The sequence below is a fragment of the Streptomyces sp. NPDC037271 genome (assembly GCF_055603605.1).
The window spans coordinates 1-227,607 of the sequence record NZ_JBVJVN010000003.1; the positions used below are offsets into that span (position 1 = coordinate 1).

At 72.6% G+C, this 227,607-nt stretch carries 185 protein-coding genes and 7 pseudogenes; 90 read left to right on the forward strand and 102 right to left on the reverse strand.

Annotated features, from left to right (window positions below; translation table 11 throughout):
- Window positions 1-224: 224 nt before the first annotated feature.
- Window positions 225-1,463, reverse strand: a complete 1,239-nt coding sequence (locus tag ACZ7G3_RS07820; protein ID WP_470924009.1) for an ROK family protein — start codon at window positions 1,461-1,463, stop codon at window positions 225-227.
- A 37-nt stretch (window positions 1,464-1,500) separates the two neighbouring features.
- A complete protein-coding gene (locus ACZ7G3_RS07825) occupies window positions 1,501-2,151 on the reverse strand; it encodes an alpha-ketoglutarate-dependent dioxygenase AlkB family protein (RefSeq protein WP_470924011.1) in 651 nt (216 codons plus the stop codon).
- A 146-nt stretch (window positions 2,152-2,297) separates the two neighbouring features.
- Here ACZ7G3_RS07825 and ACZ7G3_RS07830 point away from each other — a divergent pair, with 146 nt between their 5' ends.
- Window positions 2,298-3,431, forward strand: coding sequence for a methyltransferase (locus tag ACZ7G3_RS07830; protein WP_470924531.1), 1,134 nt, complete (start codon window positions 2,298-2,300; stop codon window positions 3,429-3,431).
- A 6-nt stretch (window positions 3,432-3,437) separates the two neighbouring features.
- On the opposite strand, the gene ACZ7G3_RS07835 is transcribed toward ACZ7G3_RS07830, so the two are convergent.
- Both ACZ7G3_RS07835 and ACZ7G3_RS07840 read right to left on the reverse strand, forming a co-directional pair.
- Complete coding sequence (locus tag ACZ7G3_RS07835; protein ID WP_470924013.1) at window positions 3,438-4,298, reverse strand: class II fructose-bisphosphate aldolase; 861 nt, start codon at window positions 4,296-4,298, stop codon at window positions 3,438-3,440.
- Window positions 4,299-4,391: 93 nt separating this feature from the next.
- Window positions 4,392-5,273: an SIS domain-containing protein gene (locus ACZ7G3_RS07840; protein WP_470924015.1), complete on the reverse strand. Its 882-nt coding sequence runs from the start codon at window positions 5,271-5,273 to the stop codon at window positions 4,392-4,394.
- A gap of 136 nt (window positions 5,274-5,409) precedes the next feature.
- Between ACZ7G3_RS07840 and ACZ7G3_RS07845 the strand changes: the two genes are divergently transcribed.
- Window positions 5,410-6,189, forward strand: a complete 780-nt coding sequence (locus tag ACZ7G3_RS07845) for a DeoR/GlpR family DNA-binding transcription regulator (RefSeq protein WP_426601724.1) — start codon at window positions 5,410-5,412, stop codon at window positions 6,187-6,189.
- Between the two features lie 66 nt (window positions 6,190-6,255).
- On the opposite strand, the gene ACZ7G3_RS07850 is transcribed toward ACZ7G3_RS07845, so the two are convergent.
- Window positions 6,256-7,257, reverse strand: a complete 1,002-nt coding sequence (locus ACZ7G3_RS07850; RefSeq protein ID WP_470924018.1) for a hypothetical protein — start codon at window positions 7,255-7,257, stop codon at window positions 6,256-6,258.
- Window positions 7,258-7,443: 186 nt separating this feature from the next.
- Here ACZ7G3_RS07850 and ACZ7G3_RS07855 point away from each other — a divergent pair, with 186 nt between their 5' ends.
- On the forward strand, window positions 7,444-7,689 hold the full coding sequence (locus ACZ7G3_RS07855) for a heavy-metal-associated domain-containing protein (protein ID WP_470924020.1): 246 nt from the start codon (window positions 7,444-7,446) through the stop codon (window positions 7,687-7,689).
- Between the two features lie 77 nt (window positions 7,690-7,766).
- The gene (locus ACZ7G3_RS07860; protein WP_470924021.1) at window positions 7,767-10,025 is read left to right on the forward strand and encodes a heavy metal translocating P-type ATPase; all 2,259 of its coding nucleotides are present in this window, start codon (window positions 7,767-7,769) and stop codon (window positions 10,023-10,025) included.
- Window positions 10,026-10,098: 73 nt separating this feature from the next.
- On the opposite strand, the gene ACZ7G3_RS07865 is transcribed toward ACZ7G3_RS07860, so the two are convergent.
- Window positions 10,099-10,935, reverse strand: a complete 837-nt coding sequence (locus ACZ7G3_RS07865) for an ABC transporter permease (RefSeq protein WP_470924023.1) — start codon at window positions 10,933-10,935, stop codon at window positions 10,099-10,101.
- Window positions 10,932-11,840: an ABC transporter ATP-binding protein gene (locus ACZ7G3_RS07870; protein ID WP_470924024.1), complete on the reverse strand. Its 909-nt coding sequence runs from the start codon at window positions 11,838-11,840 to the stop codon at window positions 10,932-10,934. Before ACZ7G3_RS07870 ends, ACZ7G3_RS07865 begins: the two co-directional genes overlap by 4 nt.
- Window positions 11,841-11,973: 133 nt before the next feature.
- Between ACZ7G3_RS07870 and ACZ7G3_RS07875 the strand changes: the two genes are divergently transcribed.
- From ACZ7G3_RS07875 to ACZ7G3_RS07885, 3 genes are all read left to right on the forward strand, one after another.
- A complete protein-coding gene (locus ACZ7G3_RS07875) occupies window positions 11,974-13,260 on the forward strand; it encodes a sensor histidine kinase (RefSeq protein WP_470924026.1) in 1,287 nt (428 codons plus the stop codon).
- Entirely contained in the window at window positions 13,257-13,916 is a 660-nt protein-coding gene (locus ACZ7G3_RS07880; protein WP_426601731.1) for a response regulator transcription factor, read from the forward strand. The genes ACZ7G3_RS07875 and ACZ7G3_RS07880 overlap by 4 nt, the downstream gene beginning before the upstream one ends.
- 159 nt (window positions 13,917-14,075) lie before the next feature.
- Window positions 14,076-14,750 carry a phosphatase PAP2 family protein gene (locus ACZ7G3_RS07885; RefSeq protein ID WP_426601732.1) on the forward strand — a complete coding sequence of 225 codons (675 nt, stop codon included), beginning with the start codon at window positions 14,076-14,078 and terminating at the stop codon, window positions 14,748-14,750.
- A gap of 116 nt (window positions 14,751-14,866) precedes the next feature.
- On the opposite strand, the gene ACZ7G3_RS07890 is transcribed toward ACZ7G3_RS07885, so the two are convergent.
- The 4 genes from ACZ7G3_RS07890 to ACZ7G3_RS07905 form a co-directional block, all read right to left on the reverse strand.
- The gene (locus ACZ7G3_RS07890) at window positions 14,867-15,319 is read right to left on the reverse strand and encodes a phospholipase (RefSeq protein ID WP_426601733.1); all 453 of its coding nucleotides are present in this window, start codon (window positions 15,317-15,319) and stop codon (window positions 14,867-14,869) included.
- 193 nt (window positions 15,320-15,512) lie between these two features.
- Window positions 15,513-16,274, reverse strand: a complete 762-nt coding sequence (locus ACZ7G3_RS07895; RefSeq protein ID WP_470924029.1) for a cupin domain-containing protein — start codon at window positions 16,272-16,274, stop codon at window positions 15,513-15,515.
- Window positions 16,268-17,197, reverse strand: coding sequence for a DUF6807 domain-containing protein (locus ACZ7G3_RS07900; RefSeq protein WP_470924031.1), 930 nt, complete (start codon window positions 17,195-17,197; stop codon window positions 16,268-16,270). Before ACZ7G3_RS07900 ends, ACZ7G3_RS07895 begins: the two co-directional genes overlap by 7 nt.
- The gene (locus ACZ7G3_RS07905; RefSeq protein ID WP_470924033.1) at window positions 17,194-18,309 is read right to left on the reverse strand and encodes a Gfo/Idh/MocA family protein; all 1,116 of its coding nucleotides are present in this window, start codon (window positions 18,307-18,309) and stop codon (window positions 17,194-17,196) included. The genes ACZ7G3_RS07900 and ACZ7G3_RS07905 overlap by 4 nt, the downstream gene beginning before the upstream one ends.
- Before the next feature lie 211 nt (window positions 18,310-18,520).
- On the opposite strand from ACZ7G3_RS07905, the gene ACZ7G3_RS07910 reads away from it, so the two are divergent.
- The 3 genes from ACZ7G3_RS07910 (at window position 18,521) to ACZ7G3_RS07920 (ending at window position 21,605) form a co-directional block, all read left to right on the forward strand.
- The gene (locus ACZ7G3_RS07910; RefSeq protein WP_426518026.1) at window positions 18,521-19,114 is read left to right on the forward strand and encodes a Dps family protein; all 594 of its coding nucleotides are present in this window, start codon (window positions 18,521-18,523) and stop codon (window positions 19,112-19,114) included.
- A 113-nt stretch (window positions 19,115-19,227) separates the two neighbouring features.
- The gene (locus tag ACZ7G3_RS07915; protein ID WP_470924036.1) at window positions 19,228-20,292 is read left to right on the forward strand and encodes an ABC transporter permease; all 1,065 of its coding nucleotides are present in this window, start codon (window positions 19,228-19,230) and stop codon (window positions 20,290-20,292) included.
- A gap of 110 nt (window positions 20,293-20,402) precedes the next feature.
- Window positions 20,403-21,605 (forward strand): cysteine desulfurase-like protein, encoded by a 1,203-nt coding sequence (locus ACZ7G3_RS07920; protein ID WP_470924037.1) that lies wholly within the window; start codon window positions 20,403-20,405, stop codon window positions 21,603-21,605.
- Window positions 21,606-21,930: 325 nt separating this feature from the next.
- On the opposite strand, the gene yicI is transcribed toward ACZ7G3_RS07920, so the two are convergent.
- Window positions 21,931-24,201, reverse strand: a complete 2,271-nt coding sequence (yicI, locus tag ACZ7G3_RS07925) for an alpha-xylosidase (RefSeq protein WP_470924039.1) — start codon at window positions 24,199-24,201, stop codon at window positions 21,931-21,933.
- Between the two features lie 285 nt (window positions 24,202-24,486).
- On the opposite strand from yicI, the gene ACZ7G3_RS07930 reads away from it, so the two are divergent.
- From ACZ7G3_RS07930 to ACZ7G3_RS07945, 4 genes are read left to right on the forward strand one after another with little or no spacing between them, the layout of a single operon-like run.
- On the forward strand, window positions 24,487-25,773 hold the full coding sequence (locus tag ACZ7G3_RS07930; protein WP_426602269.1) for an ABC transporter substrate-binding protein: 1,287 nt from the start codon (window positions 24,487-24,489) through the stop codon (window positions 25,771-25,773).
- 11 nt (window positions 25,774-25,784) lie between these two features.
- Window positions 25,785-26,738, forward strand: a complete 954-nt coding sequence (locus ACZ7G3_RS07935) for a carbohydrate ABC transporter permease (RefSeq protein ID WP_426602268.1) — start codon at window positions 25,785-25,787, stop codon at window positions 26,736-26,738.
- Window positions 26,739-26,743: 5 nt separating this feature from the next.
- Window positions 26,744-27,571 (forward strand): carbohydrate ABC transporter permease, encoded by an 828-nt coding sequence (locus tag ACZ7G3_RS07940; RefSeq protein ID WP_426518038.1) that lies wholly within the window; start codon window positions 26,744-26,746, stop codon window positions 27,569-27,571.
- A gap of 43 nt (window positions 27,572-27,614) precedes the next feature.
- Complete coding sequence (locus ACZ7G3_RS07945) at window positions 27,615-28,994, forward strand: GH1 family beta-glucosidase (protein ID WP_470924042.1); 1,380 nt, start codon at window positions 27,615-27,617, stop codon at window positions 28,992-28,994.
- Window positions 28,995-29,061: 67 nt separating this feature from the next.
- Here the strand turns inward: ACZ7G3_RS07945 and ACZ7G3_RS07950 are convergent.
- The 4 genes and pseudogenes from ACZ7G3_RS07950 to ACZ7G3_RS07965 all read right to left on the reverse strand — a co-directional run.
- Window positions 29,062-29,592, reverse strand: a pseudogene (locus ACZ7G3_RS07950) (ROK family protein); the annotation flags it as partial.
- Window positions 29,582-29,794 (reverse strand): annotated as a pseudogene (locus ACZ7G3_RS07955) (response regulator transcription factor); the annotation flags it as partial. The pseudogenes ACZ7G3_RS07950 and ACZ7G3_RS07955, both read right to left, overlap by 11 nt.
- A 56-nt stretch (window positions 29,795-29,850) precedes the next feature.
- On the reverse strand, window positions 29,851-31,110 hold the full coding sequence (locus tag ACZ7G3_RS07960) for a sensor histidine kinase (RefSeq protein WP_470924044.1): 1,260 nt from the start codon (window positions 31,108-31,110) through the stop codon (window positions 29,851-29,853).
- A gap of 217 nt (window positions 31,111-31,327) precedes the next feature.
- Entirely contained in the window at window positions 31,328-32,650 is a 1,323-nt protein-coding gene (locus ACZ7G3_RS07965) for a geranylgeranyl reductase family protein (RefSeq protein ID WP_470924046.1), read from the reverse strand.
- A gap of 144 nt (window positions 32,651-32,794) precedes the next feature.
- On the opposite strand from ACZ7G3_RS07965, the gene ACZ7G3_RS07970 reads away from it, so the two are divergent.
- Window positions 32,795-34,162, forward strand: a complete 1,368-nt coding sequence (locus tag ACZ7G3_RS07970; protein ID WP_426602257.1) for a dipeptidase — start codon at window positions 32,795-32,797, stop codon at window positions 34,160-34,162.
- 553 nt (window positions 34,163-34,715) lie between these two features.
- Here the strand turns inward: ACZ7G3_RS07970 and ACZ7G3_RS07975 are convergent.
- From ACZ7G3_RS07975 to ACZ7G3_RS07985, 3 genes are all read right to left on the reverse strand, one after another.
- Window positions 34,716-35,759 carry an NUDIX hydrolase gene (locus tag ACZ7G3_RS07975; RefSeq protein WP_426602256.1) on the reverse strand — a complete coding sequence of 348 codons (1,044 nt, stop codon included), beginning with the start codon at window positions 35,757-35,759 and terminating at the stop codon, window positions 34,716-34,718.
- Between the two features lie 145 nt (window positions 35,760-35,904).
- Window positions 35,905-36,099 carry a hypothetical protein gene (locus ACZ7G3_RS07980; protein WP_470924049.1) on the reverse strand — a complete coding sequence of 65 codons (195 nt, stop codon included), beginning with the start codon at window positions 36,097-36,099 and terminating at the stop codon, window positions 35,905-35,907.
- A 367-nt stretch (window positions 36,100-36,466) separates the two neighbouring features.
- A complete protein-coding gene (locus tag ACZ7G3_RS07985; RefSeq protein ID WP_426602254.1) occupies window positions 36,467-37,420 on the reverse strand; it encodes an ROK family protein in 954 nt (317 codons plus the stop codon).
- A gap of 214 nt (window positions 37,421-37,634) precedes the next feature.
- Between ACZ7G3_RS07985 and ACZ7G3_RS07990 the strand changes: the two genes are divergently transcribed.
- Together ACZ7G3_RS07990 and ACZ7G3_RS07995 are read left to right on the forward strand one after the other, a co-directional pair.
- Entirely contained in the window at window positions 37,635-38,711 is a 1,077-nt protein-coding gene (locus ACZ7G3_RS07990; RefSeq protein ID WP_470924533.1) for a LacI family DNA-binding transcriptional regulator, read from the forward strand.
- A gap of 529 nt (window positions 38,712-39,240) precedes the next feature.
- The gene (locus tag ACZ7G3_RS07995) at window positions 39,241-40,032 is read left to right on the forward strand and encodes a hypothetical protein (protein WP_426602272.1); all 792 of its coding nucleotides are present in this window, start codon (window positions 39,241-39,243) and stop codon (window positions 40,030-40,032) included.
- On the opposite strand, the gene ACZ7G3_RS08000 is transcribed toward ACZ7G3_RS07995, so the two are convergent.
- The 9 genes from ACZ7G3_RS08000 to ACZ7G3_RS08040 all read right to left on the reverse strand — a co-directional run bounded on the left by ACZ7G3_RS08000 (window position 40,013) and on the right by ACZ7G3_RS08040 (window position 52,494).
- Complete coding sequence (locus ACZ7G3_RS08000; protein ID WP_470924051.1) at window positions 40,013-41,311, reverse strand: DUF6986 family protein; 1,299 nt, start codon at window positions 41,309-41,311, stop codon at window positions 40,013-40,015. The two genes, ACZ7G3_RS07995 and ACZ7G3_RS08000, sit on opposite strands and share 20 nt — an antisense overlap.
- A gap of 433 nt (window positions 41,312-41,744) precedes the next feature.
- Window positions 41,745-43,952 carry a S1 family peptidase gene (locus ACZ7G3_RS08005; protein WP_470924053.1) on the reverse strand — a complete coding sequence of 736 codons (2,208 nt, stop codon included), beginning with the start codon at window positions 43,950-43,952 and terminating at the stop codon, window positions 41,745-41,747.
- Window positions 43,953-43,986: 34 nt separating this feature from the next.
- Window positions 43,987-44,493: a hypothetical protein gene (locus tag ACZ7G3_RS08010; RefSeq protein WP_470924055.1), complete on the reverse strand. Its 507-nt coding sequence runs from the start codon at window positions 44,491-44,493 to the stop codon at window positions 43,987-43,989.
- A 267-nt stretch (window positions 44,494-44,760) separates the two neighbouring features.
- Complete coding sequence (locus tag ACZ7G3_RS08015) at window positions 44,761-45,093, reverse strand: hypothetical protein (protein WP_470924057.1); 333 nt, start codon at window positions 45,091-45,093, stop codon at window positions 44,761-44,763.
- 53 nt (window positions 45,094-45,146) lie between these two features.
- Window positions 45,147-48,662 carry an ALF repeat-containing protein gene (locus ACZ7G3_RS08020; protein ID WP_470924059.1) on the reverse strand — a complete coding sequence of 1,172 codons (3,516 nt, stop codon included), beginning with the start codon at window positions 48,660-48,662 and terminating at the stop codon, window positions 45,147-45,149.
- A 728-nt stretch (window positions 48,663-49,390) separates the two neighbouring features.
- Entirely contained in the window at window positions 49,391-50,353 is a 963-nt protein-coding gene (locus tag ACZ7G3_RS08025; protein ID WP_426602247.1) for an electron transfer flavoprotein subunit alpha/FixB family protein, read from the reverse strand.
- Between the two features lie 85 nt (window positions 50,354-50,438).
- A complete protein-coding gene (locus ACZ7G3_RS08030) occupies window positions 50,439-51,236 on the reverse strand; it encodes an electron transfer flavoprotein subunit beta/FixA family protein (protein WP_470924061.1) in 798 nt (265 codons plus the stop codon).
- A gap of 221 nt (window positions 51,237-51,457) precedes the next feature.
- Window positions 51,458-51,967, reverse strand: coding sequence for a flavin reductase family protein (locus tag ACZ7G3_RS08035; RefSeq protein WP_426602245.1), 510 nt, complete (start codon window positions 51,965-51,967; stop codon window positions 51,458-51,460).
- A gap of 146 nt (window positions 51,968-52,113) precedes the next feature.
- Window positions 52,114-52,494 carry a thioredoxin family protein gene (locus tag ACZ7G3_RS08040; protein ID WP_470924064.1) on the reverse strand — a complete coding sequence of 127 codons (381 nt, stop codon included), beginning with the start codon at window positions 52,492-52,494 and terminating at the stop codon, window positions 52,114-52,116.
- A gap of 299 nt (window positions 52,495-52,793) precedes the next feature.
- Between ACZ7G3_RS08040 and ACZ7G3_RS08045 the strand changes: the two genes are divergently transcribed.
- Window positions 52,794-53,522, forward strand: a complete 729-nt coding sequence (locus tag ACZ7G3_RS08045; RefSeq protein ID WP_426602243.1) for a lysophospholipid acyltransferase family protein — start codon at window positions 52,794-52,796, stop codon at window positions 53,520-53,522.
- 21 nt (window positions 53,523-53,543) lie between these two features.
- On the opposite strand, the gene ACZ7G3_RS08050 is transcribed toward ACZ7G3_RS08045, so the two are convergent.
- The 4 genes from ACZ7G3_RS08050 to ACZ7G3_RS08065 all read right to left on the reverse strand — a co-directional run bounded on the left by ACZ7G3_RS08050 (window position 53,544) and on the right by ACZ7G3_RS08065 (window position 57,476).
- On the reverse strand, window positions 53,544-54,122 hold the full coding sequence (locus ACZ7G3_RS08050) for a transglutaminase domain-containing protein (protein WP_426602242.1): 579 nt from the start codon (window positions 54,120-54,122) through the stop codon (window positions 53,544-53,546).
- Between the two features lie 86 nt (window positions 54,123-54,208).
- Window positions 54,209-55,279, reverse strand: coding sequence for a threonine aldolase family protein (locus ACZ7G3_RS08055; protein ID WP_426602241.1), 1,071 nt, complete (start codon window positions 55,277-55,279; stop codon window positions 54,209-54,211).
- A complete protein-coding gene (locus ACZ7G3_RS08060) occupies window positions 55,276-56,022 on the reverse strand; it encodes an SDR family NAD(P)-dependent oxidoreductase (protein ID WP_470924066.1) in 747 nt (248 codons plus the stop codon). The genes ACZ7G3_RS08055 and ACZ7G3_RS08060 overlap by 4 nt, the downstream gene beginning before the upstream one ends.
- 56 nt (window positions 56,023-56,078) lie before the next feature.
- Complete coding sequence (locus ACZ7G3_RS08065) at window positions 56,079-57,476, reverse strand: DUF6421 family protein (protein ID WP_470924068.1); 1,398 nt, start codon at window positions 57,474-57,476, stop codon at window positions 56,079-56,081.
- 228 nt (window positions 57,477-57,704) lie between these two features.
- Between ACZ7G3_RS08065 and ACZ7G3_RS08070 the strand changes: the two genes are divergently transcribed.
- Window positions 57,705-58,388 carry a glycerophosphodiester phosphodiesterase gene (locus ACZ7G3_RS08070; RefSeq protein ID WP_426602238.1) on the forward strand — a complete coding sequence of 228 codons (684 nt, stop codon included), beginning with the start codon at window positions 57,705-57,707 and terminating at the stop codon, window positions 58,386-58,388.
- A gap of 19 nt (window positions 58,389-58,407) precedes the next feature.
- Here the strand turns inward: ACZ7G3_RS08070 and ACZ7G3_RS08075 are convergent, their stop codons facing one another.
- Entirely contained in the window at window positions 58,408-58,947 is a 540-nt protein-coding gene (locus ACZ7G3_RS08075; protein ID WP_470924072.1) for a GNAT family N-acetyltransferase, read from the reverse strand.
- Between the two features lie 119 nt (window positions 58,948-59,066).
- Between ACZ7G3_RS08075 and ACZ7G3_RS08080 the strand changes: the two genes are divergently transcribed.
- On the forward strand, window positions 59,067-59,459 hold the full coding sequence (locus ACZ7G3_RS08080) for a VOC family protein (RefSeq protein ID WP_470924074.1): 393 nt from the start codon (window positions 59,067-59,069) through the stop codon (window positions 59,457-59,459).
- Between the two features lie 96 nt (window positions 59,460-59,555).
- Window positions 59,556-60,320 carry a VOC family protein gene (locus ACZ7G3_RS08085; RefSeq protein ID WP_470924076.1) on the forward strand — a complete coding sequence of 255 codons (765 nt, stop codon included), beginning with the start codon at window positions 59,556-59,558 and terminating at the stop codon, window positions 60,318-60,320.
- 127 nt (window positions 60,321-60,447) lie between these two features.
- Here the strand turns inward: ACZ7G3_RS08085 and ACZ7G3_RS08090 are convergent, their stop codons facing one another.
- On the reverse strand, window positions 60,448-61,005 hold the full coding sequence (locus tag ACZ7G3_RS08090; RefSeq protein ID WP_426602234.1) for a MarR family winged helix-turn-helix transcriptional regulator: 558 nt from the start codon (window positions 61,003-61,005) through the stop codon (window positions 60,448-60,450).
- Window positions 61,002-62,690 (reverse strand): FUSC family protein, encoded by a 1,689-nt coding sequence (locus ACZ7G3_RS08095; protein WP_470924078.1) that lies wholly within the window; start codon window positions 62,688-62,690, stop codon window positions 61,002-61,004. The genes ACZ7G3_RS08090 and ACZ7G3_RS08095 overlap by 4 nt, the downstream gene beginning before the upstream one ends.
- A gap of 189 nt (window positions 62,691-62,879) precedes the next feature.
- On the opposite strand from ACZ7G3_RS08095, the gene ACZ7G3_RS08100 reads away from it, so the two are divergent.
- The 4 genes from ACZ7G3_RS08100 to ACZ7G3_RS08115 all read left to right on the forward strand — a co-directional run bounded on the left by ACZ7G3_RS08100 (window position 62,880) and on the right by ACZ7G3_RS08115 (window position 66,575).
- The gene (locus tag ACZ7G3_RS08100; RefSeq protein WP_470924080.1) at window positions 62,880-63,458 is read left to right on the forward strand and encodes a DUF5134 domain-containing protein; all 579 of its coding nucleotides are present in this window, start codon (window positions 62,880-62,882) and stop codon (window positions 63,456-63,458) included.
- A 334-nt stretch (window positions 63,459-63,792) separates the two neighbouring features.
- The gene (locus ACZ7G3_RS08105; protein ID WP_470924082.1) at window positions 63,793-64,728 is read left to right on the forward strand and encodes a M56 family metallopeptidase; all 936 of its coding nucleotides are present in this window, start codon (window positions 63,793-63,795) and stop codon (window positions 64,726-64,728) included.
- Window positions 64,729-64,803: 75 nt separating this feature from the next.
- Complete coding sequence (locus ACZ7G3_RS08110) at window positions 64,804-65,475, forward strand: phosphatase PAP2 family protein (RefSeq protein WP_470924084.1); 672 nt, start codon at window positions 64,804-64,806, stop codon at window positions 65,473-65,475.
- Window positions 65,476-65,768: 293 nt separating this feature from the next.
- Complete coding sequence (locus tag ACZ7G3_RS08115) at window positions 65,769-66,575, forward strand: TetR/AcrR family transcriptional regulator (protein WP_470924086.1); 807 nt, start codon at window positions 65,769-65,771, stop codon at window positions 66,573-66,575.
- On the opposite strand, the gene ACZ7G3_RS08120 is transcribed toward ACZ7G3_RS08115, so the two are convergent.
- On the reverse strand, window positions 66,563-68,065 hold the full coding sequence (locus ACZ7G3_RS08120; protein ID WP_470924088.1) for an LVIVD repeat-containing protein: 1,503 nt from the start codon (window positions 68,063-68,065) through the stop codon (window positions 66,563-66,565). The genes ACZ7G3_RS08115 and ACZ7G3_RS08120 overlap by 13 nt on opposite strands.
- A gap of 205 nt (window positions 68,066-68,270) precedes the next feature.
- Between ACZ7G3_RS08120 and ACZ7G3_RS08125 the strand changes: the two genes are divergently transcribed.
- Window positions 68,271-68,933 carry a DUF305 domain-containing protein gene (locus ACZ7G3_RS08125; RefSeq protein WP_470924090.1) on the forward strand — a complete coding sequence of 221 codons (663 nt, stop codon included), beginning with the start codon at window positions 68,271-68,273 and terminating at the stop codon, window positions 68,931-68,933.
- On the opposite strand, the gene ACZ7G3_RS08130 is transcribed toward ACZ7G3_RS08125, so the two are convergent.
- Window positions 68,910-69,407, reverse strand: coding sequence for a DUF6214 family protein (locus ACZ7G3_RS08130; protein WP_470924092.1), 498 nt, complete (start codon window positions 69,405-69,407; stop codon window positions 68,910-68,912). The genes ACZ7G3_RS08125 and ACZ7G3_RS08130 overlap by 24 nt on opposite strands.
- A 238-nt stretch (window positions 69,408-69,645) precedes the next feature.
- Here ACZ7G3_RS08130 and ACZ7G3_RS08135 point away from each other — a divergent pair, with 238 nt between their 5' ends.
- On the forward strand, window positions 69,646-70,992 hold the full coding sequence (locus tag ACZ7G3_RS08135) for an FAD-dependent oxidoreductase (RefSeq protein ID WP_470924094.1): 1,347 nt from the start codon (window positions 69,646-69,648) through the stop codon (window positions 70,990-70,992).
- A 29-nt stretch (window positions 70,993-71,021) separates the two neighbouring features.
- Here ACZ7G3_RS08135 and ACZ7G3_RS08140 read toward each other — a convergent pair whose 3' ends face one another.
- Window positions 71,022-71,384, reverse strand: a complete 363-nt coding sequence (locus ACZ7G3_RS08140) for a helix-turn-helix domain-containing protein (RefSeq protein WP_426602271.1) — start codon at window positions 71,382-71,384, stop codon at window positions 71,022-71,024.
- 150 nt (window positions 71,385-71,534) lie between these two features.
- Here ACZ7G3_RS08140 and ACZ7G3_RS08145 point away from each other — a divergent pair, with 150 nt between their 5' ends.
- The 3 genes from ACZ7G3_RS08145 (at window position 71,535) to ACZ7G3_RS08155 (ending at window position 75,523) form a co-directional block, all read left to right on the forward strand.
- On the forward strand, window positions 71,535-72,614 hold the full coding sequence (locus ACZ7G3_RS08145) for an NADH:flavin oxidoreductase/NADH oxidase (protein ID WP_470924096.1): 1,080 nt from the start codon (window positions 71,535-71,537) through the stop codon (window positions 72,612-72,614).
- A gap of 203 nt (window positions 72,615-72,817) precedes the next feature.
- The gene (locus ACZ7G3_RS08150; RefSeq protein ID WP_470924097.1) at window positions 72,818-73,621 is read left to right on the forward strand and encodes a pectate lyase; all 804 of its coding nucleotides are present in this window, start codon (window positions 72,818-72,820) and stop codon (window positions 73,619-73,621) included.
- Window positions 73,622-74,368: 747 nt separating this feature from the next.
- Complete coding sequence (locus ACZ7G3_RS08155) at window positions 74,369-75,523, forward strand: WD40/YVTN/BNR-like repeat-containing protein (RefSeq protein WP_470924099.1); 1,155 nt, start codon at window positions 74,369-74,371, stop codon at window positions 75,521-75,523.
- A 308-nt stretch (window positions 75,524-75,831) separates the two neighbouring features.
- Here ACZ7G3_RS08155 and aztD read toward each other — a convergent pair whose 3' ends face one another.
- From aztD to aztB, 4 genes are all read right to left on the reverse strand, one after another.
- Window positions 75,832-77,031: a zinc metallochaperone AztD gene (gene aztD / locus ACZ7G3_RS08160; RefSeq protein ID WP_470924101.1), complete on the reverse strand. Its 1,200-nt coding sequence runs from the start codon at window positions 77,029-77,031 to the stop codon at window positions 75,832-75,834.
- An 87-nt stretch (window positions 77,032-77,118) separates the two neighbouring features.
- Window positions 77,119-78,069, reverse strand: a complete 951-nt coding sequence (aztC, locus tag ACZ7G3_RS08165; RefSeq protein WP_470924103.1) for a zinc ABC transporter substrate-binding protein AztC — start codon at window positions 78,067-78,069, stop codon at window positions 77,119-77,121.
- Window positions 78,066-79,304: a hypothetical protein gene (locus ACZ7G3_RS08170; protein WP_470924105.1), complete on the reverse strand. Its 1,239-nt coding sequence runs from the start codon at window positions 79,302-79,304 to the stop codon at window positions 78,066-78,068. The genes aztC and ACZ7G3_RS08170 overlap by 4 nt, the downstream gene beginning before the upstream one ends.
- Before the next feature lie 21 nt (window positions 79,305-79,325).
- Window positions 79,326-80,180 (reverse strand): zinc ABC transporter permease AztB, encoded by an 855-nt coding sequence (gene aztB, locus ACZ7G3_RS08175; protein WP_426598983.1) that lies wholly within the window; start codon window positions 80,178-80,180, stop codon window positions 79,326-79,328.
- Between the two features lie 16 nt (window positions 80,181-80,196).
- Between aztB and aztA the strand changes: the two genes are divergently transcribed.
- The 4 genes from aztA to ACZ7G3_RS08195 all read left to right on the forward strand — a co-directional run bounded on the left by aztA (window position 80,197) and on the right by ACZ7G3_RS08195 (window position 83,041).
- Window positions 80,197-80,940 carry a zinc ABC transporter ATP-binding protein AztA gene (aztA, locus tag ACZ7G3_RS08180; RefSeq protein ID WP_470924107.1) on the forward strand — a complete coding sequence of 248 codons (744 nt, stop codon included), beginning with the start codon at window positions 80,197-80,199 and terminating at the stop codon, window positions 80,938-80,940.
- Between the two features lie 254 nt (window positions 80,941-81,194).
- Window positions 81,195-81,365, forward strand: a complete 171-nt coding sequence (rpmF, locus tag ACZ7G3_RS08185) for a 50S ribosomal protein L32 (RefSeq protein WP_426598981.1) — start codon at window positions 81,195-81,197, stop codon at window positions 81,363-81,365.
- 4 nt (window positions 81,366-81,369) lie between these two features.
- Entirely contained in the window at window positions 81,370-82,539 is a 1,170-nt protein-coding gene (locus ACZ7G3_RS08190) for a GTP-binding protein (protein ID WP_470924109.1), read from the forward strand.
- 70 nt (window positions 82,540-82,609) lie between these two features.
- Window positions 82,610-83,041, forward strand: coding sequence for a Fur family transcriptional regulator (locus ACZ7G3_RS08195; RefSeq protein ID WP_426598979.1), 432 nt, complete (start codon window positions 82,610-82,612; stop codon window positions 83,039-83,041).
- A gap of 214 nt (window positions 83,042-83,255) precedes the next feature.
- Here ACZ7G3_RS08195 and ACZ7G3_RS08200 read toward each other — a convergent pair.
- From ACZ7G3_RS08200 to ACZ7G3_RS08240, 9 genes and pseudogenes are all read right to left on the reverse strand, one after another.
- Window positions 83,256-83,608: pseudogene (locus ACZ7G3_RS08200) on the reverse strand (peptidoglycan bridge formation glycyltransferase FemA/FemB family protein); the annotation flags it as partial.
- 116 nt (window positions 83,609-83,724) lie between these two features.
- Window positions 83,725-84,714, reverse strand: a complete 990-nt coding sequence (locus tag ACZ7G3_RS08205) for an endonuclease/exonuclease/phosphatase family protein (RefSeq protein WP_470924535.1) — start codon at window positions 84,712-84,714, stop codon at window positions 83,725-83,727.
- Window positions 84,715-84,838: 124 nt separating this feature from the next.
- On the reverse strand, window positions 84,839-85,957 hold the full coding sequence (locus ACZ7G3_RS08210) for a sensor histidine kinase (RefSeq protein WP_470924111.1): 1,119 nt from the start codon (window positions 85,955-85,957) through the stop codon (window positions 84,839-84,841).
- Window positions 85,958-85,967: 10 nt separating this feature from the next.
- Entirely contained in the window at window positions 85,968-86,663 is a 696-nt protein-coding gene (locus tag ACZ7G3_RS08215; RefSeq protein WP_470924113.1) for a response regulator transcription factor, read from the reverse strand.
- A 197-nt stretch (window positions 86,664-86,860) separates the two neighbouring features.
- Window positions 86,861-88,624, reverse strand: a complete 1,764-nt coding sequence (locus tag ACZ7G3_RS08220; RefSeq protein WP_470924115.1) for an ABC transporter ATP-binding protein — start codon at window positions 88,622-88,624, stop codon at window positions 86,861-86,863.
- On the reverse strand, window positions 88,621-90,456 hold the full coding sequence (locus ACZ7G3_RS08225; RefSeq protein WP_470924117.1) for an ABC transporter ATP-binding protein: 1,836 nt from the start codon (window positions 90,454-90,456) through the stop codon (window positions 88,621-88,623). Before ACZ7G3_RS08225 ends, ACZ7G3_RS08220 begins: the two co-directional genes overlap by 4 nt.
- Before the next feature lie 475 nt (window positions 90,457-90,931).
- Window positions 90,932-92,311, reverse strand: a complete 1,380-nt coding sequence (locus ACZ7G3_RS08230) for a salicylate synthase (protein ID WP_470924119.1) — start codon at window positions 92,309-92,311, stop codon at window positions 90,932-90,934.
- Between the two features lie 386 nt (window positions 92,312-92,697).
- Window positions 92,698-93,429 (reverse strand): class I SAM-dependent methyltransferase, encoded by a 732-nt coding sequence (locus ACZ7G3_RS08235; protein ID WP_426598968.1) that lies wholly within the window; start codon window positions 93,427-93,429, stop codon window positions 92,698-92,700.
- Window positions 93,430-93,451: 22 nt separating this feature from the next.
- Window positions 93,452-94,237, reverse strand: coding sequence for a thioesterase II family protein (locus tag ACZ7G3_RS08240; RefSeq protein WP_470924121.1), 786 nt, complete (start codon window positions 94,235-94,237; stop codon window positions 93,452-93,454).
- Window positions 94,238-94,380: 143 nt separating this feature from the next.
- Between ACZ7G3_RS08240 and ACZ7G3_RS08245 the strand changes: the two genes are divergently transcribed.
- The gene (locus tag ACZ7G3_RS08245; protein ID WP_470924123.1) at window positions 94,381-95,658 is read left to right on the forward strand and encodes a cytochrome P450; all 1,278 of its coding nucleotides are present in this window, start codon (window positions 94,381-94,383) and stop codon (window positions 95,656-95,658) included.
- Here the strand turns inward: ACZ7G3_RS08245 and ACZ7G3_RS08250 are convergent.
- From ACZ7G3_RS08250 to ACZ7G3_RS08265, 4 genes are read right to left on the reverse strand one after another with little or no spacing between them, the layout of a single operon-like run.
- A complete protein-coding gene (locus tag ACZ7G3_RS08250) occupies window positions 95,648-97,669 on the reverse strand; it encodes a Gfo/Idh/MocA family oxidoreductase (protein WP_470924125.1) in 2,022 nt (673 codons plus the stop codon). The two genes, ACZ7G3_RS08245 and ACZ7G3_RS08250, sit on opposite strands and share 11 nt — an antisense overlap.
- Entirely contained in the window at window positions 97,666-98,805 is a 1,140-nt protein-coding gene (locus ACZ7G3_RS08255) for a saccharopine dehydrogenase NADP-binding domain-containing protein (RefSeq protein WP_470924127.1), read from the reverse strand. The genes ACZ7G3_RS08250 and ACZ7G3_RS08255 overlap by 4 nt, the downstream gene beginning before the upstream one ends.
- The gene (locus ACZ7G3_RS08260; protein ID WP_470924129.1) at window positions 98,802-104,273 is read right to left on the reverse strand and encodes a non-ribosomal peptide synthetase; all 5,472 of its coding nucleotides are present in this window, start codon (window positions 104,271-104,273) and stop codon (window positions 98,802-98,804) included. Before ACZ7G3_RS08260 ends, ACZ7G3_RS08255 begins: the two co-directional genes overlap by 4 nt.
- The gene (locus ACZ7G3_RS08265) at window positions 104,270-110,926 is read right to left on the reverse strand and encodes an amino acid adenylation domain-containing protein (RefSeq protein ID WP_470924131.1); all 6,657 of its coding nucleotides are present in this window, start codon (window positions 110,924-110,926) and stop codon (window positions 104,270-104,272) included. The genes ACZ7G3_RS08260 and ACZ7G3_RS08265 overlap by 4 nt, the downstream gene beginning before the upstream one ends.
- A gap of 130 nt (window positions 110,927-111,056) precedes the next feature.
- Between ACZ7G3_RS08265 and ACZ7G3_RS08270 the strand changes: the two genes are divergently transcribed.
- Together ACZ7G3_RS08270 and ACZ7G3_RS08275 are read left to right on the forward strand one after the other, a co-directional pair.
- A complete protein-coding gene (locus tag ACZ7G3_RS08270; protein WP_470924132.1) occupies window positions 111,057-112,724 on the forward strand; it encodes a (2,3-dihydroxybenzoyl)adenylate synthase in 1,668 nt (555 codons plus the stop codon).
- On the forward strand, window positions 112,724-112,981 hold the full coding sequence (locus ACZ7G3_RS08275) for a ferredoxin (RefSeq protein ID WP_470924134.1): 258 nt from the start codon (window positions 112,724-112,726) through the stop codon (window positions 112,979-112,981). The genes ACZ7G3_RS08270 and ACZ7G3_RS08275 overlap by 1 nt, the downstream gene beginning before the upstream one ends.
- A 271-nt stretch (window positions 112,982-113,252) precedes the next feature.
- Here the strand turns inward: ACZ7G3_RS08275 and ACZ7G3_RS08280 are convergent, their stop codons facing one another.
- From ACZ7G3_RS08280 to ACZ7G3_RS08295, 4 genes are read right to left on the reverse strand one after another with little or no spacing between them, the layout of a single operon-like run.
- Window positions 113,253-114,719, reverse strand: coding sequence for an ABC transporter ATP-binding protein (locus tag ACZ7G3_RS08280; RefSeq protein ID WP_470924135.1), 1,467 nt, complete (start codon window positions 114,717-114,719; stop codon window positions 113,253-113,255).
- On the reverse strand, window positions 114,716-115,537 hold the full coding sequence (locus tag ACZ7G3_RS08285) for an ABC transporter permease (RefSeq protein ID WP_470924137.1): 822 nt from the start codon (window positions 115,535-115,537) through the stop codon (window positions 114,716-114,718). Before ACZ7G3_RS08285 ends, ACZ7G3_RS08280 begins: the two co-directional genes overlap by 4 nt.
- Complete coding sequence (locus ACZ7G3_RS08290) at window positions 115,534-116,508, reverse strand: ABC transporter permease (RefSeq protein ID WP_470924139.1); 975 nt, start codon at window positions 116,506-116,508, stop codon at window positions 115,534-115,536. The genes ACZ7G3_RS08285 and ACZ7G3_RS08290 overlap by 4 nt, the downstream gene beginning before the upstream one ends.
- Window positions 116,505-118,016, reverse strand: a complete 1,512-nt coding sequence (locus ACZ7G3_RS08295) for an ABC transporter substrate-binding protein (protein ID WP_470924141.1) — start codon at window positions 118,014-118,016, stop codon at window positions 116,505-116,507. Before ACZ7G3_RS08295 ends, ACZ7G3_RS08290 begins: the two co-directional genes overlap by 4 nt.
- Window positions 118,017-118,238: 222 nt before the next feature.
- Between ACZ7G3_RS08295 and ACZ7G3_RS08300 the strand changes: the two genes are divergently transcribed.
- Window positions 118,239-119,084 (forward strand): methyltransferase domain-containing protein, encoded by an 846-nt coding sequence (locus ACZ7G3_RS08300; protein WP_470924143.1) that lies wholly within the window; start codon window positions 118,239-118,241, stop codon window positions 119,082-119,084.
- Window positions 119,085-119,181: 97 nt separating this feature from the next.
- Window positions 119,182-119,430, forward strand: coding sequence for a chorismate mutase (locus ACZ7G3_RS08305; protein WP_470924145.1), 249 nt, complete (start codon window positions 119,182-119,184; stop codon window positions 119,428-119,430).
- Between the two features lie 84 nt (window positions 119,431-119,514).
- Here ACZ7G3_RS08305 and ACZ7G3_RS08310 read toward each other — a convergent pair whose 3' ends face one another.
- Window positions 119,515-120,192: a uracil-DNA glycosylase gene (locus ACZ7G3_RS08310; RefSeq protein WP_426598953.1), complete on the reverse strand. Its 678-nt coding sequence runs from the start codon at window positions 120,190-120,192 to the stop codon at window positions 119,515-119,517.
- Between the two features lie 311 nt (window positions 120,193-120,503).
- Here ACZ7G3_RS08310 and ACZ7G3_RS08315 point away from each other — a divergent pair, with 311 nt between their 5' ends.
- On the forward strand, window positions 120,504-121,514 hold the full coding sequence (locus tag ACZ7G3_RS08315) for an N-acetylglucosamine kinase (RefSeq protein ID WP_470924147.1): 1,011 nt from the start codon (window positions 120,504-120,506) through the stop codon (window positions 121,512-121,514).
- 115 nt (window positions 121,515-121,629) lie between these two features.
- Window positions 121,630-122,553 (forward strand): sirohydrochlorin chelatase, encoded by a 924-nt coding sequence (locus tag ACZ7G3_RS08320; protein WP_470924149.1) that lies wholly within the window; start codon window positions 121,630-121,632, stop codon window positions 122,551-122,553.
- Between the two features lie 257 nt (window positions 122,554-122,810).
- Here the strand turns inward: ACZ7G3_RS08320 and ACZ7G3_RS08325 are convergent, their stop codons facing one another.
- Together ACZ7G3_RS08325 and ACZ7G3_RS08330 are read right to left on the reverse strand one after the other, a co-directional pair.
- Window positions 122,811-123,845, reverse strand: coding sequence for a lactonase family protein (locus tag ACZ7G3_RS08325; RefSeq protein ID WP_426598951.1), 1,035 nt, complete (start codon window positions 123,843-123,845; stop codon window positions 122,811-122,813).
- A gap of 138 nt (window positions 123,846-123,983) precedes the next feature.
- Window positions 123,984-125,474: an FUSC family protein gene (locus ACZ7G3_RS08330; protein WP_470924151.1), complete on the reverse strand. Its 1,491-nt coding sequence runs from the start codon at window positions 125,472-125,474 to the stop codon at window positions 123,984-123,986.
- A 216-nt stretch (window positions 125,475-125,690) separates the two neighbouring features.
- On the opposite strand from ACZ7G3_RS08330, the gene ACZ7G3_RS08335 reads away from it, so the two are divergent.
- From ACZ7G3_RS08335 to ACZ7G3_RS08350, 4 genes are all read left to right on the forward strand, one after another.
- Window positions 125,691-126,167: an Lrp/AsnC family transcriptional regulator gene (locus ACZ7G3_RS08335; RefSeq protein WP_398132421.1), complete on the forward strand. Its 477-nt coding sequence runs from the start codon at window positions 125,691-125,693 to the stop codon at window positions 126,165-126,167.
- A 28-nt stretch (window positions 126,168-126,195) separates the two neighbouring features.
- A complete protein-coding gene (locus tag ACZ7G3_RS08340; protein WP_470924153.1) occupies window positions 126,196-126,891 on the forward strand; it encodes an HAD family hydrolase in 696 nt (231 codons plus the stop codon).
- A gap of 102 nt (window positions 126,892-126,993) precedes the next feature.
- Window positions 126,994-129,822, forward strand: a complete 2,829-nt coding sequence (locus ACZ7G3_RS08345) for a beta-L-arabinofuranosidase domain-containing protein (RefSeq protein WP_470924155.1) — start codon at window positions 126,994-126,996, stop codon at window positions 129,820-129,822.
- 92 nt (window positions 129,823-129,914) lie between these two features.
- Window positions 129,915-130,655, forward strand: coding sequence for a DUF4142 domain-containing protein (locus tag ACZ7G3_RS08350; RefSeq protein ID WP_470924157.1), 741 nt, complete (start codon window positions 129,915-129,917; stop codon window positions 130,653-130,655).
- Between the two features lie 20 nt (window positions 130,656-130,675).
- On the opposite strand, the gene ACZ7G3_RS08355 is transcribed toward ACZ7G3_RS08350, so the two are convergent.
- Window positions 130,676-131,491 (reverse strand): LysR substrate-binding domain-containing protein, encoded by an 816-nt coding sequence (locus ACZ7G3_RS08355; protein WP_470924159.1) that lies wholly within the window; start codon window positions 131,489-131,491, stop codon window positions 130,676-130,678.
- Between the two features lie 110 nt (window positions 131,492-131,601).
- Between ACZ7G3_RS08355 and ACZ7G3_RS08360 the strand changes: the two genes are divergently transcribed.
- Window positions 131,602-132,009: a DUF5997 family protein gene (locus ACZ7G3_RS08360; RefSeq protein WP_470924161.1), complete on the forward strand. Its 408-nt coding sequence runs from the start codon at window positions 131,602-131,604 to the stop codon at window positions 132,007-132,009.
- Window positions 132,010-132,012: 3 nt separating this feature from the next.
- Here the strand turns inward: ACZ7G3_RS08360 and ACZ7G3_RS08365 are convergent, their stop codons facing one another.
- From ACZ7G3_RS08365 to ACZ7G3_RS08375, 3 genes are all read right to left on the reverse strand, one after another.
- Window positions 132,013-132,516, reverse strand: a complete 504-nt coding sequence (locus tag ACZ7G3_RS08365; RefSeq protein WP_426598944.1) for a DUF1360 domain-containing protein — start codon at window positions 132,514-132,516, stop codon at window positions 132,013-132,015.
- An 82-nt stretch (window positions 132,517-132,598) separates the two neighbouring features.
- On the reverse strand, window positions 132,599-132,985 hold the full coding sequence (locus ACZ7G3_RS08370) for a DUF2267 domain-containing protein (protein WP_470924163.1): 387 nt from the start codon (window positions 132,983-132,985) through the stop codon (window positions 132,599-132,601).
- Between the two features lie 74 nt (window positions 132,986-133,059).
- Window positions 133,060-134,139: an MGDG synthase family glycosyltransferase gene (locus ACZ7G3_RS08375; RefSeq protein ID WP_470924537.1), complete on the reverse strand. Its 1,080-nt coding sequence runs from the start codon at window positions 134,137-134,139 to the stop codon at window positions 133,060-133,062.
- Window positions 134,140-134,393: 254 nt separating this feature from the next.
- On the opposite strand from ACZ7G3_RS08375, the gene ACZ7G3_RS08380 reads away from it, so the two are divergent.
- The 3 genes from ACZ7G3_RS08380 to ACZ7G3_RS08390 all read left to right on the forward strand — a co-directional run bounded on the left by ACZ7G3_RS08380 (window position 134,394) and on the right by ACZ7G3_RS08390 (window position 137,207).
- Window positions 134,394-135,248: an SDR family NAD(P)-dependent oxidoreductase gene (locus ACZ7G3_RS08380; protein ID WP_470924165.1), complete on the forward strand. Its 855-nt coding sequence runs from the start codon at window positions 134,394-134,396 to the stop codon at window positions 135,246-135,248.
- 27 nt (window positions 135,249-135,275) lie between these two features.
- Window positions 135,276-136,202: a DMT family transporter gene (locus ACZ7G3_RS08385; RefSeq protein WP_426598940.1), complete on the forward strand. Its 927-nt coding sequence runs from the start codon at window positions 135,276-135,278 to the stop codon at window positions 136,200-136,202.
- A 177-nt stretch (window positions 136,203-136,379) separates the two neighbouring features.
- Window positions 136,380-137,207: a polysaccharide deacetylase family protein gene (locus ACZ7G3_RS08390; RefSeq protein ID WP_470924167.1), complete on the forward strand. Its 828-nt coding sequence runs from the start codon at window positions 136,380-136,382 to the stop codon at window positions 137,205-137,207.
- A gap of 219 nt (window positions 137,208-137,426) precedes the next feature.
- Here the strand turns inward: ACZ7G3_RS08390 and ACZ7G3_RS08395 are convergent, their stop codons facing one another.
- From ACZ7G3_RS08395 to ACZ7G3_RS08410, 4 genes are read right to left on the reverse strand one after another with little or no spacing between them, the layout of a single operon-like run.
- On the reverse strand, window positions 137,427-138,557 hold the full coding sequence (locus ACZ7G3_RS08395) for an XdhC family protein (RefSeq protein ID WP_470924169.1): 1,131 nt from the start codon (window positions 138,555-138,557) through the stop codon (window positions 137,427-137,429).
- Entirely contained in the window at window positions 138,550-140,700 is a 2,151-nt protein-coding gene (locus ACZ7G3_RS08400; RefSeq protein ID WP_470924171.1) for a xanthine dehydrogenase family protein molybdopterin-binding subunit, read from the reverse strand. The genes ACZ7G3_RS08395 and ACZ7G3_RS08400 overlap by 8 nt, the downstream gene beginning before the upstream one ends.
- Window positions 140,697-141,689 (reverse strand): FAD binding domain-containing protein, encoded by a 993-nt coding sequence (locus ACZ7G3_RS08405; protein ID WP_470924173.1) that lies wholly within the window; start codon window positions 141,687-141,689, stop codon window positions 140,697-140,699. The genes ACZ7G3_RS08400 and ACZ7G3_RS08405 overlap by 4 nt, the downstream gene beginning before the upstream one ends.
- Window positions 141,686-142,288 carry a 2Fe-2S iron-sulfur cluster-binding protein gene (locus tag ACZ7G3_RS08410; RefSeq protein WP_470924175.1) on the reverse strand — a complete coding sequence of 201 codons (603 nt, stop codon included), beginning with the start codon at window positions 142,286-142,288 and terminating at the stop codon, window positions 141,686-141,688. Before ACZ7G3_RS08410 ends, ACZ7G3_RS08405 begins: the two co-directional genes overlap by 4 nt.
- A 195-nt stretch (window positions 142,289-142,483) precedes the next feature.
- Here ACZ7G3_RS08410 and ACZ7G3_RS08415 point away from each other — a divergent pair, with 195 nt between their 5' ends.
- Window positions 142,484-143,089: a TetR/AcrR family transcriptional regulator gene (locus tag ACZ7G3_RS08415; protein WP_470924177.1), complete on the forward strand. Its 606-nt coding sequence runs from the start codon at window positions 142,484-142,486 to the stop codon at window positions 143,087-143,089.
- On the opposite strand, the gene ACZ7G3_RS08420 is transcribed toward ACZ7G3_RS08415, so the two are convergent.
- Together ACZ7G3_RS08420 and ACZ7G3_RS08425 are read right to left on the reverse strand one after the other, a co-directional pair.
- Entirely contained in the window at window positions 143,052-143,972 is a 921-nt protein-coding gene (locus tag ACZ7G3_RS08420; RefSeq protein WP_470924179.1) for a response regulator, read from the reverse strand. The genes ACZ7G3_RS08415 and ACZ7G3_RS08420 overlap by 38 nt on opposite strands.
- Window positions 143,969-145,615 carry a sensor histidine kinase gene (locus ACZ7G3_RS08425; protein ID WP_470924181.1) on the reverse strand — a complete coding sequence of 549 codons (1,647 nt, stop codon included), beginning with the start codon at window positions 145,613-145,615 and terminating at the stop codon, window positions 143,969-143,971. The genes ACZ7G3_RS08420 and ACZ7G3_RS08425 overlap by 4 nt, the downstream gene beginning before the upstream one ends.
- A gap of 320 nt (window positions 145,616-145,935) precedes the next feature.
- Between ACZ7G3_RS08425 and ACZ7G3_RS08430 the strand changes: the two genes are divergently transcribed.
- The 3 genes from ACZ7G3_RS08430 to ACZ7G3_RS08440 are packed head-to-tail and all read left to right on the forward strand — an operon-like array spanning window position 145,936 to window position 148,947.
- Entirely contained in the window at window positions 145,936-146,922 is a 987-nt protein-coding gene (locus ACZ7G3_RS08430; protein ID WP_426598932.1) for a Bug family tripartite tricarboxylate transporter substrate binding protein, read from the forward strand.
- Complete coding sequence (locus tag ACZ7G3_RS08435; RefSeq protein ID WP_470924183.1) at window positions 146,919-147,458, forward strand: tripartite tricarboxylate transporter TctB family protein; 540 nt, start codon at window positions 146,919-146,921, stop codon at window positions 147,456-147,458. The genes ACZ7G3_RS08430 and ACZ7G3_RS08435 overlap by 4 nt, the downstream gene beginning before the upstream one ends.
- Window position 147,459: 1 nt before the next feature.
- The gene (locus ACZ7G3_RS08440; protein ID WP_470924185.1) at window positions 147,460-148,947 is read left to right on the forward strand and encodes a tripartite tricarboxylate transporter permease; all 1,488 of its coding nucleotides are present in this window, start codon (window positions 147,460-147,462) and stop codon (window positions 148,945-148,947) included.
- A gap of 215 nt (window positions 148,948-149,162) precedes the next feature.
- On the opposite strand, the gene ACZ7G3_RS08445 is transcribed toward ACZ7G3_RS08440, so the two are convergent.
- The gene (locus tag ACZ7G3_RS08445; protein ID WP_470924188.1) at window positions 149,163-150,206 is read right to left on the reverse strand and encodes a saccharopine dehydrogenase family protein; all 1,044 of its coding nucleotides are present in this window, start codon (window positions 150,204-150,206) and stop codon (window positions 149,163-149,165) included.
- 128 nt (window positions 150,207-150,334) lie between these two features.
- On the opposite strand from ACZ7G3_RS08445, the gene ACZ7G3_RS08450 reads away from it, so the two are divergent.
- Window positions 150,335-151,270 carry a helix-turn-helix domain-containing protein gene (locus tag ACZ7G3_RS08450; RefSeq protein WP_470924190.1) on the forward strand — a complete coding sequence of 312 codons (936 nt, stop codon included), beginning with the start codon at window positions 150,335-150,337 and terminating at the stop codon, window positions 151,268-151,270.
- A 124-nt stretch (window positions 151,271-151,394) separates the two neighbouring features.
- Here the strand turns inward: ACZ7G3_RS08450 and ACZ7G3_RS08455 are convergent, their stop codons facing one another.
- The gene (locus ACZ7G3_RS08455; RefSeq protein ID WP_470924192.1) at window positions 151,395-152,000 is read right to left on the reverse strand and encodes a class I SAM-dependent methyltransferase; all 606 of its coding nucleotides are present in this window, start codon (window positions 151,998-152,000) and stop codon (window positions 151,395-151,397) included.
- A 101-nt stretch (window positions 152,001-152,101) separates the two neighbouring features.
- Here ACZ7G3_RS08455 and ACZ7G3_RS08460 point away from each other — a divergent pair, with 101 nt between their 5' ends.
- Window positions 152,102-152,890, forward strand: a complete 789-nt coding sequence (locus tag ACZ7G3_RS08460) for an OBAP family protein (protein WP_470924194.1) — start codon at window positions 152,102-152,104, stop codon at window positions 152,888-152,890.
- Between the two features lie 122 nt (window positions 152,891-153,012).
- Here ACZ7G3_RS08460 and ACZ7G3_RS08465 read toward each other — a convergent pair whose 3' ends face one another.
- The 3 genes from ACZ7G3_RS08465 to ACZ7G3_RS08475 are packed head-to-tail and all read right to left on the reverse strand — an operon-like array spanning window position 153,013 to window position 157,067.
- Complete coding sequence (locus ACZ7G3_RS08465) at window positions 153,013-154,683, reverse strand: pyridoxal phosphate-dependent decarboxylase family protein (RefSeq protein WP_470924196.1); 1,671 nt, start codon at window positions 154,681-154,683, stop codon at window positions 153,013-153,015.
- Between the two features lie 6 nt (window positions 154,684-154,689).
- Window positions 154,690-156,111, reverse strand: coding sequence for an ATP-grasp domain-containing protein (locus ACZ7G3_RS08470; RefSeq protein ID WP_470924198.1), 1,422 nt, complete (start codon window positions 156,109-156,111; stop codon window positions 154,690-154,692).
- 2 nt (window positions 156,112-156,113) lie between these two features.
- The gene (locus ACZ7G3_RS08475) at window positions 156,114-157,067 is read right to left on the reverse strand and encodes a hypothetical protein (RefSeq protein WP_470924200.1); all 954 of its coding nucleotides are present in this window, start codon (window positions 157,065-157,067) and stop codon (window positions 156,114-156,116) included.
- 48 nt (window positions 157,068-157,115) lie between these two features.
- On the opposite strand from ACZ7G3_RS08475, the gene ACZ7G3_RS08480 reads away from it, so the two are divergent.
- Window positions 157,116-158,528, forward strand: coding sequence for a pyridoxal phosphate-dependent decarboxylase family protein (locus ACZ7G3_RS08480; RefSeq protein ID WP_470924202.1), 1,413 nt, complete (start codon window positions 157,116-157,118; stop codon window positions 158,526-158,528).
- A gap of 86 nt (window positions 158,529-158,614) precedes the next feature.
- Here ACZ7G3_RS08480 and ACZ7G3_RS08485 read toward each other — a convergent pair whose 3' ends face one another.
- The 3 genes from ACZ7G3_RS08485 to ACZ7G3_RS08495 all read right to left on the reverse strand — a co-directional run bounded on the left by ACZ7G3_RS08485 (window position 158,615) and on the right by ACZ7G3_RS08495 (window position 159,440).
- Window positions 158,615-158,890: a hypothetical protein gene (locus tag ACZ7G3_RS08485; RefSeq protein ID WP_426598921.1), complete on the reverse strand. Its 276-nt coding sequence runs from the start codon at window positions 158,888-158,890 to the stop codon at window positions 158,615-158,617.
- A 1-nt stretch (window position 158,891) separates the two neighbouring features.
- Window positions 158,892-159,158, reverse strand: coding sequence for a hypothetical protein (locus ACZ7G3_RS08490; protein ID WP_470924204.1), 267 nt, complete (start codon window positions 159,156-159,158; stop codon window positions 158,892-158,894).
- Window positions 159,159-159,230: 72 nt separating this feature from the next.
- Entirely contained in the window at window positions 159,231-159,440 is a 210-nt protein-coding gene (locus ACZ7G3_RS08495) for a hypothetical protein (protein ID WP_470924206.1), read from the reverse strand.
- 417 nt (window positions 159,441-159,857) lie between these two features.
- On the opposite strand from ACZ7G3_RS08495, the gene ACZ7G3_RS08500 reads away from it, so the two are divergent.
- Together ACZ7G3_RS08500 and ACZ7G3_RS08505 are read left to right on the forward strand one after the other, a co-directional pair.
- Window positions 159,858-160,538, forward strand: a complete 681-nt coding sequence (locus ACZ7G3_RS08500; protein WP_470924208.1) for a response regulator transcription factor — start codon at window positions 159,858-159,860, stop codon at window positions 160,536-160,538.
- Window positions 160,535-161,872, forward strand: a complete 1,338-nt coding sequence (locus ACZ7G3_RS08505) for a sensor histidine kinase (protein WP_470924210.1) — start codon at window positions 160,535-160,537, stop codon at window positions 161,870-161,872. Before ACZ7G3_RS08500 ends, ACZ7G3_RS08505 begins: the two co-directional genes overlap by 4 nt.
- Here the strand turns inward: ACZ7G3_RS08505 and ACZ7G3_RS08510 are convergent.
- Window positions 161,778-163,286, reverse strand: a complete 1,509-nt coding sequence (locus ACZ7G3_RS08510) for an HAL/PAL/TAL family ammonia-lyase (protein WP_470924212.1) — start codon at window positions 163,284-163,286, stop codon at window positions 161,778-161,780. The two genes, ACZ7G3_RS08505 and ACZ7G3_RS08510, sit on opposite strands and share 95 nt — an antisense overlap.
- A 62-nt stretch (window positions 163,287-163,348) precedes the next feature.
- Between ACZ7G3_RS08510 and ACZ7G3_RS08515 the strand changes: the two genes are divergently transcribed.
- From ACZ7G3_RS08515 to ACZ7G3_RS08535, 5 genes are read left to right on the forward strand one after another with little or no spacing between them, the layout of a single operon-like run.
- On the forward strand, window positions 163,349-164,923 hold the full coding sequence (locus ACZ7G3_RS08515; RefSeq protein ID WP_470924214.1) for an NAD(P)-binding domain-containing protein: 1,575 nt from the start codon (window positions 163,349-163,351) through the stop codon (window positions 164,921-164,923).
- Window positions 164,920-165,990, forward strand: a complete 1,071-nt coding sequence (locus ACZ7G3_RS08520; RefSeq protein WP_470924216.1) for an alpha-hydroxy acid oxidase — start codon at window positions 164,920-164,922, stop codon at window positions 165,988-165,990. Before ACZ7G3_RS08515 ends, ACZ7G3_RS08520 begins: the two co-directional genes overlap by 4 nt.
- Window positions 165,984-167,354, forward strand: a complete 1,371-nt coding sequence (locus tag ACZ7G3_RS08525) for a cytochrome P450 (RefSeq protein WP_470924218.1) — start codon at window positions 165,984-165,986, stop codon at window positions 167,352-167,354. Before ACZ7G3_RS08520 ends, ACZ7G3_RS08525 begins: the two co-directional genes overlap by 7 nt.
- A complete protein-coding gene (locus ACZ7G3_RS08530; RefSeq protein WP_426598912.1) occupies window positions 167,351-167,518 on the forward strand; it encodes a hypothetical protein in 168 nt (55 codons plus the stop codon). Before ACZ7G3_RS08525 ends, ACZ7G3_RS08530 begins: the two co-directional genes overlap by 4 nt.
- 41 nt (window positions 167,519-167,559) lie before the next feature.
- Window positions 167,560-169,089: an MFS transporter gene (locus ACZ7G3_RS08535; protein WP_470924221.1), complete on the forward strand. Its 1,530-nt coding sequence runs from the start codon at window positions 167,560-167,562 to the stop codon at window positions 169,087-169,089.
- Window positions 169,090-169,339: 250 nt separating this feature from the next.
- On the opposite strand, the gene ACZ7G3_RS08540 is transcribed toward ACZ7G3_RS08535, so the two are convergent.
- Window positions 169,340-170,788 carry a class I adenylate-forming enzyme family protein gene (locus ACZ7G3_RS08540; protein WP_470924223.1) on the reverse strand — a complete coding sequence of 483 codons (1,449 nt, stop codon included), beginning with the start codon at window positions 170,786-170,788 and terminating at the stop codon, window positions 169,340-169,342.
- Window positions 170,781-172,325 carry an NAD(P)-binding domain-containing protein gene (locus ACZ7G3_RS08545; protein ID WP_470924225.1) on the reverse strand — a complete coding sequence of 515 codons (1,545 nt, stop codon included), beginning with the start codon at window positions 172,323-172,325 and terminating at the stop codon, window positions 170,781-170,783. Before ACZ7G3_RS08545 ends, ACZ7G3_RS08540 begins: the two co-directional genes overlap by 8 nt.
- Window positions 172,326-172,764: 439 nt before the next feature.
- On the opposite strand from ACZ7G3_RS08545, the gene ACZ7G3_RS08550 reads away from it, so the two are divergent.
- Genes ACZ7G3_RS08550 through ACZ7G3_RS08565 form a run of 4 tightly spaced genes read left to right on the forward strand, consistent with a single transcriptional unit; the run spans window position 172,765 to window position 179,093 of the window.
- On the forward strand, window positions 172,765-173,187 hold the full coding sequence (locus ACZ7G3_RS08550; RefSeq protein WP_470924539.1) for a hypothetical protein: 423 nt from the start codon (window positions 172,765-172,767) through the stop codon (window positions 173,185-173,187).
- Window positions 173,177-173,842 (forward strand): hypothetical protein, encoded by a 666-nt coding sequence (locus ACZ7G3_RS08555; RefSeq protein WP_470924227.1) that lies wholly within the window; start codon window positions 173,177-173,179, stop codon window positions 173,840-173,842. The genes ACZ7G3_RS08550 and ACZ7G3_RS08555 overlap by 11 nt, the downstream gene beginning before the upstream one ends.
- Window positions 173,843-173,844: 2 nt before the next feature.
- On the forward strand, window positions 173,845-178,626 hold the full coding sequence (locus ACZ7G3_RS08560; RefSeq protein ID WP_470924229.1) for a putative T7SS-secreted protein: 4,782 nt from the start codon (window positions 173,845-173,847) through the stop codon (window positions 178,624-178,626).
- A 29-nt stretch (window positions 178,627-178,655) separates the two neighbouring features.
- Window positions 178,656-179,093: a hypothetical protein gene (locus ACZ7G3_RS08565; RefSeq protein WP_470924231.1), complete on the forward strand. Its 438-nt coding sequence runs from the start codon at window positions 178,656-178,658 to the stop codon at window positions 179,091-179,093.
- A 241-nt stretch (window positions 179,094-179,334) separates the two neighbouring features.
- Here the strand turns inward: ACZ7G3_RS08565 and ACZ7G3_RS08570 are convergent, their stop codons facing one another.
- A complete protein-coding gene (locus tag ACZ7G3_RS08570) occupies window positions 179,335-179,775 on the reverse strand; it encodes a recombinase family protein (RefSeq protein WP_470924233.1) in 441 nt (146 codons plus the stop codon).
- Between ACZ7G3_RS08570 and ACZ7G3_RS08575 the strand changes: the two genes are divergently transcribed.
- The 4 genes from ACZ7G3_RS08575 to ACZ7G3_RS08590 all read left to right on the forward strand — a co-directional run bounded on the left by ACZ7G3_RS08575 (window position 179,659) and on the right by ACZ7G3_RS08590 (window position 183,458).
- Window positions 179,659-180,114 (forward strand): DUF6221 family protein, encoded by a 456-nt coding sequence (locus ACZ7G3_RS08575; RefSeq protein WP_470924541.1) that lies wholly within the window; start codon window positions 179,659-179,661, stop codon window positions 180,112-180,114. The genes ACZ7G3_RS08570 and ACZ7G3_RS08575 overlap by 117 nt on opposite strands.
- Window positions 180,115-180,293: 179 nt before the next feature.
- On the forward strand, window positions 180,294-181,862 hold the full coding sequence (locus tag ACZ7G3_RS08580; protein WP_470924235.1) for a restriction endonuclease: 1,569 nt from the start codon (window positions 180,294-180,296) through the stop codon (window positions 181,860-181,862).
- Between the two features lie 154 nt (window positions 181,863-182,016).
- The gene (locus tag ACZ7G3_RS08585; protein WP_470924236.1) at window positions 182,017-182,874 is read left to right on the forward strand and encodes an IS701 family transposase; all 858 of its coding nucleotides are present in this window, start codon (window positions 182,017-182,019) and stop codon (window positions 182,872-182,874) included.
- A gap of 98 nt (window positions 182,875-182,972) precedes the next feature.
- Complete coding sequence (locus ACZ7G3_RS08590) at window positions 182,973-183,458, forward strand: hypothetical protein (RefSeq protein ID WP_470924237.1); 486 nt, start codon at window positions 182,973-182,975, stop codon at window positions 183,456-183,458.
- Here the strand turns inward: ACZ7G3_RS08590 and ACZ7G3_RS08595 are convergent.
- The 6 genes from ACZ7G3_RS08595 to ACZ7G3_RS08620 all read right to left on the reverse strand — a co-directional run bounded on the left by ACZ7G3_RS08595 (window position 183,406) and on the right by ACZ7G3_RS08620 (window position 194,934).
- A protein-coding gene (locus ACZ7G3_RS08595; RefSeq protein ID WP_470924239.1) for an IS5 family transposase occupies window positions 183,406-184,201 on the reverse strand; the annotation gives its coding sequence in 2 pieces (ribosomal slippage) (window positions 183,406-183,828 and window positions 183,830-184,201; 795 coding nt in all). The two genes, ACZ7G3_RS08590 and ACZ7G3_RS08595, sit on opposite strands and share 53 nt — an antisense overlap.
- A gap of 873 nt (window positions 184,202-185,074) precedes the next feature.
- Window positions 185,075-187,033 carry a hypothetical protein gene (locus tag ACZ7G3_RS08600; RefSeq protein WP_470924240.1) on the reverse strand — a complete coding sequence of 653 codons (1,959 nt, stop codon included), beginning with the start codon at window positions 187,031-187,033 and terminating at the stop codon, window positions 185,075-185,077.
- Complete coding sequence (locus ACZ7G3_RS08605) at window positions 187,030-188,190, reverse strand: VWA domain-containing protein (protein ID WP_470924242.1); 1,161 nt, start codon at window positions 188,188-188,190, stop codon at window positions 187,030-187,032. The genes ACZ7G3_RS08600 and ACZ7G3_RS08605 overlap by 4 nt, the downstream gene beginning before the upstream one ends.
- Window positions 188,187-190,520, reverse strand: a complete 2,334-nt coding sequence (locus ACZ7G3_RS08610) for a DUF5682 family protein (RefSeq protein ID WP_470924244.1) — start codon at window positions 190,518-190,520, stop codon at window positions 188,187-188,189. Before ACZ7G3_RS08610 ends, ACZ7G3_RS08605 begins: the two co-directional genes overlap by 4 nt.
- Window positions 190,517-191,614, reverse strand: a complete 1,098-nt coding sequence (locus ACZ7G3_RS08615; protein WP_470924246.1) for an ATP-binding protein — start codon at window positions 191,612-191,614, stop codon at window positions 190,517-190,519. Before ACZ7G3_RS08615 ends, ACZ7G3_RS08610 begins: the two co-directional genes overlap by 4 nt.
- Window positions 191,615-191,622: 8 nt before the next feature.
- Complete coding sequence (locus tag ACZ7G3_RS08620; protein ID WP_470924248.1) at window positions 191,623-194,934, reverse strand: DUF4132 domain-containing protein; 3,312 nt, start codon at window positions 194,932-194,934, stop codon at window positions 191,623-191,625.
- A 452-nt stretch (window positions 194,935-195,386) separates the two neighbouring features.
- Here ACZ7G3_RS08620 and ACZ7G3_RS08625 point away from each other — a divergent pair, with 452 nt between their 5' ends.
- A complete protein-coding gene (locus ACZ7G3_RS08625; RefSeq protein WP_470924250.1) occupies window positions 195,387-195,899 on the forward strand; it encodes a hypothetical protein in 513 nt (170 codons plus the stop codon).
- A gap of 238 nt (window positions 195,900-196,137) precedes the next feature.
- On the opposite strand, the gene ACZ7G3_RS08630 is transcribed toward ACZ7G3_RS08625, so the two are convergent.
- Complete coding sequence (locus ACZ7G3_RS08630; RefSeq protein ID WP_470924251.1) at window positions 196,138-196,560, reverse strand: secondary thiamine-phosphate synthase enzyme YjbQ; 423 nt, start codon at window positions 196,558-196,560, stop codon at window positions 196,138-196,140.
- 107 nt (window positions 196,561-196,667) lie between these two features.
- On the opposite strand from ACZ7G3_RS08630, the gene ACZ7G3_RS08635 reads away from it, so the two are divergent.
- Window positions 196,668-197,747, forward strand: coding sequence for an NAD(P)-binding domain-containing protein (locus tag ACZ7G3_RS08635; protein WP_470924253.1), 1,080 nt, complete (start codon window positions 196,668-196,670; stop codon window positions 197,745-197,747).
- A gap of 10 nt (window positions 197,748-197,757) precedes the next feature.
- On the opposite strand, the gene mltG is transcribed toward ACZ7G3_RS08635, so the two are convergent.
- Complete coding sequence (mltG, locus tag ACZ7G3_RS08640; protein ID WP_470924255.1) at window positions 197,758-198,627, reverse strand: endolytic transglycosylase MltG; 870 nt, start codon at window positions 198,625-198,627, stop codon at window positions 197,758-197,760.
- A 43-nt stretch (window positions 198,628-198,670) separates the two neighbouring features.
- Window positions 198,671-200,473, reverse strand: coding sequence for an ABC transporter ATP-binding protein (locus ACZ7G3_RS08645; RefSeq protein ID WP_470924257.1), 1,803 nt, complete (start codon window positions 200,471-200,473; stop codon window positions 198,671-198,673).
- A gap of 130 nt (window positions 200,474-200,603) precedes the next feature.
- Between ACZ7G3_RS08645 and ACZ7G3_RS08650 the strand changes: the two genes are divergently transcribed.
- Window positions 200,604-201,065, forward strand: coding sequence for a MarR family winged helix-turn-helix transcriptional regulator (locus ACZ7G3_RS08650; protein ID WP_470924259.1), 462 nt, complete (start codon window positions 200,604-200,606; stop codon window positions 201,063-201,065).
- Window positions 201,066-201,163: 98 nt separating this feature from the next.
- Here the strand turns inward: ACZ7G3_RS08650 and ACZ7G3_RS08655 are convergent.
- Window positions 201,164-201,366: pseudogene (locus tag ACZ7G3_RS08655) on the reverse strand (hypothetical protein); the annotation flags it as partial.
- A 246-nt stretch (window positions 201,367-201,612) separates the two neighbouring features.
- Between ACZ7G3_RS08655 and ACZ7G3_RS08660 the strand changes: the two are divergent.
- From ACZ7G3_RS08660 to ACZ7G3_RS08675, 4 genes are all read left to right on the forward strand, one after another.
- A complete protein-coding gene (locus tag ACZ7G3_RS08660; protein ID WP_470924261.1) occupies window positions 201,613-203,460 on the forward strand; it encodes an ABC transporter ATP-binding protein in 1,848 nt (615 codons plus the stop codon).
- On the forward strand, window positions 203,457-205,238 hold the full coding sequence (locus ACZ7G3_RS08665) for an ABC transporter ATP-binding protein (protein WP_470924263.1): 1,782 nt from the start codon (window positions 203,457-203,459) through the stop codon (window positions 205,236-205,238). Before ACZ7G3_RS08660 ends, ACZ7G3_RS08665 begins: the two co-directional genes overlap by 4 nt.
- A gap of 608 nt (window positions 205,239-205,846) precedes the next feature.
- Entirely contained in the window at window positions 205,847-206,317 is a 471-nt protein-coding gene (locus ACZ7G3_RS08670) for a DUF5709 domain-containing protein (RefSeq protein ID WP_426598895.1), read from the forward strand.
- Between the two features lie 63 nt (window positions 206,318-206,380).
- On the forward strand, window positions 206,381-206,653 hold the full coding sequence (locus ACZ7G3_RS08675; protein ID WP_470924265.1) for a type B 50S ribosomal protein L31: 273 nt from the start codon (window positions 206,381-206,383) through the stop codon (window positions 206,651-206,653).
- 23 nt (window positions 206,654-206,676) lie between these two features.
- Here the strand turns inward: ACZ7G3_RS08675 and ACZ7G3_RS08680 are convergent, their stop codons facing one another.
- The gene (locus ACZ7G3_RS08680; RefSeq protein ID WP_426598893.1) at window positions 206,677-207,471 is read right to left on the reverse strand and encodes a metal-dependent hydrolase; all 795 of its coding nucleotides are present in this window, start codon (window positions 207,469-207,471) and stop codon (window positions 206,677-206,679) included.
- 145 nt (window positions 207,472-207,616) lie between these two features.
- Between ACZ7G3_RS08680 and ACZ7G3_RS08685 the strand changes: the two genes are divergently transcribed.
- Together ACZ7G3_RS08685 and ACZ7G3_RS08690 are read left to right on the forward strand one after the other, a co-directional pair.
- Window positions 207,617-210,130, forward strand: coding sequence for a DEAD/DEAH box helicase (locus ACZ7G3_RS08685; protein ID WP_470924268.1), 2,514 nt, complete (start codon window positions 207,617-207,619; stop codon window positions 210,128-210,130).
- Window positions 210,131-210,149: 19 nt separating this feature from the next.
- Window positions 210,150-211,016, forward strand: a complete 867-nt coding sequence (locus ACZ7G3_RS08690) for an acyl-CoA thioesterase (RefSeq protein WP_426598891.1) — start codon at window positions 210,150-210,152, stop codon at window positions 211,014-211,016.
- 1 nt (window position 211,017) lies between these two features.
- On the opposite strand, the gene ACZ7G3_RS08695 is transcribed toward ACZ7G3_RS08690, so the two are convergent.
- Both ACZ7G3_RS08695 and ACZ7G3_RS08700 read right to left on the reverse strand, forming a co-directional pair.
- Window positions 211,018-211,968: a DUF6397 family protein gene (locus ACZ7G3_RS08695; RefSeq protein ID WP_470924269.1), complete on the reverse strand. Its 951-nt coding sequence runs from the start codon at window positions 211,966-211,968 to the stop codon at window positions 211,018-211,020.
- A 139-nt stretch (window positions 211,969-212,107) separates the two neighbouring features.
- A complete protein-coding gene (locus ACZ7G3_RS08700) occupies window positions 212,108-212,521 on the reverse strand; it encodes a roadblock/LC7 domain-containing protein (RefSeq protein ID WP_426598889.1) in 414 nt (137 codons plus the stop codon).
- A gap of 108 nt (window positions 212,522-212,629) precedes the next feature.
- On the opposite strand from ACZ7G3_RS08700, the gene ACZ7G3_RS08705 reads away from it, so the two are divergent.
- Window positions 212,630-213,058 (forward strand): PPOX class F420-dependent oxidoreductase, encoded by a 429-nt coding sequence (locus ACZ7G3_RS08705; RefSeq protein WP_470924271.1) that lies wholly within the window; start codon window positions 212,630-212,632, stop codon window positions 213,056-213,058.
- 29 nt (window positions 213,059-213,087) lie between these two features.
- Here ACZ7G3_RS08705 and ACZ7G3_RS08710 read toward each other — a convergent pair.
- A pseudogene (locus ACZ7G3_RS08710) lies at window positions 213,088-213,270 on the reverse strand (ATP-binding protein); the annotation flags it as partial.
- Between the two features lie 239 nt (window positions 213,271-213,509).
- Here ACZ7G3_RS08710 and ACZ7G3_RS08715 point away from each other — a divergent pair.
- A complete protein-coding gene (locus tag ACZ7G3_RS08715; RefSeq protein WP_470924272.1) occupies window positions 213,510-214,118 on the forward strand; it encodes a class I SAM-dependent methyltransferase in 609 nt (202 codons plus the stop codon).
- 14 nt (window positions 214,119-214,132) lie between these two features.
- On the opposite strand, the pseudogene ACZ7G3_RS08720 reads toward ACZ7G3_RS08715, so the two are convergent.
- A pseudogene (locus tag ACZ7G3_RS08720) lies at window positions 214,133-214,582 on the reverse strand (alpha/beta fold hydrolase); the annotation flags it as partial.
- On the opposite strand from ACZ7G3_RS08720, the pseudogene ACZ7G3_RS08725 reads away from it, so the two are divergent.
- Window positions 214,577-214,702, forward strand: a pseudogene (locus ACZ7G3_RS08725) (PadR family transcriptional regulator); the annotation flags it as partial. The pseudogenes ACZ7G3_RS08720 and ACZ7G3_RS08725 sit on opposite strands and share 6 nt — an antisense overlap.
- Here the strand turns inward: ACZ7G3_RS08725 and ACZ7G3_RS08730 are convergent.
- Window positions 214,694-215,554 carry an oxygenase MpaB family protein gene (locus ACZ7G3_RS08730; RefSeq protein ID WP_470924274.1) on the reverse strand — a complete coding sequence of 287 codons (861 nt, stop codon included), beginning with the start codon at window positions 215,552-215,554 and terminating at the stop codon, window positions 214,694-214,696. The pseudogene ACZ7G3_RS08725 and the gene ACZ7G3_RS08730 sit on opposite strands and share 9 nt — an antisense overlap.
- A 133-nt stretch (window positions 215,555-215,687) precedes the next feature.
- Here ACZ7G3_RS08730 and ACZ7G3_RS08735 point away from each other — a divergent pair, with 133 nt between their 5' ends.
- Complete coding sequence (locus tag ACZ7G3_RS08735; RefSeq protein WP_426598885.1) at window positions 215,688-215,984, forward strand: hypothetical protein; 297 nt, start codon at window positions 215,688-215,690, stop codon at window positions 215,982-215,984.
- Between the two features lie 140 nt (window positions 215,985-216,124).
- Window positions 216,125-217,039, forward strand: coding sequence for a hypothetical protein (locus ACZ7G3_RS08740; RefSeq protein ID WP_470924275.1), 915 nt, complete (start codon window positions 216,125-216,127; stop codon window positions 217,037-217,039).
- 301 nt (window positions 217,040-217,340) lie between these two features.
- On the opposite strand, the gene ACZ7G3_RS08745 is transcribed toward ACZ7G3_RS08740, so the two are convergent.
- Window positions 217,341-217,523 (reverse strand): hypothetical protein, encoded by a 183-nt coding sequence (locus ACZ7G3_RS08745; RefSeq protein WP_037761886.1) that lies wholly within the window; start codon window positions 217,521-217,523, stop codon window positions 217,341-217,343.
- A 270-nt stretch (window positions 217,524-217,793) separates the two neighbouring features.
- Here ACZ7G3_RS08745 and ACZ7G3_RS08750 point away from each other — a divergent pair, with 270 nt between their 5' ends.
- The 3 genes from ACZ7G3_RS08750 (at window position 217,794) to ACZ7G3_RS08760 (ending at window position 222,390) form a co-directional block, all read left to right on the forward strand.
- Window positions 217,794-220,712 (forward strand): DEAD/DEAH box helicase, encoded by a 2,919-nt coding sequence (locus tag ACZ7G3_RS08750; RefSeq protein WP_470924276.1) that lies wholly within the window; start codon window positions 217,794-217,796, stop codon window positions 220,710-220,712.
- The gene (locus tag ACZ7G3_RS08755) at window positions 220,709-221,977 is read left to right on the forward strand and encodes an SWIM zinc finger family protein (protein ID WP_470924278.1); all 1,269 of its coding nucleotides are present in this window, start codon (window positions 220,709-220,711) and stop codon (window positions 221,975-221,977) included. Before ACZ7G3_RS08750 ends, ACZ7G3_RS08755 begins: the two co-directional genes overlap by 4 nt.
- Window positions 221,978-222,255: 278 nt before the next feature.
- A complete protein-coding gene (locus tag ACZ7G3_RS08760; RefSeq protein WP_470924280.1) occupies window positions 222,256-222,390 on the forward strand; it encodes a hypothetical protein in 135 nt (44 codons plus the stop codon).
- A gap of 260 nt (window positions 222,391-222,650) precedes the next feature.
- Here ACZ7G3_RS08760 and xylA read toward each other — a convergent pair whose 3' ends face one another.
- Window positions 222,651-223,814 carry a xylose isomerase gene (xylA, locus tag ACZ7G3_RS08765; protein ID WP_426598880.1) on the reverse strand — a complete coding sequence of 388 codons (1,164 nt, stop codon included), beginning with the start codon at window positions 223,812-223,814 and terminating at the stop codon, window positions 222,651-222,653.
- A gap of 225 nt (window positions 223,815-224,039) precedes the next feature.
- On the opposite strand from xylA, the gene xylB reads away from it, so the two are divergent.
- Together xylB and ACZ7G3_RS08775 are read left to right on the forward strand one after the other, a co-directional pair.
- Complete coding sequence (gene xylB, locus ACZ7G3_RS08770; RefSeq protein WP_470924282.1) at window positions 224,040-225,485, forward strand: xylulokinase; 1,446 nt, start codon at window positions 224,040-224,042, stop codon at window positions 225,483-225,485.
- Between the two features lie 486 nt (window positions 225,486-225,971).
- Window positions 225,972-227,180: an ROK family protein gene (locus ACZ7G3_RS08775; RefSeq protein ID WP_470924284.1), complete on the forward strand. Its 1,209-nt coding sequence runs from the start codon at window positions 225,972-225,974 to the stop codon at window positions 227,178-227,180.
- Window positions 227,181-227,607 lie beyond the last annotated feature (427 nt).

Genomic DNA, 227,607 nt, shown 5'->3' on the forward strand with positions numbered 1-227,607 from the left:
TACGCGGGCAACCAGGGCACCCAAAACCGTTCGGGGTGTCCGCAGTGACCAGGTACGAGTCCAAGACTCACTCCTGCTCACTGATTAGGAACGGTGGAGGAGGGAGACAGGGCGGAGCCCTGGCAACCGACGACAACGCCGCTGGGGGCACCGCCCACGGCCTTCAGGCAGTGGGGGGGCGCGTGCCAGAAACCCGCGCCCCCGGCAAGCCCCGAAGACACCCCCTAAACCAGCGCCCCCAGCGGATCGTCCAGGACCGGCTGCCAGGCCAGTTCGGCCGCGCCGACCAGGCTGTTGTGGTCCAGGCCGCACGGCAGGATGGGTACGCCGCCGCTCTGGCCCCACAGGCTGCGGTCGGCGACGACCGCGCGCAGGCGCTCGGGGTCGGCGTCGAGGAGTGCGCGGTGGAGTCCCCCGAGCACGATGCGGTCGGGGTTGAGGATGTTGACGAGGCCGGCGAGTCCCAGACCGAGGCGGTCGATGAGGGTCTCGGTGGCCGTGCGGACGGCCGGGTCGGCGTAGTGGCCGCGGATCAGGTCGTTGGACTGCTGGAGCAGTGACACCTCGGGGCCGGGCTCGCGGCCTGCCGCCGTGAGGAAGGCCAGTGGGTCGGTCTCCACGTCCAGGCAGCCGTGGCCGCCGCAGTAGCAGGGTCGGCCCTCGGGGTTGACGGTGAGGTGGCCGACCTCCAGGGCGAGTCCCGAACTGCCCATGTGCAGGCGGCCGTCGAGGACCAGCGCGCCGCCGACGCCGCGGTGGCCGGTGGCCACGCACAGCAGGTCGCGGGCGCCGCGTCCGGCGCCGTGCCGGTGCTCGGCGAGCGCGGCGAGGTTGACGTCGTTCGCGGCGAACGCGGGGCCGTCGATACCGGCGGCGCGCACCTGCTCGGCGAAGATCCGCCGCACGGGCGCGCCCGCCGGCCAGGCCAGGTGGAGCGGGTTCAGGGCCAGCCCCTCCGGTTCGGCGACGGCGGACGGTACGGCGAGTCCCGCGCCGACGCAGCGGCGCCCGGTCTCCCTCAGGAGTTCCGCACCCGCCTCCACGACGGAGCCGAGGACCTTCGCCGGATCGGCGTCGACGACCTCGCAGCCGGGCGCGGTGGCGACGATCCGGCCGCCGAGCCCGACCAGGGCGGCGCGGAATCCGTCGGCGTGGATCTGGGCGGCGAGGGCGACGGGCCCGTCCTCGGCGACCGCGAGGCGGTGCGAGGGGCGGCCCTGCGAGCCGGCCGCCGCGGCGGGACGGGCGTCGACCCGGATCAGGCCGAGCGCCTCCAGTTCGGCGGCGACCGCGCCGGCCGTGGCCCGGGTCACGCCGAGTTCGGCGGTGAGCACGGCCCGGGTGGGGGCGCGTCCGGTGTGCACGAGCTCCAACGCGGGTCCGAGCGCGCCGCGCCCCCGGTCCAGCCGCGTCCTCGAGGTGGTCCCTTCCCCCGACGCCCGGGGGTCCGCCTTGCCGCTCATGAGGGGGAGTCTCCCATGATCCGCGGGTACGGGGTGCCTAGAGGCCGCTGACCCGGAGCGTGATGTTCAGCCGCCCGGTGAGCCCCAACTCGGGCGGTGCGGTGCCCGCGTGCACCCGGGGCACCCCGTGGTACGCGAGCCGGGACGGCCCGCCGAAGACGAACAGGTCGCCGCTGCGCAGCTCGACGTCGGTGTAGGGGCGGGTCCGCGTCCCCGGGTTCCCGAAGCGGAAGACGCAGGTGTCGCCGAGGCTCAGGGACACCACGGGCGCGTCGGACCTCTCGTCGGCGTCGCGGTGCATGCCCATGCGGGCGTCGGAGCCGTAGAAGTTGATCAGCGCGATGTCGTACGGCGCGTCCGCCACCGCGTCGGCCCCCAGCGCGTCGCTCACCGCCCGGCGGCCGAGGTCGCCGAGCCAGTCCGGGAAGGCCTTCACGGGGGTGCCGTCGCCGTCGACGACGGTGCGGGCGTATGCGTACGGGTACCAGTGCCAGCCGAGGCAGACCTGCCGGGCGGTCATCGTGCCGCCGCCGGGGGTGCGCACCGTGCGCAGTCCCGCCGGCGGGCGGGCCCACTCGCGGCAGGCGTGCAGCAGCTCGCGCTGCCGCTGCGGGTCCAGCCAGTCCGGTACGTGGACGGCGCCGGGCGCGGTCTCGGTACGGGTCCTGGGGAACAGCTCGGCGTCCATGTGTCCCATCCTGCCCGCGGCGCCCTTCCCTCGCGCCCGCCCCTCCCTCGTCCCCTCGCGCCTGCCCGCCCCCGCACCGCCGTCCGGCACGGTCTGAGCTGCGGCTCGGCTAGCCTGGAGGCACGATGAACGACCGCGACGACCGTATGACGACTCCATGGGGCGAGCACGTGCTGGCCCGCTTCCCCGAGGATCCGCGCGACCGGCTCCGCGCCTGGGACGCCTCCGACGAGTATCTGCTCGGGCACCTCGCGGATCAGGAGGTCCCGCTCACGGGCACGGTCGTGGTCCTCGGGGACCGCTGGGGCGCGCTGGTGACGGCGCTGGCGGCACACCGGCCGGTGCAGATCACCGATTCCCACCTCACCCGGGAGGCGACGCGCGCGAACCTGGAGCGAAGCGGCGTGGAGCCGGACTCCGTACGACTGCTCACCACGCAGGACCCGCCGCCGGACCGCGTCGACGTCCTGCTGGTGCGGGTGCCGAAGAGCCTGGCACTGCTGGAGGACCAGCTGCTGCGGCTGGCGCCCGCGCTGCACGAGGGCACGGTCGTCGTCGGCACGGGCATGGTCAAGGAGATCCACACCTCGACGCTCAGGCTGTTCGAGCGGATCGTCGGGCCGACCCGGACCTCGCTGGCGGAGAAGAAGGCCCGGCTCATCTTCGCCGCACCGGATCCCTCGCTGAGGCGCCCCGCCAACCCCTGGCCGCTCGGCTACCGGCTCCCCGACGACGTCGGGCCGCTCTCCGGCCGGTCCGTCGTCAACCACGCCGGTGTGTTCTGCGCCGACCGGCTCGACATAGGCACCCGGTTCTTCCTCCAGCATCTGCCGGAGACCGGCGGTGCCCGGCGGGTGGTGGACCTGGGCTGCGGCAACGGTGTGGTCGGTACGGCGGTGGCGCTGGCCGATCCCGCGGCCGAGGTGCTGTTCACCGACGAGTCCTTCCAGGCCGTCGCCTCCGCGGAGGCGACGTACAAGGCGAACGGCGCGGCGGGGCGGGCGGAGTTCCGGGTCGGTGACGGGCTGACCGGGGTGCCGGACGGCAGCGTCGACCTGGTGCTCAACAACCCGCCGTTCCACTCCCACCAGGCGACGACCGACGCCACGGCGTGGCGGATGTTCACCGGGGCGCGGCGCGTGCTGCGCCCCGGCGGCGAGCTGTGGGTGGTCGGCAACCGGCACCTGGGTTACCACGTCAAGCTGCGGCGCCTGTTCGGGAACAGTGAGCTGGTGGCGAGTGACCGGAAGTTCGTGGTGCTGAAGGCCGTCAGGAAGTAGTCGCCGTCAGGTGGCCGTCCGGGCCACCGCCTGGATGATCGTCGCCACCGCACGCGCCATGGCCTGCCGTCCGGCGGTGAGGTAACCGCGGGAATCGACCGCTTCGGGGTGTGCGGCGAGGAACTCCCTGATCGCGCCGGTCATGGCGAGGTTGAGCGCGGTGCCGACGTTGACCTTGGAGATGCCGCCGGCGACGGCCGCGGCGAGTTCGCCGTCCGGGACTCCGGAGGAGCCGTGCAGGACGAGGGGCACGTCCAGCGCGCCCGACAGCTCCTTGATCAGGTCGTGGTCGAGGGTGGCGGTGCGGGTGGTCATGGCGTGGGAGCTGCCGACGGCGACCGCCAGGGCGTCCACGCCGGAGTCGGCTACGAAGGCATGCGCCTCGACGGGGTCGGTGCGGGCTCCGGGCGCGTGGGCGTCGAGCGGCGGTGCGCCGTCCTTGCCGCCGACCTCCCCCAACTCGGCCTCGATCCACAGGCCCTGGGCGCGCGCCCAGTCGGCGGCGGCCCGGGTCGCCGCGAGATTCTCCGCGTACGGCAGCCGGGAGGCGTCGTACATCACGGAGCTGAAGCCGGCGTCCGCGGCCTGGCGCAGCAGGCCGTCGCTCCGGACGTGGTCGAGGTGCAGGGCGACGGGCACGACGGCGCCCTCGGCGGCGGTGACGGCCGCGCGGGCCAGGGGCAGCAGCCGGCCGTAGCGGTACTTCACGGCGTTCTCGCTGACCTGGAGGACGACGGGCGTGTGCACGGACTCGGCGCCGGTGACGACGGCCTCGACGTGCTCCAGGGTGATGACGTTGAAAGCGGCGACGGCGGTGCGTGCGGCCGCGGCGCGGCCGATCAGGTCGCCGGTGCTGGCGAGGGGCACGGTCTCTCCCTTCCCGGGCGTCGGAGCCCGGGTGTCGGAGGCGTCAAGGGGCGTCAGGGGACGCCAGAGGGCATCAAGGGACGTCAGAGGGCATCAGGGGGCGAGGATCACCGAGCGGGTGAGGTGACGGGGCCGGTCCGGGTCGAGGCCGCGGGCGGCGGCGACGGCGACGGCGAGGCGCTGCGCACGGACCAGCTCGGCGAGCGGGTCGAGCTCACCGGGCACCCACAGCGCGCCGGTGTCCCGGACCTGGTCGGCCAGTCCGTCGGGGGCCTCGCCGAACATCCAGGTGGCCGTGCCGGCGGTGCTGATGCTGAGGGGGCCGTGCCGGTACTCCATGGCCGGGTATGCCTCGGTCCAGGACAGGGAGGCCTCGCGCATCTTCAGGCCGGCTTCGTTGGCGAGTCCGACGGTCCAGCCCCGGCCGAGGAAGGTGAACTCGGTGCACCCGACGAGCCCTTCGGGCAGCTCGGCCGCGAGAGCGGTGCGGGCGTCGGCGACGACGGCGTCGGTGTGCAGGCCCAGGTGGGCGCGGAGCAGGGTGAGGGCGGTGGTCGCGAACCGGGTCTGCACGACCGACCGTTCGTCGGCGAAGCCGAGGAGCACCACGTCGTCGGCGGCGGCCATGACGGGCGTGTCCGGGTCGGCGGTGAGCGCGACCGTGCGGGTGTGGCCGCTCAACGCCGCGAGCAGTTCCAGTACTTCGGTGGTGGTGCCGGAGCGGGTGAGGGCGACGACACGGTCGTACGCGCGGCCCCGCGGGAACTCGGAGGCGGCGAAGGCGTCCGTCTCGCCCCGGCCCGCGTCCTCGCGCAGTGCCGCCGCCGACTGGGCCATGAAGTACGAGGTGCCGCAGCCGACGATCGCCACCCGCTCCCCCGCCGCGGGCAGCGCCGCCGTGTGCCGTGCCGCCTCCTCGGCGGCCCGTGTCCAGCACTCGGGCTGGCTGCTGAGCTCGTCCTCGACATACGTCATGCCGCACACTCCCCGATCACTGAGGCTGACCTGATTGTTCCTGCAAGATATAGCGAGCTTTCGAGCAGAATCAAGCAATCCAAGGAGGAAGGGAGGTGCGCTAGGGTCGGCGGGAGATCGAGGAACGGAGGCGCGGATGTCGCGCGACGCCCGCTGGAAGGCGCTGCTGGAGCTGCTCGTGGAGCGCGGCCGGCTGGACGTCGAGGAGGCGGCGACCGAGCTGGAGGTCTCGGCCGCGACGATCCGCCGCGACTTCGACCGGCTCGCCGAACAGCAGATGCTCGTGCGCACGCGCGGTGGCGCGGTCGTCCACGGGGTCTCGTACGAACTGCCGCTGCGCTACAAGACGGCCCGCCGCGCCTCGGAGAAGCAGCGCGTCGCGCAGGCCGTCGCCGCCCTGGTGGCACCCGGCGAGGCGGTGGGGCTGACCGGGGGCACGACCACGACCGAGGTGGCGCGTGCCCTGGCGGTCCGCGCCGACCTGGCCTCCGGCTCCCCCGCGCTGACCGTGGTCACCAACGCGCTCAACATCGCCAACGAGCTGGCCGTGCGGCCGCAGTTCAAGATCGTGGTGACCGGTGGAGTGGCCCGGGCCCAGTCGTACGAGCTGATCGGACCGCTCGCGGACGGGGTGCTGGGGCAGGTGACACTCGACGTCGCGGTGCTGGGCGTCGTCGCCTTCGACGTCGCGCACGGTGCCGCGGCCCACGACGAGGCGGAGGCCGCGATCAACCGGCTGCTGTGCGAGCGCGCCGAGCGCGTGGTCGTGGCGGCCGACTCCAGCAAGCTGGGCCGGCGGGCGTTCGCCCGGATCTGCGCGGCCGAAACGGTGGACACACTGGTCACGGACGGTGCGGCCGACCCGGAACTGGTGCGGCGGTTCGAGGAAGCGGGGGTCCGGGTCGTGACGGCCTAGTACTGCCGCAACGGTTGCGGTGCCAGGACGGTCCGGCCACGACCACGGCCTCGGCCCCCGCGACCGTCAGTGCCCGTGACCGTCGGCGTCCTGGCCGTCGGTGTGCTCCGTCGCGGGACTCGGCGCGGTCGAGGCGGAGTCCTGCGCGCCGGGCGCCGATCCGGCCCGTACGGTGAACGCCGCGGTGTGGACCTTGCCCCGGTGCTGGAAGTCCAGGAAGAGGCGGTACGTACCGGCACTGGGCGCGCCGGCCGTGAAGGAGATCTCCGGGCCGGGCTCGGTCGTGCCGTCGCCGGGTTCGCCGTTCGGGTGGACGTGGAGGTGGGCGAGGTCGCCGGAGCGCAGGGCGACCAGGTGACCGTAGGCGCCGAGGTAGGGCTGGAGGTCGGTGACGGGTTCGCCGTCGCGGGAGACCTTCACCTTCAGCTCGCTCTCCCTGCCGGGGCGCAGGGAGCCGGCGAGGTCGACCCGGTAGCCGTCGACGCGGGCGGTGCCGTTCGGGGCCGGCAGGTGTGCGGGATGGTAGCGGCCGGAGGCGGCGAGGTCGGCACCGAGAGTGAGGTTCTCCGCGTTCTTCTTCGCCGGGGTGAAGTCGGCGAAGACGCGGTATCCGCCCGCGCGGGGCAGGTCGACGGGGGTGCTCCAGGTGCCGTCGGCGGCGCGGGTGGGGTGCAGGTGCCGGTAGGTGACCAGGTCGCGTGAGGCCAGGATGAGGTGGAGTTCCTTGCCGTGCTCGCGCTGGTACGCGGTGACGGCCTCGCCGTCGCCGTCCCGGACGGTGAAACGCAGTTCGGTGCGCCGGTCGGCGGTGACGCGCGGGGTGGCGAGGTCGAGGGTGTAGCCGTTCTCGGAGATCTGCAGCCCACCGGGCGGGGTGGCCCCGTGCCCCTCGCCGCCGACCCCTTCCCGGGCCTCCTCGGGTTGCGCGGACGCCTCGCCGTGCCCGTCGTGGGGCGCGGGCGCACTCTCCGCGACGACCGGGTCCACTCCCCTGCCCACGCCGTAGGCGGTGCCGAAGGTGGCGGCCAGCGCGGCGGCGAACGCGGTGATCCTCAGTCCGGTGTGCATGACGCTTCGTCTCCTCGAATTCCGGGTCTCCGGCTCGCACGGAGGCCTCTTCACGCACCTCACCATACCCCCGGGGGGTACTTAGTCAAAGAGGGCGAGGGAGTTGCGCCACCTACCCCTGGGGGGTATACATGGACTCGGCAGGGATACCCCCGCCCCGTATACGACGAGATTCCGGAGGAAGCCATGGCTTCGACCGTCACCACCGCCGCCACCCAGCCCGTCAGCACCACCTACGCCGTCGCCGGGATGAGCTGCGGTCACTGCAAGGCGACCCTCACCCGGGTGATCGGTGAGCTGGACGGCGTCACCGGTGTCGACGTCCAGGTCGAGACCGGCCGGGTCACCGTCACCGGGCCCGCCGAGCCGGACGACGCCGTGATCGCCGAGGCCGTCGACGAGGCCGGCTACGAGCTGACCGGCCGCGTCTGACCCACCCGCCCTTCCCCGCCGCACCGCCGGGACCCGCGCGCCGGGTCCCGGCCGACGAACCCGCGTCAGGAGCAGCCATGACCACCAGTACGACCAGCGCACCGGCCGAGGTCGAACTCGCCATCGGCGGCATGACCTGTGCCTCGTGCGCCGCCCGGATCGAGAAGAAGCTCAACCGGATGGACGGGGTCACCGCCACCGTCAACTACGCGACGGAGAAGGCCAAGGTCCACTACTCCGGTGACGTGTCCGTCCCGGAACTGATCGCCACGGTGGAGGCGACCGGCTACACCGCCCGCGCGCCCGAGCCGGCGCGCACCGAGCCCGCACCCGGCGCGGAGAGCGCCGAGCCCGCCGACGAACTGCGGCCGCTGCGGGAGCGGCTGGTCACCGCCGTGGTGCTGGCCGTCCCGGTCATCGCGATGGCGATGGTGCCGGCGCTGCAGTTCGAGTACTGGCAGTGGCTGTCGCTGACCCTGGCGGCGCCCGTCGTGACCTACGCCGCCTGGCCCTTCCACAGGGCCGCGCTCACCAACGCCCGGCACGGCGCGGCCACCATGGACACGCTGATCTCGGTCGGTACGTCGGCCGCGTTCCTCTGGTCGCTGTGGGCGCTGTTCTTCGGCACCGCCGGCACCCCCGGCATGACCCACCCCTTCGAGCTCACCATCGCCCGCACCGACGGCGCCGGGAACATCTACCTGGAGGCCGCCGCCGGAGTGACCGCCTTCATCCTCGCCGGCCGCTACTTCGAGGCCCGCTCCAAGCGCAAGGCCGGCGCCGCGCTGCGCGCCCTGCTCCAGCTGGGCGCCAAGGACGTCACCGTACTGACCCCGGACGGCGGGGAACGCACGATCCCCACCGCGGAACTGGCGGTCGGCGACCGCTTCCTGGTCCGCCCCGGCGAGAAGATCGCCACCGACGGCACGGTCGTCGAGGGCACCTCCGCGGTGGACGCCTCCATGCTCACCGGCGAGTCGGTGCCCGTCGAGGTCGGCGTGGGAGACCCGGTCACCGGCGCCACGTTGAACGCGGGTGGCCGTCTGGTGGTCGAGGCCACCCGGGTCGGCGCGGACACGCAGCTCGCGCGGATGGCGAAGCTGGTCGAGGACGCGCAGAACGGCAAGGCCGCCGCCCAGCGGCTCGCCGACCGCATCTCCGGGATCTTCGTCCCCGTCGTCATCGCCCTGGCCCTGGGCACCCTCGGGTTCTGGCTGGGCAACGGCGCCGGGCTGACCGCCGCGTTCACCGCCGCCGTCGCCGTACTGATCATCGCCTGCCCCTGCGCGCTGGGCCTCGCCACACCGACCGCGCTGATGGTCGGCACCGGGCGCGGCGCCCAGCTCGGCATCCTCATCAAGGGCCCCGAGGTTCTGGAGTCCACCCGCAAGGCCGACACCATCGTCCTCGACAAGACCGGCACCGTCACCACCGGCCGCATGACCCTGCTCGCCGTGCACACCGCCGACGGCACCGACGAGACCGAAGTCCTGCGACTGGCCGGCGCCCTGGAGCACTCCTCCGAGCACCCGATCGCCCAGGCGGTGGCGGCGGGAGCGGCCGACCGCGTCGGCATACTGCCCGTCCCGGAGGACTTCGCCAACGTTCCCGGACTGGGCGTGCAGGGGATCGTCGAGGGGCACGCCGTCCTCGTCGGCCGCGAGCAGCTGCTCGCCGAGTGGGCCATGGACCTTCCGGCGGACCTGGCCCGGGCCAAGGCGGACGCGGAGACGGCCGGCCGGACCGCGATCGCCGTCGCCTGGGACGGCGAGGCCCGGGCGGTCCTCGAGGTCGCCGACGCCGTCAAGCACACCAGTGCCGAAGCCGTCAGCCGGCTGCGTGCCCTGGGACTGACCCCGATCCTGCTGACCGGCGACAACCAGGCCGTCGCCGAGGCGGTGGCCGAGGAAGTCGGCATCGACCAGGTCATCGCCGAGGTCATGCCACAGGACAAGGTCGACGTCGTCAAGCGCCTGCAGGCCCAGGGCCGTTCGGTGGCGATGGTCGGTGACGGCGTCAACGACGCCGCCGCCCTCGCCCAGGCCGACCTGGGACTGGCCATGGGCACCGGCACCGACGCCGCCATCGAGGCCGGCGACCTCACCCTGGTCCGCGGCGACCTGCGCACCGCCGCCGACGCCATCCGCCTGGCCCGCAAGACCCTGGGAACCATCAAGTCCAACCTGTTCTGGGCGTTCGCCTACAACATCGCCGCACTCCCGCTCGCCGCCGCCGGGCTCCTCAACCCGATGATCGCCGGAGCCGCCATGGCCTTCTCCTCCGTCTTCGTCGTCGGCAACTCCCTGCGCCTGCGCGGTTTCACGGCCGCGAGCTGACCAGGTACCCCTCCGGTGAACCGTCGGCCGTCCCCCACCGGGCGGCCGACGGCTCACCGGCGTTTCCGGCCGCTCACAGGTCACGCCGGTGGGTGCCGACGACGGCCAGCGCGGCAGCCGCCAGGGCCCAGACTCCGTAGACGGTCCAGGCGCCGCCCGTGGTCCACGGGAAGTCGGTCGGGGCGGGGGCGACGGTGACCAGCCGGTTCCACGCCTCGAACGGCAGGGCGTGCGCGACGACGGCCGACCAGTACCGGCCGTCGGTGGCGACGAGCGGCAGCACCAACAGGACCGCCACGCACGCGGCCGTCGTGGCCGCGGTCTGCCGCACGAGGGTGCCGAGGGCCAGTCCCGTGAGGGCGCCCACGGGGGCGAGCAGCGCGGAGGCGACCACGACCCGCAGGGCGCCGGGGTGGTCGATCGGCACGCCCACGCCCCTGCCGTCGAGGATCGCCTGGGTCAGTACGAAGGAGACCGCGGCGACGAGGCCGCCGAACACGGTCGCCGCGAGGGCGACGACGACCGCCTTGGCCGCCATCACCGCGCGGCGGTCCGGAACGGCCGCGAACGTCGTACGCACCGTGCCCGAGGCGTACTCGCCGACCATCACCAGTGCGCCGAGAACGCCCAGGGCGAGCAGCATGACCATCGCCGCGTTCGCGGTGAACGCGTCCAGCAGGGGAATGCCGTCCCGGACGAAGCCGGCCCGCCCCTCGGCACCCTGTTCCGCCCAGTGGCTGTAGGTGTCGTAGGCGGTGCCCGCGTTGAAGCCGACGACGGCCAGGGCGGTGGCGCCGTACGCGATCCAGGTGGAACGCAGGGACGTGAGCTTGATCCACTCCGCGGCGGCCAGGTCCCGGAAACGGGGGCGTGGTGCGGTGGCGGGCACGGATGTCGCCGTGGTGGTCATCGGACTTCTCCCGCGGGGTACTGGACGCTGTCGGCGGTGAGTTCCATGAACGCCTCCTCCAGGGAGGCGGACCTGGCACCGAGGTGGTGCAACGGGACGCGGTGCCGCTGGGCGATGTCGCCGACCCGGGCGGCGGACAGGCCGGTCACGGTCAGCAGGTCGCCCTCCACGTGGACGGTCGCTCCCTCGGCCGTCAGCAGGTCCGCCAGGGCCGGCGCCGAGGGCGTGCCCACCGTGACGGCGGGCCGGGTGCCGCGGGCCGCGAACTCGGCGAGGGACTCCGCCGCGATCAGCTCGCCCCGGCCGATGACGACCAACTGGTCGGCGGTGTGCTCCATTTCCGACATCAGGTGGCTGGAGACGAACACGGTACGGCCCTCCGCGGCCAGCCGCCGGAACAGCTCGCGCACCCACTTCACGCCCTCGGGGTCGAGGCCGTTGAGCGGTTCGTCGAAGAGCAGGACCGGCGGGTCGCCGAGCAGGGCGGCGGCGATACCGAGCCGTTGCTTCATGCCGAGGGAGAACCCGCCGATGCGGCGCCCCGCCGCATCGGCGAGCCCCGCCTGCCCCAGGACCTCCGCCACCCTGCGGCGCGGGATGCGGTTGCCGCGGGCCAGGGCCGACAGATGCGCGTGGGCGCTGCGTCCGCCGTGCACGTCGTGCGCGTCCAACAGGGCGCCGACGTCGCGCAGTCCGCGCCGGCGGGCCCGAAACGGCCGGCCGTCGACGGTGACGCTGCCGCTCGTGGGCTCCTGGAGTCCCAGGACCAGCCGCAGCGTCGTGCTCTTTCCGGCGCCGTTGGGTCCGAGGAACCCGGTCACCCGGCCGGGAAGCACGCTGAAGGTCAGCGCCTGCACGGCCGTCGTGCCGCCGTATCGCTTGGTGAGCTCGTTGACTTCGATCACGGTCACGACGATGCCCGTCGGGCCGGCCCCCCGTCGTCGGACCGTGGCCGACAACCGGGGACCCCGGGTGTCGACCAGGGTTGTACAGCCAGGGACGGATGACCGGCCGCGGGCACGCGCCTACGATCTTCGTATGTCCGTCTCACCGCCGCTGCCGCTGCTCAAACGGGTGCCTTCGGGGCTGTGGACCGCGCTGGTGTGGTGCACGGCGGCGGTGGCGCCCGTCGTGGAGTACGTCATCATGCCGCCGCGGGCCGGCTACTCCCTCAGCTATCCGCGCGACGGCCTGGCGCCGCTGGGGGCCCGGCTGCTGCTGCTCCTGGCCTTCGGCCTCGTGCTGGCCGGCTGCGCGCTGCTGCGGCGCCGGACGACCGTGGCGTACGCGCTGGTGGTCGCGGGGACGGTCGTGTCGACTCTGGCCTGGCGGCAGGACGAGATCCCGCCGACCCAGTTCCTCGGCGTGTCCGTCGCCCTCGGTCATGTGGCGGCCGTCCGGCCCCGGCGCACCTCGCTCGCGTTGGCCGGCGGCACGCTGGCGGTGCTGGCCTGCTATCCGGTCCTGCGGTGGGTCTCGGGGCCGGACTCCGGTACCGCGCCCGAGCCGCTCGTGGCCCTGACACTCGCCGTCGCCTGGCTCGTCGGCCACTCCGTGCACCAGGCCCGCGCCCACACGGAGGAGCTCTACGCCCGGGCCGCCGCGCAGGCCGTCACGGCCGAACGGCTGCGCATCGCCCGGGAGATGCACGACACGGTCGCCCACAGCATCGGCATCATCGCCCTGCAGGCCGGTGCCGCCGCCCGGATCGTCGACACCCGGCCGGACGCGGCCAAGGAGGCGATGCGCACGGTCGAGCGGACGGGCCGTGAAACGCTGTCCGGTCTGCGGCGGCTGCTCGGCGCCCTGCGCCAGGCCGACCAGGTCCGGGACCCGGACCAGGAACGGGAACGGGAACGGGACCGTGCGCGGCAGCCCGGCCCGGGCGGGTCCGCCCTGCGGCCGGCGGCGGGCCTGGCGGACCTGGAGCGGCTCGCCGCCACCACCACGGCCGCCGGCGTACGCGTGGAGGTGCGGTGGCGGGGCACACCCCGCCCGCTGCCCGCGGAGGTCGACCTGGCGGCGTTCCGGATCGTGCAGGAGGCGGTGACCAACGTCGTACGCCACTCCGGGGCCGGCTCCTGCCGGGTGAGCGTCGAGCACCGCCAGGACGAACTCGCCGTCGAGGTCCGCGACCGCGGCAGCGGCGGCGCGGCAGGCACGGAGACGGGCTACGGACTGGCCGGCATGCGGGAGCGGGCCGCACTGCTGGGCGGCGACTTCCGGGCCGGCCCGTGCCCCGGCGGCGGGTTCCTGGTGACGGCCCGGCTGCCCCTGCCTGCGGACGCGCACACCGAGACGGAGACGAGGGCGACGGCCGGATGACCATTCGTGTAGTACTCGCCGACGACCAGCCCCTGATCCGCACCGCGTTGCAGCTGGTCATGGCCGAGACCACCGACCTGGAGGTCGTGGGCGAGGCGGCGGACGGTGCCGAGGCGGTGCGGCTGACCGGCGAGCTGGCCCCCGACGTGGTGGTGATGGACCTGCGGATGCCCGGCACGGACGGCATCGAGGCCACCCGCCGGATCACCTCCGGACCCGGCACCGCACGCGTCCTGGTCCTGACGACGTTCGACGACGACGAGGACGTGTACGGAGCGCTGCACGCCGGCGCGTCCGGGTTCCTCGTCAAGGACATGGCGCTGGACGACATCCTCACCGCCGTACGGGTCGTCGCCGCCGGGGACGCACTGATCGCGCCGAGTGTCACCCGGCGCCTGATCAAGGAGTTCACCGGCCGCTCCCGGACGGCCCCACCGCGGCGTGCCGAGCTGGACCGCATCACCGACCGCGAGCGCGAGGTGCTCACCCTGGTCGGCCGGGGTCTGTCCAACGCCGAGATCGCCGACACCCTCTGCCTCAGTGTCGCCACCGCCAAGACCTATCTGACCCGTCTGCTGGCGAAGCTGGACGCTCGCGACCGGGTCCAGCTGGTCATCCTCGCCTACGAGACGGGCCTGGTGTCGGCCTCGGGGTGAGTGGCCGGGGGCCAGGTACGCGTCGTCGTCCCCCGGACGGGTTGCGCCGGCGCGCCGAGCGCCCGGAGACGGACCAGGCTGGTACGGCGCCGGAGCACACGCGGTACACCGACGGCCCCGGGCGTCGCCCGGCCCCCTCGCCCGCGGAGCAGGAGCCCGATGACCGAACCGACCAACGCCGACGGGGACACCGGCGGCCCGCTCGCGCCGGGCCCCGGCCCGGCGCGTTCGCGCGGGCGGGCCCTGGCCGCCGTACTCGGTGATCTGCGTGCCGTGGACGGCGCCCTGTACGCGGCGGTGGCCGCCACGTCCACGCCCACGCTCGACCGGGCGCTGCGCCGGCTGTCCCACGCCGCCGACCACTCGAAGGTCTCGCTGGGCATCGCCGCCGCGCTCGCTATGACCGGTGCGCGTCCGCGCCGGGCGGCCCTGGCCGGAGTGGGGGCGGTCGCCGTGGCGTCGGCCTCCTCGAACCTGCTGGGCAAGCGGCTGGTGCGCAGGGCGCGGCCGGACCGGGAGGCGGCGCGGGTGACGGTGGACCGGTATGTGCCCATGCCCGCATCGGCGTCGTTCCCGTCCGGGCACACGGCTTCGGCGGTCGCGTTCGCCACGGCGGTCGGCGTCGTCCTGCCCGCGGCCGCCGTCCCGCTCGGCGCGCTGGCGGGCGCCGTCGGCTACTCCCGGGTCCACACCGGCGTGCACTATCCGGGTGACGTGGCCGCGGGCGCCGTCCTGGGCATCGCCAGTGCGGCCGCCGCGCTGGCGATGGCGGCGGCCGCTCCGGTGCCGGGCCTGCGGTCGGTCTACTCGGCGGCACCGTCCCCGCCCGTGTAGGGGGACGCGACGCGGACCGTCGGGCCCGGGGCCGTCAGGGCCCGGCGGACCGTCAGCCCAGAGGCTTCACGGCCTGGCAGCCCGTCGGCCCAGAGCCCTCACGGCCTGGCGGCCCGTCAGCCGAAAGCCTTCACGGCCTGGTAGTACGTCCACGCCGTGCCGTTGCAGGTGGTCTTGGTGGCGCCGCTGTAGCGGGCGCAGACACGCTTGAGGTCCTCGTAGAAGGCGCTGTCGAGGCGGGCCTTGTTGGCGCTGAAGGAGCCGGCGTCCTTGTAGTTGCGGTATCCGAAGTCGTGCCGTGCGCAGGAGGTGCTGAACGGGAAGCCGAACGGGTTGTCCGGCGAGGAGGAGCAGTAGTCGGTGGTCCAGTCGAACCCGTAGGCGGCCCAGGAGGACTGGTTCGCGCGCGCGGCGGTCCAGGCGTTGTAGCTCGACGCGCTGGTCTGGGTCCAGCTCGCGAGTACCTGCGGTTTGTCGGCGGGAGCGGCTTCGGCGGTCGCGGCGGTGGCGAAGACGGTGGTCACGGCCATGGCCGAGGCGGCGAGTCCGGTGGCGAGTCTGCGGCGCATTCCACACCTCCATGAGGCTGCGACCCGCCCATCGGGCCGCAGGTTCATGCCAAGATGATGCGCATCCCGGCCACCCCTTCACACATCTGCCGCCCTAATGGACCGTTAACTCTTCGGCCCGGCGGGAGATTCGGACCTGAACATCCGCCGTCCCGTCCTGACTGCCACTCAACTTCCCTGCCAGGCCCGTGGGCTACTCCCCCCGGTACGGCAGCGTGGTTCCCGGCAGCGCGTACTCGTCGCGGCGGCCGCACATGCCGTAGCCGCCGCGCCGGGTGGGTGCCGCCTCGTACGCGGTCGCCTCGGCGAGGTACGCCGGGTCGCCGTCGGCGAGCGCGTCGAGCTGGGTTCCGGTGCGCTCGGCGGCGGCCAGCGCACCGGACCGCCACAGCTCCCGCCAGCCGGGCACCTTGTCGCGCACCAGGCGGACCGCGGTCCGCCGGAACTCCCGGTACGGCCCGTCGTCCCCGGCGACGAGGGCCTCGCGCAGTCCCAGATAGCCCTCGACGGCGAGGTCCCTGCGGCGCCGGGCCGCCGCCTCCGTCTCCGGGCCGGTACCGGGTGGCAGCGCGGCCGCCGAGGCGTACGCCTCCGGATCGGCCAGTACCTCGGGCGGGAAGGTGAAGACGGCGTCCCCGGCCTCGGGCAGGCCGCTGTTCTGCATCAGCACCGTGACGCGCAGATCACCGCCCTGCACCATGCGGTGCACCGTGCCCGGCGTGAACCAGGCGACCGTACCCGGCTCCAGCGGGATGTCCCGGTAGCCGTCGGCGCCCAGCGTCTGCACCGAGCCGCGCCCGCCGGTGACGACGTACGCCTCCGTGCACACCAGGTGCAGGTGCGGGCTGCCGCCGCAGACGCCGTCGGCGGACGCCCAGTCGTAGGCGCTCAGGTGGGACAGGCCGACCGCGCCGGGCAGGGGATGGGGCGGTACGGGCCCGGAGTCCCTCACCACGGCAGGCCCTCCAGGTACGTCGCCACCCGGTCGCCGTCCCAGGCGCCTTCGGCGACCACCACGCGGTAGCGGTAGGCGAAGGACTCGCCCGGCGGCAGCTCGAACTCCTCGAAGAACGCCCAGGAGAACGCCACGGACGGGATCGGCTCGGCGCGCACGAACCAGTGGGAGGGATGGATGGCGGTCTTCTCGTCGAGGTTCTCGGGCGCGTGCGCGAAGACGAGCGTGGAGTGGCCGTCGGCGTCGTCGCGCTCGGCGGTGAAGGCGAGCCACGGGCCCTGGGTGCCCATCAGCGAGCCGGCGCCCGCCGCACCGCCCGGGGCGAAGGCGGTGCCGCCGGTGAAGTCCCGGGGACCGCGCCACTGGAGGCCGGTGTAGCCGGCCATCTCACGGCCCGCCGTGGTCGGGGAGCCGAACACCAGTGGCTCCGCCCGGATGTTGGTGAGCCGGATCGACCAGTCCAGGACCCACGCACCGGCCTCCTCGTCGACCGAGTGGACGGTCAGGCCGCGCTCCTCCCGGGCCCACTCGGCGCCGCCGTTCTCGATCCAGGTGAGGTTCTCGGTGATCGCGAGCCGGTCGTCCCCGACGGTGAAGCCGGGGAAGCCGTCGTGCCGCATCGAACCGACGCGCTCGGGCTTGCGCAGGTAACCCTCGCCGTGGACGTAGGAGTTGCCGCCCCAGAAGTTCTGGCCGGAGAGGTGACTGGCCGTCATCTGCAGGCCCTTGTGCCAGCGGTGGTCACTGGGGCGGTACCCGGTCACCGTGCGTCCGGCGAGGGTGCGCACCGGGTGGGCGTAGGGCTTGCGGGACTCGAAGGCCTCGGGGTCGGGGCGGTAGACGTAGCGGAGGATCTCGGTGCCGTTCGCCGCGGTGACCGCGACGTGGTCGCCGTGCGTGTGGCTGACGCGGAGGGTGCTCATGCGCGCTCCTCGGGGGTCCAGTCGGGGTGGTCGCCGTGCATGACCGAGTGGAAGGGGTCACCGGGCGCGATCTCGCCCGCGAGGACCGGCCGGCCGGTGAAGGCCGCCTTGTACAGGGCGGCGGCGAACTCCAGCGTGGCGCGGGCCTGAGGGCCGCTGCCGGGCGGCCTGGCGCCGGCGTCCCAGGCGTCCAGTACCGCGCCGAGCTGGGCGGTGTGGGAGCTGGGCACGTCCGCCGCCGGGGTGCGCCAGGCGGCGGCGCGCTCGGGGGCGACGTGCCGGGCCGGGGTGTAGGTCCAGTCGTCGTTGCGGTGCCCGTACAGGTGGGTCAGCTCCACGGTCGCGTCGGCGCAGTCGACGCGGACGCGGCTCACCTCGTCCGGCGAGAGCACGCTGTTGACGACGGTGGCGAGGGCGCCGTTCGCGAACCGCACCAGGGCGGTGGAGACGTCCTCGCTCTCGGTGTCGTGGACCAGCCGTGACGCCATGGCCCGCACCTCCGCCCAGGGGCCCAGCAGATGCAGCAGCAGGTCGTACTGGTGGATGCCGTGGCCCATGGTCGGACCGCCGCCCTCGGTGGCCCAGCGTCCGCGCCACGGCACGGCGTAGTAGGCGGCGTCGCGGTGCCAGGTCGTCTGGCAGTGCGCGACCAGCGGGGCGCCCAGCTCGCCGCTCGCGATCAGGTCGCGGGCGTGCGCGGCGCCCGAGCCGTACCGGTGCTGGAAGACCACGGACGCGTACGCGCCGGAGGCCTCCTCGGCCGCCGCGATGTCGTCGTACTCGGCGAGGGAGAGGCACAACGGCTTCTCGCACAGCACCCAGGCGCCCGCCTCGAGCGCGGCCACCGTCTGCTCCCGGTGCAGGGACGGCGGCGTGCCGATCAGGACGAGGTCGGGGCGTACGGCGTCCAGCATGGCGCCCATCGACGTGTACCCGGCGATGTCCCCGCCCGCCTCGGCCCGGAAGGCGTCGAGCCGGCCCGGGTCCACGTCCACGGCGGCGACCAGTTCCGTCCGGTCGGCGTGGGCTCGGAGGGCGGGCAGGTGGCCGCCGGTGACGATGGCACCGGTACCGACCACGGCGACCCGGCGGCGGGCTGGGAGTGGGGACATGCGGTCCTCCTCGGACGTCGGCGCACGACAGGCACGCGCACCGTTAGAAAGCGCTTTCACTCCGGCAGACCATAGGTGGGGAGTGAATGTCTGGACAACCCCCCAGCGTTTGCGGGCCCGGCATGCGGCTGGTCGACTGTCGCCGGGGGGACCGGAGCCGGTCGCAGCGCGCCGGCGCACTCTTCAGTCGTCGTCCCGAAGGAGTTCAGGCGTGAGCAACCCGAAGTCGTCGTCCGTGGAGCACCGGTCCGACGGCAGCCAGCCCTGGCTGCACCAGAAGGGCCGGACCATCCAGGAGTTCGGCACCGTCAAGCAGTTCCCCGTGGCGCTGACCATGGAGACCCGCCTCTACTCCTGCCAGCGGCTCAACAAGGTCCTGGCGGACACCCGGATCCTGCACGACCTGTACAAGAAGTACCACTGGCTCATGCGCGGGGCGACGTTCTACCAGCTGCACCTGCTGCTGGACAAGCACGCGGGCGAGCAACTGGAGCTGATCGACACCATCGCCGAGCGCGTCCAGACACTCGGCGGCGTCGCGATCGGCGACCCCCGGCACGTCGCCGAGATCACCACCGTGCCGCGTCCGCCGGACGGGGTGGAGGAGGTCCCGTCGATGCTGTCGCGGCTGCTGGAGGCGCACGAACTGATCCTGGCCGACTGCCACGACGCCGCGGCCCGCACCCAGGAGCTCGGCGACGACGGCACCAACGACCTCCTCGTCTCCGAGGTCGTGCGCACCAACGAGCTGCAGGCGTGGTTCGTGGCGGAGCATCTGGTGGACACTCCACTGGTGCACACCTGATCCCGTTCCGCACCACGTCCGCGGCCCCGCGGGGGCCGCCGTCACGCTCCGTGCACCCCCGGGCGACGGCGCTCTTGATGCCCTTTCGCCCCGGCCGTGAAAGCGTCCGGGGCATGGCCCACATGTCCCACGGCGCCCATGCCCAGCCTCCGACGCGCGGGCAGCGGTGGTCCACGTTCCGGCAGTCGCCCTTCTGGCCGGCCACCGTGCTGGTGCTGATCCTCGCGGCGGCCGCGGGCCTCTTCGCGGGTTCGTACACCTACTCGATGGCGGACCCGACGCCGCACTCGATCCCCACGGCCGTGGTCGGCTCGTACGAAGAGGCCCGTGGCCAGGACTTTCTGGACGGTCTGGAGAAGGCGCTGAACGCCTCGGTCAGGGTGCGTCCCTACGGGAGCGAGGCCGAAGCCCGCGAGGCGATGCAGGAGCAGGAGGTCTTCGCGATCTTCGAGCTGCGCGACGACGGACGGACCGCCGTGCTCGACCTGTCCAGCGCGTCGGGCGCCTCGGTCGCCCAGGTGCTGGCCGACACGGCCCCGGTCGTCGCGGAGCAGACCGGCGTCGCGGTCACCGTGCGCGACGTCAACCCCCTGCAGGACGGTGACCCGCGCGGTCTGGCGATCTTCTACATCTCCCTGGCCGCGGTGATCATCGGCTTCGTCGGGGCGATCCAGCTGAGCGTGCACGCGCGCTCCCTGACCCCGGTCGAACGCATCCTCTTCACGGCTGCCTACGCGCTGCTCGGCGGCTTCGCGATCGCCGCGACGGTGGACTGGCTGCTGGAAGCGCTCGACCTGCCGTTCGTCGAGTCGTGGCTGATCCTGGCGCTCACGATGTTCGCGTCCGGCATGGTCTTCACCATGTTCAACACCCTGTTCGGACGCTGGGCGATGCTGCCGACCTGGGGGCTGATGGTGCTCCTCGGCAATCCCTCCTCCGGCGGCGCGGTGTCCTGGCCGCTGCTGCCCTCCCCGCTGGGGACGATCGGCCAGTGGCTGCCGCCCGGGGCCTCGGTCAACGCGCAGCACACGGCCGTGTACTTCCAGGGCCACCAGCACGCTTTCCCGTTCCTGGTGCTGGGCGGGTGGGCTCTGCTGTCCTGTGCGGTCTTCTGGATCTGGCGGCACCGTCATCCCGGCGGCCGTGAGAAGCGGCCGGCGCACGCCGCCGACTCGTGACCCGTACGTCACGGGCGACCGGTCCGAACCCGTCCGTCACCCGCGTCTGTTCCGATCGCCGCCCTGCTGCGATCATGACGCGGGAGTCCCCGCCTTCGGTTGGAGTGCACATGGCCCTCGACGTCGACGCGATCCGCGCGCAGATACCCGCCCTGAAGTCCGGCTCCGCCCGCTTCGACGCACCGGGCGGCACCCAGACCCCGCAGCCCGTCATCGACGCCATCGGCGACGCGCTGGCCAGCCCGCTGGCCAACCGGGGCCGGACCACCGAGGGCGAACGCAACGCGGACGGCATCGTCGCGGACGCCCGGAGCGCGCTGGCCGACCTGCTGGGCACCGAGCCGCGGGGCGTCGTCCTCGGCCGCAGCGCCACACAGCTCTCCTACGACCTGTCCCGGACGCTCGCCAAGACCTGGGGGCCGGGCGACGAGGTGGTCGTCACCCGCCTCGACCACGACTCCAACATCCAGCCCTGGACGCAGGCGGCGGAGGCGGCCGGCGCGAGCGTGCGCTGGGCGGACTTCGACCCGGCCACCGGGGAACTGCTGCCCGAGCACATCGAGGCGGTGCTCTCGCCGCGCACCCGGCTGGTCGCGGTGACGGCCGCGTCCAACCTGATCGGCACCATGCCCGACCTGCCGGCCATCGCCCGCGCGGTGCACGACGTCGGCGCGCTGCTCCACGTCGACGCGGTGCACTACGCCTCGCACGCCGTCGTCGACCTGGCCGCGCTCGGCGCGGACACGCTGGTGTGCTCGCCGTACAAGTTCCTCGGTCCGCACCTCGGGGTGCTGGCGGCCCGGCCCGAGTTCCTGGAGACACTGCGGCCCGACAAGCTGCTGCCCTCCAGTGAGGCCGTCCCCGAGCGTTTCGAGCTGGGCACGCTGCCGTACGAACTGCTGGCCGGCGCCCGTGCCGCGGTGGACTTCCTCGCGGGCCTGGACCCCGACGCGCGGGGCGGCCGCCGGGACCGGCTGGTCGCCTCCTTCGCGGCACTGGAAACCCACGAGGACGCGCTGCGCGGGCGGATCGAGCGGGGGCTGGCGGACCTCGGCGGGATCACCGTGTACGCGCGGGCCGCGCGGCGCACGCCGACCCTGCTGTTCACCGTGGCGGGCCTGCGCCCGGCCGACGTCCACCGGCGGTTGGCCGAGCGGGCTGTGGACGCGCCCGCCGGATCCTTCTACGCCGTGGAGGCCTCGCGCCGGCTGGGTCTCGGCGACGAGGGCGGCGTGCGGGTCGGGCTCGCGCCGTACAGCGGCGCGGACGACGTGGACCGCCTGCTGACGGCGCTGGCCGGCCTCGACCGCTGACCCCGCTCCCGCCGGGGCCCCACCACACCGCCCACGGCCCACACCGGCGCCGACCCACCGGCCTCCCGCCGACGCCCCGCGCCTTGCGGAGGCCGCGCACCGGCCGCGGCCGGGCGGCAGCCAGGCTGCGGCTGGGGCCGGGCGGCAGCCACGCTGCGGCTGGGGCCGGGCGGAGACGGCGGCGTACGACCGCCGGCCGCCGCGGACGCCGGGGGCGTGCTCACCATCACCCGCCCGCGGCCCCGCGCACGCCGCGGGCGGCGGCCGTGGCCAGGCGGCAGCCTCCCGCGGCCCCGCCCGCGCCCGGGGCCGCTCACTGCCCGGCTCAGGCCAGGGCGACGCTCACCTCCCCGGCGCCCTCCGCGCTCGCCCCGCCCGCGACCCGCACCGTGAACGGGCGGTCGGTACCGCTCGCGGTGACCCGCAGGACGTCCCCGTCCCGTCGCACACGGAACGTCGCGGCGGGGGCGCCCAGCAGGTCGGGCACGGTGACCTCGGCCGCGTAGTCGGGTCCGGCGGGCGGGTGGACCAGCAGGGTCGGGGCGTCCAGCCAGTCGCCGTCGGGACGGCGGTCGTCACAGGCCAGCGGCAGGACGGCGCCCTCCCGGACGTACAGCGGCAGGCTGTCGTAGTCGTGCCGTTCGGTGCGCCAGACGGGGCCGGTGACGCGCTCGCCGGACAGGAGGTGGGTCCAGGTGCCCTCGGGGAGGTAGACCTCGACCTCTCCTTCCTCGGTGAAGACCGGGGCGACCAGGAGGTCGGGGCCGAGCATGTACTGGCGGTCCAGCGGGCGGCAGCCCGGGTCGTGCGGGTACTCCAGGAGCATCGGCCGCATCATCGGCACGCCGGTGTGGTGGGCCTCCGCGGCGACGCCGTACAGGTAGGGCATCAGGCGGTGCTTGAGGAGGGTGAAGCTCCGGGCGACGTCGACCGCCTCCTCGCCGAACTCCCACGGCACCCGGTACGACGAGGAGCCGTGCAGCCGGCTGTGCGAGGAGAGCAGGCCGAAGGCCAGCCAGCGCTTGAAGACCGCCGGGTCGGGCGTGCCCTCGAAGCCGCCGATGTCGTGGCTCCAGAAGCCGAAGCCGCTCAGGGACAGGGACAGGCCGCCCCTCAGCGACTCGGCCATCGCCTCGAAGGACGACCAGCAGTCGCCGCCCCAGTGGACGGGGTACTGCTGGCCGCCCGCGGTCGCGGAGCGGGCGAAGAGGACGGCCTCGCCCTGTCCGCGCTCCTTCTCGAGGAGTTCGAAGACGGTGCGGTTGAACAGGTGGGTGTAGTAGTTGTGCATGCGCTCCGGGTCGGAGCCGTCGTGCCAGACGACGTCGGTGGGGACGCGCTCGCCGAAGTCGGTCTTGAAGCAGTCCACGCCCTGGTCGAGCAGCGGCTTGAGCTTCCCGGCGAACCAGTCGCGGGCGTCGGGGCTGGTGAAGTCGACCAGGCCCATGCCGGCCTGCCACAGGTCCCACTGCCAGACGTCGCCGTCCGGCCGGCGCACCAGGTGTCCGAGTGCGGCGGCCTCGTCGAAGAGGGGGGACTTCTGGGCGATGTAGGGGTTGATCCAGGCGCTGACCTTCAGCCCCTTGGCCTTGAGCCGGGCGAGCATGCCGTCCGGGTCGGGGAAGACGTCCGGGTCCCACTGGAAGTCGCACCACTGGTACTCGCGCATCCAGAAGCAGTCGAAGTGGAAGACGGTCAGCGGGATGCCCCGCTCGGCCATGCCGTCGACGAACTTCGTCACCGTCTCCTCGTCGTAGGAGGTGGTGAAGGACGTGGTGAGCCACAGGCCGAAGGACCAGGCGGGCGGCAGGGCGGGGCGGCCGGTGAGGGCGGTGTAGCGGGTGAGGACGTCCTTGGGGGTGGGGCCGGCGACGACGTAGTACTCCAGCGACTGGTCCTCGACGCTGAACTGCACCTGGCCGACGGACTCGGAGCCGACCTCGAAGGAGACGGCGCCGGGGTGGTTGACGAAGACCCCGTAGCCGCGGGAGGAGAGGTAGAACGGGATGTTCTTGTAGGCCTGCTCGCTGCTGGTGCCGCCGTCGGCCTGCCACATGTCGACGACCTGGCCGTTCTTGACGAACGGGGTGAAGCGTTCGCCGAGGCCGTAGATCTGCTCGCCGACGCCGAGGGCGAGCCGGCTCAGCATGTGGTGCGCGCCGTCGCCCGTGGTGGCGAACGCGGTGCTCTTGGCATTGGCGTGGGTGAGCTCGCGTCCGTCCGCGTCGTGGAAGCTGAGGCCCCAGGGCCCCTCGCGGTCCAGGCGGAGGGTCAGCGGGCCGCTGGTCAGCTCGGTGACCGTGCCGTCCTGGCGCACCTCGCCGGCTCCGTCCGCCGCGCCCGCGAGGGCGAAGTCGGGGCCCGGCCGGCGCTTGCCGGCGTGGTGGGTGACGCGGACGCCGATGACGCCCTCGGTGGGAGAGAAGCACTCGACCGTGAGGAGCGGCGCGTTGAGCGTGTCCCCCCTCCGCGTCACCTTCTTCACGGCGGCATGGGCGGTGAAGCGCTTCGATTCGGGGCGCACATCGCGTACCTCGGTGGCGTACGAGAGATGCACGCCGTCACGGATGAGCCAGAAGCCGTCGGTGAACTTCATGATCTTCCTTGGGTGCGGCGGGAGCTGTCGGATGGGAGCACGGGGGCCGTCTCACAGCGTTTTGATCGTACACAAAACAAATCCGTCCGCAGAGGGCTTCGTAGCTACTTCACTGTCCTGAACAGGCCTGATTACCCACCAGAACAGTCCACTCACCCCACGAAGTGGCGAGACCGGGGCCACTTTGCTCTAGCGCGTCGGCAGGTCCTTGACGTATTAGTCATCACATCAAACAAAACGGTCCGGCAAGGAAGCCGGACGGTACGACAGCAAGGGCCCCGCACCATGTCGAAGCGCTTCACCTCGCTCGCCTTGACAGCACACCCTCCGGCTGCCACACACCGCGGGCGAGGACGCTCACGCCGAGCCGTCGCCCCGTTCGCCGCCGTCTCCGTCCTGGTCGCCGGAGCGGCGCTCACGGGCTGCGGACAGCAGCGCGACGCCGACGTGTACACCGTGATGAACTCCTCGACCGACGAGTCGTACCACCGGTGGGACGCGGAGGCGATGGCCCGCTGCGGCAAGCAACTGGGCATCACTATCGAGCAGCAGAGCGTCCCGGCGGCGCAGGTGATGACGAAGGCCCTGCGCATGGCATCGTCCAAGTCGCTGCCCGACATCGTGCAGTTCGACGCGTCGGAGATGCCGACGTTCGCCGACGCGGGCGGACTCGTCGACCTCGAGTCCCTCGGGCTGAGCACCGACGGCGTCCCCGAGGGCATCGTCGACTTCGGCTCGTACGAGGGGACGTACTACGGTGCGGCGCGCTCCGTGAACACCCTCGCGCTCTTCTACAACAAGGACGTCCTCGACAAGGCGGGCGTCGAGGTGCCCGCCACCTGGGCCCAGCTGCGGGAGAGCGCGAAGAGGCTCACCCAGGGCAAGCAGTACGGGCTGGCGCTCAGCGCGGGCGGCGCGGAGGACGGTGTCTTCCAGTTCACCCCGTTCATGTGGTCGAACGGCGGTGACGAGACCGACCTGGACAGCCCGCAGGTCGTCGAGGCCCTCGACTACTGGAAGGGTCTGCTGCAGGACGGCTCGCTGTCGAAGTCCACGGTCAACTGGACGCAGGCGGACGTCAACGACCAGTTCATGGCCGGCAACGCGGCGATGATGATCAACGGGCCGTGGCAGGTGGAGACCCTCAACACCGACAAGTCGTTGAACTGGGGCATCGCCCCCATTCCCGTGCCCGAGGCCGGCGACGACTCGGTGGGCCCGCTCGGCGGCGCCGTGCTCACCGTGCCCAACACCGGTGACGAGGCGCGGGAGAGGACCGCCGCGAAGATCGTGGCCTGTCTGGCGAGCGAGAAGGAGCAGCTGACCTACGCGCTCAACAGCTGGATGGTCCCGGCCAACGCGAAGGCCGCCGCCGCCTGGCGCGAACGGGTGCCCGAGCTGGACTCCCTCGCCGACCAGGTGGCCGTCGCACGGTCCCGGACGGCGAAGCTCGGCGCCGGCTGGTCGAGCGTGTCGCTCGCCCTGCAGAGCGCCTTCCAGTCCGCCCTGACCGGCCAGTCCAGCGAGGCCGCCCTGAAGCGCGCCCAGCAGCGGGCCACGAGCGGGAACTGAGGAACACGCCCATGACCACGCCCACCGTCACCGCACAGACGCCCGCCGAGGCGTCCACGACGGCCGCCGCGCCGGACCCGGACCGGCTCAGGCGCCGGCGCCGGCTCGCCCAGTGGGGGTTCGTCGCCCCCGCCGTCGTCTTCATGCTGCTGTTCTTCGGCTACCCGCTCGTCCGCAACGTCGTGATGAGCTTCCAGCACTACACGCCGAAGACCTTCTTCACCGGTGAGGCGCCCTTCAACGGCGCCGACAACTGGTCCAACGTGTTCCAGGACGCCCTGTTCGGCAAGGCGCTGTGGCACACCCTCGTCTTCACCGCGGGATCGCTGGTCGGGCAGTTCTGCATCGGCATGGCGCTCGCGGTGTTCTTCAGCCGCAGGTTCCCGCTGAACGGGGTCCTGCGTTCGCTGATCCTGCTGCCCTGGCTGGTACCCATGGTGGTGTCCGGCATCGTCTGGCGGCGCATCCTCGACCAGGACACGGGCGTGCTGAACTCGTTCCTGGACACCGTCGGGATCGGCGGCAGCACACCCTGGCTGACCAGCCCGGAGATGGCCCTGGTGTCGGTCATCCTGGTCAACATCTGGATCGGTATCCCGTTCAACATGGTCATCCTGTACGGCGGTCTCCAGGAGATCCCGAAGGAACTGCACGAGGCGGCCGCCCTCGACGGCGCCTCGGCGTGGCGGACCTTCCGATCCGTCACCCTGCCGGTGCTCAAGCCCGTCATCACCGTCGTGCTCGTGCTCGGTTTCATGTCGACGGTCAAGATCCTCGACCTGATCCTCGCGCTCACCGACGGCGGGCCGGCGGACGCGACCCAGACGCTGGGCACGCTCACGTACCAGAACTCGTTCGTCCAGCTGGACTTCGGCGCGGGCGCCGTCGTCGGCAACGTACTCATCCTGATCTCCGCCGTGTTCGCGGTGTTCTACCTGCGGGCCAACCGCACCGAGGGGAAGTGACGTCCATGGCCTCCCACACGCCCACAGCCTCCCGGCGCCGCTGGGGTTCCACCGTCGCCGGCGTTCTCGTCCTCGGCGTGATGCTGTTCCCGCTGTACTGGATGCTCAACACCGCGCTCCAGCCCGAGTCCGGGCTGCTCCAGGTCGACCCGGTGCCGGGCAGCCTGGACCTGTCCGGCTTCTCGAAGGCCATCAGCGACCAGGGCGGGCACCTGCTCACCTCGCTGGCCGTCTCGCTCGGCGCGGTCGCCATCTGCCTGCTCATCTCGGCACCGGCGGCGTACGGCCTGGCACGCTTCGGGCTGCGCGGCTCGCGCACGATCGTGTTCGGCACGCTGATCACCCAGATGGTGCCGGGCATCGTCATCGCCAACGCGCTGTACAACTCGTACGTGGACCTGGGCCTGGTCAACTCCTACTTCGGTCTGATGCTGGCGGACGCCTCGCTGGGCATCCCGTTCTCCATCGTGCTGATGCGCTCCTTCATGGTGTCGATCCCGGGCGAGGTGATCGAGGCCGCGCAGATCGACGGCGCCGGGCCGGTGCGGACGTTCACGCGGGTCGTGCTGCCGATGAGCCGCAATTCGCTGATCACGTCGGGGCTGTTCGCGTTCCTGTTCTCGTGGAGCGACTTCATGTTCGCGCTCACCCTGAACACGACCGACGAGGTCAAGCCCATCACGCTGGGTATCTACCAGTACATCGGCGCGCACGTCGGCGACTGGGGCTCGGTGATGGCCGCCTCCGTGCTCTCCGCGGTGCCGGCGGCGATCCTGCTCGTCCTCGCCCAGAAGTACATCGCCGCCGGGATCACCGGCGGCTCCGTCAAGTGACCCGCGTATGCGGCCTCGTACACATGGAGATGAGCTTCACAGCATGAGTGACTTCCCCAGTTTTCCGCCCGGTTTCGTGCTCGGCGCCGCGACCGCCTCGTACCAGATCGAGGGCGCGGCACGAAAGGACGGCCGCGGTCCGTCGATCTGGGACACGTACAGCCACACCCCCGGCCTGGTGGTGAACGGCGACACCGGCGACGTGGCCTGCGACCACTACCACCGCTACCCCGAGGACGTGGCGCTGCTGCGCGACCTGGGGGTGGACTCGTACCGCTTCTCGATCGCCTGGCCGCGCATCGTGCCGGAAGGCTCGGGCGCGGTGAACCGGAAGGGCCTGGACTTCTACTCCCGCCTGGTCGACGAGCTGCTGGCGGCGGGCATCGAGCCGGCCGCCACCCTCTACCACTGGGACCTTCCCCAGGCCCTGGAGGACCGGGGTGGCTGGCGGGTGCGGGAGACGGCGGAGCGGTTCGCCGAGTACACGGCCGTGGTCGCGGAGCACCTGGGCGACCGGGTGCCGCGCTGGATCACGCTCAACGAGCCGTGGTGCAGCTCCTTCCTCGGCTACTCCATCGGAAGGCACGCTCCCGGCGCCAAGGAGGGCCGGGGCGCGCTGGCGGCCGCCCACCACCTGCTGGTCGGCCACGGGCTGGCGGTGCGCGCCCTGCGGGCGGCCGGGGTGCGTGAGGTGGGCATCACGCTCAACCTGGACCGCAACCTGCCGGCCACCGACTCCCCCGCCGACCTGGCGGCCGTGGTCCGCGCGGACACCCAGCACAACCTGGTGTGGACCGAGCCGATCCTCGCGGGCCGCTACCCGGCCACCGAGGAGGAGACCTGGGGCGAGCTGATCACCGGGGAGGACTTCCGGCGGGACGGCGACCTGGAGCTGATCTCCCAGCCGCTGGACTTCCTCGGCGTCAACTACTACCGGCCGATCGTGGTCGCCGACGCCCCGCACCGCGAGAGCGACCCGGCGCGGCGGGTGGCCACGGACAACCGCTACGAGGAGGTCCGGCACCCGGGCGTCCGGCACACCGCGATGAACTGGCCGGTCGTCCCGGACAGCTTCACCGACCTGCTCGTCCGGCTGAAGAAGCAGTACGGTGACGCGCTGCCGCCGATCCACATCACGGAGAACGGCTCGGCGGAGGACGACGCGCCCGCCGCCGACGGCACGGTGCACGACGCCGACCGCGTCGCCTACCTGCGCGACCACCTCACCGCGCTGCGGGCCGCGATGGACGCGGGAGTGGACGTACGCGGGTACTACGTGTGGTCGCTGCTGGACAACTTCGAGTGGGCGTACGGCTACGACAAGCGCTTCGGCATCGTCCGGGTCGACTACGACACGCAGGAGCGCACGCCGAAGGACAGCTACCACTGGTACCGGGAGATGATCGCCGCGAACCGGGGCTGACCCGGAGCGCGGCCGGTCTGGAGCAGCCGGCCCGGAGCGGGGGGCCTCGGCCGGGCGGCCCCCCGCGTCAGCTCCGCTCCCGCTCGGCGTACGCCGACGGGTCGGCCAGCACCTCCCGGACGATCACGCCCGCCGCACCCCGGGCCGCGTCCCCGAGGGACGAGGAGGGCCGCAGCCGCTTCCCGTCCTCGCTCCACAGCCCGGAGACGACACGCAGGGCGAGCTCGCGGTCGACGGCGGGGGCCACCCAGTCCATCAGCTCGCGGTAGACGCCGCCGAGCATCACCGCGTCCGGGTCGAAGAGGTTCACCGCGCCCGACAGGACGACGCCCAGTTGCCGCCCGGCGCGCTCGATCGCCGACAGGGCGGCCGGGTCGCCCCGCCGGGCACGGCGTTCGAGCTCGGCGACGCCCTGCACGCCCGCGTCCGCGTCGATGCCCGCGGCCTTGAGCAGCGCGGCCTGTCCGGCGTACTGCTCCAGGCAGCCGCGGGCTCCGCACCGGCACAGCGGGCCTTCCGGATCGACGACCATGTGCCCGATCTCCCCGGCGAAGCCGTGCGCGCCGCGCAGCAGCTCGCCGCCCAGCCCCGGTGACCCGGCGGGTGGCGGCCAGGCCGTCGAGGAGGGGCATGCGGATGTCCATCAGGACGACGTCGGGGCGCAGTTCGCTGATCGCGCGCACCGCCTCCTCGCCGTCGGCGGCCTCTCCGGCCACCTCGATGTCCGGCTGGGCGTCCAGCAGCGCCCGGAAGCCGGCACGTACCAGTAACTGGTCGTCGGCGAGCAGTACGCGGATCACCGGTCGTCCTCCTTCACGTCGTCGACGTCGTTGACATCCGTGGGGTGCTTCACGGTCTAGGCGTGCTTCACGTCGCCGGCGCGCTTCACGGGCTCGGCGTGCTCCACATCGACCGGCAGGGTCGCGAGGACCCGGAAGCCGCCGTCGGGGCGCGGGCCCGCCTCGATGGTGCCGGCCAGTGCCGCCGCCCGCTCCCGCATGCCGGCCAGCCCGTTGCCGCTGCCGCCCGCCTCGGCACCGGTCGCGGGGCCGTCGTCGTCGACGCGCAGCCGCAGCGTGCTCCCGTCCCGGCCGAGGTGCACGCGCGCGTGCCGCGAACCCGAGTGCCGTACGACGTTGGTGAGGGCCTCCTGGACGATGCGGAACGCGGCCAGGTCCGCACCGGGCGACAGCCGCGGCGGCTCCCCCTCGACCTCGACGGTGAGACCCGCGCTCGCCGCCTGTTCGACCAGTTCGGGCAGCCGGTCGAGCCCGGGAGCGGGGGCGCGCGGCGCGGCGCCGGGGGTGCGGAGTGTGTCGAGGACCTGGCGCACCTGTCCGAGCGACTCCTTGCTCATGGCCTTGATGGTGGTGAGCGCGGTGCGTGCCTGCTCGGGATCGTTGTCGAGGAGGGCGAGACCGACGCCCGCCTGCACGTTGATGACGGAGATGCTGTGGGCGAGGACGTCGTGCAGTTCGCGGGCGATCCGCAGCCGCTCCTCGTCGGCGCGCCGCCTGGCCGCCTGGGCCTGTTCGGCCCGGTCCCGCGCCCACTGCTCCCGTCGGGTCCGGGTCAACTCCGACAGTGCCACGATGGCCACCACCCAGGTGGCGATCACGATCTCCTGCCCCCAGGAAGCGGCCGAGTCCCCGGACGGTGGCAGCCACCGGTAGAGCCAGTGTGTCAGCAGGGCCAGCCCGGCCCACATCACCGCCATCGCGGTCCACGCGGCCCTGCGGTGCCCGGCTACGACGGCGCTGAAGCAGGCCACCGCGACGGCCACGAGCACCGGCCCGGACGGGTATCCGACGAGCAGGTAGACCAGGGTGGTGACCACCGTGCCGAACACGACGGGCACCGGATACCGCAGCCGCCACAGCAGGGCCGCTCCGGTCAGGAACAGCAGCACGCGCGCGAAGAGGTCCAGTGGGACCCGTTCGTCCGCCTGGACGTGGGCGGCGAAGTTGGAGCTGAACAGCACGAACGCCGTGATCAGCATCGTGGGGCGCCAGGGCCATCGGTCGCGGTGCTCCTCCGTGCCCCGGTGGTTCCACCACGGGGGCACGTGCCGCCACCACTGCGGCGGCCCGCCCCCGTGCCCGCGCTTCCCGTCCATGCCGCCACGCTAGACGCCGTGCGCGGGGAAGGCGTCACCCGCGCGAGGTGATCACACGTACTCCCGGGGAAGTACGTCCTCCCCCTCCCCTCCCTCCCGGCGCTACCTCGAACGCTGGAGGGCGGACGCCGGGATCTTCTTCAACGGCGTAGGCCACGGCTCGTCGGACACGGAGCCGTGCCGCATGGCGCCCGACCCCCGGCCTTCCGGATCGAGGTCAGGAGCCGGCCTCGTCTCCCGCGGTGCCCGCCGTGCCCGCGGCGCCCCGGGTGTCCGCCGCATCCGTGCTGCGCGCGGAGTCCGGAGCGGCTGCGGAGTCCGCCGCGCCCGCCTGCCGGCGGTCTATCGCCGCCAGCGCCCGCTGCGCCAGCGGGTGGCTGCGGACCAGCTCACCCAGCGAGGTCGAGCCCTGCGTGATGTCCTTGAACGCCTTCCAGGCCGGGCGGAAACCGGTCAGGGCCGCGTGGAAGAGCCCCGGCCGGCGCTCGAACAGCGCCAGCATCCGCTTGCCGACACTCATCTCGACACCGAGCCCGGCCTTGATGGCGAAGGCGTAGTTCAGGGCCTGCCTGCGCGCGTCCACCGCGTCGTGCGCCTCGGAGATCCGCACCGCCCACTCGCCCGCGAGCCGTCCGGACCGCAGCGCGAAGGAGATCCCCTCACGCGTCCACGGTTCCAGCAGCCCCGCCGCGTCCCCGCAGACCAGGACCCGGCCGCGCGACAGCGGCGAGTCGTCGGCACGGCAGCGCGTCAGGTGGCCGGAAGAGACGCTGGGCTCGAAACCGGCGAGGCCGAGCCGGCCGACGAAGTCCTCCAGGTACCGCTTGGTCGCCGCGCCCTCGCCGCGCGCCGAGATCACACCGACCGTGAGCGTGTCGCCCTTGGGGAAGACCCAGCCGTAACTGCCGGGCAGCGGCCCCCAGTCGATGAGGACCCGTCCCTTCCAGTCCTCGGCGACCGTCTCCGGCACCGGGATCTCCGCCTCCAGACCGAGGTCGACCTGGTCGAGCTTCACCCCGACGTGCGCCCCTATCCGGCTGGCGCTGCCGTCCGCGCCGACGACCGCCCGGGCGAGCACGGTCTCGCCGCCCTGCAGGACGACGGCGACCGTGCGCCGGTCCGGCACCGCCGCCCCGTGCTGCTCCACCCGCGTCACGGTCGCACCGGTACGCAGTTCGGCACCCGCCTTCTGCGCGTGCTCGACGAGCTGCTGGTCGAACTCGGGCCGGTTGATCAGCCCGAACAGCATCTGCCGGGAGCGCCGGGTCCGGGTGAAGCGCCCGTTGTTCGAGAACGTCACCGCGTGCACACGGTCCCGGAAGGGCAGCTCGAAGCCGGGCGGGAGGGTGTCGCGCGAGGGACCGATGATGCCGCCGCCGCACGTTTTGTAGCGGGGCAGCTCCGCCTTCTCCAGCAACAGCACGCGCCGCCCCGCGACCGCCGCCGCATAGGCGGCCGAGGCCCCCGCGGGTCCCGCGCCCACCACGACCACGTCCCAGACCTGACGCGCGTCGTCCGCCGAAGAGTTCTCGCTGCTCACGATGGTCTACCGCTCCCAACAAACCGCATGCCGCACCTGACCCCCGCATCCTACGGCGACCATCGCCGCAGGCCACTGTGGGAGGATCGGCCTACCAATCCCCGTACTCATCGGTACAACGTCGCACCCACAAGGAGCGTGCCCATGTCGTCGAATCCGGTCGCCGAGACCGTCTCCTCCCTGATGCCCAGGGCGAAGGAGGAGCTCACCGCACTGGTGGCCTTCAAGTCGGTGGCGGACTTCGACCAGTTCCCGCGCAGCGAGAGCGTGGGCGCCGCCAACTGGATCGCGGCGGCGCTGCGCGCCGAGGGCTTCCAGGACGTGGACCTGCTCGACACGCCGGACGGCACGCAGTCGGTGTACGGGTACCTGCCCGGGCCCGAGGGCGCGAAGACGGTCCTGCTCTACGCCCACTACGACGTGCAGCCGCCGCTGGACGAGGCCGGCTGGGTCACCCCTCCGTTCGAACTGACCGAGCGCGACGGCCGCTGGTACGGGCGCGGCGCCGCCGACTGCAAGGGCGGCGTGCTCATGCACCTGCTCGCGCTGCGCGCGCTGAAGGCGAACGGGGGCGTGCCGGTGCACGTCAAGGTGATCGCCGAGGGTTCGGAGGAGCAGGGCACGGGCGGCCTGGAGCGGTACGCCGAGCAGCACCCCGAGTTGCTGGCCGCCGACACGATCGTCATCGGCGACGCGGGCAACTTCCGGGTCGGTCTGCCGACGGTCACCTCGACGCTGCGCGGCATGACCCTCGTCCGCGTCCGCGTCGACACGCTCGAGGGCAACCTGCACTCCGGCCAGTTCGGCGGCGCGGCGCCCGACGCGCTGGCCGCCCTGATCCGCGTACTGGACTCGCTGCGCGCCGAGGACGGTTCGACGGCCGTCGACGGACTGGCCGCGGACAGCGAGTGGGAGGGTCTGGCGTACGAGGAGGAGCAGTTCCGCCGGGACGCCCGGGTGCTGGACGGCGTGGAGCTGATCGGTTCCGGTTCGATCGCCGACCGGATCTGGGCGCGGCCGGCCGTCACGGTGCTCGGCATCGACTGCCCGCCGGTCGTCGGCGCCACCCCGTCGGTGCAGGCGGGTGCCCGTGCGCTGGTGAGCCTGCGGGTGCCGCCGGGCGTGGACGCCGCCGAGGCCACCAAGCTGCTCCAGGCCCACCTGGAGGCGCGTACGCCGTGGGGCGCCCGGGTGGACGTCGAGCAGATCGGCCAGGGCCAGGCGTTCCGCGCCGACACCTCCAGCCCTGCGTACCAGGCCATGGCCGACGCCATGGCGGTGGCGTATCCGGGCGAGGAGATGCAGTACGCCGGTCAGGGCGGGTCCATCCCCCTGTGCAACACCCTGGCGGCGCTCTACCCGCAGGCGGAGATCCTGCTGATCGGCCTGAGCGAGCCGGAGGCGCAGATCCACGCCGTGAACGAGAGCGTGTCCCCCGAGGAGCTGGAGCGGCTGTCGGTCGCCGAGGCGCTGTTCCTGCGCAACTACGCGGCGAGCCGCGTGACCCGCTGACCCCGGACGGCCACGCCCGGCCGCCCGCGCTCCAGCCGGTTCCGGCTCGGGTTCGGCCGTCGGTGGCAGGTTCCCGTCGCCTGGCGCGGACCTGCCACCGACGGCCGTCGCACGAACCTCGTCGGGCTCCTCCCTCCGGCGCCTGCCGCGCTTCCCGGTCGCCGGCCCGTCTCCGGGGCGACGGCGGCAACCTGACGCTGCTGCTCGGCACCGGGCCGGCCCGGTCCGGGGCGGGCATCGCCGCGTCGGCCGAGTGCCGTCCCACGCCCGGGAGACACCGGTCGTACGGGGCGGCGGGGCGCCGGGCCCGCCACCCGGATTCCACCGTCGCCACATCGTCACATCGCCGGTGGGCGGCGTGGCGTCGCTCGCCTGTCGGGGCGCTGCCCGACGGCGCGGTGTCGCCCGGTGTCCGCGCCGGCCGGGACCGGGCCGTCGGCTCCTTCGGACGGTTGGCGGGCCACCCCCGATGCGGAGGTGACCTGCTTCGGTCACCGCGGTCCGGTGGCCGCCCGCGCGCCGGAGGGCCCGGGGTGTCGGCACCGTGCCTACGTCAGCCGACCGGGGTGCCCGCCTCCAGGTACAGTGCCGCGCCGCGCTCCCGGGCCCGCAGGGCCCAGCGCAGCCGTGCGTAGCGGACCGGGGGCAGGAGACCGGCGGCCTCGTCCTCGGTGACGAAGCGCCAGTCGCGCAGTTCGGGCCCGGGCAGCAGCACGCGGGCGGCGTCCGTGGAGTCGAGCCGGCCGCCGTCGAAGAGCAGGCGCAGACCGCCGTAGCCCGGGGGCGTGGGCCGTTCCCAGTCGACGACCAGCAGGGCGGGTACGTCGTCGAGGCGGATCCCGGTCTCCTCGGTGACCTCGCGCATCCCGGCGCGGGCGGGCGCCTCGCCCGGTTCGACGACGCCGCCGGGGAACTCCCAGCCGGGCTTGTAGGTGGGGTCGACGAGCAGCACCCGGTCCTGGTCGTCGAAGAGCAGGACACCCGCGGCGAGGGTCTCGGCGGTGGGTTCGGGCGTCTGCACGATGTCGCAGGCCGGCACGGAACCGGTGCCGACGGCCTCGGCGATCCGGACGGCGGCCTCGTACGGTGTGAGCGCGCCGGTGTCGATCGGATGGGCGTCTGCGGTCAGCCAGGAGGCGAGGGCGGCCCGGTACGGCTCGATGTTGTCGTACGACCACTGCCTTACGCGCAGCTCGCCGTCGGGCAGGTCCGCCGGTATCTCGCGGCCTGCTATCCGCTCGCGCAGGATCGTTTCGGCCGGAGCGAGCAGGACGTGTCGGACCGCGATGCGGCGGGCGGCGAGGCCGCCGAAGATCTCGTCGCGGTACTCCTGCCGCAGCAGGGTCATGGGGACCACCAGGGTTCCGCCGAGCTCGGCGAGCATCGCGGCCGCGGTGTCGGTCACGAGGCGCCGCCAGATCGGCAGATCCTGGAAGTCGCCGACCTCTGCGAGGCGTTTGGGCGGCAGCAGCTGCGCCAGCGCTCCGCCGATGACCTCGGGGTCGAAGAGTGTGCTGTTCGGGATCAGTTCGATCAGTTCCCGTGCGGTGGTGGTCTTTCCCGCACCGAACGCGCCGTTGATCCAGACGACGGTCACAGGTCCCCCTCTTCTGTTGGCCCCCTGAGGCTTGCCCGCTCCACCCTGCCACGGAAACCAGGCGCAGTTGAGGGCGTACGACAGCGGCGCCGGCGCCCCGGGAGGGGGGGCGTCGGCGCCGCGTGGTGATGCCGGGCGGTGTACGTCAGCCCAGCTGCCCGTGGGCGTCGTCGTCCGGGGTCAGGCTGTCGGTGGCGACCGCGTCCTCGACGGTGCTGGCGGTGCCCTCCACGTCGAGGCCGAGCGGGAGTTCGCCCGGAGCGGCGTGGGAGGGTGTGACGGCCGCGACGACGAAACCGGTGGCCAGGGTCGCGAGGGCGAGCATGCTGCGCTTCTTCATGTGTGCTTCAACTGGCGTGACCGGGTGGGAGTCACGGCCGGCCACTCATGCGGCCGGATACCGGTACACCGGCCTCGACGGCCGCCGGGCACCATCCGAGCGGAATTCCGGGAGCAACCCCCGTGCCGGACCGGCGCGCTTCACGAACTGCGTCGCAGAGGTGGCCGACCACGTGGCCGGCGGCTCGAGTGCGGTATCGGCACCGGTGCCGGCATGAAGACGTGCGGGGACATCGGCTTCCCGGCACGCCGGGCCACGCGTACAGCGACGCCCCGGCGGTTCGCCGACCGGGCGGATACCGGATACCCGGCCGGCCTGTCGGGTATCCGCAGGGGCGCTGCGGCCGCCGGGAAGGCCCCGCGTGCGCTCAGATCCTCGCCGGGGTCGCGTCCGCCGTCCTCGTGAGCGCCGCCGCGGCCGCGCCGACCAGGCCCGCGTCGGTTCCCATCTGGGCGGGGACGACCGCCAGGCGCTGCACGAAGGACAGGGTCGCGTAGTCGGTCAGGGCCTTGCGCAGCGGGGCGAAGAGCACGTCGCCCGCCTTGCCGACGCCCCCGCCGACCACGGCGATGTCGATCTCGACGAGGGTGGCGGTGGCGGCGATGCCGGCGGCCAGTGCCTGCGCGGCCCGTTCGAACGACGCCACGGCGACGGGGTCGCCCAGGCGGGCGGCGGCGGCGACCGCGGCGGCGGAGGTGTCGCCGTCCGGGCCGGGCCGCCAGCCGGCGTCGAGGGCACGCCGCGCGATGTTGGGTCCGCTCGCTATGCGCTCCACGCAACCGCGCGCGCCGCACGGGCACGGATCACCGTCCAGGTCCACGCTGATGTGGCCGATGTGCCCGGCGTTGCCGGTCGGGCCGGGGTGCAGCCGGCCGCCCAGGACCAGACCGCCGCCGACGCCCGTGGAGACCACCATGCACAACGCGTTGTCGTGGCCGCGGGCGGCGCCCTGCCAGTGTTCGGCCGCCGTGATGGCCACGCCGTCGCCGATCAGCTCGACGGGCAGGTCACCGGCGGCGGCGCGGACCCGCCGGACGAGCGGGTAGTCGCGCCAGCCGGGCACGTTCACCGGGCTGACCGTGCCGGCGCAGGCGTCCACCGGGCCGGCGCTGCCGATGCCGACGGCCCCGGCCCGCCCCCACAGCGGCGACGCGGTCAGCTCCCCGAGCACCGCCTCGACGGCCCGCATCACGGTGTCGCCGTCCTGCTGGGCGGGCGTCGCACGCTGTGCGCGTGCCTGGATGCGGCCGTGGCCGTCCACCAGAGCGCCGGCGATCTTGGTGCCGCCGATGTCCAGCGCTGCCACGAGGTCGGTGTGCATCAGAGTCGGATCTCCCCGTCGGACCGAATGAAGAATGACGAACCCAGGAACGCACAGTGAACCGCTCCCACGGTGGGGGCGAGGACCGGAGAGTGCGATGAACAGTGTCCCCCGCATCTGACAACGTTGTCCAGGCTCTATGCTCGACGCCACATCCTCATACAAACCCATGACCGACACGTCCCCCGTGGACAACGGGAGCCGACGCAATCCCGTGGACGACAGGACAGGACACCGCATCGTGCCCGACACGACCCGCCGCGCAGCCCGCCTTCCCGGGAACCGATACGGCAATCGCCCGACCATGAAGGACGTCGCCGCCCGGGCCGGGGTCGGTCTCAAGACCGTCTCCCGGGTGGTCAACGGGGAGCCGGGCGTCACCCCGGAGACCGAACGCCGCGTCCAGGAGGCCATCGACGCGCTCGGCTTCCGCCGCAACGACAGTGCGCGCGTGCTCCGCAAGGGCCGTACCGCCAGTATCGGCCTGGTCCTGGAGGACCTGGCCGACCCCTTCTACGGGCCGCTCAGCCGTGCCGTGGAGGAGGTGGCCCGCGCCCACGGCGCCCTGCTGATCAACGGGTCCAGCGCGGAGGACCCGGACCGGGAGCAGGAGCTGGTGCTGGCGCTGTGCGCGCGCCGTGTCGACGGGCTCGTGGTGATCCCCGCGGGGGACGACCACCGGTATCTGGAGCCCGAGCTGAAGGCGGGCGTCGCCACGGTCTTCGTGGACCGGCCGGCGGGGCAGATCGACGCGGACGTGGTGGTGTCCGACAACTTCGGCGGCGCCCGCGACGGCGTGGCCCACCTCATCGCGCACGGACACCGCAGGATCGGCTTCATCGGTGACATGCCCCGCATCCACACCGCCGCCGAGCGGCTGCGCGGCTACCGGGCCGCCATGGAGGACGCCGGCATACCGGTGAAGGACTCCTGGATGTCCCTGGGCGTCACCGACCCCGTGCGAGTGCGCCGCGCCGCCGAGGAGATGCTCGCCGACCCGCACCCGGTCACCGCGGTCTTCACCGGCAACAACCGGGTGACGGTCACCGTGATCCGCGTCCTCGCCGAGCAGACCCGCAGCGTCGCCCTCGTCGGCTTCGACGACATCGAGCTGGCCGACCTGCTCCAGCCGGGCGTCACCGTGGTCGCCCAGGACGCGGCGGCCCTCGGCCGCACCGCCGCCGAGCGGCTCTTCCGGCAGCTGGACGGTACCCTGCTCGCGCCCGACCGCATCGAACTGCCGACCAGGCTGGTCACCCGCGGCTCGGGCGAGCTGCCACCGGCGGCGTGAGCCGCCCGCGGCCGACGCCCCGCAGGGTCTCGCGCGGGCGGCGGCGGGCCCGGCGGGCGGGTACTGAACGCCCCGCGGACGGCCGCGGCCCCGCCCGACCGGACGGTCCCGCGCGTGCACGGGTGAACCGCCTCGGCCGGTGCCGGCGTGTACGGGGTGAACCGCCTCGGCCGGTGCCGGCGTGTACGAAGCGAACCGCCTCCGCGCCGGTGCCGGGCCTACCGCCTCGGTCGGTGCCGGGCCTACCGGCACGGCCCGTCAGCCCTCGGCAGCGGGAACCGGGCGGCGCCTGAACCGGCGGACGCAGAAGGCCGGACGCCGCCGCCACCGGCGGACGACCAGCCGCGCCGGAGCCGGACCTGGCGGCCCGGACCCGCTCCCACGCCACCACCACCGCCACTTCACCGCCGGGAGGACCCGCACCGTGTCGAAGCAATGCGACGAGGGCCGGAGGACCGCCCGGCCACCGGAAAATGACCGCGCGCCGACGCGACCGCCCCGCGAGGACCGGACGTTACGGGCGCTCGGGCTGGCCGGGGTACCGCGTGAGGAGCCGCTGCTGTACCCGGGGGCGTGGCCGCGGGAGTCCGGGGTGCTGGACGGGGACCGGCTGCTGCCGCTGGACCGGCCGGTCCACGAGGACCGCGTCGACCGGTTCCCCGTGATCGCGATCGGCTCCAACGCCGCCCCGGCGCAGCTGCGGCACAAGATGGCCGAGTTCGGGACCGACTCGCCGATCCCGATGGTCAAGGCACGGGTCACCGGGGTCGACATCGGCGTCTCCGCCCATGTGAGCCGCATGGGCTACGTGTCCGCCTCGCCGGTGGGCGCCCCGGGCTTCGTGCGGGAGCTGTTCGTCCTCTGGCTCGACGCCGAGCAGCTCGCCGTGATCGACGCGAGCGAGGGGGTGCCGATGGCGTCCGGCAACTTCGACCGCGCCTGGCTCTCCGCGCCCGACGTACGCGTCGAGCAGGCGGAAGGGGACGGCACCGCGGTGCTGCGCGGCGCGTACGCCTACGTCAACCGCCACGGCGTGCTGCACGACGGCACCGGAGCAGCACCCCGCCGGCACCCCGGCGACCAACGCGTACTGATCACCGAGCTGCTGCGGGAGTCGGCCCGGCTGCGGGAGCTGTTCGGGGCGACGCCCGAGGAGTTCTGTGCGCGGGCGCGGGCCGACCGGCGGCTGTGCGAGCGGGGGACGCGGCTGTTCGCCGAGGAGGAGCGGGTGACGGCGTCCGGCCTGGAGCGGTACGTGCGCTCCGGCCGGACGGACGGACCGCTCCCGGGGACCCGGCCGCCTACTGCGCCGATGCCGTGAGGTCACCGCGCCGCGGGGACGAGAACCCCTCCAGGTCGGCGCGGGTCAGACCGGTCAGCCGGGCGACCTCCGCGATGTCCAGGGCTCCGCAGTCCAGGCCGCGCAGCAGGTAGCCGCTGAGGGCCTTGGCGGTGGCGGGCTCGTCCATCACGTCGCCGCCGGTGCGGTTGGCGTAGCGGGCGAGACGGGCGGCGGCCTGTTCGAAGCCCTCGCGGTAGAAGGCGAAGACGGCCGCGTACCGGGTCGGGATGTGGCCGGGGTGCATGTCCCAGCCCTGGTAGTAGGCGCGGGCGAGGGCGCGGCGGGTGAGGCCGAAGTGCAGGCGCCAGGCGTCGTGGACCTTCTCGGTGGGGCCGACCGGCAGGACGTTGGTGGAGCCGTCGGAGACGCGTACGCCGGTGCCGGCGGCGGCGACCTGCATGACGGCCTTGGCGTGGTCGGCGGCCGGGTGGTCGCTGGCCTGGTACGCCGCGGAGACGCCGAGGCAGGCGCTGTAGTCGAAGGTGCCGTAGTGGAGGCCGGTGGCGCGGCCCTCGGCGGCCTGGATCATGCGGGCGACGGCGGCCGTGCCGTCGGCGGCCAGGATGGACTGGCTGGTCTCGATCTGGATCTCGAAGCCGATGCGGCCGGACTCCAGGCCGCGGGCCTTCTCGAAGGCCTCCAGGAGCCGCACCATGGCGGTGACCTGTTCGGGGTACGTCACCTTGGGCAGGGTGAGGACCAGCCCGTCGGGCAGACCGCCGGCCTCCATCAGGCCGCTGAGGAAGACGTCGAGCGTGCGGATGCCCCGGGCGCGCACCGGAGCCTCCATGCACTTCATGCGGATGCCCATGTACGGGGCCGCGGTGCCCTGGTCGTACGCCTCGGCGATCAGCCGGGCCGCGCGGGCCGCGGCCTCGTCCTCCTCGGCGTCCGTGCGGTTGCCGTAGCCGTCCTCGAAGTCGACGCGGAGGTCCTCGATCGGCTCGCGCTCCAGCTTGGCGCGTACGCGGCCGTACACCGGCTCGGCGAGGTCGTCGGCGAGGCCGAGGACGGCGGCGAAGGACGCGGCGTCGGGGGCGTGTTCGTCGAGGGCGGCGAGCGCGCGGTCGCCCCAGGAGCGGACGGTGTCGGCGGCGAAGACGTCGCCGGGGACGTAGACGGTGTGCACGGGCTGACGGGTGCCCGGGTCTCCGGGGTAGCGGCGCTCCAGCTCCGCGTCGACCGGTGCGAGGGAGGCGCTGATCTCCTCGCCGACGGCGCCCGCGAGGCTCGTTGCCACCTTCTCCTGCTGACCCATCCCACACCCTCCTGGCTTCAACTTTTCCGCTGAACGGAATCAGTAATCCGTAGAGTGAAGTTATCTGTCGGTCCTCCGCCGGTCAACACCATCCTGCGCAGACGCCGGGGCCCCCGCGACCGTCCGTGGGAGGCCGTGGGCGCATCCGGGGGCCTGGCGTGACGCCGGCCTTCAAGACCCGGTCGTGGTCGTGAAGGCCGGCGTTGTCGTACGGGGTGGGTGCGGATGGCCGTGCGGCCGAAGGGATCCGGGGAGGCGGCCTGCACGCGGATCCCGCTGCCACGGCCTCGTGAAAGCCGCCCGCACCGGCCGCTTCGCAGCACTCGGCCCCGCCGGGCCGAAGCCCGGCGGGGCCGAGAGGAGCCTGCCCCCGAATCAACCGACAGGGGCACCGGATGGTCCCCGGGAGCTCATGCCGTTACGGCGGCAGCCGTTACCGCGCCGAGAACCCGAAGTAGTTGCCGTTGGCCGGGAGTCCGCCCTGGCCCGGCTGGTACGTGGTCGCCGGCGCGCTCGTACCGCCCGGTACGGCGTTCGGGAACGGCAGGACGTGCAGGGCTCCGGTGGCGGTGGGCCCGTAGGGCATACCGGCGTAGAGGTTCCGCGGGGTGAAGTGGATGCTCGCGCCCAGCTTGTCGCCCTCACCCGGGGAGCCGGGGATGCCGTCGCCGTCGCCGGCCTCGATCCACAGGTCGTTGGCGCCTGCCGAACCCATCAGCGAGAAGGTGTGGATGGCGCCGGCGTCGGTGACGCCCGCGAGGTCCTCACCGGGGGTGCCCACGGCGATCTTCAGGGTGGCGGCCGAACCGACCTCCCGGGGCGCGGTGTTGACCGCGCTGAGGGACGAGCCCGCGTTGTCACCGGCCTCGATCGTGCCGGAACGGTCGTCGGTACCGGTGCCCTGGTTGAGCGCGTGCATGTAGTCCCAGGTGCCGTCCGCCTCGATGTGCACGAGCATGACGTTGCCCGCGCCGGCCCGCTGCTCGCCGCCGTCCTCGGCGGCCAGGGCCTCGCCGGGCGAGCCGATGGCGAGGATCGAGTCGGTGGCCGTGGCCGCACCGGACGGGCGGTAGGCGACCAGCGCGAGGGCCTGACCGAACTTGTCACCGGCCTCGGCGGCGCCGCTGATCTTCTCGTTGTCCTGGTCCATGCCCGTGACCACGGTGGGCCGTCCGCCGGCGTCCAGCTTGTGGCTGAGCACGGCCAGGTTGCCGGCGTTCGCGTTGCCGCCGATGGCGTCACCGGGAGCGCCGATGGCGATGAAGTTGGAGTCGCCCGTGACGGACGTGCCGAAGGCGTCGTTGGCCTCGGCCGAGCCGGGGACGTCCGCGGTGTCCTGGTTGATGCTGACGTTGGTGTCGCCGTGCACGTAGAAGGCACTGCCCGCCTCGGCGACCGAGCCGAGCGCCTCGCCCGGCGCGCCGATCAGGACCCACGGCTTGCCTTCGGCGGTGGTACCCGCGGCGAGGGAGGTGCCCATCCGGTCGCCGGTCTCGGGCGCGGACGCGCCGATGGAGCCGTTGCCGGAGCCCTGTTCGAAGTGGCGGGCGGCCGGGCCGCTGCCGAGGCCGTCCTTGCCCCCGAACAGGATGTCGACGAAGCCGGCGTCGACCGCGCTGCCGACGTTCTCCTCGGACGCGGTGACGACGAGGTCGGTGTAGCCGTCCTCGTTGTAGTCGACGGTCGCGAGGTGGCCGCCGAAGTGGTCCCCGGCCTCGGCGCCGCCGGGCACCCAGTCGAGGTCCTGGGTGATCTCGGCGGCGCCCTTGCCGCCGCCGTGGACGACACGGACGAGACCCGCGGTGGTGTCGCCGCCGACCGTGGCCATCGGGTCGCCGATGGCGATGTCCTCGACGGCGTCGCCGTTGAAGTCGACGATGCGGGTGGCGCCGGCCTTCTCGTCGATCCAGGAGGCGAGGTCGTCGACGCGCGCGATGACGCCCGCGGTGGAGGTCTGGGTCTCGTCGATGCCGAGGCAGCCGCCCTGGAGGGACTGGCTGTTGAGGCCGACGAGCTTGCCGCCGGAGGTGACCGGGCCGCCGGTGTCGCCCATGCAGGCGGCCGCGCCGTCCTTGCCGGTGACACCCGCGGCGGTGGCCGCGACGGAGTCGACGGTGTAGGTACCGGTGTGCAGCTTGAGCGGTGCCCATACGGTCTTCGTACGGCCGTATCCGGCGAAGGTCAGCTCCGCACCGGACGCGGGCGCGGTGGTGGCGAGCTGGGCCGGGGTCACGTTGGTGACGGGCCGGTTGAGGCGGGCCAGGACCACGTCGCGGTCCGTGCGCGGCACGATCTCGACGACGCGGCGCTCGGCGCCCTGCGTGCCGGAGAGGTCGGAGCGGCCGATGACGGCGGTGGTCGCCCTGGCGGGGACGCCGGCCGGGACGGCGAGCGGGGCGGCCGGGTCCTCGGCGAAGCAGCTGGCCGCGGTGAGCAGCCATTCGGCGTCGACGAGGACGGCGGAGCAGCCGCGGTCATGGGCGCCGATGATGATCTGAGCGGTGTAGGCGTGGGTGGTGTCCGAGCCGGCGACCGGAGTGCCGCCGGTGACGGCGACAGCGGGTGCCGCGCTCAGCGCGAGCGACCCGGCGGCCAGGACCGCGCCGAGCGCGGCCAGACGGGGACGTCTTGTGGAAGACATACGAGCGGTTTCCTCAATCACAGCGGGACCTCGGTTAGTTGGTGACGCGGATCTCGACCAGGACGTGGTCCCGGCCGTCGACGGACTCGCCGACGCCCTCCCACGTGTCCGCGGGGATGTCGTACTCGACCTGGTCGCCCTCGGCGGTCATCTCCAGGTGGGTGTTGGCGGAGTCGTCCGTCTTCACCCCGTGCACCGCGGGAAGTTCGAGAGTCAGCCAGCCCTCGTCGGCGGTGACCCTGAAGCAGACGTCCTCCTGGTCGCGCGCGAGGAACTGCAGGAGGTTGTCCCCGCTGGCGCAGTCGGCGAGCACGATGTGGCCGTCGCCGCGCTTGAGGACGATGTTCCGCTCGGCCAGGATCTTGTCGGCGCCCGGGTAGTTGTAGTCCTCGATGGCGTAGCCGGGCGCGGTGTCGGCGACGGCCTCGGTGGAGGGCCCGGCGGCGGCATCCGCGCCGCCCTGGGCGAGCACGGCCCATGCCAGGGCGCCGGCGGTGGCCGCGGCGCCCAGAATGCGCACGAATGTGTTGGGTGGCTTCATCACAGTCCTGGAAACTCGACAGTTCTTCGGGATCAAGCCCCTTATCGAAGCGGGCACTTGGCGAATACGTCCAATTCCTAAAACGGAAAGAAATCGGGCAACCGGCGAGTTCGGACCGTGATCCGCGTCACGCCTGGAAGAGGTTGTAGTGATCTTGACAACGACTTCGTAACGGCTCGCGACGCAAGCCGCCGAAAGGCGTCCGGGAAGAAACGGAAAGGTCGCGGAGGAACTCCGCGACCTTTCCGCCCAGCGCCGTCGGACCACTCAGCTCGACTTGTTGAGCTCCTGCGTGATCGGACCGTCCGGATCGGACCGGAAGAACAGCGTGTCCTGGTCGTCCACGTAGAGCTGGATCCCGCCGATCTTCCCCAGCCCGCCGTCCTCGATCAGCAGGTACACGAAGTCGTCGCCACTACTCGGGTCCTCGTAGTCCCAACTGCCCCTGAAGTCGGCCGAATCGGGGCCGTCACCCGTCGTCACGCGGGTGGCGGAGAACGTACCGTCGGCCGAGAGCTCGACCTGCCCGCCCTCGTCGTTGCGGTACACACCGGGCAGCCGCTCCGGATCGACCGGTGCCGCACAGCCCGAGACGGCCACAGCCGCGGCGGCAAGGACGGCGCAAAGCCACCGTCCGCCCGTACCCCCGCGCATCACGGCCCCAGCGTCACGTTGAACTCGATCACCTGGGTCGTGCGCGACAGCGGCCCGTCGTCACCGACGACCTTGTCGACGAACGCGCCGACCGTACTGCTCCACAGGTCCGTGTACCCGATGACCGGCGGGTGCGTCGCCGACTCGATGTCCGATTCGTTGTACGCGGTGTAGCGCCAGACGACCGACCCGTCCGGGTTCTCCCGGATGGGGGTCATACGGATGTCGTGCGAGCCCATGTACGTGTACACGAGGTTGCCGGTGTGCCCGGCCGTGGTGAGCGTCCCGAGGTCCCTGATGTACTTGCCGACGCCCTCCCACTGGCCGAGTGAGTAGTCGTTGTAGTAGGTGTGGCCCAGCTCGTAGTCCCCGCTCTGCTGCATCTCGAGGAAGAAGTCGAGCACCTCCTGGACTTTCGGGTGCTCGCGGTAGGTCTGGGTGAATTCGTCGTCCGGGCCGAAGCACATCGACCTGGGGCCGTCGCCGGTGAGCCAGCTCCACCCCAGCTCCCACGGGTTGGTGTTGTTCCGGTGGGTGATCGGGTCGCCGAACGGCGTCAGGCAGCTCTCGGCGCCCGGCGGCAGGCCGTTGTCGTCGTTGATCGGCACCTTCGAGTTGTCGATCGCGTCCTGGTACGCCTGCTGGATCGCGGCCTTGATGACCAGGATCCTCGCCACGGTCGCGGCGACGGCCGCCTCGGCGTGGGACTTGCCCGCCGCGAGCTCCGCCTGCCGTGCGGCCGTCGCCGACGCCTGCGCGTCCGCGGCGTAGGACGCGGCGACCACGCCGGAGCGCGCGGCCCGGCCCGCCGCGTTCCGCGCCACCCTGCTCGCCTCGCGGGCCACGGCGGCGGCGTTGGCCGCGGTCTGCGCGGACTGCGCGGCGGACGCCGCGGAGGCTTCGGCGGCCGTCGCGTTCTGCCGGGCCTCCTCGGCGGAGACCTTGGCTTCGGCCGCCCACCCCTCGGCCTTGTTGGCCCAGTCGGTCGCCTTCTGAGCCTCCGAGCGGGCGAGGGCGGCCGCCTCGGAGGCCCGCGCCGCGTCCTCGAGCGCGTTCTGCGCGACCTTGGCCGCTTGCGCGATCGCCGCACGGATCGCGCTGATGTGCGTGGCGTGGTCGTGGTCGATCCGCGCGAACTCGTGCTGCGTGGTGCCGATGAACTGGCGCAGCATGTGCGAATCGCCTTCGAGCGCGACCTTCGCCGCGGCCTGTACGTAGGGACCGCCGGTCGTCAGGAGCGTGGTGGCCGCCACCTCGTCGTCCTCGTGGACGGCCGTGGGGAGCTCCACGTGCAGGAAGTGGTGCAGCGCTTCGGCGGTGCCCTTCTCGAGAGCCGCCTCGCCCGCCTGCCGTACCGCCCTGCCGGTGGTGTCGTCGGCGAGGAGCGTGGTCACCTCGACCTCGTTGTCGTCCCTGGCCGCCTCGACCGCACCGGTCTCCAGGAACGCCTTGATGGCGGCGGGGTCCTCGGTCTGCAGCGCCGCCGCGGCCGCGGTGGCCACGTGCTGCGTGGAGATCGCGGCGATGGCCGCGGCGTTCTCCGCGTTGTCCTGCTGCAGGGCGAGGACCCGGTCGGCCTCGATCCACCGCAGTACGTCGTCGTCCGAGCCGGCGAGGGCGAACTGGGCCGCCTCCCGGGTCCACGTACCCGGCCCCTCGAGCAGCTCGACGGCGGCCTGCCGGCCCTTGTCCACGGCCTCACCGGTCCGGCCCGCGGCGAGCGCCGCCTCCATCGCGGTGATCAGCGTGACGAGTTCCTCGGACAGGCGTGCTTCCTGGGTGCGCTCCCGGTTGGCGCGCGCCAGCTCGTCGCTCTCGGTGACCGCCTTCTGTTTGGCCACCTCCATCGCCTCGGCGGCCTCCTCGTTCAGCCGCTCGATCTCGGCGGCCCGGGCCTCCTGCTCGACCGTGCGCGCCTCGGTGACCGCCTCGTACGCCTTGTTGGCGGCGTCCACGGCGGCGTTGGCGGCGGCGGTGGAGCGGTTGGCGTAGTCCACGGCCTTGCCGGCGTTGCGGGCCGCCTCCTCGGCGGCATCGGCCGCCTTCTCCGCGTGGTCGGCCGCGCTGTCGGCGGCGGCGGACGCGGTACGGGCGGCGGCGGCCGACCGCCGCGAGAGGGTCGAGGCCCGGCTCGCGGCCGCGGTGGCACGGCTCGCGGCGGCCTCGGCGATGGCGGCCTGGCGCTGTGCTTCGGCGGCCTCGGACTGCGCGGCACCGGAGGCGACGGCCGCGTCGGCCGAGGCGCGCGCGGCGGCGGCCGAGTTGATCGCGGCGCTCGCGGCAGCGTTGCCCGCGGCCTCGGCCGCGTCGGAGGCGTACGAGGCGATCAGTGCCTTCGCCGCCACGCTGCGCACCCAGCTGACCATCTTCCGCGCGGCCTGCGCCGCCTGGTTGGCCGCGTCCGCCATGTTCGCGTCCTTGGAGGCGCGGATCGCCGCGTGGTACGCGCGTGACGCGGCGCGCCCCGCTGCCGCGGCGGCGGCCGCGGCCGCGTTCGCCGCGGCCACCGAACGCCGGGCCGCGGCCTGCGCCGTACGCGAGGCGGACACCGCGGTGGTCGCGGCCGCCGCGGCGCCCTGGGCCGCGCGCGCGGCCTTGTTCGCCGCCCGGGCGGAACGCTGCACGTCCTGTTCGGCCGCCTGTGCCTCGGCCTTCGCCTCCAGCGCGGCCTCCTTGGCCTTGGCGGCGGCCTGGACCGCCTGCTCGGAGAGCTCGACCGCCTCGTCGGTCTTGCGCTCGGCGCGCCGTCCCTCCGACTCCACGATCTTGACCAGCTGCTGGATCTCCGCCGTCTCCTCGTCCCGCGCCCGGGCGATGTACTGCCCCGTCGTCAGGAACCACTGGATCGCCCGCGGCGATCCGTCGTCGAGCGCCCGCTCCGCGTACTCCCGCACCTGCGGCGAGGCGGTCACGAGGATGGAGGTCACCTGGACGCGCTGGTCCTCGTCGTGCGCGTCGTACTGCCCGCCGCTGAGGAAGTCCCGCAGCGCGAAGTCCGTACCGGCTGCGAGCGCCTCGGCGGACTCACGCTTGACGGCCCTGCCGCCGTGCGCGTTGACCGTGGTCACGGCCACTTCGAGGTCCTCGGACACGGCCGCCGCGAAGCCGCCCTCCAGATAGGCCGCGACCGCCGCGTCCCCGCCGGACAGCGCCTGCCCGATCCCGGCACGCGTGGCCTTGCCCGCGCTGACCAGGGCCTTGGTCAGCGCGAAACGGTTGTCCTCTGCCGTGGCCGCCGGCAGCCTCTCGCCGAGGAACGTGGCCACGTCGTCCGCGTTGCCCACGAGCGCCGCCGCCGCGGCCGTGCGCACCGCGCGGCCGCCGGTCCGGTAGGCATGCACGACCTTGCCGCGGTCGGTGTCGGGCAGCCGTGTACCGCCGTCGGCCGCCGCCGTGCCCGCCGCGTACGCGGGGCGGGACCCGAACACCCCCAGGGGCAGTGCGGTACCTGCCGCGATTCCCCCGAAAATAGCCAGTGACTGGCGTCTGCTGAATATCCGTCGTGATTGTGACATCACGACTCCCTTCTCGGTTACGAGGGGAAATCTCGCCGCCCCCTGCGATACAAGTTCCTTATCGAAGCCGGGGCTTGGTGGACTCGTCCAATGCAGAAACCGGGCAGAAATCGGGTAATCCGCGGGCGTCCTTCGTGATGTGCGACACACCCTGAAAGGGTTGTAGTGATCTTGGTGAAGAATTGATGGAGCCCCGAATCGGCCTGGCCCACCGCCGACCGGACGCGGTTGAGCCCCGGGAGTCACGACATGACGCTGTCGGTCAATTCGAGGGCAGGCTCTTCTCGGCCCGGCGGGGCCGAGTGCCGCGAAGCGGCTGGTGCGGGTGCGGGTGCGGGGTACGCCGACGGGGTGGACGTCGATGCGGGCGAGGCTGATCGCGGCGCCGGTGAGCTGGAGCTGGAGGCCGGCTTTCGCGAGGCCGCGGTAGCGGGGTCTGCGCGCAGGCCGCAGCATTGGACGCCCTGGGCGACGGCGCCCTCGGCTCCCGCGCGGGTTTCCGCAGCGCTCCTTCCAGGTGTCGGTGTCCTGCTCGGCGTGGGCAGCCGGGATCTCCCCCAGATGCCTACGGCCGCACAGCCGTCCGCACCCACCCCCATACGACAACGCCGGCCTTCAAGACCACGACCGGGTCTTGAAGGCCGGCGTCACGCCAGGCCCTCGAATTCGTCCACGGCATCCACGGACGGCCGCGGGGGCCTCGGCCGGAGCCGTGCGGCGCGGAACGCTCAGCCCTTGCGGGACTTCACTTCCTCGGTGAGCTGCGGGACGACGTCGAAGAGGTCGCCGACGACGCCGTAGTCGACCAGCTCGAAGATCGGGGCCTCGGCGTCCTTGTTGATCGCCACGATCGTCTTCGAGGTCTGCATGCCCGCGCGGTGCTGGATCGCGCCGGAGATACCGGAGGCGATGTACAGCTGCGGCGAGACGGACTTGCCGGTCTGGCCGACCTGGCTGGTGTGCGGGTACCAGCCGGCGTCCACCGCGGCGCGCGAGGCACCGACGGCCGCGCCGAGCGAGTCGGCCAGGGCCTCGATGATCGCGAAGTTCTCCGCGCCGTTGACGCCACGGCCGCCGGAGACGACGATCGCGGCCTCGGTCAGCTCCGGACGGCCGGTCGACTCGCGCGGCGTGCGCGAGGTGACCTTGGTGCCGGTCGCGGCGGCGGAGAAGGACACCGACAGGGCTTCGACCGCACCGGCGGCCGGGGCCGGCTCGACGGCCGCGCTGTTCGGCTTCACCGTGATGACCGGGGTGCCCTTGGAGACGCGGGACTTGGTGGTGAAGGCGGCGGCGAACACCGACTGGGTGGCCACCGGGCCCTCGTCGCCGGCCTCCAGGTCGACGGCGTCGGTGATGATGCCGGAGCCCAGGCGCAGCGCCAGGCGGGCGGCGATCTCCTTGCCCTCGGCGGAGGACGGGACCAGCACGGCGGCCGGGGAGACGGCCTCGACGGCTGCCTGGAGGGCGTCCACCTTCGGCACGACCAGGTAGTCGGCGTACTCGGCGGCCTCACTGGTGAGGACCTTGACCGCGCCGTGCTCGGCGAGCGCGGCGGCGGTGTCGGCGGCGCCGTTGCCGAGGGCCACGGCGACCGGCTCGCCGATACGGCGGGCGAGGGTCAGCAGCTCCAGGGTGGGCTTGCGGACGGCACCGTCCACGTGGTCGACGTAGACGAGAACTTCAGCCATGGGACTTCTTCTCTCCTGCTTGCGAGATGTGAGGGGCGGTCGGCGAATCCGGAGCTCAGATGAACTTCTGGCCCGCGAGGCTGCGTCACACGAACTTTCGCTCCGCGAGGAAGGCGGCGAGCTGCTTGCCGCCCTCGCCCTCGTCCTTGACGATCGTGCCCGCGGTGCGCGCCGGGCGCTCCGCCGCCGAGTCGACGACCGTGTAGGCGTTCTCCAGGCCGACCTCGTCCTCGTCGATGTCGAGGTCGGACAGGTCCCAGGACTGAACCGGCTTCTTCTTGGCCGCCATGATGCCCTTGAAGGAGGGGTAACGCGCCTCGCCGGACTGGTCGGTGACCGAGACGACGGCCGGCAGGGAGGCCTCCAGCTGCTCGGTGGCGGCGTCGCCGTCGCGGCGGCCCTTGACCGTGCCGTCCTCGACGGAGACCTCGGACAGCAGCGTCACCTGCGGCACGCCCAGGCGCTCCGCGAGCAGCGCCGGGACGACGCCCATGGCGCCGTCGGTGGAGGCCATGCCGGAGATCACCAGGTCGTAGCCGGCCTTCTCGATCGCCTTGGCCAGGACCAGGGAGGTGCCGATGGCGTCGGTGCCGTGCAGGTCGTCGTCCTCGACGTGGATCGCCTTGTCCGCGCCCATGGACAGCGCCTTGCGCAGCGCGTCCTTCGCGTCCTCCGGACCCACCGTCAGGACGGTGATCTCCACGTCGTCGCCTGCTTCCTGGCGTGCTTCCGAGATCTGCAGCGCCTGCTCGACCGCGTACTCGTCCAGCTCGGAGAGCAGACCGTCGACGTCGTCGCGGTCGACGGTCAGGTCATCGGCGAAGTGCCGGTCGCCAGTGGCGTCGGGCACGTACTTCACAGTGACAACGATCCTCAAGCTCACGCCGGCTCTCCTACTGCGTCGACATTTCAGTGCTGCCTCTTGCAGGCAGCATAGGCGCCCCAAGCGGCCGATCCCGGGCGGGGCGACCTGCGCTCCACGCCGGAATATTACTCGTCAGTACACCCAGTTCTTTCCCGCTAAGCAAGCGCTTTGAACTGTGACCTTCGCAACGCAGCGTAACCGGAACCCGACGGTTCCGCAGAAGCGGTCCCGGCGACCGGTCAGTCACGCAGTCCGTTGTAACGCCCCTGGTGGTACAGGAGAGGGCGGCCGGCGCCCGCGGAGTCGCCGAGGAGAACCTCCGCCACCACGATGCGGTGGTCCCCCGCGGGCACGCGGCCGACGACCCGGCACACGAGCCAGGCGAGGACGCCGTCCAGCACGGGCACGCCCTCGGGGCCGTCGCGCCACGCGGTGGGCGCGGCGAAGCGGTCGGCGCCGCTGCGGGCGAAGGTGGACGCGAGGTCCTGCTGGTGCTCGCCGAGCAGGTGGACGCCGACGTGCTCGGCCGCGGACACCGTGGGCCAGCTGGAGGAACCGGAGCCGATGCCGAAGGAGAGCAGCGGCGGCTCGGCGGAGACGGAGGCGAGGGACGTGGCCGTGAAACCGACCGGGCCCGCGTCACCGCGCGCGGTGATCACGGCGACCCCCGCGGCGTGCCGCCGGAAGACGGACCGCAGCAGGTCGGAGGTGGCGAGCCGCGGCGCGGCGAGGTCGGGTGTGGCCGTCATGGGGGATGTCCTTCTGCGTTGCGCCTCGGCCCGGGGAGAGGGGAGCGAAGGCATACGGGCAGGCTGACGACGGGGGGCGGACATAGTCAAATACGTCCCGGGACGTGGAGGCTGTGGAGAAGGCCTCACCGGCGGCGTGGCGGTTCTCACACCGCCTCGCCCAGTGCGGCGATCACGTCCGCTTTGCGCGGCTGCCCGACGGCGCGCCGCACGACGCGTCCGCCGGCGTCGAGCACCAGCACCGTCGGGGTGCTGGGCACGTCGAGGGCGCGGACGAGCTCGAGGCGGGCCTCGGCGTCGATCTCGACATGGGCGACGCCGGGGACCATGCCGGCCACCTCCGCCAGGATCCGACGGGTGGCCCGGCAGGGCGCGCAGAAGGCGCTGGAGAACTGCACGAGCGTGGCGCGGGCGCCGAGTTCGGCATCGAGGTCGGCTGCATCGAGCCGCGAGCCGGACGGGTCGAGCCGCCTGTCTTCACCCTGCTCGCGCACCCGCGTGCCTCCGTTCCGCCGCCTGAGCGGCATTCATGAGCGCGCGTCAGCGCGCGCCACAGCCCGGTCCGGACCACCCCGCGCCTTGCCCGGTCCGGCCCAGTCGTCCCCACGTGCAGCGCTCAGGGGGCGGCGAAGATTCCCGGCTCGCCGTCGCGTTTCGGCCACGACCCGGCCGGTGACGTGATGAGGATCTCGCCACGGGCGGGCACCAAGGCTGGTACACCGGCCGTTCTTGGGGCACGATCTGCGACAAGCCGTAAACCTACGGCTGCGTAACTTTCGGCTGGGAGTCCCCTTCCCAGGCTGACAAGGAAGGGTCCGACCCGCCCATGGCAGAACTCGCCTACCGCCCGGCCATCGGTCTCGCCCGCACCCTCTTCAAGGTGTGGGACCTCAAGATCGACTGCCAGGGTTCGGAGAACATCCCGCGCGCGGGCGGCGCCGTGCTGGTGAGCAACCACATCAGCTACCTGGACTTCATCTTCGACGGCCTGGCGGCACTGCCCCAGAAGCGGCTGGTGCGCTTCATGGCGAAGGAGTCGGTCTTCCGGCACCGGATCTCCGGTCCGCTGATGCGCAACATGAAGCACATCCCGGTGGACCGCAAGCAGGGCGAGGCGGCGTACGCGCACGCCTTGGACTCACTGCGGTCCGGTGAGATCGTCGGGGTCTTCCCCGAGGCGACGATCTCCGAGTCGTTCACCCTCAAGAGTTTCAAGTCGGGCGCCGCGCGCCTGGCGCAGGAGGCGGGGGTCCCGCTGATCCCGATGGCGGTGTGGGGCACCCAGCGGCTGTGGACCAAGGGCCACCCGCGCAACTTCAAGCGCAGCCACATCCCGGTCACGATCCGGGTCGGCGAGGCGATGGAGGCATCCCGCGAGCAGTACGCGGGCGCCCTCACCCGCCGGGTGCGCGAGCGGGTGCAGGAACTGCTGGAGGCCGCGCAGCGCGCCTACCCGGTGCGCCCCAAGGGGGCGGACGACACCTGGTGGATGCCGGCCCATCTCGGCGGCACCGCCCCGACCCAGGAGCAGCTGCGCACGGCCGAGGCGCGCTGACCCCGGCCGGGGCGGCTCCTCCTACGACGGCAGCGCGGGCGGCAGCGTCGCCCACAGGTGGGAGCGGTCGGTGGCCGCCCGCAGGGCATCGAGCACGACCGGGTGCGGTGCGGCGTACAGGTCCGGGTAGTCCGCCTCGCCGGCCGCGGTGTCCGGCGTGAAGGCCAGCTGTTCCCGGTCCAGGGAGAAGCGGGCGTCCACACCGGGCTTGTTGCCGCGCGGGTCCTGACGGTGCCAGGCGCCGTTGAACCGTACGGCGACCAGCCCGTGCACCACGTCGAACCGCTGGTAGCACAGAGCTGTCGGGATGTCCTCGGCCCGCAGCAGCGCGGCCAGCGCGTGGGCCTTGGCGTAGCAGATGCCGGTGCGCTGCTCCAGGACGTCCGAGGCGCGCCAGGTGACGCGTGGGTCTCCGGAGTCCTGGGAGTGCGGGATGGTGTCGCGCACGAACTCGAAGGCCAGCCGCGCATAGGCATACGAGTCCTCCGCCTCCTTGGCGAGCCGCCCCGCCACCTCCCGTACCCGCGGGTGGTCGTGGTCGATGACCTCGTCGGCGGCCAAGTAGGCGGACAGGTCAGGGGTCTTCTGGATCAGCTCCATGCTTGCAGAGCATAGGAACGCGATCACCCACCAGTCAATGACTTTTCAGGTGATCGCATACCTATGCATGACCCGGGAGGCCGCGGTCAGCGCGCCATCTCCTCCTTGAGGGCGGCGACGAAGGCGTCGACGTCGTCCTCGGTGGTGTCGAAGGCGCACATCCAGCGCACGTCGCCGGCGGCCTCGTCCCAGAAGTAGAAGCGGAACCGCTTCTGCAGGCGCTCGCCCACCTCGTGCGGCAGCCGGGCGAAGACGGCGTTGGCCTGCACCGGGTAGAGGATCTCCACACCGTGCACGGCGCGCACGCCCTCGGCGAGGCGCTGGGCCATCTCGTTGGAGTGGCGGGCGTTGCGCAGCCACAGGTCCTTGGCGAGCAGCGCCTCCAGCTGCACCGACACGAAGCGCATCTTGGAGGCGAGCTGCATGGACAGCTTGCGCAGGTGCTTCATGTGGCGCACGGCGTCCTGGTTCAGGACCACGACCGCCTCGCCGAACAGGGCGCCGTTCTTGGTGCCGCCGAGCGAGAGGAGGTCGACGCCGACCGCGTTGGTGAACGTGCGCATGGGCACGTCCAGGGATGCGGCGGCGTTGGCTATCCGGGAGCCGTCCAGGTGCACCCTCATGCCGTGCGCGTGGGCGTGCTCGCAGATGGCGCGGATCTCGTCCGGCGTGTACAGCGTGCCCAGCTCGGTGCTCTGGGTGATCGAGACGACCTGCGGCATCGCGCGGTGCTCGTCGTCCCAGCCGTACGCCTGCCGGTCGATCAGGTCGGGCGTGAGCTTGCCGTCGGGGGTGGGGACGGTGAGCAGCTTGAGGCCGCCCATGCGCTCGGGGGCGCCGCCCTCGTCGACGTTGATGTGCGCGCTCTCGGCGCAGATCACCGCGCCCCAGCGGTCGGTGACCGCCTGGAGCGCGACGACGTTGGCGCCGGTGCCGTTGAAGACCGGGAACGCCTCGGCGCCGGAGCCGAAGTGGCTGCGGATCACCCGCTGGAGGTTCTCGGTGTACTCGTCCTCGCCGTACGCGACCTGGTGCCCGCCGTTGGCCAGGGCCAGGGCAGCGAGCACCTCGGGGTGCGCGCCGGCGTAGTTGTCACTGGCGAAACCCCGGACCTCGGGGTCGTGGTGGCGACGCGCGTCGGTCTTCGGGGGGTTCACGGCTTCTCGGTCAGCCACAGACGGTTTCCGTTCACTTCCGCGGCGGGCTTCTCCCAGACTCCGGCGACCGCCTCGGCCAGGTCCTTGACGTCCGTGAAGCCCGCGAACTTCGCGTTGGGGCGCTCGGCGCGCATCGCGTCGTGCACCAACGCCTTGACCACCAGGATCGCAGCAGCGGACGTCGGTCCCTGCTCGCCCCCCGCCTTGCGGAAGTAGTCCGCCATGGCCAGCGTCCACGCCTCGGCGGCGGCCTTGGCGGCCGAGTAGGCGGCGTTGCCCGCGGTGGGGTTGCTCGCGCCGGCCGCGCTGATCAGGACGTAGCGGCCGCGGTCGCTGCGCTGGAGCACTTCGTGGAAGGCTAGGGAGGTGTGCTGGACGGTGCGGATCAGCAGCTTCTCCAGCAGGTCCCAGTCGCCGAGGTCGGTCTTGGTGAAGGTCTGGCTGCCGCGCCAGCCGCCGACGAGGTGGACCAGGCCGTCGACCCGTCCGAAGTCCTTCTCGATGCGGTCGGCCCAGGCTCGGGTGGTGTCGAGGTCGAGCAGGTCGACCTTCTCGCCGGTGACCGCGGCACCGCCGTGCGCGTAGCGCGCCGCGTCGACCGCCTCCGCCAGCCGCTCCGGGTCGTTGTCCGAGCCGACGACCGTCGCACCCGCCTCGGCGAGCCGCAGCAGCGCGGCCCGTCCGGCGGGCCCGCCCGCCCCGGCCACCGCGATCACCGCGCCGTCGAGCGCCCCGTTCCCCATGGTCCTCGCCTCCCCAGCCTGTTGCCGTGCCTGTTCCTGCCCGCCGGTGCCGTCGCTCACGCGGCGGCCCGCTCGGCGCCGTCTCTGGTGATGCCCCGGGTCGACGCGATGACGTTCTTGAGCTTCTTGGACAGGGCCTCATAGAACATGCTCAGCGGAAACTCGTCCGGAAGCACGTCGTCGACGAGTTTGCGCGGCGGCAGGGTCAGGTCCAGGGCGTCGGGGCCCTTGGCCCACTTCGAGCCCGGGTGCGGGGCGAGGTAGGTGGAGACCAGCTCGTACCCGGCGAACCAATGCACGATCTTGGGTCGGTCGATGCCGTCCCGGTACAGCTTCTCGATCTCGGCGCACAGCTGGTTGGTGACCTGCGGGGCGCGCTGCCAGTCGATGAAGAGCTTGTTGTCGGTCCAGCGCACGACGTCGTGCTTGTGCAGGTAGGCGAAGAGGAGCTGCCCGCCCAGACCGTCGTAGTTGCGCACGCGCTCACCGGTGACCGGGAAGCGGAACATCCGGTCGAAGAGGACCGCGTACTGCACGTCGCGGGCCTGCGGGACGCCGTCGTCCGCCAGCTTCACGGCCTCCTTGAAGGCGGTGAGGTCGCAGCGCAGCTCCTCCAGGCCGTACATCCAGAACGGCTGGCGCTGCTTGATCATGAACGGGTCGAAGGGCAGGTCGCCGTGGCTGTGGGTGCGGTCGTGGACCATGTCCCACAGGACGAAGGCCTCCTCGCAGCGCTTCTGGTCGTGGACCATCGCGGCGACGTCCTCGGGCAGTTCCAGGCCCAGGATGCCGACGGCGGCCTCGGTGACGCGGCGGAAGCGGGCGGCCTCGCGGTCGCAGAAGATGCCGCCCCAGGAGAAGCGCTCGGGCGCCTCGCGCACGGCGATGGTCTCCGGGAAGAGGACGGCCGAGTTGGTGTCGTAGCCGGCCGTGAAGTCCTCGAAGGTGATGCCGCAGAACAGCGGGTTGTCGTAGCGGGTGCGCTCCAGTTCGGCCAGCCAGTCGGGCCAGACCATGCGCAGCACGACCGCTTCGAGGTTGCGGTCGGGGTTGCCGTTCTGCGTGTACATCGGGAAGACGACCAGGTGCTGGAGGCCGTCCGCGCGGTTCGCGGCGGGCTGGAAGGCCAGCAGCGAGTCGAGGAAGTCGGGCACCTGGAAGCCGTCGTCGGCCCAGCGGCCGAGGTCCTTCACCAGCGCCTCGTGGTAGGCGCGGTCGTGCGGGAGCAGCGGGGACAGCTCCTCGACGGCACCGGCGACGCGGCGTACGGCGTCCTCGGCGACGGCCCGCTCCGGGGCGCCCTCGGCGTCGAAGTCGATCGACCCGTCCTTGGACTGCCATGGCCGGATCCGCTCCACGGCATCCTTGAGCACGGGCCACGCCGGGTGCTCCACCACCCTGCTTGCCGGAGGAATGTTCCCCTCCGCACCCACCTGCACAAGAATTTCCGTCATGTCCCATCCTCCACAGGAGAAGCTCACGTCAGGACACCGTATGCATACGAGGTTTCTCCCAGCAAGGGGGGCCTCCGTAAATTATCCTGCCCGACCCGGCCGTTCACCGCATTTTTTCCTGCGGGATGGGGGACTCCGTATACCAGGCGCGGCAGAGGGGAAACGGTCCCGCAGGGCCGTTAGGCTGCGCCCCTGATATCGCCGCCGTCGACGGAAGCGAGTCGAGCCTTGAACTTCCTCACCATCGGTCACCGCGGAGTGATGGGTGTCGAACCCGAGAACACCCTGCGTTCCTTCGTCGCCGCCGAGCAGGCCGGCCTCGACGTCGTCGAACTGGACCTGCACCTGAGCAAGGACGGCGCGCTCGTCGTCATGCACGACGCGGACGTGGACCGCACCACCGACGGCACGGGCGCGATCGCCGAGCAGACCCTCGAGGAGCTGCGCGCGCTGGACGCGGGCCGCGGCGAGCGGGTCCCGGTCTTCGAGGAGGTGCTGGACTCCGTGTCGGTGCCGTTGCAGGCCGAGATCAAGGACGCGGCGGCCGCGCGGGCGCTCGCCGAGGTGATGCTCCGGCGGGACCTGGTGGACCGGGTGGAGGTGATCTCGTTCCACGACGAGGCCATCGTCGAGATCGCCGGGCTGGTGCCGGGGGTGCGGACCGCGCTGGTCGCCCAGTACTACGGCCCCGAGGTCGTGGACCGTGCCGTGGCGGCCGGGGCCGGGACCCTGTGCCTGGACATCAACCGGATCACGCTGGAGATCGTGGAGCGGGCCCGCAAGGCGGGCCTGCGGGTCTTCTGCTGGACGGTGAACACCCAGGACCATCTGCGGCTGGTGCGCGCCCTGGGCCTGGACGGTGCCACGACCGACTACCCGGAGATCAAACGCACCGGCCGCTTCACCGCGTGAGCCCCACGGCGGACCGACGTCAGACCAGCGGTTTGACCAGCAGCTCGAAGCGAAGGTCGTCGCGCTGCGGGATGCCGAAGCGCTCGTCGCCGTACGGGAACGGGGTCGTCTCTCCCGTACGGCGGTAGCCGCGGCGCTCGTACCAGGCGATGAGATCCTCGCGTACGGAGATCACGGTCATGTGCATCTCCGTCACCCCCCACGCCTGGCGGGCCTGCCGCTCCGCCTCCGCGATGACCGCCTTGCCCAGGCCCGCGCCCTGGAGCGCCGGGCTGACGGCGAACATCCCGAAGTAGGCGTGCTCGCCTCGGTGCTCCAGCCGGCAGCAGGCCACGATCCCGCCGTCCCGCTCGACGGTCAGCAGGCGGCTGTCCGGTGCCTTGACGACCTCCAGCACGCCCTGCGGGTCCGTCCGCCGGCCGTGGAGGATGTCCGCCTCGGTGGTCCACCCGGCCCGGCTGGACTCCCCGCGGTACGCGGACTCTATGAGCGCGACGATCTCGTCCACGTCCGCGTCGGTGGCGTCGCGGTAGGTCAGCGGGCTGGCGGCGGTGTCCATGTGGTGCGGTCTCCGGTTCGTTCTCGACGGTTCGTTTCCGGCGGTTCGCTGCCGGCGGTTCGTTCTCGGGCGCGGCGCGGGCACCGATGAGAGTAACGCTGCCAGTAGTCTCGGGGCGCATGGTGCATGTACTCAGCAGCCGGATCCTGCTCCGCCCCACCGACCCCGACCGCTCCCGCGCCTTCTACGGCGAGCAGCTGGGCCTCGCCGTCCACCGGGAGTTCGGCACGGGGCCCGAGCGGGGCACCGTCTACTTCCTCGGCGGCGGCTTCCTGGAGGTCTCCGGCCGCTCCGAAGAGCCCCTCTCCCCCGCGCTGAAGCTGTGGCTCCAGGTGGAGGACGCGACGGCGGCCCACGACGAACTGCGCGCGAAGGGGGTCGAGATCGTCCGGCCTCCGGTCCAGGAGCCGTGGGGACTGGTGGAGATGTGGATCGCGGACCCGGACGGCACCCGGATCGTGCTGGTGGAGGTGCCCGCGGACCATCCGCTGCGGTACCGGCCCGGGATCTGACCCGGGACGGTAGGTGCCGGATGGCCGCGTTCCGGAGGCGGCCGTAGCGTGCTCGAAGGGGGACGGACGGTCTGCGGCTCAGCGGAAGGACGCCCGATGAAGCTTCACGAACCGGTGACCGGCGGGCCCTGCTGGGCCGAGCTGGGGACCAGCGGTCCGGCAGCGGCCAAGCGGTTCTACACCAAGCTGTTCGGCTGGCGTCCCGAGACGGACTCCCGGCAGCAGGCGGGCGGCTACACCATCGCCCGCCTCGGCGAGGCGGCGGTCGCCGCCCTGACCCCGCTGTACCGGCAGGCGCAGCCGGTCGCGTGGAACGTGTCGTTCGCCGTGCGCGACGCGGACGCCGTCGTGCGGCAGGTGGCGGCGGCCGGCGGGGCGGTCCTGCAGGGCCCCACGGACGTCTTCGACGCGGGCCGGTTCGTGGTGGCCGCCGATCCGACCGGTGCGGTGTTCCAGCTGTGGCAGGGACGCTCGTTCCCGGGAGCCGGAGTTTTCAACGTCCCCGGCTCGCTGGGCTGGGTGGAGTTGCTGACGCGCGAGCCCGACCGGGCCGCCGACTTCTACACCACGGTGTTCGGCTGGAGCGTCACCCCCTCGGACCGCTACCCGCAGTGGGGGATCGACGGGGCGGACTTCGGCGGCATGGTGACGATGGACGACAAGTTCCCGCACGAAGTGCCGGCGCACTGGCTGCCGTACTTCGCGGTGGCGGACGTGGACACCACCGCGGTCGACACCACCGACGGTGGCGGCACCGTGCTCATGGAACCCACGTCGCCTCCCGACGGCCCACGCATCGCGGTGCTGCGGGATCCGCAGGGCGCGATGTTCGGCGTGTACCGGGTGGGCGACGAACGCTGAGACTCGGTCCCGTCCGCCCGGGCGCCGGCTTCGGGCCGGCGCCGAGGAGGCGAGCGCCCGGACCGTGGACGCCGACGCGAGGCGGGCGGCGACGCACCGCGCTCCGGGTACCGGACCGCGCCGGAGGTCAGATCCGCAGGGCGTCCAGGCGGCCCTCCAGTCTGCCCAGCAGTGCCCCGAGGAGCGCGGCCAGCGCGTCCTGCTCGGGGCCGCCGACGCCGGACAGGACGGCGGACTCGTAGGCGAGCTGTTCGGGCAGGATGCCGTCGACGAGGTCACGCCCGGCGTCCGTGAGGCGGACGTGGGCGACCCGGCGGTCGCGGGTGTCGCCGCGCCGCTCCACCAGTCCGCGTTCGGTGAGCTGCTTGAGGCGCTTGGTGACGGCGGCACCGGAGGAGAAGGTCTCGCGGGCCAGGTCGCCGGGGGTCAGCTCGTGCCCGGTGCGGCGCAGGGCGCCGAGCAGGTCGAACTCGGAGCGGCTGAGGCCGGCCCTGCGCAGCGGGGCGTCCTCGGCCTGCTGGAGGAGGGCGGCGCAGCGGTTGATGCGGCCGATGATCTCCATCGGGCCGGTGTCCAGGTCGGGGTGGACGGCCCGCCACTGCCTCACGACCGCGGCGACGGTGTCACCGCCCGGTCCGCCTCTCTCGTCGCCCTCGGTCGCCGAGCCCCCGTCGGTTGCGGTCATGGCCGTACGTCCTCCGTTCTCGTGCCCGTCTCCCGGTCCGGACGCGCTGCCTGGCGTCGCACCGTTGCGGCGAGCGTACGGTGTCCTGACTGCTCGGCGAGCACGACCCTCTCCTGGGGCAGGGCGCGCCCCCACCATTCGCCGGCCGCCGCGTCGACGGTGGCCCGCAGGTCGGTCAGTGCGGCGGCCAGGCCCCGGCGGGCGGCCTCCAGGGCGCCGGGGGCGGGGGCGGACTCCGCCAGGAGGCGGGCGGCGCGTTCCCGGGCGCGGTCGGCCGCGGTCACCGCCTGTTCGACGCGGTTCCCGGCGCGCCGGTTGGTGACGGCGACGGCGGCCAGGAAGCCGACCAGGGCGCCGACGAGGGTGTCCACCACCCGCTCGGTGATCAGCTCACCGGGTGTCTGGTAGCCGGCGAACTCGGTGATGAGCAGCGCCATCGGGGTGACACAGACGCTGCCGAGCCAGTAGTTGCGGGTGATGAGCGCCTCGGCGCCGAAGTTGAGGGCGAGGCAGAGCAGGACGAGGAGGGCCTGCCCGAGGTGGGCGAGCGGTGTGATGGCGGCGAACAGCAGCACCCCGGCGATGTTGCCGACGACGCGCTGGACGGCACGGCTCCAGGTGAGCGCCAAGTTGGCCTGGTAGAGCGCGGCGGCGGTGACCAGGGCCCAGTAGGGGCGGCCGATACCGAGGGCGAGGGAGGCGTAGCCGGCCAGGGCGCAGCCGAGGGCGGTGCGGGCGGCGATCGGGGCCAGCGGGCCGAGCCGCTGCCACAGGGGGGTGGGGCGGGCGGCGAGTTCGGCGTCCACGCCGAGGAGTTCGTCGGCGGCCCCCTGGGTGGTGCCGGTGCGGGGGATCCGGCCGGTGCCGCGCAGGGCGCGGGCCCAGGCGCGCAGCCGCTCCGGGTCCGTGTCGGCGGGCGCGGCGAGCGCGACCTCGGCGCGGACGACGAGGTGTTCCAGGGCGTGCCGGGTGGTGGCGCGGGTGCCCGTCGCGGGGAGGGACAGCAGCGTCTGCCAGGCGGCCTGCACGGCGGCGTACCCGGCGGCGCGGGCGGGGCTGTGGCCGTCGCCGGTGCCGCGGGTGTCGGCGTACGCGGCGGCGGCGTTCAGGGCCTGGGCGGTGGCGCGGCGTTCCGGGCCGTGCGGGCGGACCAGGGCGGGTGCCATGCCGACGAGCCAGGCCCAGCCGCCCGCGGCGGCGGCCAGCGCCAGGTGTCCGGGGAGCTGGCCGAAGGTCTGCGGGACGAACAGGGCGGCGGAGCTGATGAAGGTCAGGACCACGTTGCCCGGGGGGCCGACTCGGGTGGCGTCGCACAGTGCCTTCTGCACGGCGGCGAGCAGGGCGCCGACGGTGACGAGGACGACGGCGTTCCGCGTGAGCGAGGCGGTGACCAGGGCGACGGCGACGCCGCCGAGCATGCCGAGCACCACCCATGCCAGGGTGCGGGCCCGGGCGGCGTAGGGGCGGTTGTGGGCGTAGAGCGCGCACAGGGACCCGGCCATGGTGTACATCGCCAGGTCGAGCCGGCCTAGCGCCAGCAGGATCAGGTTGGGCGGGGCGACGGCGGCGACCGAACTCAGGGCGGGTTTGAACCAGATCTCGGAGGGCCGGCGCAGGCGCAGCACGCCGGTCAGGGACAGACGTCGGCCGAGTGGGGTGCCGGTGGTGGGGGTCGCACTGCTCATACGAATAACCTTAACAGGTGTTTTACTCGTAAAGGACTCCTTCGGGTGTGACGTCGATCCGGCCACCCACCAGGTGCGGCGCCCCGCGCTCCCCCGAATACCCCCCGTGTACTCCCTTGCGCTCGCGTGCGCGCCGCACGGACCGGGCAGTCCTTGACCGACCGTCGAGCGCCGAGCGGGGAGGCACGTGTGCACGGACCGGCGTCGTCCGGCTGGTTGCTGGTCGCGCTCTGCGGGGCGACCGGCGCCTACTGCCTGCTGCGGATGCGCAGCAGCGTCGAGGAGCAGCGCCGCGCCGCGGGCGGCGAGGCCCTCATGGGGTTCGGCATGGCCGCCATGGCCGTGCCCACGGCGGTGTTCACCCCGCCCGGATGGGCGTGGCCCGGCTACGCGGTGGTGTTCGGCGCCACCGGCCTGCATGCCCTGTGGGCGGCCCGCTCCGGGCGCCACCATCTGCACCATGTCGTCGGGGCCGGGGCCATGGTCTACATGGCCGTGGCGATGACCGGCTCCCCCGCCCACGCCCACGCCCACGCCCACGGGCAGGGCACCTCTGGAATCCCCGTGCTGACCGGGAGTCTGCTGCTCTACTTCACCGGGTACGTGCTGCTGACCGGCGTACGCCTGATACCCGTCGCCGCCGTGTCCGGGGGCGGCCCGGGCACCGGGCGCAGCCTTGCGGCCGGGTGGGGCGACCGGCCGGAACTGGCGCGGGCCTGCCGGCTAGCCATGGGGATCGCGATGCTGGCCATGCTGCTGGCCATGTGACCACTGGATGGTCGCGCCACGTCGGCCATGGACCACCGGATGGTCTACCACGTCGGCCAGGTGACCACCGGCGGCCGCATCACGTCGGCCACGTGACCACCGGACGGTCGCACCACGTCGGCCACGTGACACCGGACGGCCGCACCACGTCGGCCACGTGACACCGGACGGCCGCACGACGGTGGTCAATCCACACCCGGCGGTCCCACGAGGGCGACCTCGTGACCCCGGTGACCCCGACGCGTACCCGGCGCACCCCGCACGCAACCGTTGCCTGCGTCACTTTGTGCGGCGGGCCGTACTGCCGGGAGCGCGACGCTCATAGGCTGCCCCCATGATTCTCCCCGCGGCACTGCTGCTGCTCGGCGCCCTGACCGCCGTGCTCGCCCCCAGGCTGCTCGCCCGGGCCGACTGGCCGGACCGGGAACCGGTGGTCGCCCTGTGGGTGTGGCAGTGCGTGGTGGCGGCCGTGCTCGTGTGCTGCGCGCTGTCCATGACGTTCAGTGCGGCGGCGGCCTGGCACGCGGTGGGCGGGCCCGTCTTCGCGACGGCGCCGGGTCCGGTGGTCGAGGCCTACGCGCTCGGCACGTCCGGTCTCTGGGCGGACACCACCGCCGTCACCCTGGCCTGCGGCGGGCTGTGGAGCGTCGCGATGCTGGCCCGGGAGATCGTGCGGGCCCGGGCCAGGCGTCGGCGGCGCCGGGCGGAACTCCTTCTGCGTGCGCCGGTGTTGCCCGGCGAGGTGCCCGGATCGGCGCCGCTCGTCGTCCTGGAGGGCGAGCGTCCCGACGCGTGGTGGCTGCCCGGCTCTCCCCCGCAACTGGTCGTGACCACCGCCGCGTTGCGCCGCCTCAAGGGCCGGCAGTTGGACGCGGTACTCGCCCACGAGAAGGGGCACGCGCGGGCTCGGCACGACTGGCTGCTGCACTGCTCTGCGGCGCTGGCGGAGGGGTTTCCCCAAGTCCCGGTGTTCGCCGCGTTCCGCGACGAGATGCACCGCCTGGTCGAACTCGCCGCCGACGACGTGGCCTCCCGCCGCTTCGGCCGGCTGACGACCGCCCTGGCGTTGGTCGAACTCAACGAGGACCGGGGCGTGTTCGGCCCGTGCCCGACCGCACAGGCGCATGTCCCGCAGCGGGTGCACCGGCTGCTCACCCCGCCGAACCGGCTGACGGCGGCCCGGCGGCTGCGGTTGACGGCGGCGGCCGCGCTGGTCCCGGTGGTACCGGTACTGGTGGCTTTCGTGCCGGGGCTGCGGGCGCTGGGATAGCCCTCGCCGCCCTCCCGCCCCGGAGGGTGCCCCGGAAATTGGCCCCGGACCCCCTGGTTCCGCGAGTATCGCAGCATGCAGACGCCGCCCGTCCACTCCCCGCCCGGTCCACCGCAGCCCCGCACAGCCCTCCGCGTCACCTGGATGCTGGCCGTGTGCTCCGCGCTGCTCCTCACCCTGGTCGTCCTCGAGTGGCAGCCCCTGATCGGCCTGGATGACGACATCGCCGGCACGACGCACCGCTGGGCGGTCGACGAACCGGGCGTCACGCACGCCATGCGGATCCTCACCGACTGGGTGTGGGACACGTGGACCATGCGACTGCTGTGCGCGGTGGTGGTGCTGTGGCTGTGGTTCCGTCACGGGGACCGGTGGACGGCCGTGTGGCTGGGGACCACCTGTCTGCTGGGCAGTCTGGCGCAGCAGGCTCTGAAGGCGGCGGTGGACCGCGCCCGCCCGGTCTGGCCCGATCCCGTGGACTCCGCGCACTACGCGGCCTTCCCCTCGGGCCACGCCATGACCGCCACGTTCGTGTGCGGCCTCCTGGTCTGGCTCCTCCACTACTACGGCGCCGCCCGCCCCCTGCGCCTGACCGCCCTGGCCGTGGCGCTGGTCTCCGTGGCCGGTGTCGGCGTGACACGGGTCTGGCTCGGCGTCCACTGGGCCTCCGACGTCGTCGGCGGCTGGCTCCTCGGCACCCTGGTCGTGGCCCTGGCGGTACTGGTCCACCGGCACCGGCACCCGTGACCACACGGGCGGACGGCTGCGCGCGACGCCCGCCCGTGCCGGACTGCGGCTTTCCGGCCCCCGAGCCGGCCGAGCCGACCGGGACGGTCCGGGCGCGCTTCGGACGGCGAGGCGGCGCCGGACGGCGCGCATGCGCTGCGGGTAGCCCAAGGCAACCAGTGGGGGTCTCCGTCCGCCTCGGACGATCCCCCGTGTCGCCCGAGGCAGACGGTATCCGGAACAGGCCCGTCAAGGCGCCCGTCCGCCTGCGCCGAGTATAGTTGGCTGGCAGCCAGTCAACGCAGGAGTACAGCATGTCCCCGCGCAGCGCCTCGGTCAATGAAGAGTTGCGGCGGCGTTCGAAGGAGCGGCTCCTGCAGGCCGCGGTGGAGCTCGTCGGCGAGCACGGGTACGACGCGACCACGCTGGGCGCCATCGCCGACCGGGCGGGCTCGGCGCGCGGTCTGGTCTCGTACTACTTCCCCGGCAAGCGGCAGTTGCTGCAGTCGGCCGTGCACCGGCTGATGCACCGCACGCTGGAGGAGGCGCTGGAGCGCGAGCCGTGCACCGACGGGGGTCCGGAGCGGATGGCGCGGGCGATCGACGCGATCCTGGGCCTGGCCCGCGACCGGCCGGTACTCATGCGCCAGCACATGGCGGGCCTGCTCCAGGCCGAGGTGGGTTTCGTGCCGTGCCCCGAGCAGCGGCGGCTGGCGGAGCTGCTGCGGGACACCGTGGCCCGTCACGGCTCACGGGACGTCGACCGCGACTACCCGATGCTGCGCGCGCTGTTGATGGGCGCCGTGTTCGCCGCCCTGGTGCCGGGGGTGCCGATGCCCGTGCCGGTGCTGCGCGCAGAGCTGTTCAGGCGCTACCGGCTGGAGTGGGAGCTGGGTGTCCCGCCGGACGCCGAGGCGCCCGACGGGACGTGCGACACGGATCTGTCGCGGTTCTTCTCGACCGGTGTGCCCGGCCGACCGGTCCGGACGGACCCGGCCGACCGGTCCGACCCGCCGAATCCGACCGACCCGACCGACCCGACCGACCCGACCGACCCGACCGATCAGTCAGGCCGGGCAGACGGGATCGACCGGGCCGGCCGGGCGGCTCAGTCGAAGTAGTCCGGCTGCGTCTGCGTGTTGAGTTCACGCAGGTGGACCCGCTTGGCGGGGTCGGTGCGCCGGTCGTTGAGCTTGAGGACGTCGAAGCCCTTGGCCATGTCGTTCGAGTAGATGTAGCCGTTGTAGTAGTACGCCGACCAGGAACCGCCGCTGGAGATGGTCTCCGTGCTCAGCGGGCCGCGCTCGAAGTAGGCGATCTCCTTCGGACGCTTGGAGTCGGTGAACTCCCAGACGGAGACGCCGCCCTGGTACCAGGCCTGGACCATGATGTCGCGGCCCTTGACCGGGATCAGCGAGCCGTTGTGGGCCACGCAGTTCTCGGTGTCCGCCTGGTGGCGGGGGATCTTGAAGTAGCTGCGGAAGACCAGCTCGCGGTGGTCGCCCCGGCCGACGATGTCGTAGATGCCGTCGGCGCCGCGGTTCGGGCCGATCTCCGCGTTGCAGGTGGCGGCGCCGCCGCCGCCCAGCTCGTCGGTGAAGACGACCTTGTTCGCCTTCTGGTTGAAGGTCGCCGAGTGCCAGAACGCGAAGTTGACGTTGTCCTGGACCCGGTCGATGACCTTCGGACGCTCGGGGTCCTTGATGGAGAACAGGATGCCGTCGCCCATGCAGGCGCCCGCCGCCAGGTCCTTCGAGGGCAGGACGGTGATGTCGTGGCAGCCGGTGGTCTTGGAGACACCCGGGTTGGTGGGCCCGCCCGGGTTGCCGCCGCCGTCGGGGCCCTCACCGGGGAACAGCACCGGGAAGCCCACGACGGCCGCACGCTCGGGGGCCTTGCGCGGCACCTTGATGACGGAGATGCCGTCGTGCGGCGGCCGGCAGTCGGGGTAGGCGGCGTTCGGCGAGTACGAGGAGACGTAGATGTAGACGTTCTTGCGCTCGGGCACCAGCGTGTGGGTGTGCGAGCCGCAGGCCGTCTCGACGGCGGCGACGTACCTCGGGTTCCGCTTGTCGCTGATGTCGAAGACCTTCATGCCCTCCCAGGAGGACTTCTCGGTCGCCGGCTGCGTGGTGCTGTTGCAACTGCTGTCGCTGCGCGAGGAGTCGGTCGACAGGAACAGCAGGTCGCCGGAGACGGAGATGTCGTTCTGCGAGCCGGGGCACAGGACCTGGGCGACGGTCTTCGGCTTCCTCGGGTTGCTGATGTCGAAGATGCGGAAGCCGTCGTAGTTGCCGGCGAAGGCGTACCGGCCCTGGAAGGCCAGGTCCGAGTTGGTGCCCGGCAGCGCGTCCTTGGGGATGTTGGCCAGGTGCTCGATGTTGTCGGAGTGGACCGTCTCGTCCTGGCCGGGTATCTCTCCGCTCTCGATCGCGTCGCGCACTTCGGCACGTGCGCTCTTGGACACCTCCTTCGACGTCGCCGGGCCGTCCCCCGGGTCAGGGGTGGCCACGGCCGGGCCGGCCGTGAGCAGCGCGGACAGGAGACCGGCGGCGGCCGCCGCGACTCCCAGGCGTCTGCGCCGCGTTCGCGGGTCGCTCGACAGGATCACTGTTTCCTCCCTACGTCCGTTCCGGCGGAACGGCTCACGCAACCCGCAGTATCGTCTTCGGCATGCTCATACCAACAGAGGGCAACAGGCTCGCAATGAAGTTTTCTGATCAGTGACACGCGGAAGCGTGCTAGGACGGTCATGACACCCACGAGGTGTCCCGCACCCTCCCCCGGAGGGGTAGCCCCAGCCACAGGAGGTTGTTGTGCCCTTTCGCCCCTCGTCGTCCCGCTCCTCGCTCCTCACGGCCTCACTGACCGCACTGGCCGTGCTCGTGCTCGGGGCCTGCGACTCCGGTTCGGACACCGGGTCGGCGGCCGCAGCCGGACCTTCGGTGATCGCCCCGGGCAAACCGGGCGAGGGCAACCGGACACTGTCCGCCGAGGACGCCGAGGAGCAGCGCGCCGACGACGACTCCCCCAACTCGGCGGACGTCTCGTACGCGCGGATGATGATCCAGCACCATGCCCAGGCGCTGGAGATGACCGAACTCGTCCCGGAGCACGCCGAGTCGGGCCGGGTCAAACTGCTTGCCGAACGGATCTCCGCCGCTCAGGGACCGGAGATCACGGCGATGCGGGGATGGCTGAAGAACCACGGCGAGAAGGAGACGGGCGGCGGGCACGGACACGACCACGCCGCGATGCCGGGGATGGCGACCGAGGCCCAGTTGGAGAAGTTGCGCATGTCGCGGGGCAAGGCCTTCGACCGGCTCTTCCTCACTCTGATGATCACTCACCACGAGGGTGCGATCACCATGGCCGCGGAGGTGAAGTCGCAGGGCAACAACGTCCAGGTCGAGGAGATGGCCGACGACGTGGTCGCCCAGCAGACGAGCGAGATCTCACGGATGCGCGGGATGCTGTGACGGCTCCCCGGGAGCGTTTCGGCGCCGGGCGCGACGCGGGGCCAGGAAGCCCTCGTCGCGCGCCTGGCCGATCAGCCTGAGCGACCTCCGCCTGCTGTGTCCGGTCGCGCGCATCACCGCGAGGACCGGGTCGCCGCCCTCTTCCCGGGCCGCCCGGTACTCCTGCGCGAGAAGCCTGCGTCCTTCCCTGCCGCCGGGCCAGGCGGGGCGGGCATGCCGCGACGCGGCCGGTACGGCACGGGCGGAGTCCGGCACACAGGCCTCGAAGAGCGGGTGATCCAGCCACTCGGCGAGCACGGCCAGGTCGTCGAGGGACAACGGCGGTTCGGCGCGTACGTCCTCGACCCGCACGTCCCGGCCGGACAGCACGGCGAGCGCGTCCACCCGGGCACCGTCGGCGAACGTCAGCCGCACGTCGAACCACGAGGTGGTGGTGCCGCCCTCGCGCACCGCCCAGGTGTGCCGCACGGACATCTGACCGTCGTCCGGACAGCGGTCGGAAAGCTGAAGAGAACGATCAACGAAGGATGCTTCGAGCACACACCCTACGTAACCGCATGATCACATTCCATAAGAACAGAACACGCGCAGAACATGTGCCGTTCACCGGGCGCAGCACCCTGTCAGCGGAGCGGAAGCGGTGGGATGCTGGGAGAACCAGCGACCCTCTCCGACTTCCGGACCATCCGCCTCCCGGACAAGGAGTTCCGCCGTGCTGCGTGTCGCCGTCGTCGGCTCGGGACCGAGCGGGTGCTACACCGCCCAGAGCCTCGTCCAGCTCGGCCCCGATGTGTGCGTGGACGTCCTGGACCGCCTGCCGTGCCCGTACGGTCTCGTGCGGTACGGCGTGGCGCCGGACCACGAGAAGATCAAGTCGCTCCAGAACACCCTGCGCACGGTCCTGGAGCACGAGCGGGTGCGGTTCCTCGGCGGCGTCCCGGTCGGCCCCGGGGGCGTGCCGTCGGCCCGGCTCCGGGAGCTGTACCACGCGGTGGTGTACTGCGTGGGCGCCGCCACGGACCGGCGGCTGGGCATCCCCGGCGAGGACCTGCCGGGCAGTTGGTCGGCCACCGAGTTCGTTTCCTGGTACAGCGCCCATCCGGACGCCGTGGACGGCGGCTTCCTGCGCGGGGCGCGGTCCGCGGTCGTGATCGGCGTGGGCAACGTCGCCGTGGACGTGGCGCGGATGCTGGTCCGCGGCGTGGCCGAGCTGAGCGGCACCGACATGCCGCAGCCGGCCCTCGACACGCTCGCCGCCGGGCAGGTGGCCGACGTGCACATGGTGGGCCGGCGGGGTCCCTCACAGGCCCGCTTCACGACGAAGGAGCTGCGCGAGCTGGGCACCCTGCCGGACACGGCCGTCCTGGTGGACCCGGCGGAGCTGGCACTGGACCCCGCCTACCTGGACCCCTCCCGGCTCCCCGGCCCGCAACGCCGCAATGTGGAGGTGCTGCGCGGCTGGGCCGGGCGGGCCGAGCCGGACGCCGCCCGCCGGATCCGGCCACGCTTCTTCCTGCGCCCGGTGGAACTGACGGCGGACGGCGACGGGCACGTGCGCGCCGTGCGCTTCGAGCGGACGGCGCCGGACGGGCGCGGCGGCGTTACGGGCACCGGCCGGTACGAGGAGATCGAGGCCCGACTGGTGCTGCGGTCGGTGGGCTACCGGGGGGTGCCGCTGGAAGGGCTGCCCTTCGACCCGGCGAGCGGCACGGTGCCGCATCGGGCGGGGCGCGTCGTGCGCGCGGGCGCCGTCGCCCCCGGGGAGTACGTGGCCGGCTGGATCAAGCGGGGCCCCACCGGCGTCATCGGCACCAACCGTCCCTGCGCGAAGGAGACGGTGACCTCCCTACTGGCGGACGCCCCCGCGCTCGCGGGCCGGGACCTCCCCGCGGACCCCCTGCGGGTCCTGCGTGCCGAGGGGATCGAGCCGGTCGAGTGGACCGGGTGGCGGGCCATCGAACGGGCCGAGGCGGCACTCGGAGCCTCACTGGGACGGCATGTGGTGAAGCTGCCCGACTGGGAGTCGCTGCTGGCCGCGGCGCGGACGGCGACGCCCTGAGCACGTCCGCCCTCGTCCCTCGTCCGCCCTCAGCCGGCGCCGAGGCGGGCGGCCTGGCGGGCCGCGGCGGCCAGCAGGGCGTCGAGCAGACCCGGGAAGAGGGCGTCCAGGTCGCCCCTGCGCAGGCCGTTCATCTTGGCCGTGCCACGGTAGGTCTGCCGGATCACCCCGCTCTCGCGCAGCACCCGGAAGTGGTGCGTGGTCGTGGACTTGGTGACCGGCAGGTCGAAGTACGAGCAGGAGAAGAGCTCGTCGCTGTCGGCGGCGAGATCCCGCACGATCCGCAGCCGCACCGGGTCCGAGAGGGCGTGCAGCACTCCCTCCAGCCGGATCTCCTCGCGCGCCGGGTGCGGCAGGTCACGGGTGCCGGCGGCGGGGGCGGCGGGGGTCACGGCGGCTCCAGTTCGTCCGGGCGGGTCCCACCGTTCGGGGGACTCCATCGGGCTCATTGTACGAAAGGCATCGTAGTTTGACACGCGACGTACTACGAGAGTTATCGTACGAGCTGTTCCGTCCTGCCGCGACCACGGGAGCAGCCCCTCATGAGCGCCCTCTTCCAGCCCCTCCAACTGCGTGACACCACGATCCCGAACCGGGTCTGGATGCCGCCGATGTGCCAGTACTCCGCCGCACCGGAGGGCCCGCTGGCGGGCGTCCCCGGCGACTGGCACTTCGCGCACTACGGTGCGCGCGCGGTGGGCGGCACCGGCCTGATCGTCGTCGAGGCCACCGGCGTGTCGCCGGAGGGCCGCATCTCTCCCCAGGACCTCGGCCTGTGGAACGACACCCAGGTCGAGGCGTTCCGCCGGATCACGGACTTCCTGCGGTCCCAGGGCACGGTTCCGGCGATCCAGCTGGCCCACGCGGGCCGCAAGGCCTCGACCGCCCAGCCCTGGAAGGGTGGGGCGCCGGTGGGCCCGGACGCACACGGCTGGCAGCCGGTGGCCCCGAGCGCGCTCGCCTTCGACGAGCGGCACCCGGTGCCGGCCGAACTGACGGTCACGCAGATCCAGGAGGTCGTCCGCCAGTTCGCGGACGCCGCGCGCCGGGCCCTCGCGGCCGGTTTCGAGATCGTCGAGATCCACGGCGCCCACGGCTACCTGATCCACGAGTTCCTGTCGCCGCACTCCAACCACCGCACCGACGCCTACGGCGGCTCGTACGAGAACCGGACCCGGTTCGCCCTCGAAGTCGTCGACGCCGTACGGGAGGTGTGGCCCGACGACAAGCCGCTGTTCTTCCGCGTCTCGGCGACCGACTGGCTGGAGGAGGGCGGCTGGACGCCCGACGACACCGTCCGCTTCGCCGGCGACCTCCGGGCGCACGGCATCGACCTCCTCGACGTCTCCACCGGCGGCAACGTCCCGCGCGTCCGGATACCGACCGGGCCCGGCTACCAGGTCCCGTTCGCCGCGCGCGTGAAGGCCGGGAGCACCATGCCGGTCGCCGCCGTCGGCCTCATCACCGACGTCGAGCAGGCCGAGAAGATCCTGGCCAACGGCGAGGCCGACGCGGTACTGCTGGGCCGGGAACTGCTGCGCAACCCGTCCTGGGCCCAGCACGCGGCGCGGGAGCTGGGCGAAGACGCCCGGATGCCGGACCAGTACGGCTGGGGCATGTGAGTCGGGGCTTCCTCACGCGCGAAGCGTTGACTAGAAAGCGCTTGCCCTCTACGGTCCGTTCATCAGCATGACCCGTCGCGAACACGGTGCCCCGCCACGGCCCCACAGTGGCCGCACCGCGTTCGCGACATCGGTCAGCATGACGCACAACGTTCAGGTACATGTTCCGTTCCACCCCCACTCCCTACGGAAGGGATCAGAACATGACTGCTGCGACACACCCCCGCACACGGTGGCGCGCCGCGACCGGCGCGCTGGCCGCACTCGGCCTCTCGGTTGGCATGCTCATGACTTTCGAAGCCTCCTCGGCGCAAGCCGCCACCTGGCCGACCCCCAACGGCAGCGAAGGAGTCTCCTCCACCATCCCGGTCTCCGGCACCAAGGACTACGGGATGAAGCGCCTCTACGGCACCGGCGACCTGGGCTCCGGCGGCCAGGACGAGGACCAGGGCCCGATCCTGGAACTGGCCCCCGGCGCCGTGCTCAAGAACGTGATCATCGGCGCCCCCGCCGCGGACGGCATCCACTGCAAGGGCAGCTGCACCCTGCAGAACGTCTGGTGGGAGGACGTCGGCGAGGACGCGGCGACCTTCCGGGGCTCCTCCTCGTCGAACGTCTACACCGTCTCCGGCGGGGGCGCCAAGGAAGCCAGTGACAAGGTGTTCCAGTTCAACGGCGCCGGGACGCTGAACGTCTCCGGCTTCGCCGTCAAGAACTTCGGCACCTTCATCCGCTCCTGCGGCAACTGCTCGACGCAGTACAAGCGGACGATCAACCTCAACAGCATCGAGGTCGGCTGGAAGGGAAGCCGGATCGTCGGCATCAACACCAACTACGGCGACAGCGCCACCCTGCGCAACATCACGATCGTCGGAGACAGCGGCAAGAAGATCGTCCCGTGCCAGAAGTACATCGGCAACGACGACGGCGACGAGCCGGACTCGAACGGCTCGGGCCCCGACGGCACGCACTGCAAGTACTCGTCGTCCGACATCGCCTACAGGTGACGCGGCGGACGGGCGGATGACGGTGGGTTGACGCCGTCGTCCCAGGTCCGGGTGCCCCGCGCCCGGACCTCTCCGGCCTGCTCGCTCCCGCTGGTACTCCGTACGGGCGTCCCGTGGCTCCGTGCCCGGCCAGCGGGAGGGGAGCGGTCCAGGGGGCAGCCGCGGGTCGGCGGGCAGGTGGTGCACGACGGCGGCGGCGAAGGCGGTGGGCCGGTCGGCCGGGGCGGGAGGCACGGCCGACCGGCCACCCGGCCACCCGGCCACCCGGCCACCCGGCCACCCGGCCACCCGGCCACCCGACCACCACCCGGCCACCCGGCCGAGCGCGGCGGGCAGCGGATGGCGCGGGGCGGCGGGGCGGCGGGGCGGCGGGGCGGCGGGACGCAGCCGGACGCCTGCGCCAGGTTCGGCGAGGCGCAGGGCGGTCAACCGGGTGCGCGGGCCGGCGCGTTCGGCGGGACCGCGCCCCGTCGCCTGATCACGACCATCCGACGGCCCTCCCCCTCCAGGCCTCCCTCCCGGTCCGGCACACCGCCGACCGTCGTCGCCGCCTTCCGCGCGGCCCGCTCCCGGCGGCGACCGGGGGCACGCCTTCGGCACGCTGCCGGCCGGAGCCGGAGCCGGCTCCGACGGCGTCCCGGCGCGGGCGCTGCCCGGCGAGGGCCGAGCGGCTTGCGCGGGGACCTCTCTCCGGATCCGACACCACGTCCTGACCTGCGGTGACACCCTTTCCAGAGGTGACTGTCAGTGCCGGGGTGCAGACTGGCCCGTGTCCGAGACAAAGGCGTCGACGACGACGCCGCGGAGGTGATCGGCATGACCGAGGTACTGCTCGCCGTGGGCACCCGCAAGGGCCTGTTCATCGGGCGCCGGCGGGGTGGCACCTGGGAGTTCGACGAAAGTCCCTACTTCAACGCACAGGCCGTCTACTCGGTCGCCCTCGACACCCGCCGCGACACCCCGCGGCTGCTGGCCGGCGGCGACAGCGCGCACTGGGGCCCGTCGGTGTTCCACTCCGACGACCTGGGCCGCACCTGGACCGAACCGGCGCAGCCGGCCGTCAAGTTCCCCAAGGAGACCGGCGCTTCGCTGGAGCGGGTGTGGCAGCTGCACCCGGCCGCCGCGGAGCCGGACGTGGTCTACGCGGGCACCGAACCGGCCGCGCTGTACCGCTCGGAGGACCGCGGCGAGAGCTTCGAGCTGGTCCGCCCCCTGTGGGAGCACCCCACGCGGTCCCAGTGGGTACCGGGAGGCGGCGGCGAGGGGCTGCACACCGTGCTCACCGACAAGCGGGACCCGCGGTCGGTGACGGTCGCCGTCTCGGCCGCCGGTGTGTTCCGCACGGCCGACGGCGGTGCGAGCTGGGCGCCGTCCAACTCCGGCGTCTCCGCGGTCTTCCTGCCGGACCCGGACCCGGAGTTCGGCCAGTGCGTGCACAAGGTCGCACGGGACGCGGCGGCACCGGACCGGCTGTATCTGCAGAACCACTGGGGTGTGTACCGCAGCGACGACGCGGGCGGGCACTGGACGGACATCGGTGAGGGCCTGCCGTCCACGTTCGGCTTCGCGATGGCCGCCCATCCGCACCGCGGCGACACGGCGTACGTCTTCCCGATCAACGCCGACGCGGACCGGGTCCCGGCGGACCGCCGCTGCCGGGTGTTCCGCACGGCGGACGCGGGGCGGAGCTGGGAGCCGCTCACGGCGGGACTGCCCCAGGAGGACCACTACGGCACGGTGCTGCGCGACGCGCTGTGCACCGACGAGGCGGAGCAGGCGGGCGTGTACTTCGGCAACCGCAACGGCGAGGTGTTCGCGTCGGCCGACGACGGGGACAGCTGGCGGCAGCTGGCCGCGCACCTGCCGGACGTGCTGTGCGTGCGGGCCGCGGTCGTCGGATGAGCCCGCCCGGGGCCGCGCCCTCGGCCACCGCTTGACCGGCGCCACCCGTACGGCACCGGGGTCACCCGCGGAGCCACGGCCCTGCGTGAAGCCGTCGAAGCGGGCGGGCGGAGGCGCGGGGGGACGGCTTCGGCCCGGCTTGATGCCCGCCGCCGCGCCGCAGGCTGCCGGCGAAGCCGGTCCGGCACCCGAACACCCCCGTTCCCGGTCGCGGCGGCCGCTGCGTGCGGTCCGGCCGTGAAAGCGGTACGTGACGTACGCTCCGCCCCCGCCGCCCTTCCGGTCGCGGTGGGGGGCGGAGCGCGCGGTCAGTGTCCCGCGACGACTCCCGACAGCTCGTTGGTGCTCTCCGGCAGGGTGACGGAGGTGACCTTCTTGCCGGTCTCCAGGTCGATGGCGTGCAGGGCTTTCTTGCTGGGATCGGACACGTAGGCGGTGTGGTCACGGACGAACAGGGTGGGCCGGGCCTGCTGCCAGTCCAGCGGCTCCTGCCACTCGCCCACCGCGGGGATCTTCTTCGCGATCTCCCCGCTGTTCTGGTCGATCACATGGATGGCGCCGTCGGTGCCGAGGACGAGAGCCTCGCCCTGCGGGCCACGGGCCAGCGAACGGAACGAGTAGCTGGTGCCCAGGTCGACCAGGCGCAGCTTCTTCTTCTCGGTGTCGATGAGGGAGACGCGGGTGGGCCGCTCCAGCTCGGCCTCGGGGTCGGTCTTGTAGTCGCCCAGGAGGACCGGGGAGGCGTCGCTGCCGGCCTGGTTGCCGATGCGGCCGTAGTCGTCGGGGGCGTCGATCTTGGTGAAGTCGCCGTCCTTGTAGATCAGGACACCGTCCTCGCAGCCGAGGGCGACGGCCTCGTTCCGGGCGGCCGCCTCACCGTGGACGCCGGGGCACTTCTCGTTCCGCGCGATCTCCTTGTTGTTCTTGTCCAGCACCAGCGCGCCGGTCCGCTTCTCCTCGGTGCCCAGGGTGCTGAGGAGCTCGCCGTTGGCCAGTTCGATGGCGACGCCGTGGTGTGCCTCGGCGGATGTGTAGGTGCGTCCTTCCGGCTTCTCGCCACCGCTCAGGTCCGCGGGGTCGAAGACGTTGACCTCTCCGGTGCCGTCGGTGAAGAGCACGGTCCTGCCCGCATGACGTACGACGTGGCCGGGCTTGGCACCCTTGTACTCGATGTCGGTGAGGGCCTGCTCGGCGGCGTCCAGCACGCGGAAGCCGGTGTCGGTGGAGACGATGACGTGGGCGTCGTCCCCCGCCGGGTTGACTCGGTTGAAACCGGGCAGCTCGATCGTCCTGGTGAGCTTGAGGCTCTCGCCGTCCAGGATGTACAGGCCGCCGTCGAAGGTGGCGACCAGCGGGTTCTCGACCGCGGCGGCGGGCGTGGCGCTCGCGGTGCCCTCGGCCTTCGCGTCGGAAGCGGAGTCCTCTCCTCCGCAGGCTGTCAGCACAGTGGCCACCGCGAGGGCGAGTGCCGTCCCGGTGAGGGCTCTGTCGCGTATCGACTTGTCCATCGGTGCGTTCCTTTCCGTGCCGCGCGGTGGCGGCAGTGGCGTGTGACGGTTTCGGCCCGTCTGCCGGTGCTTCGGGGTTGGGGGGGGTCAGTCGCCGGTCAGGCCGTCGGTCATGGCGGTGGTGTCGGCGCCCTCGCCCTCGGCGGTCAGCGACTCCGAGTAGAGCTTGACGACCTGGACCCGGCCGTCCAGTTCCGTGCGCAGGACCTCGGCGAGCCGTGTCGGCTGGGAGGAGTCGGCGAACACGGTGCGTACGCCGGCCTCTTCCATCGCCTCGGTGAGCGAGCGCAGGTCGGCGGAGCTGGGCGAGGCCAGTGTGGTGCCGCTGGGGATGACCGCGCCGATCACGCGGAAGCCGAAGCGGTCGGCGAGGTAGCCGAAGACGTGGTGGTTGGTCACCAGGGCACGCCGGTCCTCGGGGATGCGGTCGAAGGACTTCTCCATCCAGGTGGTGAGGTCCGCGAGTTCCTCGCCGTAGCGGTCGGCATGGGCGCGTATCGCGCCGTCGTCCACCCCGTCGACGTGCTCGATCACCTGACGGGCTATCAGGTCGGTGGCCTTGCGCACCCGGTCGGGATCGGTCCAGAAGTGCGGGTCGGGTTGCCCTTCCCCCTCCTCCGGGCCACCGTCGTCGGCCGTACGGAAGCCGAGCGGGTCGACCGCGTCGCCGACCTCGAAGGTGGCGACGCCGGACTCGCGGGCGGCGTCCACGTGCCGCAGGACGTTCTCCTCCAGCCCCAGGCCGTTGTAGACCACGAGGTCGGCGCGCTCCAGTTCGGCGGCCTGGGCCGCCGACAGGCCGAAGGAGTGCGGGTCGGCGTTGGGCCTCATCAGGACGGTGACGTCGGCTTCGTCGCCGACGATCTCCCTGGTGATGTCGCCGAGGATGTTGGTGGTGACCACGATGCGGGGCTGGTCCCCGGTGGTGGTGCACGCGGCGGCGGCAGCCACCGTGACCACGGCGAGCAGGCCCGCGATCAGACTGCGCAGACGCGCCACGCCCACGCGCACGCGCCGCCTCGTCGCACTCCGGCTCATCGGCCGGTCTCCGCCATGAGGACCGGCTCGATGTCCAGGTCGAAGGAGCGCGAGATGCGCAGGCCGTCGTTGTAGTCGATCTCGAACACCTTCTTGCCCTCGGGGTCGTTGACGTAGGCGCGGCTGCGGTCGACTTCGACCACGGGGGCGGTGCCGTCGGCTCCGGCCCGCCGCACTTCTCCGGTCAGGAGCGGCTCGGTCCGCGCGATCTGCTTCCCGGTGGCGATGTCGTAGCCGTGCAGCGAGCCGTCGGTCTCCAGGACGAGCAGCGGGGAGCCCTCTCCGGCGGTGTTTGCGGCCACGACGGGCCCGGTGTCCACCCGGGTCCAGGTCCGCTCGGTGACGTCCAGGACCCATACGGCGTCGGCCCCGGCCGGTGCGGTGAGGGTGTCGCTGCCGGGCCGCTGCCGGAAGGAGGTGGCTCGCTCCTCCGCCGGCACGTCCTCGCCGTGGGGGATCTTCTCCGCGCTGAAGGCGCCGCCCTTCTCACGGACGAGCAGGGCGCCGTCGGCGCAGCCCAGGACCACGCCGCGCCGGGTGACGGCGTCGCCTCGCGGCTCCTCGCACTCCACGTCCGGGGAGGCGACGCGCTTGCCGTCGCGGTCGAGTACGACGAGCTTCGTGCTGCCGCCCTCGTCCGTGAAGCCGAGCAGGTGCTCCTCGTACGGCACGACGGCGCCGGTGTAGGCGCCCGCCGGCGCCCGGGAGGACACGATCCTGCCCTTCTCCAGCTTGCCGCGGTCGTAGAGGACCGTCCGCCCGTCCTCGTCGGTCACCGCGGTCACGGCGGCATCGCTGCGCACCTGTGCCTCGCGGCCCGCGGGGAGTTCGCCCACATCGCGTATCGCCGCGCTGTAGTAGTGGACGTGGTCCCCGTGGTCCACCATCCAGGTGCCGCTGTCGAGTACGTGTGTGCCGCCGGAGGTGTGGAGGTAGCCGAACCGTCCGTCCGTGCCGAGCCGGACGGCGCCTGCCACCCGGGCCGTCTTGTGCACCTTGCCGGTGATGAGGTCGAGGACCCGGCTGTTTCCGCTGTCGGGGTCGTTGAGGAGCAGCCGGGACTGCTGTTCGGCGGCTTCCTGCGCTCCCTCGACGTACCCGTGCGGAGTGGGGGACGGGGAACCGGCCGCGGTCGGGGAGTCGTTGTCCTTCTCCCCCGCGCAGCTCGTGGTGAGCAGCGCGGTGAGGACCAGTGCGGCCGAAGCCCATGGGGTGACGTGTCTGCGGACGGTCATGGTGATCGCCTCAGGCTTCTTTCAGTCGGTTTCGAGGGCGGGTGCGGCGGCGAGGCGCGTACGTCGGTGACGCAGACCGGACGCCAGGTGGGAGAGGAAGAACAGGCTGACCGCGAGGGCCGAGACGGTCGCTCCGGCGGCGGTGCCCAGGTGCCAGGACAGCAGCAGGCCGCCGAACGTGGCGGCGGCGCCGAGGAGCGCGGCGAGCACCATCACCCCGCGGACGCTGCGCGCCCACGGCAGGGCCGTGGCCGGCGGAGCGATGAGCAGGCCGAGGACGAGCAGCGTTCCCACGATGTGGAATGAGGCCACGATGGCCAGACCGAGCAGACCGAGCAGCACGGCGTGGGCCAGGCGCGGCCGCAGCCCCAGGGTCTGGGCCTTGCGTGAGTCGAACGCCAGGGCCAGGAAGGCGCGGTGCCCGAGTACCGAGACCACCAACGCCGCGAACAGCGCCGCCGCGAGCAGGAAGAGGTCCTGTCGGCGGACGGCGAGGACGTCACCGAACAGGAAGCCGGTCAGGTCCACCGCGAAGGACTGCGAGCGCGACACGATGATCACCCCGAGCGACAGCATGCCGACGAAGAGCAGCCCGATGCCGGTGTCCTGGGACAGCCTCGGGGTACGTCCGAGCACGGTGACGCCCGCCGTCATGACGACGGCGCTGACCACCGCGCCCACCATCAGGTTCCCGCCGAACAGCGAGGCCAGCGCGACCCCCGGCAGCAGGCCGTGGGACATGGCGTCGCCGAGGAAGGCCATCCCCCGCAGAACCACCCAGGTGCCCGCCAGCGCGCAGATCGCGGACACGAGCATGCCGCCCCACAGGGCTCGCTGAACGAAAGTCACCTCGAACGGGGCCGTCAACCATTCCATACCGAGGGACACTACAATGAAAATCATGTTCAACAAACCCCACCCCTCGGCCACCCCACCCCGAGAGCGGACCCCTCACGTCCGCTTCACCGAGTTGTGCGCGGGCCACCCGGGGCGCCCCGTCCTGCGCCGACTCAGCGCGGAAATAGCCACGTTGACCACCACGGCACTCGTCGGCCCGAACGGCAGCGGCAAGTCGACCCTGCTCGGCGTTCTCGCCGGCGTGATCCGCCCGACATCCGGCGAACTCCACCACGACGGAGAGCTGCCGCCCGCGTTCGTGCCGCAGCGCGGAGCCGTCGGTGACACCCTGCCGCTCACCGTCCGGCAGACCGTGGAGATGGGGCGGTGGGGCGAGCGCGGACCATGGCGCCGGCTCACCCGCCAGGACCACGCGACCGTGGACTCCGCGCTCGACCGGCTCGGCATCGGCGACCTCGCCTCACGCCAACTGGCGGAGCTGTCCGGCGGTCAACGCCAACGCGCCCTGATCGCCCAGGGGTTGGCGCAGGAGTCGGACCTGCTGCTGCTCGACGAGCCGACCACGGGGCTGGACCCGGAAGCCAGGGCGCGGATCGGAACACTGCTGACCGCACTCGTCGCCGACGGCGTGACGGTCGTCCAGGCCACGCACGACCTCGAGGCCGCACGCGCGGCGGACAGCTGCCTGCTGCTCCAGGACGGCCGCCTCGCAGGACAGGGACACCCCGATCAGGTCCTCACCACGTCGGCACTGGCCCGGATCTGGCAGCCATTCTGAATCGCCCCCGCAGGAGGACGGGTGGCCCGCACTCGGAACCGGACAACACGGCGGCGGGAACACACCCTCCCGTTAACAATGAATACCGTTTTCATGTAACGTCGTGGTCTCCGGCATGGTCTCCGGTCTCCGGTCTCGTTCATCTGCCCGGCCGCTCAGCGTCCGCCGCAGGTCGAGGCGTACCGACCCGACCTCCTGCGGTTTCCGTGGCTGCCGATCGACCGATCACCGTTCTCCCACGAAAGGCCCCCGTCATGGCCGTTCCCAAGCGCAAGATGTCCCGCAGCAACACCCGCCACCGCCGTGCCCAGTGGAAGGCGAGCACACCACGCCTGGTCGACGTGACGGTGGACGGCGTGACCTACCGGGTTCCACAGCACCTCGTGCCCGCCTACCGGCGCGGGCTGCTGCGCCCGGAAGGCTGAGCGGATGCGGTCCCGACGCCTGCCGGTCACCGTGCTGTCGGGCTTTCTCGGCGCGGGTAAGACGACCCTGCTCAACCACGTCCTCACCAACCGCGAGGGCCTGCGCGTGGCGGTGATCGTCAACGACATGAGCGAGGTCAACATCGACGCCGCGCTGGTACGCGGCGGTGAGGCCGCGCTCTCCCGGACCGAGGAGCGGCTGGTGGAGATGACCAACGGCTGCATCTGCTGCACCCTCAGGGACGACCTGCTGGAGGAGGTCGACCGGCTCGCCCGGGAGGACCGCTTCGACTACCTGCTCATCGAGTCCAGCGGCATCTCCGAGCCGATGCCCGTGGCCGCCACGTTCGCCTTCGCCCGCGACGACGGAGCCGCACTGGACGACGTGGCACGCCTGGACACCATGGTCACCGTGGTCGACGCCGCCAACTTCCTGGCCGAACTGGCGGACGGCGACGATCTCGCCGAGCGCGGGCTCGCCCCCTATGAGGACGACGAGCGCACCGTGAGCGACCTGCTGATCGACCAGGTCGAGTTCGCCGACGTACTCGTGCTGAACAAGCTGGACCTGGTCGACGACACCGACGCCGATCGGCTGCGCGGGGTGCTGACCCGGCTCAATCCCCAGGCGCGGTTGATCACCTCGGTTCACGGCCGGGTCGCCGCCCGTGATGTCCTGGAGACCGGGCACTTCGACCTGGAACGCGCCCAGCAGGCACCGGGCTGGGTGCGGGAGCTGAACGGCGACCACGTCCCGGAGACCGAGGAGTACGGCATCTCCTCCCTCGTCTTCCGGTCGGCCGCGGCCTTCCATCCCGGGCGCCTCTGGGACTTCGTCACCGAGGGCCTGGACAGCGGCGCGTACGGACGCGTCCTGCGCTCCAAGGGCTTCTTCACGCTGGCCGGGCGCGAGGGCGTGACCGGTCTGTGGTCCCAGGCCGGCTCCGTCGCCCGCTTCGAACCCTCCGGTGCGCGGGACAGCGACGTGCCGCACGCGCAGGAGGTGGTCTTCATCGGTGTCGGCCTGCGGGCGGACTCCCTGCGCACCGCCCTCGCCGCCTGCCTCATGGCCGCAGGGGAGCCGGTGCCCTCGGCCGACCCCTTCCCCGCCTGGGACACCGGAGAGGTCTGCGAGCACGAACACGGCCCCTCGTCCCTCGCAGCGGCCGTCTGACCCGACGCGGGGCGGCCCGGCGCGCTCGTCCGCCCCGCCCGGCGGCTCCCACCGTGACGGAGGCACACCCATGTACGGAACGACCCGCGGCGAGTGGCGCTACACCCCGCAACGGGCCGCCGTCCTCTCGGCGTTGACCACCTGCGAGGGCTTCACCTCGGCCCAGGTCCTGCACGCGGCGCTCACGGCGGACGGTGTCGAGATCGGCCTGACCACCGTGTACCGCACGCTCCACCTGCTGGAGGCCGCGGGTCAGGTGGACATGGTGCGCGACGGCGACGGCGAACGCCTCTACCGGCCCCGGCCCGCCGACGGACACCGGCACTACCTCCTGTGCCGGGGGTGCGGTCTCAGTCTCGCCGTCGAGTCCGAGGAGGTCGAGCGATGGGCGGCCGAGGTCGCGCGCACCACCGGCTTCCACGACGTGGAGCACACCCTCGAACTGACCGGCGTGTGCGACAGCTGTCACGTCGGGCCCAACGGCAGTCGGAGGGGGACCTGACGTGCGTGTGCCGCGCCTGGGTGTGAGGCCCGGGCACGGCACACACACGCGGGGTGGACCCCACGCATCGCGGCCGGAACTCCCCCTTCCTCCGTCCCTCCCGGCCTCCCGCGCCACGGGCGGGACCCGCGAAGGCACCAGCGGCCGGTGTTGGGCTGTTCGGTGCGCACGGTTCTCCCGCCGGCCTGGGCGGTCTCAACCACGGCGGGGGTGGATGAGCCGCCAGGGGGGCGAGCCACACGCCAAGATCGCCGGTCCAGTCGATGAGCGGGCCCTCGGGCAGATAGGCCAGCGTGAACCGTTCGAGCTTCGGCACCGGGCGATGCAGGACGAGCCCGGCGCCGACCAGTTGTCCGCCTCGAACCAGCCGAGGGACTCGCTGCGCCACTCGGTCTTCACACGGCCCCAGGCCGGCGTCTGCAGGAAGCCGGCCGACCGCTGGGACCGTACGAACGCCAAGTGCTCGGTGGTGCTGATCGGCCAGACGGTCAAAGGCCCGCCCGAGGCGCCTGCCCCCGGGTACCGCCGGGTTCCGGCTGCTGTGTGTACTGGTTCGCTGCAGGACATGCCGCCAGTCAAGGCAATGCGGTGTTGCGGGGGCGTATGCGGTTTTCGATACGCCGGCGGTATGCTCCGGGATTTCCGGACCAGCCTGTTGCGGCACGTCCCGTACCGGGCTGCCGTCACCAGCCGACGCGGGCCGCCACCGGCCGGTGGTCGCTCCCGGTAGCCGGCAGCACCCACGAACTCCGCGGCTCCACGCCCCGGGTGAGGATCTGATCGATCCGTACCATCGGGAACTTCGCCGGCCAGCTGAAGCCGAAGCCGTTCCCGGCCGCGTCCTGGGCCGAGTGCAGCCGCGAGGTGAGGCCGTCGAGCTTGCGGTCGTCCGTGGTGCCGTTCATGTCGCCGAGCAGCACCACCCGCCTGTTCTGCTCGGCGGCGACGGCTTCGGCGAGCGCCTCGGCGTTCCTGTCCCGGCTCGCCGTCCAGAAGCCTTGCCCGGGATTCACGCGAACGGATCCCAGATGAGCCACATACACGGCCAGCGGCCCGTGGTCGGTGGCCACCGTGGCACGCAGCGCCCGGTTGTCGGCCAGCTTGACGTCGGCCGGCTTGGAGTCCCCCAGCGGCCCGACGTCCTGCGCGATGTCGACCGGCCGGACATCCGACAGCGGCCGCTTGCTCCACAGACCGACCGTGCCCTGCACCGAGTGGTACGGGTACGCCTTCGCCAGCTCCTTCTCGTACACCGGCTTCGCCCGTGCGGTGATCTCCTCCAGGGCCAGCAGGTCCGCGCCGGCGGCGGCCAGGTCGCGGGCGGTGCCGGCGGGGTCGGGGTTGTCGGCGTCGACGTTGTGGCTGACCGCGGTGAGGTCGCCGCCCGCGTGTGACTTGTCGACGAGCAGCCCGCCGAAGAGGCTCACCCATGTCACGACCGGCAGCAGCAGTGCGACGACCGCGGAGGCGGACCGACGCCACAGCGCCCCGGCGAGCAGCACCGGGACGAACACGCCGAACCACGGCAGGGCGGTCTCCACCAGACTGCCGATGTTCCCGATCCGGTTCGGTATCCGCGCATGCAGCAGCAGGAGCAGGCCGAGCAGCAGCGCCGACGCCGCGAGCACCCGGCCGCGCTGCCACGGCCCCGGCCGGGACAGGCTGCCGATCACCCGGTGGGCGACCGGGCGCTTCACGGTGGTCTCGGCGGTCTCGGCGGTCTCGGCGGTTTCGGCGGTCTCGGCGCGCCCGTCCGCTTCGGCCTGCCGCCGCTCGTCCGCAACGTCCTGTCTTGCTTCACTCACTGGTCAAGTTCCTGACCTGCTTGGCTGAATGGGGTGCCGGGGCGGGCAGTTGAACGGCGATTCGCAGGCCGCCGTCGGCACGCGGGGTGAGGGCGAGGGATCCGTCGTGTACGTGGACGATCCGCTGGACGATGGCCAGGCCGAGGCCGACGCCGGCGTGGTCGGTGTGGACGCGTTCGGTGCCGCGTTGAAACGGTTCGGTCAGGGTCGAGACCAACTCCGGGGAGAGCTTCTCGCCGCTGTTCTCGACAGTGAGTACCGCGCTCCCGGAGCGGACGCCGGTGCGGACCCACACCGAACCGCGTTCGGGCAGGTTGTGCACGATGGCGTTGTGCACGAGGTTCGTCGTCATCTGCAGCAGCAGCGCCGGCGACCCGGAAGCCGTGGCGACGTCACCGGAGGTGTCGATGGTGACCCCGCGCTTCTCGGCGAGCGGGAGCAGTGTCTCGGCGGCCTCTTCCACGAGCAGGGACAGGTCGACCGGCTCCCGGGTGAAGGCCTGCTTGTCGGCGCGGCTGAGCACGAGCAGCGCCTCGGTGAGGCCGATCGCCCGGGCGTTGACGACGCGGAGGCGCTCGACGAGCTCGTCGATGTCGCGGTGCGGATCGTTGCGCGCCACGTCGAGGAGAGCCTGCGTGGTCGCCAGCGGCGTGCGCAGTTCATGCGAGGCGTTGGCGGCGAATCTCTGCTGCTCGGCGACGTGTGTTTCGAGCCGCTCCAGCATGGTGTCGAAGGCATCGGCGAGTTCGCGGAACTCGTCCCCGCGGCCCGGCAGCCGGATGCGGTGGGAGAGCGAGCCGTTGGTGGCCATGCGGGTGGCGTCCGTGACGCGGGTCAGCGGAGCGAGCATGCGGCCGGCGAGGATCCACCCGCCCACGAGGCCGAACACCAGCAGGAATGTCAGTACTGCGGCCGCCCTCGGAGCGAAGACGTCCAGAAGAGCGGACCGGACGGGGAAAACACCGCCGCTGGGCCTGTCGTCGGGGTTGTAGAGCATCGCACGGTCGGGGACGTATCTCAGGAGGAACACCCACACCGCCCCCATCAGCAGGGCACCGGCCAGCATGAGGAATCCGGCGTAGCTGAGGGTGAGCTTGACGCGCACGCTCACACCGGGCTGCCTATCCACGGCTCTGCCCCTGGTGTCCGGTGCCGGGCGCGGTGTCGATGCGGTAGCCGACGCCTGGCACGGTGGCGATGGCCCAGGGTTCGCCGAGCCGTTTGCGCAGGGCTGAGACGGTGATCCGTACGGCGTTGGTGAACGGGTCGGCGTTCTCGTCCCAGGCCCGCTCCAACAGTTCCTCGGCGCTGACGACACCGCCTTCGGCAGCGACGAGGACTTCGAGTACGGCGAACTGCTTCCTCGTCAGCGCGACATGGCGGCCGTCGCGGTGTACCTCCCGGCGGAACGGGTCGAGCCGCAGACCTGCGATCTCCCGCACGGGCGGCCTGCTGTGCGCACGCCTGCGGTCGAGTGCCCTGAGCCGGAGGACGAGTTCCTGAAGTTCGAACGGCTTCGTGAGGTAGTCGTCGGCGCCGAGCTCGAACCCGGTGGCCTTGTCGTCGAGACGGTCGGCAGCGGTGAGTATGAGGATCGGCATGCCACTGCCGGAGGCGACGATGCTCTTGGCGACCTCGTCACCGCTGGGCCCGGGAATGTCCCGGTCGAGGACGGCGATGTCGTACGTGTTGATGCTCAGCAGCTCGAGCGCGGTGTCGCCGTCACCTGCGATGTCCGCCGCGATGGCTTCCAGGCGCAGGCCGTCGCGGATGGCCTGCGCCATATAGGGCTCGTCCTCGACGATCAGCACACGCATACTCCGAGGCTACGGGCCCGGACATATCGTCGTCGTATCGAAAACCGCGTACGGACGGCACCATGCCGCGGCCTTGACTGCGGGGACGACGCCGCGGGCAGTCGCCGGCCGTCCGCCGCCACGCACCGGGCGGCCGGCCCGGCGCACGGGCAGGACGGCGTGCCGTCCCACGTGCCGGTGACCGGCGACGGCGCCGGTCACCGGGTCGCCTCCGCGGCGTCCACCGCCGCCTGGGGTACCAGGCGCCAGCCGCGGCTGCGGCGGCGCCGCTCCCAGAAGCGGGCGTACAGGCCGTCGGCGGCGAGGAGTTCCGCGTGGGTGCCCCGCTCGCTGACGCGGCCCTCGTCCAGGACGAGGATCTGGTCGGCGGCCGTGACGGTGGAAAGCTGGTGGGCGATCACCAGCAGGGTGGAGTCCCGCATCAGGGTGCGCAGGGCCTGCTGGACGTACTTCTCGTTCTCCGGGTCCAGGGCGGCAGTGGCCTCGTCGAGCAGGACGACGGAGGCGCGCTTGAGGACGGCGCGGGCGACGGACACGCGTTGGCGTTCGCCGCCGGACAGGGAGGTGCCGCCCTCGCCGACGCGGGTGGCGAAGCCGTCCGGCAGCCGCTCGACGATCTCGTCCACCCCGGCGATCCGGGCCGCCTCGCGGAGCTCCTCGTCGGTGGCGTCGGGACGGCCGACGCGGATGTTGCCCTCCAAGGTGTCGTCGAACAGGTACACGTCCTGCTGGACGAGGGAGATCTGGGTCATCAGCTGCTCCACCGGCATCTCGCGCACGTCGGTGCCGCCGACGCGGACCGATCCGGCGTCCACGTCGAAGAAGCGGGCGATGAGCCGGGCGAGCGTCGTCTTGCCCGCGCCGGACGGGCCGACCACGGCGGTCATGGTGCGCGGGGGGACGTCGAAGGAGACGTCCCGCAGGACCGGGTCACCGTCGTCGTAGCCGAAGGTGACGTTCTCGAAGGTGATCTCGCCGGAGCGTTCGAGGGCGGCGCGGGGGGCGGTGTCGGGCAGCGGCGGCTCGTCGAGCAGGGCGGCCAGCCTGCCGAGGTCGTTGCCCGCCATGCGCAGCATGCCGCTCATGCCGGCGACCTCGGTCACCGGACCGACGAACCGTGCGGCGAGCGCGAGGAGTGCGACCAGCGCCGCGGGTTCCACGGCGTCGCCCAGGGCCAGGGCCACGCCGGTGGCCACCAGGGCGGCGAAGCACAGCTGGACGGCGAGGCCGCCCGCGAGCAGCCGGGGCATGGTCTCCGCGAGCATCCGCCCGCCCGCCCGGCTGCGTTCTTCCACCGCGGCCTCCAGCGGGGCGTGGCCCACGTGGTCGCGGCCGAAGGCCCGCAGGGTCTTCTGTGCCCGGGCGAACTCCACCACCCGGTTGCCGGCGAGGGCGTCGGCGGCCTCCCGCCGCTCCTCGCTGCGGCCGATCCACGACGCGGACCAGCGGTGGGTGGCGTACAGCAGCGGCGCGCAGCACACCAGGACCGAACCGAGCCGCCAGTCCAGGACGAGCATGGCCAAGGCGACGGTGGCGGGGGTGACGACCCCGCTGACGACAGGGGTGAGCAGGTGGGCGAAGACATTGGTCACGGTGAACGTGCCGGTGGTCGCCGAGCGCGCGACCCGGCCGACCTTCTCGGAGGTGAACCAGCCCAGCGGCAGCCGCACCAGGTGGTCGCCGAGCCGGTCGTGCAGGGTGGTGAGGGTGACGACGGCCAGCCCGAAGCCCCGCATGGCCTGCTGGTAGCGGGCGACGCAGGTGGCCACGACGAGGACCGCGAGCGTCGCCAGGTGCCGCAGCGCTGCCGGGGTGTCACCGTCGAACACGGCGCGCAGCACGGGCACGAGGAACGCCATGGCGACGCCTTCGAGGACCGCGTACGCGACCAGCCAGGCCAGGTAGCGGCGCAGGGCGCCCCGGTGGTCGGGCCCCAGGACGGTGGCCAGGTGGCGGATCATCGGTCGGTCTCCTCGGTCGGCTCGGCACCGGCCTCGTCGGCGGGGCGGTGGGCCGCCCACATGCGGGCGTAGCGGCCCTCGGCGGCGAGCAGTTCGGTGTGCGTGCCCTGCTCGACGACCCGGCCCGCCTCGAGTACGACGATCCGGTCGGCGCCGGTGATGGTGGACAGGCGGTGGGCGACGACGAGGACGGTACGGCCCCGCACCAGGGTGGACAGCGCGTCCTGGATCTCCGCCTCGGAGTCCGGGTCGGCGTAGGCGGTGGCCTCGTCGAGGACGAGGACGGGCGCGTCGGCGAGGAGGGCGCGGGCGATGGTGAGGCGCTGCGCCTCGCCGCCGGAGAACCGGGCGTCCTCGCCGACGACCGAGTCGTAACCGCGCGGCAGCCGGGTGACACGGTCGTGGACGCGGGCGGCGGTCGCGGCGGCGACGAGGTCGTCGTCGGTCGCGTCGGGACGGCCCAGGCGGAGGTTGTCGGCGACCGTGCCGTGCAGCAGCTGTACGTCCTGGAGGACGAACCCGACGTGCCGGTACAGCGCTTCGGGCGCGATGTCGCGGACGTCGGTCCCGCCGATGCGGACCGTGCCGGCGTCCACGTCGTGGAACCTGGGGACGAGGGCGGCGAGGGTGGACTTGCCCGCGCCGGAGCCGCCGACCAGGGCGGTGACGGTGTCGGCGCGGCAGGTCAGGTCGATGCCGTGGAGCACGGGCCGGTCGGGTTCGTAGCCGAAGACGACACCGTCGAGGACGACGTCGTTGCCGTTCGGTCGCCGGGGCCGGTCGGTGACGGGGAGTTCGGGGACGTCGAGCAGCGCGGTGACGCGCCCGGCGGCGGCCACGGCCTTGCGCTGGGCGGCCAGGCCCTGGTTGAGGGTGAGGAGGGTGGTGGGCAGGACCGCGGCGACGAGCACCTCGGCGAGGACGTCGGCCGGTGAGACCCAGCCCTCGTGGGTGAACCAGATGCCGCCGGCCAGTCCGACCACGGAGATCACCGGCACGGACAGCGCCATGGAGGTGTACGCGTCCAGTTTCAGGACCGGCCTGACCCAGCCCACGTACTGGTCGCCGTAGGCGTGCACGGCCTCGCGGTAGCCGGCGTGGACCCGGCGGGTACCGCCGAACACCTTGACGACACCGATGCCGTGCACGAACTCGACGACGGCGGCACTGACCCGGCCGAAGGCGGTGTCCAGCGCGGCCATCTTCTCGCCGAATCCGCGCATCATGAAGGCGTACGCCGTGAAGTAGACCGGGAGAGTGGCCAACGCCAGCAGGGCGAGCCGCCAGTCGACCCAGAGCAGGTATCCGAGTCCGGCGAGCGGCAGCGCGATCGCGCCGGCCAGTTCGACGTCGTGGTGGGCGACCAGGTGGTGCAGGTCGTCGATGTCCTCCTGGGCGGCCTTGCGGACCTGTCCGGAGGTGGTGGCCGAGTACCAGCCCAGCGGCACCCGGCCGAGTTTGGCGACCGTGCGGCGCCGCAGGTCGGCCTGGAGCCGCACGTCGGCGAGATGGGTGATCCACAGGGCGGTGCCGTGGCAGCTCCAGCCGACGACGAGGGTCACGGCGACGACGACGGCCGCGGTGACCACCCGGTCCCGGTCCGGGGGGCCGTCGGCGAGCAGTGCCCGGCCGATCTCGGCGATGCCGACGAAGGGCACCAGCTTCGTGACGGCTCCGAGCGCGCCCAGCACGATGCCGGCCCGGGTCAACGGGGCGACCGGGCGGCGCAGTTCGCGCAGTGCGCCGGCGGTGCGCCGCCGCTCGTCGCGGTCGTCGGCGGGCGGGGCGTCGGAGCGCCGCTCGGGTGCCGTCGTGGGCTCGGTGGTGGTCATCGGGTGGGTCTCCCTCGGTGTCCAGGTCCGGCCCGGTCCGGCTGTGGTGGGGCCACCCGGTGCTCGGCGACCGGGTGGGGCGGACGTGCGGCGGTGCGACGGCACCGAAGTGACCGCCGGACGCATCGGCCACGGTGGCCTCGCCCGGGGCGGACGTCACCGCGGCGGGTCCCACCGCGGCCGGTGGTGAACTGGGCGGCGCTCCCGAGGGGCTCCGCCGCGGTGCGGTGCCGGGTGGACGGTGCCGGGGCGTCCGGTGGCGCCGGAGCGGAGAGCCGTGCGGGCGGTGCCGCTGGGGTCGGGCCGCCGCGCCGGTGCACAGCGGTACCCCGGCGTGGTCGGCGGACGGACGCGAGTCATCTCCGCCCCTGGCGAGGGCGCCGGTGGCAGTGTGCCCCCCAGGGCGTGGCGGACGGCGCCGTCGCGGCCGCGGGCGGCTCCGGTAGCCGCGATGCGCGCGTGCCTCCGCTCCGGTTCACGGTGCCGTCACGGCGCCGGCCACGGGCTCCCTCCCCTCGTCGTCCGACGCCGGTGCCGGTGAGGCGGGCACCAGGTGACCGCTGACCGCCCGGAGCTTCTCCCTCGTCTCCTCCAGCTCCCGTTCCGGGTCGGAGCCCGCCACGATGCCGGCTCCGGCGCGCAGCCAGGTCCGGCCGTCCCGGCGCAGGACGGTGCGCAGCACCAGGGCCGCGTCCAGGGTGCCGTCGGCCTCCAGCCGCACCACCGCGCCGCTGTACAGCCCGCGTTCCCGCTCCTCGACACGGCGGATCGCCGCGAGGGCGGGCTTCTTGGGTATTCCGGAGGCGGTCACGGCGGGGAACAGGGCGGCGAGCGCGCCCCACCGGTCGTGGCCGGGCGCCAGCCGGCCCCGCAGCCGGGAGGCGAGGTGCTGTACGCTCCCCCGTTCCTCCACGGCCATGAACTCCTCCGTGCGCACCGACTCCGGCAGGCAGACCGTGTTCAGTTCCTCCTGCACCAGGCGTACGGAGACGGCGTGCTCGTACACCTCCTTGGCATCGCGGTGGAGATCGGCCCGGCGGGCCGCGTCGGCGTCGGCATCGCCGGTCAGCGCTCGGGTGCCGGCCAGCGGCTGGGCCGTGACGAGGCCGTCGGCGTCGACCCTGGCCACGATCTCGGGGCTGAAGCCGGCGGCCTCCCACCCACCGTGCCGCAGCAGGAAGGAGCGGGCCGGGAGATGGCTGCGCCGTCCCGCCACATAGGTGGCGGGGAGGTCGAGTTCGGCCCGCACGGACACGGTGCGGGAGGCGATGGCCTTGTCCAACTCCCCGGCGCGGATGGCGCGTACGACGTCGGCGACGGCCGTGCGGTACCGGTCGGCGTGCTCCTCCAGGTCGACGGCGATCCGCCGCCCCGCGGGCTCGGTGGCCGAGGCGGTGCGCAGCCGCCTCTCCAGTTCGTCCAGGGCGTCCGGTCCGCCGGCCCGCAGTACGGCCGCGGACGGCGTCAGCTCCATCTCCCGTTCCGGGACGACGAACCGGGCGAGGATTCCGTCGCCGGCCGCGCCGTCCCCGTGGAGGACGTGGGCGAGCTCGAAGGAGATCCAGCCGTGCGCCGATCCGACACCCTCGGTCCGGGTCCGCAGAAGTTCCCCGACGGTGGCCAGTGGGTGTGCGCCGACGGGCAGTTCCACCGGCTCGATGTCCGGACCGTGCAGCCGGACGGATGCCGCGTCCACCTCGATCACGACGGACTCGCCTTCGCTCCATGTGACGGAGCCGCCCTGCTCGTAGAGGAGATGGGGGGCGTCGGTGCCCGCGGACAGCGCGGCCGCGACGGCGACGGGATCGCCGGTGAAGGGGAGTTTGCGCTCGGGGAAGGAGTCCCGATGGGTCACGAGAGGTCTCGCTTTCCGGTCGGCAGCGGGTACTGGCCGCTGTAGCGGTGCGGGCCACGCCCCACGAGGGTGCGGCGGCACCGTCTCGCAGCGGCGGGGAGGGGGTAACTGGCCGGGAGGGTGCGCGGGTCGGAAGGACCAGTGATGTGGGTCCGCCGCACACCCGGGCCCCGCCGCCCTCGGTGTCCGCCTCTCCCTGGAGGGCGGGGGGCCCGACAGGTGGAGACGGCGGGATGGCCGTGTGCCGCGCGGTCTCGGGCGGGACGACGCCGGAACCGGAGTGGTGCGGACCGACGAGGGTGGGCCGAGCAGGACCCATGAAAGCGTTAATGAAAACGATTGTCAAGACTGTCGGGGCAAGGCGGCCCGCTCGGGCCGGCGCCCCGTCACCGGATCAGCTTGCCGATCTCCGGTGACCCCGGGACGCCCCCGGCGCTCACCAGGCTGCTGCTCATTCCGGCCTCCTGCGCGAGCTGCTCGAGACTGAGGTTCTCCCAGTCGTAGGTGTCGGAGGTGCTGCGCACCAGTTCGCCTCGACGGAAGACCTTCCAGGACGTCCGCCAGCGCATCACCTCGCCCCCGACGGGTTCGGCTTCCGTCCACCACTCGTAGGTCTGCTCGCCGATCGTCTCGCGCAGCATCCTGAAGGGCGGCACGTGACGGGCGGTGCCGACCCCCATCAGTTCCACGATGATCGGGCCGCCGTCGGGGAGCCTGTCGCGCAGGTTCCGCCACAGATCAGCGCGTTCGGCCTTGGTGAGGTGGCCCACCACTCCGAAGATCACCACCGCGCTGACGGTGTCGGGCAGGGTGAGCCGCTGGGCGGGCTCCGCGACGACCGTCACCCGGTTCCGCAGGTCCTCGTCCGCGAACACCCGGCTCGTCAGCATCGCCCGCATCGGAACGGACGGCTCCGCGGCGATGATCCGGACGGCCGGCAGGGCCCGGGCGATGGCGGCGGTGATCCGGCCGGTGCCCGCCCCGATCTCGACGACGGGGCCGCGGGTGGTGTCGACCCCCGCCAGCGCGGCGGCCAGGGGCCCCGCACTCGTCCGTACGTGGCGTGCGGCCACCATCTCGTAGAACTCCGCGGAGGCGGTGTAGTAGTCCGCGACCATGACAGTGACGTCCTTTCAGGTCTCAGGGGGTGCTGGGCCAGGTGCGCACGGGGCGCTGGAAGCCGACCCCCAGGTCCCGGCCGATGGCCTCGGCCAGCAGGGCGCGCCGGGGAACGAGGAAGAAGTGGCCACCGTCGAACGCCGTGGTGGTCAGGGGGTGCGATGTGGTGCTCGACCATGTCTCGGCGTCCCGCGCGCCGCACTCGGGGTCCTCGGAACCGAAGAAGACGCTGACCGGGCAGTCCAACGGCTCGGCGGAGGACGGCCGGTACGTCTCGATCAGCCGGTAGTCGCTGCGGACGTACCCCAGGATGGCGGCCCGCAGCTCCGGGTCCGCGAGCACCTCGCGGGGCGTCGCGCCGTAGCGTGCCAGTTCGTCGGCCAGCGCGCCGTCGCCCCGGCGGTGGACGTCGCCCGCCACCGCGTGATGGGGGGATGCCCGGCCGGCGGCCAGCAGCCGGACCGGCGCCCGCAAGCCCCGGCGCCGCAGTTCCTGAGCCACCTCGTAGGCGACCGCGCTGCCCATGCTGTGCCCGAAGAGGGCGTACGGCCCGTCGAGCAGCGGGCCGAGGGCGTCGGCGACCTCGCGGACGAGGACGTCCATCGAGTCGACCGGACTGTCGGTGAACCGGTCCTCCCTGCCGGGGTACTGCACGGTCACGTGCTCGATCCCGTCCGGCAGCAGGCGCTGCCAGGGACGGAACGAGGAAGCCGCGCCGCCCGCGTGCGGGAAGCACACGAGACGCATTTCCGCTTCCGGTCGGACCATCGGCCTGCGCAGCCAGGGCCCGAGAGTCGACTGATGCACCAATCTCTCCTACCGCGAGTTGCAGAAGGCAGCCGCACTGCCGTCGCTCCGGTCAGTCCATCATCAATTTCCGGTCTCGTCCAGCTCACCCCGAACGCTGCGCGAGCGAATACGCTACTTTTCCATAGCAATCCAAGGAAGCAATGGCTAGCCTAGCGATATCGCCGTATCGCCACACGAAGGATTCGACAGCCATGACTGACACCGAAGCGACCGAAGCCGCTTCCGACGCCTTTCCCATGGTCCGCGGATGCCCGTTCTCTCCGCCGGAGAAATACGCGGAGCTGCGCAAGCAGGGCCCGGCGACCCGGGTGACCCTGCCGACCGGCCGCCGGGCCTGGGTCGTGACGGGCTACCAGGAGGTCCGCGCGGTACTGGCCGACCCCCGGGTCAGCGCCGACATCCGCCACCCGAACTTCCCCGCACTCGTCGAGGGCGAGCAGGAGGTGGGGGCCCGGACCAGGCCGTTCATCAGGATGGACCCGCCCGAGCACACACGGTTCCGCCGGATGCTGCTCGCCGAGATGACCGTCCGCAAGGCGCGCCGCATGCGCCGGGACATCCAGCGCATCGTCGACGAGCGCATCGACGAACTCCTCGCCGGCGGCCCCCCGGTCGACCTGGTCACCCACTTCGCCCACACCGTGTCCAGCACCGTCATGTGCGAACTCATCGGAGTGCGACGCACCGATCCGTGGTTCCGGCGCGTCACGGGGACCCTGGGTTCCCAGGTCTTCGGTGGCGGCACCAGCACCGCGCAGGGCGCGGCCGAGGGCATCGGCGCCCTGTCCTCCGTGATCGACGGGATCATCGCGGACCGCGTGAGGGACCTCGGGGACGACCTGCTCAGCAGGCTGATAACCGAGCGGCTGCACACCGGCGAGGTGAGCCGTGAGGAACTCGTCACCACCATCGCCATCCTCGTGGTGGCCGGCTGGGAGACCACGACGAACCAGATCGCGCTGAGCGTGCTGGCGCTGCTGGAGAATCCGGAACTGATCGCGGAGCTGCGCGCGGACCACACCAAATTCCCGGCCGCCGTCGAAGAACTCCTCCGAGTCCTTTCGGTTGGCGACTCAATCGCGCTGCGCACCGCCACCGAGGACATCCGACTCGGCGAGCATGTGATTCCGAAGGGCGATGGAATCATTCCTCTATTGGCTTCAGCAAATCATGATGAAAGTGTCTTCGAAGCGCCCGAGAAGATTGATTTCGAGCGGCAAGGAAAACAGCATGTCGCGTTCAGCTACGGCATTCATCAATGCGTCGGCCAGAATGTCGCCCGGCTGGAACTGGTAACCGCGATCAGCACCCTCCTGGACCGGATTCCCACGCTTCGCTCAGCGGTTCCCCTGCACACGGTCCGGTTCCGGCACGAAGGCATCGCCTTCGGGCCGGAACAGGTACTCGTCAGCTGGTGACCACCGGCCGTTCCGCACCGCGCAGCACGCCCAGGTGCGGAACGGCCGCTCCGTGGGGCGGCGGCGGGGTCTCGAGTGCCAGCCCCGCCTCCTCGGCGATCTGGGTCAGGGTCACCGTGTGCCAGTGGTAGGCGTCCCGAACCTCCCGCACCAACTCCGTGCCGTCGAAGACACGCCAGGTCGTCTCCAGCCGCATCAACTGCTCACCGGCGGGCTCGCCGGCCATCCACCACTCGTAACGCAGCCCGCCGAGGCTTGCCTGGCGCAGCCGGGTCGCCGGCATCGACACCGGGGTGTACAGGCCCATCAGTTCCACGACGAGCGGTGCCCCCGGCGCGAGCCGGTCGGCCAGGTCCCGCAGCAGCGCACGACGCCCGGGGGGATCCAGGTGTCCGAGCATCCCGCAGGCGACCGCGCCGCAGATCCGGTCGGGCAGCACCAGGTCGTTCGCGGCGGCGGGCAGCACCGTCACCCGCTGCCCGATCCCGGGGTCGTCCGCGAGCCTGCTGGTGAGGACCGCGCGCATGCCCGCGGAGGGCTCGGCCGCGACGATCCGGCAGTCCGGGTACGCGGCGGCTATCTGACGGGTCACCAGGCCGCTGCCCGCCCCGATGTCGAGCAGCGGGCCGGCTTTCGGGTCGATGCCCGCGAGCGAGGCGACCACCGCGGGGCCGGTGCGGTCCGTGTGTTCCCGGGCCCCGAGGTCGAAGAACTCGGCGGGCCGGGTGTACCCGGTGCCGGGGGCATCGCCCTCGGCACCGGTCGGCTCCGGCACGGCCGGCGCGGGTGACGTGCCGCCCTGGGCGGGCCAGCGCCCACGACGCTTCCCCGAGCCCGAGCCCGAGCCCGAGCCCGAGCCGGTGCCGGTGCCGGTGCCCGTACCGGTGCCGGAACCGGTCAGGTCGGCCACGGCCAGCGGAGTGGGTGCGGGCGGGCGGATCAGTTCCGGCGGTCCGAGGCCGGCCATCAGGTCCCGCCAGACCCGGAAGACGGCCAGGTCGTGCTGCGCGGTACGCAGGACGTCCGCGCCCTCTCGGATCGCGTCGCGCAACTGACCGAGCGCATCGCCCACCGCCGACGGCCACAGGCGGGAGAAGACCTCGTCGAAGCTGTGCGGGTCGTGCGACGCGTCACCGACGACGGAACTCGTCGGCAGCCTCAGCCACTCCGCGCCGGGCCCGGACCGGAAGACCAGCCGGTGCCCGTCGTCGCGCGGCGAGTGCATCCGAGGATGCCAGAGGACCGGTCCGTGGGTGTCCGCGAGCGTCAGCACACCGCCCTCGGTGGCGAGGGCCACGCGATGCCAGAACAGCGCGTGGTTGTCCCGGTCCCCCGGGTGGATCTCGTTCTGTACGCGCAGCGTGAGGGGCACCCCGGCCAGGGCGCCGTGCAGCGTCCGCACCGGTGCCCGCCCGTCGGACGTGGCGAGCACGTCGCTTCCGACGGCCGCGACGTCCCCGAGCTGCCACGGGCGCAGCCCGCCGAGCGCCCTGCCCAGGATGTCGATCAGCGGGGCCAGTACGTGCACCGGGGAGGCCGCGTCGACGTACAGCACCCGCTGCTTGTCGCGTAGCCGGCGTGCCGCCTCGAGGAAGACGCGCACCGGCTCCACGTGCACGTAGTGGGTGTTGACCCGGTACTGCAGGCCCCGTTTCCTGGCGATGCGCAGGGTCTCCGACAGCTCGTCCGGATGCAGCGGGTGCTCCTGGAGCACATGCACGCCCCGGTGCAGGAGCGCCTGGCTCAGTTCGGTCCCGGAACCTCCCATCACGGCCGAGGGAACGACGACGCAGGCCACGTCGGTGTCGTCCGGCAGCTCGTCGGTGCCGGCGTAGCAGGGCACGCCGAGCGTCTCGGCGAGGGCCCGCGAGTGGCCGCTGCCCCCGCTTCCCCTGGCGAGGATGCCGGTCAGCTCGAAGTCCGGGTGCTCTCGTACGGCATCGACGTAGAACCTGCCGAAGTTGGTGCCGGCCACCACCGTCCGCAGCGGCCGGTCGGGGGACGCGGTCACAGTTCACCGTCCTCGAACGCGTCGCCCGCCCGCGCACCGCCGCGGCCGTCGCCCTCGTAGACCGAGAAGTCCGCCGCCCCGGTGCGGGTCAGTGCGTCGATGGCTTCGGCGGGCTCCAGGACGTCCCCCGCGAAGTGCAGACCGGGGCGGACACGCCCGGCGTCGAGAGCACGGACGGTGTGGGCCGCGACGGCTCCGGTCAGCCGGTAGCTGTCGTCCGTGCGCACGACGGCGGTCCGGCTCCGGTCCGGTCCGGACAGGGTGAGGACGAGGCGGTAGTAGGGCTCGGCGCCCGCCAGGTCGATCTCGCCCGCCCGGATGATGCGCTGGATCAGCTCCTCCCGCTGCCGGGGCGTGTCGACGGGCAGGGTCGGGAGCGCGGTGAACAGGGCCCGCACCTGGCTGCCCGGGAAGACGTTGTACCACTCGGCCTCGGCCAGCCCGGCGGCCCGCGCGCCGCGTTCCCACTCCGCGGTCAGCAGCGGCTGCACGGCGACGCGTTGCGGGAAGTGCGGCACCTCCGCGTCCTCGTCCACGCGCAACGCGCGCGGGACCCGCCGGCCGTTGCGCCAGGCCGCCAGGGGATGCCCGTAGGGCTCGCCGTCGGCGCCGCCGACATCCAGGGAGAGCAGGATGTCGGCGGCGACGGTCGCGGTGGCGCGTTCCAGCCCGCCGGCGTAGGCGACCAGGCGCGTCGCGGGCGACGCGTCCTGACCGGCCAGTTCCGTCAGTCGCCGGTGGACCAGGAGGGAGAGGCCGGGCACGGTGCCGGCCGACAGGACGACGGTGCGGCCGGCCGGCACGACGCCGGCGGCCGTCAGCGCCTCGCGCACCGGGTCGTCGCCGAGGACGTCGACGTAGTCGGCGCCCGCCGCGAGGGCGGCCCTGGCCACCGAGTCCTTCAGCAGGTAGCTGGGCCCGGCGCAGTTCACGACCACGCGGCATCCGGCACAGAACTCGGCGAGCGAGGCGGCGTCCAGCGCGTCCACCGCGCGGATCTCCGCCTCCGACCGGTCGCCGGCACCGATCGCCTCGGGCCTGCGTGCGCCGAGGCGCAAGGGGCCGTCACCCGATCGGGCCAGTGCCGCCGCGGCGTGGCGCCCCACCGCTCCGGACGCTCCCAGGACGCCGATCACGCTTCCATCCCTTCGACGATGTCACGCAGGTGACCGAAGACGGTCGGCACGTTGTCACCGGTCATGCAGGTGAAGTGCTCGCCCGGGATCTCGCGGCTCTCCAGCTCGCCCAGGCAGATCTTCGCCCAGTGGTCGGTGATGGTGTCCGCGCTGCCGGGGAAGGGGTACGCGCCGTTGTGCCGGAGGAAGGAGATGTCTCCGGCGTACGGTTCGGCCCGGTGCCTGCTCAGCGCGTACGTGCTCTGCTGGTAGGTCCGCAGGGCACGCAGCAGTCCTTCGGGCTGGTAGGTGCCCTCCAGAGCGGGAGGCAGCGCCTCGCACATCCGGGTGACGCGGCCCATGCGCGGCAGTGACTCGAGCTTCGCGAACGCCTCCGCTACGTCCGCGTACTCGCCGTCGAGGTCGGCCAGTGCCCCGTCGACGATCGCGTCGGGCGAGCGCTCGAGTACGGCGCCGACCGCGGCGCCCACCCGGTCCGAGTCCGCCGGGAACCCGATGTGCGCGAGGTCCATGCCCATCATCAGGGCGAAGGAGTACTCCGAGAGCAGCTCGTCGTCGATCCGGAAGGTCGGGCTGTGGCTGCTGATGACGGTCAGGCTGCGTACCTCCGCGCCGGCCTCCGCCAGCCCGCGCGCCACCTCCGTCGCGATGACGCCGCCCACGCAGTAGCCGACGACGTCGAAGGACGTGTGTCCGGCATCGAGCAGGGCGCGTGCGTACCGGGCGGCGAGCCGGTCGATCAGCCCGTTCGGGTCGGCGTTGAGGAACGTGTCCAGCTCGGGGATCTCCAGGCCGACCAGTCCGTTGCGGCCGTCCGTCTTCCCGCGGATCTCGGTGATGAGCGGCCGGTAGGGAAGGAGCGTGCCCGTGCCGGCGTGCACCAGTACGGTCACCGGCCGGGACGGCGGTGTCTCGGTCAGCGTGACGACCGGGGAGGCCTCGGCCCCCTCGGTCTGCTGCTCCGCCGAGACGTCACGGAGGTAGGCGGCCAGTCCGGCGACCGTGGGACGGCGCAGCAGGTGGCGGAGGACGACCTCCCACTCCAGGTCCCACTCCAGGCCGTCCAGGCCGTCGAGGCCGTCCCTGAGCCTGCCGACGATGCGTGCCACGAGCAGGGAGTCCCCGCCGAGGTCGAACAGGTCGTCGTCGCGGCCGACCTCGTCCAGCTGCAACAACTCGGCCCACAGGGCCGCGATGGCGCGTTCCAGTTCGTCCCGGGGCCGGCTCGATGTGGGCGCTTCGGCCTGCCGGTCGGTCTGCGCGGCCCAGGTCTCGAGCCGGCCGCGGTCCAGTTTGCCGTTCGCGGTCTTCGGCAGCCGGTCGAGGATCTGCCACCGGGTCGGCACCGAGTACTCGGGCAGCAGCTCCGCGCAGCCGCTGCTCAGTTCCGGCACCGAGATCGGCGCCCGCGTGGGCTTGGGCCGCGCGAAGTACAGCCGTTGGCCGTATGCGGCGGCCTCCTCCGGTGCGGCGGGGAACTCGGCGGCGATGCGGCCGTCCTGGTCGCCGAGGAGGGCGGTCCACTGCTGCGCGGTCAGGAAGGACTGCTCGCCCGCCGCACGGACGTCGGCGAACGGCCCCGCGTGCTCGGGGAGGAACTCGGTGGAGATCCGCAGGGCGTGGTCGTCGTCTCCGGCGTTCTGCAGCAGGACGAGCCATCCGCCCGCCGTGACCAGTGACCTCAGCCGGGCCAGGGCCGCCTCGACGTCCGGGACGTTGTCCAGCACTCCGACGCAGACCAGCACGTCCACGGAGTGGGGCGGGAAACCCTGCTCGTGGGGGTCTTCCGCCGGGTCGAAGGCGGCGCACCGGACCCGCGGATCGTCGGCGAAACGCTGTTCGACCGGGGAGCGGTGGCGAGGGGAGGAGTCGGTGGCCAGGTAGTCGAAGTCGGCGTCCTGCAGGGCGGGTACGAGTTCGGTGACGGCGCCGCCGCCGCGCAGGCCGACCTCCATCAGACGCAGGGGTGTGCCCTTCGGGTGGTCACGGACGATCTCCGTGACGCCGGCCACCAGCACCTGGTGCAGGGCGTGGGCCGCCGGGTTGTCCTTGTAGGCGGCGTCGAGCGCGTCGGCCGAGGTGCCGGAGAACGGCAGGTCCGCCGGTTCGGCCCGACCGGTGAGCAGGGACGGCAGGGTGCCCGCGCAGTCGCGGACGACGGCGAACAGTTCGGGGCTCCAGGCCGCCTCGCGTTCGAGTGCGGCCGCCTCCTCCCATGCCCGCTCGGTGGCGCCGGGGGCGGGAACGGACAGGTCCCGGTAGCCGCCGGTGTCCTCCGTGAGCCTGCCTGCCGCCACCAGACCCCGCAGCCAGCGGCGGACCAGGCGGTGGTGGGCCGGGGCGACGTCCAGGGCCTCGCAGACCTGGGCCGCCGTGCGGGGCGCCTGCCCGGCGAAGGCGGGGGCGAGCGTCTCGCACATGGCGGACAGGGCCGCGGTGTTCAGTGCCGTGCGGAAGGCCGTGAGCGCGGGCAGGTCGACGCCCGCGGCCGCGTCCTGTCCGGCCCGCTCGAGGACGTCCCGGAGCGAGGCCGGCACCGGCAGGGGTTCGCCGAGGTGGGCGGGCTCGACGAAGGCGGCGAGGGCACGGGGGGCTGTCGCCCGGCCGGCGTCGCCGCGACCGCCCGCGACGACCACGGCCGCCGCGCCGACGGAGGGGAGGGATTCGACGGCAGCCTGGATCTCACCGAGCTCGATCCGGTAGCCGCGGATCTTCACCTGGGTGTCCACCCGGCCCTGGAACTCGATGACTCCGTCCCGGTGGTAGCGCCCGAGGTCGCCGGTGCGGTAGAGCCGCTCGCCGGTGACCGGGTGCTGCACGAAGGCCGCCGCGGTGCGCTCCGCGTCGCCGAAGTACCCCTGGGCGAGGCCGGTTCCGCCGATGTACAGGTCGCCGGTCACCAGGTCGGGGCGGGGCCGCAGGGCCGAGTCGAGGACGTGGAAGGTCTGGTTGGCCAGTGGCTTGCCGTACGGGATGCTGCGCCAGGAGGGGTCGGTCTCGGAGACCGGGTGGTGGATGGACCAGATGGACGCCTCGGTGGCACCGCCCAGGCTGTGGACCTCGGCCGCGGGGGCCCAGCGCCGGATCGCCGCCGGGAGGCCGACGGGGATCCAGTCCCCGGAGAGCATCATGAGCCGGAGGGAGGGCAGCGGCGGATCGTCGGCCCGCAGGTAGTCGTGGAGCATCTGGAGCTGTCCGGGCACCGAGTTCCAGACGGTGACGTTCTCCCGCCCGACCGTCTCGGCCCAGCTGGACGGGTCGCCCCGGCGTTCGGGGTGGGGCATGACCACGGTCGCGCCCACGGACAGCGGGCCGAAGAGGTCGTAGACGGACAGGTCGAAGCCGAGTTGGGCGAGGGCGAAGACCCGGTCGTCCTCCGTGACCGCGAACCGGCGGTTGATGTCGGTGATGGTGTTCAGCGCGGCGGCGTGGCTGATCATCACGCCCTTCGGCGCGCCCGTCGAACCCGAGGTGTAGATGACGTAGGCGAGGGAGTCGGGGTCGGCCTGGGCCGCGGCCGCGGGGGTCTCGCTGTCGGGGAGCGCGTCCACCGCGATGACCGGGATGCCGTCCGGCCGGTCGCCGTCGTCGGTGAGCCATGACTGCGTGAGCACGGCCCGTGCCTTGGCGTCGGCCAGGATGGTCTCGCGTCGCCGGGGCGGCTGCGTGGTGTCCAGCGGCAGGTAGGCGGCACCGGCCATCAGTGTGCCGAGTACGCCCGCCGCCTGCTCCCAGCCCTTGTCCATCGTGATCGCCACGATCTGTCCCGGGGTGACGTCCGCCGCCGCCAGGGCCCGGGCGACGCCGGCGGCCCGCGCGACCAGCTCCCGGTAGGTGACCCGACGGTCCTGGTCGACGACGGCCACGCGGTCCGGGGTGCGGCGTGCGGTGGCGAGTACGGCCTCGTGCAGCAGGGCACGGGGTACCGGCGCGCCGGTGTCGTTCACGCGGGCCCGTACGGCGCGGGTGGGTTCGGGGAGATCGATCTCCGCGGGTTCGGACCAGCTGTCGGGGTCCTCGGCGAGGCGGTGCATGAGAGCGGTGAAGGCGTCGAACAGCTCGTCGGCGGTCCCCGCCGCGAGGACGCCTTCCCGTACGTCCCAGCTCAGTGCGAGGCCGTCGCCGCGCTCCATCACCTGGCAGTCGATCCAGACCTGCGGTGTCTGCGTCTGGGCGTGCCGGACCACGGCGTCCGGCTGCCTCATGGTGGCGGAGCCGAGGGTGCTCGTGAACACGACCGGCATGAGGAGCGTCTGCGCCTCGCGGAGCCGGGCCATCTCGGTCAGCACCTGGCTGCCCGTGAACAGCGAGTGGGCCAGGTCCTCCAGCAGGTTCGTGCTCAGGGTGCGGACGCGTTCGACGAAGGTCTGCCGCGCTCGCAGGTCCACGGCGAGGAGTTCGACGGAGGTGAAGTCGCCCACCAGCCGGTCGACGTCCTCGTGCAGGGGGAGCCGGGTGAAGGTGGGGAGGTTGAGCATGAACTCGGGGTTGCGGCTCCACCGGCCGATCACTTCGGCGAAGGCCGTCAGGGCCGCGGCGGACAGGGGGATCTGCCGCGCCGCCGCGTTGGCCTCGAACGCCTTGCGCTGCTCGGCGCTCATCACGGTCTCGTACCGGCGGAAGGGGCCGGGGGCCGAGGAGTCGGCCGCCAAGGGCAGCTCGGGGGCGGCGGGCAGGTCGGGGAGGCGTCGCAGCCAGTAGTCGCGGTGCCGGTTGTACTCGCTGGTGAGCGTCTGCCGGCGCCGCGCCAGCACGTAGTCACGGAACCGGGCGTTCAGCGGCGCCAGTCGGCGGCCGTGGTACACGTCCTCCAGTTCGGCGAGGACGAGCAGGAGGCTGGCGTAGTCCACGATGAGCTGGTCGATGGAGAGGTGCAGCAGCAGCGCGTCGTCGCAGCGGGTCATCCGCAGTTCGAAGAGCGGCGGCCGGTCGGTCGGTGGTACGCGTGCGGCCAGCTCGTCGCGGATCTCCCTCACCCGGAGGTCCACGTCCTCCTCCGGGGCTCCCCTCATGTCCTGGACGGGGATGGCCGTTTCGGGGATGGTGGCCAGCACCTCCTGGGAGCCGTCCGGGTGCACGACGGCGCGCAGCATGTCGTGCCGTCGCACGATCGCCCACCAGGCGTCGTTGAGCGCGTCGGGGTCGGTCTCGGCGGGGTAGGCGAGTTCGGTGTAGACGTGGCAGGCGACGCCGCCGTAGCCGTAGGCGCTGCCGCGGCCGACCAGGTAGGCGGCCTGGATGTCGGTCAGCGGGAACGGCTGGTGTGCGGCGTCGGGTTCGGGAATCAGGCGGGTGGCTTCCGCCCGTTCGGTCAGGTGGGCGAGCACGTCGTCCCGCCGTGAACGCAGCAGCGCGCGCCGCTCCTCGGTGAGCGCGCCCTGGGGGGCGCGGAAGCGCAGCTTGCCGTCCTCCTCCCAGAGCCGGATGCCGTGCCGTTCCAGCTCCGCGACGATGTCCTGCGCTTTCATATCTCTCCACTCTCTTCGAACAGGGCAGTGGCCTGCATGCTTTCGATTCGCGCCGCCAGGTCCGCCAGGGTGGACGCCGCCAGGAAGGCGCGCACGGGTACGTCCGTGCCGAAGGCCTCGTTGACGGCTCCGACCAGGCGCAGCGCTGTGAGACTGTCGCCGCCTTCGCTGAAGAAGTTGGCGTTGCGGTCGGGTACTTCGGCGCCGAGGAGGTCCGACCAGAGGGCCGCGATACGGAGCTCGACCTCGCTCTTCGGCGGACCTCCGGCCTCGTTCTCCGAGGCCACAAAGACGGCGAGGGCGGTCCGGTCGATGTCTCCGTCGTCGGTGACGGGCACCTGGTCGAGCGTGTCGACGAACGTGTAGCGGCCGGGTGTGGCGTGCGCCGGCAGGAGCTTCTCCAGGTGCTCGGGGATGCCCGTCGGCCGGTCGCCGACCGGGACGATCACCGCGTGCAGTCTGCGGTCGTCGGTCTCTCCGGTGACGAGGACCACCGCGCGGGCGACTCCGGGGTGTGTTTCGAGGGCTGTCTCGACGTCGTCCGGTTCGACGCGTCGGCCGCCGATCCTGGTCGGGCGCCCGGAGCGTCCGATCAGGTCGAGTGTTCCGTCCGGTCGGTGGCGCGCCTGCCTTCCGGTGCGGTACCAGCGTGTCCCGTCCCGTTCGACGACTCGGCCTGCGGGTGCGTGTCCGGGCCGCTCGATGAATCCCGGGTCGCTGATCCACAGTTCACCGCCGACCCAGTCCGGGCGGTCCTGCCCGGCGGCGTCGACCACGCGGTGCCGCAGGCCGGCCGGCGGCAGGCCCGCCGGCATGGGCGTGCCATCGGCGGAGTCCGCGGCGGACGGCTCGTACGCGAGGGACCACAGGGCCGTTCCGGGCACGGTGCTGAGCGAGACGAACCGGCATTCCCGGCTCGCCGACTCGCGCAGTCTGCGCGGCAGGTCGTGGCCCGCCCGGCCGCCCGAGACGATGGTCAGGCGGAGCCGTTCGGGGAGGCGGGGGCCGGCCTCCGCCGTGGACCCGGCTCCGGCCTCGGCCTCGGTGAGGAGCCGGTCCAGCAGGTGCGGTGTGCCGTTCCACACCGTGACGCCGTGTCGGGCCGAGAGCCGCGCCAGCGCGGCGGGGTCGGCACGGTCGGCGGGGCCGGGCAGCACGAGTGTCGCGCCGGCGCCGAGCAGGCCGAGGACGTCGAAGACCGAGCGCACCGTGTGCGGTGCGGACAGTGCGATTCCCCGGTCCTCCTCCCCCACCGAGTACCGCGCCCGGATGTCTGCCAGCGTCCCCCGTACCGCCGCGTGGCTGAAGGCCAGGGGGCCGTGCTCGGTCAGGCGGACGTAGGCGGGGGTGCGGGGGTCACCGCGGAAGGGTTCGGCCGCGGCGGCCGGCGCCATGACGTCGGCGAAGGTGGTCGTCCGCAGTCCGCCGGTGCCCGCGCCGGGGGTGTCGGTGACGAGGAGGACCGCCCCGGCCGCCTCGCAGTGTTCGGCCGCGTCGGCGTCGGGCCCTGGGGGCAGCGGCAGGTAGGCCGCGCCCGCGGCCAGGGTCCCGAGGGCCGCGACGATCTGGTCGGCTCCGCCGGGCAGCAGGAGCGCCACCGTGTCGCCGGGGCGGACGCCGTGGTGGGCCAGCCCTCCCGCCATCAGGGTGGCGCGCCGCGCGAGCCGGCCGTAGGTGAGGGTGCTGCCGTCCGGCATGAGGAGTGCCGTGCGGTCGGGGTCGGACGCGGCCCGGCCGAGCACGTCCTCGTGCAGGAGGCCGGCGGTGGCGGGTGCGGGGGCGCCGGTGATCCGTGCCCGTGCTGCCTTCTGCTCGGCGGGCAACGCGGCGGGCAGCGGGCCGTGTTCCCAGGGCTCGTCGGCCAGCCGGTCGAGCATGCGGCAGTAGGAGTCGAACATGGCGTCCAGTACGCCGGGGCGGAACAGTTCCTCGATGGCGTCCCAGCTCACCAGGATGCCGCCCGCGGATTCCGTGACCTGGTTGTCGAGCATGACCTGTGGTGTCTGCGTGATGCCGAAGACCTTGGCCGGGAAGGCTCCGCTCAGGTCCTTGGTCTCCCGGTCTCCGACGCCCACGGTGCTGCTGAAGACCACGGGCATGGCGGCCTCCACCGTGCCCGTGCGCCGGGCGAGCTCTTGCATGAGCCAGATCGCGGACGCTTCCCTGTGGTCCAGGTCCTCGCCCATGACCCGCTGGAGCCGGTGTGCGGCTTCGAGCCAGCTCTCGCCGGGCCGGGGCTTGTGGCCGATGAGCGACACCGAGGTGAAGTCGCCGACCAGGCGGTTGATGTGGGGGTGTACCGGCAGCCTGTTGAACAGGGTCAGGTTGACGGTGACACCGTCCTGGTCGCTCCAGGCCGCCAGGACCTCCACGTAGCAGATCAGCAGGACCACGGAGGGCGTCAGCCCCTGCTGCCGGGCCCGCTCCCTCAGCGTCTCCCACCGGTCGGCCGCCAGTGGCCGGGTGCGGCGGGTGAACCAGGGCCGGGCCACCGCGGCCGGGTCGCCGGCGAGTGGCAGCTCGGGGGCGGGCGGCAGGTCGTCCAGCCTGCGCAGCCAGTACGCGCGGGCCTTGTCGACGGCGTCCTTCTCCGGTACGACGTCGAGGACGTAGTCCCGGAAGGAGACGTCGATGGCGGGCAGTTCGGTGTCCGGGTCGGCGTGGAGGGCGTCCAGTTCGGCGTAGAGAGCCATGATCGAGGCTCCGTCGAGGACGATGTAGTCGAGTCCGACGGCCAGCCGGGTCCGGGTTCGGCCCTCGCTGGGGTAGCGCACGGCCCGGATGTCGAACAGGGGCCACCGGGTGATGTCCAGGCGACGGTGGGAGGACTCGGCGCGCAGGCTGTCCAGCGCGGCGGGTGCCTCGTGCTCGGTGCCGACCTCGGTGACCGGGATGGTGAAGCGGGGCACGTCGCGCAGGATCCGCTGCCGGCCTTCGTCGTCGAAGACCGCTCGCAGCATCTCGTGCCGCTGGATCAGTGTCCGCCAGGCGCGTTCGACGCGGGCCAGGTCGACGTCGACGCCGTCGAACTCGCTGTAGTGGTAGGTGCCCACGCCCCCGAGCGGCAACCGGTCGTCGCGGCCGATCCAGAAGGCGCGCTGCACGTCGGTGGGGGGGAACGGGTCGTGCCGGTGGGCGATGTCGCCGGGGCCGAGGGTCGTGGCGCGGTGTTCCTGCCGGGTGAGGGTCGCGGCGTAGTCGGCCAGCCGGGGGCGGGTGAAGAGCTGGGCGACGCGGGCCCCGCCGACGTCGCGTCCGCGCAGTGCGGCGATCACCCGGGTGGCGAGCAGGGAGTCCCCGCCGAGTGCGAAGAAGTCGTCGTCGCGTCCGATGGCGGAGGCGCCGAGGAGTTCGGACCAGACCTGGGCAAGGGTGGTTTCCGCCCAGCCGCGGGGCGGCTCACCGCCTCCAGGTCCGGGGGCCGGTGCTTCCGTTCCCACCAGCGTCGCCGCTTTCCTGCGGTCGGGCTTCCCGTTGGCGGTCAGGGGAAGGGCGTCGACGACCTCGATGCGAGAGGGGACCATGTACGCGGGAAGCAGCGCCGCGAGAGTGTTCCGCAGGTCGGTCCCGGTGGGTTTCGCCGTCGGGGTGCCCGCGGCGACGAGGGCCAGTTGCGGGGGCCGGCCGGTCACCAGGGCCACGCTGCCGGAGACGTCGGACCGGCCGGCGGCCGCGGCTTCCACTTCGCCGAGTTCGATGCGGTGGCCGCGCAGCTTGACCTGGTGGTCCACCCGTCCGAGGAACTCCAGTACGCCGTCGGAGCGGTACCGGGCCCGGTCCCCGGTGCGGTACCAGCGCCTGCCCTCGTACCGGACGAACTTCTCGGCGGTGCGGTCGGGGTCGCCGCGGTAGCCGTCGGCCAGGCCGGCGCCGCTCATCCACAGCTCTCCCGGAACCCAGTCCGGGCAGTCCCTGCCCCGTGCGTCGACCACCCGGGCCCGCATGTTGGGCAGCGGGACTCCCCAGGGGACGGAGGCCCAGTCCGGGCCGACCTCGTCGACCTCGAAGACCGTCGAGTGCACCGCGGCTTCGGTCATGCCGCCCAGTGCGACGAACCGCGCCTCGGGTACCAGGGCACGGAGTCGTCCGGGCAGGTCCATGCCCACCCAGTCACCTCCGAGCAGCACGAGCCGCAGCGTGTCGCCCAGTCCCTCGGGGTCGGCCTCGGCGGCGGTGAGGGTCATGTCGAGGAGGGCGGGGACGCAGTTGACGAGGGTGACCCGGTGCTCACGCATCAGTCTGATCCAGTGCTGCGGGTCGCGCTGGGCCGCCTCGTCGACCAGGACGACCGAGCCGCCCGCCGACAGCGGACCGAACAGGTCGTAGACCGCCATGTCGAAGTCCAGTTCGGCCAGGGCGAGTCCCCGGTCGGATGCCCGTACCCCGAAGCGCGCGTTGATCGCGGCGAGGGTGTTCATCGCGGCGCCGTGGGAGACGTCCACGCCCTTGGGGACCCCCGTGGACCCGGAGGTGAAGATCGTGTAGGCGACCGACGAGACGGGCTGGTCCAGCACGGGAGCCGCGGGCCGCAGGGCGTCGGCCGCGTCGAGGGCGAGCACGCGGGGCGCGGTGCCGTCGGCCGGGGCGGGAAGTTCCGGTGTGCCGGACGCATCGGTGAGCACCGCCACCGCCTTGGCGGCCTCCAGGACGCGGGCCGCGCGATGGGCGGGCTGGTGCACACCGACGGGGACGTAGGTGGCGCCGGCCCCGAGCACGCCGAGTACGGCCGCGACCTGACCGGCCCCCCGGGTGAGGCGCACCGCGACCGAATCACCTTGCCGTACGCCGGCGTCGGTGAGCAGCGCGGTGACGCGTCCCGCCCGGTCCCGCAGCTCCCGGTACGTGACGGAGCGGCCTGTTTCGTCGATCAGCGCCACCCGTCCGGGCTGTGCGGCCGCGGCCCGGTGGAACCCCTCGTGCAGTCGCACGGCCACCTCGGGGGCGTCGGTGTCGTTGACGCGCTCCCGGACACGTGACTGTTCGGCGGGGAGTTGGGGCCCTACGGTGCGGGCCCACGCGTCCTCGTCGTCCAGCAGGGTCTCGATCAGGTTCCGGTAGGCGTCGAAGGCCGCGGCGGGCACACCGGGCGCGAACAGGTCCTCCCTGACGTCCCAGTTGAGCAGGAGACCGCCGTCCAGCTCGGTCACCTGCGCGTCCAGCCACACCTGGGGTCCCTGGGAGATGATCCAGCACGGCTCGCCGAAGGTGCGCCGCACGGCGCTGTCGTAGACCTCTCCGAGGCCGAGGGCGCTGGTGTACACGACGGGTGCGAGGACGGGCGTGCCGCCCGCGGCGCGGGAGAGGTCCCGCAGGACCTCGACGCCCGAGTAGGAGCCGCGCGCGATGGTCCTGCGCAGCTCCGTCTGGATGTCCCCTGCCGCCTCGGCGAAGGGCCGCCCGGCGGTGAGGTCGACGTCCAGCAGGACCGAGCTGCTGAAGTCGCCGATGAGCAGTTCGGTGTCGGGCCGGCTCAGGTCCCGGTGGAACAGGGGGAGGTTGAGCAGGAACCTCGGCTCGGCGCTCCAGGCCGCGAGCACCTCGGCGAACGCGGCGGCCAGTACCGCCGTCGGGGTCAGCCGGTGCTGCCTGGCCCGTTCGGTCAGGATGCTCATGCGCCGGGACGTCAGGTGGTGGTGCAGGCGAGTGGTGCGGTGGTACCGGGGTGCGGCGGATTCCGGGCTGAGCGGGTCGATGACGGTGGGCAGTTGAGGCGGAGCGCTCAGTCCGTCCAGTCGTTCGCGCCACCAGTCGCGCGCGGAGGCGACATCGGCTTTCCGGTCCGCCCGGCTCTCCCGCAGGTAGTCCCGGTAGCTGTGGCCGATGTCCGGCAGGGGGGTGTCCGGATCGTCGTAGAGGTGCCGGAGGTCGGCCAGGAGGACGCGCATGCTGGCGGCGTCCGCGCCGACCATGTCGAGGTCGATGTGGAGGCGGGTCCGGCCGTCGGGCAGCAGGCTGAGGGCGACGTCGAACACCTCGCCCCGCTCGACGTCCATGCGTCGGTGGGTGTAGTGCTGCCGCAGCCGTTCGAGCGTCTCGGCGCAGTCGTCTGCCGGTTTCCGGGTGAGGTCGTGCACGGTGACCGCCGGCTGCGCCGGCTCGGCGAGGATGCGCTGCCGTCCGTCGTCGAGCACCTCGACGCGCAGCATCTCGTGACGTCGGCGCAGCTCGGTCACGGCGTCGGCGAGGCGCTCGGGGTCGAGGCCGGATCCGTCGAGTTCGGCGTAGAAGTGGGCTCCCACACCGCCGAGGGGCTGGTCGTCCTGGCGGCCGATCCAGTAGGCGTGCTGCATGACGGCCAGGGGGAAGGCACCGTCCGGCTCGGTCTCTTCCCGCCTCCCCGCGTCCGCTCCGGGCAGGTCGGCCCGTACCGGCTCGGGGGTGTCCGGCTCGTCCGACGCCGCTGTCCTCGGGGCGGCGTTCAGGAGTGTCAGCCAGTCCCGCAGCGTCGCCGCCTCGGCGAGCTGCTCGTAGCCGACCCCGATGCCCTGACGACGCCAGTCGGCGGTGAGCCGGATGAGTCCCAGGGAGTCGAGCCCGAGCTCGAACGGGTCGGCGTCGAGGTCGAGTTCCGTGCGGGGGACGTCCAAGGCGTCGGCCACCGCCGCCAGTACCTGCGTCCCCTCCACCTGCCCCGGTGTAGGCGCTTTGCTCACGAGTTCCAGTTCCTCCCTCACCACACCACCCGGTGATTCAAATGACAATCATATTCACTTAGCCTAGCCTAGATGCGCGGCTCTGTGGGGCACCACCACCAACATCCGCACCACGCCTCGGAGGAGAAACATGGGAACGACCTCGGTACAGGGAGCGCTGTCCGGCAGACCGGACTGGCCCGGCTGGCCACCGGAGGCCGCACGGCACTACCGCCAGGCCGGCTACTGGCGGGACGAGGTCTTCGGTGATCTCCCGGCCCGGCAGGCGTCGGCACGTCCGACGGCCACGGCCCTGGTCGACGGAGACCGCCGCTGGACCTACTCGGCACTGGAGGCCGAAGTCGAGGGCCTGTACCGGTCCTTGCACCGTCTCGGACTGCGCCGGGGCGACCGGGTCATCGTGCAGCTGCCCAACCGCGCGGAGTTCGTGCTGCTGTGGTTCGCGCTGCAGCGGCTCGGCGCCGTACCGGTCCACGCCCTGCCCGGACACCGTCGCCACGAGATCGCGCACCTCGCCCGGATCACCGAGGCGGTCGCCTACGTGATCCCCGACCGGCACGCCCGCTTCGACTACCGCGCGCTGGCCGCGGACCTCGGCGCCGACCACGCGTCACTGCGCCACACGATCGTCGTCGGCGACACGGGGGACCACAGCGGCTTCGTCCCCTTCGAGACGTTGCTCGATCCACGGGCACCGGCCGTCGCGTCCCCCGAACCCCCCGTCGAGTCCGGTGACTTGGCTCTCCTCCTGCTGTCCGGAGGCACCACCGGCACGCCCAAGCTCATCCCGCGGACACACCAGGACTACGCCTACAACGCGCGAGCCGCGGCCGAGGTGTGCCGGCTCGACGCGGACTCGGTCTACCTGGCCGTCCTGCCGATCGCCTTCAACTTCACGATGAGCTGCCCCGGCGTTCTGGGAACGCTGCACGCCGGCGGGACCGTGGTGCTCTCCCCCAGTCCGAACCCCGGCACCGCCCTCGAGCTGATCGAGCGCGAGAAGGTCACCATCACCGCCATCAATCCACCGCTGGTCCCCTACTGGCTGCGGGAGTTCGAGGAGCGGCGGCCGGACGTCTCCAGCCTCGCCGTCCTCCAGGTCGGTGCGGCGCGGCTGGCCGACGACCTCGCGCGCCGTATCGAGCCCACGCTCGGAGCCCGGCTGCAGCAGGTGTTCGGCATGGCGGAAGGACTGCTCAACCTGACCGCGCTCGACGACCCGGACGCGATCATCTGCTCCACGCAGGGCCGCCCGGTCTCACCGGCGGACGAGGTCCTCGTCGTCGACGGGGACGGCGCGCCGGTTCCCGACGGGCACGTCGGAGAGCTGCTGACGCGCGGTCCCTACACGCTGCGCGGGTACTACCGCTCCCCCGAACTGGCGAGGACCCACTTCACCGAGGACGGCTTCTACCGCACCGGAGATCTCGTCCGGCGGCTCCCCACCGGACACCTCAGCGTGGTCGGCCGCGTCAAGGAGCAGATCAACCGGGGCGGCGAGAAGATCGACGCCACCGAGGTCGAAGAGCACCTGCTCGCCCATCCCGGCATCGACTCCGTGGCACTCGTGGCCGCGGCGGACCCCGAACTCGGCGAACGCTCCGTGGCCTTCGTCGTGTGTACGGGCCCGGTGCCCGGAACCCGGGAACTCGCCTCCTTCCTGCGGGAACGCGGTCTGGCGGCCTACAAGGCACCGGACCGGGTGAAGGCGGTCGAGCGGATGCCCCTGACCCCCGTGGGGAAGACGGACAAGAACGCGCTGCGGGAGACGGCACGGCTCGAGGACGGGCAGGCCTGATGACGCCCACCACACCGCCCGGGCCAGACGCTGCCCGGGCCCGCGGGAAAGGAGACCTGGTGCGCGTATCCGTGGACCGCGATGTCTGTGTAGGTGCCGGACAGTGCGTACTGTCCGCCGAGTCCGTGTTCGACCAGGACGGAAACGACGGGCTCGTAGTGCTCCGGACACCGGAACCCCCCGCTGCGGTGCTGGACGGCGTCCGCGACGCGGTGGACCGGTGTCCCGCGAGGGCCATCACGCTGAACGAGGGGTGACCTGCTCCGAGACGAGCGGCTGGGCGCGGCAGAGCTGCCGAACGACGTCGCGGCGCGACTCCCGAGGTCCCCGGATCGGGAATCGCGCCGCGTCGGCTCCCGCGCCCACGCGCACGCCTTCTTGTCGTCGCGGGGTGGGTAGCCCGGCGCGGCGGCCGGCGAACTCCCCCTTCGGCCTGACGACCGGGTCGCCGTCGTGGCCGAGCCGCCATTCCGTACGGCGTACCGCCTGAGTGGGTCTCAGGTCTCATCCGCACCTGGCACAGTTCCCTCACGGCCCGGCCCGGCCGCCCGGCAGGCGCGGGTGCGGGTCGGCAGGGACGAGCGCGCCGTCCATCAACTCCAGGCGTCGGCCCGCCGTGGCGGCGACGGCCTCGTTGTGCGTGATGAGGAGTACGGCAACGCCCCGTTCCTGTCGCAGCTTCGCCAGCATGTCGAGGACTTCCCGCTCGGTGGCGCCGTCGAGGGACGCGGTCACCTCGTCGCAGAGCAGCACACGGGGCCCGGCGGCGACGGCCCGGGCGAGGTTCGCCCGCTGGCGTTCTCCCCCGCTCAGCTCGCCGGGGCGGCGGTCCGCGGCCTTCTGGGGAAGGGAGACCGCGCTGAGGAGTTCCGCGACCGGGGGCGGGACGAGACCGCCGCGGACGGCCGCCCGTCGTGCTCTCTCCAGGGCCGTGCCGACGGTCTCGCGCGGGTTGAGCGCGGCACGGCTGTCCTGGTCCACATGGGCCACCAGGAGCCGGTCGGCGGCCGTTCTCCGGGCGACGGGCCACGGCTGTGGTGTTCCGTCCAGCCAGAGACGGCCCCCGCTCGGTTCCAGCGTGCCCGCCAGCGCCCGCGCCAGCGTGGTCTTGCCTGCTCCGGAGGCGCCCATGACGGCCACACACTCACCGGCGCTCAGTGCCAGGCTCGCACCCCGCAGTACGGGTTCCGCGCCGGGCCCTCCCCGGACGTCGTCGGCGCTCAGCACGAACGTCTCCCCCTCCGGCGCACGAGGAGCAGGTGCCGCTGCGACCGGTCGCCGGGGAGCGCGCGGCCGCCCACCGCCGCCGAGGCCGGCCACGGTGTCGTCGGTGAGCGTGCCGCGGGACAGGGCGACCCTGCGGTGGGTGAGGCGGTCGACCACATCCAGGTCATGGCTCACCACCAGCATCGCGGCATGGCCGGCGGCGGTGGTCAGGAGGTGGATCAGATTCTCCGTCGCCCTCGTGTCCAGGCCGCTGGTCGGCTCGTCGAGGACGATCAGCCCGGCGCCTACGGCCAGCGCCGCGGCCAGGGCCACACGTTGGGCCTGGCCTCCGGAGATCTGGTGGGGAAACGCCCGCGCCAGGTCCGCGGGCAGCCCCATCCGCTCCAGTGCGTCCGTGCGGAAGGAGGTGAGTTCCGCGCGTCCCGCTCCGGACCGGCGGGCCGCTCGGTCCAGCACCCAGCCGACCCGGTGTTCGGCGGGGAGCGCGCTGGCGCAGTCCTGCGGCAGGTACGCGGCCAGGCGCCCACGCACCCGCCGTGCGCCGGCGGGTGAGAACGGGTCGTGGTCCGCGACCCGGACCGTGCCGCCGACCCGTGCCAGCCCCTGCCTCGTATAGCCGAGCAGGGCGTGTGCCAGTGCCGTCTTGCCCGACCCCGACCGGCCGACCAGGCCGACCCGTTCTCCCGGCCGTATCGTCAGCGAGCAGTCGGACAGCACCGTCCGCTCGGCGGACGACAGGCTCAGGTTCGCGACCTCCACCAGGTTCATCGCGCGGTGTTCCGTTCGTCTCGTGGGCGCCCGACGGGAGACGTGAGGCGGTCCGCGGCCAGGGTCATACCGAGCGCGAGCATGATCAGCAGCAGGGCCGGAGCCAGCACCGGCCACGGCTGGGCTCCCGCGCCCACCGCGTTCTCCCGTACCAGCCGGCCCCAGTTGGCGGCGGGCGCCGGTGCGCCCAGGCCCAGGAATCCGGCCGTCGCGCAGAGCTGAGTGGCGGCGATGAAGCGAAGACCTGCCTCGGCCCATGCCTCGGAGGCGATGTTCGGGACGATGTCGTGCCGAATGACAGCGAACCTGCTGTCTCCGCGTGCCAGCGCGGTGCGTACGTAGGACAGCTCGGCCAGCCGGGCGGTGGCCGCGCCGATGACACGCACGGAGAACGGCAGGCTCACCAGGGTGACGGCCACCAGTACGGCGAGCTCGCTGCCGGGCCTGCCCGCCGCGACCAGCAGCATGATCAGGAGCGGAGGGACGACGGCCAGGCCGTCCACGACGCGCAGTACGCCCTTGAGGGGTCCCCGCCTGGCCAGGCCGGCCCAGGTGCCGATGGTCAGTCCGGCGATGCTGCCCAGCGCGGTCGCGGCCAGCGCCTGCAGTACGAGGGTCCGGCCGCCGTGCGCCGTCCTCGCCAGCGCGTCGCGCCCCAGCATGTCGGTGCCGAACGGCCGCGACCAGCTTGCCGGTTCGAAGGGGGCGCCCACCCGTTCGGTAGGTGAGGGCAACGGAAGCCACGGCCCGGCCAGTGCGACCGCCGCCGTCAGGAGCGGGACGGCCGGCAGCAGCCATCTGAGCATCGTGCGTGTCATGACGTCCTCCGTCCGGTCCGGTGCCTCGACGCGGGGCGGGAGCGGACGTTCAGCCACCCGGCCAGCAGATCGCCCGTGAAGAGGATCAGCAGTGCGGCCCCCGCCAGGACCAGCCCGAGCCCCTGCACCATCGCTACGTCCCGATAGGCGACCGCGCGGGCCAACTCGCTGCCCACCCCGGGGTAGTTGAACAGCGTTTCGACCACCAGGCTGCCGCCGAGCAGCCCGGCCGCCATCACGGCCAGTCCCTGGATGCCTGGTGCGGCGGCTGCGGGCAGCACGTAGGACCACGCCAACCGCACCCCCGACTCGCCGTCCAGACGGGCCTGCTCCACCGCGGGGCTCTGCGCGGCGCCGACCACAGCGGCGCGGACCAGACGCGTCGCCACCCCGAGACCCGCCAGGACCAGCGCGGTCACGGGCAGCACCAGCATGTCCGGATGCTGCCAGGGGGCATCGCCCGGCGGGAACAGCGACACCGCCGGGAACAGCCCTCCCTGGTGGGCCAGCACCACGACCAGACCGGTGGCCAGGAGGAACTCCGGCAGCGCGATCAGTGTCACCGTCATCGACGACAGCAGCCGGTCCTCGAGCCGGCCGGCCCGGAGACCGGCGAGCAGCCCGAACGTCACCGCGAGCGCGGCGATGCCGGCCACCGCGAGTCCGACGAGAACCACCGAATTCCCGAACCGCGAGGCGAGGACCTCACTCACCGGCCGGCCGGCGGCGGAGGAGCGGCCGAGGTCGCCGGTCAGCGCGTCGCCCAGCCACGACACGTAGCGTGCCGCGGCGGGCCGGTCCAGGCCCAGGCGCTCCCGGATCTCGGCCCGTTCGCTGTCGGTGGCGTCCGCGCCGGCGACGACTCCGGCCGCGTCCCCGGGCAGCACCTCGGTCGAGAAGAAGAGCACCGCCGACAGCAGCAGCATCATCGCGGCGGCCGTCACGCCGCGGACCACCCCGAACCGGATCACGCCGAAGCGAGTTCGGCGGCCGAGAGGTCGGGGAACTGCTGAACCCGCACACCGCTCAACCTGTCGGTGTGGGCGTCCACCGTGGGGACGAACACCGGGACGATCTCGTTCCCCTTCTCCCACAACAGGCGCTGCGCCTCGTGGGAGGCCTTCTTCCGGTCCGCCTCGGCCGGCGCGCTGCGAGCGGTGGACACCAATCTGTCGATGTCCGGGAAGGTCCCGGGCGTGTGGTTGGCCTCGAAGGGCGCCGGCGGGTTGTAGCCGGCGGCGAACGGGAGGCGCTGGTAGGCCTCGTAGTCCGCGTAGAGCTGCCCGGCCGGCAACTCCTTCAGGCTCGCCTTCACCCCGATCGCCCGGAGGTTCTCCACCATCAGTGTGGCCGTCTCCACCATGCCGGTCAGCTCGGGGCCGGCGGTCAGCTCGATCGACATCCCCTCGTGACCCGCCTCGCGCAGCAGCGCCTTCGCCTCGTCGGGGTCGTGGGACCGCTGCTCCAGGCCGGCGTGGTAGCTGGGGAAGCCGATCGCCGGGACGTCGTTGCCGATCTCGGCGCGGCCGAAGTACACCGTGTCCACGATGGCCTGACGGTCGATCGCCAGGCGGAACGCCCTGCGCACGCGCTCGTCCTTGAACGGCGCGTGCGACATGTTCATCTCGAACCGCAGGTTGGACACGTACGGCGGCTCACCGGCGCTCACGGTGAACCCGCGGTCCTTCTCCAGGCTGCGCGCGGTGAAGGGTGACACCCCGCTGACGAAGTCGGCGCGCCCCCCTCGCAGCGCGTTCACCCGCGCCTCGGCGTCGCCTATGGACAGCAGGTGGATCTCGTCCAGGTGCACGTCGTCCCCGTAGTAGTCGGGGTTGCGGCGCAGCAGCGTCTGCTGACCCGGTTCGAACGCCTCGATCACGAACGGCCCGCAGGACGGCGTCCCGGGGGTGAACTCGGTGGTGCCGTCCTTGATGACCAGCATGCTCTGGCACAGCAGGAGGCGCCCGTCCGCGATCGGGCCGGCGGTGGGCAGGCGGAGGGTGCGCCGGTCGAGTTCGCGGGCGGCGGCGAGGTCGAAGTTGCGCCCCACGAGGCGGGTGAACGGCAGACCCTCCAACTCGTCCGGCGCGCGCAGCGAGTAGAGCAGGTCGGCGGCGGTCACCGGGGATCCGTCGGTGAAGGTGACGGAATCACGCAGTCGCAGGGTGTACGACGTGAGGTCGTCGCTGGTCTCGATCGTCTCCAGGATCCCGTAGGCGACGCCGTCCGGCTGCCCCGTGTCGATGGCCCCGAGGGGTGCGTGGACGAGCCGCGCCCGGACGAAGTCGAGGGCGGTCGGTCCGACGAAGTAGTTCAGCGTCTCGCTCGACCCGCCCCCGGCGAAGGCCGCGCGCAACGTCGTACCCGCGCCGTCGCCCCCGTCGTCCGACGGGGAGGAACAGGCGGTCAGCAGCCCGGAGACGCCCGCGGCGGTCAGGGCGCCGAACCCGAGGAAGGCGCGACGGGAAAGATTACTCACAGTGTGTCCTTGTTTGCCGGAGGAGAGACGGGTGCCAGGCACAGGCCTGTCCCGACCTGGGCGCGACGGAGGGGCGCCCGAGCGAGCGCGTCGGGCAGCCGGAAGCCTCGGCTTCGGCCGGCTCACGCCCGGGACCGTGGCGCCTCGGCCACCAGCATATGGAAACCATAATCGTTCCCAACTAGGTTTACATGAAAATGATTACCAATTAAGCTGCTCGGCATGGTGGATGTCGACGAGGCAATGCTGACGACGTATCTGAAGACCAACCGGGCGTTCATGGCGCCGGTCGTCGAGCAGGCCGTCGGCCTGCTCGGCCTGGAAGGCCGGCGCCGCGTCCTCGACGTGGGCACGGGCGCGGGGGGCGGTCTGGTCGCTCTCGCCCGTGCCGCCGGCGGCCGGGCCCGCGTCCTGGGCGTGGACCGCAACGAGGGCGCGCTCGCGCTGGCCCGCGAGCACGCGAAGGAGGCGGGCGTCCTCGACCAGGTGCACACCGAGACCGCGGACCTGGACGACGTTGCCGCAACGGCCTTGGGGGACAACCGTTTCGACGCGATCTGGGCGAGCGACGTCATCTGGCCGGGGAACGTCGAGGACCCCGCGGCGGCGGTCGCGCGGCTGGCCGGGGCGCTGTCGGCGGACGGCGTGCTCGCGCTCTTCACGAGCAACTACTACAGCTCGACGTTCCTTCCCGGTCACACCCGCCTGGAGCGGCGGCTGCTCACCGCTTCGGAGCTGAACTGGGGGATCCCCGCCGACGGTCCGGACCACTACGCGCGGCACGTGCACTGGATGACCGCGGCCGGCCTGCGGGACGTGCGGCTGCACGTCCTCCCCCGGGTCGGCTTCCCCGCGGACGCCGACCCGACGGTCCGTCCCTATCTGGAGAAGGTCGTGTGGCCCGAACTGCTGGCCGCCGCCCGGGCACGGGGGGAGGACGCGGGGATGAGCAAGGAGGACATCGCACGGTGCGAGGCCCTGCTGACCCCCGGACATCCTCAGTACGTGGTCGACGAACCGGGCTACTACCTGGTTCATCCCACTCTGCTGGTGACCGGACGCCGCTGATCCCCCCGGCGTGACCCCTACCCCTCACTGGGCACGCCTTCCGCCGCCGTGGCGAAGCGGCCGCCCTCATCGACCTCGCACGGGAAGGCACTCGCACATGCCCAGGGCCATGGACGGCGTCGCCGACGGCCTGCACGCACATGTCGTGGAGTTGGACGCGGCCATCATCGAACTGGTCCGCCGGCGTACCGAGATCTGTGCCCAGCTGGCGGCCCGGCGCCGCCCCGCCGGAGTACCGGCGATCGAACTCGCCCGGGAGAACGCGGTCCTGCGGCGATACGGCGAGGCACTCGGGCGCCCCGGCGTTCCCCTGGCGATGTGCCTGACGGAGCTGGGGCGGCGGTAGTTCCGGTGTGCGCCGCGCACGTCCCGGGCAAGGCGTGCGCGGCGCCGGCCACCGGCAGGGCTCGGAACCTCTGGAGGGCGGGAGCTACGGAAGTCGCCAGTCCACCGGCTGAGCACCCTGCCGGACCAGCAGGTCGTTGGCCCTGCTGAACGGACGGGAGCCGAAGAAACCGCGGTCCGCCGACATCGGCGACGGGTGGGCGGACTCGACCGCCGGGAGGTCCCCGAGCAGTGGCCGCAGATTACGCGCGTCACGGCCCCACAGGATGGACACCAGCGGCGTGCCGCGGGCCACCAGCGCTCGGATCGCCTGCTCGGTGACCTCTTCCCAGCCCTTGCCGCGGTGCGCGGCCGGCTTGCGCGGCGCCGTCGTCAACGCCCTGTTGAGCAGCAGCACCCCCTGCTCGGTCCACGGTGTCAGGTCTCCGCTGGACGGCCGGGACAGTCCCAGGTCCGTATGCAGTTCCCGGAAGATGTTCTCCAGGCTGCCCGGCAGGGAACGCACCTCGGGCGCCACCGCGAAGCTCAGGCCGATCGCCATCCCCGGGGTGGGATAGGGGTCCTGACCGACGATCAGGACGCGGACGTCGTCGAACGGCTGCTGGAAGGCCCGCAGGACGTTGGCCCCCGACGGCAGGTACGTCCGTCCGGCCGCTACCTCCGCCCGCAGGAAGTCTCCCATCGCGGCGATGCGTCCAGCCGCAGGTTCCAGAGCCTTCGCCCAGCCTGCTTCAACAAGTTCATGCAAGGGTCGTGGTGCCACGGCGCGTCACTCTACTGGCAGACAACCGGTCCCCGCACGAACACCGGGGCCCCTCCCCCGAGGACGCCGCCCTCGGCGCTACTCTTCCTCCACGTCGAGGTCGTCGAGCCGGTCCGGCGGACCGCGGCATCGCCGCAGTCGGTCACCGGTCACCGGGAGGCGGGGAGTCTGTTGGATCCAGTGGCCGAGCCGCTCCGCCGGGGTCATCACGCCCTGCCGGCCCGTCGTCGCCGATACCCGGCCCCCAAAAGCCCCGCCCACGCGATGAGGCCGTGCCTCGTCGTCCGGGGCCGTGACCACCGGTGCCTGCCGTGACCGGCGGCTTCCTGGCCGTGGACTCCGGCGGTTCGGGGCTGCGCGTCGTCGTCGGTGCGGCGGGAGGCGACGGACGCGGCCCGGACGGGCTCGGGCGGCGTGCGTCGCGGGAACCGGTCCGCACCGGTGCGCGCGGCATCGATCCCGGGCATCTGCTCACGCAGCTGCTGCCGATGGCCAGGGAGCTGACCGCCGAGACCGGTGTGACCCGGCTCGGCACCGTCGTCGTCGGGGCCGCCGGACTGGCCACCCTGGGCGACGCCCTGCGCGCCGAACTGCCGGGCGCGCTGGCCCGCGAGCTGGGCGTGCGGACGGTCGCCCTGGTCGCCGACGCCGTCACCGCCTACGTCGGCGCCCTCGGGCCCCGGCCCGGAGCCGTGGTCGCCGCGGGCACCGGTCTGATCGCGACCGGCACCGACCTGATCCGCTGGCGCCGGGCGGACGGCTGGGGCCATCTGCTGGGCGACTGCGGCGGGGGCGCCTGGATCGGGCGGGCCGGCCTGGAGGCGGCGCTGCGGGCCCACGACGGGCGACCGGGCGGCTCGGCCCTGCTGCTCGCCCGGGCCGAGGAGCGTTTCGGCCCGGTGGCGGGGCTGCCCGGGCAGCTGTATCCGCGTACGGACCGTCCCGCCGTCCTCGCCTCCTTCGCTCCCGAGGTGGCCGCCTGCGCGGCCGGCGACCCCGTCGCCGCGGACGTCCTGCGGGCCGCCGCGCGGCACCTGGCCGACTCGGCCGCCGCGGTGTGCCCGTCCGGCGGCGAGCCCCGCCTCGCGGTCACCGGTGGCCTGCTGAAGATGGGCGACCCCCTCGTCGTACCGCTGGAGGAGGAGCTGGCGAAGCGGCTGCCGCACGCACGACGGACGACCGCCGAGGGTGATCCACTGCACGGTTCGGTGCGGATCGCGACCGACCTGGCGGCCGGCTCGCTCGCCCTTCCGAGCGACGACGGACTGCTGTGGGTGACGACTGTGCCGGGCGGCCGGCAATTCGGTCCGCCGGCGAGGTGAATAGTGCCGATGTCGGCCGATCCGTACATCACTCATCAGACAAAACCGGACGGATACCGCTCACCTGCACCCTCCCCGAACAGGGAAACCCAGGAAACCAGTAACATGCGGCGCCATGAGCTCCCCCACTGGGCCCGCGTCCGGCCTGCCCGTACGAATGCCGCGCCCCCGCCAGCCCGGACGGCACCGCCGTCCCGAACCCCTGGTGGCTCCCGAGGGCGCGCCGGCGCTCGTCCTCGCGGTGCCGGGGACGCCCAGTAGCGCCACCCGAGGCCTCGCCGACGAGGTCATCAGCATCGCCCGGTCCGAGCTGCCCGGCCTCGACGCCCGGATCGGCCACCTCGACGGGGACGACGAGGAGTTCCCCTCCCTGTCGGCCGTCCTCGTGCGGGCCGCCGAGGAGCGCACCGCCCGCTACGAGCAGGCGCGCGCCGCCGGCCTGGAGGTGAAGGAGCCCGAGGGCCCCGTCGCCGTCGTCGTACCGCTGCTCGCCGGCCCGGACGGCGCGCTGCTGCGCCGGATCCGGCAGGCCGTCATGGACAGCCGGATCGCGGCCGAGCTGACCGACGTGCTCGGCCCGCACCCGCTGCTGGCGGAGGCGCTGCACGTGCGGCTCTCCGAGGCGGGCCTGGCCCGTGCCGACCGTGCCCGGCTGTTCACCGTGGCGACCGCCGCGGACGGCATCGTCCTGGCCTCCGTCGGCGGGGACGAGGCCGTCCAGGCGGCCGGGATCACCGGCATGCTGCTCGCCGCGCGCCTCGCCGTGCCGGTGATGGCGGCGGCGCTGGACGAGGAGGGCTCGATCGCGTCCGTGGCCGAGCAGCTGCGTTCCTCGGGCTCGCAGCAGCTGGCGCTCGCGCCGTACCTGATCGGCCCGGAGATCGAGGCGTCCCTGCTGGCGGAGGCGGCCGAGGAGGTGGGCTGCTCCACCGCCGAGCCGCTCGGCCCGTACCCGGCGATCGGCAAGCTGGCACTGGCCAAGTACACGACCGCGCTCGGCATCTCGCCGCAGCAGCCGCAGGGCGCACCGGTCCGCTGACCCACGGGCGCCCACCCGCGCCCCGTATGCCCGGCCGAAAGGGCCCGCTCACGTACCGGAGCGGGCCCTTCGCCGTGCCGTACGGCCGCCGGGGGCGACCGGCGCAGCCACGCGGGTCCGCGCCGTGCGCCCATGGGCGGGGCACCGGCCCGTCCGGGGCACAGCCCTAGTCGTGCCGTACGGGTGGACGCGGGTGAGCCGTGCGGCACGTGCACGGGCCGCACGGCGCGGGGCGCGACGGCGGACCGCCGCCCCGGTCAGCCGAAGACCACGCAGGACGCCGCCGGTACCGCGAGGGAGCCGGCGCGCCGGGGTACGCCGGTCTCCGGGTCGAGCGCGAACCAGGTCACGTCTCCGGAGCGCTCGTTGGCCGCGTACAGGAAGCCGTCCGACTCGGCGATCTCCCGCGGCCAGTGCCCGCCGCAGGGCACGGTCCCGAACAGCCGCAGCCCGTCCGGCTCCACGACGAACACGGACAGGACGTCCTCGCCGCGGGTCGCCGTCCACACGAAGCGGCCGTCGGGCGAGACGACGACGCCGGACGGGTAGGCGTCGCCGGACGGGGCCCCGGGCAGCACCGGCACCTCGGCGAGGGGCTGCAGTACGCCGTCGGCGGCGTCCCAGCGGCAGACGGTGACGGTGGGCGCCAGTTCGTTGACCACGTAGGCGCGGGAGCCGTCCGGATGGAAGGCGAGGTGACGCGGGCCCGAGCCGGGGCGCAGCGCGATCTCCCGGTGCACGGCGAGGGAGCCGTCCGTCAGGGTGCAGACCCGCACCGAGTCGGTGCCGAGGTCCACGCTGACGGCCCACCGCCCGCTCGGGTCGGGCCGCACCTGGTGGGCGTGCGGCCCCTGCTGGCGCTGGGCGTGCGGGCCCGAGCCGGTGTGCCGCAGGACGCCGGACGCGGACCGGGCGAGGCCGCCGTCGGGGCGCAGGGGTACGGCGGTGACGCTGCCGGAGCCGTAGTTGGCGGTCAGCACGTGCCCGGCGTACAGACTGAGGTGGGTCGGCCCGTCGCCCCCCACGGGCACCGGCCGCCCGACGGGCTCGGGTTTGTCCCCCGTCACCCGGAGCGCGGCCACCGCGCCCTCGGCCGTCTCGCTGACGGCGTAGAGCATGTCCCCGCCGGCGGCCAGGGCCAGGTAGGAGGGGTCGGGTACGCGGTCGGTGCCGCTGAGGACCGTGAGCGCGCCACTGCCGGGTGCGACGGCCGCCGTCACGATGCCGGGGCCGCCGGCCGCCGTGAACGACCCGATGAACGCCCGCCGCTGCCGCCTGCCGCCGTCTGCCACCGCTGCTCCCTCTCGTCCCGCGCCGTTCCGCGCCGTCCCGCGCCTCGTCGAGTGCCGACTGATTCGTCCGCCCCGGGGCGACGGTAGCAGTCGGTCAGCTGCGGTCCAGACCAAACGGGTGGCGCGGGGCCGGAGGGCTCAGGCTCCGACGAGCGGCGAGCCGGAAGGGGTGCGCAGGGGCGCGGCGAGGTCGGCCAGGGCGCGTTCCAGGCCGTGGAGGTGGGCCAACGCGGGCTCGGCGGCGCGCGGGCCGTCCTCGTGCTCGGGGACGGCGCCACCGCCGGTGAGTGCCTCGACCGCGCTCTCGACACGCCAGCAGGCTGCCGCCAGCCGGGCGTCGTGCGAGGCCTCCGGATCGGCCGCGACGGCGACCAGGCCGCGGATCTCCCGGGCGCAGTCGTCGAGCAGGGCGAGTACGCGGCGGGCGCGTCGCTTGCGGCCGTACATCGGGTTCAGCGGGTGCACGAGCGGGGCGACCGACAGCCGCACCCGGCCCAGCAGCTGCTCCAGCTCGGCCACGCGCGGCGCCGGGTCCGCGCCCTCTTTCCCGGCGAGGCGGGCGGCCGCCTCGCCGGTGCAGGAGTGGACGCAGCGCAGGGCGCGCTGGATCCAGGCGTCGGTGACGGCGTGCGTGGTGACGGGCAGGACGAAGAGCACGGCGAGGGCGGCGCCGAGCGCCCCCACTCCGGTCTCGGCGAGCCGCAGGGCGAGCAGGCCCGGGCTGAGGAAGTCCAGGAGGCCGTAGAGCAGCTCGGCGAGCAGCGTCACGCAGAGCATCATCCAGGTGTAGGACACCGCGGCGGAGTAGAAGATGCCGAAGACGCAGGCCGCGGCGAGGACGGCCGTGGGCAGCGCGGATCCGGCCAGCGGGAAGGCGATCAGCAAGCCGAGGCCGATGCCGACGACGGTGCCGAGGACCCGGCGGAAGCCGCGGACCAGGGTCTCGCCGCGCGAGGTGGTGTTGACGAACACCCACCAGGTGGCGCCGACGGCCCAGTACCAGCGCTCCTCGGACACGAGCTGGCCCACGACCAGGGCGAAGCCGGCGCCCGCGGTGGCCTGGACGGCCTGGCGGGTGGTGATGCGGGCGAGTCCGGTGGCGGCGGGCGGCGCGGGCACGGCGGGCGGGGGCAGGCGGCGCTCGTAGCACCACAGGCCGAAGCGCACCGCCGCGGCGGCGGCCACGGACAGCAGGACGGCGGCGTACATCTCGGGGAGCCGGTCCGTGGTCGCGTGCAGGAACTGGGCGATGAAGAAGGTCATGAAGGCGAACACGCCGAGGCTGTGTCCGCGCGGGCCCCAGCGGCGCGCGTACACGCCCGCGCCGACGACGGCGAGGAAGGTGAGGTCCCTGGCCACGGGGTGGTCGTGCAGCGCGGCCGCCGCGGTCAGCACGGGCAGTCCGGCCACCGGCAGCAGCGCGGTGGTGACCGCCTGCCCCCGCACGGTGGCGTCGGTGACGGTGAACAGCGCGAGCAGCGCGGCGAGCCCGCCGATGACGGCGCCCACGAGAGACGTACCGGCCAGGCCGCACACGACGACGGCCAGCCCGATGCCGAGCACGCCCCGCGCGGCGAACCGCAACCGCGACCGTCCCGGGTCCGGGCTCACGAACACCCTCTTCAGCACTGATTACCGCCCCCTCACGTACTGGCGCCCACCGGCCCGAAGCCACTGGCATGAAAAAGGCGCCGCGGGATCCGCAGCGCCATCGACCCTTCTATAGGAGCATCTCCGGCACCAGTGGCTCAACAGGCTCGTTCAGAAGTGCGCCATTGGTACAGTTCTCACGGCATGCCTACGGCCATCGAAGAGCCAATGGCCGACGAGGGGACCCGGACACCCATGGCCGTCGACGAACTCGACACCCGCATCCTGCGGCTGCTGCTGGAGCAGCCGCGCACCAGCGTGCGGGAGTACGCCCGCCTCCTCGGGATCGCCCGCGGCACGCTCCAGGCCCGGCTCGACCGCCTGGAGCGGGACGGCGTGATCACCGGGACGGCACCGTCCCTCTCCCCCGCCGCGCTGGGCCACCCGGTGCTCGCGTTCGTGCACATCGAGGTCACCCAGGGCCACCTGGACGAGGTGGGCGAGGCGCTGGCGGCCGTACCGGAGATCGTGGAGGCCTTCTCCATCACGGGTGGCGGCGACCTGCTCACCCGGGTCGTGGCCCGCGACAACGCACACCTGGAGGACGTGGTCCAGAAGCTGATCAGTCTGCCGGGAGTGGTCCGCACCCGCAGCGAGGTGGCGCTGCGCGAGCGCGTCCCGCACCGGCTGCTGCCCCTGGTCGAGTCGATCGGACGTACGGCGCGGAAGTGACCGCCGGGTCCTTGGCATCCTGTATCCCATGAGCACTCTCGGCGGCATCTCGGTCATCTTCGATCTCGACGGAACGCTCGTGGACAGCGAGCCGAACTACTACGAGGCGGGCCGGCAGACCCTCGCCGAGTTCGGCGTACCCGACTTCACGTGGACCGACCACGAGGGATACGTGGGCATCAGCACCCAGGAGACGGTCGCCGACTGGAAGCGGCGGTACGGCCTGCGCGCCCCCGTGGAGGAACTGCTCGCCGTCAAGAACCGCCACTATCTGGAGCTGGCCCGCACGTCCGCGCGCGCCTACCCGGAGATGCGGAAGTTCGTCGAGCTGCTGGCGGACGAGGGCGTGCCGCTGGCGGTGGCGTCGGGTTCGTCGCCCGAGGCCATCGCGGCGATCCTGTCCCGTACCGGGCTGGACGCGCAGCTGCGCACGGTCGTCTCGGCCGACGAGGTCGCGCGGGGCAAGCCCGCACCGGACGTCTTCCTGGAGGCGGCGCGGCGGCTCGGGGCGGCCCCGGCCGACTGCGTGGTCCTGGAGGACGCCGTTCCCGGAGCCGCCGCCGCGCACGCGGCCGGAATGCGCTGCATCGCGATCCCGTACGTCGCGGCACAGGCCGACGCGCCGGAGTTCGCCGCCGCCGGTCTGCTGGTGCGCGGTGGCCAGGGCGAGTTCACCGCGCGGGCGGCGTACGACTGGCTCGCACGGACGGCACGGCCGGCCTGACCGTACTCGTCAGTACCGTTGACGCTCCCGTACCCCTTGCCTATCTTCTGGGCGATCCTTCGAACGGCATTCGATATTTCGAACCGAAGAAACGAGGAGCACATGGCAGCGCCCCTCTCCCGGCGGACCCTTCTGCTGGCCACGGCGATCGCCGCGGGAACGCCCGCGGTCTCGTACGCGGCGGGCGGTCGGCCCGGCGCGGCGCCGCGGGCACCGGCCGCGCTCGCCGGCCCCGCGGCACCGGCGGCCTGGTCCGTACGGCCGTTCGGACTTCAGGACGTGACGCTCGGCCGGGGCGTCTTCGCCGACAAGCGGCGGCTGATGCTGGACCACGCCCGCGGCTACGACGTGAACCGGCTGCTCCAGGTCTTCCGCGCCAACGCCGGTCTCCCCACCCTCGGCGCCGTCGCCCCCGGCGGCTGGGAGGGACTGGACGGCGAGGCCAACGGCAACCTCCGCGGTCACTACACCGGCCACTTCCTGACCGTGCTGTCCCAGGCGTACCGCAGCACCGGGGAGCGGGTCTTCGCCGAACGGATCGACACCATGGTCGGCGCGCTGACCGAGGTGCGCGAGGCCCTGCGGCACGATCCCGCCGTACTGAGCACGGACGGACGGTTCGGCGCCGCGGCGGAGAACGTGCGCGGCTCCCACCAGTACGTCGACCTCCCCGCCGGTGTCCTCGGCGACACCCCGGCGATCACGCTGGCCGCCTGGGTGAAGCCCACCCACGACGGCGACTGGGCCCGTGTCCTCGACTTCGGCGACGACACCCACCGCTACCTCTACCTCGCCGCCCGCAACGCCGACGGCGTGCCGCGCTTCGCCATCACCGGCAGCGGTGCCGCGGGCGAGCAGGGCCTCGACGGCACGGCCGCACTGCCCCTGGACGAGTGGAGCCACCTGGCCGTGACCCTCGCGGACGGCACCGGCACCCTCTACGTCGACGGCGTCGCCGTGGCCCGGAACACGGCGATGACCGTGACCCCGGCGGTGCTCGGCCCGCTCGCCCACCACTGGCTCGGCCGCTCGCACTACCCCGCCGACCCCGTCTTCGCGGGCGCCTTCGAGGAGTTCAACGTCTGGTCGCGCGCCCTGAGCGCCGCCGAGATCGGCGCGTTGCGGGACAGCCGGGCCGCCGACACCCCGGCGGGCCGGGGCGACCTGGCGTCGTACGCCTTCGACGAGACCGGCGGCGGGTCGTTCGCGGACGCCTCCGGCCGGGGTCTGACGGCCACGCTCCGCCGCACCTGGGGCGGGCCCAGCCATCCCGGCTTCCTCGCCGCGTACCCGGAGACGCAGTTCATCCAGCTGGAGTCGATGACCGGCAGTGACTACACCAAGGTCTGGGCGCCGTACTACACGGCGCACAAGATCCTCAAGGGTCTGCTGGACGCCCACCTCGCCACCGGCGACGACCGGGCGCTGGACCTCGCGTCGGGCTTGTGCGACTGGATGTACGCGCGGTTGTCCGCGCTGCCCGCGGCCACCCTGCAGCAAATGTGGGGCATCTTCTCCAGCGGGGAGTTCGGCGGCATCGTCGAGGCGATCTGCGACCTGCACGCGGTCACCGGTGAGGCGGACCACCTCGCGCTGGCCAGGCTGTTCGACCTCGACCGGCTGATCGACGCCTGCGCCGCCAACACCGACGTCCTCGACGGCCTGCACGCCAACCAGCACATACCGATCTTCACCGGCCTGGTGCGGCTGTACGACGAGACGGGCGAGGAGCGCTACCTCACCGCCGCGAAGAACTTCTGGCGCATGGTCGTACCGCACCGCATGTACGCCATCGGCGGCACCAGCACCGGCGAGTTCTGGAAGGCGCGCGACGTGATCGCGGGCACCACCGGTGCCACCACGGCCGAGACCTGCTGCGCGTACAACCTGCTCAAGCTGAGCCGGACGCTGTTCTTCCACGACCAGGACCCGGCGTACATGGACTACTACGAGCGGGCCCTGTACAACCAGGTGCTCGGCTCCAAGCAGGACAAGGCGGACGCGGAGAAGCCGCTCGTCACCTACTTCATCGGGCTGACACCCGGCCATGTGCGCGACTACACGCCCAAGCAGGGCACGACCTGCTGCGAGGGCACCGGGATGGAGAGCGCCACCAAGTACCAGGACTCCGTGTACTTCGCCGCGGCCGACGGCAGCGCCCTGTACGTCAACCTCTACAGCCGGTCCACGCTCACCTGGGCCGAGCGGGGCGTCACCGTCACCCAGACCACGGACTACCCCGAGGAGCAGGGCAGCACTCTCACCATCGGCGGCGCCGACGCCTCCTTCGCGCTGCGGCTGCGGGTGCCCTCCTGGGCCACCGCGGGGTTCCGGGTCACCGTGAACGGCCGTGCCGTACCGGGGACTCCGGTCCCGGGCAGCTACTTCACCGTGTCGCGGACCTGGCGCCGGGGCGACACGGTGCGGATCCGTGTGCCCTTCCGGCTGCGGGTGGAGAAGGCAGTCGACGACCCGTCGTTGCAGGCCCTGTTCTACGGCCCGGTCAACCTGGTCGGCCGCAATCCGTCCACGGACCTCCTGGAGTGCGGGCTGTACCGCGACGCGGGTCTCTCCGGGGACCTGCTGCCCACGCTCACCCCCGTGTCCGGCAAGCCGCTCCACTACACGCTGGACGGCACCGAGTGGGCCCCGTTCGCCGAGGGGACCGAGGACCCGACGCACGCCTGGTTCCGGCGCGCGGAACCCCGGGTGGTCCTCGGCGGCACCGACTCGGGCGTCGCCAACCCGGCGAAGGACGACGGCACCACGCTGCTCGACGAGATCTGGGCGGCGGCACCGTTCCGCGGCAAGGGCGCGCTGCTGGCACACGTGCGGTCCACGGTGGACGCGTGGGTGGGGGCCGGGCTGCTCGGGGCCGACGACGGCGAGCGGGTGCTGCGGACCGCGCGGAGGGCGTCGTACGCGGACTGACGACGGCGAGTTTTTACCCGCGGAAGTGATCGGTTCGCGGCCCGCGTCCGTACCTCCTGGTGTCCGAGCCCGTCCTCGCCCCAGGAGGCACGATGCGCATCACTCGCACCACGGCAGGGACCGCCTTCGTGGCCGGTGCCCTGGTCCTCACCCTCACCGCGGTCGCCTACCCGGCCGTGCTCGGAGTGCGGAACACGGCCGGCAGCCAGGACCGTGTCATCACCAACACGGTGTTCGGGCCGCTCACCGAGGCCGACCGTGACTTCGTGGTGAAGGTCCGTGCCGCCGGGCTGTGGGAACACCCGCTGGGGCTCATGGCCATCGAGCGGGGGACGACGCCGGAGATGAAGGAGGCCGGCGAGCACCTGGTCGTCGGGCACGCCCGGCTCGACGCGACCTGCCGCAGGATCGCGCCCGAGCTGGGCATCACCCTGCCCAACCAGGCGTCCCCGCAGCAGCAGCAGTTCGTGACCACCGTGGACGGGACCACGGGCAGGCAGTTCGACACCACCGCGGTCAACATCATGCGCATCACGCACGGCCAGATCTTCCCGGCCATCGCCGAGATCCGCGCCAACACCAGGAACAGCCTGGTGCGGCAACTGGCCGACCAGGCCAACGACACCGTGCTCGACCACATCACCGTGCTGGAGAGGACCGGCCTGGTCAACTTCGACCAGGTCAACTTCCAGCAGTCGGCCCCGCCGAACCTGCCCGGGGTTCAGCTCACGCCGCCGGCGCCGCAGCAGGGTGAGCCGGTGCTCTCCCTCACCGCACCGCCCGGAATCGAGGCCGACACCTCGGCGCCGACCCCCGGTCCGACGGTCCGCTGACCCGGGAGGCGGCTGCCGCGTCAACCGCGGCGGGGCTTGCCGCGCCTGCCGCCCTTGGTGCCGCCGCCCTTGCCGCCGGTCCTGGTGCCGCCCTTGCTTCCGCCCCTGACACCACCCCTGGTGCTGCCGCCGGCGCCGCGACGATCGCCGCCGGCCTGCTTCCCGGCCGTCGGTTTGCGCCGCGCGGACGCCGTTTCGGTGCGCTCGCCCTTCGCCGGAGCGGCCTGCCGGCCACGGGTGCTGTTGACGGTCCGGCCCCGGACGATGCCGATGAAGTCCTCCACCCGGTCCGTGTGCGCGTCCTCGGGCCAGGACAGCGCCACGCTCGACTCGGGGGCGTCCGTGACCGTCCGGTACGTGAGGTCCTTGCGGTGGTGCAGGCGCGCCAGCGACAGGGGCACGAGCAGCACCCCGATCCCGGCGGCCACCAGCTCGACGGCGTCCTCCGTGGTGGCCGGACGCTCGAGCGCGGGCCGGCCCGGCGGCCGCTCCCAGCCGAGGACGTCGTCCAGGGGGTGCAGCGCGATCTCGTCGGCCAGGTCCTCGACGGTCACCTCGTCGGCCGCGGTGACGACGTGGTCCTTGGGGACCACCACGACCGTGGTCTCGGTGTAGAGCGGGATCGCGCTGAGGGCGGTGCGGTCCACGGGCAGCCGCACCAGCCCGGCGTCGGCGTCGCCGCGCACCAGCGAGCCACCCGCCTCGGCGGCGGTGACCTGGGTCAGGGACAGCGGTACGCCGGGCAGCCGCTCTTTCCAGATGCGCACCCATTTGTCGGGCGTCACCCCCGGAACGTACGCGAGCCGGAACGCGGGGGGTTCTTCCGAGCCTGTCACCCGGCCAGGTTACCGGGCGTGGTCGGCGACGGCGGCCACCGGGCACGGCCGGCGGCCTCGGTCACCGGGCGTGGTCGGCGGTCGCTCGGACGCTCGATACCCTTGACACCATGACGTCGCACCAGAACACCCAGACCATGAAGCCCGCGACCGCGGCGAAGAAGCTGGGTGTGTACCTCGAGGCCACACCCGCCGAGTTCCGGGAGGGCGTCGTCACGCGCGCCGAGCTGAACGCGCTCCAGGCCGACCCGCCCGAGTGGCTGCGGGACCTGCGGCGCGACGGTCCGCACCCGCGGCCGGTGGTGGCCGCCAAGCTCGGTGTCTCCATCGCGGGACTGCACCGGGGCGGAGTCACGGAGCCGCTCACCACGGAGCAGATCGAGGCGCTCAAGCAGGAGCGCCCCGAGTGGCTGGAGCGGGAGCAGGCCGTCCAGGCCGACGTCCGCAAGGAGGCGGCCTGGGTGAAGAAGCTGCACGCCGAGCGCGCGGAGCGGGCCGAACGCGCGGAGCGCGACTGACGCTCACCCCTCGGCCTTCTGCTCCGTCACGCTCCACGCGTACTGCAGCCAGTCCGACAGCACTACGGCGCTCAGGCCCGCGCACAGCAGCCTCGCGGCCCGGGGAGCGACGGCGTAGGTGCCGACGAGCCCTCCGGCCACCCAGGCCGAGGTGCAGAACGGGCAGGACACCAGGTCGCCGACGGCGCGGCGCAGGCCGCTGCCGCGCGGGGCGTCCATCACCTCGTCCGCGTCGCTGTCACGCTCGCGGCGGGTGAACGGCGCCCGCAGGAAGCTGGTGACCTTGTCCTTGGTCAGCAGCCGGGACGCCTTGAACGTCGCCGTCCCCAGCAGGGCCACGTCCCAGGGCGGGACGGTGTCGGGCAGTCGCAGCCCCCGTCGCCGCGCGGTCACGGCGAACACCGCGACTGTCGCCGCGAAGGTCGTCGTGAGCGCCGCGTATCCCCCGAGGGGGGTCTCGTCGTCTTCGCCGTAGCCTTCGCCGGGGCGCTGCTCGCCGTCCGTCATGAATACCTCCTGTGCGGGGCCGCTTCTTCGCCGGGGCCGGGTGCCCGCTTCCTCCCGTCTCCCACATGTGCGCGAGCCGCGGTCAGTGCGGTGCCGGTCCGCCGAAGAGGTCCGCGCAGTCCGGGGAGAGGCCGGCCAGGAGATGGTCGACCCGTTCGCCGGGCACCGCCTCGGTGAGGGTGGAGAGCACGGCACCCGCGTCCCATTCCGCGGTGCGCGGCCGGGCGCCGGTCTGCTGCGCCACGCGCCGCAGGAACTCCTCGCGGCCGAAGGACTCGGGACGCCCGCGTTCCAGGCGCAGCACGTCGTCCAGGGGCGCCGGCAGGTCCGAGGCCAGACCCGCGGCCTCCTCCGGGTCGATGCGGGACGCGATCACCCAGAGGACGGCCGTACTGACCTGCTCGGCCTCCTCCTTGCTGTGGTACTCGCCGCGGTCGCGGACCAGGGTCAGGAATTCGTCGAGCCGCACGGCGTCGCCTCCTTCCGCCGGTTCTCGCTCCGGGCCCGGGTGCCCTCCGCCAGGGCCGGGAAACGGGCGTGGTCTCACCTGCGTGCCCGCCGGGCGTCGGCGACGGAGGCCACCCGGGTCATGGCGTCCTCCTTGAACAGGGCGTGTCCCGCGGCGATCCGCTCCCGCCGGGCCGGCCCCGGGGCGGTGAGCCGCCGCAGTGCGCCGAGCAGCGCGGTCTCGTCCTCGGCGACGTCCGACACGCCGAGCGCGGCCATCCGCCGGACACCGTCCGCGCCGTGGCCGGGTATCGGGCGGTACCCCACGACCGGCAGTCCGGCGGCGAGCGCCTGTACGGCGGTCTGGCCGGCGGCGTTGTCGACCAGGGCGCGGGCGGCGTGCATCAGGCCGGGCATGTCCGTCACCCAGCCCAGCGCGAGTACGCCGGGTGTGCCGGACAGTTCGCGGCGCAGCCGTTCGTTGTCCCCGCAGAGAGCGACCGGGAGGAGGCCGTGGTCCGTGAGGAGCCGGACGGTGGCGTTCAGGCGCGAGCCCACTCCCCAGGCGCCGGCGGACAGCACCACGGCGGGCCGCCCGGGACCGAGACGGTCGAACAGCCCCCGCCACCCGGCCGCTCCGGGGGCGTCGGGAGACTCGGCGAAGAACTCCGGGGCCACGACCGGACCGCACGTCCACGCGGAGGTACCGGTGCTCTCCCGCACCTCACGCGCCGCGTCCTCCGTGAGGCACAGGCAGTGGTCGTTGCCGGGGTGGAGCCACTGGCGGTGGACGGCGAAGTCGATCACGAGGACGACACTGGGCACGGACAGCTGGCCCCGGGCCCGGAGGTGACCGGTGAGCTGGGCGCCGAGGTGGAAGACGGGGACGACCACGTCCGCGCCGGTGCGCTCGGCCAGCTCGCGCAGCCGGCCGCCGGCGAGCCGGGCCAGGGGCGTGGCGCCGGGGCGGTGCCCGGCGCCCGGGCGCAGGAAGAGGCGGTACAGGGCGGCGTAGGCCCAGGGGAAGCGGCGTACCGACCCGCGGTAGAAGTGTCGCAGCGCACCGCCCAGACCGTACGGGAGCAGCGCGAGGACGTCGACGACGAAGGCGTCGTCACCGCGTTCCCGGGCCCGGCGGACCAGTTCGTCGGCGACCGTGTCGTGCCCGGCGCCCATGCTCGCGCTGACCACCAGCAGCCGTCTGCCGTCCCGTGGGGCGTACGGGCCGGCGGGGCGGCGGGGCGCTGGTGAGCTGCGTGGATGCACGGCGGTCCAAGTTGCCCGGCCGTCACATTCCAAACCACCACACAAGCGGGCGTTTCGGGCGCCGTATCAGGGATACTCCGTGACCGCCCGTCCGGCCGGACGCCGGAGCCCGACCACCTGGTCGGTCGCTTCCCCGGTGTCCGCCCCGAGTCAAGGTGGTGCCCATGGTCCATGCCTTCTCCCGCCCCCGCTCCGCGCCGGGGCCGCAGGTCGTCGCGCCCGACGCGGACCACGCCAGGCCCCGCCGGGAGCCCGTCGGTGGCCGGGGCCCGCGGACGCGCACGGCGCTCGTGACGGGTGCGTCCTCCGGCATCGGCGCGGCCGTGGCCCGTCGGCTGAGCGACGAGGGCGGCTGGCGGCTGGTGCTCAGCGGGCGTGACCCGGCCCGGCTGCGCGAGGTCGCCGAGGAGACGTCGGCCACCGCCTTCGCCGCGGACCTCACGCTGCCCGGCGCCGACCGGCAGCTCGCCGACTTCGCTCGGTCCACGGTCGGGCCGGTGGATCTGCTGGTGGCGGGTGCCGGGGTCGGCTGGGCCGGGGAGTTCCTGGACATGCCGCCGCACACCATCGACGAACTGTTCGACATCAACGTGCTGGCCACGCTACGGCTGGTGCGGCTGGTGCTGCCGGGCATGGTCGAGGCGGGGTCGGGGCGGGTGGTGCTCGTCGGCTCGCTGGCGGGCAGCGTGGCGGTGCGCGAGGAGGCCGTGTACTCCGCCGCCAAGGCCGCGGTCGGCGCCTTCGCGGACGCCCTGCGCTACGAGCTGCGGGGCACGGGCGTGGGCGTCACGCACGTGGTGCCCGGTGTCGTCGACACACCGTTCTTCGAGCGTCGCGGCGCTCCCTACCTCCGGTCCAGGCCGCGTCCGGTGCCCGCCGAGCGCGTGGCCGAAGCGGTACGGGTCGCGGTGGTGCGGGGGCGGGACGAGGTCTACGTCCCCGGCTGGCTGCGACTGCCGTGCCGGGTTCGGGGCGCGGCTCCGGGGCTGTACCGGCGGCTGGCGGCGCGGTTCGGATGAACTCCGGATGAGCGGGAGCGCGCGACGGTGAGTGTCCTCACCGTCGTCCTGGCCCTGTTCGCGGCGTTGTCCAACGCGGCGGCGTCGGTGCTGCAGCGCCGGGCCGCGGCGCAGGACGAGGGCCGGGCGGGCGCCGTCCACACCGTGGTCCGCTCGCTGCTGCGGCTGGTGCGCGACCCGTACTGGGTGGGCGGCGCGGCGCTGCTCGCGCTGACGACCGTGCTGCAGGCGGCCGCGCTGGCGGTGGGCAGTCTGGCCGTCGTCCAGCCGCTGATGGCCAGTGAGCTGCTGTTCACCCTGATGGTCGGCAGCATGGTCTTCCACCGGCGGCCGGACCCGCGGACCTGGCTGGCGTTCGTGGCCCTGGCCGTGGGGCTCGCGCTGTTCCTGGGGGCCGCCGCGCCGTCGGCCGGCCACGACACCGCGACGCCGGGCCGGTGGGGCTGGGCGGGCCTGGCGCTGTTCGTCGTGGTGACGGCCCTGGCCTCGATCGGCACCCTGGTACGGGGCGCGCCTCGCGCCGCGCTGTTCGGATCGGCGTCCGCGGTGGCGTTCGGCGGTACGGCGGGACTGCTGAAGGAGGTCACCGGGCGGCTCCCCCAGGGGGTGGGCGCCGTCCTGACCCAGTGGCCGCCGTACGCCACGGCGGTGGTCGGGGTGATCAGCTTCCTGCTGCTGCAGAGCGCGCTGCGGGCGGGGACCCTCGCGGCGTCGCAGCCGGCGCTGACCCTCGGCGACGCGCTGACCAGCGTCGCCCTGGGCTGGGCCCTGTTCGGCGAACAGATCGCCCTCGGGGTGCGGGTGCTGCCCGAGCTGACCGGCGTGGCGCTGATCGGGCTGGGCAGTGTCGGGCTGGCCCGCGCGCCGTCGGTCCAGGGTGCGTGGGACACGGTGCCGGCCGCACGGGACGGACCCGGGCCGGGCGGGCGGACCCGGGGGCGGCGGGGGGCATGACCACACTGCGCCGAACGGCGGCACGGCGCGACGGGCGCGTCGGACACGGCCGCGCGATGGTGGAACAACGGCAAGACGCCGCGACGGAAGGACTCGGTACGGGAGGGCTCGGTACGGGAGGGCTCGGTACGAAAAGCCGCGGAACGGAAAGACGGCGCACGGACAGGAGACACACGGATGCGCGAGGGGTCGCACGCCGGACCGGCGGTGTACGCCGTCGCGCCGGTCGTCGTCGCCGCGCTGGCCCACCTCGGCCCGGCCGCGACCTGGCTGCCGGAGCTTCGCCGGCGCCGTTTCCCGGGCCTGGCCGGACAGGGCCGCCCCGACCACGTCGCCCTCACCTTCGACGACGGCCCCGATCCCGCGTCCACGCCGCACTTCCTCGACGTACTGGACGGGCTCGGGGTACGGGCGACGTTCTTCCTCCTCGGCGAGAACGTCGTACGCCACCCGGCGCCGGCCCGCGAGCTGGCCCGGAGGGGGCACGAACTCGCCGTCCACGGCTGGGCGCACGACCGCCCTTGGCTGCCGGCGCCGGCGCGGGACGCGCGCGAGCTGGCGCGTGCCGTCACCGCGGTGGGCGAGGCCGCCGGACGCGTCCCGCGCTGGTACCGCCCGCCCTACGGCATCCTCACCTCCGGACGCTGGGCCGCCGCCCGCCGGGCCGGACTGCGGCCGGTGCTGTGGACCGCGTGGGGCAAGGACTGGCGGCAGGACGCCACGCCCGCCTCGGTACGGGCGACCGTCGCGGCGGACCTGCGCGGGGGCGGCACGATCCTCCTGCACGACACCGACCACGTCTCCGCCCCGGGCAGCTGGCGCGCCGCCCTCGGCGCCCTGCCGGACATCGTGCGCGACTGCCGTGCGGCGGGGCTGACGGTGGGGCCGCTGGCGGAACACGGGGTGGTCGGGTCCGCCCCGCCCCCGGGAGACGGGGCGGCGGTGCGGGCCCCGGTGACGTCGGGGGCGCCGCCGTTTCGGTCTGCGGCGCCGGGACAGCCGTAGGGCCATGACGGACCGGGGCGATCAGTGCGCCGAGGCGCCGGAACCGGCGTGCCCTCCCCGGGGCCCGCGCGAGCAGGCCGTGCCGCCGAAGGAGCACGACGTGCGCCGGCGGCGGCTTCGCGGCGATCTCACGCGGGCCTCCGTGCACGCGATGACGCGGGAGTACGCCGCCCGGCCGGCGACTCGACGCCGCCCTTACCTGTCCGCCGCCGGTCCGCGTCAGGCGGCCGCCCCGGTCAGGTCCCGGTGGATCGGCGCCGCCCCGCCCGTCAGGGGCGCGCCCGTGCCGCCCCGCCGGGTGGCGACGATCTCCGCCGCGATGGACAGCGCGGTCTCCTCGGGCGTCCGGGCGCCGAGGTCCAGGCCGATCGGCGAGCGGAGCCGGGACAGCTCGTGTTCGCCGAGGCCGGCCTCGCGCAGCCGCCGGTTCCGGTCCTCGTGGGTGCGGCGCGAGCCCATCGCGCCGACGTACGCGACCGGCATCCGCAGGGCCTCCGTGAGCAGCGGTACGTCGAACCGGGCGTCGTGGGTGAGGACGCACAGCACCGTGCGCCCGTCGGTCGGGGTGCTCCGCAGATAGCGGTGCGGCCAGTCGACGACGACCTCGTCGGCCTCCGGGAAGCGGGCCGGCGTCGCGAAGACGGGCCGGGCGTCGCAGACCGTCACGTGGTGGCCGAGGAACTTGCCGGCCCGCACCAGCGCCGCCGCGAAGTCGACCGCGCCGAAGACGATCATGCGCGGCGGCGGCACGCTGGACTCGACGAGCAGGGTGAGCCCGCCGGGGCAGTGCGAACCGTCCTCGGAGAGGCCGACCGTGCCGGTGCGGCCGCTGTCCAGCAGGGCTCCCGCCTCGGCCACCGCGGTGCGGTCCAGGTCCGGATGACCGCCGAGGCCGCCCTCGTACGAGCCGTCGGGGCGGACGAGCAGGGCCCGCCCGAGGAGACCCGCCGGGCCCTGGACGACCCGGGCGAGGGCCGCGGCCCGGCCCCGGGCGGCGGTCGACAGCGCCGCCCGGAACACCTCCCGCGAGGACGAGCCCGCGCCGACCGGCGTGACCATCACGTCGATGACCCCGCCGCAGGTCAGTCCGACCGCGAAGGCGTCCTCGTCGCTGTAGCCGAACCGTTCGCGGACCGTCTCGCCGTCCCGGAGGGCCGCGGTGCACAGCTCGTACACCGCGCCCTCCACGCAGCCGCCGGAGACCGAGCCGATCACCGTGCCCTCGCTGTCCACGGCGAGGGCGGCGCCGGGGCCGCGCGGTGCGCTGCCGCCGACGGAGACTACGGTGGCGACGGCGAACTCCCGGCCCTCGGCGAGCCAGCCGTTCAGCTCGTCGGCGATGTCAAGCATCCGTCCCGCCCCCGACTGCGGGCACGGTCGCCGACAGCACGCGGTCGGGCCGGATCGGCAGGCTCCGGTGGCGTACGCCGGTCGCGTGCCAGACGGCGTTGGCGACGGCCGCCGCGGCGCCCACGATGCCGATCTCGCCGACGCCCTTGATGCCGACCGGGTCGTCCGGATCGGGGTCGTCCACCCAGTCCGCCTCGATGTCCGGGACGTCGGCGTGCGTGGCCACGTGGTAGCCGGCGAGGTCGGGGCCGTAGAGGCCGCCGCTCGCCCGGTCCCGGACCGCCTCCTCGTGCAGGGCCATGGAGATGCCCCAGACCATGCCGCCGACGAGCTGGTTGCGGGCGGTGAGCGGGTTGACGATGCGGCCCGCGGCGAAGATGCCGAGCATGCGGCGCACCCGCACCTCGCCGGTGGCGGTGTCCACGGCGACCTCGGCGAACTGCGCCCCGAAGGCGTGCCGCTCCTTCTGCGCCAGCGCGCCGAGGGCCTCGGTGGTGTCGGACCGTACGGTGATGCCCTCGGGCGGGACGGTCGTGCCCAGCGCGAGCCGCTCCCGCAGTTCGCCGGCCGCGACGGTGATCGCCCAGGCCCAGGAGCGGGTGCCCATCGAGCCGCCCGCGATCATCGCCGGCCCGAAGTCGCTGTCGCCGATGCGGACCCGGACCCGCTCGGGCGTGACCTCGAGTGCGTCGGCGGCGACCAGGGTGAGCGCGGTGCGGGCGCCGGTGCCGAGGTCGGCGGCGGCGATCCGCACGGTGAAGGTGCCGTCGGCCTCCGCGGTCACGAGGGCGGTGGACGGGCCGGCGCCCGCCGGGAAGGACGCCGCGGCCGTACCGGTGCCCAGCAGCCAGCGCCCGTCGCGGCGCACGCCGGGGCGCGGATCGCGCTCCGCCCAGCCGAAGCGGCGCGCTCCCTCGCTGAAGCAGGCGGCCAGGTTGCGGCTGCTGAACGGCAGACCGGAGACCGGGCCGGCCTCCGGCTCGTTGCGCAGCCGCAGTTCGATCGGGTCGACGCCGCAGCGCTCGGCGAGTTCGTCGAGGGCCGCCTCGATCGCGAACGACCCCGGTGCCTCGCCCGGCGCGCGCATGAAGGTCGGGGACGGTACGTCGAGCCGTACCACGTGGTTGGCCGTGTGGTGGGCGTCGGCGTCGTACATCACCCTGGCGACACTGGCGCCGGGCTCGACGAACTCGTAGACGGTCGACGTCTGGTTGAGCGAGCGGTGTTCCAGGGCGCGCAGCCGGCCGTCGGCCCCGGCGCCGAGCCGGACGCGCTGGGTGGTGGGGCTGCGGTAGCCGGCCAGCGAGAACATCTGGCGCCTCGTCATCACCACCCGTACCGGCCGTCGCAGCACGGTCGCGGCCATCACGGCGGACACCTGGTGGGCGCGCAGGCCCTTGCTGCCGAAGCCGCCGCCGACGTGTTCGGAGCGCACCCGCACCGAGGACTCGTCGAGGGAGAACATCTTCGCGAGTTCGCTCTGGACCCAGGTGGTGCCCTGGTTGGAGTCGACGACCTCCAGGCGGCCGCCGTCCCAGAGGGCGGTGGCCGCGTGCGGCTCCATCATGCTGTGGTGCTCTTCGGGGGTGGTGTACTCCTCGTCCACCACGACGGCGGACGCGGCGAGCCCGGCCGCCAGGTCGCCCTTCCCGGTCTCGGCGGGCATGTGTCCGTCGGCCGGGTAGGCGTCGGGACGGCCGGCGGTGAGCGTGGTGTCGTGCGGTTCCGCGTCGTAGGTGACGACGAGGGCCTCGGCGGCCTCCCTCGCCTGCTCGGGCGTCCCGGCGACGACGAGGGCGACCGGCCAGCCCGCGTGCGGCACCCGGTCGTTCTGGAAGACGGCCGCGGTCGGGTCCGGCGCGATGCCCAGCAGGCCGACGTAGTCGGTGTCGACGCGCAGGGCGTTGCCGTGGTGGAGGACGGCGAGCACGCCGGGCATGCCGAGGACGGCGTCGGCGTCGATCGAGCGGATGCGGCCGCGGGTGACGGTGGACAGCACCAGCCAGCCGTGCGCGAGGTCGGCGAAGGGGATCTCGCCGGCGTAGCGGGCCGCTCCGGTGACCTTGTCGCGGCCCTCCACGCGCGTGTGCGCGGTGCCGACGGCGCCCTTCACCGGTGTACGGCCGGTCGTGGCGGTCGTCATCGGGCGGCCTCCTCGGCGAGTTCGGTCAGGACGGCCACCACGAGGTTGCGCATGAGGGTCACCTTGTATCCGTTGTCGGGCAGCGGCCTGGCGGCCGCGAGTTCGGCGTCCGCGGCGGCGGCGAAGGTCTCGCCTCCGGCCGGCGCGCCGATCAGCACCTGTTCGGCCGCGCGGGCCCGCCAGGGCCGGGAGGCGACCGCGCCGAAGGCCAGCCGCGCGTCGCGTACGACACCGTCCTCGACGTCGAGCGCGGCGGCGACCGAGCCGATCGCGAAGGCGTACGAGGCGCGCTCGCGCACCTTGCGGTAGCGGGAGCGGGCGGCGACCGGGGCGGGCGGCAGGACGACGCCGGTGATCAGCGCGCCGGGGGGCAGCGCGGTCTCCCGGTGCGGGGTGTCGCCGACCGGGAGGTAGAAGTCGGCGAGCGGCGACTCTCCCGGTCCGTCGGGGGTTTCGTAGGCGACGACGGCGTCGAAGGCCGTCAGGGCGACGCCCATGTCCGAGGGGTGCACGGCCACGCAGTGGTCGGAGGCGCCCAGGACGGCGTGGTTGTGGTGCTCACCGGTGATCGCGGGACAGCCACTGCCGGGAGCACGCTTGTTGCACGGCTTGCTCACGTCGGTGAAGTAGCCGCAGCGGGTGCGCTGGAGCAGGTTGCCGCCGACGGTGGCCATGTTGCGCAGCTGCCCCGAGGCACCGGCCAGAACCGCCTGCGTCAACGCCGGGTAGCGGCGGCGCACTTCGGGGTGGGCGGCGAGGTCGCTGTTGGTGACGGTGGCGCCGACACGCAGGCCGCCGTCGGCGGTCGGCTCGATGCCGTCCAGGGGGAGTTCGCGGACGTCGACGAGCCGGGCGGGGCGTTCGACGCCGGTCTTCATCAGGTCGACGAGGTTGGTGCCGCCGCCGAGGTAGCGGGCGTCCGGGTCGGCGGCGAGCAGCGCCACCGCGCCGGAGACGTCTTCGGCACGCTGGTAGCCGAACTCCCTCATGCCGCTGCCTCCTTCGCGGTCTGTGGCCGGGACGACGGCCGGGACGGGTCCCCGGCCTTCGCATGGGCCTCCGCCGCGCGGGCGACCGCCTGGACGATGGACACGTAGGCGCCGCAGCGGCACAGGTTCCCGCTCATCCGTTCCCGGATCTCGTCCGGTGTCAGAGGGGGCGGCCCGGCCTCGGGCCGTACGTCGTCGGTGGCGGCGCTGGGCCAGCCGGCCGCGTGTTCCTCGATGACGGCGACGGCCGAGCAGATCTGGCCGGGTGTGCAGTAGCCGCACTGGTAGCCGTCGAGATCGAGAAAGGCCTGCTGCACCGGGTGCAGCCGGTCGCCCTCGGCCATGCCTTCGATGGTGGTGATCTCCCGCCCCTCGGCGGCGACCGCGAGGTTCAGGCAGGAGACGGTGCGGCGCCCGTCGACCAGGACGGTGCAGGCGCCGCACTGTCCCTGGTCGCAGCCCTTCTTGGTGCCGGTGAGATCGAGGCGCTCGCGCAGGGCGTCGAGCAGGGTCGTGCGGTGGTCGACGGTCAGCTCGTGCTTCTCGCCGTTGATGTGCAGGATGACGGCGCTGGACGTCGACGAGGGCGCTGGGGCCATGATCAGCCTTCTTTGGTGTCTGGTGACAGTGAAAACGGGCTGGAGGCGGTGGGATTCGTGCGTGGCCGGGTCCGCCGGCCGTATCCGCCGCTAGAGTGGGCGAATAACCGGACAACTGTCCGCTCACTGGAAACGTAACGGACAACTGTCCGCTTAGCAAGGACGGGATTCGGCCACGAATCCGGAAGGAAGACAGTGCCTCAGTCGGAGAACGAGAAGCCGGACAGGGACCAGAAGGACACTCCCCTGCGCTCGGACGCCCTGCGCAACCGCGAGCGCATCCTGCACGTGGCCACCGAGGAACTGACGCGCCGCGCGGACGCCCCGCTGAGCGCCATCGCCAGGAAGGCGGGCGTCGGGCAGGGCACGTTCTACCGCAACTTCCCGAACCGGGAGGCTCTCGTCCTGGAGGTCTACCGCTACGAGATGCGGCAGGTGGCCGATGCCGCACCCCAGCTGCTGGCCACGCTGGAGCCCGAGCAGGCCCTGCGTGAGTGGATGGACCACCTCGCCCGGTTCGCCATGACCAAGGCCGGCCTGGCGGACGCGATCCGGCTGGTCACCAGCGCGCCCGGCGGGCCGGCGAAACCGGGCCCCGCCCCGGTGATGGAGGCGGCCCGGCTCCTGCTGCGCGCCAACGAGGAGGCCGGCGCCATCCGGCCCGGGGTCTCCGCGGACGACTTCTTCCTCGTCATCGGCGGTCTCTGGCTGATCGATCCCGACGAGGACTGGCAGCCGCGGGTCACCCGGTTCCTGGACTTCGTCATGGACGGACTGCGGGCGGGAGCGCCAGGCCGGTGACCGCGCCCCGGAAGCGGTAACGGCGCTCGGGGCGGCCCGCCACCCCGTAGCGCAGGGAGACCTCCGCGCTGCCGACCGTGTGGAAGTACTCCAGGTAGCGGCGGGCGCTCACCCGGGAGACGCCGGTGCGGGCCGCGCACTCGCTGGCGGACAGGGTGCCGTCGGCCTCACGCAGCGTGCGTTCCACCAACTCGGCGGTCTCCACGCTCATGCCCTTGGGCAGCGCCGGGACCGCGGCGGCCGGCGCCGCCGCTCCCGCCAGTACCCGGTCGACGTCGGCCTGGCTGCGCACCACCGTGCCGAGCAGCCGGCCCCGCTGGGCCGCGTAGCGCTCCAGCCGGACCCGCAGGTCCTCGAAGTCGAACGGTTTGAGGAGGTAGTCGACCACGCCGTGCCGGACGGCGCCGCGCACCGCGTCCGCCTCCCTGGCCGCGCTGACGACCATGACGTCGCAGTCGTGGCCGGCGGCGCGCAGCCGGGGGATGACGTCGAGGCCGAAGACGTCCGGCAGGTACAGGTCGAGCAGGATGAGGTCGGGACGCAATTCCCCGGCGGCGGCGAGCGCCTCTTCCCCGGTACCGGCGACCCCGACGACCCGGAAGGGCGCGACGCGCTCGACGAAGGCCCGGTGGACCCGGGCCACCATGAAGTCGTCGTCGACGACGAGCACGCCGATCGCGGCGCCGGCGACATGGGGCGCGGCCTCCGTCGCAGCGGTCGTAGCCGTCACAGCGGTCGTAGCCGCCGTAGCCGCCGTAGCCGCCGTATGGACCGTACCCGCCGTACGGACCGTACCCGCCGTAGTAGCCCGGCCCGCCGTAGCCGCCGCGTGGACCGTACCGGTCGTACCAGTCGCGTCGACCGTGCCGCTCCTACCCGTCATGGTGCTGCTCCTTCCGCCACCGCGTCGGTGAGGTGGCTGACGGTCATGCGTGCGGTGAACATGGCCCCCTCGGGGGTGTTGGTCACCGAGATCTCACCGCCGTGACGCTCGCAGACCAGCCTGGTCAGCGCCAGGCCGATACCGCGCTCGCCCTGCCGGGCGGCCTTGGTGGTGAAGCCGTGGGAGAAGACCTCACGGGCCAGTTCGGGCGCCACGCCGGGCCCGGAGTCGCGGACCACGATCTCCACGCTGGAGGCGTCCTGTCTCAGCTCGACCTCGACCCACGCCTCGTGGTCGGTGCCGGGCGCCGCGGCGGCGTCCACGGCGTTGTCGACGAGGTTACCGACCACGGTCGCCACGTCCGCGGCGTCCTCCGGGGCGAGCCTGTCCAGGGCCGTGCGGTCCGATACCCGCAGGGCGACCCGGCGTTCGGCCGCGAGGGAGGACTTCGCCGTCAGCAGCGCGGCGACGGCCGTGTCGCGGACCCGGCGGCTGAGGGTGACGTCCAGGGACTGGCGGCGCTGGTTGAGCGCGCGGATGTAACGCACCACCTCGTCCTGCTCGCCGATCTCGATGAGCCCGGAGATGGTGTGCAGCTGGTTGGCGAACTCGTGGGCCTGGGCGCGCAGCAGCTCGGAGGTGCTGCGGAAGGAGCCGATCTCCCGTTCGAGGCGGGCGAGTTCGGTGCGGTCGCGCAGGGTGGTGACGGAGCCGAGCGGCCGGCCGTCCTTGCTGACGGTCATGCGGTTCATCACCAGGACCCGGCCGTGTCGGACGACGACCTCGTCGCGCGGCTCGGCCGTGTCCGCCGTGGCACCGGCCAGGACGTCGCGCAGCCTTCCGTCGATACCGAGGCCGTCCAGGCTCTGGCCCACGCAGTCGGCGGGCAGGCCGAGCAGGCGCCGGCCCATCTCGTTGACCAGGGTGAGCCGGTGCTGCGGATCGAGGGCGACGACGCCCTCGGCGATGCCGTACAGCATGGCCTCCCGGTGCTCGGCGAGCCCGGCGATCTCGCGCGGCTCCAGGCCGAGGGTCTGCCGTTTGACGCGCCGGGCGAGCAGCCAGGAGCCGGCCACGCCCAGGCCGCTGGCGATGCCGAGGTAGGCGAGGAGGTAGGAGGAGGCGCCATTGAGGCGCTGCCACACCGTCGCGTCGGCCTCGCCGACCATCACCGTGCCGAGGTGCCGGCCGAGGGTCTGGCGGGTGGCGCCGAGCACCGGGACCTGGGCGACGAGCTCCCGGCCGCCCTGCACGGTCAGCGGGCCCGACCAGCCGCGTCCCCCGACGGCACCCTCGCCACGGGGCAGCAGGCCGCCGATCATCGTGGGGTCGGTGGAACTGACGACGCGACCGTCGGCGTCGGCCACCGTGACCGAGGTGACCCCGGACTGGGTCTGGGTGGAGTTCACCAGAGGGGCCAGGGCCTCCCGCGGCACGGGGCGCAGGAGCTGGCTGCGGACCAGGGGCGTGGCGGCCAGCTGCTCGGCCAGGGCGGCGACCCGGCGGCCCTCGACGCGGTTGAAGGTGGCCTTGGACTGGGCGAGCGAGACGGCGGCGACCGCGAGCAGGACCACCACGACGATGGCGAGCTGGAGGACCAGCATCTCACCCGCGAGGGTCTGACGGCGGAAGGTGGGGGCCACGGCGGACTCGATCTCGACTGGCGGAAGACGGGGGCGCGGGACGGCGGACGCAGGCGGGGACGGGGGACGGGGCAGGGACGACCGGCGGGTGTGCCGGGTCGCCATCATGGCGCCCACCTGCGGCGAAAGAAAGAGATGTGCTGTCTTCGCAACGAACCGGCGACCCACCGGCGACCCACCGGCGACCGCAATGACCACAACCTCCCTTGGTTCCGGAAGGAAGACAGGGCGCCGCCGCACGGGCACCATGTGGCCCACGTCACCCTCCCCCACAGGGCTCACCCCGTACCGCTCTACCCAACCGACAGGTGGTGTCATACGTGCGCCTGCGCACCCCCCTTGCCCTGCTCGGGGCCGCCGTGCTCGTGCTCGCGGGACCGCCGTTGCTCTCCACGGGCAGCGACTCCGAGACCGGCACGCAGATCCCCGGCCTGCGCTTCATGGTTCCCAACACGCCCGGCGGCGGATACGACATCACCGCCCGCACGGCCGCGAAGAACGCCGAGGACGCCGGGCTCACACACAACATCGAGGTGTTCAACCTGCCCGGAGCGGGCGGCACCGTCGGCCTGAGCCGGCTGGTGAGCGAGCACGGCAACGGCAAGCTCGCCATGTCCATGGGCCTCGGCGTCGTCGGCGCCGTCCGCTCCAACCACGCGCCCAAGACCCTCGCCGACACCACGCCGATCGCGCGGCTCACCGAGGAGCAGGACGTCGTCGTGGTCGGCAAGGACTCGCCGTACAAGACGATCGACGAGCTGGTCACCGCCTGGAAGAAGGACCCCGGCAAGATCCCCGTCGGCGGCGGTTCGTCGCCGGGCGGGCCCGACCATCTCGCGCCGATGCTGATGGCGCAGGCCGCCGGGATCTCCCCCAAGTCGGTCAACTACATCCCCTTCGACGGCGGCGGCGAGCTGCTCGCCTCGATCCTCGGCAACAAGGTCGGCTTCGGGGTCTCGGGCGTCGGCGAGTACCTGGACCAGATCAAGGCGGGCGAGCTGCGGGTGCTCGCGGTGACCGGCCCGGAGCGGGTCGACGACCTGAAGGACGCGCCGACGCTGAAGGAGTCCGGCTACGACGTGGACTTCACCAACTGGCGCGGCATCGTCGCCCCGCCCGGCCTGTCGGAGGCGGAACGGGACAAGCTGGTCCGCCTGGCCGAGGAACTGCACGACTCCCCGGAATGGAAGAAGTCGATGGACCAGAACGGCTGGGACGACGCCTTCCTGACGGGCGAGGAGTTCGGCGCGTTCCTGGACGCCCAGGACAAGCGTGTGGTGTCGGTACTGAAGGAGCTGGGACTGTGACGACGCCGACGACCGAACCCACCACGCGGACGGCCTCGGGCCGGCGCGCGTGGCTGCGCGACCACTCCGAACTGGGCGTGTGCGTACTGCTGCTGGCGCTCGGCGCGCTCGTCCTGACCGACGCGCTCACCATGGACGTCGACCTCACGCAGCGCGGGCCGGTCGGCCCCAAGACCGTCCCGATCGCGGTCGGCGTCGGGCTGCTGGTGATCGCCGCGCTGCTCGCCGTCGACGTCCTGCGCGGCGGCCGGGGCGAGGCCGAGGGCGGCGAGGACATCGACCTGTCCGAGCCGGCCGACTGGCGCACGGTGCTGCTGCTGTCCGGGATCTTCCTCGGCGCGGCCGTGCTGATCGAGCCGGCCGGCTTCCCCGTCGCCGGGGCGCTGCTGTTCTGGGGTGCCGCCTTCGCCCTCGGCAGTCGCCGCGTGGACCGCGATCCGCTGATCGCCGCGGTGCTGTCCCTGTTCACCTACGTCGTCTTCGACAAGCTGCTCGGAGTGCCCTTGCCCGGCGGTCCGCTGATGGGAGTGCTCTGACATGAACGCCCTGAACTCCCTCATGGACGGCTTCGGTACGGCCCTCACCCCGCTCAACCTCCTGTGGGCCGCCCTCGGCGTGCTGCTCGGCACGGCCATCGGCGTCCTGCCCGGCATCGGCCCGGCGATGGCGGTGGCGCTGCTGCTGCCGGTGACGTACGGGCTCGATCCGGTCGCCGCGTTCATCATGTTCGCCGGCATCTACTACGGCGCGATGTTCGGCGGTTCGACCACCTCCATCCTGCTCAACACGCCCGGCGAGAGCGCCGCCGTGGTCGCGGCCATGGAGGGCAACCCCATGGCCAAGGCGGGGCGCGGCGCCCAGGCGCTGGCGGCCGCCGCCATCGGTCACTTCGCGGGCGGCATGATCGGCACGATCCTGCTGGTGGCGCTGGCGCCGACGGTCGCCGACCTGGCGGTGGACATCGGTGCGCCGGACTACTTCGCCATCATGGTGCTGGCGTTCATCGCCGTGACGTCGGTGCTCGGTTCGTCGCGGGTCAGAGGCCTGGCCTCGCTGCTGATCGGTCTGACGATCGGCCTGGTGGGCCTGGACCAGATGACGGGGCAGCAGCGGCTGACCTTCGGTTCCCTCCAACTCGCCGACGGCGTCGACGTGGTGATCGTGGCGGTCGGCCTGTTCGCGATCGGCGAGGCGCTGTGGGTGGCGGCCCATCTGCGGCGCGGGGCGGCCGAGCCGATCCCGGTGGGCCGCCCCTGGCTCGGCCGCGCCGATGTGAAACGGACCTGGAAGTCCTGGCTGCGCGGCCCGTTCATCGGCTTCCCGTTCGGCGCGATCCCGGCGGGCGGGGCGGAGATCCCCACCTTCCTGTCGTACGTCACGGAGAAGCGCCTGTCCAAGAACAAGGACGAGTGGGGCAAGGGCGCCATCGAGGGTGTGGCCGGCCCGGAGTCCGCGGCCTCGGCCTCGGCGGCGGGCACGCTGGTCTCCATGCTGACCCTGGGTCTGCCGACGACGGCGGTCGCGGCGGTCATGCTGGCCGCCTTCCAGCAGTACGGCATCCAGCCCGGCCCGCTGCTCTTCGAACGCGAACCAGAGCTGGTGTGGGGCCTGATCGCCTCCCTCTTCGTCGGCATGGTGCTGCTCCTCGCGCTCAACCTGCCGCTGGCACCGGTGTGGGCCAAGCTGCTGCGCATCCCGCGGCCGTACCTCTACGCGGGGATCATGTTCTTCGCGGCGGTCGGCGCGTACGCCGTCGGCGGCGAGGTCGTCGACCTGGTGACCCTGCTGATCATCGGCCTGGTCGGCTTCGGCATGCGGCGCTACGGCCTGCCGATCCTGCCGGCCGTCATCGGCGTCATCCTCGGCCCGAACGCCGAGCAGCAGTTGCGCCGGGCCCTGCAGATCAGCGACGGCAGCGTGGCGGGCCTGGTCAACACGCCGTTCGCGGTGACGGTGTACGCCGTGATCGTGCTGCTGCTGGCGTGGCCGTTGCTGAAGCGGCTGGTCCGCCGGGGGCGTGGCTGACCCGGCGGTCGGACGGGGCGCAGGTCCTGCGACCATGACGTGATCACCGCCACGGCGACCAACTCGCCGGTGGCGGCGCGTCCCAGCCACAGACTCAGCCCCTCCCCTCCCCTCCTCGGCCACGCGATCGGCACCACGGAGTCGGGGGATTCGCGTCCGGGACTGGAGGCACGCTTGTCCTGAGTCATCAGACGTGACTGCCCTGTCCGGTGAGCTCAGGCGATCAGCTTCTGGGGGTGCAGATCGAACGCGATACGGGGGGCGAGCGCCCGTAGGAAGTCGGGGGCGTCGAACATCTCGCCGGCAGAGGTGACGCCTACGGCCTTGGTGCGGCCGGTGAGGACGCGGTCGAGGGCTTCGACGACGAGGGGCGCGGTGATGGCGTAGATGTCCTGACCGGCGGCTGTGGCCCGGCGTTCGGTGACCCCTGAGCGGACGACGACGTCGACGAGGAAGGTCTGGTCGGAGCGGCCGCTCTCGTCGGCGGCGGTCGGGGCCGGTGTGTCCGGGGCGGTGACGTCGCGGGTCGCCTCGATGTTCATGTAGGTGGTCACGTCGGGAATGGCCAGGTGCTGGGGGACGGTCACGACGTCGGCCATGGTGAACTCCGCGACCACCGGTCGGCGTCCCACCGGCTCCGGGAAGGCCCACTGCACAGTGGGCGCGGCATCGGTGCGGCGCTCCCACTGTCCGCCGCGGTAGCGCAGGCGGAAGTCGCCGCGCCGCTCGCGGGAGACCGCGCCCGACAGCCGGGTGCCGGCGGTGGGGTGCCAGTCGCTGAGCGCGTAGGCGATGCGGGCCTCGTCGGCCGAGGTCCAGTCACCCATCGCCACGGTGGCCAGCAGGTCGCCGAGGCCGCCGAAGAAGGCCATGGCCGGGACGATCACCGCTCTCGCGTCCCGGGCCCGCTCGCGGAAGTGCGCGAAGGTGTCGAGGTTGGCCTCGATCTCGGCGGCCACATCCAGGTATGGAATCCTGGCCCGGAGCGCGGCTTCGATCAGCGGGCCGGTGGTCGAGGCGAACGGGCCGGCGCAGTTGATGACCGCCACCGCGCCGGCCAGGGCCAGATCCAGCGAGGCCGGGTCGTCGACCGACGCCACCCGGGCTTCCAGCCCGTGTGCGTCGGCCAGTTCGCCCAACGCCCGTGTGTTGCGCCCGGACGGCACCGGAGTGAACCCGCGCGCCGCGAGCTCCGCGACCACGAACTGTCCGGTGTGACCGTACGCGCCGAAAACCGCCACCAGCCGGCCTGTCTCCATGAGACTGCTCCCGTGTACTCGATCGTCCGCTGCGACGTCGATCCGCCGGCGGTCTGACACCCACATCCTGTCCGTCCGACGGGACTCGCACGATCGTCGGAAACGACATGCCCCATACACTTTCGGACATGCCTCGCATCGCGTTGGCCGTCACCGACGGCATGCTCCACTACGAACTGTCCGTGGCCCTCGAGGTCTTCGGAGCCGACCTGACTCATGTCGTGGACCCCTGGTACGACTTCGCCCTCTGCGGACCCGGCCCGGTGCGCGTCGGCCGCTTCCACTTGGAGCCCGACCACGGGCTCGACCACCTCCCGCGGGCGGACACCGTGGTCGTGCCCGGCTGGGCCGACACCGACCGCGAACCACCGGCGCAACTGATCGACGCGGTGCGCGCGGCCCACGCGGCGGGCGCCCGGGTGGCCTCCCTGTGCACCGGCGCCTTCGTCCTCGGTGCCGCCGGCCTGCTCGACGGGAAACGCGCCACCACGCACTGGGCCCACACCAGGGAACTGGCGCGGCGGCACCCGGCCGCCACCATCGATCCGGACGTCCTCTACGTCGACAACGGCGACGTCCTCACGTCGGCGGGCAAGGCCGCCGCCATGGACCTGTGTCTGCACCTGGTCCGCCTCGACCACGGCTCGGCCAACGCCAACAAGGTCGCCCGCCGCCTGGTCGTCCCCCCGCACCGCGACGGCGGTCAGGCCCAGTTCATCGCCACGCCCGTCCCCGAGCCGGGCAACCATCCCCTCGGCGAGCTCTTCCCCTGGGTCCTCCAACGCCTCGACCAGCCCCTCACCGTCGAGGACCTCGCCCGCCGGGCCGGTCTGAGCTCACGCCACCTGGCCCGCCACTTCAGGCACCTCACCGGCACCACGCCCCTGCAGTGGCTCCACACCCAACGCATCCGCCGCGCCCAGGAGTTGCTGGAGACCACCGATGCCACCGTCGACACCGTCGCCGAGGCCGCCGGAATGGGCACCGCCACCACCCTGCGCCGCCACTTCCAGCGCACCGTCGGTGTCCCGCCCGACACTTACCGCCGCGCCTTCCGCCCCTGAAGGAACCGCTCACCCTGATCCCGGCATCCCGGCACCCACGAAGTACGCAGAGGTCTCCCCCGGACTGTGCGAGGAGCCGCCGGGCCGCCCGGCGGACGCGGTGATCGAGACGTCCGGCCCCTGCTCACCGACGGTGGACGCTGACGGCGTAACCGCCCCCGTCGTAAGGGTCGGCGTCCCAGGTGGCGAAGCGGTCGACGAGGGTGAGGCCGGACGCGGCGCAGCAGTCGTCGTACTCCGGCAGCGTGAGGCTGGGCGGCACGGGCAGGTGGGCTTCGTCCAGGCCGAAGCCCACGACCATCAGGCCGCCCGGGCGCAGGGCCGCGGACAGGCGCTCGACCACCGTGCCCTCCGTGCCGGAACTGAGCAGCGGGATCACATTGCCCGCGGCGACGACGAGGTCGAAGCCCGCCTCGAGGCCGAGCCGGGCGGGGTCGAACTCGGCCAGATCCACCTGGAACCAGGGCAGTGCCGGCGCCTGCTTCCGCGCCACTGCCAGCATCGACGCGTCAAGATCCACCCCGACGCAGTCGTACCCGAGCTCCGCGAGCCGGATCGTGACCCGCCCGGTGCCGCACCCGGCGTCCAGCACCCGCGCTCCGGGAGGCACGAGGGCCGCGCAGAACCGCGCCTCGCCGTGCACGTCCTCGCCGCTGCGGGCCAGGGTCTCGAACCGTGCGGCGTAGTCCTCTCCGGATGTCTTCCCTGCCAAATCCGTCCAGCGGCTCATGGGGCCCACTGTAGCCCGGCCGTGTCGCCCCTCGAAGCGGCGGCTGAGCCCGCCCGCCGCGCGGCCCGTTACGGCCTCGGGGCACGGGGCACTCGCCGCCCATGGCATCCATACATGGCACCCGCCGTTCGCACGGTTCCGGCCGAGGACCGGCCGCGTCCGCCGCGATCGGTGCCGCGGCGGGCCTGACGGCCGCGGCCGGTCTCCTGCTCGGCCGCAAGGCGGCCACGATCAGCAAGGTGGGCAAGGGGCACCCGCTCAAGCACCGCGCGCTGGACCTGGCGGCCGGCGCGATGCAGACGAAGTACCCGGTCGAGGCGATGAGCACCTACCTCAACGGCTTCCACATGTACGCCGACGACATGGGCCGCCAGGTGGAGGCCACGCACTTCTGCATCCACCTCCGGCACGACCTGCACCAGTGCGTGATCTTCGACCGGAACGCACCCGACGCCCGTCTGATCGGCATCGAGTACATCATCAGCGAGGAGCGCTTCCGTTCCCTGCCCGAGGACGAGAAGCGGCTGTGGCACAGCCACCACTACGAGGTGAAGTCCGGCAGCCTCATCGCCCCAGGCATCCCCGACCTGGCCGAGCACGCCTACTTCGAGGACCTCGTGACCACCTACGGCAAGACCTTCCACACCTGGCAGTACGACCGGGACGACTTCCCCTACGGCATCCCGCAGCTGATGATGGGCTTCACTGAGGACGGGCAGGCCTCGGACGAGATGATCCGGGCCCGGGACGACAGGCTGGGCATCTCCACGTCCCGCAAGCGGCGGAACCGGGCGGACATCCCCATGCCGGAAGTGGTCCCGGGCGCCAACGCCTGGGAGAGCGGCCGGACCGTACAGACCCGCGTCGAGGAGATGGATCTCAAGCGCTGACCGCCCCGCGCCCACCGCCTGGGCCAGCCGGAGGTGACGCCTGAGCCGTACACCGCCGAGGGCACCCGAACACCTGTGTCCGGTGAGACCGGCACCGTGGAAGCGGTCGCCACGGTCGCGGCCTACGACATGGTCTCCCGCTTCCTGGTGGCACTGGCCGCCCGAAGCGCCGTTCCGGGCGGCTGCCCCCGCAGCGCCTCCCGCCCCGCCCGGACCACCAGGTCGAGCGCGGTGTCGATGTCGGACGTGGTGGTGGCCGGGTTGACGGTGCACATCCTGAGGACCGTGCGGCCCTGGACGCGGGTGGTCAGCAGCAGTGCCTGGCCCGTGGCACGGACGGCGTGGCTGACGGACTGCTGGAGGCGGTCGACGGCGGGCGGGTCGGCGGGGCAGCCCGGGGGCCGGCAGCGGAAGGTGAGGATGCCGAGGCCGGGCGGGCTGGTGAGGTCGAGGTCGGGGTGGGCGGTGATGCGGGCGGCGGCGTGGTCGGACAGGTGCAGGCCGTGCTCGACGGCACGGCGGAAGGCCGCGGCGCCGAAGGTCTTGAGCGAGAGCCACACCTTCAAGGCGCGCAGGCCACGGGACTGCTGGGGGCCGAGGTCGTCGAGGTTGACCTCGTCGTGACGGGCCTCGGCGGGGTGAAGGTATCCGGTGTCGAGGTGGTGGCGGGCCATCCGGAAGGTGGCCCGGAGAAGCTCCGGGTTCCGGACGAGGACACAGCCGGTCTCGTAGGGCTGGAACAGCCACTTGTGCGGGTCGAAGGTGAGGGAGTCGGCGTGCCCCAGGGCGTCGCGCAGGTCGTGGCCGCGCTCGGAGAGGGCGAACGCCGCCCCGTGGGCGCCGTCGACGTGCAGCCACAGACCGTGACGGCGGCAGAGCCGCGCGAGGTCCGTGACGGGGTCGACGGCGCCGGTGCTGGTGGTGCCGACGGTGGCGACGACGGCGAAGGGACGCAAACCGGCGGTGAGGTCGGCGTCGATCCGGGCGGCCAGGCCCCGCGGGTCGAGGCGGTGGCCGGCGTCGGGTTCGAGGGCGATGAGCTGGTCGCGGCCGAGACCCAGCAGGTGGACGGCGCGGGCGACGGAGGGGTGGGCCTGGGTGGAGCAGTAGAGGCGGGCGCCGGCGGGATCACCGTCGAGGTGGTGGTCGCGGGCTGCGGCGAGTGCCGTGAGGTTGGCGACGGAGCCGCCGCTGACGAACAGGCCGCCCCAGTGTCCGGGCAGGCCCAGCAGCTCCTTCAGCCAGTCCAGGGCGGTCAGTTCGACGCGGGTGGGGCCGGAACCGACCAGCCACGCGCCGGGGACGCTCAGGTGGGCGGTGGAGAGCAGGTCGGCGAGGACCGCGGGATAGTTACCGGTGGTGGGCACGAAGGCGAAGCAGCGGGGGTGGTCGAACCGGATACCGAGCGGCAGTACGTCGTGGGCGAGGTGGTCGAGCAGTCCGGTCAGGTCGCCGCCGTCCTCGGGCAGCGGTTCGTCGAGGAGTGCCGCGAGCCGGGCAGGATCGGCGACGGTGTGCGGCGGGCCGTCCGCCACCGTGCACAGCCGCTGGACGACGAGGTCGACGGCATGGTGGCCGGCGTTCCGCATCTCCTCGGCGGACAGGGCGAGTTCACCGGGGCGGTAGGGGTGCGACGTCTCACCGGGGCGGTAGGGGTGCGCGGTCCCACCGCCGCTCGCGGAGCGGGCCGACGGCACCGGGCCGGCGTCCGGGGAGACGCCGACCGGAGGCCCCCCGGCCGGGGAGGCGTCGACCGGGGGGCCTGTGCCGGTGGACGGGGTGTCGCTGGTCATACGGGATCACCTGTCGTGGTTCGGATCTCCTGGGTGAGGAGTCGTTCGGTCCAGAACCGGCCCCAGGGGCCGAGGGCGGGTCGGGGGGGACACGTCGCAGAGGTGGTGGCCGGTCTGCACCAGCGCGAGTTCGTCGCCGGGCAGCACAGGGCCCGGGGAGGCGTGCGGCCAGAGCAGGGCCGTGCCGGCCTCCTGCCGTGGGAGGGGATCCGGGAGAGCCGTCTCCTCGAACGTGCCGGCCTTCTCGAGCGGTCCGAGCAGTTCGAGGGGCCCCTCTCCGGTCAGCCGGTAGTGACCGGGGCGAGGCAGGCCCGTGACGTTTCCGGGCCGCCGGGCGTGCACGACGAGCTGGGCGAGCCGCGGCACCGGGCGCGTCGTAGCCCGGACGGGCGGCAGTTCGGGCAGCAGACAGGCCAGCACGTGCAGTCCCAGCAGGGGCAGCAGTCCGGCGGCGGTCTCGGCCGCCTGGGCCAGGGAGGCCACCGTCTGGAAACGCGGGTTGATCTCGATGACCACGGGCGTCCCGTCGCCGACGACGAGATCGAGGCCGAAGACGCCCCGGAAGCCGTGCCGTCGCAGCACGTCGCCGACGGCGCGGGCGGTGTCCCGGACGCGGGAGAGGAGCGGGGCGGACAGGTCGGTGTCGTCCAGGAGCTGGTTGCCGCAGTGGGTGCCCCATCCCGGGGTCAGTTCGGGCAGGCCGACGAGCTGGTGGGAGACGGCGGAGACGACGGTCCGGTCCGCTCCCGCGCAGGCGCTGACGGTCAGCGGCAGTCCGGACACGCGTCTGCTGAGCCGCAGGGTGTGGCCGGCCCACGCGTCCAGGGCCGCGGGCAGCGCGTCCGGTGTGTCGACGGGGACGGTGCCGCGGCCCGCCAGGTTGTTCTCCCGACGCTGGAGCACCGCGGCGTCCCAGCCGTCCGGCCAGTGGGCGGCGGCCGACGCCTGCCGGTCCGCCGGGACGACCACGTGCTCGGGGACGGCGACGCCCGCCTCGGCCAGCAGTTCCAACGAGTCGATCTTGTCGGAGGCGCGGGCGGTGATGCCGGCGGGCGGGGCGAGCAGGGGGCAGCCGTGCTGCCCGGCCCAGGCTCGCGCGTGGTCACCGTGTTCGGGGGCGAAGGCGACGGCGACCGTCCGCGCACCGGTGCGGTGTGCGGGCCGCGGCGGGGGCGGGGCCGTCAGCAGCGGGGAGACGGGCTCGTGCCGTACCAGTCCGGTGGCGGGCCGGCAGGTGGCCGGCAGGAACGCGGAGCGGTCGAGGAAGATGATCTCGTCGGCCAGCCGTTCCAGGTGAGCGGTTCCCTCGTCGGCCGCGACGCCTTCCAGCGTGACCGGGCGGGGACCCTCCGGTTCCCGTACCGACGGGAAGGCGGCGGGCGCGGGCCCGGGCCGGGGCCGGGCGGGTGGCGTGGCGTTCGGGCGCACGATCAGTTCCTCCGGTGGTCGACGGCTTCGCGGCGGCGCGGCACGGGCGGCGGGGCGACGTCCGGCCGCAGCAGCCTGCCGCGGGAGACGGCCAGGCGGTCCAGGGTGTGCAAGGCGTCGGCGCCGGTCCCGAGCAGGGAGGGGCCGCGGCCGACGAAGCGGGCGCAGATGCCGTGGTGCGCGGCGTGCACGTCCGCCAGGGCGGCACCGAGGACACGTCCCGGAACACACCCCGCGGGGCAGGCCTCGGCGTGGGCCCTGCCCCAGATCCCCAGCTGCCTCACGAGGGCCCGGTGGTCGGCGGACCACAGTCCGGAGAAGCCGTCCCGCTCCTCGGGTGGTTCCATCGACGGCCGCACCTCTGTCTCGTAGGCGTGCGGGGCGAAGGACGCGGTCGCTTCCATGGCGGCCGCACTGGCCCGGAGCAGGACGGCCGCGTCCCGGGTCGCGGCCGGTCCGGGGTGACGTCCCACAGGTCGGGCGGTGGCGTCCCGCAGGGCGACGACGGTGACCGCGGTGAGCGCGAGGAACAGCCGGTGCCCCGCCCTCCAGCGGACCGTCGCGGTCCAGGCCGGTGCGCCGGCGGGGGCGGGCGGTGCGCCGGCGGGGACGGGCGCGCTCGCCCCGCAGACCGCCAGTGCCGTGTGCAGGGCGGCCCGGTCCTTCGCGGAGACCCAGGCACTCGCCTCGGCGGTGGTCCGCAGCAGTGCCCGCAGCAGGGTGTCCGCCGGGTCGCGGGAGGTACGTGCCACACCGAAGTGCGCGTCGTACACGGCTTCCCTGGGGTCCGCGAGGGGTTCGGCGTCCCCGGGACGGAGGGCGGCACCGGAGCCGGGCACCGGCCCGAGGCCGTCGCCCGGGGCGGGCTGCCTCTCCGCCGCGCCGCGGAGTGCCGAACGGGCGTCGGGCAGCAGTTCGGGCGGGGGCAGCCACACGGGGCTCGTACGAGTGATCATGACTCCATCGGGTGTGGACCTGGGCTGTCGCGCCTCTAATTTCCGCACATGAACGAGCACGCTTTTCGGACCGCCGCGGCTGACGCGGCGGGCCGCCTGGCCGACCACTGGCGGTCCCTGGCCTCCTGCGAACTCCCCGTGGTGCCGCCCGGTCCGCCGGGCACCACGCTCAAGGCGCTCCCGGAGACGGCGCCCGAGCGGGGCGAGGACCTGGCCGGCATCCTCGAGGACACCTGGCACACGATCGTGCCGCAGCTGATGCACTGGCAGCACCCGAACTTCCTGGGCTACTACCCGGCCAACAACTCGCCCGCCTCCGTCCTGGCCGAGCTGGTCACGGCGGGCCTGGGCGTCCAGGGCATGATGTGGTCGACGTCGCCCGCCGCCACGGAACTGGAACAGCGGGTGTGCGACTGGCTCGTCCGCGCCCTGGGGCTTCCGTCCCGTTTCACGCACGCGTCCGGGCAGGGCGGCGGCGTGATCCAGGACTCGGCGTCGTCGGCCGCGCTGGTCGCCGTGGCCGCCGCCCTGCACCGGGCCTCCCGGGGCCGGTGGCGCGAGCACGGGACGGAGGGCCGGCTGCGCGTCTACTGCACGGACCAGGCCAACCACAGTGTGGCCAAGGTGGTCCGCATCGCCGGCGCCGGCGAACCGGTCCTCGTCCCGACCGTCCCCGACACGCACGTCATGGACCCCGTCGCCCTGGCCGACCGCCTCGACGCCGACCGGGCCGCGGGTCTGGTGCCCGCCGCCGTCGTCGCGACCGTGGGCACCACCGCCACCTGCGCCATCGACCCGGTGCCCCGGATCGGCGCCGTCTGCCGGGAACGCGGCGTCTGGCTGCACGTCGACGCCGCCTACGCCGGCAGTGCGGCGCTCTGCCCCGAACTGCGGGTCGAGGACGCGGATTCGGAACTCGCGGACTCCTACGCCGTCAACGCCCACAAGTGGCTGCGCACCGGCATCCCCTGCGACGTGCTGTGGGTCGCCGATCGGAAGGACCTGACCGACGCCCTCGGCGCGACCTCCTCCTACCTGCGCAACGATGCCACCGACTCGGGGCAGGTCGTCGACTTCAAGGACTGGCAGGTGCCGCTCGGCCGCCCGATGCGGGCCCTGAAACTCTGGTACGTCCTGCGCGCTCACGGGCTGGAGGAACTGCGGGAGGTGATCCGGCGCGACATCCGGCTCGCCGCCCTGCTCGCCTCGCTGGTCGAGCGGGAGCCCGGCTTCCGTCTCGTGGCCCACCGGCTGGGGCTCGTCGTGCTCCGGGCGGAGACCGACGAGTCGACCCGTGAGGTCACCCGTCGTCTCGCCGGGAAACCCGAGGTCCTGTGCACTCCCGCCACCGTGGACGGCCGGCCGGTGCTCCGCGCCGCCCTGGGGTCCCCGTACGCCGACGAGACGACCGTCCGCCGGGCCTGGGACACCGTCCGGGCCTGCGCCCCGCCCGCGTCCTGACCGGCCGGACGGCCCGCCGGGACCGGCCGGAGGCACTCCCCCGGCCGGTCCCGGACCGGCCGGCGCCGGCCGGCCGGACCGCTCCGTCACAACAGACTCGGACGGACACCGATGAAGTCGACCAGCGTGTGGCTGACGCTGTCCTCCTTCACGATGCTCTGCCCGCTGGCCTGCAGGGCCTGGCATCCGTCGCCGACCTGGGCGCCGGGCGAGAGCAGCACGATGTTGCAGAGCATCACCGGTTTCTGCTCGGTCTGGTTGGAGTCGGCCGCGGCCTCCGTCCCGTTCGCCAGAACGGCGGCGAACGCCGTCAGCGACAGGCCGGCCGCACGCATCACGCCCCTGGAACGTCCTGCCGTCATCTCAGGCCCCCAGGGCGGCCGGGACGGCGACGTCGAGCCGGTTGACCAGATCGACGTCCTCGGTGTGGGTCTTCAGCACGCCCTGCTTCACACTCTGCCGTGCCTCGCACGAACTGTGAGCGGTGGTGGTGGCCGCCGGCCCGGTGTCACACAGCATCGACGGGCTGTGGGTGTTGATGTTGGTGTCCGCCGCGGCCACTCCCGCGGCGGCCGGCACCAGCACCCCCGCGGCCAGGGCCGCGGCTCCGACGAACTGACGGGTACGCATCGATGAACTCCTGAACTGAACGGGAACACCCGCCCCGGCTTCTCCGGGCGGACGCGGGGGAAGACGGAAGCCTCAGGGCAGCAGGCCGTCGAGCGGCGTGATCACGTCGGCGAAGTCGACGACGTCGAAGCTCTTGCTGTGGTGCTTGACCATCTGCTGGTCGACGTGCTGGTCCGTGACGCACGACTGCCCCTCACCACTGGCCGAGAGCAGCCCCGAACCGCACTTCATCGGCGGGTCGGCCAGATTGTCGTTGCTGTCCGCGTGAGCCGTCCCGCCCACGCCCGCCACCATCAGGCCGCAGCAGAGCGTCAACACAACGCGCCTGCACCCATTCGCCATGTGCGCCATCTTCATCACCTTCACCGGTAACTCACAGCTTGTACGTGCTGACAACGGGGTACACCGGTTGGAGGACACTGCCCTGTGAAAAGCGGTTTTCCCGGCAATACGTTCGGGTGGCCCGGAGCACCGTCGGCCCGGTGCCGCCGTGCTCAGACCGAACGGTCGATCGCCCGGCTCTTCGGCGGTGCGGCTCGCGGTCGGTCCCCTCGTACCGCGCCCGTCCGCCCGCACGGTCCGCCACCACGTCCCTCCCCCGGCCCGTTCCTTGTTCGGCCGCCTCCTCAACCGTCCGGGAACCCCCTCCCGTACAGGGGCGTTGACAGGGGTTGCGGGGCGGGCGAGGGGAGGAGAACTGTGACGCGGAGACACGCACGGGATCCTTGGCGGCTGCTGCTGGTCGAAGACGACCGGGAGCTGGTCGGCATGCTCTCCGGCATACTGCGCGACGAGGGGTACGCCGTCGACGTCGCGGCCGACGGCCAGCGGGGCCTGCACCTCGGCCTCTCCCGGCAGTACGACGTGCTCGTCGTCGACCGGCGCCTGCCGGCGCTCGACGGCCTCGACCTCGTGAGCCGGTTACGGTCCCGAGCCGTCCGGACGCCGGTCCTGCTGCTGACCGCGATGGGGACGGTCCACGACCGGGTCGACGGGCTGGACGCCGGTGCCGACGACTACCTCGTCAAGCCGTTCGAGCTCGACGAACTGAGCGCTCGATTACGGGCGTTGTGCCGGCGGGCGCTCGAAGCCACCGATGTCCTCAGGATCGGATCGGGACGCCTGCACGTCGGCCGCCGGGAGGTCGAGCTGGCCAGTGGCGAGCAGGTCGCCCTCGCGGCCCGGGAGTTCGCGCTGCTGTGGGTGCTCGCCTCGCGCCCCACGACCGTGCACTCGCGGGCGGAGCTGCGCCGGCTGGTGTTCCAGGAGGCGCCCGCGTCGTCCATCGTCGACACCTACGTCTACTACCTCCGCCGCAAGCTCGGCCGGCAGGTCGTGCGCACGGTCCGCGGTCTCGGTTACCGGCTGGGGACACTGTGAGGCCCTCAGCTCCCACCGAGTGGGCGGCGGTGCGCCGGGCGCGGCTGCGGATCGCCGTGATCACCGGGGCGATCATCACGCTGCTGATCACGGTCGTCGGCGGCATCGCGCACACGGTCATGGTGCACGCACAGAACGATCAGGTGTGGCGTGAGCTGCGCTACGGCGCGGGCTACGGCGATCTGACCAGCCCGCCGGTCTGCACCTGGCTGTACGCACCCGGCGTGGCCCCGCTGTCCAACGCCCCGGACGGATTCCCGTTGCGCGCCGACCTGAACCGGGTGCGCGGCACCCACGAGGCCGTGGAGCGCACCGTGGAACGCAACCACACGGTCTACCTGGTGCGCACGCAGCTCCGGGCGGACGGGGACGTGGTGCAGGCGGTGTTCGACCTGCGCTTCCAGCTGGCCGACCGTAACCATCTCTGGTTCGCGCTGGGTGTGGCCGAATTGGTGGGGCTGCTCGCCGCGGCCTTCACCGGGGCACTCCTCGGACGGCGGGCCGTGGCCCCGCTGGCGGAGGCCCTCACCCGGCAGCAGCAGTTCGTCACGGACGCCAGTCACGAGCTGCGCACCCCCGTCACCCAGGTGCACACGCGGGCGCAGGTGCTGGCCCGGCAAGCGGCTGACCAGGATCTGCCGGTCCCGTATCGCGACGGGCTGGCCCGGCTGGTCACCTCGGCCGGCCGGCTCGGCGAGGTGCTCGACGACCTGCTGCTGTCCGCGAGCCTCGCGGCAGGCCCGGCACGGCCGTCGGAACGCCGGCCGGTCGATCTGGCCGCGCTGGCCCGGGCAGTGGTGGCCGAGGAGTCGGACCGGGCGCGGGCCCGGCGCCTCACCGTCGTCGTGGACGGTCCCCCGCGTCCCCTTTTCGTCGACGGTATACAGTCCGCGCTGCGTCGCGCCGTCGGTGAGCTGCTGTCCAACGCGATCAGCCACACCCCGGCCGAGGGGCGGATCGAGGTGACGCTGTCGCGCTCCGCCGGCATGGTCGGGCTGGCCGTCACGGACACCGGGCCCGGCTTCGACCCGGCCACGGTGGAACAGCTGTTCCAGAGATTCCACCGTGGCGGCGGCGACGGCGGACGGTACGGGCTGGGGCTCGCGCTGCTGCGGGAGGTCGTCACGCGCCACCGGGGCACGGTCACCGCCACCGGCCGTCCGGGCCACGGCGCCCGGTTCGTCATCCGGCTGCCGGAGTACGAGCCCCTGCCCGGCGTCCCGGCCCCGGCGGGTCCGGTCACGGCAACTCGCGCGTGGCGAGCAGGCGTGCCGCGGCGCGGACGTCCGCGTCCAGCGGACGGTCCGGCTCGACCGGGGGGATCACCTCGATGAGAGCGTCGAGGAGTTCCGCGCACCGGGGCGCGGTGGGACGGCGGGCGCCGACGTGGACGGCTTGGCGCAGACCGAGCGCGAGGGAGCCGGACAGCAGGACGAGCAGCTCCGCCATGTCGTAGGAGCGCAGGGCGGCCTGGGTGCCGAACGGTACGACGTCCTGGTTGTGCAGGTTCGTCGGCAGGCTCTGCATCCCGGCCGGGGTCGCGTTGCGGCGGATCTCCGCGACGAACGCGGTGGCCGCCAGCTGTACGCCCTGGAGTCCGTGCTGCAGGCCCGGTGCGGTGGCGAGCATCGGCGGCAGCCCTCCGTTGCGTGCCGGGTCCGTCAGCAGGTCCAGCTGGCGTTCGGCGAGGTTGCCCAGCTGGGCGGTGACAGAGGCGAGCAGGTCGGCCGCGAACGCGGCGGGCTGCCCGAAGAAGTTCCCGCCGTGCACCACCTTTCCCTTCTCCGCGTCGTCGTCGGGGAAGAGCAGCGGGTTGTCGCTGACGCCGCCGAGATCCGCGGCGACCACACCGTCGACGTAGCGCAGCGCGTCCTCGGCGGCGCCGAGCAACTGTGGGGCGCAACGGATGCTGTACGGCTCCTGCAGCGGCCGGGTGCCGGAGGGGACGATGCCGGTGAGCGTCCGCCGCATCCGCGCGCCGACGTCGATCGCGCCGGTGTGGCCGTAGACGCGCAGCAGGTCCCCGTCGAGGAAGCCGGGCTCGCAGCCGAGGGTGTCGGCCAGCACACAGGTGAGGGCCATGAGGGAACGGTGCGCCGTGCGGACGGTGTCGCGGGCGAGTGCCGTCGCCGCGGTGGTGACGGAGGTGCCGTTGACGAGGGCCAGCGCGTCGCGGCCGTCGAGAGCGAGCGGACGGAGTCCGGCGGCGGTCAGTGCCTCGTCGGCCGGCATGCGGCGGCCGTCCACGTAGGCGTGCCCCCGGCCGCGCAGGGCCTGGGTGGCGTAGGCGAGCGGGATCAGGTCACCACTCGCCCCGACGGAGCCGTAGCGCGGGACGGCGGGCGAGAACGTCGTGGCGAACATCGCGGCGAGCCGGTCGACGACCTCTGCGGACACACCGGAAACACCCTGGGCGAGGGACCAGGTGCGCAGCAGGAGGGCGGCGCGGCAGATCTCGTGCGGCAGGTCCGGTCCTTGACCGGCCCCGAGGTGGGCCAGGGTGTTGTCGCACTGGTCCGCCTCGTCGGGACGGCCGGCGTACCCCACGAGTGCGCCGAATCCGGTGGTGGCGCCGTAGATCCGGGGGGAATCGCCACCGTGCCGCAGGCCGTGGAGGAACCGGCGGCCGCGGTCCAGCCGCGCCCGGACCCCGGCGTCCACGCTGACGGTGAGTGGCGTCGCCGCGCGGCGCAGGGCGGCGGAGTCCAGAGGGCGGGCGAGGGAGACCGTGTCCGTAGTGGTGAGCACGTCCGGAAACATAGGCGGGCAATCTCAGAGCGCTCTGAGATCCGGTGACTAGCTTCCGGAGCATGACCCATGACTACCTGATCATCGGCGCGGGGCCCGCCGGGCTGCAACTTGCCGCCTTCCTGGAGCGGGACGGCGCGGACTACGTCGTCCTGGAGCGCGGCAGTGGTCCGGGCACGTTCTTCACGCGGTTCCCCCGGCACCGCTTTCTGATCTCGAACAACAAGGTGCACACGGGGTACGACGATCCGGAGCTGCGGCTGCGGATGGACTGGAACTCCCTGCTGAGCGACGACCCCGAGCTGCTGTTCACCCGGTACAGCCCCCGCTACTTCCCGCCGGCCGACGACCTGGTGCGCTACCTGACGGACTTCGCCTCCCGGACCGGGGTGCGCGTGCGGTACGACACCTCCGTCGAGAAGGTCTCCCGCGACGCCGAGGGCTTCACCGTCACCGACCGCACGGGAAAGGCGTGGCGTGCACGGCGTCTGGTGGCCGCCACCGGAGTGCCCGTGCCGAACCTGCCGTCGGTCCCGGGCATCGAACTGGCCGAGCGCTACGACACGATCGACACCGACCCGGGGTCCTTCACCGATCAGCGGGTGCTCATCATCGGCCGGGGCAACTCCGCCTTCGAGACGGCCGAGAACCTGATGGAGACCGCGGCGGTCATCCACGTCGTCGGCTCGGGCTCGCTGAAGATGGCCTGGCGGACGCACTATGTGGGACACCTGCGCGCGGTCTACAACAACTTCCTGGACAGCTACCAGCTGAAGTCGCAGAACGCTCTCCTCGACGGCCGGGTGCTCGCGATCAGACGTGAGCCGGACGGCTTTCACGTACCGGTCTCCTTCGAGCGGGTCGACGAGGTGGTCAAGGAGATCCGCTACGACCGGGTGATCGTCGCGACCGGCTTCCGGTTCGACGGCTCGATCTTCGACGACACCTGCACGCCGGACCTGGTCGTCGACGGCCGTTTCCCGGAGTTGACCCCTCTCGGCGAGTCGGTCAACGTACCCGGTCTGTACTTCGCGGGGACGCTGATGCAGGGCCGTGACTTCGGGAAGTCCACGACCGGCTTCATCCACGGCTTCCGCTACGCGGTGCGGGCACTGCACCGTGGACTGCGGCAGCAGCACGACAAGGTGCCCTGGCCGACGACGGTGCTCGGGGACGCCACGGAGCGGGCCGTCGACGCGGTGATCACCCGGGTCAACCGGTCCTCCGCGCTGTGGCAGCAGTTCGCCGTCCTCGGTGACCTGCTGCTCCTCGCCCCGGACGGCACGCTGCGCTACGCCGAGGAGGTGCCCGTCGGCCACGTGCCGGGCGCCGTGCGCGCCGGGGACTTCGGTGAGGTGGACGCCTACGCGGTGATCACCCTGGAGTACGGGGAGGACCACGACCGGGTGGACCCCTTCGACGTCACCGCGGGCCGCAAGTCCCAGCAGGACGTGTCGGGCCTGGACGGACGCTATCTGCATCCGGTCGTGCGCTGGTACCGGGACGGCGAGTTCGTCGCCGAACACCACCTCGCCGAGAACCTGGAGAACGAGTGGGACAGCGAGGAGGTCCACCGCGCCCCGCTGGACGCCTTTCTCACCGCGCACCGGAGCCCGGCCACCCCGGTGGCGTCGTGACGCTCCGGGAACTGCACGACAGCGCACGGAAGACGCTGGATCCGGTCTCCTACGACTACGTGGCGGGCGGCGCGGGCGAGGAACGCGTCCTCGCCCGCAACGAGAAGGCGTTCGACCGGTACGCGCTGTTGCCCAGGGTGCTGAGCGGCAGCTGGACGCGGGACACCGCAGTCGATCTTCCGGGAGCCCGGCAGGTGGCGCCGGTGATCGTCGCACCTACCGCCTTCCACCGGCTGGTGCACCGGGGCGGCGAGCGGGCCACGGCCCGTGCCGCCGCGGCCGAGGGAGCCGTCCTGGTGACGGGGACGGCCGCGACCACCGCGGTCCTCGACGTCGTCGCCGCGGCGCGCGAAGCGGCGTCCGACCCGGCCGTGTGGTTCCAGCTGTATCTGCACCCCCGCGGGGAGGTCACCGCCGCTCTCGTCCGGCGCGCCGAGGAAGCGGGCTGCACGGCGCTGGTGATCACGGTCGACTCGCCGGTGTTCGGCCGGCACACCAGGGACCTGCGGAACGGGTTCACCGACCTGCCGCCCGGACTCGCCGCGGAGAACATGCGCGGCCTGCCCGGTGCCGGACCGGGCGCGCTCACCGCCATCCCCATGTCCCCGGCGGTCCGCTGGCCGGACTTCGCCGAGGCCCTGCGCGCTACCTCACTTCCCGTGCTGATCAAGGGAGTACTGCATCCGGAGGACGCACGGCTGGCCGTCGAGCACGGCGCGGCCGGGGTGATCGTCTCCAACCACGGGGGCCGCCAGTGCGACGCGGTACCGGCGGCCGTGGACTGCCTGCCCGCCATCACCGAGGCGGTCGCGGGCCGGGTGCCGGTCCTGCTCGACGGAGGGGTGCGCCGGGGCAGCGATGTCGCAGTGGCGCTCGCCCTGGGCGCGAGCGCCGTCGGCGTGGGACGCCCGGTGGTGTGGGGTCTGGCCGCCGAGGGGGAGACGGGAGTACGGCGGGTCCTGTCGACACTGCGGGAGGAGTACGACCACACGCTCGCCCTGTGCGGCGGGCGCCGGAACGCCGATCTGACGGCCGACATGGTCGTACGGAACGGGGGGACGTGGTGAGGAACCGGACGAGGACGCGGGCGTGGTGGCTGCCGCGCGCCGTGGTGGCGCTGCGCGTACGCATCTTCGAGAAGGTCAACGGCGACCGGGTGGTGACCCTGCCCAACGCCACCCACGGGCCGGAGGTGTTCGAGCGGGTCTACGCCCACCCGGCCGCGAACGGGCGGAGCGAGGGGGCGGGCCTGTCCGACCTGTTCTGGTACTGGCTGGCGCCGGGGCCCGAGGTGCACCAGGAACACCTGGAGCCCGGTGAACGCTACGAGGACGTGGCCGCGACGACGCGGCGCATCGTCGCCGGGAACTCGGCCGATCTCACGGCGGCGGCGGCCCGCGCGGTCGCCGGCGCGCTGGACACGCTGCCGGACACGCGGATCACCCTCGTACGGCTGCGGGACCTGGTGATGCCCGCGTGGGCCGGGTTCTGCTACGAGCTGGTCTTCCGGGAGCCGTGCCCGCCGCGTGCCCGGGACCTGATCACCGCTCACGCCGATGACGTGATCACCGCCCTGAAGTGCACCGGTCTACGCCATCCGCGGCGCCGGGCCCGGCTGACCGCCTACCTGCGGGACCGGGTCGCGGCCGGCCACGTACCGCACCCGCTGCCGGCCTCCCTGTCGGTGCCGGAGCAGGTGCACTACCTGCAAGGGACCTTCTTCAACACTGCGGTCGTGCAGCTGTCCGAGGCGACCGCGCACGTCCTGCTCGCCCTCGCCCACCACCCGCGGGTGCAGCACCGCCTGGCCGCGGATCCGGAGGACGACCGGTACCTGACGCAGGTGCTCGACGAGACGATGCGGCTGTACCCGCTGTTCGGCATCGCCCACCGCATCACCACGGGTGAGATCCCGCTCGACGAGGCGACGGTGCTGCCGGCGGGTTCCGTGGTGTGCTTCAGCTACCCCGACTACCACGCCACCGGATACGACCGGCCCGAGGTGTTCGACCCCGACCGCTGGACCCGCCTGACCGCCAGGGACGTCCACCACATCCCGTACGGCATGGCAGCCAACCGCCCCTGTCCGGCCTGGCGGATCTCGCCGCTCGTACTGCGCGCCGCGGTCCGCGAGGTGCTGGGCCGGTTCCGGCTGGACTCGACGGCCGCGCACACCCGCTCCATTCCGCACCGGGCGCCGTGCCTGCTGATTCCGCGCGGCCTGCCTCCCCGGCCCCGCCGCCTGGAGGCGTTGCGGAGCTTCGTCCGGCTGCGGGACGGGGTGGAGGACGTCACCCGGAGCGTACGCCAGTTGGTGCTCGGCACGGTCATGGTCCTGCACGCCCGCCGACGGCGTCCGGCGGCACGGTACTTCGAGGAGCAGCGGGCCGGGCGCTGTCCGGTCCGCCACCCGGGGAAGGGCGACGGATGACTGGCACGGAGCTCGGCCCCGCGTTCGTTCCGGCGGTCGTGGTGATCCCGGCCGGCTGCCGGGTCGTGAGCCGGTGGCCGCGACCGGACGGAACGCCGCCCGTCGCCGAGGCGGGCCGCTTCCGCGGGGAGCCGCGTCAGAGCTTCTACAGGGCGGAGGACTGACCTTGCCCGCGCAACCAGCTTCGCTGATACCCCGGCCCTTGATGTTCTGGACCGGCGTCGCCCTCACGTGCGCCGGCGTCGGCCAGCACGTGTGGATGTTCATCGATTCCGCGTCCATGGGATTCCACATGGCCATGATGGGGACGTCGGAGGTGATGTGGGCCGCCATGGCCGCCATCGTCGTGGGCGTGGTGATCTCCGGGTTCGCGGTCGTGCAGCCCCCCGGAGCAGGCCCCGCGGCCACCCCCGCTCCGGCCCGGACGACCCGGGCGAGCCGGCACAGCCTCATCGCCGTTCTGAGCTTCGCGCTGATGGTGGACCAGATGAAACCCGCCACTCTGGCGTTCATCCAGCCCGGCATGCGTGCCGAGTTCCATCTCAGCGCCGCTGAGATCTCGTGGCTGCCCACCGTGGCACTCAGCGGCACGGTACTGGGATCACTCGTGGGGGGCCGTGCCGCGGACCGTATCGGGCGCAGGGCCACGATCCTCATCGCGTCCCTTCTCTTTCTCGGTACGACGGTGTGCGGCGCCATGACGACCTACAGCGGCATCCTGGTCATGTGCGCTCTGATGGGGATGGCGGCCGGAGGCATGCTGCCCGTCGTCTACGCCCTGATGACCGAGAGCCTGCCGCCCGGACGACGCGCGGCCGTCATGGTGCTCCAGGCCGGGCTCACCACCACTGGCGGCTACATGGCGGCCGCCGGACTGGCCGCGGTGCTGATCCCGCTCACCGGGTGGCGTGTTCTGTGGTTCGCCCAGCTCCCACTGGTCCTGATCCTGATCGCGCTGAACCGCTGGATTCCGGAATCAGCCGCCTTCACCGCCCAGCGTTCACAGGCCGGGCGCGTCCCCGCCTCCACCCTGTTCAAACGCCCCCAGACGGCCAAGACTCTGGTCGTCAGCGGTTACGCACTCGCCTGGGGCCTCGTCTACTGGGGTTTCATCACCTTCCTGCCCAGTCAGCTGGAGGCCTCGAACGAGGGGGGCATGTCCGCCGCCACGCTGCTGTTCGTCTCGTCGCTGTTGTCCATCCCCACCTGCGTCGCGGCCGCATGGCTCTACATGCGCTGGTCGGCGAAGGGCACCATGGTCGTCTACGCGGCCCTCACCGTCGCGGCGCTGCTCGCTCTGGCCGCCGTCGGGACGGACGGCAGCCGGCCTGTCCTCCTGACCGCCGTGATGCTGCTGTTCGCCGGGACCGCCGGTGTCATCGCACTCATCGGCCCCTACACGGCCGAGATCTACCCCATGGCCATCCGGGGGACCGCCGGCGGTTGGGCCGCGGCGGTCGGCAAATCAGGCGGAGCCTTCGGGCCCCCTCTCATCGCTCTGGTCCTCTCCGCGCCGGGAGGCATGCGCACCGCCGCGGTGCTCGTCGCTCTTCCCATGGCCATCGCGGGGGGAGCCGTCGCCCTCCGCGGGAGCGACCCGCAGGCCGCTGCCCGGCATCCCGAAGACGCCGGGCTGAACGCCGAACTCGACGATCTGGTGCGCGGCGAAGCCGTTACCGCCGAGAAGACCGTGCCGGCAACGCCCGCACCGGGCAACGAGGGCACGGCGCCGTGAGGCGGCGGCGCCCATGGCGTCGCACTCGCCGCCCCGTCCCTCCCGCCTCCCCGGGCACGGCCCGGTCAGCCCTTCCCGAACGGGCCGTGGGGGGGGGGGGGGGGGGGGGGGAAGGGGGGGGGGGGGGAGGGGGGGGGGGGGGGGAGGGAGCCAACCCCCCCCCCCCTCCCCCCCCCCCCCCCCCCCCCCCCCCCCCCCCCCCCCCTCCCCCCGCGCCCCCCCCCCCCCCCCCGGGACGGGGCCCGGCACGCTAGCCTCCGGCCGCGAGACGCCGCTTGTCGGGTTTCCCGGCGGCCGTGAACGGTACCTCGCCGATGAGGGTGAGCCGGGTCGGAGCGCAGGCCTCACCCAGCTCCGCTGCCACGAGCGTGCGCAGTTCGCCGAGGTCCGGGGTACGACCGGCCGAGGGGACGACGAAGGCGTGGACGGCCTCGCCCGTACTGTCGTCGGGCACGGCGACGACGTACGCCTCCGCCACCGCGGGATGCCCGGCGAGCAGCCGCTCGACGGGCCCGGCGTAGTACACGTTGGCGTTGACGATGATCACGTCCCGGACCCGTCCCGTGAGCCACAGCCGGCCCGATGCGTCGAGACGGCCGAGGTCGCGGGTGCGCACCCACCCGTCGCGGAACACCTCTGCCGTGAGGGCGGGTTCGCGCCAGTAGCCGGAGCTCTGCGACGGGGTGCGGACGAAGAGTTCGCCGTCGGTCCCCTGCCGGACCGGGCGGCCGGAGGTGTCGCGGATCTCCAGCTCGACGGGCGGCACCCCGAGGGAGCCTGCCGGCTCCTGTGGGGTGGCCATGGAGATCATGCCGGTCTCGGTCTGTCCGTAGCCGTGGAAGACGACCGGGCCGAGCACCTCGACCGCCTCCCGCAGCCGTCCCGGCTCCAGCGGTGACCCCGACACCATCAGCGCGCGCAGACCGCCGAGGTCCACCGGCGACTCGCGCTGATCCGCCACGAGTCTCGCCAGCCGGGCGACCGTGATGACGCTCGCGGTGGCCCGGTGCCGCACCAGGGCGTCGGGGAGGTCCGGTGGGTCGGCGGTGACCAGGGTGCCGCCGGCGGCAAGTGCCAGTAGCCCGTACTCCATCATCACCTGGCTGGCCAGGGTGCCGAACACCAGGAACCGGTCCAGGTGCCCGGCGAGTCGGCGGACGGCGGGCGGCCAGGCGTCCGGCCGGTGCGCCCAGCCCGCGGTCATCGCCGCGTAGGTCTGGGCGCACGCCTTGGGGACGCCGGTGCTGCCGCTGGTGTGCAGGAGCCGGGCGACGTCCTCGGGCCGTGCCAGAACCCGTGGCCGGACACCGTCGTCCTCCGCCGACAGCAGGCGGTCGAGCGCGAGGACGGTCCCGGTCCCGCGGACGCCGGGACCGTCGGGCCGGTCGGTGACCCGTACCGCGGCATCCCTCAGGAGATGCTCCTGCTGACGTCCGGTCAGGCCGGGTCGCACCCCGACGACGCGGGCCCCGACGACGTGGGCGGCGATGATCGCGGCGAACGGCCCGGGGCCGACCCCGAGCAGCATGGCGACGCCGTCGCCGGGCCCGACACCGCGGCGCCGCATGCCGTTCACCGCGCGTCGCACCATGCCGAGGAGCCGGGCTCCCGAGACCTCCCGGCCGGCGTGCTCGAACACCGTACGGTCGCCCGCCGCGTCGAGCAGGTCGAGTACGGCACCGGGGAACTGCTCAGCCAAGGCTCTCCCTCACAAACCTGGTGAGCGGCTGCCGGTGGACCGCCGGGAGGTTCCAGTCGTTCTCCAGGTTCTCCGCCAGGTGGTGGGTCCCGGCGAGTACGCCGTCCCGGTAGTGGCGGACAACGGGATGGAGGTACGTGGAATCCATGGCGTGGTCGACGTCGTTCTCGACCACGCGCGGGACACCGATGTCGAACGGGTCGGCCTGGTCGTGTTCGGGTCCGTACTCCAGGTCGACGACGAACCGGTGCGGTGCGGGCCCGAGACCGCCGTCGGTGACGTAGTCGAGCGGGACCTCCTCCTGGTACACGGCGCGGTCGCCGTCCACGCCGACCACGTCACCGAGGAACCCGAACTGCTGCCACAGGCCCGACGAGCGGTTGACGCGGCCGATGACGGCGTCGGCGATCGCCTCCGGCGTGGCGGTGAGCGTCCGGGCGGGCCAGGGGGTACCGAGATGGCGAGCGCCCAGGATGCGGTGCAGGGCACGCGTCGCGTAGCGGAAACCGTGGATGAAGCCGTTGGTGGACTTCTTGAAGTCCCGCTGCTGCATCAGGGTTCCGGCGAAGTACAGGTCCGGTACGTTGACCGACTCGAAGGACGAGGTCTGCTCGGGGAACCGGTCGTTGATGACGAGCGCGGGGCGGCAGGTTTCGTCGAAGACGGACGCGTCGAAGCGGAAGCCGGTGCATACGATGATCCGGTCGTAGTGCAGTTCGCGCAACGGTTCCGTGGTCCGCGCATAGCGGAGCATCACCCGGAAGCCGCCGCTCCCGGACTTCTCGATGCTCTCCACGGTGCCGTCGAGCACCGCGTTCTGCGACTTGAGCTGGTAGGTGTCCAGGAAGTTGTTGTTCACCGCGCGCAGATGCCCGAGGTAGTGGGTCTTCCAGGCGAGTCTGACCGAGTGCGGGCCGGCGACGTGGATCACCGCGGCCTTCTCCACGAGACCGTCGGCGGTTTCGAACGCGGAGTTGCCCTTGCCGATGACCAGCACCCGCTGGTCGGTGAAGGACGCCGGGTCGGGGTCGAAGGTGTCGTACCGCTCGGCGAGTTCGAGGCCCGGGACGGGCGGCTCGTAGAGTCGGGAGATACCGGTCGCCATGACGAGCCGCTTGGCCTGCCAGGTGCGTCCGTCGTCGTCGGCGACGGTGAAGACGCCGTCCGTGCGGGAGACCTGGACGGCCTCTGTCCCGTACTCGACGCGCACTCCGGTGCCTGCCGCGAAGTCGGCCAGATAGCGCACCAGGTCGTCCGCCGGTGGGAAGTAGCGCTCGCTGTACCGGGTGAAGAGCAGCTCCGGGTCGTCGCTGAGCAGTGAGTTCCAGTCCATGCGCAGGTTGAGTTCCGGGTCCGTGAAACCCGTGTGCACCTTGTTGGTCGATATCAGCTGCCGATGGCGGGGGTACCGGGTGAAGAACGTCCCCGGTCCGCTCCCCCGCTCCAGGACGACGTAGTCGCGCCCGTCGCGTTCCAGCAGAGCGGCAAGTTGGAGTCCGGCCGGTCCGGCCCCGATGATGAGATAGTCGCGCACCATGGCCCGGACGGTAGTGACGGAAAATCAGAAGGCTCTGAGATTCGGCAGCCCGCACCACGCTGCCGAACTCGGTCGGGAGCCCGGTCGCTCTCACGGATCCGCCCGCTGCCAGGGCCAAGAGGCGGCTCGTCCTCTCGCACACACGAGGGCACGGCCGGCTCCGGCCGCGCCGTCGGCTTCTTCGCCTGCGAGACGGCTCGCACGGCCGTCCCGGGGCCAGGTCCGGCCCTCCCGCTCGGTACGGCCGGGCATCGCCTCCAGTGCCTCGGCTGCGCCGGAGTCACCCGAGGAAGGACAATCGCACCCGGCAGTCGGGGGTGTCCCTGTTCGTGTCCGCCAACCTCCGTCAAGACAACTTCGATCATAGACGCGAACCATCTCTTCCGAACATACGTCCTGTTCTAGGGTGCCGATAGTGATCCAGGAGGCGGGAGGGGACGTGGAGCGGGCAAGGACGGCGCTCGCCGAGCGGATCGCCGAGCAGCGGGCGGGAGTTGGTGATCCGCGGGCACTGGTCGGTGAGATGCGCAGGACGGTCCTGCTGGTCCCGTCCGTCGACGGGCGCTTGTGGAGCGCGCGTTCGGGTGGTGTGCGGTGGGTGTGCGCGTTCACGGACGAGGTGGCGCTGGCGCGTTTCGCGCTGCTGCACGGTCCGGGGGAGCGGCCGGTGGAGTACGCCGGGCTGCTGGGCGCGCGCATCGTGGACGAGATCGTGCCGGGTCTGGGTGAGCCCGCCGGTCTGGCGGTGGACATCGCCACCGAGGACGGGTCGATGTTCTTCCCGCCGGTCACCGGGATCGCTCCGGACGGGGTCGCCGTGGATGCCGGGGCGGTCGGGGAGGATCGTGGTCATGGGCGGTGACGGGGTGGACCTGAGTTTCGACAGGGCGTCGGTCGCGAAGTTCACCAATGGGGTGGGCGCCACCATCGACGGGCTGGGTGAGCTGGGCGGGGCGACCGGTTCGGTGATGGGCAAGGGCTTCTCCCAGCTGTCGATGACCGGGATGGAGGCCGGGCACCACGGTCTGTCGGTCGACTTCGAGGACTTCTGCGAGCGGTGGGAGTGGGGCGTGCGGGCGCTGGTGCACGACGCCAGTCAGATCGCGGACCGTCTCGGTCTGGCGGCCGGCACGCAGTGGGAGCACGACCAGTATGTCGAGGGGGCGCTGAAGGTGGGGGTCAACTCCCTGGCGGGCGGCAATCCGCACGCCACGGAGGAGGAGATCACCCGGCAGGGCTGGGGCGAGGTCTTCAAGCCCGACTACCTGGATCCGGACTGGAGCGCCGAGTCGTGGGAGCAGGCCGGCCAGGACATCGAGCAGACCTGGAAGGACACCGGGCGCACCGTTCTCACCGAGGGGCAGGTCGGTAATCTGACGTCGAGGATCGACGACGCGGTCGGCGTCACACCGGAACTGCGCGAGCAGGCGCTGGACGAGACGTTCGGCCCCTCGCCCGAGGAGCGTGCCCGGCAGGCGCAGCAGCAGGGCGGGCCGGGCAGCGGCGGGGGTGACTGAGCGTGGGCATCGGTGACTTCATCAAGGACATCACGCCGGACTCGGTGGAGGACGCGGTCGAGGACGGTGTCGAGTGGGTCGGTGACCGGGTCGAGGGCGCGGGGAACTGGACCGCGGACCGGCTGGAGGACGTCGGCTGGGAGTCCGGCGCGGACTGGGTGCGCGAGCAGTCGCGCTCGGTGGCGAACCGGATGGGCGCCGAGGTCGACGAGATGGACCTCGGGCAGACCGAGGACAAGACCAAGCTGGTCTACGGCAGTGCGGAGAAGATCCGTTCCACCGCCGAGAAACTCCGCGCCTTCCAGAAGGCGTTCGACGACGCCGGCGAGGGCCTGAAGGGCCTGGACTCCTCGCAGCTCAAGGGCAAGGCGGCCGAGGCGCTGCGCAAGGCGGTGAGCACGCAGCCGCCCAAGTGGTTCACGGGCGCCGACGCCTGTGAGAAGGCGGCCGGCGCGCTGGAGTCGTTCGCCTCCACCGTGACCTGGGCGCAGGGGCAGGCGCAGACGGCGATCGAGAAGTGGAAGGACGGGGTCAAGGCGTCCGAGGACGCCGCCGACGCCCACCGCAAGAAGGTGGACACCTACAACAAGGCCGTCGACCGCTACAACGCCCAGCCCGCCGATCGGCGCGACCCGTCCACGCTGCCGCCCTGTCCGGCGCCGACGTTCGACGATCCGGGCAAGAAGCTGATGCAGGAGGCGCAGGAGATCCTCGCCGACGCCCGTAAGCAGCGGAACACGGCCGCGGAGACCGCCCGCAGCGCCGTCCGCGCGGCGCGGGACCTGGCCCCCGAGAAGCCGTCGTACGCGCAGCAGGCGGGGCAGGGTCTGCAGGAGCTGCAGATCATGGGTGACCACGTCGGCGGCGGGATCATCAAGGGCACCGCGGGACTGGTGAACTTCGGGCGGGGGATCAACCCGCTGGACCCGTACAACATCACCCATCCCGCCGAGTACGCGACGAACCTCAACAGCCTGGCCTCCGGCCTGGTGCTGGCCGCCAACGACCCGGTGGGCACCGGCAGGCAGATGGTCAGCGACTTCATGAAGGACCCCTACGAGGGCTTCGGACGACTCGTCCCCGACCTCGCGCTGACCGCGGCCACCGGCGGGAGCGGCGCCGCGGTCAAGGGCGTGCGCATCGCCGCGGACGCCGCCGACGCCGCGCGGGCCCGCAACCTGGTCGACAACGCCCCGGACGGCACCCACGACCGCCCCGACGGCACCCGCACCACCGACGGCACCGACCCCGTCGACCTCGCCTCGGGCCGCATGTTCCTGCCGCAGACCGACATCGAACTGCCCGGCATCCTGCCGCTGGTGTTCACCCGGCGCACCGAGTCCGGCCTCACGACCGGCCGCTTCCTCGGGCCGTCCTGGACCTGCACCGTCGACGAGCGCCTGGAGATCGACCCGGTCGGCGTCGTCCACGTCGGCGCCGACGGCCTGCTGATCACCTATCCGCACCCGGTCCCCGGCGCCCCCACCCGCCCCGACTCCGGCACCGCCCGCACCCTGCTGGCCCGCCACGGTGACGGCGACTACACGCTCACCGACCCCGACACCGGTCTGGTCCGCCACTTCACCGCCCCGCACGATGCCGAACCCGGCGGCGACGGAACCGCCTGGTTGACCTCTCTCACCGACCGCAACGGTCACACGATCACCGCCGACCGCACCGAGGACGGGCTGCCGCTGGCCCTGGTCCACTCGGGCGGCTATCACGTGAAGCTGACCGTCGCCGACAGGAAGATCACCGCTCTCCTCCTGGCCGACGCGGGCGAGGCAGGCGCGGACCTGCCGCTGATGTCCTACGGCTACGACCAGAACGGCGACCTCACCACCGTCACCAAGCCCTCCGGCGCCACCACCACCTTCCTCTACGACGACCGCCACCGCGTCACCGCCTGGATCGACTCCAACAACAGCCGCTACGACTACACCTACGACCACCACGACCGCGTCGTCGCCGAGGGTGGCGAGGCCGGCCACGTCCAGATCACCCTCACCTACACCGACCCCGACCCCGAGACCGGCCACCGCACCACCACCCTCACCACCGCCGACGGGCGGAGCACCCGGCACCTCATCAACCACCGCTGCCGTGTGATCGCCACCACCGACCCGGTCGGCAACACCAGCCGGTACAGCTACGACGCCCACGGCAACCTCGTGAGCCGTACCGACCCACTGGGGCGAGCGACCGCCTTCACCTACGACGAGGACGGCCGTCTCGTCTCGACGGTCCGCGCCGACGGCAGCGGACACACCATGAGGCCGGGGCGTTTCGGGAGGCACACGGAACTGGTCGGACCCGACGGGGCGCGATGGTTCCAGGAGTTCGACGAACGCGGTAACCGCACCTCCGTCACCGACCCCGGTGGTGGCACGAGTCGCTTCACCTACGACACCCGAGGTCGCCTGACGTCGGTCACCGACGCACTCGGCGCCGTCACCACGGTGCGGTGCGACGATGCGGGGCTGCCGGTACAGGTCACCGACCCGGCAGGGGGCAAAGTCCTCCTGGAGCGCGACGCACTGGGCAGCCTGGTCCGTGTCACCGACCCGGGCGGCGGGGTGACCTGCCTCGAGTGGGACGCTGACAGGCATCTCGTCCGACGAGTCGCACCGGACGGCACCGTCGAGTCCTGGACCTACGACGGGGAGGGCAACCAGCTCACGCACACCGACCCGCTCGGCGGTGTTTCCCGCTGCGAGTACAGCCACTTCGATCTGCTGACCGCCCGAACCGCTCCCGACGGCGCTCGGTACACATTCGCGTACGACGCCGACCTCCGACTCGTCGAGGTCACCGATCCGCAGGGCACACGGTGGACGTACGAGTACGACGCGGCAGGCCACGTGGCCGCGGAGACCGACTTCGACGGCAGGACGCTCCGCTACCGGTTCGACCCCGCCGGGCTGCTGCTCTCCCGCACGGACGCGCTCGGGCAGACCATCACCTTCGAACGTGACCAGCTGGGACGGGTGTTGCGGAAGGACGCCGCGGGGAAGGTCACCACCTACGAGTACGACCCGGCCGGACGCCTTCTGCGTGCGACGGGGCCGGACAGTGAACTGCTCTGCGTGTACGACCGTCGTGGCCGGCTCAAGGCCGAGATCGTCGACGGCCGCACCATGAGCTACGCCTACGACGCCGTGGGACGCAGGACCCGCCGCATCACGCCCACCGGGCATGTCACCACCTACGGATACGACACGGGCGGCCGCCCCGGACGACTGACCACCGGCCGGAACTCGGTCATCTTCACCCACGACGTCGCGGGCCGTGAAACGGCCCGGGTCTTCGGTGACACCGAGGGCGCTCTCGCCATCACCTCCGCCTGGGACGCAGCCGGTCGTCTTGCCGCCGAACACGTGAGCGCCGGCGGCCGGACACTCAACCGGCGTGCCTACACGTACCGCCCGGACGGCTATCTCAGCGCGATCGACGACCAGTTGGCCGGAAACCGTTCCTTCGACCTGGATGCCGTCGGCCAGGTCGTCGGCGTCCGGGCGCAGAACTGGTCCGAGCGGTACGTGTACGACGCGCGCGGCAACCAGGTGGAGGCCATCTGGCCCGTCTCCCATCCGGGGAGCGAGGCGATCGGACAGCGGGCCTACGACGGCTCGGCGATCCTCCGTGCCGGAGCCGTCCGCTTCGAGCACGACGTGCTCGGCCGCATCACCCTCCGCCAGAAGCGGCGTTCGTCCCGGCGCCCGGACACCTGGCGCTACACCTGGGACGCGGAGAACCGCCTCACCTCGGTCGTCACTCCGGACGGAACCCACTGGCGCTACCGGTACGACGCGCTGGGCCGTCGCATCGCCAAGCAGCGGCTGGCCGACGACGGCGAGACGGTGGCCGAGGAGATCCGGTTCTCGTGGGACGGGATGACGCTCTGCGAAGAGGCCGTCCTCCAGGCTGCACTCCGAACCACGGTCGTCCTCACCTGGGACCACCGCTCCGGTGTTCCCCTGTCCCAGACCGAGCGCGTCCTCGGGGCGGGCACCCGCCAGGAAGAGATCGACCGTCGGTTCTTCGCCATCGCCACCGATCTGGTCGGCACGCCCACCGAGCTGATCGACGAGGACGGCGCCGTCGCGTGGCGCAAGCGGGCCACCCTGTGGGGCACCACTGCCTGGGCGAGAGACAGCAAGGCCTACACTCCGCTGCGCTTTCCCGGCCAGTACTACGACCCCGAGACCGGCCTCCACTACAACCTGTTCCGTCACTACGATCCCGAGACAGCCCGCTACATCACGCCCGACCCCCTCGGTCTCGCTCCCGCGCCCAACCCCGTCACCTACGTACGCAACCCCCACACCTGGTCCGATCCGCTCGGGCTCAGTCCTTATCCGCGCGGCGAGCGAGGCAACCCGTTCGACCACCGTGCCGACGCGGAGCGGGCCGCCTACGAACTCGCCGGCGTGCGGTACGGCGAGGAACCGATCGCCGAATGGACCGTGACCGGGGATCGGCACCTCAAGCACGCCCCCGGGTACATCTATTCGTCCGACCCGGCCCACTGGGGTCACTTCCGCCAGTTCGAGACGGACAACGGCTCGCGCGTGGTGGTCGAGCACACCCACGATCCGGCGGGCCCGCACTTCCATGCCGGCAAACCGAAGAACGACGACACTCGAAGCCTGGTCAACTTCGGCTGGGACAACACACAGATCCAACGGCCGGACGGCACCGTCGGCTATCCAGAGTCCATGGAGAGGTATGCCAAGATAAACAAGCCAGGCGGTGATCATCACCTTTTCTATTCGGGCGGCTGACCCCGGCGAACCGACGGAAGGTAAGCAGTATGAACGACCGGCTGACGCCACACTGGCTGAAGATCTTTGAGAACTGCGGTCTCGAGATCGTGGAGGACCAGACGCACGATGGACCTTCCGTCAATGCCGCGCTCTACGCGGTGAACGGGGTCGAGGTCCGGCCGTCGGCCGAGGTCTCCGACTCGGACCCTCAGGCCCTGGAGAAGCTGAGCAGGGAGTGGCACCGGCGGGCCGAGCCTGCGCGCTTGTTCATGGAGAGCGGCGATTTCCTGGTCCTGCCCCCTGGATCCGGCGGGAGCAAGGTCGGCTGGGTGCGGGTGAGGGACCGGGTCGGCGAGAACCTTCCCTCGCGTGTCGCCGCCGCGACGGGCACCCCCGAGTTCATCGCCGTCTCGGTGGACGGACGTCATCTGTGTGCCTCCACGGTGGAGGACGACGACTACTGGGTGGTCGTGCACGAGTTCTGAGGCCCGGAACCTCGCCGCCGACCTGGGGCACTCGCATGAGGTCCCTACGCTTCCTGCTGCGTAACCGCGACGGCAGGTACGGCCAGTCGTTCGATGCTGTCTTCGAGGCCGAGGGGCCCGCGACCCTCAAGAGCGCGCCGCGGGCCCCTCGGGTGAACGCCCACTGCGAGCGGGTGATCAGCACCATACGGCGCGAGGCCCCCGCCCCGCTCGGTCTCGGGCCCGCGACCAACCCTGCGACCTATGTCGACAACCCGCACACATGGTGTGAACCTGTGGGGCTCATAAGGTCGTCGAGATTCCAGGCTCCGTCGTGCCCGTACGTGACGAGCGTCTTCTTCTCGTCCCGCATCTTGTAGCCGGTGTTCAGGCAGTCGACGACATTGCGGCCGAGCCGGTCCACCGCTGCCGCGACCAAGCCGTCGTACGGGCCCCTCTCGTCACGGAGCCACGGGCCCAGGCTGGGGCGAGTCACGGGGTCCGTGGCGCCGGAGACCTCCCAGTCGTCCGCCAAGCCGATGATGTGCGCCCCGACGCAGGCGGCGGCAGTGAGCACGTTCTCGCGCTGGCGCTCAGGCGAAGACGTCGCCGGCTTCGCGGGCGACAGCCGCCGCACTCCGAGCAGGCACTTGCCGCATCCGCCGTAAGGACGTTCGACCGAATTGAGGTCCGTACCGCGCATTTCTTCTCTCCGTTCGAGCGCGCATGGTACGCAGAGTCGGCGGCACAAGCCGTAAAGCCCGACCCAGCCGAGGAAACCACAAGGCTGAAGGCCCAGGTTCTCGCCGACGTAGCCGCAAAACGAGGCATCCTGCGTTTTGTGGAGCGTATACAGCAGGACGCGGAACACGCCGACTTCATGGTTCACGGTCCCGCCATGATCGTGCTCTCCGCGACTACGTTCCCACTCCTCCACCTTGCTGCGGCATACGCCGCCCACCCCGACTTCCGACCTGGGTGGGAACCGAACGAGGAGCAAGTCGAGCCGGATCCCAGGTTCAGCCGCTCCGGCTGGGCATAGGTCACGGGACCCAAAGGGAGATACGAGACCGTCACTGCTTCACTCGTTGGCGGGCCTTCACTGTCCTGGCGCCCAACTACCGTTCGCCCACGGCAAGTGCCCGCTGACGCCGCCCGGCCAGTGAGAGATACTACGGAAAGTTCTGACCTGACGATCATGCACTGAGCTGGGGGAAGAAAGTGGCGGGCGCGAACGATCCATACGCACGGGATCTTGCACGGCAGGCCAAGGAACAGGAGAGGGCGAGGAAAGCCGCCGAGGCCGAGGCCAAGCGAAAGGCTCGTGAAGCAAAACTCGCGTACGAGGCTGCCCGCTCTCAGGAAGCAGTCGATCGCACCAGCGTGGCCGAGCACGATGCCGATCAGCTGTCGAAGCTGCTCCGCACGGCGGTACTCGATCAGCAGCCGCTCACGTTCGATCGACTGAAGCAAGAGTTCGTGGCCCAACCATTCATTCCGCCGAAGGGACGTACCAAGGCCGCACCCCTACCGCGCTGGGAGGAGTTCGAACCGTCAGCGCCTCGGGGCATTCTCGGCGCCTTGGGGTTCGGCCGGCGCGGTTACGACGCGGAGGTCGAAGCTGCCCGCAAGCGGCTCGACAGAGCCCTGCGCGACCATGCGCGTGATGAGAAGAAGCGCGTCGAGAAGCTGGAGCAGGCTCGCGTTCAACACGAGAAACGCAACCGGGAGGAGGCGGCCCGGGTTGAGGCGTGGAACACTGAACTTGAGCAGCGCCGTACCGCCTACAGGGACAGGGATGTGGACGCTGTCGAGTGGTTCGTGGACCAAGTGCTGGCTGCGTCCGTATACCCACACGGTTTCCCAAAGGCACATCAGGTGTCGTATCAGGCCGACACCGGCGACCTGCTGGTCGAGATCGACCTGCCGCTGGAGGATGTGGTACCAGCATCTCGCGCATACCGATACGTCAAGACACGCGACGAGATCACGCCGGTGCCACGGCCCGAGAAGGAGCGCAAGGAACTGTACTCATCAGTCCTCGCGCAAACGGCTTTGCGCACCGTCTACGAGATCCTCGCATCCGACACCGAAGGCGTTATCCAGTCCGTCGCTCTGAACGGACATGTGGCGACCATCGACCGGGCCACCGGACGCGACGTTCATCCCTGCTTGATCACTCTCCAGGCAGATCAGAAGGAATTCAGTCAACTGGTGCTCACCCAGGTGGAGCCGCAGGCCTGCCTGAAACGGTTGCGGTCGATCATCTCACCGAACCCCTACGAACTTGAGCCGGTACGCCCGCTGGTCACGTTTGACCTGTCCAAATTCCGGCTCATGGACAGTCTGGACGTCGTGGCGGGCCTGGACAGCCGGCCCGTGCTCATGGATCTGACACCCACGGAGTTCGAGCACCTCATCCGGCAGTTGTTCGAAGCCATCGGCTTGGACAGCGTAAACACTCAACCATCGAGCGACGAGGGTGTAGACGCGGTCGCGATGAACACGGACCCCGTCATGAAGGGGCTGTGCATCATCCAGGCGAAGCGCACTAAGAACGTGGTGCCGTTCGAGACCGTCTCAGCGCTCGCCGGCGTGCTAGAGCACAAGCGCGCGGCCAAGGGCATCCTCGTGACGACCTCATGGTTCGGCCGGGCCAGCGAAGCGTTCGCCAACGAGCACGGGCGACTGGAACTCCTAGACGGGGCGAATCTGGTGCACCTGTTCAAGGAGCACATGAATCTGGACGTCATTCCTGGCCCGGTGCCGCCGAAGCGGCGTCCACGGTAGGAGGACGCGGCGGTAAGGACGACTTGGACCTCACCACCAGTGAGGAGGCTACTTACCGGTAGTTCGTTAAATCCGGTGATGGTGTGGGTTGACTGCAGGTCGGATTGGCCGTAGGCCGGTGAGAAGAAGTCAACTGCTGTGCTGCGGGCTGAAGATGACCGCTCGCCGCCCGTGTCCGCCCGCGCCGGGGCCGTTGGAGGAGTACGCGGCCCGGTTCGACGACCTCTTCTTCAGCCTGGCCCAGCGCCGGGGCTTTCGTGAGTACCTGACCGGGCTGCTGGCACCGCGGGAGCGGAACAAGACGATCACCTGTCTGGCAGGGGCGGAGCCGGTGGCGGGTGCGGGGATGCCGGGGGTGCAGCGGCTGCAGTTCTTCCTGTCCGAGTCGCCGTGGGAGGCCGAGCTGATCAACGACCGGCGGCTTGAGCTGCTGCTCGAGCAGCCGGCGACGGCTCCGCACGATGGCGGGGTCATCGTGATCGACGATTCCGGGGACCGCAAGGACGGCACGGCGACCGCGCACGTGGGCCGGCAGTGGCTGGGCCGTTTAGGCAAGACCGACAACGGCATTGTCACGGTGACCACGGTGTGGACCGACGGCCGCGTGTACTACCCGCTGCACGCGACTCCTTACACCCCAGCCCACCACTTCGCCCGCGGCCGGTCCGATCCGGCCTTCCGTACGAAACCGCAGCTGGCCGCTGCCCTCGCGGCCCGCGGGAAGGAGGCGGGCTTCGGCTGCCGGGCGGTGGTCGCTGACTGCGCCTACTCCGTCAGCGACGACTGGTACCTCGCACTGCGTGAGGCCGGCCTGGCTTACGTGGTCGCCCTCAAACCGCACCGCGGCACCTGGGCTCCGGCCGACCAGCCGCACACCCCCATCGAAGCCGCCCACGCCCTGACCTGGCGCGATGCCAAACGTCCAGGCGATTGGACACCCGTTAGAAGCCGTGTCTCAACCGAACGTGATCCCTTGATTCCTGCTGGTCAGGCATGGTTTCGCTCGGGTTGAGGGAGGCATCGCGACGTCTTGTGTCCGCTTCATGGTCGAGGGGTGCGCGGTGGCGTCGGTGCTGGGAATGCTGGAGGGAGCGAGAGACGGCTGCCCGCGTGCGGGTGGAGGGCCTGCGGGAGGAAGTCGCGCGGTTGGCTGAGGTGTTGGAGACCGCGGAGATCGAGCTGGACCGGCGGGTGATCGCGCGGGAGGAACTGATCGAGGCCCTGGCAGTCTCTGCGGCCGAGTCCACTGCCGTGACCACGGCCGAGGCGGCGGAGGAAGCGGCGCCGTCGCTCGCCCCGGTGCCCGGCTCGACGGTGCCGCCCTGGCGGGAAGGGCTGCCGGTGACGGCTTTGGCGCCGGACTATCAGCGGATTGTGGGCGTGCTGGAACAGCAGCGATCCATGGGTCACGGGCCGCTTCGAGCCAAGGAGATCGCGGTGGAGCTGGGCCTGGGGGCGACACCGGCGAAGGTCGAGGGGCTGCGGTCGAAAGCCCGGCGCCTGGCGGAGCGCGGGTGGCTCCTCCTGGAGGCGTCGGGGGCATTCAGTGCCGGCCGGCGGCTGGTGGCCGTGCCAGACGCCGGCTCATCCGCGTGACCATCGACCACCGGATCATCGCCTCGCTGGTGGCGGGCAGGGCCTCGTAGTCCCGGGCCAGACGGCGGGAGTTCATCAACCATGCGAACGTGCGCTCTGCCACCCACCGCCTCGGCAGCACCACGAACCCTGTCATGTCGTCGGTGCGCTTGACGATCTCCAACGTCAGGGCGAGTTTGTCCCGGCACCAGCCGACGAGGGAGCCGGTGTAGCCGCCGTCGGCCCAGACGAGGGTGATATCGCGGCGCAAGCCGCGCAGCCGGGCCAGCAGGCCCGCGGCGGCGTCCCGGTCGCCGATGTTCGCGGCAGTGACCGCGACGGTCAGGAGCAGGCCGAGGCAGTCGGTCACGATGTGCCGCTTGCGGCCCCGGCACCTTCTTCCCGCCGTCGTAGCCGCGGGAGGCGGCCGGCACCGTCGCGGCGGCCCGCACCGACTGCGCGTCGATGATCCCCGCCGTGGGCTCGGCCTCACGACCTTCGCGTTCACGGACCCTCCCACGCAGCCGGTCGTGGAACTCGGTGATCAGCCCGTGCTCACGCCAGCGGCGAAAGAAAGCGTAGACCCGGCCCCAGTCGGGAAAGTCCGCGGGCAGCGCCCGCCACGAGATTCCGCCCGCGACCAGGTAGCGGATCGCGTCCAGCAGCTGGCGGTGGCAGTAGCCCTCAGGCCGTCCGCCCCGCCCTTGGAACCAGGCCGGCACCGGCAGCAAAGGCCGGATGACCGCCCACTCCGCGTCCGTCATGTCCGACGGATACCGGCGCACCCGATCGGGATGGCCGGCCGCGTTGCCGTACACGTGCGCGAGGCAATCACACGATGGTGCTGCCGAGTTGAACTGGACGAGCTCGGACACGTACAACAAGGACACCAGGGCCTCCCGGCACTGCTCGGTCAGATTCGCATCCCCGAGCTACCGAGAGGCCCTGTCTCCATGCGCGTACAACGGGAAGTTCACCCAGGCGGGAAGTCCGTTCGAACCGCACGTTCCGTGATCGGTTGAGATACGGCTTCTCAGCCAGGGCAGCGCACACAGGCCTGGCGGCCAGCCAGCCAGGAATATCACCTTCTGTAACACACGCGCTTGAAACTGTGAGCAGACGTAGCACTGGGTCACGAAGGTGCTGCAGGTCCCGGTGCAGGCCAAGCGGACTCGGTAGCCGTGGGTTGAGTCTCGCTGGGAGCCGACCCACTCCCCTACGCACGGGCCAAGAGGTATGCCGTGCGGCCGGGATTCGACGCTACAGTTCCGTCAGACGCATCAGCCGAGGAAGCTCAGACGGACCTGACGGTTGGCATTGTCCCTGTTGGTGTCCGCCAACCTCCGTTAAGGCAACCCCGAGGATAGCTGGCCTCCCTGAAGGGAGGCTGGTCGCGCTCCTCGGTCCTCCCGGGGCCCGCCGCTCCTGAGCACTCGCACATCCTTTGTCAGGATCTCCTGGTCCCGGCCGTCGGCTCCGTCTCCGGCCAGGACGGCGTCCGCGTCGGCGCCACCAGCCGCCCGCCCCGCGACCGCCCCACGTGGACCCGGTCTGTCCCACCGAACCGAGAGCTGATCGAGGGTGACGTGCACAAGATGCTGGGGCTCAACGCAAACGCGCCGGACCATCATTTCCAGTCACGGCGATGTATACGGGCCGGTCCGGTGGAGTTCCAGGGTTGTGGCGAGGCGGATGACGGCGGTGTGCCAGTGGGAAGTGGCGGGGGCCGGGCCGTGGGTGCGGAGGGTGGTCGTCACAGCGGAGACCTTGTCCGCGGTGGTGTGGAAGCCGGTTCGGTGCAGGAGGGCGGCTGCTGATGCGAGGGTGTCGTGGTCGGTGGCAGTCAGGTTCTTCAGGCCGTGGTGGGCGGCCTCGGCGAGGGCGGCGAGGGCCTGTTCCAGGGCGGTGGTGAGGGGGTCGTCCGGGGGGTGCGGGGCGACGGGGAGGGCGGTGTCGCCGTCGCCGGGGGCGAGGTCGGGGACGAGGACGCCGTGGGAGGTGCGGACGGCGAGAGGGGCGAGAAGGACCCTGCCCCGGTCATGGCGGAGGGAACCGCTGATCCGGTCGACGGTGCCGGAGGCGAGGGCGTCGGCCAGGGCGTCCAGGGTGCCGGGGCAGTGGGGGTTGTGCGCGGTGCTCAGCAGGGCCTCGTTGCCGGCCGGGTCGTGAAGGACGGCTTCGAGGCGCTGTGCGGCCGGGTCGTACCGCACGGGTCCGGCCTCCGCGACGGCGAGGACGCGCATGGACTCGGCCTCCACCCGGGGGCGGACGAGGCGGGGAGGGAGGGCACCGGGGGCGGGGAACTGCGCGGCGAGGTCGGTGACCAGCAGCCCGGGCGGCAGGTCGTCCCAGGCGGTGCCGACGGGGGTGACGGAGGTGGTGGCGATCCGTCCGCGGGAGATCTCCACGGCGCGGCCGGCCGTGCGGGAGGTGGCCTCGCTGACCACGTTGGCGGCGGCAAGGGTGCGCAGGTTCGTACCGAGGATCCTGCGGGAGCCGAGGTCGTGGCCGGTGGGCGCCTGACCGTCGGGCAGCTCCCAGCGTTTGTGCAGAACGAGGACGATACCGGCACCGGGGTGGGCGAAGAAGACGTCGGCGGTGCGGTCGCGGGCGGAGCCGTCGACGTGGCAGCCGAGGGCGACGAGGCGGACGCGGCGCAAGGCCGTGCGGGCCGTCTCGGCAGTGCCGAGGACGGCTGCGGGGTCGGTGGGGGCGGCGCGGTGGCGGGCGTGGAGTTCGGCGAGGAGCAGGGCGTGGGTCTCACGGTCGTGGCGGGCGCCGCGGACGGCGTGCTCGGCGAGTTGGTGGCGTATCCCCTCGAGGGCCGCGGCGGGCCAGTGGCGTCCGGCGGCCGTGAGGGCGGCGCCGGCACGGCGGAGGGTTCCGTCCAGGACGGGGCCGGCCTGGGGGACGCCTTCGACGAGGAGTTCGTCGACGAGGTCCATGGCTGCGCGGTGGGCGCTGTCGCCGTTGTCCGGGGTTGTTTCCTTTCCTCCGACGGTGACTCGGTCACTGCCCTCGGTGTCGGCGGCGCGGAAGGCCCAGACGGCAAGTACGACCGTCGCGCCGCGCAGCGGCTCGGCTGCGTCGGTGACGGCGAAGCCGGGGCGGTGGGGCACGGGGAAGCGGACGGTGCAGGCGGGGAGTTCGACGGCGGGAACGGGGTCGGCGGGGGTGGGGCGGTGGAGGACGGCCTGGTAGCCGCGGTCGCGGGTGCGCCGGGCCGCGGTGAGGGCGGGACGGCCGAAGGCCTCGGCGAGGGCGGTGTCGTCGATGCTTCCGGGGGACCAGTCGGTGAAGGGCGGCGGGGTGTCCGATGCGGTCGCGGCGCGCTGGTAGGCGAGGACGAGGCCGATGCGGTGGCGGCAGACTCCGTGGGCCTCGCAGCTGCAGCGGGCGTCCTGCAGGGTGGTGCCGGGCGGCAGTCGGGTCTCGGTGCCGTCGGGAAAGCAGCCGTGCACGGTGTGGTCGCCGGTGACGTCCAGGTCGGGGCCTGCTCCGGCGTCGAGGTCCTTGGCGGCGCGTTTGACCAGGCCGCGGTTGGCGAGGGCGGCGAGGGTGTCGGGGGTGAGGGCGAGCAGGTCGGTGCGGGTCATGCCGTTCGTCCTCCGTGGGCCATTCTCTCGGCGACGAATTCGGCCAGGTGGCCGGGGGTCATGGCGCCGATGTGTGCGCCGGCCTCGGCGAGGCGGCCGGCCAGGTCGCGGTCGTAGGAGGGGGCGGCCTCCTCGTCGAGGGCGGCGAGGCCGAGGACGGTGACGCCCTGTCCGGTCAGGTCGCGGACGGTGCGGGTCAGGCGGTGGGCGTCACCACCCTCGTAGAAGTCGGTGATCAGGGCGACGATCGTGCGGCGCGGGTTGTCGACGAGGCCGGCGGAGTAGTCGACGGCGCGGGCGATGTCGGTGCCACCGCCGAGCTGGACCTTCATCAGGAGTTCGACGGGGTCGGTGACGTCACAGGTGAGGTCGACGACCTGCGTGTCGAAAGCGACCAGGTGGGTGCGCAGTCCGGGCAGGCCCCAGAGGCAGGCAGCGGTGACGGCGGAGTGGATCACGGATCCGGCCATGGAGCCGGACTGGTCGACGAGGAGGATCAGCTGCCACTGCTCGATGTGGCGGCGGGTGCGGGAGTGGAAGTGCGGCTGCTCGATGAGGATGCGGCGGTCCTCGGGCCGGTAGTGGGCGAGGTTGGCGCGGATCGTGGCCCTGAAGTCGAAGTTCCGGGCGAGGGGGGTCCGGCTGGGGCGGCGGGAGCGGGTTCCGGTGAGGGCGCGCCGGATCTCGGGCCTCAGCCGCTCGGTCAGGTCGCGCACGACGGCTTCGACGATGCGCCGGGCGGCGGCCAGGACCTGCGGGTTCATCAGGTGTTTGGTGCGCAGCACGGCCCGCAGCAGGCTGGTGCTGGGTTCCACGCGGAGGAGAACGTCGGGATCGGTGACGATCTCGTCGATGCCGTAGGTCTCCACGGCGTCGCGTTCGAGGCGTTCGACCGTCTCCCGGGGGAAGAGACGGTGGATGTCGTCGAGCCAGTCGACGACGGCGAGCGTGGAGGGGCCGTCGCCGCCCTCCCGGCCGTCGGCGGTGCCGCGGCGTTCACCACGGCGGGCGAGGTCGTCGTCGCGGCCGTAGAGCCACTGGAGGGCGGTGTCGCGGGCGGCGTCCGGGCCGTCGAGGCCGCCGGTGCGGCGTTCGGCGGGGGCGCCGAGGATCAGCCGCCAGCGTTCCAGTCCTGCGCGGGGGTCGTCGGGGGTCATCGGGGTGCTCCGAGGGCGTGCCGGTCGAGCAGGAGGTCGGTGTGTTCCTCGAGGGCCGCTGCACGGGCGAGGAGCAGCGGGTCGGCGGTGGTGCGCAGCAGGGTGCGGGCGGAGCCGTGCAGGTTCCGGCGGTCGAGGAGGAGTTGGGCGACGCGTTCGCGTTCACGGGGCGGGAAGAAGGCGAAGGCCTGACGCAGGGCGGGCAGGGCATGGAGGAAGACGTCGTCGGTCATGGTGGTGACGACGCCGTCCAGGGTGTCGAGCAGGGACTGCTCCCCCTTCGGGGCGGGCCGCAGGACTTCTTCGCGGGCGAGGGCGAGCAGGCCGGCCAGCCAGTCGCCGAGGACGGAGGGGTCGGCCGCGACGGCGAACGCTTCGGCCTCGCCGGCGGGTTCGGCCAGGGCTCCGAGGGCGCGGCGCAGGCCGAGGGCGGCGCCGCGCAGGTCGGCGGGGGCGTGCCGGTCGCGGGCGATACGGGCGGCGGTCGCGGCGGCGGTTTCCGGGGTGAGAGCAAGGGCGGGTGCGGCGTGGAGGAGGGCGTCGCGGGCGGCGGCCAGGGCGCGCAGGCGGGGGACGTCGACGCCGGGCGGGCCGCCGTGGAGGCCCTCTACCAGGTGGAAGAGCCGGTCGACGGCGTGGTCGAGGACGGTGCCGAGCAGCGGGTCACGGGCGGTGCCGAAGACGCGGTCATGGCGCCAGAGGCCCAGGACCACCGCGAGGGCCCGCCCGAGGGGGCCGGGGTCGGCGGTGGTACGGATCCGGTGGGCGAGGCCGTCGAGGAGGTCGCGGGAGAGGGCTCCGGCTCCGCAGAGGACGGCGTCGAAGAGGAGGGCGGCGGTGGTCCCGGCGTCGGCGGCCGTACCGGTGTCGCGGAGGCGGCGGGCGAGGAGGGCTGTGGCGGCCTCGTCGGGGCGGGCTCCGTAGGCGCCGGCCTCGGTCAGTGCGGCGTCGCGGCCGGTGCGGGGGCTGGGTTCCCAGGTTTCGTGGTCGCGGGGGTCGGCTCCGTGGTCGGGGCCGGTGAGGCGGGTGTGGCCGGGGATGCCGAGGATGCGCAGCTGGTGGAGGAAGCGGCTGCGTTCGAGCCCTCGGGGGTTGGTGAGGTCGAGGTCGAGGGTGCGGTCGCCGTCGAGGCCGAGGCGGATCTCCTCGGCGGTCACGTGGTGGACCAGGGGTGGCAGCGGGGTGTCGGGGTGGAGGCGGCCGGTGCGGTCGCCGGTGCAGGCGACGACCGTTTCGACGACGGCGGGGTGGGCGCCGGGCCTGAGGGGGCCGTCGGTGTTCCAGGGGAGCGGCTGGTCGAGGTCGTCGGTGATCAGTGCGGCGGCGAGGCCGTCCAGGACGTCGACGCGGGCGGGGCGGGGGTGTCCGCGGAGGGCGGCGAGGCCTTCGGTGAGGGTGTGGGCGGAGATCAGGGCGGCGGTGGAGGCGGGGAGGCGGCGGGCGCGGAGCCGTTCCACGACGGTGCGACGGAGGGTTTTCGCGGCCGCGTCGGGGCCTTCGTCCCACAGGTGCTGGTAGTAGCCAGGGGACGGCATGCCGGACTGGTAGCCGGCGAAGGCGTCCATCTGGCGGAAGGAGTAGGGCACCAGGAAGCTGCCGCCCGCGGCCCCGTCGGGTGGGACGGGCACCGGGGGCCATGCGGTGGGTTCCGCGCCCGCGGACGTGCCGGGGGCGGCGGTGAGGGCGCGCAGGGCGGGCTGGTGGAAGCCGCCGGTCACCACCAGGACCGGCCGGCTGCCGGCGTGTGCGACTGCGGCACGGACCCAGGAGGCCATGTACTGCTCGCGGGCGCGGTCTCCGTCATCGGCCTCGGTGTCGCCGCGCACCAGGGCGAAGTAGGCGTCCAGGCGGTCCTGCAGGCCGTCCGGATCGGCGATCTCGAAGACGCGGTCCCACAGGGCGTCCACGGTGTCGACCCGGTAACGGGCGCGGAGCCGTTCGGTGGCGCGGCTGTAGCGGGCCTCGGCGTCGGCGTAGCGGTTGGCCGCGCCGTCGGGGCGGTCGGTGAAGGCGCGGTGCCAGGCGGGCAGGTCGATGAACCGGACCTCGGCGCCCGCGGTACGGCCCTCGGTGAGTGCCACCCATTCCGGCGAGTACGCGCACAGCGGGGCCCAGGAGGTGGCGACCCGTTCGGTGCCGCGGTAGTGGCTGAAGACGGCGATGGGCAGTTCGTGTCCGAGGAGCAGTTCGCCGATCCGGTCGTTCATGTCGGCGGGGCCCTCGACCAGGACGTATGCCGGGCGCAGTTCGCGGATCGTGCGGCGGACGAGGCCGGCGCAGGCCGGTGAGTGGTGGCGCACCCCCAGGAAGGTGACGCGGGCATCGCTCACCGTTGGTCCAGCAGGTGCCGGGCCTCGTGGAGGGCCTGCCACTGGGGGCCTCGGCGCAGGCGGGCCTGCTGTTCGAGGAAGCGGCGCAGGAGGGCGAGATCCTCGGGGCTGTCCTTGGCTGCGGTGCCGGCGAGACAGGAGACGATGTCGGCGGCGTTGCCGGCCTCGCCGCGCAGGAACCAGCCGCGCAGGCCGACGGCGTGGGCCGTGGAGACGGCTTCGGCGGTGCTCATCACCGCGGAGGGCCGGTCGCCCTGGCCGGGTGCGCCGCGCAGTTCGCGGAAGGTACCGACCAGTACCTCGAGGACGTCCGGGTCGGGTGCCCGCTCGACTCCGGACTCGCGGAGCAGGGCGGTGGACTCGGCCTCGACGAGGGCGAGTTCGGTGTCGAGGTCGGGTATCGGGAAGACGGTCTCGAAGTTGAAACGGCGTTTGAGGGCGGCGCTCATCTCATTGACGCCACGGTCGCGGGTGTTGGCGGTGGCGATGACGTTGAAGCCCTGGCGGGCGAAGACCATGCCGTCGTCGCCGTCGAGTTCGGGTACGGCGACGACGCGTTCGGAGAGCAGGGAGAGCAGGCAGTCCTGGACCTCGAGGGGGCAGCGGGTGATCTCCTCGAAGCGGACGATGCGTCCCTCGGCCATGCCGCGGAGCATGGGGGCGGGAACGAGGGAGCGGCGGGAGGGGCCTTCGGAGACCAGCAGGGCATAGTTCCAGGAGTACTTGATCTGGTCCTCGGTGGTGGCCGCGCCGCCCTGCACAGTGAGCGTGGAGGTGCCGCTGACTGCTGCCGCGATGAGCTCGGAGAGCAACGACTTGGCAGTGCCGGGTTCGCCGACGAGCATCAGGCCCCGGTTGGTGGCCAGGGTCACCAGGGCCCGTTCGACGAGCGAGGGGCTGCCGACGAACTTGCGGCTGATGCCGGCGTCGGGGTCTCCGACCACGAAGCGGAGGGCGGCACGGAGGCTGAGCTGCCAGCCGGGCGGCCGCGGGTCGGTGTCCCCCGCACGCAGCTGGGCGAGTTCGTCGGCGTGGCGCACTTCTGCGGGCGGGCGCTGCAGGCGGGGCGGGTGCGGGTCGCTCACTGTGGTCATGGCGGGGCTCACTTGGCGGTGATGTCGGTCAGGTCGGCGAGGATCTCGGAGGCGATGACGGGGTCGATCTCTCCGAGGCGGTGCGGGTACGTGTGGCTGCGCCAGTAGTCACCGGGGGCGGTGTCGATCCATATGGTCTCCAGGGTCTGGTCGGGAAACTCGGCGACCATGCCGACGGCGATGCCGTCGTCGAGGGCGATGACGAGGTGGCGGTCGCGGGCGATCGGGCGGGAGAACCAGCGTTCCACGCCGTTGTCCTCGGGCGTGCCGCGTTCCCAGCCGCGCTTGGTGAGGCCGAGGAGTTTGCCGACGGGGACGGTGACGCCCTCGAAGCGGGTCAGCCGGTGGCCGGTGGCCTCCGCGTCGGTGAAGGCGTGCACGGGGCGCCCGAGCTGCGGGAAGGGCTGGAGGATCTCGTAGTCGGCGAAGAGGTCGGCCCAGGCCTCGGTTTCGTCTCCCAGATGGAGGGGGTGGGCGAGGCGCACGGTGGCGTCGGTGGGGAGGGTCCATGCGTCGTCGTGGACGTCGGCGAGGGTGAGGTCCTCGGCGACACGGAACGCGGTCACCATGCCGTCGCCGTCGCCGTCGCCGTCACCGAGCCAGACCAGGCGGCGCACCAAGTGGCGCAGAAGGGGGTGTTCGACGAGCAGTTCGCGGAACTCGGCGGCGGTCCAGGAGCGGCCGGTGACCATGGCGGCCTCCAGGCGGCGCAGCTGGTCGGAGGCGATGGTCCGGACCTCCTTCTTGAGGGCGGCGAACCGCTTGCGCTCGGCGGGGGCGAGTTCCGGGTCGTCCTTGACGCCCGGGGCCGGCAGGGTCTTGCGGAGCTTGCCGGTCTCGTCGCGGACACAGGGGCGGAGCTGTTCGTCGAAGGTGACGGTGAAGCGGCGCGGGCCGTAGTCGATGACGGTGCTGCCGTCGCCGGCGAGGCCGAGGTCGGGGACCAGCCGGTCGGCGAGCTGGTCGGTGGTGAGGCCGAGTCCTTCGGCGACCTCGTCGATCTTCTCCCGGGCTCGCTTCTTGAGGGCCTTGAACGGCACACGCTGGGAGATGCCGTGCAGATGGCGCAGGGCGGTGTCGGTGCCGATCGCGGCGAGGACGGTGAGGCCCTCGACGGCCCGGTGGTGGGCGTTCTCGCCGGGCCAGGCACGCACGAGGGGGGTGAGACGGCGGACGGTCTCGTCGTCGCCGAGGAGGCCGAGGGCGTGGAGGGCCCAGCTGTCCTTGGCCGGCATGCCGTGGAACCGCCACGTCTCGAAGAGGGCCCAGGCGAACTCGGCGAGGGAGCCGGTGTCGCAGTGCTCGGTGACGGTGGCGAGGCCGGGGTAGACGTCACCGGGCTTGGAGATCTGCAGCATGGTCGTCACGTGGCGGACGGCGTCGGCGGGCAGGGCGCCGCGGCCGCTGGTGAGCCGGATCTGCGGGAACAGGGCGGGGTCGGCCCAGGTGCAGGGGGACGGCATCCTCGCCGGAAGGGCGGCCTCCAGAGGATCGCCGGCGAGGAGGTCGGCGACGATCTCCTCGGCCTCGGCGCCGCAGCCGGCGGCGGTCTCCCGCACGGCCTCGGCGCCCACCTCTGCGGCGAGTTGCCGCAGGGCGTGTTCTGCGTGGGTGCGGGGCCTGCCCGCCGGGCCGACGGCGTCGGGAACGAGGAAGGCGGCCGCGGCCCGGCCGTGGCGGCGGAGCCAGGCGAGAACCGTGGGCCTCAGCGACTGGCGGCGCACCAGCCACTCGGCCATCTGCCGGGCCACCTCGACGCTGCGGTAGGGCAGCAGCAGGCCGCAGGCGGTGGCCGGGTAACGGGCGGCGAGCCGGCTCAGCATCGGCAGGGCGTGCAGGCCGTGGCGGGCGGCGACGGGCCTGAGGTGGCTCTCGGTGTCCCAGACGTGCTCGGGGGCGAAGGCGTCGAGCAGTGGGCGTACGACGTCCTCGGGGCCGGTGACGAAGAGGCGGGCGGCGTGGATGTTGCCCCGCCACGTCCCCTGCTGCATCTGCCGGATCTCGCGGGACCAGTCGTACTCGCGCCACCAGGGGGTCTCGGCGATGACGGTGGCCGCCCAGGCCTCCTGCTCCCCGGGCTTGAAGGCCACCTCGGCCTGCGGCGCCCCGGGGACGTCGCGGGCCACGCGGGCCTTGCGGCTGGTGCGCTTCCGGGTCCACGGCGGGGCGACCAGCAGGGCGGGGAGCGCCTCCGCAGGCGCTTCCGCGTCCCGTTCGCCCCGCTTCAGCAGCGGGGCGACGACGGCTGCGGACGCCTCGGGCAGGGCGGGCAACGTCTCCTTCGTGAGCTCCGGGTGGGTCACCACGTGCAGGGGCAGCAGCATCCGGGAGAGGGACGCCTGTTCGCTGTCGCCCGCCGCGGCGGCGGAGAGCAGCCGCAGGGCCCGACGAGGGTAGCGGTTCATGGCGTCGAGCAGGGCGGGGCGGACATTGCGGTCGCCGCCGTTCTTCAGCAGCAGGCGGAAGGCGTCGTCGGTGGGCAGTTCGGCGGCCCAGCCCGCGACGTCCCGGTGTCCGTCGGATCCGTAGGCTCCGTCGAACGCGTCCTCCAGCAGGGACCCGACGTCGGGACCGAGCCGGTTCGCGAGGGTGGCGAGCAGTTGGAGGTTCCAGCCGTTCCAGCCGAGTCGTGCTCCTTCGCCGATGCGGGCGATCTGCTCCGGCCGGTACAGGGAAAGAAGGAGCATGCGCCGCAGGACGGAGTCGCTCGGTATCGGGCCGTCGCAGCACTCGTCGACCCAGGCATGCTCCTCGGGTACCAGGTAGGAGACCACGATGCGGCGCTCGGCGCTGTCCCGGAGGCCGGCGAGGGCCTCGACGGCCCGCCGTCGGGTCTCCTCGTCGACCGCCGCGAGCAGGTCCCGGATACGGGCGGCGGTCTCCCGCACGTAGTAGGTCTGGTAACCGGTCGCTCTGCGCAGCGCCGCGTCGTACCGTCGGGAACCCGCCTGCATGTAATGGGGGTTGACGCATCCCAGCTCCACGACGGCACGGGCGGCGAACGGCAGGCCGTGTTCGGTCACGCAGGCGTCGACGAGCACGTCCACCATCGCGTAGTGCCAGCCAACGGCGATCTCCACGGCGGCTCCGAGCGGAGAGGGACTGCCCTCCCGGTGGGCCCGGCCCTCCTTCACCAGCTCCGGGTCGCTGCCGGAGGAGGAGAACATCTCCTCGAACCAGGCCGCCTCCTGCGCGTAGCGGCGAGCGGCCTTCTCCACCGCGTCCTCGGCCGGCTTCGCGGCGGCCCGGAGCACGGGCAGGGCCCGCAGCCAGGCGGCGGGCATCTCGAACCGGTCCTCGTCGGCGATTTCCTGGTGCATGGCGCTGTTCCTCCCCGTCACCCGTTGAACGGGGACCTCATGAGCAGTTACCGATCACGTTAGACCGCGGCACTGACAACGGTCGGGCCCGTGCCCGCCCGGGCGGCGGCACATCCGCGTCGCAGGATCCCCTGCCTCACGATCAACTTCCTTGTGCTGCTGGCGATTTCGGCCTGCATCAGGTGTACGCGGCGCTGTCTTCCCGCAGATCGCCTCCCGCACCGATCGCCGCACCGGCGAGGTGCTGTGCGACTGGCAGACCAACGGGGGCTCCGGCATGGCTGTACGAGGCAGGTCCACGGGCCGACGAGCGACTGCCATTGCCCCACGCAGACCTCCGTTCGACGACGCTCCGGCCGCCGCCGTGGAGGAAGCCGGCTCATACGAACGGAGAGTCGGGAGAGCTCGACACCTCCCAGTGGAGGACGCCCCTCACGGCATGCCGGGGAGTGATGTGTGCAGGTCGTCACGACGGCAGCACGGACGACGGACAGCGGCTGGACCTGGACCCGGACAGCCGCGGTGGTCGTCCCCTGCATCGCTCTCTTCGGCGCCTACCTGGCGTACCCCTCGGTCAGCGGGCGGTACGCAGGGAAAGCCGCGCCAAGACCTTCGCCGAAGCACTGACCACGGTCGAGGAGTACCTGGAGATGCCGTACCGCATACGGCGCCGGCCCCAGTCCTCCCCCGCCGTGCGGCAGCAGCTCACCGACGAGGTCAACGGCCTGCTCGCACGGATGGCACTTCACCAAGCCTGGCTTCAGATCGAGGCATCAGCCGTCGCGGGCCCCTGCTCGGCTCTCGTAGCGACGGCCCGAGCGGATGCCGGCGCGCGGATGAGCCTCGCCTGGCAGCAACCCCCGATCACCACCGACAGCGGGATGAACCTCGGCGTGCCGTATCCCCGGGACCGATCAATCGCGGCTCGAGCCAATTGCATCGCAGTGATGCGCCGGCACCTCTGACGCCGACCACGCTCGTGACGTCAGCTCCCCGGCGACCGGTGATGCTCGTCGGTCTCCACCAGACACGAGCAGACTGCGCGGTGGGGCGAAGGCCAGTCCTCGCGCACGGTGGAGCTCCGGTCCGACTGTGGCGATGCCCTGACGGGAGGAACCGCCGGACGGAGCGGCTATGACCGCTCCGAAGGGCGCCTCGTTTGTGCGGCCGGATGCCACTCCTGCAGTGACGTCAGACGCGGCACTATCCGAGGAACGACAACCTCACCTGACGGTTGTGATTCGAGACGTTCGTGTCCACCAGGCACACCGACTGCCAGGTGCCGAGTTCCAGGCGTCCGCCGATCACCGGCAGCGTGGCGTGCGGCGGTACCAAGGCGGGCAGGACGTGGTCGCGGCCGTGGCCGGGGCTGCCGTGGCGGTGCTGCCAGCGGTCGTCGGCGGGGAGCAGGGTGTGCAGGGCGGCCAGCAGGTCGTCGTCGCTGCCGGCGCCGGTCTCGATGACCGCGATGCCGGCGGTGGCGTGCGGGACGAAGACGTTGAGGAGACCGTCGCGGCCGGCCGCCGCCTCGCGCAGGAAGGACTCGCAGTCACCGGTGATGTCGGCGACCCGCTCCGACGAGCCGGTGACGAGGTTCAGGACTCGGGTGGTGAAGGCATCTGGCATGCCCCCATCCTGACGTACGCGGCGAGCCGGGCGGGGGAGCGTCGGGCCCGTGATCGTCCTGGGCGGACCGGGGGAAGACCGGGACGCGCGAATCCGTTGGTAGAAATGTGAACAACACACAGGAGGTCGAGGTCGTCGTCATCGGTGCCGGTCAGGCGGGGCTCGCCGCGGCCCATCACCTGCGGCGCGCCGGGTTCGAGCCCGAGCGGGACTTCGTGGTGCTCGACCACTCGCCCCGGGCCGGCGGCGCCTGGCAGTTCCGCTGGCCGTCGCTGACGTACGGCAAGGTGCACGGCATGCACTCCCTGCCGGGTATGGAGCTGACCGGCGCGGATCCGGCGCGGCCGTCCGCCGAGGTCGTCGGCGAGTACTTCGCGGCGTACGAGCGGACCTTCGATCTGCGGGTGCGGCGGCCCGTCGACGTGCGGGCGGTGCGCGAGGGGACGGGCGGGCGGCTGCTCGTCGAGACGTCGGCCGGCCTCTGGACGGCGCGGGCGCTGATCAACGCGACCGGCACCTGGGACCGGCCCTTCTGGCCCCGCTTTCCGGGGCAGGAGACCTTCCGGGGGCGGCAGTTGCACACCGCGCAGTACGCCGGCCCCGAGGAGTTCGCCGGGCAGCGCGTGGTCGTGGTGGGCGGGGGCGCCTCCGGGACGCAGCATCTGCTGGAGATCGCCCCGTACGCGGCGGCCACCACGTGGGTGACCAGGCGGCCCCCCGTCTTCCGTGAGGGGCCCTTCGACGAGGACGCGGGCCGGGCCGCGGTGGCGCTCGTCGAGGAACGGGTGCGGCAGGGCCTGCCGCCGAAGAGCGTGGTGACGGTGACCGGACTGCCGCTGAACGACGCGATCCGGGCGGGTCTGGAGTCGGGGGTGCTGGACCGGCGGCCCATGTTCGACCGGATCACGGCCGAGGGGGTCGAGTGGAGCGACGGACGGCGGGCGGCCGCCGACGTCATCCTGTGGGCGACCGGGTTCCGGGCCGCGATCGGCCATCTGAGGCCGCTGCGGCTGCGGGAGGCGGGGGGCGGGATCCGTGTCGAGGGGACGCGTGCCGTCGCCGACCCTCGGATCCATCTCGTCGGCTACGGGCCGTCGGCCAGCACCGTGGGCGCCAACCGGGCCGGACGCGCGGCCGTACGGGACATCAGGCGACTGCTGGCCGAACAGGAACCGGTCGCCACGTGACGCCGGCCGGTCACCGCGTCTCGGCGGGCTCCTTCGAGGCGCTCTGCCGGATGCGATTGAACTCGGCGACGTTGCGCTGGTGTTCGGCGTAGTCGGCGGTGAAGCGGGTGTCGCCCGGCTTGACCGTGACGAAGTACAGCCAGTCGCCGGGGGTCGGCGCGATCGCGGCGCGGATCGCCTCGTCGCCCGGATTGTCGATGGGCGTGGGAGGCAGGCCCATGCGCTGGTACGAGTTGTAGGGGCTGTCGATCCTGGTGTCCTCGGTGGTGGTCTTCAGGGTGGAGCGGCGCAGGGCGTAGTTGATGGTGGAGTCCATCTGGAGCGGCATGCCGCGTTCCAGCCGGTTGAAGATCACCCGGGCGACCTTCCCCATGTCCTCCTCGGTGGCGGCCTCGGCCTGCACGATGCTGGCGATGGTGACCGCCTGATAGACGTTCAGCGCGTTGCGCTGGGCGCCCGCGGCGATCGGGGCGCCGTTGAACCGCTCGTTCGCCGTGTCGACCATGGCCGTCAGCAGTTTCTCGGGCGTCGGGTTGTCGCCGAGCGGATAGGTCGCCGGGAAGAGATAGCCCTCCGGGTTTCCCTCGGCGTCGTTCGGCAGCTCGAGGTTGGCTTTGGCCAGGGACTTCTTGGTCGTGCCGGGGGCCAGAGCAAGGGTCTTGTCGACGGCCTCGTAGACCTGGGTCGCGCGCCAGCCTTCCGGGATCACCAGGGAGGTGGGGCGGGAGTCGCCCTCCTCGTCCGTCACCAGCAACGGCACCGCCACCGCGGTACCGGCCACGACGGCGCCGGTCACGATCAGGGCGATACGGCCCCGGCGCGTCAGTCGGATCGTTCTCCCGGTGCCTCTCGTGCTCCGTCTCGGAGTGTTCGTCTGCATGCGGGCACGGTAACCCCCGTTTGCACGCAAACCCGGCATATCGTCATCTTGTCGGCTCCAGTCGGGCGTCCCGGCGGACCAGGGCCGCGTACCGCCCGTTCCGCTCCAGGAGCTCCTCGTGCCGGCCCTGTTCCGCCAGGCGTCCGGAGTCGAGGACCACGATCCGGTCGGCGCCCCGGACGGTGGACAGGCGGTGCGCGATGGTGATCGTGGTGCGGTCGGCGGACAGGGCGTCGATGGCGGCCTGCACAGCGGCCTCGGTACGGGTGTCCAGGGCGCTGGTCGCCTCGTCGAGGACGAGGACGGGCGGGTCGCGCAGGATGGTGCGGGCGATGGCCAGGCGCTGCTTCTCCCCGCCGGAGAAACGGTGCCCGCGCTCGCCGACCACCGTGTCGTAGCCGTCGGGCAGGGCGGCGATGTGGTCGTGGATCTGCGCCGCCCGCGCCGCCGCCTCCAGCTCCGCGTCGGTGGCGTCCGGCTTGGCGAAGCGCAGGTTCTCGGCGACCGAGGCGTGGAAGAGGTACGTCTCCTGCGAGACGACGCCGACCGCGCGCGCGAGGGTGTCGAAGTCGAGGTCGCGCACGTCGACCCCGTCGAGGGTGACCCGGCCGGCCGTCACGTCGTACAGCCGCGGCACCAGGTGGCCCAGTGTGGACTTGCCGGCGCCGGTCGGGCCGACGACGGCGAGGCTGCTGCCCGCGGGGACGGTGATGTCGATGCCGTCGAGGACGGGGCCGCTCTTGCCGTCGTAGCGGAACTCGACGCCCTCGAAGCGGACCTCGCCCTTGATGCGGTCGAGGCGGACGGGGTCGGCGCGCTCAGTGATGTCGATCGGCAGGTCCAGGTACTCGAAGATGCGCTGGAAGAGCGCGAGCGAGGTCTGGATCTGAACGCCGGTCGACAGCAGGCTCACGGTCGGGCGGAACAGTCCCTGCTGGAGCGAGACGAAGGCGACGATGGTACCGAGGGAGACATCCGGGCCGCCCAGCTGGAGGGCGATGCCCGCGGTCCAGTAGATGACGGCCGGCATGGCGGCCATGACGATCGTGATGACGGCCATCCGCCAGCGGCCCGCCATGTTCGACTTCACCTCGAGGCCGACCAGGCTCTCGGACTCGTCGGCGAAGGCGCGGGTGAGCGAGTCGGAGCGGCCCATGGTGCGGCCGAGCAGGATGCCGCTGACGGAGAGCGACTCGGTGACCGTGGCGGCCATCGCGGCCATCTGCTTCTGGCGCCGCGTGGTGATCTTCCTGCGTTCCCTGCCGACGCGACGGCTGATCCACACGAAGACGGGGAGGAGGAGCAGCGAGACGACGGTCAGGCGCCAGTCGAGGACGACCATGGCGGCGATCGTGGCGACCACGCTGGTGAGGTTGGAGACCAGGGAGGTCGCCGTGGAGGTCACGGTGGCCTGCATGCCGCCGATGTCGTTGGCGATGCGGGACTGGACCTCGCCGGTGCGGGTGCGGGTGAAGAAGGCGAGGGACATCTGCTGCAGCCGGCCGTAGACGGCGGTGCGCAGGTCGTGCATGACGCGCTGGCCCACGGTCGTGGAGATCAGCGTCTGCAGCACGCCGAAGACGCTGGTGAGGACGGCGCCGAGGATCATGCCGAGGGCGAGCAGGCTCAGCAGGCCCGTGCGCCCCTCGGGGATCGCGACGTCGAGGATCTCCTTCAGCAGGAAGGGGGTGGCGACCGACACCAGCGACGCCGCGCCGACCAGCAGCCCGACGATCATCAGGCGGCCGCGGTAGGGACGGAACAGCTTCAGGATGCGGCGCACCTGCCGGGGCTGTTCCCTGGCGTCGGCGGGTGCGGTCCAGGTGGATTCGCGACCGGGGTGCATGGGCTCCTTCGGAAGACGGCGGGAGGGAGGCCGACGCGGCCTGCCGCCGGGCAGACGTGCGCGGATCTCACGGATCATAAGTCATTGTTACCTATACTCACAATGAACATCATCCTGATATTGTTCCCCCATGACCGCCCCCGATCCCGACGGCCTGCTCGCGGAGCAGCTGCTGCGGCTCACCCGCCGCGTGCACCGCATCCAGAAGCGCCATCTCGAGCACCGCGACCTCGGCATCACACCGGCCCAGTCCCGGCTGCTGCGCACCCTGGCGCACTACGGCTCGCCGCCCCGTATGGCCGATCTGGCCGAGCGCCTGGAGGTCGTGCCGCGGGCGGTGACGACGCTGGTCGACGGACTGGAGGCGGCCGGGATGGTGCGCCGCGTACCGGACCCGGCCAATCGCCGGGTGATCCGGATCGAGCTCACCGCCGCAGGGCACGCGGCCCTGCGGGAACTGCACGGCGCACGCCGGTGCGCCGCCGAGGAGATCCTGGCCCCGCTGACGGACGAGCAGCGCGCGGTGCTCGGCGGCCTCCTGGACACGCTGATCGACGGGCCCGACCTCGGGCAGGGCCGACGGACGGCGTGACCGGGGCGGACGGCGTGACCGGCGGCTCGCGGTCACGCCATTCAGACACGTGGCCAAGCCTTGAGGTGGTGTCAGGCCTCGGGATGCGCCCATCGCCGGCTTGCGCAGGCCGACGTACCGTCGCCGTGGTCCATATGCAGCCAGATACCACCGCCCTCGGCTACGTCCTCCGGGCGGGTCGGGTCATGCGGCGAGGTGCCCTTGACCCGGTTGTGATCGGTGGCGATGACGTGGTCGAAGTCGTGCCAGTACTGCCTGGGCCACCACCGCGGCGCGCCGCGAAGGCGGCGGACCGGGTGTACGCCGCCCACCTGCCGCTCCGCATCGGTCCGCGTTCGCACACGCACCGCACCGCACCGCACCGCACCGCACCGCACCGCACCGCACCGCACCGGCGCGGCAGGTGGGTGGCGGAGGGCAGCCGGATTCGTACCCCACCGCGGAAAACCGCTTGATTTTGGGCATGCCGCGACGCGAACCTTTCACGGTTTGCAGCCTCTTGATGCCGTCGTGAACGGCACCCCCTGACACGAGCCACTGGGATGCCATGCAGATCCGAGACCTTCCGTTTCCCGACCCGGGCGTGCCGGACGCACGTTCGGGTCCCCGATTCCTGTGGTGGCTGTTCCGGAACCAGCTGGGCGGACAGCTCAAGTCGCTGGCCTGGGGCCTGCTGCACTTCGCCTCCGTCTCCGCCCTGCCGTTCTGCGTCGGTCTCGCCATCCAGGCCGTGGTCGACCGCTCCGGCACCCGGCTCGCCCTCGCCGGCGGGGTCATGGTGCTGTGCTGCGTCGGCAACGCGGTCGGCGACACCTTCCTGCACCGCAGCGCCATCACCAACTGGATCACCGCCGCGGCCCGCGTCCAGCAGCTGCTGGCCCGCAAGACCGCGGTGCTGGGCTCAGCACTGACCCGTCGCGTCGCGGCCGGCGAGGTCGTGGCCGTCTCCACCGGCGACGTCGAGAAGATCGGCTGGTTCGTGGAGGCCGTCTCCCGCTTCACCGCGGCCGCGCTGACCATCGTGCTGGTCTGCGTGGCCCTGCTCGTCTACGAGCCGGCGCTCGGCGTCGTCGTGATCCTGGGCCTGCCGGTGCTGGCCCTCGCGGTACTGCCCCTCCTCCCCCGGGCCACCCGTCGGGCCGACGTGCAGCGCGAGAAGGCCGGCCGCGCCACCGAACTCGCCTCGGACACCGTCGCGGGGCTGCGCGTGCTCCGCGGCATCGGCGGCGAGGAGCTCTTCCTCGACCGCTACCGCAGCGCCTCCCAGGAGGTACGCCACGCGGCCGTGCGCAGCGCCCGGATGTGGTCACTGATCTCCGGGATCCAGGTGCTGCTGCCGGGGCTGCTGCTGGTCGCGGTGGTCTGGCACGGCGTCCATCTGGCCCGCGAGGGCAGTATCGGCGTCGGCGAACTGGTCACCGTCTACAGCTCCGTCATGATCCTCACCTATCCGCTGCGGCACTTCGAGGAGATCGCCATGGCGTACTCCTTCTCCCGGCCCTCGGCCAAACGGGCCGCACGGGTCCTGGCGCTGGAGCGGGCCACCGACACCGCGGGGTCGCGTCCCGCCGAGGTCCCGGCCGGGGACCTGTACGACCCGACCACCGGTCTCCTCGCGCCGGAGGGCAGGCTCACCGCCGTGGTGTGCGGCGACCCCGACGCGGCCGGCCGGCTGGCGGAACGGCTCGGCGGACACCCCTCGGAGGAGGGCACGTCGGCCCTGCTGGGCGGGGTTCCGCTGGACGAGCTGCCACTGAAGTCCGCTCGCACCGCCGTGCTGGTGCAGGACAAGGACCCGGTGCTGCTCTCCGGCACGCTGCGTGAACTGCTCGACGTACCCGCGTCCGGCACCGTCGGCGCCGAGGACGCGCTGGCCGCCGCCCAGTGCGGGGACGTACTGGCGGCACTCGCGCAGGGATCACTCGGCGCCGACGACCCGATGGACGCCCGCATCACCGAGCGGGGCCGCTCGCTGTCGGGCGGCCAGCGCCAGCGGCTCGCGCTGGCCCGGTCCCTGATCACGGACCCGGAGGCGCTCGTCCTGGACGAACCGACCTCCGCCGTGGACTCGCACACCGAGGCACGGATCGCGGAGGGCGTGCGGACGCTGCGGGCGGGACGCACCACGGTGGTGTTCACCTCGTCGCCGCTGCTGCTGGACCGCGCGGACCGGATCGTGTTCCTGCACGACGGCGAGGTCGCCGCGGTCGGCGCCCACCGGGACCTTCTGCACACCGAGCCCCGGTACCGGGCGGTGGTGACCCGCGAGACCGACGAGGAGACAGCGTCGGACCGGGACGCGACCGCCGGGGACAAGCCGGCGAAGGCCCTGGACGACGACGTCCTCGGCGACGACGTACTGCACCGACTGGAAGAGATCGAGGAGACGGCATGATCGGCGTCGCGCCACCGTCGTACGACCCGGCGGCCCCGACGACGGCGAGCACCCTGCCCGTCGGCGCGCCCGCGACCGTACGCGCGTACGCGGGAGAACTGCTGCGCCGGCACCGCCGCGCGTTCCTCTTCCTCGTCACCGTCAACACCGTCGCCGTGATCGCCTCGATGGCGGGGCCCTATCTGCTGGGCGGGCTCGTGGAACGGGTGTCGGACGACGCCCGCGAACCGAACCTCGGTCTCACGGTCACGTTCTTCGTGATCGCCCTCGCCGTGCAGGCCGTGTTCGTGCGGGAGGTGCGGCTGCGCGGGGCCATGCTCGGCGAGCGGATGCTGGCCGATCTGCGTGAGGACTTCCTCGTGCGGTCGGTCGGGCTGCCGCCGGGCGTGCTGGAGCGGGCCGGCACGGGTGATCTGCTCTCCCGGATCACCACGGACATCGACCGGCTCGCCAACGCCATGCGCGAGGCCGTGCCGCAGCTGGCGATCGGCGTCGTGTGGGTGGTTCTGCTGCTGGGCGGGCTGGTGGTCACGGCGCCCGAGCTGGCACCGGCTGTGCTCATCGCGGTGCCGCTGCTCGTCATCGGCTGCCGCTGGTACTTCCGGCGGGCGCCCTCCGCATACCGTTCGGAGGCCGCCGGGTACGCCGCCGTGGCCGCCGCGCTCGCCGAGACCGTGGACGCCGGGCGTACCGTCGAGTCCCACCGTCTGGACTCCCGCCGCATCGAGCTGTCGGAACGCCGGATCAAGGAGTGGACCGCCTGGGAGCGCTACACGCTGTGGCTGCGGTCGGTGCTCTTCCCGGTCGTCAACGTCACCCATGTGACGGTGCTCGCCTCCGTCCTGCTGATCGGTGGTGTGTTCGTCCTGCAGGGCTGGATCGGGGTCGGACAGCTGACCACGGCGGCTCTGATCGCGCAGATGCTCGTCGACCCGGTGGGCATCATCCTGCGCTGGTACGACGAGCTCCAGGTGGCCCAGGTGTCCCTGGCCCGGCTGGTGGGAGTGCGGGACATCGAGCCGGACGCCGGTGACTCGTCCCTGGCACCCGACGGACGGCACGTGCACGCCGACCGTGTGCGTTTCGGCTACGTCGAGGGCGTGGACGTCCTGCGCAAGGTGTCGCTGGAGGTCGCTCCCGGCACGAGACTCGCCCTGGTCGGGCCCTCGGGCGCCGGCAAATCCACACTGGGCAGACTGCTGGCCGGCATCTACGGTCCCCGCGACGGCCGGATCACGCTGGGCGGCGCGGAACTGTCCCGGATGTCCGCCGAAGCGGTCCGCTCGCACGTCGCCCTCGTCAACCAGGAGCACCACGTCTTCGTGGGCTCCCTGCGCGACAACCTCCGCCTCGCCCGGACCGGCGCCACCGACGCCGAGCTGTGGGCGGCGCTGGGCGCGGTCGACGCGGCCGACTGGGCCCGCGCCCTCGACGAGGGACTCGACACCGAGGTCGGCTCGGGCGGTTTCGCGCTCACTCCGGCACAGGCCCAGCAGATCGCGCTGGCCCGCCTGGTGCTGGCCGACCCGCACACCCTGGTGCTGGACGAGGCGACGTCCCTGCTCGACCCCCGGGCCGCTCGCCACCTCGAACGGTCCCTGGCCAGGGTCCTGGACGGCCGCACAGTCGTCGCGATCGCCCACCGCCTGCACACCGCCCACGACGCGGATGTCATCGCCGTCGTCGAGAACGGCCGGATCAGCGAACTGGGCAGCCACGGCGAGCTGGTCGCGGCGGACGGCGCGTATGCCGCGCTGTGGCGGTCCTGGCACGGGTAGCACGCTCCGCTCGGCAACCGCCCGGGCGGGGCGATACGCCCGGCCCCGGCGGTTGCCCGCGATGGCCGACTGCGGTTGCGGTGCCGATGCGGACGTGACGGGGCGGCTGGGCGCGGTGTGGGCGGTGTGGGCGGCGGGCGCCGTGAAGGGCGGCTGGTACTCACTCGGGCCCCCCGGTGTTCGGCCGGACCCAGCCCATCGGCTTTCGGCGGAGTCGGCCGGTGTTCGTCCGGAGTCGACCGGAGGCCCGAGTCGACCCGAAGCCCGAGTCGGCCGGTGTCGACCGGACGGTGTCGACCGGACGGGGCCGACGGAAAGGGCCGACCGGGAAGGGTCGACCGGACGGGGTCGGTGCTCGGCGGGTTCCGGCCCCTGGTCCGGCCGGAGCAGGGCCACTGGCCGGCCCAGGGGCCGGGGCGTCGGGTGCCCGGTCGGCGGCCGTGCCGTTGCGGGGTCCCGAACGGGAGTGGAAGGGTGGAAGGAGGCACCGGCTCGGAGCAGGCCCTGGACGAGTGCGGTACTGCGACGGGTGGCGCCTGTGCCCCGTGCAGCGGCGGCCGCCGTGGTCCACGGAGAGAACGGGCCCGCCCCACCCCCTGGAGGTACCCGTGAACAGCGCCGACGGATGGGGAGATGACGTCTACCAGCCCGACGGATCCGAGCAGAGGGAAGACACCGGGCTGCTCGACGGCGAGGACACCCTCGAGTACGACGGTGTCGACGATCCCCTCGACCGGGGCTGGTCCCCGCCCGAGCGCCCTTGGGCGGTGGAGCACACCGGTGTGACTGCCGCCGAGCGCCGTCAGGGCGAAACACTGGAGCAGCGGCTCGCCGAGGAGCGGCCGGACGTGCTCGCACCCGATGGCGACGGACTGGGCGACTCGGACGGCACCGACGGCGAACTGCTGGACAACGAGGTCGGCACGGACCGTTCCGGTCGGCTCGTGGCGCCCGACGAGGGGGCACACGAGGACGAGGAGCCCGCGCTGGTCGCCATGGACGTGGGCATCGACGGCGCGGCTGCCTCCGCCGAGGAGGCCGCGATGCACGTCGTCGACGAGGACTCCCTGCCCGGCTGACACCACCCGCGGCGGCGCTTCCGCGTCGTCGCCCCGATGATCCGCGCCGCACGAGGAGCAGCCATGCCGCAGGACAAGCATCCCGAGTACCGGCCCGTCGTCTTCCGTGACCGCGGCGCCGGGTACGCCTTCCTCACCCGGTCCACCGCGACCAGCGATCAGACCATCGCGTGGGACGACGGCGAGACCTACCCGGTCGTGGACGTGGAGATCTCCTCCGAAAGTCACCCCTTCTACACGGGCAAGGCGCGGACGGTTGACTCGGAGGGGCGTGTCGCCCGCTTCGAACGGCGCTACGGCGCAGGCGAGGGGCAGGGCGCCGACGGGACCGGCTGACCGGGCCGGATGCCCCGCGTCCCTCAGATGAAGTTGAGGGCCGCCGCGCCGCCCACTCCCCCGAGCAGCATGAACGCCGGCATCAGCACCTTCAGCTCCACCCAGCTGCCCGCCCGGAACCGCATGGCCTTCGGCGGGCCGATGGGGTACCAGCGCTTGCGGCCGATCGGTATCGGCCAGAGCACGGGGCAGCCCGAGACGGTCAGCGCGTCCCCGATGTCGTGCACCAGCGCGCCGAGCACGATCGGCAGCCCCAGCCACAGGTACTCCTGGCCCGGCGCGGTGAACAGCCAGTCCGCGCCACCGTCGGGTTTGTCCAGTATCCCGGCGAGGATCCAGGCGCTGGTCGCGGCCAGCAGCCAGACCAGCACATCGCTGCTGGAGCCGCGGGTCGCCCGCCAGAGCAGGCCCTCGATGGCCAGCACCATGTGCACGAAGAGAATCGCCAGGACCGCCCAGCGGCCACCCGTGATGGCCAGAACCGACGTGCCCCCGCCGATGAGGACCGCCCACAGCCAGGTGTGCGTCAGCGTGCGGTGCCCGCCGGAGCGGCGCGGGTCGCCCTGTTTCTTCGTCGCCTTGTAGACGGCGTACGACAGCTTGTCGACGATCTCGCACAGGCCCCGTGAGACCGGTCCGAAGGCCCGGGAGATGGTGGCCGCCTTGTGGTCGAGATCCGGAGCGAGCGCCGCGCCGGCGCAGATCAGGGCTCCGGCGAGCAGCACCGGCCAGGGCATCGGATGCCCTGCGGCGGCGGTCGCCGCCCCGACCCCGAGCCACGCCGCGGCGCCCGACAGTGAGTGCGCTGGTCCCATCATCGCCGTTGCCCGCCCCATTCCTCGTGTACCACTGTGCAGTTGTCCGGGTCCACCGATGTCTCGTCGGCGACCCAGCGTAGCGTTCGTGATCTTCATGCGGACAGCCGATTCCCCCATCACGACTCGGGGCAGGCAAGATGGGGGCGTGACCCTCATCGACCAGCTGCCGCGGACCGCCGACCCCGATGCCCTGTACGAAGCCTTCGAGGCGTGGGCCCAGGAGCGCGGTCTCACGCTCTACCCCCACCAGGAGGAGGCGCTGATCGAGGCGGTCTCCGGCGCGAACGTGATCGTGTCGACGCCCACCGGCTCCGGCAAGAGCATGATCGCGGCAGGCGCCCACTTCGCCGCCCTGGCCCGGGACGAGGTCACCTTCTACACGGCCCCGATCAAGGCGCTGGTGTCGGAGAAGTTCTTCGAGCTGTGCAAGATCTTCGGCACCGAGAACGTCGGCATGCTGACCGGCGACGCCTCCGTGAACGCCGACGCCCCCGTCATCTGCTGCACCGCCGAGGTCCTGGCGTCCATCGCTCTGCGTGACGGCAAGCACGCGGATGTCGGCCAGGTCGTCATGGACGAGTTCCATTTCTACGCGGAACCGGACCGCGGCTGGGCCTGGCAGATTCCCCTGCTGGAGTTGCCGCAGGCCCAGTTCGTCCTGATGTCGGCCACGCTCGGTGACGTCTCCTTCTTCGAGAAGGACCTCGCGCGCCGCACCGGCCGTCCCACGGCGGTGGTCCGCTCGGCCACACGGCCCGTGCCTCTGTCCTACGAGTACCGCTACACGCCGCTCACCGAGACCCTCACCGATCTGCTGGCGGCCCGGCAGGCTCCCGTCTACATCGTGCACTTCACACAGGCGCAGGCCGTGGAAAGGGCACAGGCGCTGATGAGCATCAACATGTGCACGCGTGAGGAGAAGGAGCGGATCGCCGAGCTGATCGGCAACTTCCGCTTCACCACGAAGTTCGGCCGCAACCTTTCCCGCTATGTCCGGCACGGCATCGGTGTCCACCACGCCGGCATGCTGCCCAAGTACCGGCGGTTGGTGGAGAAGCTCGCGCAGGCCGGCCTGCTGAAGGTGATCTGCGGAACGGACACGCTCGGCGTGGGCGTCAACGTCCCCATTCGTACCGTGCTGTTCACGGCGTTGACCAAGTACGACGGCACCCGGGTGCGGACGCTGCGGGCCCGGGAGTTCCACCAGATCGCCGGCCGGGCCGGGCGCGCCGGGTTCGACACGGAGGGCTTCGTCGTCGCCCAGGCGCCCGAGCACGTCGTCGAGAACGAGAAGGCGCTCGCCAAGGCCGGTGACGACCCGAAGAAGCGGCGCAAGGTCGTCCGCAAGAAGGCTCCCGAGGGCTTCGTGGCGTGGTCGGAGAGCACGTTCGACAAGCTCATCACCTCCGATCCGGAACCGCTGACGTCCCGCTTCCGCGTCACCCACACCATGCTGCTGTCGGTGATCGCCCGGCCCGGCGACGCCTTCGCGGCGATGCGGCACCTGCTGGAGGACAACCACGAGCCGCGCAAGCAGCAGCTCAGGCACATCCGTCGGGCGATCGCCATCTACCGCTCGCTGCTGGACGGCGGCATCGTCGAGAAACTCGATCAGCCGGACGCCGAGGGACGCGTCGTCCGTCTCACGGTGGACCTGCAGCAGGACTTCGCGCTGAACCAGCCGCTCTCCACGTTCGCCCTGGCCGCCTTCGAGCTGCTGGACCCGGAGTCGCCGTCGTACGCGCTGGACATGGTGTCCGTCGTCGAGTCCACGCTGGACGACCCGCGGCAGATCCTCGCCGCCCAGCAGAACAAGGCGCGCGGTGAGGCCGTGGCCGCGATGAAGGCGGACGGCGTCGAGTACGAGGAGCGCATGGAACGCCTCCAGGACATCACGTACCCGAAACCGCTGGAGGAACTGCTCTTCTACGCCTACGACACCTACCGCAGGAGCCACCCCTGGGTCGGTGACCATCCGCTGTCGCCGAAGTCCGTCATCAGGGACATGTACGAGCGGGCGCTGACCTTCACCGAGCTGGTCTCCCACTACGAACTGGCCCGTACCGAGGGCATCGTGCTGCGCTACCTCGCGAGCGCCTACAAGGCCCTCGACCACACGGTGCCGGACGATCTGAAGTCCGACGACCTGCAGGACCTGATCGAGTGGCTCGGCGAGATGGTGCGCCAGGTCGACTCCAGCCTGCTGGACGAGTGGGAGCAGCTCGCCAACCCGGAGGAGATGACCGCCGAGGAGGCGCAGGAGAAGGCCGACCAGGTGCGGCCGGTCACCGCCAACGCGCGCGCCTTCCGTGTCCTCGTCCGCAACGCCATGTTCCGCCGTGTCGAGCTGGCGGCCCTCGACCAGGTCGAGGCGCTGGGCGAGATGGATTCCGACGCCGGCTGGGACGCCGACGCGTGGGGCGAGGCCATGGACAAGTACTGGGACGAGTACGACGACCTCGGCACCGGCCCCGACGCCCGCGGTCCCAAGCTGCTGGTCATCGAGGAGGAGCCGCGAAACGGCCTGTGGCGTGTGCGGCAGATCTTCGACGACCCGAACGACGACCACGACTGGGGCATCAGCGCGGAGGTCGACCTCACGGCCTCCGACGCCGAGGGCCGGGCGGTCGTCCGCGTCACCGATGTCGGCCAGCTGTGAACACAGGAGAATCCCACTGATGACGAACCCGGCCGAGAGCCTCGTTGCCCTGCTCGACCTGGAGCAGATCGAGGTCAACATCTTCCGTGGCCGCAGTCCCGAGGAGTCGCTGCAGCGGGTCTTCGGCGGCCAGGTGGCCGGCCAGGCGCTGGTCGCCGCGGGCCGCACCACGGAGGGTGACCGCCCGGTGCACTCGCTGCACGCGTACTTCCTGCGGCCGGGGCGCCCGGGCGTCCCGATCGTGTACCAGGTGGAACGGGTGAGGGACGGGCGGTCGTTCACGACCCGCCGGGTCACCGCGGTGCAGCAGGGCCGCACGATCTTCAATCTCACCGCCTCCTTTCACAAGCCTGAGCAGGGAAGTTTCGAGCACCAGCTGCCGCCGGCCCGCAAGGTGCCGGATCCCGAGTCCCTGCCGACGGTCGCCGACGAGGTGCGGGAGCATCTGGGCGCGCTGCCGGAGCAGTTCGAGCGGATGGCCCGCCGCCAGCCCTTCGACATCCGCTATGTCGACCGGCTGCGCTGGAACGCCGATGACGTCCGGAGCGCCGAGCCCCGGAGCGCGGTGTGGATGCGCGCGGTCGGGCCGCTCGGCGACGACCCGCTCGTGCACACCTGTGCCCTGACCTACGCCAGCGACATGACCCTCCTGGACGCCGTGCGCATCCCGGTGGAACCCCTGTGGGGTCCGCGGGGCTTCGACATGGCGTCGCTGGACCATGCCATGTGGTTCCACCGGCCGTTCCGCGCGGACGAGTGGTTCCTGTACGACCAGGAGTCGCCGATCGCCACCGGCGGGCGGGGCCTGGCCCGGGGGCGGATCTACGACACGGAGGGTCGCATGCTGGTCTCCGTCGTCCAGGAAGGGCTGTTCCGGGCCCTGTAGGTCACGCGGCTCTGCGCCGCAGTCGGCCGAGCAGGCCGCGGAACCGTCCGGTCGGCTCCGCCTCGTGCCGGGTGGATTCCCGGTCGGGCGGGGGCGGCACCGGGCGAAGGGCCGGGCGTGGCACTGGGCGTGGCGCCGGACGCTGACCGCGAGCGGCTTCCACCGCGCCCGCCAGGTCCGTGCGGAGCCAGTCGATCTCGTCCGGGTCGGCCGCCGTCATGATCTCCTCCACGAGCTGCGCGCCCGGGGAGCCGGGCGAGCCGTGGGCCGGCGGCGCCGGACGGAACCGGTTCAGATGGGAATGCTCGTAGGGGTCCCTGACGACCTCCGAGACCTCGACCGGGTCGAGCAGCGACGCCACGGCCGCGGCTCGGGCCCACGGGTCGTCGGCCTGGCGGAGCAGGAATCCCAGGTGCCGGCCCCGCCAGTTGCGGGGTCGCAGGTCCAGGCCTTCGGCCAACTGGTCCCGCAGCCCCTCGGGTGTTCGGCCCTTCAGCAGTGCGGAGATCCTCTCGTCGGCCGCGAACTGCCGTAGGTCGTCGGCCAGGTAGAGCCAGACGACGGCGCGGTAGCGGTTGACGTAGAACGCCACGGGCACCAGCAGCCCCAGCCGTGCGAGGCGGGTGAACCTGGCCCTGGTCACTCCCATGAGGGCCGCCCCCTCCGTGGTCCCGACGGCTCGGACGCTCTCCCTCAGCGCCTCGGTCAGGCCCTCCCCCGCCCGGATCCGCTCGATCTCGTCGCGGGCGACGCGCCGGCCGCCTCCTCCTCCCTCGTCGGGTACGGTGCGGATGCGGCCGAGACGTACCGCGAGGTCGAAGTCGCGGCGCTTGAGGCCGAGTTCTCGCGCCGCGCGGCCCGGCGTGAGCGAGTTGTCGCGACTGGTGCCGCAAGGGGCGCCGATCTGCTCGGTGGTGGCCGTGATCTCGTGCCCGATGGTGTTGCCGGACATGCTCGTCTCCCCCGTGGAGTGTGCGGCCGACGCCGTCCGCGCCCGCCTGACACAAAAACCGTAGCCGCTGTCGCGACATTCGTGGCGGGCCTGTGGACAACTCCGCGGCCGACCCCACGGGTGCTTTTGAATGCCCAGGTCAGAGCTCTGTGGGCGATATCCGGCCTGGCTGTCGCGCATCGATGTCGAGGTGCTCACCGACCCGGTTCACGAGCAGCGTCATCTCGTAGGCGATCTGTCCGATGTCGGTCTCCGCGCCGCTGAGCACGCACAGGCAGCTGCCCGAGCCGGCGGCGGTGACGAACAGCACGGCATCGTCGAACTCGACCATCGTCTGGCGTACCTGTCCCGCGCCGAAGTGGCGGCCCGAGCCCTTGGCCAGACTGTGCAGTCCGGACGAGACGGCGGCGAGGTGCTCGGCGTCCTCGCGTCGCAGACCCGTACTGGCTCCGGTGACCAGCCCGTCGTTGGACAGGACCAACGCGTGCCGGACGTGTTCGACGCGCTCGGTCAGGTCGTCCAGCAGCCAGCCGAGTCCCTGGTTCTGCACCATGATCCGATCTCCCCGTGTTGTCCCCGTGTGCATGGTCGCCCCCTCTGGTCGGAGGATCTGCCCGCCAGCCTTCACCACGCTCGTGCTACGGGCAAGGAGGATGGGGACATGGCACACAAGATGACCGATGAGGAATGGCGGGCGTTCGTCTCGGACGGCACCCGCACCGGGAAGCTCTCGACCGTTCGGGCGGACGGCAGCCCGCACGTGGCGCCGATCTGGTTCCTGCTGGACGGGAACGACGTCGTGTTCAACACCGGCAAGGACACCGTGAAGGGACGCAATCTGGTCCGTGACGGCCGGGTCGCCCTGTGCGTGGACGACGACCGGCCGCCCTTCGGTTTCGTCGTGCTGCGGGGAAGCGCCCGGATCTCGGAGGACCTCGACGACCTCCGTCACTGGGCCGCCCGGATCGGGGCCCGGTACATGGGCGAGGAGCGCGCCGAGGAGTTCGGGGCCCGCAACGGCGTTCCGGGCGAGCTTCTCGTCCGTGTCACCGTGGACAAGGTCCTGGCCCAGAAGGCCGTGGCGGACTGAGGCCGTCCCGGCCGGGAGAGCCGCTCCGGTCAGCGCGTGGAGTCGGGCAGCCTGGCGGTGTGCATCCGCCCGGCACACTCGACGGGCAGGAGCAGCACCTCCTTCCCCGTGTCGCGGTCCCGGGCGTCTCACCGCGCGACCGGGGTTCCCGGCTCGAGCACGAGGGCGCGCGGGGCGCCGTGGTCGTCGTAGCGGCGTGCCGCGCGGGGGCAGCCGGCCCGGGGCGCCGTGGTCGTCGTAGCGGCGTGCCGCGCGGGGGCAGCCGGCCCGGGGCGGCGTGGTCCAGCTGTCCCATCCCATGGCCCCGGGACGCCGGTCCCGGCAAGGGCGCACTGCGGGGGCGGATGCCGGGAGTCGTCGCTGTCTGCCCCAGGAAAACGACGGATCGACCGCACCACACTCGAACATGTGCCCCGCGGCACCTGCTGTGCCTTTGGGGGATCATGCGGAGATGAGCAACGACCACACGCACGTCCAGGAGTTCTTCGGCGCCCGTGCCGCCGACTGGGACAGCCGGTTTCCCGACGACGGCCCCGTCTACGCGGCCGCGGTCGCCGAGCTGGGCCTGCGCCAGGGGGCCCACGTGCTCGACGCGGGCTGCGGCACCGGACGTGCCCTGCGCCCGTTGCGCGCGGCCGTGGGACCGTCAGGCCTCGTCGTCGGGGCCGATCTGACACCCGCCATGCTCCAGGCCGCCGTACGGGCGGGGAGGGACCGTGACGGACAGTTGCTGCTGACCGACGTCGCGGCGCTGCCGCTGCGATCCCGGTCGCTCGACGCCGTGTTCGCGGCGGGCCTCGTCGCGCACCTGCCCGATCCCGCGGAGAACCTGCGGGAGTTGGCTCGCGTCGTGAGACCCGGCGGTGTGCTGGCGCTGTTCCACCCGATCGGAAGGGCGGCGCTCGCGGCCCGGCAGGGGCGGCGGATCACGCCGGACGATCTGCGTGCCGAGTCCAATCTCCGGCCGCTGCTGGCCGGTTCCGGGTGGCGCATGACGTCGTACGTCGACGAGGACGTCCGCTTCCTGGTCCTGGCCGTGCGCGAGGACCTGACCGCTTGACCGAGGGCGAGCGGTCAACTCCGGCCCGCGGCCGCCGCCGCGAAGGCGTCGGGACGGTCGAACATCACGTCGTGCCCGGCCCCCGGCACGGTCACCACGCGCACGCCGGCGACTTCCAGCGCTTCGCGGCCCTCCAGTTCACCGCTGAGCTCGCCCTGCAGGTACACACGGTCGATCGGAAGCCCTTCGAGGAGGGTGCGCATCACGGGCGTCGTCCCCCGTCGGAGTCCGACGGCGGAGCGGTGCAGGGCTCGTGGGTCGGCCAGCCGCATCGTCGCCGCCCACAGAGTGCCGACGCTCTCCAGCACGCGCGCGTGGCCGCCGTTGACGAAGTCGTCCTCCTCGCAGGAGGCGATGCGGCTGCTGCCCGCGGTCGGCGGCGGGGAGGCGTCGAGGTTGGCCTCCGTGAGGACCAGGCGGGAGACCAGCTCGGGCCTCCGGTGGGCGAGGACGACGGCGACGGCGACCGCCCACTGGGCGCCGGGGAGGTGGACGACCCCTTCCGGCATGGCGTCCTGACCATCGCGCGAGCCACCTCCCGGGCCGAGCTCAGCTGGCTGCGCAAGACGATCGGTTCAGTCGGCGCCCGACGTGCCGAGGTGGCGGACCGGGCAGCTCCGTACGCCCGGGACCGGGCGGGTGCCCAGCTCCGCCAGCCGGTAGCCGTTCGGATAGCCCTTGATCTCCCGGTTCTGCCGGGCGTGGTGCGGGGCCTGCCTCGGCGGCATCAGGCGCACCGCGCGGCCGCGCAGCCGCACGGCGCGGCGCACGAGCGCGCGGGTGGCGGGACTCGGCGGGGTGTACCGGAAGGCCCGCAGGAGCGGCTCGTCGAGCAGGGCGAGGGTCCCGATCCGCAGGAGCGGGGCGAGAGGACTCGGGTACCAGGAGGCCATGAGGTCGAGGGTGGCGTCGGAGACCCGGCGCGCCCCCTCGTCCCACGCGAAGTGGGCCTCCTCGTAGGCGTCGAGGCAGGCTTCGAACTCCTCGTAGGAACCGGGGATGTCCTTGATGCCCATGTGCCGCCCCAGCGTGCGGTAGTGGACCGCGGAGGCGATGGTCTCGTGGCGCGACATCCTTCGCCATCCGTAGGTGTCGATCCAGCGTTTGGGAGTCACGACGAACGTGCACAGGACGTACCGCATGTCGTCGTTGGTGATGTCGTAGCTGCGGTGCATCTGGTTGATCCGCCGGATGGCCGTGCGGCCCTGCTCGCTGCCGAATCCGTGCTCGACCACGGCATCGAGCAGCAGCGCCGTGTCGTCGTACCGCTTCTGCGGCCGGCCCGTGAACTCCGCCGTCTCGGCCAGCAACCGGCCGATGCTCGGAACGGCGTAGGTGCGGTAGAGCGCCAGCTCGAGGGCGCGGGCGAAGTCCCAGGGGAACTCATAGGCCGAAGCCAGGCGGTAGATCTCCGAAGCGTCCCTGTAAGGGTCCATCCGTCGGATCTGTGCCAGCCATTCGAAACGCCTCACCGTGACCGTTCCCTTCTGCCGCCGGAGTGTCAACACTACGTTGAACAGGGGGAGATGTACGTACGGCCGTGGCCGTTGGCAGGGAGGGGTGGTCCGTTTGTTCGGCAGGATCCGCGAGGCCTGGGAGAGAACTCGCGCCGCTCGGCGAACTGGGGGCGACACGAGAGGGGAGCAGCGCTCGCACAACCTGTTCGAGGCCGCGGCCGCGTACGTATCGGCGTGTGCGGACGACGACCAGGAGCGGATCGACGAGGCGGCGGGCTGGGTGTCACCGGAGGCTCTGTCGTTCGGCGTGAACGAGCTGGCGTGCCGGGCCGTGATCACGCTCGCGCGGGAACGCGGCCAGTCGCCCCGGGACGTGGCCCGCGAGCTCCTGGGACTGCCCACGGGCTGACCCTACGGTCCGGCGCGAGTGGTCGATTCGCCCGCGTCCACCCGGAAAAGCCGCAGCTCGGGTGCGGCTGGGAGTCGTGACAACGGCTTCCCGACCACACTAGGGTGCGCGCCATTGGGCGAACCGATGGGGAGGCTGGGATGGCCGGGACGGACGAGGACGCCGTCGCCACCGCGGACGACGCGCTCTACGTGCTCACGGCGGCGCTGCTGACACCGGCGCAGTTTCCGAGTGTGCTGGGCGACGACTACCCGCAGGCGTGCGCGGCGATCGGTCTCCCACCGCTGGCCGACGGCTACGGCCTGGTGCTCGGTCAGGACGGTGACGGCGCCCGGTGGACCGTCGTCATCGACGACGTCTCGCTGGTCGCCGTCGCCGTGGCGTCCTGGGACTGCGGCATGGAGCACGACCTGTCGCCGGACGAGCGTACGGTCGTCGCCGCGCTCCCCGGCTGGCCTCTCGCGGTCGCCGTGGCGGCCCCCGGCCTGCCCGCACCGCACGATCCCGGCCCCGAGTCGGCCGACCAGCCCGCGCTGTCGCCGCCGGACACCACTGTCTGGGGGCCCGCGCAGCGGCGCCTGGGAGCCGACGAGATCGCCCTGCAGTGGACGCAGTGGCGGGAACAGGTCGACGACGCGGAATCCCTGGTGGCGCGCGGCGACGACGATTCGGCGGGCGGCACGCCGAGCAGTGGGCCGGTGGGGGGCGCAGGCACCGGCGAGGACGTCGCGAACGACGCCACGGACGAGGCCGGCGCCACGAACAAGGCCGACGCCGGTCGGTCCGGGCACGGCGGTGTCCGGCGGGTGCTCGCGGAGGCCCGCGCCTACGTCGACACGCCTCCGCCGCTCGGCCGGGTCCGGTCGTCGTTCGCGCCGGGGGACGCGCGGACGCTGCGTGCCGACGGCCCCGGCTGGTCGCTCGTCGCCAGAACCGACGACATCGCCTTCGTCCTGCTCGACGAAGAACCCGGTGAGGTCCTGCCGGTGGGCCGGGGTCCGTTGCTGCCCGGACTCCTGGAGGCCCTCGACGCGATGGCCGTACGGCCGAGCTGACCCGCCGCCGAGGCCGCCGGCTCCGACGTGTGCGCGCACACGGTCGACACCGGCGGGCGAGCGAGCCGTATCGCTACCGCACGGCCCGCGGCGGCACGCACGTCGACGGTCCGGGCGGCAGGGAGCCCGAGAGACCGTGGCCGGTCCTGTCCTGCTCCCGGTCGGCGTTGGACGCGCAGACGGCTTGGGTGGAGCGGGGCCACCGCGCCGCCGGCGGACCACACGACCGGCAGGACCGCGGACGGCGGCGCCGTCCGCTCCTTGGCCCTTGCCGAGACGGCCTCGGCGCCGCGTCAGCGCCTCAGCGGCCGATCTCCTTGCGCGTGACGCGGCGCAGCCTGCGCCGCTGCGCGGGGTCCAGGGTGAGGTACGCGGCCGCCGGGACTCCCAGAACTATGAGCAGGGCGGCCCACCAGGGCAGCCAGATCAGCAGGATGAGCCCGGCCGCCACACCCCCTGCTGCGACCTTGGCGTTCTTCGACATGGTGTCGCCTCCTTCGCGGCCACTGCCGCTCTCTGTCCTGAAAACGGGCCCGCGCTCCCGGCGGTTCCGTACCGCGACCCTGAGACGCCCCTGAGGCCGTACCCTTACGCACCCCTGAGGTCCCTTGCACACCTCCTGAAATTCCGTCGCATCGCTGAGATCCCTGACGCATCCCCGAGACCCCGTCGGCCAGTCCTTCCGGAGAGAGCATCCCCCACCTGAAGAGTGACTCACGCCACAGCCCGACCGCACCCCGAAGCCTCGGCAATCATGTACAGTCGGCGACCGCGTCCCCAGCTAGTCAAATTTGAGGAATACATCATCGCTGCGCAGACCACCCTCCCGGCGACACTTTCCGAGATCTCCGAACTCGCCCGCTGCTGTGCCGTTTTCCTGCCCGGCGACCCCGCCCGCACCGGCAGAGTCGCCTTCTGGCGGCCCGACGGCGAGGTCCCCGCGGCCCTGTCACCGGGGTCCGCGGAAAACCTGACGGTCGTACTGCCCGACAGTGACGGCGTTGCCGCGGTGGGTGTGCCCGCGGTGCTGCTGCCGGTGCGGGCGGCCCTGCCGGTCCTCACGCGCGCGCGTGCCGGCGCGGACGGCCACCGGGCGACCGTGTTCTGGGGCGCCGTCGCCGTCGAGGCACTGCACCTGGTGGCGCGCGGGCTGCTGCTGCCCGGCCTGTCCGCGACCGACCACGACGCCTGGCGCATGGGCCCGCTGGGGGCGGAGGAGACCGAGCGGGTCCGCCATCTCGCCGCCGCCATGCCGCCCGAGGCCCACGCGGTACCCGTCGACGATGTCGAACCCCTGCGGCTGCCCGACCCGGAACGGCTGGTGCGTGCTTTCCTGGACGCCCTGGCCGACACACTCCCCCGCTCCCCCGCCGCCGAACTCGTGACGGCCGGGCCCGCCTACGCCTCGCGGGAGCCCCGGCGCACGCCCGAGCTGAGCGAATGGGCCGCCGACATCGCCGCGGGACACGACATGGGCGTACGGCTGTCGCTGCGTGTCGAGGTGCGTGGCCTGTCGGCCGCGGCTTCCCAGGACACCGGGCCGGCGTTCCGGGCCGTGCTCCAGGTACACAGCGTGAGCGACCCCGCGCTCGTCGCGGACACCGCCGAGGTGTGGGCGGGTGGCGTAGGCGATGCGTTCGGCACGCGCGCGCGGATGGACGTGCTGCTCGCACTCCGCCGTGCGGCACGGGCCTGGCCCGCCCTCGCACCGCTGCTGTCCGCCGCCGTGCCGGACGCCGTCGAACTCGCCGACGAAGAGGTCACCGAGCTCCTCGGGCGGGGCTCCCAGGCACTCGCCGGCGCGGGCGTCGACGTGCACTGGCCGAGAGAGCTGGCCCGGGACCTGACCGCCCGCGCGGAGGTAGGACCGCCCGACGACGAGCCGGCGCCGCGCACGGCCTCGTCGGACACCGGCCCGTCGTTCCTGTCCGCCGACGCGCTGCTGGCCTTCAACTGGTCCTTCGCCCTGGGCGAGCAGCGGCTCACGCGCGAGGAACTGGAGCTGCTGGCCGAGGCCAACCGTCCCGTGGTGCGCCTGCGCGACCAGTGGGTGCTCGTCGACCCCGAGGAGGCCCGCCGCGCCCGTACCCGGCAGGACCACAAGGTCACGCCGGTCGACGCGCTCTCCGCGGCCCTGACGGGCTCGACGGAGGTCGACGGGCACCGTGTCGAGGTGCGCCCCACGGGATGGCTGGCGGCCCTGCGGGAGCGGCTCGCCGACCCCGAGGCCCAGGATGCCGTCGAGCAGCCCGCCGCCCTCGACGCCACACTGCGCGACTACCAGCGACGGGGGCTCAACTGGCTGGCCCGCATGACGTCGTTGGGCCTGGGCTGCTGTCTCGCCGATGACATGGGCCTCGGCAAGACCATCACGCTGATCGCCCTGCACCTGCACCGGCAGACCGACGCGTCGGCCGCCGGACCCACTCTGGTGGTGTGCCCGACCTCCCTCATGGGCAACTGGCAGCGCGAGATCGAACGGTTCGCACCCGGCACGCCAGTACGCCGCTTCCATGGTGCCCGGCGCGACCTGGAAGGGCTGGCCGACGGCGAGTTCGTGCTCACCACCTACGGCACGATGCGCCTGGACACCGACCGGCTCTCCGCCGTGCAGTGGGGCATGGTCGTGGCCGACGAGGCCCAGCATGTGAAGAACCCGTACTCGGAGACCGCGCGGCAACTGCGCTCCATCGGCGCACGCGCGCGCGTGGCGCTCACCGGCACCCCGGTGGAGAACAACCTCTCCGAACTGTGGGCCATCCTCGACTGGGCCACCCCGGGGCTGCTGGGCCGGCTCGGCACCTTCCGCAGGCACTACGCACAGGCCGTCGAGGGCGGCCAGGACCCGGTGGCGGCGGAACGGCTGGCGCGGCTCGTACGGCCGTTCCTGCTGCGGCGCCGCAAGTCGGATCCCGGAATCGCCCCGGAGCTGCCGCCGAAGACCGAGACGGACCACCCGGTGTCGCTGACCGCGGAACAGACGGGGCTGTACGAGGCGGTGGTGCGCGAGGCGCTCGCGGAGATCGCCGGAGCCGACAGCATGGCGCGTCGCGGCATGATCGTGAAACTGCTGACGGGTCTCAAGCAGATCTGCAACCACCCGGCACAGTTCCTCAAGGAGGAACAGCCGAGGATCACGGGCCGCTCGGGGAAGCTGGAACTGCTGGACGAACTACTCGACACCATCCTCGCCGAGGAGGCGAGTGTGCTGGTCTTCACGCAGTACGTGCAGATGGCACGTCTCCTCGAACAGCACCTGGCCGCCCGCGGCGTGGCCTCGCTGTTCCTGCACGGCGGCACGTCCGTCACGGGTCGGGAGACGCTGGTGCGGCGGTTCCAGGACGGCGAGGTCCCGGTCTTCCTGCTGTCGTTGAAGGCCGCGGGCACCGGACTGAACCTCACGCGCGCGGAGCACGTCGTGCACTACGACCGCTGGTGGAATCCGGCCGTCGAGGCGCAGGCCACCGACCGCGCCTACCGCATCGGCCAGACCCGCCCCGTGCAGGTGCACCGGCTGGTCGCCGAGGGAACCGTAGAGGACCGCATCGCCGCCCTGCTGAACCGGAAGCGGGAACTCGCCGACGCGGTGCTGGGAACGGGTGAGGCGGCGCTCACGGAGCTGACGGACGCGGAGCTGGCCGACCTGGTCGAGCTGCGAGGGGGTATGCGATGACCCGGTACGACGATGACACGGAACGGACGTTCGCCGCACTGCCGCCCGCACACGGACGGGGCTTCGCGCAGACCTGGTGGGGTCTGGCCTGGCTGAAGGCACTGGAGGACGCGGCTCTGGACACGGCACAGGTGAAGACGGGCCGCCGGCTCGCGCGCGCGGGAGCGGTCGGCGCGGTGTCGGTACGTCCGGGACGCATCACCGCGGTCGTCCAGGACCGGGACCGCACGGCGCACCGGGCCGACGTCCTGCTGGAGAAGCTGTCCGACGCCCAGTGGGACCACTTCGTCGACATGGCGATCGAGCGGTCCGGGCACGTCGCGGCGTTGCTGGACCGCGACATGCCGCCGCACCTGGTGGAGGACGCCGCGAACGCTGGGATCGACCTGCTGCCGGGACTGGGCGACCTGGAACCGGAGTGCGACTGCGGCGCCTGGGACCACTGCGGGCACACGGCGGCTCTCTGCTACCAGGTTGCCCGGCTGCTGGACCAGGACCCCTTCGTCCTGCTGCTGATGCGGGGACGCGCGGAGCGGGCCGTACTCGACGCCCTTCAGACGCGCGGCGACACACCCTCAGAGGACGCCGCCTCGCGCCCTGAGGGCGTGGACGCCGCGGAGGCGTACGCGGCGGGGCACGTACTGCCTCCGCTGCCTGTCCCGCCCGACCTCCGGGAGGGTCCGGGTGTACCACCGTCCCTGGACACCGAGAGCGCGCCGCCCCCGGGCGTCGACCCGGCCGCCCTGGCCTTCCTGGCCTCCCGGACCGCGGCGGAGGGCCACCGTCTGCTCGCCGAGGCCCTGCACAGCGGGCACGGTCGGCTCGCGGTGGGCGAGGAAGCGACCTGTTCGCAGGACGCGGTACGCCTGGCCGCGGGCGACCCCGGGGCGGAGGTGCTGCACCGCCTCGGCGACGGCTCGGGGCGCGGCCAGGAGGCACTGGCCGTCGCCGTACACGCGTGGCGGCTCGGCGGCGGAGCCGCTCTGTCCGTGCTCGAGGAGGAGTGGACGGTTACGGGCGACACGCTCGCACGCGCGCGTGCGGCACTGGAATCGGCCTGGGACGAGGACGAGCGGCCGTCGTTGCGGGCGCGGGCGAACCGGTGGACCGTCGTCGGCGCGCCGCACCAACTCCGCCTGGACCCCGACGGCCGCTGGTGGCCCTACCGCAAGGAGCGCGGCCACTGGATCCCCGTGGGCGGCGCCACTCAGGACCCGGCGACGGCGCTGGCCACGGCGGTACTCGCCGCCGGGGACGAGTCCTGATACCCGGCCCCGACGTCGGGGCGGCCCCGGCCGACGCGGGTACCGCGACCGGGCGAGGAACACACCGTTGCCCGGGACGAGGGCCGGCGCAGGACCGTCCCGGCATCGGCGACAAGGTGCCGGGGCTGGGGCAGGGGCCGGGCGAGGAGCATCAGCTGCGACGAGCGCGGATACCGGGCCCTGCCGACCTTGGCACGCATGCGGAGCGGGGGCGCGGAGAGGTGCCGAACGGCGCCCGGCAGCTTCCGTGAACTGCCCGGGATGACTGCCCCCCGTGGATGCGCGGCTTCAGGACGACGAACGACTCGGACTGCCACGCCGCACCGGCCCGCCTGACCGGCAGCGGCAGCGGCAGCGGCAGCGGCAGCGGCAGCGGCAGCGGCAGCGGCAGCGGCAGCAACGAGACCCGGTGACCGATCGTGCGGCTGCGCACGGGTTCTCACAGCCGGACGGGCTCCGGCCCCGTCCGTGAATCGTGCGCTGTGGGCGAATCCGTACGACGGCCGCCGGGCACCTGCCCTGGGGCCTCGGTCGGAGCGAGTGCCCCGGCGAGACAGCGCGCACGCGGCGCGTCGCCGGGGACCGCCGCTCCGCTCGGCGTCATGCGACGGGATTCATCAACAGCGTCCGTGAACCGGAAGGGGCCGGAGCCTTCGCACAGCGGCCGGACCGCTCAGCGGGCGCCGAGGAGGTGGTCCATGGCGAGCTGGTCGAGGTGTTCGAAGGCCATGCCGCGGGCAGCGGCCGCGTCCACGTCGAACGTGTCGAAGGCGGTCGGGTCGGCCAGCAGCGCCGCGAGACCGTCCTCCGCGGTCGGGCGGGCCAGTTCGTCCAGCCGAGCCGCGGCGAGGGCCTCCTGCACCTGCGGGTCCGCGCGGAAGGCGGCAGCCCGGTCCTTGAGGATCAGGTAGTTGCGCATGCAGCCCGCGGCCGACGCCCACACCCCGTCGAGGTCCTCGGTCCGCGGCGGCTTGAAGTCGAAGTGCCGCGGCCCCGCGTATCCGGCCCTCTCCAGCAGGTCCACGAGCCAGAACGCGGATCGCAGGTCGCCCGCGCCGAACCGGAGGTCCTGGTCGTACTTGATACCCGACTGGCCGTTGAGGTCGATGTGGAACAGCTTGCCCGCCCACAGCGCCTGCGCGATCCCGTGGGGGAAGTTCAGCCCCGCCATCTGCTCGTGGCCGACCTCCGGGTTCACGCCGTACAGCTCCGGCCGCTCCAGCCGCTCGATGAACGCCAGCGCATGGCCCACCGTCGGCAGCAGGATGTCACCGCGCGGCTCGTTCGGCTTGGGCTCGATCGCGAACTTCAGGTCGTAGCCCTGCTCGGTGACGTACTCGCCGAGCAGGTCGAAGGCCTCCTTCATACGGTCCAGCGCGTCCCGCACGTCCTTGGCCGCGCCGGACTCCGCGCCCTCCCGGCCGCCCCAGGCGACATAGACGCTCGCGCCGAGCTCCACCGCGAGATCGATGTTGCGGATCGTCTTGCGCAGGGCGTACCGGCGCACGTCCCGGTCGTTCGCGGTGAACGCGCCGTCCTTGAACACCGGATGCGTGAACAGGTTCGTCGTCGCCATCGGCACCTTCATGCCCGTCGCGTCCAACGCCTGCCGGAACCGCTTGACGTGCTCCTCGCGCTCGGTGTCGCTCGACCCGAACGGGATCAGGTCGTCGTCGTGGAACGTGACCCCGTAGGCGCCCAGCTCGGCCAGGCGCCGCACCGACTCCGCCGGGTCCAGCGCCCGGCGGGTGGCGTCACCGAAGGGGTCCCGACCCTGCCAACCGACCGTCCACAAACCGAACGTGAACCTGTCCTCGGGAGTGGGCTGATAGTTCATTCCGTGGCTCCTCGCTCGCTGCCGATCACTTGCCGCCGACTATTTCGTCATGGCGCTTTACAAATTAGTATGCACACACGGTCCTGGGAAGAGACAAGGCGTCCCCGAAGGAGTGACGTCCGAGTCACGAGGACCGAGGAACCGCGAAACCCCTGCTCAGTGCAGGTCCCCGTCCAGGCAAGTCCAGTCAGATCCCCGCAGAGCCGCGGAAGAGGGAGAAGTCCGATGTCAGCAGCCGAGGGTCCGCTCGTCGTCGGCGTGGACACGTCCACCCAGTCCACCAAGGCGCTGGTCGTCGACGCGGCCACCGGCCGGGTCGTCGCAAGCGGCCAGGCCCCCCACGTCGTGTCCACCGGAGCCGGGCGCGAGAGCGATCCGCGTCAGTGGTGGGACGCGCTGCGCGAGGCCCTGCACCAGTGCGGTGACGCCGCGCGTGAGGCCGCCGCGGTGTCGATCGGCGGGCAGCAGCACGGACTCGTCACGCTGGACGTCCACGGCGACCCGGTGCGTCCGGCCCTGTTGTGGAACGACGTGCGCTCCGCCCCGCAGGCCCGTCGTCTCATCGAGGAACTGGGCGGCCCCAAGTTCTGGGCGGAGCGCACGGGCAGCGTGCCCAGCGTCTCGTTCACGGTGACCAAGTGGGCTTGGCTGGCTGAGCACGAGCCGGAGGCCGCGCGCTCGGCGAAGGCCGTACGCCTCCCCCACGACTACCTCACCGAGCGCCTCACCGGTGAGGGCACCACCGATCGCGGCGACGCGTCCGGCACCGGATGGTGGGCGTCCGGCACCGAGGCGTACGACGAGGAGATCCTCGCGCGCGTGGGGCTCGATCCGGCACTGCTGCCCCGAGTGGTCCGGCCCGGGGAGGTGGCCGGCACCGTGCGCGACGGCCACGACCTGCCGTTCTCCAGGGGCACCCTGGTCGCCGCCGGGACCGGCGACAACGCGGCAGCCGCGCTGGGACTCGGGCTGCGTCCCGGCGTACCGGTGATGAGCCTCGGAACGTCCGGCACCGTGTACGCCGTTTCGGAGCGACGCCCCGCCGACCCGACCGGCACCGTGGCGGGCTTCGCCGACGCCCGCGGCGACTGGCTGCCGCTGGCCTGCACTCTCAACTGCACACTCGCCGTCGACCGCGTCGCGGCCCTGCTGGGCCTGGACCGGGAAGCCGTCGAGCCCGGCACCGACATCACGCTCCTGCCCTACCTGGACGGCGAACGCACGCCGAACCTGCCGCACTCCTCCGGCCTCCTGCACGGCCTGCGCCACGACACCACCGCCGGCCAGCTGCTCCAGGCGGCGTACGACGGCGCCGTCCACTCGCTGCTCGGCGCACTCGACCTGGTCCTCGACGCCGACGCGGACCCGTCCACGCCACTGCTGCTGATCGGCGGCGGCGCACGCGGGACTGCCTGGCAGCAGACCGTACGACGGCTGTCGGGGCGTCCGGTCCAGATCCCCGAGGCCAGGGAACTGGTCGCCCTCGGCGCCGCGGCGCAGGCGGCCGGCCTGCTGACCGGCGAGGACGCGGCGGCGGTCGCCCGGCGCTGGAACACGGCTGCCGGGCCGGTACTCGACGCCGTGGAACGGGACGAGGCGACACTGACCAGGATCAGCGGGGTACTCTCCGACGCGGCACCGCTGCTGGAACGGAACGCGGACTCCCGCTGAGGACGCGTTCACGCGGGCGACGCCATCGACGGGCACCGTCACGGGCTGCTCCCGCGGGGCACCGGGCGCGGGGCGTCGCCGGGCATGCCGACGTGACGGGCGGCCTGCGCACACTCTCGGAGGGTGTGCCCGGGCCGCGATCACGTTCACCGGCGACGGAGACGTCCACCGTGGGAACGCGCCCGGCACGCGCCGACGGAGGACAGCCAAGCGGGCAGCCGGAGGGCCCGCGCGACCCGACGCTCGTCGTCGCAGAGCGTCCTGGGCCAGGCCGCCCAGGGGGGCGTCGCCCGTGGACGTTCCCGGCTGTCCTCCGGCAGTGCCCTCGGCGACCGCCGGGCGCTGTCGGAGACGACGTACGTCCGGCGGGCCCGCGCCCAGGCGGTACATGGCCGAGGATGGGACCGACCGGGGAACAGGCCGATGACCGACCGACGACCGACCGACCGATGACAGACCGATGACAGACCAGGGGCTGACGGAGGCATGACCGCACCGCCACACGAAGCACACCCGGCCCGCCCCGGGCGCGCGCTGCCGGACACCCAGCAGGGGATGCGCCGTCGCAACCTCGCCCGGGTGATGCACACCGTCAGCGCCGAGGGCCCGCTGTCCCGGGCGGCCGTGGCCTCACGGATCGGGCTGACGCGTGCCGCGGTGTCCACACTCGTGGACGAGCTCATCCGCTCGGGCCTGCTGGAAGAACTCGGCCCCGAGCGTCCCGGCCGGGTGGGGCGTCCCGGGTCGGCGCTCGCTGTCAGCGCGAAGGGCCCGGCCGGCATCGGGGCGGAGGTCGGCGTCGACCACCTCGCGGTCTGCGCGGTCGACCTGCGTGGCCAGGTGCGGTCGCGAGTCGTGCGGTACGGCAGCAATCGGGGCCGCTCGCTGGAGCCGGTGATCGAGCAGCTCACCGGCCTGGTGCGACAGGTCGTCTCGGAGACGGAGGCCGAGGGGCTGTGGCCGGCCGGGCTCGCGGTCGCCGTGCCCGGTCTCGTGGCGCGGGACGCCCGTACCGTCGTACGCGCGCCGAACCTGGACTGGCACGACGCGGATCTGGGCGCACTGCTGCCCGCGGACCTGCCGCTGACCGTGAACAACGAGGCCAACTTCGGCGCGCTGGCCGAACTGTGGCTCGGCGAAGGCACCCCACGGGACTTCCTGCACGTTTCGGCCGAGATCGGCATCGGTGCGGCCGTGGTCGTCGACGGACGGCTGCTGCGCGGTACCCGGGGATTCGCCGGCGAGCTCGGGCACATGCCGGTCAGCCCCGACGGGCCGGAGTGCCCCTGTGGCGGGCGCGGGTGCCTGGAGCAGTACGCCGGTGAGAAGGCGGTACTGCGTGCGGCGGGCGTGGAGCCGGGCGCGGACCGCGTCGGGCTGCTCGCGGGGCGTGCCGCCGAGGGCGACGAGGCCGTACGACGTGCCCTGCGCGACGCGGGCACGGCGCTCGGCATCGCGCTGACCGGGGCGGTCAACCTGCTCGACCCCGAGAGCGTGGTGCTGGGCGGCGCGCTGGCCGGACTCGCACCCTGGCTGCTGCCGTCGCTGCGGGACGAACTGGCCCGGCGCACGGCGGGACCGGCCTGCCCGGTCTCCGTGTCGGAGCTCGGCCCTCAGGGACCGCTGCTCGGCGCCGCACACTCGGTTGTGCGCGCTGTCCTGGACGACCCGGCGGTGGTGGCGGAGCGGGCCTGACCGGACCGGCTACGGCTACGGCTACGGCTACGGCTACGGCTACGAACCGAGCCTGGAACCGATCACCGCCGCGAGGCAACGCCCCGAACCAATGACCGCCGCGAGACAAACCCGAACCCGCCGCCATGACCGCAGCGAGGCAAACCCGATCCCGGCCCCGAACCATCACCGGCGGCGGTGACGGAACCAAACCGGCCTCGACCGTGGGCGCCCGAACAGCCCCGCTTCACACCCAGGCCACTCGATCGAGTGAGCGCGGTGTCCACAAGGCGGCGGCCGTCCACGGAACGGCGCGGCGCCCTTCTGCGCAACCCCCGCTGCCCGTACGGTGATTCGCGCGGATGTCCCTCGCCAGGAGGGCGGCGAACGTCCGCGTCGCGTTCTCCTTCCCTGCAACGTCATGCAGCGGAGCACCCTGCACCCCCAC

Excerpts from the sequence above, each read along its gene's own strand:
- ACZ7G3_RS07820 (WP_470924009.1), bottom strand. The coding sequence starts at position 1,463 with ATGAGCGGCAAGGCGGACCCCCGGGCGTCGGGGGAAGGGACCACCTCG.
- ACZ7G3_RS07825 (WP_470924011.1), bottom strand. The coding sequence starts at position 2,151 with ATGGACGCCGAGCTGTTCCCCAGGACCCGTACCGAGACCGCGCCCGGC.
- ACZ7G3_RS07830 (WP_470924531.1), top strand. The coding sequence starts at position 2,298 with ATGACGACTCCATGGGGCGAGCACGTGCTGGCCCGCTTCCCCGAGGAT.
- ACZ7G3_RS07840 (WP_470924015.1), bottom strand. The coding sequence starts at position 5,273 with ATGACGTATGTCGAGGACGAGCTCAGCAGCCAGCCCGAGTGCTGGACA.
- ACZ7G3_RS07845 (WP_426601724.1), top strand. The coding sequence starts at position 5,410 with ATGTCGCGCGACGCCCGCTGGAAGGCGCTGCTGGAGCTGCTCGTGGAG.
- ACZ7G3_RS07850 (WP_470924018.1), bottom strand. The coding sequence starts at position 7,257 with ATGCACACCGGACTGAGGATCACCGCGTTCGCCGCCGCGCTGGCCGCC.
- ACZ7G3_RS07855 (WP_470924020.1), top strand. The coding sequence starts at position 7,444 with ATGGCTTCGACCGTCACCACCGCCGCCACCCAGCCCGTCAGCACCACC.
- ACZ7G3_RS07860 (WP_470924021.1), top strand. The coding sequence starts at position 7,767 with ATGACCACCAGTACGACCAGCGCACCGGCCGAGGTCGAACTCGCCATC.
- ACZ7G3_RS07865 (WP_470924023.1), bottom strand. The coding sequence starts at position 10,935 with ATGACCACCACGGCGACATCCGTGCCCGCCACCGCACCACGCCCCCGT.
- ACZ7G3_RS07875 (WP_470924026.1), top strand. The coding sequence starts at position 11,974 with ATGTCCGTCTCACCGCCGCTGCCGCTGCTCAAACGGGTGCCTTCGGGG.
- ACZ7G3_RS07880 (WP_426601731.1), top strand. The coding sequence starts at position 13,257 with ATGACCATTCGTGTAGTACTCGCCGACGACCAGCCCCTGATCCGCACC.
- ACZ7G3_RS07885 (WP_426601732.1), top strand. The coding sequence starts at position 14,076 with ATGACCGAACCGACCAACGCCGACGGGGACACCGGCGGCCCGCTCGCG.
- ACZ7G3_RS07890 (WP_426601733.1), bottom strand. The coding sequence starts at position 15,319 with ATGCGCCGCAGACTCGCCACCGGACTCGCCGCCTCGGCCATGGCCGTG.
- ACZ7G3_RS07900 (WP_470924031.1), bottom strand. The coding sequence starts at position 17,197 with ATGAGCACCCTCCGCGTCAGCCACACGCACGGCGACCACGTCGCGGTC.
- ACZ7G3_RS07905 (WP_470924033.1), bottom strand. The coding sequence starts at position 18,309 with ATGTCCCCACTCCCAGCCCGCCGCCGGGTCGCCGTGGTCGGTACCGGT.
- ACZ7G3_RS07915 (WP_470924036.1), top strand. The coding sequence starts at position 19,228 with ATGGCCCACATGTCCCACGGCGCCCATGCCCAGCCTCCGACGCGCGGG.
- ACZ7G3_RS07920 (WP_470924037.1), top strand. The coding sequence starts at position 20,403 with ATGGCCCTCGACGTCGACGCGATCCGCGCGCAGATACCCGCCCTGAAG.
- yicI (WP_470924039.1), bottom strand. The coding sequence starts at position 24,201 with ATGAAGTTCACCGACGGCTTCTGGCTCATCCGTGACGGCGTGCATCTC.
- ACZ7G3_RS07930 (WP_426602269.1), top strand. The coding sequence starts at position 24,487 with ATGTCGAAGCGCTTCACCTCGCTCGCCTTGACAGCACACCCTCCGGCT.
- ACZ7G3_RS07935 (WP_426602268.1), top strand. The coding sequence starts at position 25,785 with ATGACCACGCCCACCGTCACCGCACAGACGCCCGCCGAGGCGTCCACG.
- ACZ7G3_RS07940 (WP_426518038.1), top strand. The coding sequence starts at position 26,744 with ATGGCCTCCCACACGCCCACAGCCTCCCGGCGCCGCTGGGGTTCCACC.
- ACZ7G3_RS07945 (WP_470924042.1), top strand. The coding sequence starts at position 27,615 with ATGAGTGACTTCCCCAGTTTTCCGCCCGGTTTCGTGCTCGGCGCCGCG.
- ACZ7G3_RS07960 (WP_470924044.1), bottom strand. The coding sequence starts at position 31,110 with ATGGACGGGAAGCGCGGGCACGGGGGCGGGCCGCCGCAGTGGTGGCGG.
- ACZ7G3_RS07970 (WP_426602257.1), top strand. The coding sequence starts at position 32,795 with ATGTCGTCGAATCCGGTCGCCGAGACCGTCTCCTCCCTGATGCCCAGG.
- ACZ7G3_RS07980 (WP_470924049.1), bottom strand. The coding sequence starts at position 36,099 with ATGAAGAAGCGCAGCATGCTCGCCCTCGCGACCCTGGCCACCGGTTTC.
- ACZ7G3_RS07985 (WP_426602254.1), bottom strand. The coding sequence starts at position 37,420 with ATGCACACCGACCTCGTGGCAGCGCTGGACATCGGCGGCACCAAGATC.
- ACZ7G3_RS08000 (WP_470924051.1), bottom strand. The coding sequence starts at position 41,311 with ATGGGTCAGCAGGAGAAGGTGGCAACGAGCCTCGCGGGCGCCGTCGGC.
- ACZ7G3_RS08005 (WP_470924053.1), bottom strand. The coding sequence starts at position 43,952 with ATGTCTTCCACAAGACGTCCCCGTCTGGCCGCGCTCGGCGCGGTCCTG.
- ACZ7G3_RS08010 (WP_470924055.1), bottom strand. The coding sequence starts at position 44,493 with ATGAAGCCACCCAACACATTCGTGCGCATTCTGGGCGCCGCGGCCACC.
- ACZ7G3_RS08020 (WP_470924059.1), bottom strand. The coding sequence starts at position 48,662 with ATGTCACAATCACGACGGATATTCAGCAGACGCCAGTCACTGGCTATT.
- ACZ7G3_RS08025 (WP_426602247.1), bottom strand. The coding sequence starts at position 50,353 with ATGGCTGAAGTTCTCGTCTACGTCGACCACGTGGACGGTGCCGTCCGC.
- ACZ7G3_RS08035 (WP_426602245.1), bottom strand. The coding sequence starts at position 51,967 with ATGACGGCCACACCCGACCTCGCCGCGCCGCGGCTCGCCACCTCCGAC.
- ACZ7G3_RS08040 (WP_470924064.1), bottom strand. The coding sequence starts at position 52,494 with ATGCCGCTCAGGCGGCGGAACGGAGGCACGCGGGTGCGCGAGCAGGGT.
- ACZ7G3_RS08045 (WP_426602243.1), top strand. The coding sequence starts at position 52,794 with ATGGCAGAACTCGCCTACCGCCCGGCCATCGGTCTCGCCCGCACCCTC.
- ACZ7G3_RS08050 (WP_426602242.1), bottom strand. The coding sequence starts at position 54,122 with ATGGAGCTGATCCAGAAGACCCCTGACCTGTCCGCCTACTTGGCCGCC.
- ACZ7G3_RS08060 (WP_470924066.1), bottom strand. The coding sequence starts at position 56,022 with ATGGGGAACGGGGCGCTCGACGGCGCGGTGATCGCGGTGGCCGGGGCG.
- ACZ7G3_RS08065 (WP_470924068.1), bottom strand. The coding sequence starts at position 57,476 with ATGACGGAAATTCTTGTGCAGGTGGGTGCGGAGGGGAACATTCCTCCG.
- ACZ7G3_RS08075 (WP_470924072.1), bottom strand. The coding sequence starts at position 58,947 with ATGGACACCGCCGCCAGCCCGCTGACCTACCGCGACGCCACCGACGCG.
- ACZ7G3_RS08080 (WP_470924074.1), top strand. The coding sequence starts at position 59,067 with ATGGTGCATGTACTCAGCAGCCGGATCCTGCTCCGCCCCACCGACCCC.
- ACZ7G3_RS08085 (WP_470924076.1), top strand. The coding sequence starts at position 59,556 with ATGAAGCTTCACGAACCGGTGACCGGCGGGCCCTGCTGGGCCGAGCTG.
- ACZ7G3_RS08090 (WP_426602234.1), bottom strand. The coding sequence starts at position 61,005 with ATGACCGCAACCGACGGGGGCTCGGCGACCGAGGGCGACGAGAGAGGC.
- ACZ7G3_RS08095 (WP_470924078.1), bottom strand. The coding sequence starts at position 62,690 with ATGAGCAGTGCGACCCCCACCACCGGCACCCCACTCGGCCGACGTCTG.
- ACZ7G3_RS08105 (WP_470924082.1), top strand. The coding sequence starts at position 63,793 with ATGATTCTCCCCGCGGCACTGCTGCTGCTCGGCGCCCTGACCGCCGTG.
- ACZ7G3_RS08110 (WP_470924084.1), top strand. The coding sequence starts at position 64,804 with ATGCAGACGCCGCCCGTCCACTCCCCGCCCGGTCCACCGCAGCCCCGC.
- ACZ7G3_RS08115 (WP_470924086.1), top strand. The coding sequence starts at position 65,769 with ATGTCCCCGCGCAGCGCCTCGGTCAATGAAGAGTTGCGGCGGCGTTCG.
- ACZ7G3_RS08130 (WP_470924092.1), bottom strand. The coding sequence starts at position 69,407 with ATGTCCGTGCGGCACACCTGGGCGGTGCGCGAGGGCGGCACCACCACC.
- ACZ7G3_RS08145 (WP_470924096.1), top strand. The coding sequence starts at position 71,535 with ATGAGCGCCCTCTTCCAGCCCCTCCAACTGCGTGACACCACGATCCCG.
- ACZ7G3_RS08150 (WP_470924097.1), top strand. The coding sequence starts at position 72,818 with ATGACTGCTGCGACACACCCCCGCACACGGTGGCGCGCCGCGACCGGC.
- aztD (WP_470924101.1), bottom strand. The coding sequence starts at position 77,031 with ATGGACAAGTCGATACGCGACAGAGCCCTCACCGGGACGGCACTCGCC.
- aztC (WP_470924103.1), bottom strand. The coding sequence starts at position 78,069 with ATGAGCCGGAGTGCGACGAGGCGGCGCGTGCGCGTGGGCGTGGCGCGT.
- ACZ7G3_RS08170 (WP_470924105.1), bottom strand. The coding sequence starts at position 79,304 with ATGACCGTCCGCAGACACGTCACCCCATGGGCTTCGGCCGCACTGGTC.
- aztB (WP_426598983.1), bottom strand. The coding sequence starts at position 80,180 with ATGGAATGGTTGACGGCCCCGTTCGAGGTGACTTTCGTTCAGCGAGCC.
- aztA (WP_470924107.1), top strand. The coding sequence starts at position 80,197 with ATGAAAATCATGTTCAACAAACCCCACCCCTCGGCCACCCCACCCCGA.
- rpmF (WP_426598981.1), top strand. The coding sequence starts at position 81,195 with ATGGCCGTTCCCAAGCGCAAGATGTCCCGCAGCAACACCCGCCACCGC.
- ACZ7G3_RS08190 (WP_470924109.1), top strand. The coding sequence starts at position 81,370 with ATGCGGTCCCGACGCCTGCCGGTCACCGTGCTGTCGGGCTTTCTCGGC.
- ACZ7G3_RS08195 (WP_426598979.1), top strand. The coding sequence starts at position 82,610 with ATGTACGGAACGACCCGCGGCGAGTGGCGCTACACCCCGCAACGGGCC.
- ACZ7G3_RS08215 (WP_470924113.1), bottom strand. The coding sequence starts at position 86,663 with ATGCGTGTGCTGATCGTCGAGGACGAGCCCTATATGGCGCAGGCCATC.
- ACZ7G3_RS08220 (WP_470924115.1), bottom strand. The coding sequence starts at position 88,624 with ATGATCCGCCACCTGGCCACCGTCCTGGGGCCCGACCACCGGGGCGCC.
- ACZ7G3_RS08225 (WP_470924117.1), bottom strand. The coding sequence starts at position 90,456 with ATGACCACCACCGAGCCCACGACGGCACCCGAGCGGCGCTCCGACGCC.
- ACZ7G3_RS08235 (WP_426598968.1), bottom strand. The coding sequence starts at position 93,429 with ATGGTCGCGGACTACTACACCGCCTCCGCGGAGTTCTACGAGATGGTG.
- ACZ7G3_RS08245 (WP_470924123.1), top strand. The coding sequence starts at position 94,381 with ATGGCTAGCCTAGCGATATCGCCGTATCGCCACACGAAGGATTCGACA.
- ACZ7G3_RS08260 (WP_470924129.1), bottom strand. The coding sequence starts at position 104,273 with ATGAAAGCGCAGGACATCGTCGCGGAGCTGGAACGGCACGGCATCCGG.
- ACZ7G3_RS08270 (WP_470924132.1), top strand. The coding sequence starts at position 111,057 with ATGGGAACGACCTCGGTACAGGGAGCGCTGTCCGGCAGACCGGACTGG.
- ACZ7G3_RS08275 (WP_470924134.1), top strand. The coding sequence starts at position 112,724 with ATGACGCCCACCACACCGCCCGGGCCAGACGCTGCCCGGGCCCGCGGG.
- ACZ7G3_RS08280 (WP_470924135.1), bottom strand. The coding sequence starts at position 114,719 with ATGAACCTGGTGGAGGTCGCGAACCTGAGCCTGTCGTCCGCCGAGCGG.
- ACZ7G3_RS08285 (WP_470924137.1), bottom strand. The coding sequence starts at position 115,537 with ATGACACGCACGATGCTCAGATGGCTGCTGCCGGCCGTCCCGCTCCTG.
- ACZ7G3_RS08300 (WP_470924143.1), top strand. The coding sequence starts at position 118,239 with ATGGTGGATGTCGACGAGGCAATGCTGACGACGTATCTGAAGACCAAC.
- ACZ7G3_RS08305 (WP_470924145.1), top strand. The coding sequence starts at position 119,182 with ATGCCCAGGGCCATGGACGGCGTCGCCGACGGCCTGCACGCACATGTC.
- ACZ7G3_RS08320 (WP_470924149.1), top strand. The coding sequence starts at position 121,630 with ATGAGCTCCCCCACTGGGCCCGCGTCCGGCCTGCCCGTACGAATGCCG.
- ACZ7G3_RS08335 (WP_398132421.1), top strand. The coding sequence starts at position 125,691 with ATGGCCGTCGACGAACTCGACACCCGCATCCTGCGGCTGCTGCTGGAG.
- ACZ7G3_RS08340 (WP_470924153.1), top strand. The coding sequence starts at position 126,196 with ATGAGCACTCTCGGCGGCATCTCGGTCATCTTCGATCTCGACGGAACG.
- ACZ7G3_RS08345 (WP_470924155.1), top strand. The coding sequence starts at position 126,994 with ATGGCAGCGCCCCTCTCCCGGCGGACCCTTCTGCTGGCCACGGCGATC.
- ACZ7G3_RS08350 (WP_470924157.1), top strand. The coding sequence starts at position 129,915 with ATGCGCATCACTCGCACCACGGCAGGGACCGCCTTCGTGGCCGGTGCC.
- ACZ7G3_RS08360 (WP_470924161.1), top strand. The coding sequence starts at position 131,602 with ATGACGTCGCACCAGAACACCCAGACCATGAAGCCCGCGACCGCGGCG.
- ACZ7G3_RS08365 (WP_426598944.1), bottom strand. The coding sequence starts at position 132,516 with ATGACGGACGGCGAGCAGCGCCCCGGCGAAGGCTACGGCGAAGACGAC.
- ACZ7G3_RS08375 (WP_470924537.1), bottom strand. The coding sequence starts at position 134,139 with ATGGGCGCCGGGCACGACACGGTCGCCGACGAACTGGTCCGCCGGGCC.
- ACZ7G3_RS08380 (WP_470924165.1), top strand. The coding sequence starts at position 134,394 with ATGGTCCATGCCTTCTCCCGCCCCCGCTCCGCGCCGGGGCCGCAGGTC.
- ACZ7G3_RS08390 (WP_470924167.1), top strand. The coding sequence starts at position 136,380 with ATGCGCGAGGGGTCGCACGCCGGACCGGCGGTGTACGCCGTCGCGCCG.
- ACZ7G3_RS08395 (WP_470924169.1), bottom strand. The coding sequence starts at position 138,557 with ATGCTTGACATCGCCGACGAGCTGAACGGCTGGCTCGCCGAGGGCCGG.
- ACZ7G3_RS08400 (WP_470924171.1), bottom strand. The coding sequence starts at position 140,700 with ATGACGACCGCCACGACCGGCCGTACACCGGTGAAGGGCGCCGTCGGC.
- ACZ7G3_RS08405 (WP_470924173.1), bottom strand. The coding sequence starts at position 141,689 with ATGAGGGAGTTCGGCTACCAGCGTGCCGAAGACGTCTCCGGCGCGGTG.
- ACZ7G3_RS08410 (WP_470924175.1), bottom strand. The coding sequence starts at position 142,288 with ATGGCCCCAGCGCCCTCGTCGACGTCCAGCGCCGTCATCCTGCACATC.
- ACZ7G3_RS08420 (WP_470924179.1), bottom strand. The coding sequence starts at position 143,972 with ATGACGGGTAGGAGCGGCACGGTCGACGCGACTGGTACGACCGGTACG.
- ACZ7G3_RS08440 (WP_470924185.1), top strand. The coding sequence starts at position 147,460 with ATGAACGCCCTGAACTCCCTCATGGACGGCTTCGGTACGGCCCTCACC.
- ACZ7G3_RS08445 (WP_470924188.1), bottom strand. The coding sequence starts at position 150,206 with ATGGAGACAGGCCGGCTGGTGGCGGTTTTCGGCGCGTACGGTCACACC.
- ACZ7G3_RS08450 (WP_470924190.1), top strand. The coding sequence starts at position 150,335 with ATGCCTCGCATCGCGTTGGCCGTCACCGACGGCATGCTCCACTACGAA.
- ACZ7G3_RS08455 (WP_470924192.1), bottom strand. The coding sequence starts at position 152,000 with ATGAGCCGCTGGACGGATTTGGCAGGGAAGACATCCGGAGAGGACTAC.
- ACZ7G3_RS08460 (WP_470924194.1), top strand. The coding sequence starts at position 152,102 with ATGGCATCCATACATGGCACCCGCCGTTCGCACGGTTCCGGCCGAGGA.
- ACZ7G3_RS08465 (WP_470924196.1), bottom strand. The coding sequence starts at position 154,683 with ATGACCAGCGACACCCCGTCCACCGGCACAGGCCCCCCGGTCGACGCC.
- ACZ7G3_RS08475 (WP_470924200.1), bottom strand. The coding sequence starts at position 157,067 with ATGATCACTCGTACGAGCCCCGTGTGGCTGCCCCCGCCCGAACTGCTG.
- ACZ7G3_RS08480 (WP_470924202.1), top strand. The coding sequence starts at position 157,116 with ATGAACGAGCACGCTTTTCGGACCGCCGCGGCTGACGCGGCGGGCCGC.
- ACZ7G3_RS08485 (WP_426598921.1), bottom strand. The coding sequence starts at position 158,890 with ATGACGGCAGGACGTTCCAGGGGCGTGATGCGTGCGGCCGGCCTGTCG.
- ACZ7G3_RS08490 (WP_470924204.1), bottom strand. The coding sequence starts at position 159,158 with ATGCGTACCCGTCAGTTCGTCGGAGCCGCGGCCCTGGCCGCGGGGGTG.
- ACZ7G3_RS08515 (WP_470924214.1), top strand. The coding sequence starts at position 163,349 with ATGACCCATGACTACCTGATCATCGGCGCGGGGCCCGCCGGGCTGCAA.
- ACZ7G3_RS08530 (WP_426598912.1), top strand. The coding sequence starts at position 167,351 with ATGACTGGCACGGAGCTCGGCCCCGCGTTCGTTCCGGCGGTCGTGGTG.
- ACZ7G3_RS08535 (WP_470924221.1), top strand. The coding sequence starts at position 167,560 with ATGTTCTGGACCGGCGTCGCCCTCACGTGCGCCGGCGTCGGCCAGCAC.
- ACZ7G3_RS08545 (WP_470924225.1), bottom strand. The coding sequence starts at position 172,325 with ATGGTGCGCGACTATCTCATCATCGGGGCCGGACCGGCCGGACTCCAA.
- ACZ7G3_RS08555 (WP_470924227.1), top strand. The coding sequence starts at position 173,177 with ATGGGCGGTGACGGGGTGGACCTGAGTTTCGACAGGGCGTCGGTCGCG.
- ACZ7G3_RS08565 (WP_470924231.1), top strand. The coding sequence starts at position 178,656 with ATGAACGACCGGCTGACGCCACACTGGCTGAAGATCTTTGAGAACTGC.
- ACZ7G3_RS08570 (WP_470924233.1), bottom strand. The coding sequence starts at position 179,775 with ATGCGCGGTACGGACCTCAATTCGGTCGAACGTCCTTACGGCGGATGC.
- ACZ7G3_RS08585 (WP_470924236.1), top strand. The coding sequence starts at position 182,017 with ATGACCGCTCGCCGCCCGTGTCCGCCCGCGCCGGGGCCGTTGGAGGAG.
- ACZ7G3_RS08600 (WP_470924240.1), bottom strand. The coding sequence starts at position 187,033 with ATGACCCGCACCGACCTGCTCGCCCTCACCCCCGACACCCTCGCCGCC.
- ACZ7G3_RS08605 (WP_470924242.1), bottom strand. The coding sequence starts at position 188,190 with ATGACCCCCGACGACCCCCGCGCAGGACTGGAACGCTGGCGGCTGATC.
- ACZ7G3_RS08615 (WP_470924246.1), bottom strand. The coding sequence starts at position 191,614 with ATGACCACAGTGAGCGACCCGCACCCGCCCCGCCTGCAGCGCCCGCCC.
- ACZ7G3_RS08620 (WP_470924248.1), bottom strand. The coding sequence starts at position 194,934 with ATGCACCAGGAAATCGCCGACGAGGACCGGTTCGAGATGCCCGCCGCC.
- ACZ7G3_RS08625 (WP_470924250.1), top strand. The coding sequence starts at position 195,387 with ATGTGTGCAGGTCGTCACGACGGCAGCACGGACGACGGACAGCGGCTG.
- ACZ7G3_RS08630 (WP_470924251.1), bottom strand. The coding sequence starts at position 196,560 with ATGCCAGATGCCTTCACCACCCGAGTCCTGAACCTCGTCACCGGCTCG.
- mltG (WP_470924255.1), bottom strand. The coding sequence starts at position 198,627 with ATGCAGACGAACACTCCGAGACGGAGCACGAGAGGCACCGGGAGAACG.
- ACZ7G3_RS08645 (WP_470924257.1), bottom strand. The coding sequence starts at position 200,473 with ATGCACCCCGGTCGCGAATCCACCTGGACCGCACCCGCCGACGCCAGG.
- ACZ7G3_RS08650 (WP_470924259.1), top strand. The coding sequence starts at position 200,604 with ATGACCGCCCCCGATCCCGACGGCCTGCTCGCGGAGCAGCTGCTGCGG.
- ACZ7G3_RS08660 (WP_470924261.1), top strand. The coding sequence starts at position 201,613 with ATGCAGATCCGAGACCTTCCGTTTCCCGACCCGGGCGTGCCGGACGCA.
- ACZ7G3_RS08665 (WP_470924263.1), top strand. The coding sequence starts at position 203,457 with ATGATCGGCGTCGCGCCACCGTCGTACGACCCGGCGGCCCCGACGACG.
- ACZ7G3_RS08675 (WP_470924265.1), top strand. The coding sequence starts at position 206,381 with ATGCCGCAGGACAAGCATCCCGAGTACCGGCCCGTCGTCTTCCGTGAC.
- ACZ7G3_RS08680 (WP_426598893.1), bottom strand. The coding sequence starts at position 207,471 with ATGATGGGACCAGCGCACTCACTGTCGGGCGCCGCGGCGTGGCTCGGG.
- ACZ7G3_RS08690 (WP_426598891.1), top strand. The coding sequence starts at position 210,150 with ATGACGAACCCGGCCGAGAGCCTCGTTGCCCTGCTCGACCTGGAGCAG.
- ACZ7G3_RS08695 (WP_470924269.1), bottom strand. The coding sequence starts at position 211,968 with ATGTCCGGCAACACCATCGGGCACGAGATCACGGCCACCACCGAGCAG.
- ACZ7G3_RS08700 (WP_426598889.1), bottom strand. The coding sequence starts at position 212,521 with ATGGTGCAGAACCAGGGACTCGGCTGGCTGCTGGACGACCTGACCGAG.
- ACZ7G3_RS08705 (WP_470924271.1), top strand. The coding sequence starts at position 212,630 with ATGGCACACAAGATGACCGATGAGGAATGGCGGGCGTTCGTCTCGGAC.
- ACZ7G3_RS08715 (WP_470924272.1), top strand. The coding sequence starts at position 213,510 with ATGAGCAACGACCACACGCACGTCCAGGAGTTCTTCGGCGCCCGTGCC.
- ACZ7G3_RS08730 (WP_470924274.1), bottom strand. The coding sequence starts at position 215,554 with ATGGACCCTTACAGGGACGCTTCGGAGATCTACCGCCTGGCTTCGGCC.
- ACZ7G3_RS08740 (WP_470924275.1), top strand. The coding sequence starts at position 216,125 with ATGGCCGGGACGGACGAGGACGCCGTCGCCACCGCGGACGACGCGCTC.
- ACZ7G3_RS08745 (WP_037761886.1), bottom strand. The coding sequence starts at position 217,523 with ATGTCGAAGAACGCCAAGGTCGCAGCAGGGGGTGTGGCGGCCGGGCTC.
- ACZ7G3_RS08750 (WP_470924276.1), top strand. The coding sequence starts at position 217,794 with ATGTACAGTCGGCGACCGCGTCCCCAGCTAGTCAAATTTGAGGAATAC.
- ACZ7G3_RS08755 (WP_470924278.1), top strand. The coding sequence starts at position 220,709 with ATGACCCGGTACGACGATGACACGGAACGGACGTTCGCCGCACTGCCG.
- ACZ7G3_RS08760 (WP_470924280.1), top strand. The coding sequence starts at position 222,256 with ATGCGCGGCTTCAGGACGACGAACGACTCGGACTGCCACGCCGCACCG.
- xylA (WP_426598880.1), bottom strand. The coding sequence starts at position 223,814 with ATGAACTATCAGCCCACTCCCGAGGACAGGTTCACGTTCGGTTTGTGG.
- xylB (WP_470924282.1), top strand. The coding sequence starts at position 224,040 with ATGTCAGCAGCCGAGGGTCCGCTCGTCGTCGGCGTGGACACGTCCACC.
- ACZ7G3_RS08775 (WP_470924284.1), top strand. The coding sequence starts at position 225,972 with ATGACCGCACCGCCACACGAAGCACACCCGGCCCGCCCCGGGCGCGCG.